The sequence below is a fragment of the Streptomyces sp. CB01635 genome (genome assembly GCF_002803065.1).
In the GTDB taxonomy this organism is placed as follows: domain Bacteria; phylum Actinomycetota; class Actinomycetes; order Streptomycetales; family Streptomycetaceae; genus Streptomyces.
On record NZ_NNBL01000014.1, the window covers coordinates 1 to 230,686 of the forward strand.

Consider the following 230,686-nt stretch of genomic DNA (forward strand, 5'->3'; position numbering starts at 1 on the left):
ACTCCAGCCCGAACCCGCCTAACCCCCCTCCATGAACTCCCCGAGCAACCCCCGCAGCCGCCCCCACCCCCGCTCCCGCACGAACTCCCCCTCGCCCCACCGCAGTGCCGGCACCGTGACCACCCAGCCGGCCGCGTCACGTTCCAGGACATGGACCTCGGCGATGCGACGCCGACCCCTCCGGTCCCGTACGAGGTGAAGAACCACCGACAGGGCCGCCGCCAACTGGCTGTGCAGGGCACCGCGATCGAGGCCGGCCGCCGTCCCGAGAGCCTCCAGGCGGGCAGGCACGTCATGGGCGGCGTTCGCGTGGACCGTGCCGCAGCCCCCCTCGTGCCCCGTGTTCAACGCGGCGAGGAGCGCCACGACCTCAGGGCCCCGCACCTCGCCCACCACCAGGCGGTCCGGCCGCATGCGCAGCGCCTGACGCACCAGGTCGTCCAGGGCCACGAGCCCAGCCCCTTCCTGGTTGACGGGCCGCGCCTCAAGCCGCACCACATGTGGATGGTCGGGCCGCAGCTCGGCGGAGTCCTCGGCGAGCACCACGCGCTCCCCCGGCCCCACCAGGCCGAGCAACGCGCTCAGGAGCGTCGTCTTACCGGACCCCGTACCACCGCTGATCAGGAACGACAGCCGGGCATCGAGAAGGGCCCTGAGCACCCGGTCCCCGCCGGGCGGCACCGTCCCCGCCGTCACGAGCTCCTCCAGCGTGAAGGCACGCGGCCGGACCACCCGCAGCGAAAGGCAGGCACAGCCGACGGCGACGGGCGGCAGGACGGCATGGAGGCGGGTCCCGTCCGGCAGCCGGGCGTCCACCCACGGCCTCGCGTCGTCCAGGCGCCGCCCGGCCACCGCCGCGAGCCGTTGCGCGAGCCTCCGTACGGATGAGGTGCTCTCGAACGACACGCCCGTCAGCTCCAGGCCACCTCCCCGGTCCACCCACACCCGGTCGGGCGCGGACACCAGTACGTCGGTCACCGACGGATCGGCGAGCAAGGGCTCAAGCGGTCCCGTGCCCACGAGTTCGGAGCGCAACTTGCCGGCCGCACCCAATACTTCGGCGTCCCCGAGAAGCTTCCCTTGAGCCCGGAGCGCCTCCGCGACCCGCGCGGGGGTCGCCTCCGCGCCGTTCTCCGCGAGCCACTGCCGCACCCCGTCCAACATGCGCGCGCCCACGACGCCACTCACACGCCGCGCACCGTCATCACCGACCACACCCCCGCTCACACGCCGCCCACCGTCATCACCCACCACACCGGCACTCACAGCCCACGCCCCTCGACTCGCCACACCTGCACCTCACCCGCACTCACACCCACGCCCACCCCGACATGCCGCCCCCGCTCTCACACCCCACCTCCCTCTGCCGCCGCAACCGGCACCCGCTCCCAAAACGCCGCGCAGAACCGCGCGAGCGGCCCCCGCGCCGCACCACCCGGCGGCAGTCCGCCCCCATCGGCCGCCGGCAGCGCGCCCTCCGCCGGAAGTTCACCGACCAGCGGAAGCCCGAGAAGCCGCGCGACCTCATCCGGATCGAGCGCGCCGGCCACACCTCCGCGCGAGGGCCCCACCACCACGCGCAGATCCCGCAGCACCATCCCCACGCCGGAGGCAACCCGCTTCGCCGCCGCGACGGCCCTCAGCTCCGGCGGCACCACAAGCAGCCCCAGATCCAGCTGGGCGAGCGCCTCGGCCGCCCCCTCGTCGACCCGGCGCGGCAGATCCACGACGACCGCGCCGCCCCGCCGTCGCGCCGCGGCCAGCACCGCCCGTACGGCTTCAGGCGGGACCGCCACCGTGTCGCCCCGATCCCAGCTCAGCACCCGCAGGGCGTGCAGCTCGGGCAGCGACTCCTCCAGCGCGCCACCCGCGACCCGTCCCCGCGACTCCGCGAACGCGGGCCACCGCATCCCTTCAGCAGCCTCCCCGCCAAGCAGCACATCGAGCCCACCGCCAAGCGGATCCGCGTCGACGAGGAGGGTGCGCCGCCCGGTCCTCGCCGAGGTCACGGCGAGTGCGCTCGCCAGCGTGGACGCCCCGGCCCCGCCTCGCCCGCCGATCACCCCGACGGTGAGCGCGGGCCTCCCCACTCCTTCGGCCACGTCGGCGATGCGGTCCATCAGCCACTGCTCGCCGTCCGGCAGCATCAGCACATGGTCGGCACCGATCTCGACGGCCCGCCGCCACACTCCCGGATCGTCCTGGTCACGCCCCACCAGCACGACGCCACGCCGCCGCGCCACACCCCGTACCCGCTCGACCGCGTCGTCGCCGACGAGCACCAGCGGCGCCGATTCCCAGCTCCCTCTGCGCTCCGGCACCCCGTGATGGACCTCGGGCCGCGCGCCGGCCGCGGCGCACAGCCGCAGCAGGTCGTCCAGCAGATCCACGTCCTCCGTCACGATCAGCGGTGTCCGCCGCCGCCCGTCGGCGACCGGCGCCCGGTCGCATGTGATGGCTCCCGCCACGATTTCCGCCCCCTCGCTCGCTGTCCCACTCGCACCTGCGAGCCGGCCACTCCCCTCGCGCAGCGCAGGCCGGCCGACAGTCCTGCCGACTGCCCGACCGGCGAACGGAACCGGTAATGAACACCGGTCCCGACTTCGCGAGTGGAATCACCGTGCAGCGATCCCGGAAATCGTGTGGATCTTGGTCAATTACTGTGGACAAGAGAGTGCTTGTGAATATCCCCATCACCCATACCGGTGACATCACTTGTGCCATCTAGGGCGACCCCTCAACTACCCTCTCCACGCCTTCCACAGAGCAGCCTCTCGACTACGCTCGGTGACGGAGATCGGACGCGAGGAGCCGCGAGCCAGCGACTCGGCGCAGGGCGGCAACAGGGTGGAGAACGCAAAAGTCCGGACCCAAAGTGGGTCCGGACATGCGACGACCCCCGCCGGGGGGGAGAGCGGGGGTCGTCCCCACGGTCCGACTCGGGGGGGGAGGAGCCAGACCGGGTTAGCACGGTCGCGAACGATCCGTGACTTCCATGGTGTACCCGAGAGCCTTCTCAGGCAAACCCACGCGCCAAAGCTTACGCCGAATGGTGGGCGCCTATGCTCGAGCTCGTGGAAAACCACTCCTTGACGCACTCGATGCCCCGCACAGCCGCGTTCTTTGACCTGGACAAGACGGTCATTGCGAAGTCGAGCACGCTCACCTTCAGCAAGTCGTTCTACCAAGGCGGGCTGATCAACCGCAGGGCGGTGCTGCGGACCGCGTACGCGCAGTTCGTGTTCCTCGCCGGCGGCGCCGACCACGACCAGATGGAGCGGATGCGCTCGTACCTCTCGGCACTCTGCCGCGGATGGAACGTGCAGCAGGTGAAGGAGATCGTCGCCGAGACGCTCCACGACCTGATCGACCCGATCATCTACGACGAGGCCGCGTCGCTCATCGAGGAGCACCACACCGCCGGGCGCGACGTGGTGATCGTCTCCACGTCCGGCGCGGAGGTCGTCGAGCCGATCGGCGAACTCCTCGGCGCGGACCGTGTGGTGGCCACGCGCATGGTCGTCGGCGACGACGGTTGCTTCACGGGTGAGGTGGAGTACTACGCGTACGGGCCGACGAAGGCGGAGGCGATCGAGGAGCTCGCGCGGTCCGAGGGGTATGACCTCTCGCGCTGCTACGCGTACAGCGACTCGGCGACCGATGTGCCGATGCTGAAGTCCGTCGGCCACCCCTTCGCGGTCAATCCGGACCGGGCGCTGCGCCGTGAGGCCATCGCGCGAGAGTGGCCGATTCTCGACTTCAACCGGCCCGTCCGGCTCAAGCAGCGACTGCCCTCTCTGTCCGCACCGTCGCGGCCGGCCCTCGTCGTCGCCGCCGCTGTCGGCGCCGCTGCGGCGACCGCGGGCCTGGTCTGGTACGCCAGCCGCCGACGCGCCACGGTCAGCTGACCGGCCTTTTTATGCGGGCCCGCCGCACGGTCGCGGAACAAACCCGTCATCCGGCCGCCCGTTTCGCCCCTAATTGAACGTAAAAGTAAAGAAGTACGGCCAGGGGTTTCGCTTCCTCCCTACCTGGAGTACAAATAAGGCAACGGCCCGCGAGACCAAGGGACATCCGAGAGGATCACCTTAAAACGCAACCAAGGCCCCACGGACCGAGCATGAACACCAGGCACCCACGCGACGTCGACCCGTCGATTACGGGCCAGCCGCACCAGGCCACGGGCTAAGTTCCCGACCTGATGGGCAATTTTCGAGGACGCTTGGTAACCAGGTGAACATGCCAGCGGCGGTACGAGGACTCGTACCGCCGCAACCCTGTTCAGGGCCTTTCCAGGAACCCGTTACGGCGCCTACGCCGCTCCGCGCTGGAGCGCCTCGCACACCGCCGTCGACTCTCTGACGCCGAGCTCCACGGACCGCCCGCAGTGCGCGATCCACGCGGCAACCCCTTCCGGGGTGCCCGACACATAGCCCTCGAGTGCGGCCAGATAGTCGGCGCGACCCTGCTCCGCATGCCCCACCTCGGCCGGACAGATCGACTTCGGGTCGAGACCGCTGCCCACCAGGACGATGCGCTCGGCCGCGCGCGCGACCAGCCCGTTGTGCGACCCGAAGGGCCGAAGTGCGAGCAGTTCGCCGTGCACGACCGCCGCGGTGACCAGTGCCGGGGCCGAGCCACCCGCGATGATCAGCCCCGAGAGCCCTTCGAGCCGGCCCGCCACTTCCTGCGCATCCGGCAGCGGCAGCTCGACCAGCGGCTCGTCGACCGGCTCGCCACCCTGCCGGGGGCGCCCCACCGTGTCGCCGTTGTCGGCGGCCGCCACGAGGTGCAGACGTGCGAGCACCCGCAGTGGGGACTGCCGCCAGATCGACAGGAGCTGGCCCGCCTCCGCCGTCAGCCGCAGGGCGGCGCCCACGGTGCGCGCCTCCTCGTCCCCGCCCGCGCCGCTGAAGTCGGAGCGCCTGCGCACCTCTTCGAGCGGCCAGTCGGCACCGGACAGCGCCGCACTGCCGCGCGCGCCGCGCAGCGCGGCTTCGGAGGTGACGGCATGGCTGCGACGCCGCATGACCCGGTGGCCGTAGACCCGGTCCACGGCCTTGCGCACGGAGTCCACGGAGTCGGCCACGCCCGGAAGGGCCCCGAGGGCGGCAAGGGGGTCGGCTGTCGTACTCATGGGTACGACCCTACGCAGTCCAGGGCCCCGCCCCACGAAGGAGTGGTCTTCTTCACGCAGGACGGACACGAACAGCGACCACCCCACTACCCTTGGTGAACATGAAGATCGCTTTCGTGGGGAAGGGCGGCAGCGGGAAGACCACGCTGTCCTCGCTCTTCGTCCGTCACCTCGCCGCCATGGGCGCCCCGGTCATCGCGGTGGACGCCGACATCAACCAGCACCTGGGGCCCGCGCTGGGGCTCGACGACGACCAGGCGGCCGAACTGCCCGCCATGGGCGCACGCCTCCCCCTCATCAAGGACTACCTGCGCGGCTCGAATCCACGGATCGCCTCCGCGGACACGATGATCAAGACGACCCCGCCCGGCGAGGGCTCGCGCCTTCTGCGGGTACGTGAGAACAACCCGGTGTACGACGCGTGTGCCCGACCCGTGGAACTCGACGGCGGGGCCGTGCGTTTGATGGTCACGGGCCCCTTCACCGAAGCCGACCTCGGTGTCTCCTGCTACCACTCCAAGACCGGAGCGGTGGAGCTGTGTCTGAACCATCTCGTCGACGGCCGCGACGAGTACGTGGTCGTCGACATGACCGCAGGCTCGGACTCCTTCGCCTCCGGCATGTTCACCCGCTTCGACATGACGTTCCTCGTCGCCGAGCCGACGCGCAAGGGAGTCTCGGTCTACCGCCAGTACAAGGAGTACGCACGGGACTTCGGCATCACACTGAAGGTCGTGGGGAACAAGGTGCAGGGCCAGGATGACCTCGACTTCCTCCGCGCACAGGTGGGAGACGACCTGCTCGTCACCGTCGGGCACTCCGACTGGGTACGCGCCATGGAGAAGGGCCGCCCTCCCCGGTTCGACCTCCTGGAGGAGCCCAACGCGGCCGCCCTGCGCACGCTCCGGTCCGCCGCGGACGCGGCCTACGCGGGCCGCGACTGGGAGCGCTACACACGCCAGATGGTCCACTTCCACCTGAAGAACGCGCAGAGTTGGGGCAACGCGAAGACGGGCGCCGACCTGGCGGCCCAGGTCGACCCCGCCTTCGTCCTCCAGGAGAGCGTGGCCGCCACCGCCTGACCGGCACGGCCACGCCCGACAGTGCTCGGCTACCGCTTCACCGCCGGCGCTCCCGGTACCCCCTTGGGTGCCGGGGCGGGGCTGATCGACATGAAGGATGCCCAGCCCTGCTTGGGGGCCTGGCCGACACCCAGCTTGGTGAGCCGGTCCAGGGTCTTCGGGTCCTGGGCGTCCAGCCAGTCGGCGAGCCGGCGGAGGGAGACGCAGCGCACCTCGGGCTTGTTGCACACGGCGTGGACGGTCTCGTCGACGGCGCGCATGTAGCTGCCGCCGTTCCAGGACTCGAAGTGGTTGCCGATGACCAGCGGCGCGCGGTTGCCTTTGTAGGCGCGGTCGAAGCCTTGAAGGAGGCTGTCGCGCATCTCGTCACCCCAGAACTCCTGCTTGTCGGCGTCGCCCTGGGTCGCGGCGCCCGACCGGTTGATCATGAAGTTGTAGTCCATGGTGAGCTGCTCGTCCTTGTGCCCGGGGAACGGGACGAGCTGCATCGACAGGTCCCACAGACCGTCGTCCTTGTCGGGCCAGACCTGGTCGTTGACGCCGCTGGTGTCATAGCGGAAGCCGAGGTCGTGGGCCGCTCGCCGGAAGTTCTTCTGGCCCTCCAGGCACGGGGTGCGGGCGCCGATGAGTTCCTTGTCGTAGTCGAAGGGGAGCGGGGCCGCGTTCTTCATGCCCGCGTTCGTCTTCCAGGACTTCACGAAGTACTTGGCCTGGCGGACCTAGTCCTTCCAGTCATCCACCGACCACTCGCCGACGCCGCCGCCCTTGCCGCAGAAGTGGCCGTTGAAGTGCGTGCCGATCTCGTTGCCCTCGAGCCAGGCGCCGCGGAGCTGGTCCACGGTGTCCTTGATCCCCTGCTCGTCATTGAAGCCGACCTCCGAGCTGCCCGGTGAGCGCCGCGGCGGCCGGTAGAAGTCGCGCTTCTCCTCCGGGAGCATGTACACGCCGCTGAGGAAGTACGTCATCGTCGCGTTGTTCTCCCTGGCGACCTTGCGGAAGTGCGAGAACAGCTTCCGGCCGTCCTCCCCCGCGCCGCCCCAGGAGAACACCACGAACTGCGGCAGCTTCTGGCCGGCCTTCAGGCGCTCGGCCTTCGGCAGACGCGGCTGACCTCCGGCGAAGGCGGTCGAGCCGTCCTCGATCAGCCGAATCGCGCTTCCCGGCGCGGGGGCGGCCTCCTTCGGGCCGGGAGCGCCCTTCTGGGGACCGGTCGCCTGGTGGTCACGGATCGCGCAACCGGACAGGACTGCTGCACACGCCGCGGCGACGGTGAAGCTCGCGGCCAGCTTCTTGGTGGCGGCCATGTCCGACCACCTTTTTCCTTGGGTCTCTTCGGCTCGGATCTCTTCACGTCAGCGCGGGACCAATGTGGTGAAATGCCGCATTTATCAACGGCGCCGCCAACGTCGCACGAGGCCCAGGGAAGGATTAATACGACAAGCCAAAGAAAGCCCCTATTCACCCATTGAGGTGAACCGATGCCCCATTTGACCCGAAAACCCGTCCACAACCTTTACTCTGCATTACTATCCATTTACCGAGAGTTGATTTATCCCGCCGCTGCACGCCGTGATCCACGGCCGCGACCCTGCCCCGCCACAGACGGGGCCCCTCGTTCCGCGACCGCGCTGCCCCGGAGGAGACGGGAAACATGTCAGCCTGCGTCCCCACACGCCCTGCCGATCCGACACGGACCGACGAAACCAGCCGCACCCATCCACCCCACAGCCCGCCGCCGAAGCCGCCCCGCCGCTTCCGCGTCTCGGGCGCCGACCTCTCCGCGTCCGCGGCGGTCTTCCTGATCGCCCTGCCGCTGTCCCTCGGAATCGCCCTCGCCACCGGGGCCCCGCTCCAGGCGGGACTCGTGGCCGCCGCCGTCGGCGGACTCGTGGCCGGCCGCCTCGGCGGCTCCCCGCTGCAGGTCAGCGGCCCGGCCGCCGGCCTCACCGTCGTCACCGCCGACCTCATCCACCGCTACGGCTGGCGGACGACCTGCGCGATCACCGTCATCGCCGGAATCGCCCAACTCGGCCTCGGCTGCCTGCGCGTGGCCCGCAGCGCGCTCGCCGTGTCCCCCGCCGTCGTCCACGGCATGCTCGCCGGAATCGGCGTCACCATCGCGGTCGCCCAGGTGCACATCGTGCTCGGCGGCACCCCCCAGAGCGCCGTCCTCGGCAATCTCCGTGCGCTGCCCGCCCAGTTGACCCACGTGGACCTGGCCGCACTGGGCCTGAGCCTCCTGACGCTCGCGGTCCTGTTCGCCTGGCCCCGGATCCCCGGACGTGCCGGGCGGGCTCTGCGCCGGGCGCCCGCCGCGCTCGTCGCCGTCGCCTGCGCCACGGCGACCGCCGCGTTCGCCGGGATCACCGTGACCAAGGTCGACCTGCCGTCCTGGAGCAGCCACGCCCTCGCCGGCCTGCCCGAAGGGCCCGTACTGGGCCTCGTGGCGGCCGTCCTGACCGTGACGCTCGTGTGCAGCGTGCAGTCGCTGCTCGGCGCCGTCGCCGTGGACAAGCTCGCGTCCTCGAAGCCCGCCCTGCGGCCGGCGGCCCGCCGCTCCGACCTCGACCGGGAGCTGCTCGGCCAGGGGGCGGCCAACATCGTCTCCGGCACCCTCGGCGGACTCCCCGTCGCCGGGGTCGCGGTCCGCAGCGCCGCGAATGTGAACGCGGGCGGTGAGAGCAGGAACTCCACGATGCTGCACGGCGTTTGGGTAGTAGTGGCCGCGCTCCTGATGGTCCCGGTGCTCGAGCTGATCCCCCTCGCCTCACTCGCCGCCCTGGTCATGGCCGTCGGTATCCAGATGGTGTCCCTGCACCACATCCGGACGGTCACGCGCCACCGTGAGGTCCTCGTCTACGCCGTGACGACGCTCGGCGTGGTCGTCCTCGGGGTACTCGAGGGTGTCGCCCTCGGTATCGCGGTCGCCGTCGCGGTTGCCCTGCACCGGCTCGCCCGCACACGGATCACCCACACCGTGGAGGGAACAGGCAGAACAGACGAAGCAGACAGAGCAGGCGCTGCGGGCGCCGAAAGCCGAGGCGGGACGCATCACGTGCGAGTGCGCGGGCAGCTGACGTTCCTCGCCGTGCCCCGGCTCAGCCGCGTACTGCACCAGGTACCCCAAGGGGCCTGCTGCGTCGTGGAGTTGGACGGGTCCTTCATGGACCACGCCGCGTTCGAGTCCCTGCAGGACTGGCAGAAGTCGCATGTCGCGCAGGGCGGGAAGGTCGAGGTGACCGGGCGGGCGGGGACCCGTATCGCCGAGCCCGCGTCGGCGTCGCACTCCTGCTGCCGGCCGTGGACGCCTTGGCGCAACCACCACTGCGACCGCCCGCAGACCGAGACCGCCGCTCCCCCGGCCGGCGGTGGCGGGTATCAACTGGCCAGTGGCATCAGCGCGTTCCAGCGGGACACGGCGCCGCATGTGCGGGACGAGCTCGCCCGGCTCGCCCGTGAGGGGCAGCGGCCCACCCAGCTGTTCCTGACCTGCGCCGACTCCCGGCTCGTGACGTCGATGATCACCTCAAGCGGCCCCGGCGACCTCTTCGTCGTCAGGAACGTGGGGAATCTGGTGCCGCTGCCGGGCGCCGAGAGCGGTGACGACTCGGTCGCCGCGGCCATCGAGTACGCCGTCGACGTACTGAAGGTGCAGTCGATCACCGTGTGCGGGCACTCCGGCTGCGGTGCTATGCAGGCGCTGCTCAACAGTCCGCCCGAGGGCGGCGCGCAGACACCCCTGAAGCGGTGGCTGCGGCACGGCCTGCCGAGCCTGGCCCGCATGGCGGCCGCGAACCAGCCCTGGGCGCGGCTCGCGGGGCGCGCCCCCGCCGACTCGGTCGAGCAGCTCTGCCTGACCAATGTCGTCCAGCAGTTGGAGCATCTGCGGGCGCACGAGTCGGTGGCCCGCCGCCTCCAGGAGGGCTCGCTCGAACTGCACGGGATGTACTTCCACGTGGGCGAGGCGCAGGCCTATCTGCTCACCGAGCGGCCCGACGAGGTGTTCGACCAGGTGGCGCCGGAGGGCGAACTGCGCCCTGCCTGAACCCGTCCGTGAGAGCGTGCGTGCCGATGAGTGACGCCATCGGCACGCACGTATAGAGCCCAACAGGTCTAAACCATTATTCGGACCCCCCTTGTCACCGAGGGGGGCCGTCTGATGAGCTGTGGTCTGGGACACAACGGACACCCTGGGAAAGGGAGATGTCGTGAGCAACGAAAGCCTGGCCAACCTTCTTAAGGAAGAGCGAAGGTTTGCGCCGCCGGCCGACCTGGCGGCCGCCGCCAACGTCACCGCGGAGGCGTACGAACAGGCCAAGGCTGACAGGCTCGGCTTCTGGGCCGAGCAGGCCCGCCGGCTGACCTGGGCCACCGAGCCGACCGAGACCCTCGACTGGTCGAACCCGCCGTTCGCCAAGTGGTTCGCCGACGGGAAGCTGAACGTCGCGTACAACTGCGTCGACCGCCATGTCGAGGCCGGGAACGGCGACCGGGTCGCCATCCACTTCGAGGGTGAGCCGGGCGACAGCCGGGCCATCACCTACGCGGAGCTCAAGGACGAGGTCAGCCGCGCGGCCAACGCGCTGACCGAGCTGGGCGTGCAGAAGGGCGACCGCGTCGCCGTCTACCTGCCGATGATCCCCGAGGCCGTCGTCGCGATGCTGGCGTGCGCGCGCATCGGTGCCGCGCACTCGGTCGTCTTCGGCGGATTCTCGGCCGACGCCATCGCGGCCCGCATCCGGGACGCCGACGCCAAGGTCGTCATCACGGCCGACGGCGGCTACCGGCGCGGCAAGCCGTCCGCGCTCAAGCCCGCCGTCGACGACGCCGTCAGCCGCGTCGACGGGGTCGAGAAGGTCCTCGTCGTCCAGCGCACCAAGCAGGACGTCGCCTGGACCGAGGGCCGCGACGTGTGGTGGCACGAGATCACGCAGAAGCAGTCGGCGGAGCACACGCCCGAGGCGTTCGACGCCGAGCAGCCACTGTTCATCCTCTACACGTCCGGCACCACAGGTAAGCCCAAGGGCATCCTGCACACCTCCGGCGGCTACCTCACGCAGGCCTCGTATACCCACCACGCGGTGTTCGACCTCAAGCCGGAGACCGATGTCTACTGGTGCACGGCCGACATCGGATGGGTCACCGGGCACTCGTACATCACCTACGGCCCGCTCTCGAACGGCGCGACGCAGGTCATCTACGAGGGCACCCCGGACACCCCGCACCAGGGCCGCTTCTGGGAGATCGTGCAGAAGTACGGGGTGACGATCCTGTACACGGCGCCGACGGCGATCCGCACGTTCATGAAGTGGGGGGACGACATCCCCGCCAAGTTCGACCTGAGCAGTCTGCGGGTCCTCGGTTCGGTCGGTGAGCCGATCAACCCCGAGGCCTGGATGTGGTACCGGAAGAACATCGGCGGCGACAAGTGCCCCATCGTGGACACCTGGTGGCAGACCGAGACCGGCGCGATGATGATCTCGCCGCTGCCCGGCGTCACCGAGACCAAGCCCGGCTCCGCCCAGCGTGCCCTGCCCGGCATCTCGGCGACGGTGGTGGACGACGAGGCTCACGAAGTACCCAACGGGGGCGGCGGTTACCTCGTCCTGACCGAGCCGTGGCCGTCGATGCTGCGCACCATCTGGGGCGACGACCAGCGGTTCATCGACACGTACTGGTCCCGCTTCGAGGGCAAGTACTTCGCCGGTGACGGCGCCAAGAAGGACGAGGACGGCGACATCTGGCTGCTCGGCCGGGTGGACGACGTGATGCTGGTCTCCGGCCACAACATCTCGACCACCGAGGTCGAATCCGCGCTCGTCTCGCACCCCTCCGTCGCCGAGGCGGCGGTCGTGGGCGCGGCCGACGAGACGACGGGTCAGGCCATCGTGGCCTTCGTCATCCTGCGCGGCACCGCCAACGCCGACGACGAGGGCCTCGTCGCCGACCTGCGCAACCACGTGGGCGCGACACTCGGCCCGATCGCCAAGCCGAAGCGGGTCCTGCCCGTGGCCGAGCTGCCCAAGACCCGCTCCGGGAAGATCATGCGGCGCCTGCTGCGTGACGTCGCGGAGAACAGGGAGCTGGGAGACGTCACGACCCTGACGGACTCGTCCGTCATGGACCTCATCCAGACCAGGCTCCCGGCCGCGTCGAGCGAGGACTGACCACGCCGCACACCACGAAATGGGCACCCGGCGCCGAACGCGCCGGGTGCCCATTTCGTGCGTAAAGTGACGATCACCAGGTATGGCCCGCGTACACCCGGTAGGGTGAATCCTCAGGTGTGCCGGGAAGTCTGGTCGGCAACGCCGTCGACGACCCCTCGTCGGCGCGTTCGCGAAAGCCGAACCCGACCGGAGGTCTTCACCCGTGGCCGCGCCCGCCCCCAGCAAGAACAGCCGTAAGGCCCTCGGCCGGCTCTCTCTTCCCGAGCGTACGTTCGTGGCGGACGCCCTGCGTGCCGAGACCGTCGGCGGAGTACTGCTCCTCGTCGCCGCGATCGCCGCCCTCGTCTGGGCCAACACCCCGCTCAGCGACAGCTACGAGGCCGTGCGCGACTTCCACATCGGCCCCTCCGCGCTCGGCCTCCACCTGTCCCTTGAGCACTGGGCCGCCGACGGACTGCTCGCCGTGTTCTTCTTCGTCGCCGGCATCGAGCTCAAGCGCGAACTCGTCGCCGGTGACCTGCGCGACCCCAAGGCGGCCATGCTGCCCGTCGCCGCCGCGCTCTGCGGCATGGCGATCCCCGCGCTCGTCTACTTCCTGGTCAACGTCACGGGCGGCGGCTCGCTCGACGGCTGGGCCGTGCCGACCGCCACCGACATCGCGTTCGCGCTGGCCGTCCTCGCCGTCATCGGCACCTCGCTGCCGTCCTCGCTGCGCGCGTTCCTGCTCACGCTCGCCGTCGTCGACGACCTCTTCGCGATCCTGATCATCGCGGTCTTCTTCACCAGCGACATCAACTTCGCGGCCCTCGCGGGCGCCGTCGTCGGCCTCGCCGTCTTCTGGCTGCTCCTGCGCAAGGGCGTACGAGGCTGGTACATCTACGTGCCGCTGGCCCTCGTCATCTGGGGCCTGATGTACAACAGCGGCATCCACTCCACCATCGCCGGTGTCGCCATGGGGCTCATGCTGCGCTGCACCCGGCAGGACGGCGAGGAGCACTCCCCCGGCGAGCACATCGAGCACCTGGTGCGCCCCTTCTCGGCGGGGCTCGCCGTGCCGATGTTCGCCCTTCTCAGCGCGGGCGTCGCCGTGTCGGGCAGTGCCCTGACCGACGTGTTCACCAAGCCGGAGACGCTCGGTGTGGTGCTCGGGCTCGTCGTCGGCAAGGCCGTCGGCATCTTCGGCGGCACCTGGCTGACGGCCCGTTTCACCCGGGCCTCGCTCTCCGACGAACTCGCCTGGCCCGACGTGTTCGCGGTCGCGTCCCTCGCCGGCATCGGCTTCACCGTCTCGCTCCTCATCGGCGAACTCGCCTTCGCCGGGAACCCGTTGCTGACCGATGAGGTCAAGGCCGCCGTCCTGATGGGCTCCCTCATCGCGGCGGTCCTGTCGAGCGTCCTGCTCAAGCTCCGGAACGCCAAGTACCGCGCGGTCTGCGCCGACGAGGAGCGCGACGACGACCTCGACGGCATCCCCGACATCTACGAGGAGGACAAGCCGGAGTACCACTTGCGGATGGCGGAGATCTACGAGAAGAAGGCCGCCGAACACCGCAGGCTTGCCGAAGTGACGGGCGGGGCAAGCGACGGGAGCAGTCGTCCGGCATGATCTGACAGCAGGTCTGCTACAGATGCCCGTAAAGAGAAGAGGGAGTACGCGATGAGCGCACCCGACGGCACACCGGTCGGCGCCGAACGCAGCATCGGCCAGCTGGTCGCCACGGCCACGACCGAGATGTCCGCGCTGGTGCACGACGAGATCGCCCTGGCGAAGGCCCAGCTCAAGCAGGACGTCAAGCGCGGCGCGGTCGGCGGCGGCGCCCTGGCGGCAGCCGGCGTGGTCCTGCTCTTCTCCCTGCCCATGCTGAGCTTCGCGCTCGCCTACGGGATCCAGGCCTGGACCGGCGGGCACAACGGCGAGGGCGGCTGGAACCTCGGCTGGTGCTTCCTGCTGTCCTTCGCGGCGAACGTGCTGGTGGCCGGCCTGCTCGCGCTGATCGGCGTCGTCTTCGCGAAGAAGGCCAAGAAGGGCAAGGGCCCGCAGAAGGTCGCCGCCTCGGTCAAGGAGACGGCAGGCGTACTGGGGAACGCCAAACCGCACCCCCGTCAGGTGGTCCCGGCGAACCGAGTCGGCGACACGGTCGAGGCTGTGGCACGCTCGTCTTCATGACGGACCCCGCCACCCCTTCGGCCCAGCCCGCCTCGGTCGTACGCATCGGCGTCCCGGGCGGCGGCGAGCTGACCCACCGGGACGTCGCCGCCAACGGCGCGCGCTTCCACATCGCCGAGATGGGCGACGGGCCACTGGTCCTGCTCCTGCACGGCTTCCCCCAGTTCTGGTGGACGTGGCGGCACCAGATGGTGGCGCTCGCCGACGCCGGGTTCCGGGCCGTGGCCATGGACCTGCGCGGCGTCGGCGGCAGCGACCGCACCCCCCGCGGCTACGACCCGGCGAACCTCGCCCTCGACATCACGGGCGTCGTACGGTCCCTCGGCGAGCCCGACGCGGCGCTCGTGGGGCACGACCTGGGCGGCTATCTCGCGTGGACCGCGGCCGTCATGCGGCCCAAGCTGGTGCGCCGGCTCGTGGTCTCCTCGATGCCGCACCCCCGGCGCTGGCGCTCGGCGATGCTGTCCGACGTCAAGCAGACCGCCGCGGGCTCGTACGTCTGGGGCTTCCAGCGGCCGTGGGTGCCGGAGCGTCAGCTCGTCGCGGACGACGGCGCCCTGGTCGGGCGGCTGATCCGGGACTGGTCCGGGCCGCGCCTCCCCGACGACGAGGCCGTGGACGTGTACCGGCGCGCCATGTGCATCCCGTCCACGGCACATTGCTCGGTCGAGCCGTACCGCTGGATGGTGCGGTCGATGGCCCGTCCGGACGGCATCCAGTTCAACCGGCGCATGAAGCGTCCGGTGCGGGTGCCGACGCTGCATCTGCACGGCTCCCTCGACCCCGTGATGCGTACGCGCAGCGCGGCGGGCTCCGGCGAGTACGTCGAAGCGCCGTACCGCTGGCGGCTGTTCGACGGTCTGGGGCACTTCCCGCACGAGGAGGACCCGGTCGCGTTCTCCAGCGAACTGGTCAGCTGGCTGAAGGACCCCGAGCCCGACCGGTGACGGCCGCGCGGCCGCCCTCGCACGATCGGGTGACGCGTTCGAGCCATGTCCGGGAACAACTGTCCCTCGAACTGCCAATTGCCTGGCGCATAGGCCAATTGGGGGGCGTGCGCGCGATTACCGACCTTGGGGCACGGGCACACGTCGGGGTATGGGCTGGACGCACGACTACAGTGACGCAGCACGCAACCGCCGCTCAGCCACGGTGCTGAGCCGTCACCCGGGGGGTGGCCCGCAGGAACCGGGCCATGACCAAACCCCTCCGGGGATCAACATTCCCCGCATCCTGCGCCGCCGGGCCCGCTGGGTCTCGGCCCGGCTGCGGCACACACGCGACTGACGCGTCACCGGCCCGGCCTTCACCGCCTCCCGAACCTCACAGGGCGCAGTTGTCGCTGCCCACCTGCTGGTTGGCCGTGCGGCCGCGGTCGATGTCCTGGCTGATCTCGTCTCGGGTGAGCGCGTACCCGGTCTGGGCGCTGTCGAGTGACTTCGCGAAGACCACGCCGTACACCTTGCCCTCGGGCGTGAGCAGCGGGCCGCCGGAGTTGCCCTGGCGGACGGTCGCGTAGAGCGAGTACACATCGCGTTGCACGGTGCCGCGGTGGTAGATGTCCGGGCCGTTGGCCGTGATGCGGCCGCGCACGCGCGCGGGGCGGACGTCGTACGCGCCGTTCTCCGGGAAGCCGGCGACGATCGCGCCTGCGCCGCGCTCGGCGTCCGTGGACGTGAACTGGAGCGGGGGCGCCTTCAGCGTGGGCACGTCCAGTACGGCGATGTCGCGCTTCCAGTCGTAGAGGACGACCTTCGCCGCGTACATCCGGCCTTCGCCGCCTATCTGTACGTTCGGCTCGTCCACGCCGCCGACCACATGCGCGTTCGTCATGACGCGGCGGTCGGCGAAGACGAAGCCGGAGCCTTCGAGGACCTTGCCGCAACTGGGGGCCTGGCCGGTCACCTTGACGATGGAGCGCTTGGCCGTCTGCACGACCGGGCTGTTCGCCAGCTTCGGGTCGGGAGGCTGGACGTCGGTGATCGGCTCATTCGAGAACGGGCTGAAGACCTGCGGGAAGCCGTTCTGCGCGAGCGCGGACGAGAAGTCCGCGAACCACGTGTTCGCCTGCGTGGGCAGGGCTCTGGACACGCCGAGCAGGACCTTGGAGTTGCGCACTTCCTTGCCGAGCGTGGGCAGCGTCGTGCCGGCCAGGGCCGAGCCGATGAGCCAGGCGACGAGGAGCATCGCCACCACGTTCACCACGGCACCGCCCGTGGCGTCCAGGGCGCGGGCCGGGGACCAGGTGATGTACCGGCGCAGCTTGTTCCCCAAGTGCGTGGTGAACGCCTGTCCCACGGAGGCACAGACGATGACCACGATCACGGCGACGACGGCCGCGGTCGTACTCACCTTGGCCTCGTCGGTCACCGCGCTCCAGATGGCGGGCAGGACGTAGACCGCGACGAGGCCGCCGCCCAGGAAGCCGATCACCGACAGGATGCCGACGACGAAGCCCTGGCGGTAGCCCACGATCGCGAACCACACGGCGGCGACGAGCAACAGGATGTCCAGCACATTCACGTGGGCCACCCTGTCATGAGCGCCAGTCGAGTGGGACCTGCTTACTGCGGTCCCAGGGGCGCTCCCATCCCGCGTAGTGCAGGATCCGGTCGATCACTCCGGCCGTAAAGCCCCAGACCAGAGCCGATTCGACGAGGAACGCCGGGCCCTGGTGGCCCCTCGGGTGGACCGCCGTCGCACGGTGGCGCGGATCCGTGAGATCTGCCACGGGGACCGTGAAGACGCGGGCCGTCTCCGCCGGGTCGACCGCCTGCACCGGCGTCGGTGTGCGCCACCAGCCCAGGACCGGCGTCACCACGAAGCTGCTCACCGGGATGTACAGCTTCGGCAGGACGCCGAAGAGCTGGACGCCGCGCGGATCGAGCCCGGTCTCCTCCTCCGCCTCGCGCAGGGCGGCGCGCAGCGGCCCGTCCGTACGCGGATCGCCGTCCTCCGGGTCGAGGGCGCCGCCCGGGAAGGACGGCTGGCCCGCGTGCGAGCGCAGCGATGTGGCGCGCTCCATGAGCAGCAGCTCGGGGCCGCGCTCGCCCTCACCGAAGAGGATCAGGACGGCGGACTGGCGCCCGTCGCCGCTCTCGGGCGGCAGGAAACGGCTCAGCTGCAGCGGCTCGACCGTGTCGGCGGCCTTCACGACCGGGTCGAGCCACTCGGGCAGCCCCTCGCGGCTCAGCCGCACGGGCTCGATCTTCGTCACGCGCTCTTCGTGCGCCTCACTGTGTGCATGCGTCATAGGCACCCCCGTCCAACTGAACACAACGCTGGCGCCCTCACCGTTCGTTCCGCGATGCGTCACTCCCCCGTGGCGGGCGGCGCGGTGGCGCCGAGCGGGGGCGCCGGGATACCGCCGGCGTCCAGGTACGACTGCGGGGGCTTCAGGCGCTGACCGGGGAAGCCGCCCTTCTCGTACTTCAGGAGCTTCTTCGCCTTCTCCGGGTCGGTCTCGCCCTCCCCGTACGCCGGGCAGAGCGGCGCGATCGGGCAGGCGCCGCAGGCGGGCTTGCGGGCGTGGCAGATCCGGCGGCCGTGGAAGATCACGTGGTGGGAGAGCATCGTCCAGTCGCTCTTCGGGAAGAGCTCGCCGATGGCCTTCTCGACCTTGTCCGGGTCGGTCTCCTCCGTCCACTTCCAGCGCCGCACGAGCCGTCCGAAGTGCGTGTCCACGGTGATTCCCGGCCGCCCGAAGGCATTGCCCATCACGACGAAGGCGGTCTTGCGGCCGACGCCGGGCAGCTTGACGAGGTCTTCGAGACGCCCCGGGACCTCGCCCCCGAACTCGTCCCGCAGTGCCGCCGCGAGCCCCATGATCGACTTCGTCTTGGCGCGGAAGAACCCGGTGGGCCGGATCAGCTCCTCGACGTCCTCGGGGTTCGCGGCCGCGAGGTCCTCCGGGGTCGGGTACCTGGCGAAGAGGGCGGGCGTCGTCTGATTGACCCGCAGATCGGTGGTCTGGGCCGACATCACCGTGGCGACGAGCAGCTGGAAGGGGTTCTCGAAGTCCAGCTCGGGGTGGGCGTACGGGTACACCTCGGCGAGCTCACGATTGATGCGCCGGGCCCGCCGTACGAGCGCGGTGCGGGACTCGGGCTTGGCAGCGGCCTTCTTCGGGGGCTTGTCCGACTTCGCGGCGGCGGCCTTCTTCACGGGCTTGGCGGCGCCGGCCTTCTTCACGGCAGCACGCTTCCCACCGGAACCCACGCCACCACCAGCCCCCTTCCCCGCGGAAGCCGCAGCACCCCCGGCGCCATCCCCGACACCCCTAGCCTGCTTTACCCCTTTTGCCGCTTTCTCGGGCGCGGCCGGGGCCTGTTCGCCCACAGCGGAATTACGTCCTGCGGTCACCGTCCCAGCCCCCTTGGCCTCTGCTCTCACCGGCGTTTTGGACACTCGGCCAGCCTAAAGGCAGCCGCTGACATCCGCGGTGGACCCCGCAGATCAGTCCTCGATTGGCCCCCTCCCCCACAGCTTGCGACGCCCGTGCGGCAGACTTGTGCCTGAGTGACTGATCACACTGTTTGGACCGTCCGGCAAAATGGGGAGCGGGAACCCGGTCCCCGGATGCAGGTCGACATAGGAGAGAAACTCGTGGACGACGTTCTGCGGCGCGCCCCGCTTTTCGCGGCGCTCGATGATGAGCAGGCCGCGGAGCTCCGCGCCTCCATGAGTGAGGTGACCCTCGCGCGCGGCGACGCCCTCTTCCACGAGGGCGACCCCGGAGACCGCCTGTACGTGGTCACCGAGGGCAAGGTGAAGCTCCACCGCACCTCCCCCGACGGCCGCGAGAACATGCTCGCGGTGCTCGGCCCCGGCGAGCTGATCGGCGAGCTCTCGCTGTTCGACCCGGGCCCGCGCACGGCGACCGCCTCCGCGCTCACCGAGGTCAAGCTCCTCGGCCTCGGCCACGGCGACCTCCTGCCCTGGCTGAACGCGCGCCCCGAGGTGGCCTCCGCCCTGCTGCGCGCCGTCGCCCGGCGCCTGCGCAAGACCAACGACCAGATGTCCGACCTGGTCTTCTCGGACGTGCCGGGCCGCGTGGCCCGCGCGCTCCTGGACCTCTCCCGCCGCTTCGGCGTGCAGTCGGAGGAGGGCATTCACGTCGTGCACGACCTGACGCAGGAGGAGCTGGCCCAGCTGGTCGGCGCCTCCCGCGAGACGGTGAACAAGGCGCTCGCGGACTTCGCGGGCCGCGGCTGGCTCCGCCTGGAGGCCCGCGCCGTGATCCTGCTCGACGTGGAGCGCCTCGCGAAGCGCTCGCGCTGACACCTTCGTTCAAGGCGTACGGGTCCCGTCTCCCTCCGGGGAGGCGGGATCACCCGTTCACCGCCGCGGAAAATGCCGGGACTGCGGCCGCCCGACCCGGCACAGTGGGCCCATGGACCTCACCGCCCGCGGCCTGGACGAGCGCGGATTCATCGAGCGCGAAGGCTCTCTGAGCCGGATCCAGCCGGACTTCCGCCCCGTGGTGTCCGCGGCGCGCGACGGTCTGCTCGCCGGCTTCGGACCGCGGATGGCGAGCGCGTACCTCTACGGCTCCGTGCCGCGCGGCACCGCCCGCCTCGGCCGCAGCGACCTCGACCTCCTCCTCGCACTGCGCGAGGAGCCGACGGACGACGACAGGGCGGAGGCGGGCGCCCTGGCCGAAGGCCTGAACAAACAATTCGCCCAGATCGACGGCGTAGGGCTGCTGATCCTCAGCCGAAGCCAGGTCCTCAGCGACCTCGAACGACACGACCTCGGCTGGTTCGTGGCCTGCCTCTGCACTCCGCTCCTCGGCGAGGACCTGGCCGAATACCTGCCGCGCTACCGCCCCGACTCCCTCCTGGCCCGGGAGACCAACGGCGACCTGCGCCTGCTCCTGACGCGCTGGCGCGAACGCATCGCGCGAGGCGACGACCCGCGCACCCTGGACCGCCAGATCTCCCGTCACCTCGTCCGCACCGGCTTCACGCTCGTCATGCCCCGCTGGAACGGCTGGACCAGTGATCTGACGCAGATGGCCGAGGTGTTCGGCACGTACTACCCGCAGTGGGCGGACGCGATGCGACAGGCCTCCGAGGCGGCGTACGAACCGGTGGGCGCACCGCACACCCTCCGGGCGTACACCGAGGACCTGGGCCCGTGGCTGGCGGCAGAATACGAAGCCGTGCACGGAGTGAAGGCCCCCCGCCCCTGACCCGGGAAGCAGGACACCGATGAGTTCAGCGTCGACGGACAGCCTGGCCGAGCGATTCGAGGAGTCACGGGGGCACTTGCGCGCCGTGGCCTACCGGATGCTCGGCTCGTTCAGCGAGGCGGAGGATGCCGTACAGGAGACGTGGCTGCGGCTCGAGCGGTCCGACACCTCGGCCGTCGAGAACCTGGGCGGCTGGCTCACCACCGTCACGGGCCGGATCTGCCTGGACCTGCTGCGCTCGCGCAAGGCAAGGGGCGAAGAGCCCCTGGAAACCCACGTACCCGACCCGCTGGTCACGAGCCTCGACACCCCGGACCCCGAACAACAGGCGCTCCAGGCGGACTCGGTGGGCCTGGCGCTGCTCGTGGTCCTGGACTCGCTGGCGCCGTCGGAGCGGCTGGCGTTCGTGCTGCACGACCTGTTCGCGGTGCCGTTCGACGACATCGCGCCGATCGTGGAGCGCACGCCGGCGGCGACCCGGCAGCTGGCGAGCCGCGCGCGCCGCCGCGTCCAGGGAGCCCCGCCGCCGGAGACGGACCTGGTACGCCAGCGCGAGGTGGTCGAGGCGTTCCTCTCTGCGGCCCGCGAGGGCGACTTCGAGGGACTGCTGGCGGTCCTGGACCCGAATGTACTGCTACGGGCGGACGCCGGGGCAACAGACCTCTCGCGCCTGGTCCGAGGCGCTCACGCGGTGGCGTCCGGGGCGATCACGTTCCAGCGCATGGCACCGCACGTGCGCGTTGTGCTGGTCAACGGCTCGATCGGCCTCCTGGCACTGCCGGAGGGCCGCCCGGCATCGCTGATGTCCTTCACGATCACGGACACCGGAATCACAGAGCTGAACGTCCTGGCGGACGAGGACCGTCTGCAGCGCCTGACCCGGGCGGCCTGACCCGGGCGGCCCTCTAAATGAGCCCGTGCTCCGTCAAATAGTCGAGCTGAGCCAGCACAGACAACTCGGCAGCAGGCCACAGGGACCGATCCACACCCGCGTACACATGGGCAACGATTTCTGACGCCGTGACATAACCGCTCTCGACGGCGGTCTCGACCTGGGCGAGCCGGTTGGCGCGGTGGGCGAGGTAGAACTCGACGGCGCCCTGGGCGTCTTCGAGTACGGGCCCGTGCCCCGGCAGCACGGTGTCGACCCCGTCGTCGACGGTGAGGGACCGCAGCCGCCGCAGCGAGTCGAGATAGTCCCCGAGCCGCCCGTCGGGATGGGCGACGACGGTGGTCCCGCGCCCGAGCACGGTGTCACCGGTCAGCACGGCGCGATCGGCGGGCAGATGGAAACAGAGCGAATCAGCGGTATGCCCAGGCGCGGCGACAACACGCATCTCAAGCCCGCCAACAGCCACAACATCCCCACCGCCCAGCCCCTCGTCCCCAAGCCGCAGAGCAGGATCGAGGGCCCGCACCTTGGTCCGGGTCAGCTCGGCGAACCGGCCGGCCCCCTCCGCATGATCGGGGTGCCCATGAGTAAGAAGGGTCAGGGCCACACGCTTGCCGGCAGCCTCAGCGACCGCGACAACCGTCCGCAGATGCACGTCGTCGAGCGGCCCGGGATCGATCACCACGGCAAGCTCGGAACCAGGCTCGGAAACGATCCACGTATTGGTCCCGTCCAGGGTCATCGCGGAGGCGTTCGGAGCCAGCACGTTGACCGCGCGCGCGGTGGCGGGCCCGGACAGCACCCCGCCACGGGGCTGTCCGGGAAGGGCGGCGGCTTCGGTCATGCGGAGGCTCCCCCGGGCGTGGTCGGAATGTGCTTGGTGAACTCATCATGACCGGGCCAGGACAGAACAATCTCCCCGCCCTCCAGCCGGGCCCGAGCGAGCACAGGGGAAAGATCCTGCGCCGCGGCCCCCACGAGGGCCCCCTCGGCACTGTCGAAGCCGGCCAGCGCCCGCAGCGTCGCGATCGTGGGCGGCATCATCATCAGCTCGCCCTTGTCGTACCCTCCGGCGGCCTGCTCGGGCCGGATCCACACGGTCCGATCGGCTTCAGTAGAGGCGTTACGGGTGCGCTGCCCCTCCGGCAGAGCGGCGACGAAGAACCAGGTGTCGTACCGCCGGGGCTCGAACTCGGGCGTGATCCACCGCGCCCAGGCCCCCAGGAGATCGGACCGCAGAACCAGCCCGCGCCGCCCGAGGAACTCCCCGAACGACAACTCCCTCTGGACGAGCGCCTCCCGGTCGGCCTCCCAGGACTCACCGGTCGTGTCCCCCACCACGGACGCCGCATCGGGCCCGGCGAGCAGCACGCCCGCCTCCTCGTACGTCTCCCGCACCGCGGCACACACGATCGCCTGCGCCGACTTCTCGTCCACGCCGAGCCGAGCCGCCCACGCCGCACGCGAGGGCCCGCCCCACCGCACGACCGACTCGTCGTCACGGGGATCCACGCCCCCGCCCGGATACGCGTACGCGCCCCCGGCGAAAGCCATGGAGGCGCGTCGACGCAACATATGCACTTCGGGACCGGCGACCGCGTCCCGCAGAAGCATGACGGTCGCGGCCCGCCGCGGCACAGCGGCCGCCAGCTCACCCGCCGCGAGCGCACGAATCCGCTCGGGCCACTCCGGGGGATACCACTGCCCATTCGCCATGGCCGGAGGCTATCCGCTACCAAGCGGATGTTCGAGAGCCACAGACGATCAAGTACGGAACAGGGCAACCTGCGATCACCCACGTACGAGCAAGAAGGACCGCCGAACCGCCCACAGCCCCGCAGCCACGTACGAACCAGAAGGGGCCGGCGGATCACCCACCGGCCCCCGCCCCCACGAGACGGAGCGCACCGGAACGGCCCCGGACCGGACCCGGGACCTCAGCCCCAACTCCCAGCCCGCCCACAATCCTCAGCGGAGCGAAAAGCTCAACCCGAAACGAGCTCGACCTGAACCTCGACCTCAACAGGCGCGTCCAGCGGCAGAACGGCCACACCCACGGCGGACCGAGCGTGCACACCCTTCTCGCCGAGAACCTCGGCGAAGAGCTCACTGGCCCCGTTCACCACACCCGGCTGCCCGGTGAAGTCGGGCGCGGAGGCGACAAAGCCGACGACCTTCACAACACGAGCGACCCGATCGAGATCGCCGGCAACGGACTTCACCGCGGCGAGCGCGTTCAGCGCACACGTGCGGGCCAGCTCCTTGGCCTGCTCGGCGGTGACCTCGGCCCCCACCTTCCCGGTGACCGGAAGCTTCCCGTCCACCATCGGCAGCTGACCGGCCGTGTACACGTACACACCGGACTGCACGGCCGGCTGGTAAGAGGCGAGCGGCGGCACGACCTCGGGCAGGGTCAGCCCGAGCTCGGCGAGGCGCGCGTCGACGACCCCGCTCATGCCTTCGCCCGCTTCAGGTAGGCCACGAGCTGCTCGGGGTTGTTCGGCCCGGGCACGACCTGGACGAGCTCCCAGCCGTCCTCGCCCCAGGTGTCCAGAATCTGCTTGGTCGCGTGCACGAGAAGAGGCACGGTCGCGTATTCCCACTTGGTCATACGGCCGACTGTAGCCGCTGGACCGGCGATGACCGACAGCCTCCTGCGTAGCCCGCGCGCGGACTGGTTAGGCTCGAAGACGTGAGCAGGCTCCAGGTCGTCAGCGGCAAGGGCGGTACCGGAAAGACCACGGTCGCCGCCGCACTGGCGCTCGCCCTCGCGACCGAGGGCAAGCGCACTCTCCTGGTGGAGGTGGAAGGACGCCAGGGCATCGCACAGCTCTTCGAGACGGAAGCACTGCCGTACGAGGAACGGAAGATCGCGGTAGCCCCGGGGGGCGGCGAGGTGTTCGCACTCGCCATCGACCCGGAGCTGGCGCTGCTGGACTACCTCCAGATGTTCTACAAGCTGGGCGGCGCGGGCAGGGCGCTCAAAAAGCTGGGCGCGATCGACTTCGCGACAACGGTGGCGCCGGGCCTGAGGGACGTACTCCTGACGGGCAAGGCCTGCGAGGCGGTACGCCGAAAGACAAAACAGAACAAATACGCCTACGACTACGTGGTGATGGACGCCCCGCCGACGGGCCGCATCACGCGCTTCCTGAACGTGAACGACGAGGTCGCGGGCCTGGCCAAGATCGGCCCGATACACAACCAGGCACAGGCGGTCATGCGGGTTCTCAAGTCTCCGGAGACGGCGGTGCACTTGGTGACGCTGCTGGAGGAGATGCCGGTCCAGGAGACGTCGGACGGTATCGCGGATCTGCAGGCGGCGAACCTCCCCGTGGGCAGGCTCATCGTGAACATGGTGCGCCCGGCGGTCCTGGACGACGCCGAACTGACGCTGGCGCAGGGCGGCGTGCCCAGGGCGGCCATCGCCAAGTCCCTGTCCGCGGCGGGCCTGGGCGGCGCCCGCAGAGGCGGCAACGCCGAACGCCTGGTGACCCCGCTCCTCGACCAGGCGGCGGAGTACGCGGAACGGCACGAGCTGGAGCGCAGCCAGCGCGCGGTGCTGGCCGATTCGGGCCTGCCGCTGCACGAACTGCCGCTGCTGACCGAGGGGATGGACCTGGCGGGCCTGTACCGGCTGGCCACGGAACTGCGGAAGCAAGGGATCTAGAGACACATGACGTCGTCCCTGAGCCTGAACCCGACGGACACCCACGTACTCGACGTGGACCCACTCATCGACGACCCCGGGACGCGCATCGTGGTGTGCTGCGGCTCCGGCGGCGTCGGCAAGACGACGACGGCGGCGGCGCTCGGCCTGCGCGCCGCGGAGCGCGGCCGCAAGGTGGTCGTGCTGACGATCGACCCGGCCCGCAGGCTCGCCCAGTCGATGGGCATCGACTCGCTGGACAACACCCCGCGCCGCGTGAAGGGGATCGCCACCGTCGAAGGAGCGGAGGGCGGCGAACTGCACGCGATGATGCTCGACATGAAGCGGACGTTCGACGAGATCGTCGAGGCGCACGCGGACGGCCAGCGGGCCGAGGCGATTCTGGGCAATCCGTTCTACCAGTCGCTCTCGGCGGGCTTCGCGGGCACGCAGGAGTACATGGCGATGGAGAAGCTGGGCCAGCTGCGGGCCCGGGACGAGTGGGACCTGATCGTCGTCGACACTCCGCCGTCCCGCTCCGCGCTCGACTTCCTTGACGCGCCGAAACGTCTCGGCTCGTTCCTGGACGGCAAGCTGATCCGGGTCCTGATGGCCCCGGCGAAGGTCGGCGGCCGGGCCGGCATGAAGTTCCTGAACGTCGGGATGTCGATGATGACGGGCGCGCTCGGGAAGCTGCTGGGCGGTCAGCTCCTGCGCGACGTACAGACGTTCGTGGCGGCTATGGACACGATGTTCGGCGGTTTCCGCACGCGCGCCGACGCCACGTACAAGCTGCTCCAGGCCCCCGGTACGGCGTTCCTGGTGGTGGCGGCGCCGGAGCGGGACGCGCTGCGCGAGGCGGCGTACTTCGTGGAGCGCCTCGCCGCGGAGGACATGCCCCTGGCCGGGCTCGTGCTCAACCGGGTGCACGGCAGCGGTGCCGCGCAGCTGTCGGCCGAGCGGGCGCTCGCGGCCGCAGAAAATCTTGACGAGCGCGGCATTGTGGATCAGGGGGACGGGAAGGTAGAGCTGCGTACCGCTCCCGAAGCAGGCTCCCCCGCCCCAGCAAGGGACACGGCCGACGAGCACGCCCAGACGCCGGATAAAACCCCACATAGCGCACCCGTGCACGCACACGCATCCAACTCACCTGGCGCAGGCACGCCTGCCACCGCGACCACAGACCGCGCCACGGCAGACCGCGCGGCCACAGACCACTCGGCGACAGACCAACTCACGGCAGGCCTGCTGCGATTGCACGCGGAACGCATGCAGCTGCTGGCACGCGAGCAGCGCACACGCGACCGCTTCGCGGCGCTCCACCCGGAGGTGGCGGTCACCGAGGTCGGCGCCCTGCCCGGCGATGTGCACGACCTGGCAGGCCTGCGGACCATCGGGGACCGGCTCGCGGCCGGTGCGGACCCGGCCGGAGCTGCGTGAGCCGTACGGACGTCTCCCGAGGCGCGGGCCGCCACACGGCTCGCACCCCTCGGACGCCCTGGAAGGAGCTCGGCTCCCTCACCCCACGGCGGCGTACCTCTCGTACGTCGCGTCGTCATCGATGTCCACGGGCAGCAGGCCCGCACCGCGCTCGTACTCCGTACGAGCCGTCTCGAGCAGCCGGCGCCACGAGGTGACGGTGGGGCGCCTGCGCAGCAGCGCACGGCGTTCCCGTTCGGTCATGCCACCCCACACGCCGAACTCGACGCGGTTGTCCAGCGCGTCGGCCAGGCACTCGGTCCGCACCGGACATCCGGTGCACACCGCCTTCGCCCGGTTCTGCGCTGCTCCTTGAACGAACAGTTCATCTGGATCGGTAGTGCGGCAGGCCGCCTGCGCACTCCAGTCGGTTACCCAGCCCATACCGGCGCCGTCCTCTCCCGAATCGAGGCTCCCCCACGGCGGCAGCGGCATATTCACCGCCGCCAGTTGAGGACGTTACGGAAGGTGGGCACAGCGCAACACCCCCTTCGGGCCCAATCTTGAATGGCCCGAACGGACTATGCGTAAGCGGCAGATCACCCGACGGAGTGAGCCGAGGGCATGTGCGACCAACCCGGCAAACCGGGGCGTTTCAGTTGAGTCACAGCGGACACCGGGTGACACTCAAGGCGGTTTCGGACACGCCCTCACCCACCTCGGAACGACCGCGGAGGGGTGGTGAGATGACTACCGGAACGATTCGGGTTCGCCGGACGTCTTGATACGTGACCGTACTGCTGTGACAGTTGAGTGCAGCTTAGGCCAAGGCATATACGCCTGTCCGGAGAATCAGAACGTAGGCTGCCCTCATGGGAAAGAAGCGCTCGGGCGGTGGACTGTCACCGACTCAGCAGGCCGCCAAGTTCCTTGGTGTCAGTGTCCTCGCGGGAGCCGTCCTCGCCGGAATCGCGCTGCCCGCAGCAGGCGCGCTCGGCCTGGCAGCGAAGGGCTCGGTCGAGGGATTCGACGAGATCCCGGCCAACCTCAAGCAGCCGCCGCTCAGTCAGCGCACCACGATCCTGGACAACAAGGGCGGCGCGATCGCGACGGTCTACTCGCGCGACCGCACGGTGGTGCCCCTCAAGGACATCTCGCCGTACATGCAGAAGGCGCTCGTCGCGATCGAGGACTCGCGCTTCTACGAACACGGCGCCGTCGACGTGAAGGGCATCCTGCGCGCGATCAACGAGAACGCGCAGAGCGGCGGTGTCGCGCAGGGCGCGTCCACGCTCACCCAGCAGTACGTGAAGAACGTCTTCATGGAGGAGGCCGGCGACGACCCGACAAAGCTCGCCCAGGCCACCCAGCAGACGATCGGCCGCAAGATCCGCGAGCTGAAGTACGCGATCCAGCTCGAGGACAAGCTCGGCAAGAAGCGCATCCTCGCCAACTACCTGAACATCACGTACTTCGGTGAGCAGGCATACGGCGTGGAGGCCGCCTCGCGGCGGTACTTCTCCAAGTCGGCGAAGGACCTGACGGTCGAGGAGTCCGCGATGCTGGCCGGCATCGTCCAGTCCCCGAGCCGCTACGACCCCGTCAACGACGAGGCGGAGGCCACCAAGCGACGGAACGTCGTGCTCCAGCGGATGGCCGAGACGCACGACATCTCCCAGGCCGAGGCGGACCGCGCCAAGGAGAAGCCGCTCGGCCTGAAGATCAGCAAGCCGCAGAACGGCTGCATCACGGCGGTCAAGGGCGCGGGCTTCTTCTGCGACTACGTACGCGAGGTGTTCCTCACCGACCCGGTCTTCGGCAAGACGAAGGAAGCGCGGGCGAAGCTCTGGAACCGGGGCGGCCTCAGGGTGCAGACCACCCTTGACCCGCAGACGCAGGAATCGGTGCAGGCGTCGATCAAGGATCACGTCTACCAGACGGACAAGGTCGCGACGGCGGCCACGTTCATCGAGCCCGGCACCGGCAAGATCCTCGGCATGGGCCAGTCGAAGCCGTACGGCTTCGGCAAGAACGAGACGCAGATCAACTACTCGGTCGACCGCAAGATGAGCGGGTCGAACTTCGGCTTCCCGACGGGTTCGACGTTCAAGCCGTTCCTCGCCGCGGCCGCCCTGGAGCAGGGCACCCCGGTGACGAAGTCGTACCCGGCGCCGTACCGGATGCCGTATCCGAAGTCGGTCCAGACGTGCAGCGGCAAGCCGTGGGTGAACAACAGCGGCTTCACCGTGGAGAACGAGAACGAGTCCGAGTTCGGTCCGTACGCGCTGGAGGAGGCGATGGCCAAGTCCATCAACACCTACTTCGTGCAGATGATCGGCGACACCGGGATGTGCCCGGTGATGGACATGGCCGACAAGCTGGGCGTCGTCCAGGGCAACGGCGACAAGCTCCCCGAGGTCCCGGCCATCGTCCTCGGCTCCAAGGGCATCTCGCCGCTGACCATGGCGAGCGCGTACGCCGCCTTCGCCAACCGCGGCACGTACTGCACGCCGGTCGCCATCGAGTCGATCACGGCCCCCGGCGACAAGTCGCTGCCGGTGCCGAAGTCGTCGTGCTCGCGCGCGATGACCACGAAGACCGCCGACAGCATCAACACCCTGCTGAGCGGCGTGATCGACTCCGGTACGGGCAGGGAGGCCGGTCTGACCGACCGGGCCAACGCGGGCAAGACCGGTACGACCGACAGCCGTAAGAACGCCTGGTTCGTGGGGTACACGCCGAACCTGTCCGGCGCGGTCTGGGTCGGCAGCGCCCTGCAGAACGTCGAGATGGAGAACATCACCATCGGCGGCCAGTACCAGCCGAAGGTCTTCGGCGGCCAGGTCCCCGGACCGATCTGGAAGGACGCCATGGTCGGCGCCCTCGCCGACAAGCCGTCCCCCGACTTCAACCTGATCGACATCCCTGACCCCGAGACGGACGAGGACAGGGACCATGACAGGGATCATGACAGGGACGAGGAGCCGGGCCAGGGCGGCTCGAAGCCGGGCACCAACAGCGGCGGAAACGGCAACAGCCCGTGGCCGGGCCTCCCGACGGGCCTGCTGGGTGGCGGGAACGGGCACGGGGGCGGGCGCCGCTGAGGCGGCCACCGCTCGGACCGGGCGGTGACGGTACGCGGATGGGGCGCCCCCTCTATCGGGGACGCCCCATCGGCGTATGTGTAGGGGTGAGGCGGAAGACCGGAACGAGACCGGAACGTCTTCCCCCACCCCGAAGGGCACTCTCAGCGGGCGGGCACCCCGGCGGACACCTCAGCCGGCGAGCAGCTGCTTCACGACGGCGGCCACGCGGCCGCCCTCCGCCAGGCCCGCGACCTTCGGGTTCACGATCTTCATGACCTGGCCCATGGCGCGCGGCCCCTCGGCGCCGGCTGCCTTCGCCTCCCCGACCGCCTGGGCGACGATCTGGTGCAGCTCGTCGTCGGAGAGCTGCTTCGGCAGGTACTCGGCGAGCACCACACCCTCCGCCTTCTCCCGCTCGGCCTGCTCGGCGCGGCCGCCCTGCGCGAACGCCTCGGCGGCCTCGCGGCGCTTCTTCGCCTCGCGGGTGATCACCTTCTGCACCTCGTCGTCGGACAGCTCGCGCGCCGTCTTGCCCGCGACCTCCTCCTTCGTGATGGCGGAGAGGGTGAGCCGGAGCGTCGAGGAGCGCAGCTCGTCACGCCCCCTGATCGCGGCGGTGAGGTCTTCCTGCAGCTTCGACTTGAGCGTGGTCATGCAGCGATTGTCGCAGGTACGCAATGCCCTACGCCCCTTGATTTCCGGGACCTGCCGGGTCTGACACGATGGGCGTATGCGCGCGCGATACGGGGTTCCCCTGAAAGTGACAGCAGGCATCACGGCGGCGGGCGCCGCCGGACTGATCTACGCGGCGGGGTTCGAAGCCCGTTCGTTCCGTCTCCGACGGGTCACGGTCCCGGTGCTGCCCGCGGGGATGCGCCCGCTGCGCGTCCTGCAGGTGTCCGACATCCACATGGTCGGCGGCCAGCGCAAGAAGCAGCGCTGGCTGCGCTCCCTGGCCGGCCTGCGCCCCGACATCGTGATCAACACGGGCGACAACCTGTCCGACCCGGAGGGCGTGCCGGAGGTCCTGGACGCGCTGGGCCCGCTGATGGACTTCCCCGGGGCGTACGTCTTCGGCTCGAACGACTACTACGGCCCCAAGCCCCGCAACCCGGTCCGCTACCTCTTCGAGAAGGCCCGCGGCGCCCACGGCCTCAACGGCAACGCCCCCGCGGTCGGCGTCGTCCACAACCCGTGGGAGGACCTGCGCGACGGGTTCGACTCGGCGGGCTGGCTGAACCTGACGAACACGCGGGGCGCCCTCAAGATCGAGGGCATGGAGATCGGCTTCACGGGCCTGGACGACCCGCACATCAAGCGCGACCGGTACGCGCACGTGGCGGGCGGCCCGGACTCGGGCGCCGACTTCTCGATGGGCATCGTGCACGCTCCGTACCTGCGGGCCCTGGACGCGTTCACGGCGGACGGCTACCCGCTGGTACTGGCGGGCCACACTCACGGCGGCCAGGTCTGCATCCCCTTCTACGGGGCGCTGGTCACCAACTGCGACCTGGACACGGACCGCGTGAAGGGCCTGTCGACCCACGAGTCCGAAGGCCGCCGCTCCTACCTGCACGTCTCAGCCGGCTGCGGCGCGAACCGCTACACCCCGGTCCGCTTCGCCTGCCCGCCGGAGGCGACCCTCCTGACCCTGACCCCCGGACCCTGAGAAAACCGGATTTCGTCTACGGCCGCCGGTCCGCTAAAGTAATCGATGTCGCCACGACCTGCAGAACTGCGGGACAGTGGAGCAACGACATCGGGGTGTAGCGCAGCTTGGCAGCGCGCTTCGTTCGGGACGAAGAGGTCGTGGGTTCAAATCCCGCCACCCCGACAGCTGAAACACCAGGTCAGACCCCCTGCACTCGCTTGAGTGCAGGGGGTCTTTCTGTTTGTGCGGGCAGCCCTGGCCCACGGAAGACGTACTTCTTGCCGTGGCACTGGCAGGGACTCGGGGTATCTGCTTCCAGCTCGCAGCGGATCCCGTCACGCGGCGCGGGTGAAACCTCGTCGGCGGGCGTCTCGCTCTTCGGGGCGAGCGGTCGGCGGCATAGGACTCATCGGTCAGGTTGCGCTAACGAACGGCCAGTCTCGTACAACCCTTCAACCCCTTGAGCCGTCTACGGCACCGTCCGGCACTGCCCCAAGGAAGAAGACCGTCATGCCCCTGCCATTCCGCACGGCTGTCGCCGCCGCGACCGTAACCGCGCTGACCGGTGGCCTGTTCGCCGCTGTCACCGCGACACCGGCGTCCGCCGCCCCTGCCAAATACGCCGACGACTTCAATGGCGACGGGCACCGGGATATCGCGATCGGCGCGCCGTACAAGTCCGTCAACGGTGCGGGGGCTGCGGGCGGTGTGGTCGTGGCTCTCGGGTCAGCCACCGGCCTGACCACTCAAAAGGTCGAGCTCACCCAGAGTTCCGCGGGGGTGCCGGGCACACCGGAAGAGGGTGACCACTTCGGTATCTCGATCGCCGGCGGAGACCTGGACTCGGACGGATACGCGGACCTGGTCGTGGGCTCCGACGGGGAGGACGTAGGCAGCTACGAAGGCCAAGGCAGCGTGACCATCCTCTGGGGCGGCGCCAAGCCATTCACCAGCAGCACCACGACCACGGTGGACAACCCACACCAGTGGCAGAGTCATGGCTTGGACGTGGCGGTGGGGGATTTCACCGGTGACAGCGGCGCGGACCTAGCCGTAATCGAGCCGGACGCGGTCGTCATCTACAAGGGCGGCAATTCCCGGGAGAGCCAGACAACCCCCGCCTACACCATGACGGTCCCGGGTGCCCAGCTCCTCAATTGGGAGGCCGCCGTGGGCGACGTCAACGGGGACGGCAAGGATGACCTTGCCGTGACCGGCGACCCCGGCACCGGACGCCCGGGCACCGACATCTACACGGGCCAGGAAGGCCGTCCGAACCGGATACAGCGCGTGGACGACGGCGGCACCGCGGTCGCCCTCGGCGACATCAACGGTGACGGCTTCGACGACATGGCCACCTCCCTCACCTGGCCCGGCTCCTACTCCGTCACTGACCCGAGCAACGGCTCCGGCTACGTGACCGTCCGGTACGGCAGCCGGACGGGCTTCGGCGACCCGACGACCCTGCATCAGAACAGCACCGGTGTGCCCGGCGCCGACGAGGACGGCGACAACTGGGGATCCTCGGTGGCGATCGGTGACATCACCGGCGACGGCAAGGCCGAACTGGTGGTCGGCGCCAACGGCGAATGGCTCGGCAACCTCAAGAACGCCGGCGACGTGACAGTGTTCCGCGGCTCCGCCTCCGGCGTCTCGCAGTCCGGTGTCGTACGCATTTCCCAGGACACCACCGGCGTTCCGGGCGCCGCGGAGACCGACGACCTCTTCGGCGCCCAGGTCCGGATCGCCGATTACAACAACAACGGCAAGGCCGACCTGGCGGTGACCGCCTCCTTCGAGAACAACCGCAGCGGAGGCCTCTGGACCCTGCCGGGCACTTCATCTGGCCTCACCGGTTCCGGTTCCAAGTCCCTCAGTTCCGCCGACTTCGGCCTCGCGAGCGGGTCACGGCTCGGGGAGAGCCTGCTCGACTGAGCCGGGCGAGCGTCTCTGATCGGGCCACGCCACTGTCGGAAAGCAGCGACACGAAGCTGTGCCGGAACTCCCGGGTGGCGCAACCTTGCCATCGGCGCCCCTGCGGCTCGCCGGCATCCAGAACCTCGCCGCCGCACTCCGGGCCAACTCCTGTGACCCGAAACGCCCGCTCGCCCTACTCGGCCTCACATGATCACGACTCACGACCGGACATCACGCGAGTACGCCGAAGTCCTGAAGGTCGATGTCATGGTGCGTTGCGCGGCGCGCCATTCGTGGTGTCAGTGGGGGGCATGAAGTCGGGGCAGTAGGCACGGCCACAATCGCGCGGAAGCTTGCCGCGGGTGTCGTTGTAGCCAGGGTCGGGGTCATAGGGCACGTTGCCCGGCGGAAGCTTGCCGCGGGTGTCGTTGTAGCCAGGGTCGGGGTCATAGGGCACGTTGCGCGGCGGGGCATTCGTGGTGTCAGTGGGGGGCATGAAGTCGGGGCAGTAGGCACGGCCACAATCGCGCGGAAGCTTGCCGCCCGTGTTCCCGGACGACTGGTTGTTCTGGTTACCGCCGCGGTTCCCGGACGACTGGTTGTTCTGGTTACCGCCGCGGTTCCCGGACGACTGGTTGTTCTGGTTACCGCCGGTGCAGGGATTTTGCTCACTGCACGGTGCTGTAGGCGCGGCCTTTGCCTTCGGTACCTCCTGATGCGCCGCTGTGGCGGTCGCCGCACCTGCCCCTAGAGCAAGCGTCGCGGCCAGACCGGACGCGGCTATCAGGTGAGGTATGCGACGCCGGATGCTCGTCACCATGATGGCTTCCTTACCTGGGAAAGCGGGATTGCGCTTGGCTGTCATGGTGGGGCGCCGGGCATCACCGTCGCGTGACGCCGACGTGACAGGGGCTGATGGCCTGCGCCGACGAGCATCTGCTGCAGCCGGCTCTCATGGTTCAGCCCGACCGTGTCGCCTCACATCAGCGCCATACAGTCAGAAATCCCATGCCAGTCATGGCGTCGCGCACCAGTCTTCGACCATGGCGAGCACGACATGCGGGTAGGGCTCACGTCCACGCGAAGACGGTCTCTGGAGTCACACGATGAGACCGCCGCAAGTCCGCCGCGATCCGGACTCAGTGCAAGCTCCGACATGTGCCGCCTCTCGGCAATGGGCCGGCGACCTGCCCGGACTTGGCACGCCCCTAAAGGGGCACCTGTTGACGATCGACACCCTCTCCTACAGCCCGGACGGCCACACGTCGGCCGGCGGCAGCGGCGACGGGACGGTCCGGCTATGGGGCAGCACCGACCCCCGAAACGCCGCTCCGGTCGGCCCCTCCAAGGCCGGCCACACTGACGCGGTCGCATCTCTGACATCCAGTCAGGACGGTCCCACCCTGGCGAGCGGGAGCAACGGCAACATGGTCCGGCTGCGGGACGCCGCCGGCCCCTCCAATGCCTCCCTCATCGGTCAGTCACTCAGTCCCAGCGCCAAGACAGGCAACTTCCTGTCTTTCAGCCCTCGGAGCCGCATGCGCTCGACCACTCAAGACGGTCTGACGCGGGAGAGGCGGCACGATTACCTACCGCGCCTCTCTCATGACCCTCCGTGCAAGGAGTAGCTCGCATGTAGTTTCCGCACTGCGGGTCTCGGGAGTCGAGGAACATCGGAACGAACACCCTCGGCATGGATCTGTCGGCTCTGGTGGGCGTCTGACGGGACTTCAGTCGCCGGACGGACGTGACTGGAACCCCACCTACGAAGCGCTCGCCCGGCGGCCTCCTCAGACCACAGCGCTGCGCAGACGCTTGCAGGAGCTCTCCGGCCGGCTTGCCTCCCACCCGTACTGGCACACGCAGGCCGGGAGATCGGTCAAGCAAGTCGGCCGGTGGAGCGAGTCGTCTCGCAGCCACGGTTGTCGGCGCGACAACGAGGGCGATCCAAAGGCGCATCCCGGACCGCCGGGTCGAGCCGCGCGGCGCGCACGGCATACCTCCGACGCAGACTCCGTCGCTGACGCCCTACGTCGAACTCCACCGCAAGCCAGAGAGCTGTGCGGGGTGATCGACGCATTCACTCCGGAGTCATGTGCGCCGGCCGTGAGCCTTGCGGCCCCGAGGATGAACACCCACGGACCCGGCCCACGGGCTCCGGAACTGACACCTGGCGGTCCCCAGGAGGGCACCGGCGGCGGCTTCACCTACGTACGGCGGCCGGGCAGGAAGGCGCCCGCGCGGTCGAGGACCTCGGTGATGAACCGGCCGAAACCGTCGTCGCGTCGTCGCCGTACGAAAGTCAGGGAGGAGCCTCACGCCCGCCCGGGCCTGCGCAGGTGCGTGCCGTCGACCAAAGGGACGCCCACACCTTGGAGAGGCGCTGGGCGGGGAACTCGCGGTTGGCAAGCGTCTGCTCGCGAATGGCCTCAGGCAGATCAGGCATGGCAAGGAGCCGGTCGCATGCCTGGTAGGAGCCCGCCCAGTCCCCGACGCAGTACGCAGTGATCGAGAACTCGAACAGCAGCCCCCATCGGTACACCCAAGGGCTGACGAACAGCAGGTCGTCCGGAACAGGCCGGTTGAGACCGGCGGAGGCGAAGGCATGTGCGGCCCGGTAGTGACCCATGGCACGCAGCCTCGAGCACAGTTGGTAACAGGCTTCCAGCCGCTCGGGCCGTGTCTCCCAGGCGCGCACAAGCGCATCCATGGCGCCTGGCCAGTCGCCCGTCTCGGCCTTGAGGACACCGGCCTGGAACTGCGAGAAGTAGACCTCTTCCGGCCAGCCACCCATGGCGGCGCGACCCTCGAACAGAGCGATGGCCTCTTCGTTCCTGCCCATGTCTCGCATGGTCTGAGCCAGGTAGAAGACAGTGCGCGGGTTGTCCGGGTCTCGCTCGAGTTCGGCGCTCAGCAGACGTGCGTCACGCTCGGACTTGTCGTGCCGCGATCCTCCGTCGGCATGGTCCACGATGGCCAGAGCGTCGAGTCTTGACTGATCGGCCGGCTCGTCGGCGGTGAGGTATTCGTGGGTGACACCCTCGTAGCGCCAGGCGATGTCCCCCCTGACCAACCGCCTGATCCAGTACTCGAAAGCGCCTTCATGCCGCAACATGTAGGCGTCGGCCGTCAGCGGCGGCAGCGCGTCGTCCTGCCGGATCTCATGGTCGGCATCGAGCAGGAGCAAGTAGTCGGCCTTCCCGCGTGCATGACTGATGTTCAGGCTGCGGTTCTGACCGAAATCGACCCACGGCTCCTCGTGAAGCTCGCCGGGGATGTCTCTGAGCGCGTTGCGGATGATCTTCTGCGTGCCGTCCGTGGACCCGGTGTCGGAGATCACCCAAGTGGTGATGAGGTCACGGACCGACGCGAGGCAGCGTTCGATGACGCCGGACTCGTTCTTTACGATCATGCATAGGCAAATCGACGGCTGCACAATCATCGGGCTCCCTGTCGGACTGAGCGCGCTTGGTCACGAGGAGCCTGGCCCGGGCCTGCGCGAACCGGCGCAGGCCCGGGCGACAGCCCTCCGCGTCATTCCTGTCTCACATGCCTGTGGGGGCCCCGCCCGTGGGAGTTCCGCCCGTCGGGGTCCCACCCGTGGGAGTCCCACCGGTAGGAGTCCCACCCGTAGGAGTCCCACCCGTAGGAGTCCCGCCCGTGGGGGTCCCGCCCGTGGGAGTCCCACCCGTGGGAGTTCCGCCGGTAGGAGTCCCGCCCGTAGGGGTCCCGCCCGTGGGGGTCCCGCCCGTCGGGGTCCCACCCGTGGGAGTTCCGCCCGTCGGGGTCCCACCCGTGGGAGTCCCACCGGTAGGAGTCCCGCCCGTAGGAGTCCCGCCCGTCGGGGTCCCACCCGTAGGAGTCCCGCCCGTCGGGGTCCCACCCGTGGGGGTCCCACCCGTCGGAGTCCCGCACGTCGATGTGTTTGAGCCACCCTGCTGATTGTTCTGACAGACTGGCCCGTTGATTGTTGAATCAATTATCTGGTTGATTTGGTTGATTGTCTGGTTGACCACCGTTGCCGGCAGACCGAGGCTCTGCGCCTTGGCTTGTGCAGCCGCTGTGCCCTGCGCCCTCGCCTGCGCCGGGGAGGCGCCTCCGCTTATGGCCGCTTTTGCTGCGCTCGTTCCGGCTGCTGCGACAGCGGACGCCCCAGCTGCACTTCCTGCGGAGTCCCCTCCCGCACTTCCCGTGCAGGACGCGGAACCTACAGAGAAAGGCCCTGTACCCGCGACGGTCACCGGTCCGATTCGGCCGTCGGAAGAAGAACGCACAGTCTGCCCACCGGGCGAGGCGGTGAACGTTCCATTGGGTGCGAAATTCTCGCCGGTCAGCGAGCCGCTTGCGACCTGGCAGGTTTGATTCGGGGCTGCGGAGGCCGGCTCCACTACGCCGACAGCCATTCCTCCGACTACCGCAGTCATCGCGGCAGCGCTCAGTGCTGTTTTCCCTCGCATGGAACTCTCCTTAGCCTGCACTTCACCCAGGCGATTGGGGACGTGTCGGTCCAGAGAACACCACGCTAACTCTACTTTTCCACTAAGGCATCTAGAGTTGCGAGCATTAGTGGTGCACATTACGCTAACTCCGTTCAATTATTCCCGCGACTACAGACCGTACTCGCCGACCGCCCTGACCTGCTCGGACGAGCGAAGAGCCGACCTCCCCGGCAACCGATCCGCATTAAATGCCTTCGCAGTCCTCAAATTTGAGGTTGCCACCATACAGGCTGATTCCATTCTCGGCGCGAAAGAGAAGTCGAACATTAAATTGATTTCTTGACTAATGCTGCAGGGTGCGGCCGGGTTCATTTCCACGCCGGGGGCGACAGCACGGCCAAGATGTCGCTACGAATCATTTCTGCCTGTTAATCAGTCGGACAGGGTGAGAATGATTCAAGTATCCCTAAATTACGTCGCAAGACTGCGGAGCACGCGAACGACGAACAGCCCATGGCCACGGACACAGGGACTCAGACGGGCTCAGGAGAACTCACGGGATGTCGCCCGCTCCACGTGACGCCGACCGCAACCCATCATTTTTCGCTCGGTAGTTGACGACGCCGCGACCGAGAGGGCCAGGCCGAGGAAGAGCCACGACTCACCGGCCTTGGGCGGACCGGTTACCGACCTTGGGCGGACCGGCGAGGAGATCGATGCCCTCGGAGATGATCCTGGGGACGGCCCACTCGGGATCCGGGTACCGGGTGTTCGCCTGCTCGTCGACGGTCCAGGCCGTGCGGATCCGCTGCTGTGCGGGCTGGGAGCGGTGCGGTTGCGGTCGGGGCTCATCCGGCCTACGGCCCCCCAGCGAACCGAATAGGTCTACGACTGAGAGCTCGCGCCCCGATGATGCGGGGCCCCGCGGATCACTCCGCGGGGCCCCTGGTCTCGTGGCAGTTTTCAGGCACCCGTCCTCAGATGTCGTTGCCACCGCGGCCGTCGATGACGTCATTGCCGCCGAGACCGAAGATGACGTCGTCACCGGGGGTGCCGATCAGCAGGTTGGCGCGGCTGGTCCCCACGATGGTGGGTGTCGCGTTGGCGCAGGTGAGAGACGCCCTCGTGGAGGAGATGGTCAGAGTCGGCCGAGCGGCTGTGGCGCTTGCGCCGGTGGTGGCATCGCCGGCCCGGGTGGGTGAGGCGTAGGACTATCCCGCGCCACCGCCGGTGGCGGCCCCGCCCGGGCTGCCGGAGCCGCTGGCGCCGGAACCGCCCACGACGGCGATCCCGGTCAGCTGGGTGACCCCGGCGGGCGAGGTGAACACGAACTCGCCACCTCTGTCGCCCGTGGCCGTGTACGTGCAGGTGACGACGTTGCCGCTGGTCTGGGCGGTGATTCTCGCGGTGCCGTCGCCAGAGGCTGTGCCGCATTCGGTCTGCGCGTGCGCAGGCGTGGCCATCAGCAGGGGACCAGCGAGACATGCCATCGCGATCGCGGCCGTCAAAGCCAGCATCCGCAGCGAGATGCGTCGTTCGCGACCTGAAGTCATGTGCCCGTAGCGGGCCTTGACGTGTGCCGACATGTGGTGTCCGTCTCCTTGAGACTGAAAGGTGCATCCGCCCGGCACCGTCACCCTTCTCAGCCGGGTGGGCGCGCGGGGAAGTGCCGGATCGAAAGGCCGTCGAGGCTTCCGCGACTCCCGGGCAGCTGATCAGATAAGCCCAGGACCGGCAGGCCAACACACCGTGACGGCAGCCAAAGTCCACGCAGCGGGACTACGTCACCAGCGGCGGCAGCGACAGCACACTGCATCCGCCGTCGGGCGACGCCGTGCAAATGACTCGCGCCGGTGAAGGACTCTCTGCCGTGCCAGGCCGGCAGAGCGGTCGGGCAGGGCGGTGGTGTTCCGCGCCGGTATCGGGACTGCGGCTATCGGGGCAGGGGTTGGGTCACGCGCCACAGGCGGCGGGGGAAGGCGCCCTCCTCGAAAGCGTGGACCTCCTTCAGATGCCGGCCGTCCGTCACGGTGTCGACCAGGGTGCGGGGGAAGAAGTGCACTGCGAAACCGGCGTGTTCGTAGATGTCGTCGCCGTGAGCCGTGCCGGTGTCGTACTGGGCGTCGCCTGCGTGGCGGACCGAGTGGACCAAGGTGCCGCCCGGTCGCAGTACCCGGCCGAGGAAAGGGTTCTTGGGCTGTCGGACCGACGGGTGCGGGTGGTGGACTGGCTGGTCACTCACGTGAGGCCTCCCCGTTCGCGGCTCAGGCGGTGCCGTTCGGGCAGCGTACGGCTGTGGGCTTGGCGGCTCGGACTGTCGCTGCGTGCATTCCGTCGGCTACGGCGTGGGTCGGGGTGATGTCGATGTCCGTGAACCCGGCCGACTCCAGCCCCTCTCGGTACTCGCTGAAGGACAGGGCTCCGGCGATGCAACCCACGTAGTCGCCGCGTTCGACCCGCTGGGGAGAGGTGAGTTCGTCGTCGGCGACGACGTCTGAAATACCGATGCGGCCGCTGGTGACCAGGACCCGGAACATCTCGGCGAAGACCGCCTGCTTGTCGGTGGACAGGTTGATGACGCAGTTGGAGATGACCACGTCGACCGTGTTCGCGGGCAGCGGGATCGCCTCGATCGTGCCCTTGAGGAACTCGACGTTCGGGGCGCCGGCCTTGCGCTGATTGGCGAGGGCGAGCGCGAGCATCTCCTCGGTCATGTCCAGCCCGTACGCCTTGCCGGTCGGGCCGACCCGGCGGGCGGACAGCAGGACGTCGATGCCGCCGCCCGAGCCCAGGTCGAGGCCGACCTCCCCTTCGTGGAGGTCGGCGACGGCGGTGGGGTTGCCGCAGCCGAGTGAGGCGGCGACCGCCTCGGCCGGGAGAGCGTCACGCTCGTCGGCCGCGTAGAGGGTGGCGCCGAAGTGGTCGTCGATCTCGATGGCCTGCGGGCCGCAGCACGCGGTGCCGCCCTCGGTGACCTGGGTGGCGGCAGCCGCGTATCGCTCGCGGACCGTCTCACGTACATGCAGGTCAGGATGCCGCTCACTCATGACGCCGGCCCTCCGGTTGTGGTTCTGACGGCTGTTTTGATGCTTCTCGATACAACCTTGCGCTCTGGATCGAACCTCGTCAATATAGAAGTATGTCAAAACAAGAGCTTGTGGTGCTCGATCAGACGGCGGATGAACACGGGTGCTGTCCCCGGTTGCTGACCGCGCCACTCGACGAGAACCAGGCCGTTGAGCTGGCCAAAGTCTTCAAGGCCCTGGGCGACCCGGTGCGGCTGCGGCTTCTGTCGATGATCGCCTCAAGCGAGGGCGGCGAGATCTGCGTCTGCGACCTCACGCCCGCCTTCGGCCTGTCCCAGCCGACGATCTCCCACCACCTCAAGCTCCTGCGACAGGCCGGCCTCATCGACTCCGAACGACGCGGAACCTGGGTGTACTACTGGCTGGTGCCCGAGATGACCGACAAGCTCGCCGGGATCCTGACCCGCCCTGCCGGGACGGCCGCGGCAGCCGGGTCCGCCGGGTCCGCCTCGTGACCGAGACAGCCACCGCGCCGCCCTCGGGCCCGGTTTCGGCCCGGCTGTCGTTCCTGGACCGGTTCCTCGCGGTATGGATTCTTGCCGCGATGGCCGTCGGCCTCGGGCTCGGACGCCTGGTCCCCGGGCTCGGCGACGCCCTCGCCGAGGTCATCGTCGCCGGCGTCTCGTTGCCGATCGCGCTGGGCCTGCTCGTGATGATGTACCCAGTGCTCGCGAAGGTCCGTTACGACCGGCTCGACACCGTCACCCGCGACCGCCGCCTGGTCATTCCCTCCCTGGTCCTGAACTGGGTGCTCGGCCCGGCACTGATGTTCGCGCTCGCCTGGATCCTCCTGCCGGATCTGCCCGCGTACCGCACCGGCCTGATCATTGTCGGCCTCGCCCGCTGCATCGCCATGGTCGTCATCTGGAACGACCTCGCGTGCGGCGACCGCGAGGCCGCCGCCGTCCTGGTCGCCCTCAACTCCCTGTTCCAGGTACTGGCGTTCAGCCTGCTCGGCTGGTTCTACCTCTCCGTGCTCCCCGGGTGGCTCGGCCTGGAGCAGACCGCGCTCGACGTGTCCGTATGGGAGATCGCCCGCAGTGTCCTGATCTTCCTCGGCGTCCCGCTGCTCGCCGGATACCTGACCCGCCGGCTCGGCGAGAGGGCCAAGGGCCGCACTTGGTACGAGGCGAAGCTGATCCCGCGTATCGGACCGTTCGCCCTGTACGGGCTGCTGTTCACCGTCGTCGTGCTCTTCGCCCTCCAGGGCGACGCGATCACTTCCCAGCCGCTGGACGTCGTCCGCATCGCGCTTCCGCTGCTGGTGTACTTCGCCGTCATGTGGGCCGGGTCCATGGCCCTGGGCAAGGCCCTCGGTCTCGATCACCCGCGTGCCACCACGCTCGCCTTCACCGCCGCCGGCAACAACTTCGAGCTCGCCATCGCGGTCGCCATCGCCACCTTCGGCGCCACCAGCGGCCAGGCCCTCGCCGGTGTCGTCGGTCCGCTCATCGAAGTGCCGGTTCTCGTCGGCCTCGTTCACGTCGCCCTGGCCGCCCGCCGCTATTTCCCCCGGCCCGGCCCCGTGGTCGCCGAACCGGACACCCCTGCCGCCGAACCCGCCCCCATCGAGGAGGGCCCCGCTCGTGCCTGACCCCAAGCCCTCCGTGCTCTTCGTCTGCGTCCACAACGCCGGGCGTTCCCAGATGGCCGCCGCCTGGCTCACCCACCTCGCCGGCGACCGCGTCGAAGTCCGCTCCGCGGGATCCGCCCCCGCCGACACCATCAACCCCGCCGTCGTGGAAGCCATGCACGAGGCCGGCATCGACATCTCCGCCGAGGCGCCCAAGATCCTCACCGTCGAAGCCGTCCAGGCATCCGACGTCGTCATCACCATGGGCTGCGGCGACACCTGCCCCGTCTTCCCGGGCAAGCGCTACCTCGACTGGAAACTGGACGACCCCGCCGGTCAGGGCGTCGCCGCCGTACGGCCCATTCGCGACGCGATCGAGTCCCTGGTCCAGGGTCTGATCACGGAGATCGCTCCCCAGTAGTCCGCAGATCCCAACTCGTCGCTGCCACCAGGGGCTTTCGTTTGGCCAGGCCGGATCCGGGAGCGGGGTCTGATCCAAACGAAAGCCCCTAAGCCGTGAGTTCTCCGCTGAGCTTCTCGTGGATCTGGGCGCTGGGCCGGTTCAGGCCGATGATCTCTACGGTCTTGCCGCGCTGCTCGTACTTCGTCTCGATCGCGTCGAGGGCAGCTACGGAGGAGGCGTCCCAGATGTGGGCGGCGCTCAGATCGATGACGACCCTGTCGGGGTCGGTGGCGTAGTCGAACCGGCCGACGAGGTCGTTGGAGGAGGCGAAGAACAGTTCGCCGGTGACGCGGTAGACGACGGTCGCGTCGTCGGGGTCGGTGACCGCGGTGACCTCGGCGAAGTGGGCGACTCGCTTCGCGAAGACGACCATCGCGGTGATCGTGCCGACCACGACGCCGATGGCGAGGTTGTGGGTGCTGACCACGCACACGACGGTGATCACCATGACGGCGATCTCGCCCGTGGGCATCCGCTTCAGCGTCCTGGGAGCGACGGAGTGCCAGTCGAACGTCGCGAAACACACCATGACCATCACCGCGACCAGCGCGGCCATCGGGATGTCGGACACGATCGGGCCGAAGACGATGCACAGCACCATCAGGAACACGCCCGCCAGGAACGTGGACAGACGGGTGCGGGCGCCGGAGACCCGTACGTTGATCATCGTCTGGCCGATCATGGCGCAGCCGCCCATGCCGCCGAAGAAGCCGGTGACGATGTTGGCGATGCCCTGGCCGATGGACTCACGGGTCTTGGAGGAGTGGGTGTCGGTGATCTCGTCGACCAGCTTGGCCGTCATCAGCGACTCCATCAGGCCGACCAGCGCCATGGCGAGTGCGTACGGGGCGATGGTGGTCAGCGTGTCCAGGGTGAAGGGCACATCCGGCAGGCCCGGCACCGGCAGGGACGAGGGCAGGTCTCCCTTGTCGCCGACGGTCGGGACCGCGATCCCCGCGGCAACGGTGATGACGGTGAGGATGACGATCGACACCAGCGGCGCCGGGATCACCTTGGTGACCTTGGGGAAGAACACCATGAGCGCCAGGCCGCCCGCGATCAGCGGGTAGACCGGCCACGGCACGTCGCGCATCTCGGGGACCTGGGCCATGAAGACGAGGATGGCCAGGGAGTTCACGAAGCCGACCATCACGCTGCGCGGCACGAACCGCATCAGCTTCGCCACTCCGAGGGCGCCGAGAACGATCTGGAAGACGCCCGCCAGGATGACGGCGGCGACGAGATGGCCGAAGCCGTGCTCGCGGTTGAGCGGGGCGATGACCAGGGCCACGGCGCCGGTCGCGGCCGAGATCATCGCCCGGCGTCCGCCGACGATCGCGATGGTCACGGCCATGGTGAAAGCCGCGAACAGACCGATCGCCGGATCGACCCCGGCGATGACCGAGAACGAGATCGCCTCCGGGATCAGGGCCAGGCCGACGACCAGGCCCGCGAGAATCTCGGTCCGCCAGACCTTCGGGTCGGACAGCCAGTCAGGCTTCAGACCACGCAGCCGGGCCACGGGGGACAGTGCGGACGTGGGTGGTGCGGACGTGGAGGACGGTGCGGGAGTGGACAAGGGAGGAAGAACCTGTCGTGCTCGGGCACGCCAGGCGTCATCTGGGGCGGCGTGCGTGAGGGCGCGGGAGGACGGGCGGCTTTCCGCGGCGTCCGCGAGCGGCGGGCTGAAGTCACTGGCAGCGGGCACCAGCCGTAGGAGCCGGGCGCCGCTCCGGAGGCGAACTGTCAGCGAAGGGTCACGGCGGGCAGGCGGCGGCGCTGAGCATCATGGGCATCCGCTCGCTCGCTCTCTCCTGCCGGCATCGGTCTTCGGTCTTCGCCGGGGGCGCCATCGGCCCCGGCACGGCAGAGGGTGCGGGACGTAGCCCGCACCTTGGAACCCAATTCTACGGCGCCTCCTCAGGGCGGTTTCCGGCTCTGCACCGAGGCCGACATCGCACGCCGCCCCACCGCCCTCCCTGCCCCTCCCCCGGAGGGCCCTGAGCCCGCTACCCCGCAGCGACCGCCCGGCCCTTCGGGCCATGTCCCGTCACAGCGGCGATCACAGCGGAAAGCGCCGAGGTCACGACCAGGCTCCCCACCATGACAAGCCCCACGCCGATCACGAAGAGGCCGCTCGCGTCGTCCGACCAGTCGTAGTACGCGGCCACGGTGAGACCGGCCGTGGGGCCGAGCACCGCGGCCACCGTGCCGCGCCGGGATGCCGCCCAGTACACCGCCGGCAACAGGGTCAGTACGAGGCCGATCACCTGCCACGCCTCGTACGGGCCGGTCGTCGAGCCGTCGGGGTGCACGTCACGTTGCTGGTCCCAGCCCAGCCAGCCGGCCCACGCCGCCAGTGCCACCGCGGCCGGCGCGATGACCCCCAGCAGTTGGAACGTTCGCTTCGGCAGTCGCTCATTCGTATCCATGGGCCAAGGGTTTCGCCTCACGCCACAACGGCCCAGAGCGCTGGTACTCACCTGCGACCGAGTACCGAATACCGAGTACAACCGGCACACGGCCGCCCCTCCCCGCACTCCCCGGCAGCCCCCATCAGCCCTTGACGGGTCCTGACAGGTCCTGTCAGTCCCTGTCAGCCGTCTGTCCGCCGTCTGCCAGCGGCGCTCGGCATCGTCGTAGTCACCGAGAACGACGACAGCGAAACCGACAGGGAACAGGAAGAGGGAGGGACAGGCGACGTCCTACGCCATCCGGGCCGAGGGGCTCGTCAGGCGGTACGGGGACACGGTCGCGCTGGACGGGGTCGACCTGGAGGTGCCCGCCGGGAAGGTGCTCGGCGTCCTCGGGCCGAACGGCGCCGGCAAGACCACCACCGTGCGGATCCTGTCCACGCTGATGCGGCCCGACGCCGGGCGCGCCACGGTCGGCGGGTTCGACGTGGTGAAGGACCCCGTACGGGTGCGGGGGCTGATCGGGCTCACGGGTCAGTACGCCTCCGTGGACGAGGGCCTGTCCGGGGTCGAGAACCTCGTACTGCTCGGGCGGCTGCTCGGGGTGTCGCGGCGGGACGCCGGGGCGCGGGCCGCCGAGCTGCTGGAGCAGTTCGAGCTCACCGCTGCCGCCACCCGCCCGCGCCGGTACGCCTCCTGCCGGGTCGCCGCCTCCACGGACAGCCTGGTCTTCCCGGCGCCACCGGGCCCGACGAGCGTGACGAGGCGGGACCCGGTGAGCAGCGCGGCAAGCCCTTCGAGCTCGCGGTCCCGGCCCACGAACTGGTGAGCGGCGCGGGAATCCTGCTCGGCGCGGCCTCGGGCCGGGCGACGGGCTGCTCCAACTCGCCCCGCAGCAGAGCCAGATGGATCTCGCGCAGCTTCGCCGACGGGTCGACCCCGAGTTCCTCGCCGAGCCTGCCACGCGTCTCCTCGTACACCGCCAGCGCGTCGGCCTGGCGCCCCGCCGCGGCCAGCGCCCGCATCCGCAGCCCGGCCGGCCGCTCGCTCAACGGCCGCTCTCCGCCCGCCACTTCGAGGCCTCGAAGGCCGGCACCGAACCCAGCAGAGCGACTCGCACGAGTCCCGCCTCCCCCATGTCCCGCCCCTGGCCCGCGTGCGGAGAGGCCGGTGGCGTACAGATCTACCACGCGCCCGATCGCCCGCCCCGGGACGGGCGATTCCGTACGACTTCGGTACGCCTCTCGGGTGGGCGGGCCGTCACGCCCGTTTCCCCCGGCGCCCGACGGCCGTTGCTGAAGGCATGATCTCCACACGACGTGTTCTCGCCGCGGTCGCTCTGGCCGCCGGCGCCTCCGCTCTCGCCATGCCCGCGGCCCAGGCCGCTCCCGTAGGTCCCCTCGGCAACATGAAGCCCATCAGCCTCGACGACCTCACCACCAGCGGCATTCCGGCCGAGCACAGGGCCGAGATCCCCACGGTGAACGAGCAGCTCGGCGGCCTGAACCGGCTGAACGAACTGCACCAGGTCACCGACCTGGTGGCGCCGGTGACGGGGCTTCTGCCGTCGGTGAGCTAGCGAAGCCGGTAAGCAGTAGCCGGTAAGCAAAAAGCGGGCACACGAAAGCGGGGGCAACCGGAATCCGGTTGCCCCCGCTTTCGTGGCTACTAGCGGTTGGCGACGCCGTTGCCCGACAGGATCGGGAAGTCGTCCAGGATGTGCGACAGCGGCTCGTCGCCCTTGGCCTGGGTGGAGTTCTCGACGCACTGCTGGTTCTGCGGGGCCGACAGGATCGGGATGTCATGGATGCCGACCGGCACGACGCCGGCCAGCGAGCTGACATTGGCCTTCGCCGGCAGAGCGATGCAGGGCTTGTTCAGCGAGCCCTGGACGAGCCCGAGCTGCGGGCTCAGGTCGCCGTGCGTCGAGGAGTTGCCGTACACCTGCGAGGCGCCATTGCCGCTGTTCGACGTGGTGCCGCCGCCGTCCCCGATGGCGAGGGCCTGGGGGGCGGCCACTGCCGACATACCAGCGACGGAGGCAGCGATGGCCGCGGTTGCCCACAGCTTCTTCATGGTGAATCCCTTCAATCGGCGGGCTCCGGTCACGGAGCCGCATGGTCATCAACTGAGCCGGGCCGATGCGGTTTCGCGGTGCAACCCGATTGGCCCAGCGCACTTACGGTCAGAAACAGGCCAGCGTGTTCCCGCGCACCGCCGTCTCGGCCCCGATGCGCGGGGGGTCAAAGGGCTGCGCGGTGGAGTCGCGGGGGGTGAGGGTCCGGTCCCGGTTGAGCCTGGCGAACGTCTTCTCCGCCGCCGCCTCGTCCCACGCCGGCGTCGTACCGACGCCTTCGATGACCGGGTTGAACCCGGCGATGGGCACGACGGTGAACTCCGTCTGCGCGGCGGGCAGTCGGCTCACTTCGCTGCCGAGGTCGATGAGCTCCTCAGGTGTGAACCCCTGGTCGACCTTCGTCGAGCCGAGCACGGTCCGCGCCAGGTCGATCCCCCTGCCCGGATCGGTGAGGATCCGGGCGGTGTCGAGTCTGTGCATGACGCCGACCAGGAAACGGTGCCGGCGCTGGATCCGCCCCAGGTCGGCGCTTGCGTCCACATGGCGCGAGCGGACGTACTGCAAGGCCTTACCGCCCCCGAGGCGGTGCCGGCCGGGCCGGAGGTCCAGCTTGGTGGCCGAGTCGGACAGCCGCCTGGGGGTGCAGACGTCCACCCCCTCGACCGCGTTCACGCTGTCCATGAACCGCCTGAAGTCGATCTGCAGATAGTGGTCGACCCTGACGTTCGTCATGGCCTCCACCGTGCGGACCGAGAGCGCGGGACCGCCCTCCGCGAAGGCAGCGTTGATCTTCGCGGGGTGGGCGGGGAACTGCTCCCCGGTGCCCGGGTCCCGGTGCGCGGGGATCTGCGCCAACGAGTCCCTGGGGAGGCTGGCCACGCTGACGTGGTCACGCCGCTGCGAGACATGGATCAGCATCAGCGAATCGGTGCAGCCGCAGGCGAATCCATCGGCGTGGAACTTCTTCTTCTCCTGGCTCGAGATGGTGTCCCGGCCGTCCGTCCCCATGAGCAGAATATTTGTGCCGGGGCCCTCGGCAGGCCGGTTCACAGCGCCGTTGAACGCATCGACCCGCTGAATCCTGCCCGGCAGCGCGGAAACGGAATTATCCGCCACGGAAACCGCCGTAGCGAGAAGTACACCCAGGACTGCCGCGCCCAGGGGGACCTTTCTCCGACGACTCATTCGCGAAGGGCGTTTCGTCACCTGATTCGCTCCACAGCAGAGGGACAGATCTGACGGCACCGTATGCCGACCGAATAGCTTGAACGATGACCGCCCCGCGCGCCGCCGGGAAGTAACTCTTTCGCCCTAAAGGGAACTGTTTCGACTCGCGGAGAAGATGGAACAGAGAGCCAGAGGTCGCCCCGAGGAAGGCGAAGTACCGTGCCGGAGAACAAGAACCGCCGACCACCCAAGGGCTTTATTCCGCAGAGCCGGGAGTCGCCCGAATACCAAATCGACGAACCCCTTTACGGGGCGCTGTTCGACAGCTGGAGGCAGCGGGGCAGAACGCTTCCCGGGCAGCCCGACCGGGAGTGGGACGAGATCGTCGCCCGGGACATCTGGCCCCGGGACGGCCAGGGCCGTTGGGCCGCCGGGCAGGCGGACGACCCAACGGAATGACACCGCGGCTCAGCGGTTGTGGGCGCCGTTGCCCGACAGGATCGGGAAGTCGTCCAGGATGTGCGACAGCGGCTCGTCGCCCTTGGCCTGGGTGGAGTTCTCGACGCACTGCTGGTTCTGCGGGGCCGACAGGATCGGGATGTCATGGATGCCGACCGGCACGACGCCGGCGACCCCACCTGCGTTGCCCTTGACCGGCAGAGCGATGCAGGGCTTGTTGAGCGAGCCCTGGATGAGCGCCATCTGCGGGCTCATCTTGCCGTACGTGGCGGAGTTGCCGTACACCTGCGAGGCGCCGTTGCCGCTGTTCGACGTGGTGCCGCCGTCGTTGCCGATCGCCATGGCCTGGGGGGCCGCGACCGCCGAGATACCGGCGACCGAGGCGGCGACTGCGGCAGCCGCCATGACCTTCTTCATCATCATGAATTCCCTTCTCGTTGCCCCCGACCCGGGAGCTCCATGCCCAACTAAAATTTGCACGCATGGTTGCCCGGGTTCACTCTGACGGGTCCGCCCAGGCGTCGCCGACTAAATGACTATCGGTCGATCGCTCTCTGCATGTGCAGCCCGACCGAGTGAAGCACCGCAACCAATTCGACCGGCGCCCTGTTGTCCGGGCAGCATTAACTGGCGTCTGCGCGAAAAGGAACTGAAAATGCTCAAGAAGGCAATGGCAGCGGCAGCGGTCGCCGTTTCGGTCGTCGGCGTCTCGGCCGCGTCCGCCTCTCAGGCGCTGGCCATCGGTGACGACGGCGGCACCACGTCGAACAGCGGCAACGGCGCCTCGCAGGTGTACGGCAACTCCGCCACGTACGGCAAGATGAGCCCGCAGCTCGGCCTCATCCAGGGCTCGCTGAACAAGCCCTGCATCGCTCTGCCGGTCAAGGGCAACGCAGGTGGGGTCGCCGGCGTCGTGCCGGTCGGCATCCATGACATCCCGATCCTGTCGGCCCCGCAGAACCAGCAGTGCGTCGAGAACTCCACCCAGGCCAAGGGCGACGAGCCGCTGTCGCACATCCTGGACGACTTCCCGATCCTGTCCGGGAACGGCGCCCACAACCGCTGAGCCACCCGCCCCGGGAACCCGGGCCGCCCGCCTTCCAGGCGCGGCGGCCCGGTCTTCTTTGCCCTCGGCGCCCTTCTTTAACGCGGACGGCTCAATTCCCTTCCGCCTCACGGCTCGTTTTCACACCGAGGTAATGGCCTCAGTCATGAACGACGAGAGAAGGGTAGAGAGAGTGAATCTCAAGAAGAGCGCGACGATCCTCGCCGGCGCTGTGCTGGCCCTGGGCATGGCCGCTCCGGCGTTCGCCGACGCCGGTACCAAGGGTGCCGCGGTCGGTTCGCCTGGTGTCCTCTCCGGCAACGTCGTGCAGGTCCCGATCCACATCCCGGTCAACCTGTGCGGCAACACCGTCAACGTGATCGCCGCGCTGAACCCGGCGCTCGGCAACGCCTGTGCCAACGACGACTGACTGACGCCGCGGCCGTCGGGCCGTGGCTCCGCCGGCCTTGGACACGTCTCGTACTCCAAGGCCGGCTTCATCTGCGAGCAGGAAGACAACTTGATGCGACAGGCCCTGAACTTGGGAATGGTCGCGGCTGCGGCCGCGACGAGCATTCTGTCCCTGCCGGGCTCCAGTGCGTTCGCCGCGTCGGGCGCAGACGGGCAGGCGGCGGGCTCCCCCGGCATTCTGTCGGGCAACACGCTCCAGGCCCCCCTGGACGTCCCGGTGAACGCGTGCGGGAACACGGTCGACGTCGTCGCCGCGCTCAATCCGGCATTCGGCAACTCCTGTGAGAACAGGGGGAGTTCGCAGCCGTCATCCGTTCGCGGGGGCGGCTCCGACCGGGCCGTCGGCGGAGCTTCCCACGGGACCGGGGACGGCGGATACCGCGGCGGTGACGGCAAGTCCGAGGACGGTGCGCACGCCGAGAGTGACGCGCACGGGTCGCCCGGCATCCTGTCGGGCAACTCCGTACAGGCTCCGGTGCACACTCCCGTGAACGTGTGCGGGAACTCCGGGAACGTGGTCGGTGCGGTCAACCCCGCGACGGGCAACCACTGCTCCTCCGGAGTGGCCTCCCCGGAGGAGATCTCCGAGGTGCCTCCGCCGCCCGTGCGTGCCGTCGAGCCCCCGGCCCCGGTGCAGCCGCCGGCGACGCAGCGTCTGACTCCTCCGGACGTGAAGGCGCCGGTGCCGCACGCCCATGTCACGGGCGGGCACACGCAGTTGGCGGAGACCGGGACGGATCAGGATCTGCTGGCCGCAGCGGCGGCGAGTGCCGGGCTGCTGATCGGCGGCGGGGTCCTCTACCGGCGGGGACGTGCCGCCGCCCGGTGACGTGACCGCCCTACGCCAGGCCGGGAAGAACCGACGTTCGTGCTCTTCCCGGCCGGCGGACAGGGCCGTTCAACCGCTTGCTGCCATCCCACGGCGCAATCGCCGACGGCTGACGGGGGAGGCAGCCGGGCCCGTCTCACAACCGGGCCAGTCCACCACCGGGCGGCCCCCGCTGTGGAGCCGATTCACCCGTTCGCCCGCACCGTCACTCCAAAGGACGCCACGGGCGCGAACGCACCCGCGGCGGTCCCGGTCACCTGTCCGACCGTTCAGCGGTCGGCCGTCGCCGGCGGGGCGTGCGCCGACCTGCTTCCCGGCAGCGTGAGGCCGCCCGAGGGGCGCCCGCCGCGCGGTCGCCGCCGGTCCCCGTCCGCGAGCTGCGGCACGGTGAACGACGCGCCGTGCACGAAGCGCATCGAGGGGCCGGAATCCGCCGCCGTCATCAGGCCCGCGAGGAACACCCCCGGCCTGCGGGACTCGAAGCCTGAGCCGACGCGAGGCGTCGCCTGCGCGCCCGCGCCGAATCCGGCCGGCAGCGCGGGCGCGAGCATCCCCGTGCGGCCGCAGGACGCCCGGAACCCGGTCGCCGCGATGACGTGATCCGTCTCGATCGGCGGCACCCCCACGCCGGACCAGGAGGTAGCAGGTGAGGAGTTCCTCCCACAGCCTCCGGGTCACCGCAATGGCTCCCCCGTCGTCCATGGGAATGAGGACGACGGTCCCGCGACGCTCGCCGAGACCTGGCGCGGTCTGGCGCCGATCTCCTCCAGGGAGGCATCCGGGCCCGGCGGCGGATGCTCCCCGCGGGGAACGCCGGTGTCGGGCACGCGGGGGGACTCCTTCCTGGTGATAGCCCGAACGGGCGACGAGAGAGGCGTGTGTGCCGGTCCCCGGTTGGCGCAATGCCCATTCGTGTGACTCAGTGTCAGCAATGAAGGAAGTGCGGCACGAGGAGTAGGCATGTCCCCACAACGCCGAAGGGCCCTGAGCCGGCGCATCCCCTTGATGACGGCCGGGATCTTCGCGTCAGCGGTGATCGCGGCCGGTTCCGTCTCCGCCGCACCCGCCGGGACCCCCGCACCGGCACCGGTCGACGAGCCCGCCCCGACGACGGCACCCGCGCCTTCGCCCACCCCCACAGGCGGCGTGACGGATGCCGCGGGGGACACCTCGACGTTCCCCGCGTTCGGCGCCTACCTCGACTACGGGCCCAGAGGCGTGCAGCGCATGGGGCAGCTCAGCAAGTGGCTCGGCGGCTCCGAACTGCGCGTCGGGCACACCTACCTGCCGGGCGACCGGTGGAGCAACATCGAGGGCGCCCCCGGGTTCCTGGAGGACTGGGCGCAGTGGCGGCGCGAGCGGGACGACCGGCTCTTCGTGCTCAACGTGCCGATGCTGGAGCGCAACGAGGAGCGCGTTTCCGACACGGAGGTCCGCTCGCTCCTCGCGCAGGGCGCGGCCGGCGACTTCGACGAGCACTTCCGGCGCCTCGCCCAGCGCCTCGTCGATCTCAAGGTCCCGGACACGGTGCTCGTGCCCGGCTGGGAGATGAACGGCACGACGTACACGCACCGGTGCGGTCCCGATCCGGAGGCATGGAAGACGTACTGGAAGCGGATCGTCACCACGATGCGGTCGGTGCCGGGGCAGAAGTTCCGCTTCGACTTCACACCGACCCGTGGGCTCGACGCCGTGCCCTGGACCAAGTGCTATCCGGGCGACGACGTCGTCGACGTGATCGGCATGGACTCGTACGACCAGCCCGAGGGCAAGTCGTTCTCCGAGCAGGTCGCCGAGCCGTACGGGCTTCAGGAGCACGTCGACTTCGCCAAGGCGCACAAGAAGGCCATCTCGTACCCGGAGTGGGGGCTGTTCCGTAACGGGGACAACCCGGAGTACATGCGGCGCATGATCGGGTGGATCGACCGGTACAAGCCTCTCTACAACACGATCACGGACTACTGCCCGCACGGTGTGTGGCAGTGCGACGACAACCCCCAGTCGTCGATGGTCTACCGCTCGATGCTCTCCGGCCGCCTGGAGCCGTCGATGCCGTCGGTGCCTGAGCCGACCCAGCCCACGCAGCCCGAGACACCCCAGACGCCTGAGACGCCCCAGACGCCGCCGGTGACCCCGCCCGACTGCTCGCCGCTCAGCCTCGGCGACTGGGTGGAGTACTGGCTCGGCGGGAAGCTGTGCCTGCGGTTCGACTGGTGGTCGCGGCGCTCCTGACGCGCCGCAGTCCCGGCCCGTGGCGACGCGGTCATGACGACGCGTCGCCACCCCGGGCCTTCCACGCGTGCAGCGCTCTCTTGCCGAGGCGGCGCGCCGTCACGTCGCCGACGGCGAGGGCGAGCCCCGCCGACGTGCCGGGCCGGGCCAGCACGAAGCGCTGGTTGACGACGCTGTGGGGACGCCAGTGGTGCTTGTACGGCTCGTCGCCGCGCAGCAGGCTCAGGGAGCCGGACGCGCGCTCCTGGACGTGCTCGCTGCACGAGCGCAGCAGCATCGTGGCGACATCGGCCTTGCGTTCACGCAGGCCCGGATGGGCGCCGTACAGATATGCGCCGGTCAGGCACGGGGACAGGAGGGTCAGGTCGGCGGCAAGGACCGTCTCGTCGATACGGAACTCGGTCACGACCGCGTCGCCCGACCTGGCCATGAGGGAGACCGAGCGGGTGAGGTGCTCGGAGAAGCGCGGCCTGAGGTGTTCCGTCGTCACCTTGCGCCCCTTCCACTGGAGTTGGTGCAGTTCGACCAGGCGGCGCACCGAGCCGTCGATCTGGTCCGGCGGCACGACGCGGCGCTCGATCCCGAGGGCGTCCAGCTTGCGCACCTTGGCGCGGGCACGCTGCGCGCGGGCCCCCGGCAGCCGGCCCACGATGTCGTCCATCGGTACGGGCGGCAGCTCCAGGCAGAGCGAGTCGTCGAGGCGGCGCCTCGGCCCCGGCCACCGGTCGTAGAGACGCTCGACGGCGCTTCCCGGGCGGGCCTCACGGAAGTCGATCACGTGGGTGCGGGCGAGCCGCCACAGTGCGTCGCCCAGCGCGCGGACCCGGACGCCCTCACCATCACCGTCATCGTCGACGAGGACGTCGCAGAAGTCGGAGATGCTCCCGCCCAGCGGCACCAGGACCGGCAGGGGCCGCCACCGCCGCATCAGCGGCGCCGCGGCGACGAGCCGGCCTCCGTCCCGGACCAGGACCACGCACAGGCCACGCCCGGACCCGTACGAGAGCCACCACGAGTGCAGCCAGGCATGGCTCTGGAACGGGGTGGCGGTGCGCGACCTGCGGTACAGCGCCTCCCACTGCGGGCCCAGCGAGCCGAACCGGGCACTGTCGGTGCACACCTCGGCCGACAGGTCCCCGTCCCCGGGCCGCATCAGACGCTCCCCTGCAGGTCCGCGGCCGCCGCGGGCCCGGGGACGGTCGCCGCCGTCTCCGCCGGCTCGCGCCGGGGACGGACCAGCATCGCGAGCCCGCCGAGGAGGCCGCCCGCGCCGGCGCCCACGAGCGCGGTCACCTTGGGGGACGCCGACGACGGCGCGGTGGGCTTCACCGCGCGCGAGAACTGGAGGAGCTTCACCTTGGTGCCGGCCTGCGTGCGGTTGGCGTCGGCGGTCAGCGCCCGCGCCACCGCGTTGGCCATGTCGGCGGCCTTGCGCGGCTGCGCCGACGTCGCCGACACCGCGACCATCGGCGCGTCCGGCGAGGTCTCGGCCCGCACGCTGGCCTGGAGCACCTTCACGGATACGCCCGCCCGCTCCTGGGCGTCGCCGAGGACCGCGATCTGGGTGGCTACACGGCCGTAGGCCTGGGCGAAGCCGAGCGCGGTCGACGGGTCGGACATCTCGTCCGGCACCGCGATCACATAGCTCGTGGCGGAGTACTGCGGCGTCTTCAGCACGCCGTACAGGCCGCCCGCGAGGCCGCCGAGGAGGACCCCGGCCACGATCAGCGGCCACAGGGGGAGGCGCTTCACGCGGGCGGCCGTCCGGGCGAGGGGACCGGCCGGGCTGACCCGCCGGTGAGGAGCATCAGTCATCACTTACTCACTCTCGAACTCTCGAATCCGAACCGCCCAGGGCCGCCTCGTACAGCCGCAGGTGCTGTTCGGCGCTTCGGGCGATGCTGTAGTGGCGGGCTGCCGGGGACGCGGTGCGGCCGGAGGGCCGGGCCGCCACGATCCGCAGCGCCTGCCGTGCGAACGACTCCGGGTCGCCGGGGACGCGGACGGCCGTGGACTCCAGGTGCGGCGGCAGGTCCTCGACCGCGGGGCAGCTGACGTAGAGGACGGGCAGCCCGGAGGCGAGCGCCTCCACGACGGCGAGGCCGAACGCCTCCTCGTCCGACGGGGAGCCGAGCAGGTCCATCGCGCTCATGAGGGCCGGCAGATCGGGGTCACCGACGCGGCCCGACGGCGAGGCGTAGGGGCGCTCCCCGGCGAACACGACGCGGCGCACGACGCCCGCTTCCTGGGCGAGCCTGCGCAGCCGCTCCTCCTCGGGCCCGTTCCCGACGAGCAGAAGCCTGACGTAGTCCGGCAGTTGAGCCAGCGCCCGTACGAGGACGTCGAAGCGCTTGCCGGGGACGAGGCGGCCGACTCCGCCGATGACGAAGTCGTCCCGGTGCAGGCCGAGCAGGTGGCGGGTGGCGTCCCGCAGCGCCGGGTCGTGTGCGAAGCGGCCGACGTCGATGCCGTTGGGCACGACGTGGATACGGTGCTCGGGCACCCCCCACCGCGCGAGGCGCTCGGCCACCGAAGGGGAGACCGCCAGAGTGGCCTGTCCCACCCGCTCGCCCGCCAGATAGAGCGCGCGGACACCGGCCGACAGCGGGCGCCCCTCCATCCGGCTCTCCCCCAGCGAGTGCTCGGTGGCGACCACGGCGCGGACCCCGGCGAGGCGCGCGGCGAAGCGGCCGTAGACGCAGGCGCGGTACAGGTGGGTGTGCACGAGGTCGTAGCCGCCCTCGCGCACGAACCTGGTGAGCCGGGGCAGGGCGCCCAGGTCGCGGTTCCCGGTCATGCCGAGGTGCACGACGCGGACGCCGTCGGCGGTCAGGCCGCGGGCGACGGTGCCCGGGTTGGTCAGGGTCACCACGTCGCTGTGGACGGGCAGATGGCGCAGCAGGAGCCGCAGCTGCTGTTCGGCTCCCCCGGTCCCGAGGCCGGTGATGACGTGCAGGGTTCTCATGTACGGGCCTCCGGCGCGGGGGACGGGCGACGGCGCAGGCGGTGCAGGCGCAGCTTCAGTTCGAGGCGCCAGGCCGCGTCCTCCTGGCCGACGTGGACGCGCGGCAGGGCGAATTCGCCGGTGAGGTCGCCCGGCGAGATGGCGCAGGCGTAGCGGTATCCGGCGTGGCGGACGGCGTCCGCGACACGGCGGTCGACGGTGCCGTAGGGGTAGCAGAAGCCGGGGACCTCGCGTCCGGTGAGTTCCTCCAGGCGTCTTCGGCTGTCCTCGGTCTCCGCGCGCAGGACGCGGTCGTCGACGTGGGTGAGGTCGACGTGGGTCAGGCCGTGCGAGCCGATCTCGATGCCCGCGGACGCGGCGGTCCGGATGCCGCGCTCCGACAGGAGCGGCTTGCGCGGGCCCAGCGGGTCCCACTCGTTGACGCCGTCGAGGCGGCCGGGCAGGACGAACAGCGTCGCGCCGCAGCCGTAGTGGCGAAGCAGCGGCAAGGCGTTGTCGACGAAGTCGCAGTAGCCGTCGTCGAAGGTGAGCCCCACCAGGCCGCGGTCCGTGCCGAGCGCGCGGGCCTCCAGGAGTGCCGCCACGCCCACCCCGCGCAGCCCGCGCCTGCGCAGCCGGCCGAGCTGTTCGTGGAGACGCTCGGGGGAGACGGTGACGCGGTACGGGTCGTCGCGGCAGTCGTCCACGGAGTGGTACATCGCAATCCACATCGGCCGCTCGGGGAGCAGCCGGCGGGTGCGGTCCGGGAGCCACGGCCGTGCGCGCGGAACGGTTCTTGTCCCGGTGCGTCCTGTGTCATCGGTGCGTCCTGCGTCAACGGGCATGCCGGAGCTTTCTGGTCGCGGAGCGGACAACGGGAACGAGGGGCGCGAGGGACTCGGCCCTCAGCGCCCACAGGAGGACGACGAACACGGCCGCCACGGCGAGACACCCGGCCCCGCCCGCCGCGAGCGGCGACGTGAAGGAGGCCGCCGCCATCAGGCCCGCCACCGTCGCGCCCGCGGCGGCGAGCAGCGGCTTGCCCATCTCGGCCAGGACCTTGGAGACGTCGACGGGGACGCTGCGCCGGTCCATCGCGGCAAGGAGGAGTACGGCGGTGAGGGTGATCCCGAAGGCGTTGGCACCCGCGATGCCCCGTACGCCCCACAGGTCGACCGTCCGGGCGCCCACGCCGGCGGTGGCGGCCATGCCCACGGCCATCGCGCCCACCGGGTACCAGGTGGGGCGGCCCGCCGAGAAGTAGGAGCGGACCAGGGCGCCCACCATGGAGTGGCCGAGGAGGCCGAGGGCGTAGACGCGCATGACCGAGGCCGTGGCGGCGGTGTCGGCGGCGGTGAACGCGCCGCGCTGGAACAGGACGTGGATGATCTGCGGGGCGCAGGCGAAGATCGCGGCGGCGCCGACGAGGACCACGCAGGCGGCGAGGCCGAGGTCGCGCTCGATGCGGGCGCGGGCCGCCGCGACGTCGCCGCGCGCTACTGCCTGCGCCACCACCGGGAACGTGACGGTGCACAGCATCAGGGAGAACGACATCGGCAGCTGGGCCACCTTCTGGGCGTAGTTCAGGTGCGAGATGGAGCCCGCGGCGAGCGACGACGCGAGGAAGCGCTCGATGAACACCTGCGACTGCTTGCACAGGGCGAAGGCCAGGACGGCGGCGATGAGCCCGACGTGCATGGCCCGGATCTTGGCCGCGGTCTCGTCCCCGAGCTCGTCCCTGGCCTCGTCCGCGAGCTTCTCGTCGGCTTTCGCTTTGTTCAACCGCCTTTGAAAGGCAGGAAGTTGGACAGCCACCATCAGACAGCCGCCGACGGCCACCCCCATCGCCGCGGACCGCACGCCGAGGCGCGTCCCGCACACGAGCATCGTCGCGATGATGCCGATGTTGTACGCGACATAGATCGCGGCCGGTGGCAGATAGCAGCCGTGGGCCCGCAGAGCCGCGCTGCAGTATCCGGCCAGGCCGAACGTGAGGGCACACGTGGCGGTCAACCGGGTGCAGTCGACGGCCAGTTGGGGGTCGGGCAGGCCGGGTGCCAGGACGTGTACGAGGAACGGTGCACCCGCGATCAGCAGCACGGTCGCGGCCAGGAACGCGAGGCCGAAGCGAGGCAGTGACGACGAGACGAGGGACCGTACGGGATCGGTGCCTCCGGCCTGCGCGCGGCGGGCGATGGCCGCGCTGAACGCGGGCACGAGCACGAACGCCAGGCCGTCCTCGATGAGGAGCGTGGAGGCGAACTCCGGGACCGTCCACGCGACCAGGAACGCGTCGGTCTCGCTGCCCGCGCCGAAGAGGTGCGCGAGGGACTGGTCGCGGCCGAGACCGAGGATCGACCCGGCGGCCGAGAGGACGGCCGTGAGCAGGGCGGCCCGCGCGAGGCGGCTGTTCGACGCTCCGGGGGATTCGGGGGCGGCCGGCTCGGCCCTGAGCTGGGCGGGCAGCCCCGCTGCCGTACGGGTGTCGCCGTCCGCGGTGGGGATGGTCACGGCGTCGCCGCCTCCTTCAGGAGCGCCTGCGGCGCCAGGCCCCACCAGGCGGCGAGGCCGATGACGAGGGCGGCCAGCACGGTCGATGGACCGCCGATGTCGGCGTACACGAAGTCCACGAGCTGCCAGCCGAGCAGGCCGCACGCGACGAGGCCGCAGTCCGGGCCTGGCCGGGTGTGCGCACCGCGGCCGAGGCGGCGCAGGGCGAGCAGCAGCAGGGCGATCCAGCCGCCCGCGAGGGCCATCAGGCCGATCAGGCCCTGCTCACTGAGGACGAGCAGATACATGTTGTGCGGGGACAGCAGCGGCTGGCGCTTGAACGCGGCGCCCGCGCCCGCCGTGTCGCTGCCCGAGGAGAGCGCGAGCGAGGCATGGCTGTCGCGGTGGGCGGGGAACCCCTTGAGACCGACGCCCGTCGCCGGGTGCTCGCTCCACATGTCGACCGCCGCGGCCCACATCGTGTACCGGTCCGTGACGGACTGGTCGGGGGCGTCGGCGACCTGCGTGATGCTGCTCATGCGCTCCTGGAGCAGCTGCGTCCCGATGCCGAAGCCGCCCACCAGGACGACGGCGGCCGCCGCGGTCACGGCGAACAGGCGGACTGCGCGCCGCACCCCGGCGAGCAGCACCTGCGCGCCGCAGGCCACGACGGTCGCGATCCACGCGCCCCGGCTGAAGGAGAGCGCGAGCGGCAGGAGCAGCGCGAGCGCGCACAGCAGGGCGGGGGTGCGCCGGGCGGCGGTACGGGCACCGAGGGCCAGGCCGACGGCGGCCACGAGCCCGTACGACACCACCGTCGCCATTCCCATGACGTCCGTGGGGCCGAAGGTGCCGACGGCGCGGATGTCCTCGCCCATGTACGAGGCGCCGGTCCCGGTCAGGTACTGGTGGATGCCGATGCCGCCCTGCCACAGGGCCAGCCCCACGAACGACCAGGCGAGCAGCCGGAAGTCGCGGCGGTCGCGGACCAGGACGAGGACGGACACGGGGACGAGGACGAAGATCTGGCAGTAGCGGACCATGCCGACGAGCGCGGTCGACGGCGAGTCGGCGCCCGCCGCGGCGACGGCGATCCCGACGACGGGCATCCCGAGGAGGATCGCGGCGGTACGGGCCAGGGGGCGCTCGGCGCGACGCAGGGTGACGGCCACGCAGACGGCGACGACCAGGCCGGAGACCGCGTCCGCGAGACTGCCGCCCCCGGTTCCCGCCGAGCCGGGCGTCAGCGGGAGGCCGAGCACGGCGACCATCAGGACGACGGGGAGTACGGGGGCGTACCGGCCGAGGACGGCGACGAGCGCGGCGGCCGGGGCGGGGCGCACACCGGTCGGGCCTGGAGCCGTACGCAGCCCGGCGTCCGCGGGAGAGGCAGTCACGCGGTCAACTCCCCGTGGAACGTACGAGGGCTGCCGCGGTGCGCACCAGGATGCTGATGTCCTGCCACAGCGACCAGCTGTCGATGTACGCGTTGTCGAAGCGGGCGCGGTCCTCGATGGAGGTGTCGCCGCGCAGACCGTGGATCTGGGCGAGGCCGGTGATCCCGGTCGGCATGCGGTGCCGCTCGGCGTATCCGGGGTGGGCCTGGCTGAACTGCATGACGAAATAGGGCCGTTCCGGGCGCGGGCCGACGAGGCTCATGTCGCCGCGGAAGACGTTCCACAGCTGGAGCAGCTCGTCCAGGGAGGTGCGCCGCAGGAACCGGCAGAACCACGCCATCTGCTTCTCGTCGGCGACGCTCCACCGGGTGGCGGACTCCATCGCGTCGATCGGGCGGTGCGTGCGGAACTTCAGCAGCGTGAAGGGCTTCCCGTCCTTCCCGACGCGCTCCTGCCGGAAGACGACGCCGGGCCCTTCGGCGAGGCGCAGCCACACGGCGCACACGAGCAGGACCGGGCTGGTCAGGACGAGGAGGGCGCCGGAGACGACGAGGTCGAGCGCGCGCTTGCCGACGCTGCCACGGCGGCGGGCCGGCGGGCGCGGCCGGTAGCGGAACCCGGCGAGGTGCCGGGCCGCGTCGCCGGAGCGCGCCGGATAGGGGTCGGCCGACGGGTCGAACTCCCAGACGCCGCAGCCGTACTCGCCGAGCACCGCCAGCCAGGCCGCCCGGTCGGGCGCCGCGCCGTCGAGAAGGAGCGCCCGCCGCACCCCGTTCCGGATGATCGCGCGGCGCAGTTCGTCGGCCGTACCGAGGACGGGCAGGTCGGGCCCGTCGTGGTCGGGCGGCCGTTCGGGCCCCTTGTCCGCCAGGATGCCGACGGGGCGTACGCCCGAGCGCGGGTGGCGCAGCAGGGCGGCGGCGACCGGCCGGGCGACGGTCTCGGGGCCGATGAGGAGGGTCGGGCAGGGGCGGCGCGCGGCGGCCTCGCGGCGCCGCCGGTAGACGAGGCCCCGGCCCGCGCCCGCGAGAAGGCAGTGCAGGGCGGCGCCCGCCGCGAGCGTGGCGGCGGGCAGCGGGTCGAGCTGCGGGAACCCCGCGAGCCCGGCCGCCATGGCGCACCAGATCACCACGATGCGGCCGCCGATCGCGGGCCAGTCGTCGAGTAGAAGGCGGGGCTCGTCGCCGCGGTAGAGGCCCGCGCGTGCGTTCGCCGCCACGACCCCGGCGGCCAGCGCGATCACGAGCAGCGGGTGGTGCTGGACCGGCGCGATCACGAGGGTGCTGAGCACGGCGGCCGTACCGTCCGCCGCGAGGAGGGGCGTACGGGAGGGGTGCCGCTCGGCGGCGCGCCTTCCCGCAGGTGACCGGGGGCCGCCCACCTCGGCGCGTGGCGGGATGACCGAGGCGGTGAGGGTGCTCGGCGCAGTGGCGCGTGGCTGCCCCGCGGGGGAGGCAACGGTACGTTCCGCGGTCACGTGTTGATGGGCTCCCTGCACTCTGTGGGCTCCACGCCCAGTAGTTCGCGGTACACGTCTGCGACCGCGTCGGCGGTGCGCCGCACGTCGTGGTGCGTGCGCGCGTGCTGGAGGGCGAGGCCGCCGAGCGCGCCGAGCCGGTGGGGGTCGCGCAGCAGACCGGTCAGGGCGCGGGCCAGCGCGGCGGGGTCGTCCGGCGGGACGAGGCAGTCGGACGCGAGGCCGGCGGGCAGGCTCTCGCGGGCGCCGTCCACGTCGGTGACGACGACGGGCCGCCCGCAGGCCATGGCCTCCAGGGGCGCGAGCGCCATGCCCTCCCAGCGGGACGGCAGCACCACAAGGTCGGCCTGCCGGTACCAGGGCACGGGGTCGTCGGCGCCCACGAACCGCACGGAGGCGGTGGCCTGCCGGCGCAGCGCCGGCACGTCGGGCCCGTCCCCGACCAGCACGAGCCGAGCTCGCGGGAACCTCTCCTGTACGAGGGGCCAGGCGCGCACCAGGACGTCCTGGCCCTTCTGCCGACAGATGCGCCCGACGCAGACCACCAGCGGATCGGCGGTGGCCTCGCGCGGTTCGGGCGCGGGCACGAAGCGGGTGAGGTCCACGCCGTTGGGGATGACGTCCCAGCGCGCGGTGATCCCGGCGCGCTCGCCCGTCGCGCGCTCCGCCTCGCTGACGCACACGACCCGGGAGGCCCAGCGCGCGCCCCGGCGCTCCCAGGCGAGGGCGAGCCGGGCGGTGGCGCCGTCGACCGCCTCGAAGGACCAGGCGTGCGGCTGGAACACGGTGGGCACCCGGCCGCGGACGGCGAGGCGCGCGACGAGTCCGGCCTTGGCGCTGTGCGCGTGGACGAGGGTCGGCCGCACCTGCGCCACGAGCCGGGCCAGGCCGCGTACTTCGCGCGCGATACCGGGCCCGGGCGAGCGGGTCGCCTCCCAGGGCAGAACGTCGCAGCCGATGCGGCGCAGCGATCCGGCCAGGGGACCGTCGGGCGGGCAGGCCACGCTGATCCGCATGCCGGCCGTGAGCTGAGCCTCGGTCAGATCACGGACGACGCGGGCCACTCCGCCGTCGACGGGCTGGGTGACATGGAGGACACGCGGTCGAGAGGGTGTCGCTGTCAGTTGCATGCGCGTTTCCCTTCGTCATAGAGGAGGGAAACGCGCTAAGCCTTGGCGTCGACCGCTGCGAAGAGCACGCCGATCCAGGCCGTGTCCCGCCGCGATGTCATCCGGAGGTCGAGCCCCGGCCCCCGCTGCCCGATGCCCCGGCCGAGCGCGAAGACGTCCGAGTCGTAGCCGAGGGTGTTGGCGTACGCGGGGACCCTTCTCGGCTGCGCGCGTCCCGGTTCACTGATACTCGAATTGAGCACGTCGTCGGCCGGGTTGGCCGCGTTCCGGAGCGCGACGGGCAGGGCCCGTCGCCCCGAGGAGACACTCAGCGCGTCACCCCTGACGCCGCGGTCGCCGTTGTACGCGACCATGCCGACGCGTCCGGCCGCCCCGGCGCCGACGGGCACCCCGGCCAGGCGGACCGTGTGGTCGCGGTGCCGCGCGTCGAAGGAGGCGAACCCGTCCCACAGCGCGATCCGCCGCAGCGGCTCCGACGCCTTCTCGTACGCGGCGACCAGCGTCCAGCCGCCCCAGGCCCCGGCCGCCGAGCGCCCCTTCGCCACATTGAGCTGCGCGACGGTGTACGACCCGCCGCCGGACGCGCGCACGAGCCGGGTGACATCGGCGGACGCCTGATAGGCATCGGCGCCGCCCGCGACGCGGTGCCCGATCAGGGTGTCCGCGCGCACCGCCCTGTACTTCCCGCCGGGCTCGTGCAGCAGCACACGGCCGTTGTCCCTGGCCGGCTTCTGCTCGCCCGCGCGGAGATTGCCACCCCAGTAGAGGCGCGCGTACGTGACCCTGGCGCCGGCGGGCAGCCGGACCTCCGCGCTGCTGGAGTTGTACGTGTTCGGGTCGCGGTCGATGTCCGTGTAGACCATGTCGAAGTCACCGTTGGCCGCCGCCCTGCCCGAACGGGCCGCGGGGCACGACACCTTGGCCCCGGCGGCCGCGGTCCGGCAGCTGATCGCCGCGTTGGCCGCCCGGACCACCCCGCCGTGCTGAAGCGCCCGGTAGCGCTGGGTGAAAGCGATGCTCTCCGCCTCACGCGCCGGCGGCGCGGCCGCGGCGCCACAGGTCGCGGAAATCGCCGCAAGAGCAACGACGCCCACCGCCGTGCGGCGCAGGAACGAGCCCGTGTGATGGCGCATGGCCGATTCCCTTTCAGGGACAAAGAGCTTCTGAATCACGGAAATGAGAATGCGAAAGTCACATTTGATGGGAACCGGTTCTGCGCCCCGCCTCGCCGGGCCGGGAGGTGAGCCACTGTAGCGACGGATGCACATTTATCCGTGAAACCCGACATGTGTGTCGGAATGGTGAAAGGGGTGAATCCTCCGCCGCGCAGTCACCCGATCGGGGGCGCAACCCCGCACGGGTGGCGCGCGTTGATCCACGAGCCGGGCGCCCGCCCCGGAGCCGAATCAACCGACCGAGGAGCACTCCCCCATGTCGCGTACCGCGAAGGCCTTTGTCTTTTCCACCGTTGCCGCCGCCGCCCTGGCCGGCACCGCCGGCGTCGCCGCCGCCGACAGTGGCGCGCAGGGTGCCGCCACCCACTCCCCCGGCGTGATCTCGGGCAACGTCGTCCAGGCCCCGATCCACATCCCCGTGAACGTCTGCGGCAACACGGTCAACCTGATCGGCCTGCTGAACCCGACGTTCGGCAACCACTGCAGCAACTACTGATCCGGTTCCCCCGGACTCTTCCGCGGCCGCCCCGTTCGGGGCGGCCGTTCTTGCGTGCGTTGCGCCGTATGGGGGAGGGCGCCGCAGACCCCCGAACGGCCGCCCCACCTGGCACGACACGCCGAGAGACGAGGGCGATCACACACGGCGTGTCGCCGTTCGGTTGCGCAGTGCGATCAACCATTCCACGGTGGTCACAAGATCGGACAAGCACCACCGAAAGGCAACAACATGCACCATCAGCCCGTACGGCGCATTGCTACCACCGCTCTTTGCGCGACGATTCTCCTCGGCACCGCCGCCCCCGCGATAGCCGCCGAAAGCGACCCGGGAAGCTCCAGCAGCGTCGAGGCACTGCGCGCACCGGTTCCCGGAGCGGATGCGCTGCTGGGCCAGGTCGGCGCGCTCGGCAGCATGAGTTCCGTCATCACGCCGGTCACGGACCTGCTCACCGAGGTCCTCAAGGCCGACGACGGAAAGCTGTCCGCCGAGGCGGCACAGAAGCACGCGGACGCGATCAAGGCGGCCATCGACGCCGCCAAGGCCACCGTCCCCGCAACGACCACCACACCGAAGTCGGCCACCCCCGACGACTCCAAGGCGGCCCGGAAGGACGTGAAGGGCGACGCCCTGACCGCGCTCCAGACCGCCGTCGACGCGCTGCTCAAGGCGTCCACCGCGGGTGACGTCGCGGGCGTGGCCACGGCGGCCACGAACGTCGTCACCGGCCTGGTGAACCTGCTCGCCGCCACGCTGCTCGGTGGCGGGCTGCCCGCGCCCACTCTGCCGGGCCTGCCCAAGCTCCCCGCACTCCCGGGGGTCCCGCTCCCGTCCACGGCGTCCCTCCCGTCCACCTCCACGCTCCCGCAGACGCCGGCGCTCCCCGAGGCTCCCGCCCTGCACGACTGACGGGGGCGTGCCCGTATCGAAGCGGGCGCCCCCGCCCTCCCGTCGCGCCGGTCCTGCACCGGCGCGGCGGGCGTTTCATGTTCCGGTCGCGCCTGACAGGGCGCCCTGCGCCGGCAATTCACCTCTTCCTAAATCTCATATGAGAACTCCACGGCCCTTCGTTCGAGTGGGTTCGGCAAATCCCCTGACCTCAGAGTTTCCGTTGCCGGAGACGCTCGTTGGATATTCCGTCGCTGGTGACAAATCGTCACCCCAAGGAAGGAACATGATGAAGCCCCTGAAGGCCGCCGCCGTCGTCGCCGGATCCATGGTCATCGCCGGTGCAGCCGCACCCGCCTTCGCCTCCGACCTCACGCCGACGAGCCTCAACGGCGCGATCGAGACCCTGAGCCACCAGTCACTGCTCGACGCCCAGCCTCTGCACACCAACATGCTCGACACGGAGCAGGGCGGTTCGGTCCTCAACACGGTGCAGGACACGGCGGACAACGTGAACGACGCCGGTGCGGGCGCCCCGGCCGGACTCCTCGGCGGCCTTCCCCTCGGCAAGTAGCGATCTGCGCGGGTGCGTTCCCGCCACCCGCCGCACAACCAGGTTCACAAGCTGCGAAAAACCCCAATTGGGAAGGTTTTTGAGATGAACACTGCCAAGAAGGCTGCTCTGGTCATGACCGTCGCCGGTCTCGCTGCGGGCGCCGCTTCGGGCAGCGCCTTCGCCCACGGCGGCGCCGGCGCGGAGGGTGCCGCGGTGGGCTCCCCGGGCGTCGGTTCGGGCAACGTCGTCCAGGTGCCGATCGACGTTCCGGTCAACGTCGTCGGGAACACCGTCAACGGCATCGCCGGTCTCAACCCGGCCTTCGGCAACAGCGGCCAGAACGGCTGACGCAGCCCTTCGCGCACCTCTCGCGCGAAGCGGCACTCAGGCCACAAGAGGCTGGTCCCCCGCTCCGAGCGGCCCCGGACCGGCCTCTTGGCCTGTCCGGGGCGGCCCCGATTCTCGTTCGAGTGGGGGCCGTTCCTCCAAGCGGGTGAAAGGTCGCCGGGGCGCCGGACGACCGTGGCTACGCTGCCGTGGTGACTTCAACGCCGACTGAGAACCGCGCCTTCCGCGCCATCGATCTGGGCACCCTCGCCGTCATCGCATGGAGCGGCGAACACCCGGACGAGGCAGGGGACATGCCCTTCCTGCTGGCCTACTCCCTGGGGGACGGCGCGGGCGGGCAGGAGGCATCGACCGAAGCGGTACGAACCCTGCTGGAGAACAACGGCCTGCCGGTCGGCAAGGTCGTGGACGCCACGAGCAAGCCCAGCTTCCCCGTCTCGCTGCTCGTCGAGGCCGGCCAGGCCGTCGTCAACATGCCGTACCTCAATGCCCAGTGCGTCGCGCCCCCCGAGTGGCTGGCTGCCGCGGCCGAACGCGGTTACGCGTACTTCGTGTTCACCACGCGCCCCTGGACCTCGGCGGTGCCCGGCAGCCCGGTCGCCGAGGAGGACTTCGCCTCGTTCGCGGGTGACGAGGCGACGCTGACCGGCGCGGCCCACTGCCTGCTCCCCGTACGCAAGCTGCGCGTCTGACGAGAAGGAAGTGGCCCATGGGAACCACGAACACCGAGGGACGCCCGGCCCGGATGCCGCGGCAGCCCGGTCCAACTCGGCATTATGACAGCTCAGTTGAGGCTTCGCGTTCCGCTCCGGAGTCCCGTTCCCTGGGTTTCGCGCTGCTTCTGGTGATCACCGGTGCGGCGGGGCTGCTCGCGGCGTGGGTCATCACGATCGACAAGTTCAAGCTGCTCGAGGACCCGAACTTCACGCCGGGCTGCAGTCTGAACCCGGTCGTGTCGTGCGGGAACATCATGAAGAGCGAGCAGGCGTCGGCGTTCGGGTTCCCGAATCCGATGCTGGGGCTCGCGGCCTACGCGGTCGTGATCTGTGTGGGGATGAGCCTGCTGGGGCGGGCGAGCTTCCCGCGCTGGTACTGGCTGACGTTCAACGCGGGCACGCTGTTCGGGGTCNGCGGGGCTGCTCGCGGCGTGGGTCATCACGATCGACAAGTTCAAGCTGCTCGAGGACCCGAACTTCACGCCGGGCTGCAGTCTGAACCCGGTCGTGTCGTGCGGGAACATCATGAAGAGCGAGCAGGCGTCGGCGTTCGGGTTCCCGAATCCGATGCTGGGGCTCGCGGCCTACGCGGTCGTGATCTGTGTGGGGATGAGCCTGCTGGGGCGGGCGAGCTTCCCGCGCTGGTACTGGCTGACGTTCAACGCGGGCACGCTGTTCGGGGTCGGGTTCTGCACGTGGCTGCAGTTCCAGTCGCTGTACCGGATCAACTCGCTGTGCCTGTGGTGCTCTTTGGCGTGGGTCGCCACGATCGTCATGTTCTGGTACGTGACGTCGTTCAACGTGCGCAACGGGTTCCTGCCCGCGCCGTCGTGGCTGCGGTCGTTCTTCGGCGAGTTCACGTGGGTTCTTCCCGTGCTGCACGTCGGGATCATCGGGATGCTGATCCTGACCCGCTGGTGGGACTTCTGGACCAGCTGATACACACATCGGGCGATTGCGCCGGGCGAGGGAAATTTGTACTGATGCCGCCCGGCGGGTCGTTACTCCTTTCGCGGTGACCAGTACCGCGAAGCCGAAGGGATCCGTGTCCGACATGAAGTCAACTGCCAGAGGGACGCTCGCTGTACTGGCCGGCTGCCTCGCCGCCGCGGGCGCGGGCGCCGCTCCCGCCGTCGCGGGCGAGCAGGTACCCGTAGCCGTTCCGCTGACCGGTGTGGAGAACGCGCTGCACGTGAAGGCGCCCGAGCTGTCGACCGGGGTGCCGATCCCGCTGCCGGGCGGACCCGAAGCCCCGCGGTTCACGGCCGGTCGGATGCTTCCCGAGCCGCTGCTGCCGTCGGTTCCGCTCAGCAGCGAGTTGCCCGAAACGCGGCTTGAGGCGCCGCTGTCCCAGGTGACGGGGGACCGCGAGGTCGATCACCTGGGCCTGACCACCGCGGGGTCCGAAGTGCGGACGGCCACCCCCGGAGCATCGGTCAACCCACCGCTCACCGGCCCGCCGGCCGACCGCTTCGGGCTCTCGGATGTGGCGCTTCCCGAGGCCGCGGTCGTTACGCCGCTGCTGACGACGGCGCCGGGAGCCGCGCTCGACATCGTGTGACCCGCACGCAGTCCGGAAGAGGAGACGCCAGTGGAAGCCGGTACCCCGCCTGTCGGTCTCGGTCCCGCCGGCCGGGTGGTCGTCACGCGCCGGTCCGCGGTGCGGCGACTGATCGGGGTCGCGCTCGCCGCCGCGGTGGTACCGGCCGCCGCCCTCGTCGGCCGGGCCTTCCGCGAGCCGCACGACGATCTGCGGGACGCGTCCGGCAAGGACTTCGAGGAGACCTACCGCGGCCGCCACATCCGCGGAACGCGCGGACAGGGCTCGATGATGCGCGGCCACCTCGGGCAGAAGCCGGGGCAGCGGTCCGGGCGCTGGGACGTCACGGTCGACGGCCGGCCGCTGCATCTGATGCGCCGTGCCGACGGCAGCTATCTGAGCATGGTCGACCACTACCAGTCGTATCCCACCCCCTTGGCCGCGGCGAGGGGGGCCGTGGACGAGCTCGGTCACCAGATACTGCGCCGGCAGGTGCTCTGAGCGCCGCGGCACAGCCGAAGTTGAAGGAGCGGGACGGCGTTGGTCTACACGCGGCAGAACCAGAGCGCGCTCACGGCGGCGCAGAAGAAGCGGTTCGTGTCCGCGCTGCTCGCGATCAAACGCAGCGGGCAGTACGACGAATTCGTGCGCCTGCACGTGGAGTTCTACGTCGGTGACGGGGACGGCGGGCAGCGGGTCGCGCACATGGCGTCGACCTTCCTGCCCTGGCACCGGCAGTTCCTCCTGGAGTTCGAAGGCGCGCTTCAGCGCGTGGACCCCGGGGTCTCCGTCCCCTACTGGGACTGGACGGTGGACCGCTCCCCCACGTCGTCGCTGTGGGGCGAGGGGTTCCTCGGCGGGAACGGCCGCCGCTCCGACCGGCGGGTGACGACCGGCCCCTTCGCCTACGGGAGCGGGCACTGGCCCATCAAGGAGGGCGTGACGGAGGGCGAATACCTGACCCGGGACTTCGGCCGCCCCCACGATCCGATCGAGCTGCCCACCAAGGACGAACTGGCCTGGGCCATGCAGGATGCGCTGTACGACTCGGCCCCGTGGAACTCGACGTCCTCACGCGGGTTCCGCAACAAGGTCGAGGGCTGGACCTCGGGAGTGGGGAACGGCAAGTTCCGTAACCACAACCGGGTGCACCGGTGGGTCGGCGGGCACATGCTCGGCGCGGACGCCGTGAACGACCCGGTCTTCTGGCTCAACCACGCGTTCGTTGATCTGCTCTGGTCGCGCTGGCACCGGAATTACCCCGACTCGGCCCCCTATTTGCCCGCCGGAGGGACGACGGGGACGGGGCGTGTCGTGACCCTTGACGAGCTGATGCCGCCCTGGAAAGTGAAGCCGAGTTCGTTGATCGAGCACGGGCATTTGTATCGGTACGCATAATCCGCGTCACTCCATGAGAAAAGGCCCCCGCGCATCCGCGCCGGGGGCCTTTGTCGGGGTGTCAGCCGCCGTAGCCGCCGTTGTCGCCCCCGTTGTGGCCGTCACCGTTGGCGCAGGCGTTACCGAAGGCCGGGTTCAGCAGAGCGATGATGTTCACGGTGTTGCCGCAGACGTTGACCGGGACGTGGATCGGGACCTGGACGGCGTTGCCCGAGACGACGCCGGGCGAGCCGGCAGCCTCACCCTGGGCGCCGGCGTCGGCCATGGCCAGGCCGGCACCGCTGATCACCACGGCGCCGGTGCCGAGCGCGACAGCGGCGGCCTTCGCGATGCGAGACATCACGTTCTCCTTTGTTGCTGGACGGATACGGCCGCAAGATCGCGTCCGCATACCGGTTCAACGGACTCGCCCCGCCCAGGTAACGGCCTTAACGACATTCATCCGACGGACCCCGATTTATGGGGATTCCGGCGGAATAGGGCGGCCCAGTTCCGTTGCGCACGGCCGCCTGTGCGGAAAACCGTCGGCAATTCGTGGCGCGAATTATTGCGGCGCGGAGGGCACGAATGGTGGCACGGTGCCGGGCGGCTCTTCGTGGCGGTGGCGCAGGAGGAGCATCGCCGCGTCGTCGTGCAGGGGGCCCGCCGCGTGGTGGACCAGGTCGGCGCGCAGCTCCCTGAGGGCGGCCTCCGGGTCGGGGTCCTTGAGGAGCGAGGCGCGGTCGCCGAGCGGGTAGAAGTCTCCCGCCCGGTCCCGCGCCTCCGTGACGCCGTCGGTGTACAGGAGGATCTGGTCGCCGGGCTCGAACCCGACGGTGTACGGCTCGGGCCCCTCCGCTCCGTGCACGCCGAGGCCGAGCGGCAGCGCGTACTGCGGCGGGCGCGGGAAGTGGGCCGAGCCGTCGGGGCGTACGAGCATGGGGGCCGGGTGCCCGAAGTTGAGGAACGTGACCTCGCTGCCGCCACCCGACCAACGGCCGGTGGAGTGGCGAAAGTTCCCGTAACGGACTCGCAAAGGGCGGTAAAACCCGGCATCAATGAACAGTAAAGATTGCCGGGACATGGCAATGTGCGAACGCCGTTCGTGGTGCGAGGATGTGGCCATCACCGAAGGGGGCGGCCGGTACGGGTACGGCCGGAAGGGGGATGCGGTGACGGTTTTTCTGGGGCTCGGTATCGCGGGGCTCGTGCTGCTGGTGCTCGCCCTCGTCTTCGACGGCGTGCTCGAAGGGCTCTTCGGCGGCGCCGGGTTCCTCGACGGGCTCTTCGACGGGCTGCTCTCGCTGCCGGTCGTCGCCGGGTTCGTCTCGATGCTCGGCTTCGGCGGTGCGCTCGTGCTCGGCACCACCGGCCTCGGGGCCGGGCCCGCCACCGCCGTGGGGGCCGGCGCGGGGGTCGCGGCCGGGTGGCTGACCTGGCGGCTGAGTCGGGCCCTGATGCGCGATCAGGACGGATCCGCCCCGCGCGGCGACGACCTCGTCGGCACGGCGGGTTCCGTCGTCACGGCGATCCCGGCCGACGGCTACGGCGAGGTGCTGCTGCGGCTCGCCGGCCAGCCGGTGAAGCTCGCGGCGAAGAGCGCCGGGGCGACGGCCGTGGCGCGGGGCAGCGAGATCTGGGTCGAGGAGTCCCTCTCGCCCACGTCGGTCGCCGTGCGGCCCGTCCAGCGCTGAGCGGCTCCGCCGGGGCCATACGAGCCGTGGCCATACATACGTAATCGATCCACCGTCCCCCAGGGGGCAGGAGGGGGGAATCACCATGAGTCCAGTGCTCATCTCCGTCATCGGAGTCGTCGTACTCGTCGTGCTGCTCGCGCTCGTCGTCGTGACCCGGTACAAGGTGGCGGGGCCCAGCGAGGCGTTCATCGTCACCGGGCGGCGCGGCAAGCAGGCCACCGACCCGGAGACCGGCCGGGTGTTCACCGACAACAGCGGCCAGAAGGTCGTGGTCGGCGGCGGCGTCTTCGTCGTCCCGTTCGTCCAGCAGAAGTTCACCCTCGACCTGTCGTCGCGGCACATTCCGATCGCCGTGCGCGGCGCGGTCACGCTGCGCGGCGTGAAGGCCAACCTCGAGGGCGTCGCCATCGTCAAGGTCGGCGGCACCGAGGACTCGATCCGGGCCGCGGCCCAGCGCTTCCTCGCCCAGCAGGGCGGCATCGTCGGCTTCACGCAGGAGGTGCTCTCGGGCGCCCTGCGCTCCATCGTCGGCCGGATGTCGGTCGAGGACATCATCCGGGACCGGGCCGCGTTCGCCGGGCAGGTCGCCGAGGAGGCCGAGGCCAGCCTCTCCGGGCAGGGCCTCGTCCTCGACGCGTTCCAGATCCAGGACATCACCACCGAGGGCTCGTACCTGGAGGACCTCGGCCGGCCCGAGGCCGCCCGCGCCAAGCAGGAGGCCGACATCGCCGAGGCGGTCGCGCGCCGCGCCGCCGAGCAGGCCCGTCTGAAGGCGGAGGAGGAGATCGCGATCGCGCAGCGGACCTTCTACCTGAAGCAGGCCGAGATCAAGGCCGAGACCGACGAGGCCGCGGCGCGTGCCGGGGCCGCCGGTCCGCTGGCCGAGGCCGCGCGCCAGCAGGAGGTGCTCGCCGAGCAGGAGAAGGTCGCCCAGCGCCAAGCGGCCCTGACCGACCGCGAGCTGGACACCCAGGTCCGTAAGCCCGCCGACGCCGCGCGCTACCAGGCCGAGCAGGAGGCGGAGGCCCGCCGTATCGGTCTGGTCAAGCAGGCCGAGGCCGACGCCGAGCGGTCGCGGCTGACCGGTGAGGGCGAGAAGGCGCACCGTGCGGCGCTCGCCGACGCCGTCCGCCTGGAGGGTGAGGCCGAGGCGGCCGCGATCGGCGCGAAGGGTGCCGCCGAGGCGGAGGCCATGCACAAGAAGGCCGACGCGTTCGCGCGGTACGGCGACGCCGCGGTGCTCCAGATGGTCGTCGAGGTGCTGCCGAGCGTCGTCGCGAAGGCGTCCGAGCCGCTGAGCGCCGTGGACAAGATGACGGTGATCTCGACGGACGGCGCGAGCCAGCTGTCGCGCACGGTCGCCGACAACGTCGCGCAGGGGGTCGAACTCCTCAGCTCCACCACGGGAGTCGACCTGGCGTCGCTCCTCAAGGGGCTTACTTCGGGATCGGGTTCGGGAGCTGCGGCCAAGGGGCAGGTGCCTGCGCCCGCGGCCGGATCCGCTTCCGCCGCGGACAGCAACGGGCGGATCGAGGTCGCCGGGGAGTAACTTCCCAGGCAGCGGCTTCGGCAGGGCGGCGTCCGCCGTATTCAGGTCCTCGGGATTCCGGTCCCGGGCCGGTCTACGGGCAGGGCCCCGCCCTGTTGCCGTGACCGGCGCCGCCCCGTCAGTGCGTGGACACCAGTGGCCGTAGACGCGTCGTGCTCAGGCGGTCCACCAGTGGGACGGCCCGGGTCGCGAGCGGGGTGAGCAGGAGGGCCAGGGTGGCGCCTATGGCCAGGCCCACCGCGACGTCGTGCGGGTAGTGCGCGCCGATCCACACCCGGGAGGCGCCCATGAGGACCGCCGCCGGGACCGCGATCAGGCCGATGCGGCGGTCGGCGAGCAGCAGCGTGACGGCCGCCGCGGCGGCGATCACCGCGTGGTTGCTGGGGAACGACCAGTCCCCGAGTGCCGGGCACACCTCCACGGTGACCGTGTGGAGCGTGCGGCACGGGCGCTGTTCGTCGACGACCGACTTGAATACGGAATTCGCCGCATAGGCGACCACGACGATGACCGGGGACGCGAGGACCCGGGCCATCAGGACGCCGCCCTCGCCTCTCGCACGCCACCACGCCGCGATCATGAGTACGGCGAAAAGCGCGAGCCCGTAGTCCGACCAGGCGGACACGACGGCGTTCACCGCGTGCGGAGTGCTGTGCGCCAGCTCGGTCACCCACGTGTAGAGACCGCCGTCCACCGACGCGCCACTGAAGGCGAGGGGTGCGCTCATGAAGTGCCCTCCTCCGCGGCGCGGCGATCACGTGACCGGGCGCGGGAGCGCCACACCTCCAGGGCCAGCGGGATCAGGGAGACGATGACGACGAGGGCGACGATCGGCAGGAGGTACCGGTCGACGTTCGGCACCGACGAGCCGAGTCCGTAGCCCGCGAGGACCAGGCCGACCGTCCAGACGAGGCCGCCGACGACCTGCCACACCGTGAAGACCCGCGCCGGCACCCCGAGCGCTCCGGCCAGCGGATTGAGCACCGTACGGACGACGGGGACGAAGCGGGCCAGGACGATCGCCTTGGCGTGCCCGTACCGATCGAGGAGCTCCTCGGCGCGGGCCGCCCCCTCGTGCAGCCGCTTGGCTCTGCTGCGGGCGAGGAGCGCGCGGCCGCCGCGCCGCCCGATCCAGTACCCGGCCTGCGCACCGACCAGCGCGCCCACGACGGCGGCGGCCAGGACCTGCGGCAGCGAGAGATGGACGGGCCCGTGCGAGCCGCCCGCGCACAGCAGGCCGGCCGTGAAGAGCAGCGAGTCGCCCGGCAGGAAGAATCCGACGAGCAGTCCGGTCTCCGCGAACAGGACGACGGCCACGCCGAGGGCGCCGAAGGCGGACAGGAGAGAACCCGCGTCCAGCACGTTCACCGCTTGGGCGGCGGCGAGGGGGTCTACGGCCATGGGGCCGCTCCTCTCTCAGTCGTCTCATAATGGGCTGAACGGCGGCCGCGAGCCGGCGCGCCGACCGCACGACTACAGTCGTGTAGACGGTCTACTCAACTGTAGACGAAGAAGAGCGGAGGATCGTTCCCATGGCCGAGGAGCAGGAACGGCGTCCCGCGGGCGAGCTGGAGGCGAGCGTCCTCGCCGCGCTCTGGGCCGCCGAGACGCCGCTCACACCCGGCGAGGTGCAGCGGGCGCTCGCCGACGGCCTGGCCCGCACCACCGTGACCACGATCCTGACCCGGCTCTACGGCAAGGGGACGGTCACCCGGGACCGGGCGGGCCGCGGCTACGCGTACCGGCCCGCGCAGGACGCGCACGGGCTCACGGCCCGCCGTATGCACGCCGAACTCGACAAGGACGAGGACCGCGGCACGGTGCTGGCCCGTTTCGTCTCCGCGCTGAGCAGCGAGGACGAGCAGATGCTGCGCGCGCTGCTCGACGGCGACGGCGGAAGCGACAGCGGTACCGAGGGCGGCACAGGGCGCGGCGACACCGGAGGTACCGGCCGATGATCTTCGCCGTCTGGATCCCGCTGCTCATGCCGCTGCTCGCCGTGCCCGCCGCGCGGCGCGCCGCCGAGTGGCTGCCGCCCCGCGCGGCGGCGTGGACGCTGGCGGGCTTCTCCGTCGTCCTCGCCGGGTCCAGCACGGCCTCGCTCGGACTCCTCGCCTCCGCCGGGGCGCTGCGGCTGCCTCCCGTGGCCGCCCTCGGGCGTCTGTCGCCACCCCTCCTCGGCGACGGCTCCCCGGTGCTCGTCCCCGCGTCGGTCCTCGCCGCGCTCGCGTTGGCTGCGGGCGCGTTCGCGCTGGTCCGTACAGGGCTGCGGCAGCGGCGCGAGATGCGGGCGGCCCGCGCCGGGTCCGCCGGCACCGACGAACTCTCCGTGCGGCCGGACGAACTCCCGTACGCCTACGCCCTTCCGGGCCGCCCCGGCCGGATCGTCGTGACGACGGGGATGCTGCGGTCCCTCGACGCGCGGGAGCGCGAGGTGCTCTTCGCGCACGAGCGCGCCCACCTCGCGGGCCGCCACCACCTGTTCCTCGCGGCGGCCGAACTGGCCGTCACCCTGCACCCGATGCTGCGCGGTCTGCGCGAACCCCTTGCCTACGCGCTTGAGCGCTGGGCGGACGAGTCCGCCGCCACCGCGACGGGCGACCGGGCGCTCACCGCACGCGCGATCGGCCGGGCCGCCCTCGCCGCGGCCCGCTTCCCGGGGGCCGGATCACGGCCCCGCACGGCGCTCGCCGTCACGGCGGGCCCGGTGCCGCGGCGCGTCACCGCCCTGCTGACCACGAGCGCCACGGCGGCCCGCCCGCGCAAGGCGCTGCGGCGCGCGCTGGCCGGCGCGCTCCTGGTGTGCGCGGCGCTCTCGGCCGGCGCGGTCGCCGACGCGGCTCACGACCTGCACGCGGGCGTGGAGGTCGCCCAGGGAGAGACCGGCCGCTGAACCCGGCCTCCTCGCGCGCGTGGCCCGTCACTTACCCGTCTTCACCGTCCAGCTGACGCTGTTGGACGCCGCCCGGATCGCCGCCGGGTCCCGCAGCGACGCACTGCTGTCGACGGCGGTCGCGGTGATGGTGTGCGTGCCCTTGCGCGCGCCGAGCTCCTTGCCGGTGACGGTGTGCTCGGCGGCGGCGCGGCGCACCTCGACCCCGTCGACGTACCAGTGCACGCGCACGTCGGACAGGCCCTTGGCGAGCGGCGCGAGGTCCACGCGGATGTGGTCCTGGGGGCGCAGGGTGCGGGCGGTGGGGGTGCGGGCCGTGAGCACGTCGGCGTCGCGGTAGAAGCCGGCGATCATCGCCTCGCGGCCGACGAGGTTGAACTGCTCGGTGTCCAGGGCGCGCATGATCGAGTTCTGGGTGGGGCGGTAGATCCCGTACTCGTAGTAGCCGCCGCCCTCGTACGTGCCCACGGTCCCGCCCGCCGGGTCGCTCTCGCCGAGCCAGCGGTACCACTTGGCCTTGGCGCCGGACATGCCGTCCGCCGTCTGGATGCTGGTGTTGGGCTCGACGGGCTCCGCGCCGGGGTACCTGCCGTAGCCGTCGTACTGGTACTCGTCGGCCAGCAGGCCTATGGAGTGGCCCAGTTCGTGGGCGCCGATCAGGTACGAGCGGTCGTTGTCGGAGGACATCGTGGCGATGCCGGTGTGCCCGGCCGTCGACTGGACGCCGCTGTAACCGGCGCCGCCGTACTTCGTGGCGTTCGAGACGACGAAGACGATGTCGGAGTCCGGGGCCTGCTGTGCGTACGAGTCGACCTTTTTCTCGTCGATGCACAGCAGCCGCTCGACGTCGTCGCAGAAGAAGTAACTACTGAGCGCGGTGTCCTTGACGACGTCCTGGGTGGGGTCCCCGGAGACACCCGATTCGTTCGAGACCGCGTTGACGAGCCAGAAGTTGAAGAGGCCCTTGTAGCTCTTGTACGGCTCGATCGCGAAGATCGAGGCGAGCTTGGACTCGGCGTCCTGCCTGAAGTCCTCCTGCTGGTCCGCCGTGTAGCCGTCGCCCATGATCACGAGGTCGAGGCGGCCCTCGGAGGGGCCCGTCTTCTGCAGCGCGGTGACCTCGCCGTCCGGGGCGGCCGTCGCGGGCGCGCGCTTGTCCCTGCGGATCTCCGCCGGTACGGCGGCGGGGACCTGGACGTGCCGGCCCCCTCCGTGGGAGTCGGCGAAGTACTCGACCGTACGGGTCCCCGTGTCGGACCCGCCCGCGGCTTCGGCGGCGTCGGCGTGACCGGCGAGGCCCGCACCACCGAGGGCTGCGGCCGCGAGTACACCGGCGAGGAGCGCGGCAGGCAGGGGACGGCGCGGGGACTTGGGTATCGGCACGAGGACCTCGGGTACTCAAGTAGGAGACATAAGTGCTGGGTTAATCAGACTTAATCGGTCGATCAACCTAGGGGGTGGCGTGACGGCTGACAAGGGGTAAGACTCAAGTGCCCTGCGGCGAAGAACAGTTGCGGGTGCGGAACCACGGAGCGGGACAGGAAGGGCGGCGCGCCGCACGATGACGCACGACAGCACCCCGGAGGCGGGCGGCCCCGGCTCCATACCGGAGGGGGAACCCGGCCTCGTACCGGACGCCGAGCCCGCCGAACCTGCCGACGAACCCATCGGCCGCCGCGTCCTGCGTCTGCGTACGGAACGCGGGTTGACCCAGCGCCAGGTCGCCGAGCCCGTCTACACGCCCGCCTACATCTCCACCCTGGAAGCGGGCCGCGTCCGCCCCTCCGACGCCGCCCTGCGGCATGTCGCCGAGCGCCTCGGAGTGACCTACGAGGAGCTCACGACGGGGCAGCCCGCCCACCTCGCCACCCGGCTGCGCCTGCGCCTGACCGAGGCCCAGCGCGGGCTCATCACGGGCGCCGCCGAGGAGGCCGCCGTCCTCTACGAGAAGCTGCGTGCCGAGGCCGAGCGGCACGGCCTCACCGCCGAACAGGCCGCCGCCGAACTCGGCCTCGGCGAGTGCGCCCTGGAGACCGGCGAACTCCCCGACGCCCACCGGCACTTCGAGGCCGCCGAAGCGCTGCTCGTAGCAGTAGGCGCACCACTGCCCCAGCGCGCCCCCGTCGTGCGCGCGCGTGCCCTCGCGCACTACCTCTCCGGAGAGCTGCGGTACGCGTGCTACCTCCTGGAGTCCGCGCTCGACGAGCTGAACACCAGCGGCCTGCACGACCCGGACGCCCTGCTGCTGCTCTACACCGCGACCATCGCCCCGTACATGGACATGGGCGCCCACGCGCGCGCCGCGCAGGCCGCCGAGCTGGCGCTCTCGCTGGCCCCGCAGGCCGGGGACCCGGTACTCGTCGCCAAGATGCACCGCTCGGTGGCCCGTACGCTCCTCGCCGAGGGCCGCGCCGCGGAGGCCGACGCCTCCCTGAGCAAGGCCGCCGAGCTGTACCAGCGGCTCCAGATCCGCACCGAACTCGCGCACTGCCACTGGATGCGTGGCTATGTGCACGCTCAGGACGGCCGACTCGCCGACGCGGAACGGGAGTTGAGAACCGCGCGCGACATGCTGTCGGCCAAGCGGGCGGTGCTCTACACGACGCAGGTCGAGGTGGAGCTGGCCGACGTACTGCGCCGCAGGGGCAGCAGCGACGAGGCGGCCGCGCTGCTGCGGGCCCTGCTCGGCGACCTGAATCCGGAGCGCGGCGCCGTCCACGCGGCGGGCGCGCACCGGCTGCTCGGCATCATCGCCGAGGAGTCGGGGGCCTCGGGCGACCCGGAGGACACGGCGGCGGCCGAGGCCGCGGAGGAGCACTACGTCACCGCACTGAGCCTGCTCGAACGCGCGGGCGCGGCGGGCGACCTGGCCGACCTGTGCCGCCTGCTCGGCGACCTGTACCGCCGCACGGGCCGTATCGACGCCGCCCTCGACACGTACCGCACGGGCCTCGGACACCGCGCCGCGCCCGGCACCACCACCCTCGGCCCGGCCCCCGCCGAGCCGCCCGTGTGACCGGGAAGCCATCCACAGGTCGGAGTTATCCACAGGCTGGGGAACCTCGCCGGCGGATTGTCGGCCGGTGGAGGCACTATGGGGCCATGACTGAGAGCAACGGGGCCCCTCGGGGGGCGGGCGGCGGATCCATGCCGGACTGGGAGAAGCGCTTCCGTGCGCCGCGGGTATCCCTGCCCGACTGGGCGGAGGACGCGCCGGACCGCTCCCTGTTCGTGTCGAACGCGACGGGGACGTACGAGCTGTACGCGTGGGACCGGGCGACGGGCGAGCAGCGCAGAGCGACGGACCGGCCGAACGGGACGACGGACGGCGTCCTGTCCCCCGACGGCGAGTGGATCTGGTGGTTCAGCGACAAGGACGGCGACGAGTTCGGGGTGTGGCTGCGCCAGCCCTTCGGCGGGGGCGACGACGTCCCCGCGGTGGACGGGCTCGAAGCCTCGTACCCGGCGGGCCTGGCCATCGGGAGGGACGGTTCGACGGCGGTCGTGGGCCGCTCCACGGACGAGGACGGCACGACGATCCATGTCGTCCGCGACGGCGGCGCGCCCCAGGAGATCTACCGTCACCGCGAGTCGGCCGGCGTCGGTGACCTCTCGCACGACGGCACCCTCATCGCGATCGAGCACACGGAGCACGGGGACGCCATGCACTCGGCGCTGCGTGTGGTGCGACCCGACGGGACGACGGTCGCCGAGCTCGACGACACCAAGGGCGGCGCGCAGGAGCTGGGCCTGGAGGTCCTCGGCTTCGCTCCGGTCGACGGGGACAACCGGCTTCTCGTGGGGCATCAGCGGCGCGGACGCTGGGAGCCGATGGTGTGGGACGTGGCGTCGGGCGAGGAGACCGATCTCGCCCTCGACCTGCCCGGTGACGTCTCCGCGGAGTGGTATCCGGACGGCTCCGCCCTCCTGGTCGCGCACAGCTTCGAGGCCCGCAGCGACCTGTGGCGGTACGAGGTCGGCTCGGGCGCGCTGACCCGCGTCGAGACGCCGCCGGGCACGGTGTCGGGGGCGACGGCGCGGCCCGACGGCAGCGTGGAGTACCTGTGGTCCTCGGCGGCGGAGCCGTCGGTCGTCCGGTCCACGTCGGGCGGCGTGGTCCTCGATCCGCCCGGGCTCAAGGCCCCGGGGTCGGTGCCGGTGGAGGACGTGTGGGTCGAGGGGCCCGGCGGCCGCATCCACGCCCTCGTACAGAAGCCGGCGGGGACGACGGGGCCGCTGCCCACCGTGTTCGAGGTGCACGGGGGGCCGACGTGGCACGACAGCGACTCGTTCGCGGCCGGACCCGCGGCCTGGGTGGACCACGGGTACGCGGTGGTCCGGGTCAACTACCGGGGCTCGACCGGATACGGGCGCGAGTGGACGGACGCGCTCAAGCACCGCGTCGGCCTCATCGAGCTGGAGGACGTCTCGGCGGTCCGCGAGTGGGCCGTGTCGTCCGGGCTCGCCGACCCGGACCGGCTCGTCCTCGCGGGCGGCTCGTGGGGCGGATACCTCACGCTCCTCGGCGTCGGCACCCAGCCGGACGTCTGGGCGGTGGGCCTCGCGGCCGTGCCCGTCGCGGACTACGTCACGGCGTACCACGACGAGATGGAGGCCCTCAAGGCGCTGGACCGCACGCTGTTCGGCGGCACCCCTGAAGAGGTCCCCGACCGCTTCACCGCCTCGTCCCCGCTGACGTACGTGGACGAGGTGAAGGCCCCGGTCTACATCTCGGCAGGGGTCAACGACCCGCGGTGCCCGATCCGCCAGATCGACAACTATGTGGACCGGCTCGCGGCACGCGGCGCGACGCACGAGGTGTACCGGTACGACGCGGGGCACGGTTCGCTCGTCGTGGAGGAGCGGATCAAGCAGGTGCGGCTGGAGCTGGACTTCGCGACGCGCCATCTGACCTGACGGCGACGCTCTCGCGCGGGGCGGGCACGGGGACGCGAGGCCACGGGTCCCGGGGTGGGTGGTCCTGAGGGCCGGGCCCACCCCGCGGCCCGGGTCCCCGCGCGGGAGCCGTACCGTGGGGAGGGTGTACCGGTTCCTGCTGACCCCCCGGTGGTGGGGGATCAACCTGTTCGTCGTGCTCGCCATCCCCTTCTGCGTCTTCATGGGCTCCTGGCAGCTCGGCCGCTTCGAGGACCGGGTGCAGGGCCACAAGGACGCCTCGGCGCAGTCGACGGCGAACGAGAAGGCCGCGCCCCGGCCGCTCGACTCCCTGCTGCCCGTGGACCAGAAGACGTCCGGCAAGCGGGCCACCGCGACCGGGCACTACGGCAAGCAGTTCCTGGTCCCCGACCGTGAACTCGACGGCAGGACCGGCTTCTACGTGGTGACGCTGCTGCGCACGGAGGGGGGCGCCGGTCGGGCCCTGCCCGTCGTACGCGGCTGGGTGCCCGGTGCGGCGAGTGCCGCGAAGGCTCCCGCCGCGCCCCGGGGCGAGGTCACCGTCACCGGTGCGCTCCAGGCCTCCGAGAGCCCCGGCTCGGGCGGGGCGCCCGCCGCGGGGGGCCTGCCGGCCGGGCAGCTCGGCGCGATCAGCGCGGCGTCCCTGGTGAACCTCGTCCCGTACGACGTCTACGACGCGTGGGTCACGCTCGACAGGGCGGACTCGGGGATGACGGCGGTACCGGCGACGGCGCCGCAGGGCAGTGGCCTCGACCTGAAGGCGTTCCAGAACCTGGGCTACACCGGCGAGTGGTTCGTCTTCGCGGGCTTCGTGGTCTTCATGTGGTTCCGCCTGCTGCGCCGCGAGGCGGAGTTCGCGCGGGACGCTGCCCTGGGGCTCACGGAATCGGATGACGCTTCGGACGCGGCAGACTCCCCGGAGCCCGCGAGCCCCGAAGCGGCCCGAGGCTAATCCGGCACCTCCGGCACCTCCGCCGCGAGGGCGAGGGCGAGTGCGAGGCGCCCCGGCGAGGCCGGGTTTCGCCCCGCCGCTCTCCCTAGGACGCCGGCAGAATCCCCGTGCGGTACACCGTTCCCGAGCACGCGTTGGGGATGGTCGCGCTGGAGGAGGGCGTGCCCCCTTCCGCTGTGTGGGAGACCGCTACGCTGCCGTCGGCCGTGGGGCCTTCGGCCACCAGCTGCGTGGACAGGCCGCTCTGGTCCGGGTTCGAGCCCGTCGCGTCGCCCGTGGTGCCGCCGGACGGGGTCGGGCTGGGCGACGGGTCGCCACCGCCTCCCGTGGTCGGGCACTCCGCGGACGGGACCCATGCGAAGCGGACCTCGTACGACATGCCCGGTTCGAGGATCAGCTGGCTGGGCTCCGTCGACGGGTCGGGCAGCCCGGTCGCGGCGTCGCCCGCCGTGTGGTCGACGACGTTGACCTTGGCCGGGTCGGCCGCGCCCTGGGCCATGACGGAGACGGTGCCGGGGGCGTCCACGGAGCAGTTCGCCTGGGAGATGTTCGTGACGCGGAAGGAACCGTAGACCCTGCCACCCGCGTCGGCCGCGCCGACGTTCGCCGGGGCACCGCCGAGGTCGGCCGCCCCGCAGACCGGGGAACTCGCGGCCGCCGTGCTCGCGGGATCAGGGCCGCCGGTGGCACCACCGCCCGCACCCTTGCCCTTGTCACCGGGCTTGTCCTTCTTGCCGTCCTTGTCCTTGGACTTGGACTTGCCCGAAGGGCTCCCCGTGCCGCTCTCGCCGCCGTCGGGCCCCTTCCCGGAACCCGTACCGCCGCGCGTTGCCTCGCTGTTGCCGGCGATGGACGGCCGGTCGTTCGACCCGCTCTGGCCCGCCACATGGACGAGCGCGGGGATCGCCGTGCCGATGAACAGGGCCGCGGCCGCCATACCGACGACGGCCTGCCGCTTACGGGCCCGCCGGGCGGGCACTGCGCGGCGCAGATGTTCGAGCGTCCCGTTCGTCGGCTCGATCTCCTCCACGGCCTCGTGCAACAGGCGCCGCAGCGCCAGCTCGTCACTGCCGAGGGAGTCCAGCGGGTCGACGGAGTCCGCGCCGCCCGCGGAGTCCGGGCGGCCGAAGGGATCCTCGGGACCGCCGAAGAGGCCGTCGTCCTGGCCGGGGCCGTGATTCACAGTTCCATCCCCGGATCCCACATGACTGTTCTGCTCATCCCGATCATTGCGGTGCTTGTCGCTGCTCATGCGGGGGCCTCCATGGCGACGCGCAGCGCCGCTATGCCCCGGGATCCGTACGCCTTCACGGATCCGAGGGAGATGCCCAGAGCCTCCGCCACCTGCGCCTCGGTCATGTCCGCGAAGTAGCGCATGACGAGGACCTCGCGCTGGCGGCGCTGCAGCCCGCGCAGCGCCTTCTTCAGCGCGTCGCGCTCAAGGAGGTCGTACGCGCCCTCCTCCGCGCTCGCCATGTCGGGCATCGGCTTCGTCAGAAGCTTCAGGCCGAGGATGCGGCGGCGCAGGGCGGAGCGCGAGAGGTTCACGACCGTCTGCCGCAGATACGCGAGCGTCTTCTCGGGGTCGCGCACTCTCTTGCGCGCGGAGTGGACCCTGATGAACGCCTCCTGCACGACGTCCTCGCACGAGGCCGTGTCGTCCAGGAGCAGGGCCGCGAGACCGAGAAGCGACCGGTAGTGGGCGCGGTAGGTCTCGGTGAGATGGTCGACCGTGGTGCCTGCTGCCATCGTCTCCTCAGCGCCTTCGCGCTGAGTGGGTATGCGGGCAGGCCGCGCTGCTGGCATGGGGGCGATCACCGGCATGCCGCCGGACGAACCGGACATCCGGGGACGCCGGGGCGGGCGAAGGGCCGCGCCCCTCGCCTGAACCGCTGTGAAATCGAGTACCTCTGCCACGCCTGTTGGACACGCTTCCCCCCGTCAGGGTTGTACGCGACAGGCGTCCTGTTTGCGGCAGGCATCATCCATGACGCTGCGTCAAGTGCCCTCATGCGTACCCGCTCTTCCCCTATGCCCCAGTTTCCCCTGGCGCCCCTAGGCCCGGCGCCCCCGAAAGGCGATCGCAAAGACGCTCCCCGTCCCGTGCGCGGTTGCACGGAACGGGGAGGGATCTTCGACGAATCTTCGGACGCGCGGACCGTCGCGTTCAAGTGGTTAAGACCACCGATCGCCCACAGGTCCTTCACAGATCTTATAAAGCGCGCCGGATAAAAGAACACCAAGTCCGGCTTCCGGACGGTGAAGAGGCCGAACTCACGCGGCGGGCGGGAACTCCTGGGCCACCAGCTCGGCGATCTGCGCGGTGTTCAGGGCCGCGCCCTTGCGCAGATTGTCCCCGCACACGAAGAATTCGAGCCCGGCCGGGTCGTCGAGGGAGCGCCGGACACGGCCCACCCAGGTCGGGTCGGTGCCCACCACATCGGCGGGCGTGGGGAACTCACCGGCGGCCGGGTTGTCGAAGAGCACGACACCGGGCGCGGTCGCGAGGATCTCGCGTGCCTTGTCGACCGTGACCTCGCTCTGGAAGCGGGCGTGGACGGTCAGGGAGTGCGTGGTGACGACGGGGACGCGTACGCACGTCACCGCGACCTTGAGGTCCGGCAGGCCGAGGATCTTGCGGGACTCGTCCCGCACCTTCATCTCCTCGGAGGACCAGCCGTCCTCGCGCAGGGACCCGGCCCACGGCACGACGTTGAGCGCCACGGGCTCGAGGAAGGGGCCGGTGTTGTCGCCGACCGCACGGCGTACGTCGCCGGGGTGGGTCCCGAGCTCCGTACCGGCCACGAGCGACATCTGCTGGCGCAGGGTGTCGATGCCGGCGCGGCCGGCCCCGCTGACGGCCTGGTAGCTGGAGACGACCAGCTCACGCAGCCCGAACTCGGCGTGCAGCGCTCCGACGGCGACGATCATCGAGAGGGTCGTGCAGTTGGGGTTGGCGACGATGCCGCGCGGCCGCACGCGCGCGGCGTGCGGATTGACCTCGGGCACGACGAGCGGCACGTCCGGGTCCATGCGGAAGGCGGCCGAGTTGTCCACGACGACCGCCCCCTTGGAGGCGGCGACGGGCGCCCACTGCGCGGAGATCTCGTCGGGTACGTCGAACATCGCGACGTCGACCCCGTCGAAGACCTCTTCGCACAGGGCCATGACCTCGACCTCCTCCCCGCGCACGGCCAGCTTGCGGCCGGCCGAGCGTGAGGAGGCGATCAGGCGGATCTCGCCCCAGATGTCCGCGTGCTGCGAAAGGATCTGGAGCATGACCGCGCCGACGGCCCCGGTCGCTCCCACGACCGCGAGCGTCGGCCTGTCGGTCTGAGCCATCAGCGGCCGGTGCCTCCGTAGACCACGGCCTCGTCGGAGTCCGAGTCGAGGCCGAAGGCGGTGTGCACGGCGCGCACGGCCTCGGTCACATCGTCGGCGCGCGTGACGACCGAGATGCGGATCTCGGAGGTCGAGATGAGCTCGATGTTGACGCCCGCGTCGCTGAGCGCCTCGAAGAACCCGGCCGTGACACCCGGGTTCGTCTTCATACCGGCGCCCACGAGGGAGATCTTGGCGATCTGGTCGTCGTAGCGCAGGGACTCGAAGCCGACCGCGCTCTTCGTCTTCTCCAGGGCGTCGATGGCCTTGCGGCCCTCGGTCTTCGGGAGAGTGAACGAGATGTCCGTCAGGCCGGTCGAGGCCGCGGACACGTTCTGCACGATCATGTCGATGTTGACCTGGGAGTCCGCGATGGCCCGGAAGATGTTCGCGGCCTCCCCGGGCTTGTCCGGGACACCGACGACGGTGATCTTCGCCTCGGAGGTGTCGTGAGCGACACCGGAGATGATGGCCTGCTCCACCTTCTGGTCCCCTTGATCAAAGTGCGGTTCGTTGCTGACCCAGGTGCCCTGCAGTCCCGAGAAGGACGAGCGGACGTGGATCGGGATGTTGTAGCGGCGCGCGTACTCCACACAGCGGTGGAGGAGCACCTTGGACCCGGAGCTGGCGAGCTCCAGCATGTCCTCGAAGGAGATCCAGTCGATCTTCCGCGCCTTCTTCACGACGCGCGGGTCGGCGGTGAACACGCCGTCGACGTCCGTGTAGATCTCGCACACCTCGGCGTCGAGGGCCGCGGCGAGGGCGACGGCGGTCGTGTCGGACCCGCCACGGCCGAGCGTGGTGATGTCCTTCTTGTCCTGGCTGACGCCCTGGAACCCGGCGACGATGGCGATGTTGCCCTCGTCGAGCGCCGTCCTGATCCGTCCCGGGGTCACATCGATGATCCGGGCTTTGTTGTGGACCGAGTCGGTGATGACGCCGGCCTGACTGCCCGTGAACGACTGGGCCTCGTGGCCCAGGTTTTTGATCGCCATGGCCAGCAGGGCCATGGAGATCCGCTCTCCGGCGGTCAGCAGCATGTCGAATTCGCGCCCGGCAGGGATCGGGGATACCTGCCCGGCGAGATCGATCAACTCATCCGTCGTGTCGCCCATCGCGGACACCACGACAACCACCTGGTTGCCGTTCTTCTTGGCGTCGACGATTCGCTTGGCGACCCGCTTGATGCCTTCGGCATCGGCTACGGAGGAGCCTCCGTACTTCTGCACGACAAGGCCCACGTGCGCTCCTCGCTCAGTTTGTCTCGGTCGGCTCAGTCTAACGAGCGGCCGAAATCAGCCCCGGGAATACCACATCCTGAGATGTCCCGCTCAGAAGGTGATCACCGGGCACAGGGACCCGGTGGGGCTTCACGCTCCGGCCGCTCGGACAGGCGCATGCCCGCACCCCGGCTCGGCAACCGGAAAAGTGGGGTGGGTCACTTCACCGGCCGGGTCATCCCACCGGCGAGTACCCACGGGTACGGGTCATTTCACCGGCACGTATCCACAGGTCAGGGGTCATTTCACCGTACGGAGCCCCAGCGGGCCCGCGATCTCCTCCGCCATGACCTTGCCCGCCGCCTCGGCGAGGGCTTCCTCGGCGAGGTCCTCGTCGGTGTCGAGGCCGTCCAGGTCGTCCAGCGGCTGGTTCAGGCGGACGTGCGCGACCAGGGACTGCAGCGCGCGCAGGGCGCCGGAGGCCGTGGAGCCCCAGTTCGAGAAGTAGGAGAACTGCCACCACCACAGGGCCTCGGTGGTGCGGCCCGCGCGGTAGTGGGCCATGCCGTGGCGCAGATCGGCCATGACGTCGGCCAGGTCGTCCGAGATCCGGCAGGCGACCGGCGCCTTGCGGGGCTCGTACGGGTCGAAGACCTCGGAGTAGACGTCGATCGGCTCCAGGATCGTGGCGAGCTTCTGGCGCAGGTCGTCGACGTCCGGCTCGGGGCCGAGATCGGGCTCGTAGCGCTCGTCGGGGACGATGTCCTCGTGCGCGCCGAGCCGGCCGCCCGCGAAGAGCAGCTGGGAGAGCTCGAGGAGCAGGAAGGGGACGGCCGAGTCCGGCTCGTCGCCCTTCGCCACCTCGGCGACCGCGACGAGGAAGGACTCGATCTGGTCCGAGATCTGGACCGCGAAGTCGTCCGGATCGTCCTTGACGGCGTTCAGTGTGGCGTCAGACATCTAGGAGTCGTCTCCCCTCGAAGGCGCGGCCGAGCGTGACCTCGTCCGCGTATTCCAGGTCGCCCCCCACCGGGAGCCCGCTGGCCAGGCGGGTGACCTTGAGGCCCATCGGCTTGATCATGCGGGCGAGGTACGTCGCCGTGGCCTCGCCCTCCAGGTTCGGGTCCGTTGCCAGGATCAGCTCGGTGACCGTGCCGTCGGCGAGACGGGCGAGGAGTTCCCTTATCCGCAGGTCGTCCGGGCCGACGCCCTCGATGGGGCTGATCGCCCCGCCGAGCACGTGGTACTTGCCCCGGAACTCGCGGGTCCGCTCGACCGCGACGACGTCCTTGGGCTCCTCGACGACGCAGATGACCGTGAGGTCGCGGCGCGGGTCGCGGCAGATGTTGCACAGCTCCTCCTGCGCCACATTGCCGCAGGTCGCGCAGAAGCGGACCTTCGCCTTGACCTCCATCAGGGCCTGCGCGAGACGCCGTACGTCCGTCGGCTCCGCCTGCAGGATGTGGAAGGCGATCCGCTGCGCGCTCTTGGGACCGACGCCCGGCAGCCTGCCGAGCTCGTCGATGAGGTCCTGGACCACGCCTTCGTACACGGAGTGCCTTCCGACTTCTGCTTGATGGTGCTGTGCCGCTGAGCATGCCAGCCGCTGAGTAGTACGTACGTTAGTTGCGCTGAGGCTTCCTTAGAAGGGAAGCCCCGGGATGCCTCCGCCGCCCAGACCCTGGGCCAGCGGGCCGAGCTTCTGCTGCTGGAGCGTCTGCGCGTTCTCGTTCGCCGCCTGGACCGCCGCGACAACCAGGTCGGCGAGGGTTTCGGTGTCTTCCGGGTCGACGGCCTTCGGGTCGATGACGAGGCCGCGCAGCTCGCCGGAACCGGTCACCGTCGCCTTGACCAGACCGCCGCCGGCCTGGCCCTCGACCTCGGTCAGCGCCAGCTCTTCCTGGGCCTTGGCGAGGTCCTGCTGCATCTTCTGGGCCTGCTGGAGCAACTGCTGCATATTGGGCTGGCCACCACCGGGAATCACGATTCAGCTCCTGTTGCGTACTGTTTCGACCTGCGACCGGGCGCGGGGTCTCCGCCCTGGAACGAGCCTACGTGGTCGGGGTGTCGCCCGCCCCGGCACCTTTCGCTGCACTCTTTCGAGTGAGCCGGTCCCCCTGCCTATACCTGATCAAGACCCACTTCCGGGCGGAAATCCCGCGAAAACGGGTCCTTGGCCACCCATTGGGCGGTAGGAAGATGCTCTGCACATGAGCCCCATCCGTGACCAGGACCAGTCGTAGGGAGTGCCGGGTGAGCCAGCCGGAGATGCAGCCCGAGGGACCGCCGCAGGAGGAGCGGGGCGCGCGCGGCGAGAGCAGTGACGGCACGGGTGACGCGGTGCGGCCGGGCGACCTGACCGGGCGGGCGTTCCCCGTCGGTGACTGGGGCGAGCCCGCCGAGCGGCTCGACGAGCTCTACCGGTGGGTGGAGCGCGGGGCGCTCGACACGGCGTACTGGTACCTCGCCGACCGGGTGTGGAAGCGGCGCGGGGCGCGGGCGCTGCGCGGCGGTGCGGTCGTCGGTGCGGTGTCGGGGGCGGCGCTGCCGCTGCTCGATCTGACCGGGGCTCTGGGCGGGGTCGCGCCCTGGGGGTATCTGGCGCTGCTGCTCGCGGTGGCGTGCGTGGCCTGCGACCGGTACTTCGGGCTCACGTCGGGCTGGATAAGGGACGTGGCCACGGCCCAGGCGGTGCAGCGGCGGCTCCAGGCGCTCCAGTTCGACTGGGCGTCGGAGAGCGTGCGGGAGGTGCTCGGCCCGACGGAGGGCACGGCCAGCGAGGCCGCCGAGCGGTGCCTGTCGGTGCTGCGGCGCTTCACGGATGACGTGACGGAGCTGGTGCGGGCGGAGACGGCGGACTGGATGGTGGAGTTTCGCTCCGGTCCGGCGCCGCTGGTGATGCAGTCCTCCGTCACCCCGGGCACCCGCCCCGTGGAACCCCCGCCGGGCCGCTTCCCGCTTCCCCCGGGCGCCCGCCCGAACATGCCCCGCCAGCGCCCGCCCGAGCCGCGCTGACCGCCTCGCCCTGCGTCACGCCCGGGGCGGCGAGAGCGCGCGGACGAAGCACACCCGGTCCTCCCCGGGCCCGTCGTAGTCGCTGTGCACGGGTACGCCGTCGGTCTCGCGGTCGCCCGCGACCACCGTGAAGCCCATGGCCCGGTGGAAGGCGACGGACCCCTTGTTGCCCGGCGAGGTGATCGCGCGGACCTCCCGGCGCCCGGCGCCGGCGGCCTGCCGGAAGAAGGTCTCGTAGAGGCCCCGGGCCACGCCCCGCCCGCGCAGCTCCGGGTCGACCCCCACGAAGTGGATGTACGCCTCGGTCTCGTTGTCGGCGGAGTGGAAGCCGACGAGGAACGCCCTGATGCCCGACCCGTCCTCGACGACCAGGCTGGTGCCCGCGAAGAACTGCAGGAACACCTTCGGCAGCAGCCGGGACAGCTCGCGGGCCCGGGCGGGGCTCCGCGAGTCGCCCCACCAGTTCTGCACATGGCGGACGAGCGCGGGGTGGTCGCGGACGTGGGCGGGGCGCATCTCGGGCACGGGGCTCCAGGTCAGCTGAAGATGATCATGGAGCCTTGGGCCAGGCTCCGGGTCGCGGCCGCGTGCAGGCCGAGCCAGACGTGGCGTTCGCGGGCGAAGGGGCTGTCGTCCAGGGGGGCCGGGGCCGCCGGTTCCTCCAGGGACGTGGGGCCCTCCGGCGGGACCGGGGGCGCCGGAGGGTTGGCCGGGTCTATGCCGATCGACCGGGCCACGTACTCCAGCTCCCGAAGCAGCGCGTGGGAGGAGCCGAGGGGGCCGCCGCCGGCGAGGAGTTCGTCGTTGGACAGCGGGCTCGGGAAGTCCACGGGGACGTACGCGCCCGCGTGGTCGTAGTGCCAGACCAGGTGCGACTGCTGGGCCGTCGTCTCGAACATCTCCAGGAGCTGCTCGTAGTCGCCGCCCAGTTCGTCGACCGGTGTGACGGCGAGGCCGCACATCTGGAGGAGGTAGGCGCGGCGCAGGAAGTGCAGCGCGTCGTAGTCGAAGCCGGCGACGGGGGCCACGTCACCGGAGAGTCCGGGCATGTACGAGTAGACCGGCACCGGTGGCAGTCCTGCCTCGTGCAACGCCTTGTCGTAGAGCGCGAGTTCCTCGGCGAAGGGGTTGTCGGGGCTGTGGCACAGCACGTCGACGAGCGGGACCAGCCACAGGTCACAGGCCAAGGCGACTCCTCCGGTATGAAAGCCCGTAATGAACGGCGGAAAGGCAGCGTAATGCGCGGGGAGCCGGTTCAGCTCCCCCTCTGCACATTGCTCAGATCCCAGATCCATACGCCTCCGGTCCACGTTCCGGCCCTGCCGACCAGCTGGTCGACCGTCGCCCGCAGCACCCCGTCGTTCTGCTGCGGCGCGAGCACGAGGACGCCGGCGTGCCAGTACGCGAGGTCGCGGCGGGCCTGGGCGCGCCACGCGTCGGTGATCTCGGGGGCGCGGCCCGAGTAGCGGATGTCCCGCAGCAGGTTGGAGGTCCAGCGGGGCGAGGCGCCGTAGATGCCGACGTGGTCGGGTCCGTAGGGGCCGTTGAAGTAGCCGCCGGGAAGGCGGAAGCCGAGGCCCGCCTCGGTCTGCCAGTGCAGGGCCTCCGCGTTGCCCGGGTCGGGCAGCGGCACCGGCACGAGGCTCTCGCCGGGGCCGACGTACCGCTTCCAGGTGCCGTCGGCGACGAACGCCGGGACGTCGGCCCGGTCGACCGCCCTGAGCGGCGCCGGGACGATCGGCACGAGCGCCGCGGCGACCGCCGCGAGCCCGAGGAGCCGGTACGGCACCCGCACCGCGGCAAGCCGGTCGAGCGCGAGGGCGAGCAGCATCCCGAGCGCGGGCGCGCACACCATCGCGACCCGCGACTCGATGACCGACTCGAACAGGGGCCGGTGCGCGAGCAGCGCCCAGGGGCCCGGCAGCACGACGTCGGTCAGCGGGATGCGGAACTTCGGGCCGAGCGAGAGCAGCGCCGCCACGACCGCGGTGAACGCGAGCGCCTTCACGGCGGCGCTGCGCCACAGCCGTACGACGATCGCGAAGGCGAGCGCGACGAGCGGCCAGCCGTAGAAGGCGTTCTGCTCGGTCGGGTTGAGGGCGAGCGCGGCGGCGCGCTCGCGGGAGCCGGCGAGGGAGCGCTCGGCGAAGGAGAGGAGGGCGAGGGGGCTGTTGCCCGCGTTGTCGCCGTGCAGCACGCTCTTGTAGCTCTGCGGGCCGAGGAACTGCCAGTACAGGGGGAAGGCGACGAGCGGCAGGGCGACCGCGGCGGCGATCCCGAGCCCGCGCAGGAGCGGGCGCCAGGCCGCTTTCGCCACGTCCCTGCGCACGACGGCGTAGGCGAGCGCGAACAGCGCCATGCCCATGACGGCGAGCAGCAGCGGTTCCTCGCCGAGGAAGATCTGGTACGTCGCGAAGAGGCCGAGGACGACGCCGTCGCGCACCACGCGCTTGCCTTCGCACAGCCGCAGCGCCCGCTCGATGATCAGCGGGATCATGAAGAGGACGACGAAGTTCGGGTGCGCGTGCGCGTGGCTGACCATCGGGGGCGCGAACGCGGCGAGGAGCGCGCCGGTCGCGGCGGCCCACGGGGTCCGCACGAGCCGTTTGAGGATCAGCCGGTACCAGGCGAACGCGGTGGCGGCGAGGCCGCCCGTCATCGCCACGTTCAGGGCGACGGCGGGGCCGAAGAGCCAGGTCACGGGGGCGAGCGGGACGGACAGGCCCAGCATCGCGGTGTTGGCCATCAGGTTCACGCCGTCCGGGAAGCCCTGGAGCGTCGTGAACAAGGGGTTGTGGAGGTGGCGGACGCTGTCCGCCGTCACCGCGAAGAACCACTCCCACTGGTTCTGGTCCTGGAGGGAGTCGGGGAGGTAGCGGTGGGCGGGCGCCACCCAGCGGCCCGAGTACAGGGCGACGGACAGGACGAGGAAGAGCGCCGCCACGAGGAGGTGGGCCTTCGGCACCGCCCGCGCCCTGAGCGTCACCAGCTCGGCCAGGACCCGTACGTAGTCGAAGGGGCGGACCTTCGAGCCCGCCTGGTGCGACCACCGCACGGGCACCTCGGCGACCGGCCAGCCGGAGCGGCGGAAGTACATCAGGATCTCTACGTCGATGCCCCAGCCGTCCAGGCGTGCGGCGCCGAACGCGGCGCGGGCCCGGTCGCCGTCGAAGAGCTTGAAGCCGCACTGGGTGTCCCTGATGCCGGGGACACTCGTCGCGCGTATCAGGAAGTTGCCGGTGCGGCCGAGGAGTTCGCGCAGCCGGTGCTGGTGGCGGGCGATCGTCGCGCCGGGCCTTGCCCGGGAGCCGATCGCCGCCGCGTGCCCCTCGCCGAGCGCCTTGTCGAGGGCTTCCAGCTCCTCTATGGGCGCGGCGAGGTCGGCGTCGGTGACCAGGACGCGGCGGCCCCGGGAGGCGAGGACGCCCTGGCGCAGGGCGTGGCCCTTGCCACGGTTGCGGGGGCTCCGGACGAGCCGGATGCGGGGGATGCGGCCGGGGCCCTCCGGGGCGGCGGCTGCCGCGCGCTCCGCGATCTCGCGGGTGCGGTCGGTGGAGCCGTCGTCGACGACGACGATCTCCCAGTCACCCCACCGGTTCCCGCCGTCCCCGGCGTCCAGGTACGCGGTGACCGCGTCCAGGGTGGGGCCGAGCCGGCGCTCCTCGTTGTACGCGGGGACGACGACGGTGAGGTCCACGACGCCCGCGCGCGCGGCGACGGGACGGTCGGTCCGCTCCGTGCTCACCGCGCGGCCAGCCGCTCGACGAGGGCCAGGGAGTCCGCGTTGTACGCGGTGACGATGTCCTGCGCGGCGCGCGCGTCCCGGTCTGCGAGCGCGTCGACGAGGCCGCAGTGCCCGGCCCAGAGGTGGCCCCTGAGGTCGTCCACGCGGCGCAGGTGCGGGACCGCGCACATCCACGACTGGACGCGCAGCCGGTGGAAGAAGTCGGAGAGGTACGGGTTCCCGAACAGGGCGCTGAGCTCGCGCCAGAACCGCAGGTCGTAGCCGATCAGCACATTCAGGTCGCCGGCCGTGGCCGCGCGGGCGGCCTCCTCGCCGCGGCGGCGGACCCCGGCGAGGGCGGCGGGGGTCACGTGGTGCGCGTCGGCGTTCGCGGCCAGGCCGCGGAAGATGCCGTCGGTGACGAGGCTGCGGGCCTCGATCATGCCGCGGTAGTCGGCGAGGGAGTACTCGTGGACCGCGAAGCCGCGGTGCTGGGCGGAGTCCAGGAGGCCCTGCCCGGACAGGTCGACCAGGGCCTCGCGGACCGGAGTCGCGGAGACGCCGTACTGCTCGGCGATCTCCTTGACCGTGAACTCCTGGCCCGGTTCGAGCCGCCCCGCGAGGATCTCGTCGCGCAGGGCGTCGGCGATCTGCTGGCGCAGCGTGCTGCGCTGGACGGCAGCTCCGCCGTCGGTTCCGGGCACGTGGTGTCCCTCCCCCGTAGTGCGTCGTCAGCTGGTGAGGCTGTCCTGGTCAGCTGGTCAGCCTACGCACTACGGGGAGTGACACGGAGTACCGCTTTCCCTACGAGGTGTAGCCGTCCGCCACGGTCAGCGCCTCGTCGAGAGCGGCGAGGCCCTCCTTGGCCTCGGCCTCCGTGACGTTGCACGGCGGGACCACGTGGGTGCGGTTCATGTTGATGAAGGGCCACAGGCCGTTCTTCTTGGCGGCGGCGCCGAAGGCGGCCATCGGCGCGTTCGCCGCACCCGCCGCGTTGTACGGGGTCAGCGGCTCGCGGGTGGCCTTGTCCTTCACCAGCTCCAGGGCCCAGAACATGCCGAGGCCGCGGACCTCGCCCACCGACGGGTGACGCTCCGCGAGGTCGCGCAGCGCCGGGCCGATCAGTGTCTCGCCGAGGTGGGCGGCGTTCTCGACGACGCGCTCCTCCTCCATGACGTTGATGGTGGCGACGGCGGCGGCGCAGGCCAGCGGGTGGCCGGAGTAGGTGAGGCCGCCCGGGTAGGGGCGCTTGCCGAACGTGTCGGCTATGGCGCCGGAGATGGCGACGCCGCCGAGCGGGACGTAGCCCGAGTTCACACCCTTGGCGAAGGTCATCAGGTCGGGCACGACCTCGTAGTGGTCGGCGGCGAACCACTTGCCGGTACGCCCGAAGCCCGCCATGACCTCGTCGAGGATGAAGACGATGCCGTGCCGGTCGCACAGCTCGCGCACGCCCTGGAGGTAGCCGGGCGGCGGCGTCATGATGCCGGCGGTGCCGGGCACGGTCTCCAGGATGATCGCGGCGATCGTGGCCGGGCCCTCGAAGACGATGGTGTCCTCGAGGTGCTGGAGCGCGCGCTCGCACTCCTGCTGCTCGGTCTCCGAGTAGAACGGGGAGCGGTAGAGGAACGGCGCCCAGAAGTGGACGACGCCCGCCGCGCCCTGGTCGCTCGGCCAGCGGCGCGGGTCGCCGGTCAGGTTGATCGCGGTGGAGGTGGCGCCGTGGTACGAGCGGTAGGCGGAGAGCACCTTGTGACGGCCCGTGTGCAGCCGGGCCATGCGGGTGGCGTTCTCCACCGCCTCGGCGCCGCCGTTGGTGAAGAAGATCTTGTCCAGGTCGCCGGGGGTCCGCTCGGCGATGAGGCGTGCGGCCTCGGAGCGGGCCTCGACGGCGAACGCGGGCGCGAAGGTCGTGAGGGAGGCGGCCTGCTCCTGGATCGCGGCGACGACCTTCGGGTGCTGGTACCCGATGTTCGTGAAGACGAGGCCGGAGGTGAAGTCGAGGTAGCGGTTGCCGTCGTAGTCCCAGAAGTACGAGCCTTCGGCGCCGGCGACGGCCAGCGGGTCGATGAGCTCCTGTGCGGACCAGGAGTGGAACACGTGCGCACGGTCCGCGGCCTTGACGGCGGCGCCGACCTGGGGATTCGGCTGAGGGGTCATGGGCCCGAGGGTAAATGTCCGCATGGTGGAAGGACCATCGGCGTCCTGTCTGTGGGACGGCCGCTAACGCGACACACTGTCGCCCTCGCCCGCAGGCACCGCTCCGGGGAACAGCGTCCGCACCGCTTCCTGCCACGGTCCGGCCGCCAGTTCGGGCCGCAGCACGGCGAGCCCGCCGCAGTACTTGCCGAACGCCACGGGCGCCACTCCGAACCGTGCAAGGAGCCGGTCCGCGTCCGTCGGCCGCCCCGGCGCACCCGCCTTGGTCTCCACGAGCACGGACCCGCCGTCCGCCCGTACCGCGCGCCCCTCACCCGCGTCGCGCACCACGAGCCCCGCGTCGCAGGTGAGCCGCTGCCCGTCGGCGACGAACGTCGCGCGCCGGTACTCGGTGACGACGCGGGCGGCCAACTCCTGCGGCGCCCCGATGCCGTACGTACCGCGCAGGACCCCGGTGACGAAGGCGCGCCCGGTGTCGTCGAGGGGGTCGTCGCCCTCTCCCAGGCGGGTCCGGTGCTTGACCGTCGCGCCGTCCGCGCCGCGCACCTTGAGCTCCAACTGCCGCCTCCCGCTGTCCTGGTAGAGCCGCTCCCTGATGCCGAAGCGGGGCGCGCGCTCCTGCGCGTGGTCGTGGAACGAACGCAGGGCGGGGGTGTCGTAGTGCGTCGAGCGGTATCCGAACCAGCGACGGCCGCCCACCGACAGGGTGCGGTAGGGGCCGCCCGGCCTGCGGGGGTCGGTGAGCAGGGCGGCGAAGTCCTGGAAGAGCTCGACGGGGACGAGATAGCTGTGGCCGTGGTGGCGCAGCAGCGGGGCCGCGGCGTCGGTCTCGTCGAGTCCGACGGGGCGGGCGGCGAGCGCGGCGCGCGCGAGGGCGCGGACGGCGACTGGCGTCCTGTTCAGCACACGGTCTCCTCGGTCGGGGGAGGTCGTAGACGTGAAGGGGTACGTCGTGACGTGGTCGTCGTGGGTCGTCGTGGGTCGTCGTGAAGTAGTACGTACCGGATCGCAAGATTGTTCCGTTTGGCGGAAATAAAATTCCGCGAGAGGGTCGGGTCGCTCGAATGCTATTGACAGCACACTGTCGTAATGACAGCATGCTGCCATCAGCAAGAGGTGAGATCCAGATATCAGGCAGCAACAGGTGACCGAGGTTCTGGAGGACGCCATGACGATCAACCGCACCGGGAAGCCCGTACACCTCGCCGTCTACGACACCCTCGCCGACTGGGAGTCGGGGCACGCGACCGCCCACCTCGCCCGCGGCGGTTACGGGATCCGCACCGTCGCGCTCGACGCCGGGCGGGCCGTCACCACCATCGGCGGCGTGCGCATCGAGCCCGACCTGGCCCTCGACGAGCTGCGCCCCGAGGACAGCGCGCTGCTGATCCTCACCGGCGCCGACCTCTGGGACACCGGCGCCGACCTCGCGCCCTTCGCCCGCAAGGCCCGCGCCTTCCTCGACGCGGGCGTGCCGGTCGCCGCGATCTGCGGGGCCACCGCCGGACTCGCCCGCGAGGGCCTGCTCGACGACCGGGCGCACACCAGCGCCGTCCCCATGTACCTGGACGCCACCGGCTACAAGGGCGGCGGGCGCTACGTCGACGCGGACGCCGTGACGGACGGCGGGCTGATCACGGCCGGGCCGACCGAGCCCGTCGCGTTCGCTCGCGAGATCCTCGGCGAGCTCGGGGTGTTCGAGGGGGAGTTGCTCGACGCCTGGTACCGGCTGTTCCACGACTCCGACGCGACGGCGTACGAGACCCTCCAGGGAGCGCAGGGGTGAGCAGGGCGCGGCAGGACCTGCTGAGCCGGACGGCGCTCGGCGTCTTCCGGCTCAACGGCCAGTTCCTGTCCGTCTCCGAGGAGCTGTCACGGCCCGCGGGGCTCACCGCCGCCCGGTGGCAGGTGCTCGGCGCGGTCCTGGCCGAGCCGCTGCCCGTCGCCGGCATCGCGCGCGTCATGGGCATCACCCGCCAGAGCGTCCAGCGCGTCGCCGACCTGCTCGTCACCCAGGGCCTCGCCGCCTACGAGCCGAACCCGGCCCACCGGCGCGCCAAGCTCCTGGCCCCCACCGAGGAGGGGCGCGCGGCGGTCGCGCGGATCGGCCCCGGTCACGCGGCCCTCGCGGACCGGCTCGCGAAGGCTCTCGGTGAGGACGAACTCGCCGCGACGGTACGGATGCTCGAACGGCTGTCGGCGGCCCTGGACGAGGTGACGGATCACCCCAGGGATCACCCGACGGCCCACCCTGTTACGGAACCGTAGACGCCGCCCCGCCCCCAGTGTCACAACCTCCCACTATTCTCAGGATGTTGGTCACACATGGGGGAGGGTGGCGCGACATGGAGAAGCTGGGGGCGGGAGATCCGCAGCGCATCGGTGCGTACCGGCTGCTGGCGCGGCTCGGGGCGGGCGGGATGGGCCAGGTCTATCTGGCGCGCTCGGACCGCGGGCGCACGGTCGCGGTCAAGCTGGTGCGCCAGGAGCTCGCCGAGCAGGAGGAGTTCAGGAACCGGTTCCGGCTCGAGGTGCAGGCCGCGCGGCAGGTCGGAGGGGAGTGGACCGCGCCGGTCCTCGACGCGGACACCGAGGCGGACATCCCCTGGGTGGCCACGGGTTACGTGGCGGGGCCCTCGCTCCAGACGGTCGTCTCGCACGACCACGGCGCGCTGCCCGAGCGCTCCGTGCGGATCCTCGCGGCGGGCCTCACGCACGCGCTCAAGGACATCCACACCGCGGGCCTCATCCACCGCGACCTGAAGCCGTCGAACGTCCTGGTGACGATCGACGGGCCCCGCGTCATCGACTTCGGCATCGCCCGCGCCCTGGAGACCGTGACGGACGGCGGCCTCACGAGAACGGGCGCCCTCGTGGGCTCGCCCGGCTTCATGGCCCCCGAGCAGGTGCGCGGCGACCGGATCACCCCGGCCTGCGACGTGTTCTGCCTCGGCTCGGTCCTCGCCTACGCGGCGACGGGCGCGCTGCCGTTCGGCACGGCCAACAGCGGGGTGCACGCCCTGATGTTCCGTATCGCCCAGGAGGAGCCCGACCTCGAAGGGCTCCCGGAGGGCCTCCAGGAACTCGTACGGGACTGTCTGCGCAAGGACCCCTCGGCCCGCCCGACCCTGGACCAGCTTCTGGAGCGGACCGGCGCCGAGGACACGCTCGGCGACGGCGGACGCACGCGTGACCCGTGGCTGCCTGGGGCGCTCGTGGCGCAACTGGGGCGGCACGCCGTGCAGTTGCTGGACAACGAGGACCCTGACGGTCCGACCGGGGCGACCTCCGGGAAGCCGCCCAGCCTCAACACGGAGAAGCCCGCGCCGGCCGGAACCGGAGACGGTGGCGGCGGTGGCGGTGAGACCACCCCTCCCCCGCCCGGCGCGCCCGGCGCCGCCCCCGTCAACCACCTGCCGACGATGGTCTCCCCCTCCGGCCCGCCCGCCCCCGCGCTCCCGCCGGCGCCGCCGCCCGCCTCCGCCGCGTACGGGTATCCGCACCCCCACCCCCAGGCACCCGTCTACGGCTACCCGCAGCAGGGCGGCTGGGGCGGGACGCCGCCCTACGGCCCCGGCTCCACACCCCCGTACGGCCCGGCTGTCGTCCCCATCGGCGCGCCTCAGCCGGAGCCGCGCCGCAGTGGGCGCTCCACGGCGGCGCTGATCGTGGTGGCGCTCGTCGTGGCGCTCGGCGCGGGCGGATCGGTGTACGCGCTGATGAAGGACGACGGCAGGACGACCTCCCAGAGCGATGACCCCAAGCAGCCGACGTCCGACGCGCCCACGAGCCAGGGACCGACGACCGGCGGGCCCAGCTCGCAGGACCCCGGGACATCGCAGCCGCCCAGTTCCTCCGAACCGCCCGCCGGCGGGGACGTGCCCACCGAGTTCCTCGGCACCTGGACCGCCTCGATCGACAACGGCACAGGCCACAACACCCGCCGTCTGAGCATCCAGCAGGGCAGCCCCGGGGACACGGTCCTGTCGATGACGGCGGACGGCCCGCTCAAGGGCGGCGGCACGTACCACTGCGTGTTCCAGGGCACGCTGGTGTCGGCGTCCGGCGGGACGCTGCGCATCGGCGCCACGGACGTCGTCTCGGGCCCCTCCGGTTCGTGCAGTCCGGGCAAGCCGAGCTCGGTCGAGGTGCTCTCGTCGGGCGAGCTGCGCCGCACGATGGACAACGGCGACGAACTGACGTACAGCAAGGGCTGAACACCCCGTCCGCTGGGCCGAGTTGAACGGAAGGGTGTCGTCTGGCGAACATCCGCCGACGCGCCCGCCGTTCCGCCCCCGGCCCGCCGCCCGTTTCGTACGGTGACCGCACGATCAAGTCGGTCACCCGTGCGAGGGGCTCATGAGCTGGTTCGATGTCGACGTCGTCATGGGTGGCGCCGGTGTGCTCATCGGCATCGCGTCCATCGCCGCGCCCGTGTGGATCGACCGCCGCGCGCCGCGCCGCAAGCGCATCGGCTACCGCAAGCAGATGGACACCGTCATAGGCGGCAGCAACCGCGCGGGCGCCAGCAACGTACGGCTCGGACTCTTCGACGAAATGCCTGAGATGTCCGATGCGACGCTCGTCCTGCTGCGCATCGAGAACGACGGCTCGGTGCCCATCGGCCGGGACGACTACACGGACTCGTCGCCGCACCACGGCCTGACCGCCGTGTTCGAGGACCGCATAGTCCGGGGCGTGGCCGTCACGCTGCCGCCCGAGGCGGAGCACCTGATGGGCCATTTCGACCAGGGTCCGGGACTGGTCAGTTCGGGCAGCGCGCTGCGCATCCCGCGGGTGCCGCTCAACCCCGGCGCGTACTACAAGCTCCTCGTCCTGCTCACCGGCGGACCGGTCGACAGCGACACCACCGTCCAGGGCGATGTCGAGGGCGGTGAGCTGCACGAGAACCACAGCGTCACGCCCGACGAGAAGCCCCCCGTGTTCGGCCTCTGGGCTCGCCGGGTGACCGGCCTCCTGAGCGCCTTCGTCATCGCGCTCGCGGCCCTCGCCCTGTGGCCCGACACCCCGCCGCCGCCCGACTATTGCGAGAAGGGCACGCTGACGGTCACCGGCTCGACGGCGTTCGCGCCGGTCGCCGAGGAGCTGAAGCAGAAGTACGAGGAGCACTGCCCGGACGTGACGATCACGGTCAGCGCCCACGGCAGCCAGACCGGCGTACGGGAACTCGCCCTAGGCGGCGCGCGGGGAACGGGGGCCGCCGGGCAGCCGGCCAAGGGGTCACCGGCCGTGGTCACCTTCTCCGACGGGCCGCGCCCCGCGAGCTACACCCAGCTCAGCGAGAACCACGTCGCCGTCTCCCTCTTCACGCTCGTCGTCAACGACCGGGTCCGGCTCAGGAACCTGCGGGTCGCCGACGTACGCCGCCTCTACCGCGGCGAGATCCGCTCCTGGGCCCAGCTCGGCGGCCCCGACCTGCCCGTCGTCCTGGTCAGCCGCACCTCGGGCTCCGGCACCCGCCGCGCGCTCCAGGACCGGGTCCTCGCCGGGGGCGAGGAGCCCCGCACCTCGTCGGACGACTGCACCAACAGGACGGTGCGGTCGGTGCCCGTACTGCGCTGCGAACTCGACTCCACCGAGCAGGTCCTGGACGCCGTGGCCCGCATCCCCGGAGCGCTCGGCTACAGCGAACTGCGCGCCGCCACCGAGCTGAAGGGCCTGCACCGCCTCTCCCTCGACGGCCACGCGCCGGACATCGACCACATCGAGTCGAGCGGCTACCCGTACCGCGAGATCGAGTTCGCCTACACCTACGGCCGCCCGCCCGCCGACTCCCTCGCCTCCAGCTTCCTGGCCTACGCGATCCGCGGCCCCGGCCAGGACGTCATCCGCACCCACGGCCATCTGCCGTGCGGGACGCCGGTGGGGCTGCGGATCTGCGGAAACGGGTGACGGTCCCGTTCCCCGTGACTCCCACAGAAAAAAAGCCCGATGGTGCCTACAACCTTCGGCCTCCGGCACGGGTCTCCTGATCACCAAAACCGCCATGCCGAGCCCGCCGCAGGAGAATCCGCCATGCCGAAGCACAAGCGCACCCCCGCCGTCAGACCGGGCCGTGGCCGCATAGCGGCCGCGACGGCCGCCGCGGCCGCACTCACCGGAGGCCTCGTCTCCCTGTCGGCCGGCGCCGCGTCGGCGACGCCCGGCGCCTCCGCGACACAGCCGCACGAGGCCGACTTCAACCTCGACGGCTACCCGGACGTCGCCGTCTCCTCCCCCGAGGCATCAGTCGGCGGCCACGCGAAGGCCGGGCAGATCACGGTGTTCTACGGCTCGGCGAACGGGATCAGCGCCGCGAAGCGCGCCACCCTCACCCAGAGTTCCACGGGCGTGCCGGGCACTCCCGAGTCCGGCGACCTCTTCGGATACGTCACCTCACCGGGCGACTTCAACCGTGACGGCTTCACCGACCTCGCCGTAGGCACCCCCTACGAGGACATGCCCGGCGACACCGACGGCGGGACCGTCACCATCCTGTGGGGCTCCTCCGGAGGGCTGAAGGGCGGCACCACCATCACGGACCCGGCGCCCACGAGCCACGACCGGTTCGGCTTCGACGTCGCGGCGGGCGACTTCGACGGCGACGGGAAGACCGACCTCGTGACGGCGGACAGCAGCAAGTCCGTCCGCGTCTTCAAGAGCGGCATCGCCAAGTCGGGCACGGTCGGCTCGGTCACCGCCGTCACCACCCCGGTGCGCGCGACCAGCCCGTACCACCTTCGCAAGCTCACGGCCGGCGACGTGAACGCCGACGGCAAGGACGACCTCGTCGTCAGCGGCAACAACGCCACCAGTGACGGCGACTACCTCGCCAACTTCTACCTGCCCGGCACGGCGTCCGGCCCGTCCGCCACCGCCACCGCCACCGCGCTGCCGGGCGGCGTGATCAGCGACATCGGTGACATCAACGGCGACGGCTTCGGCGACGTGGTCACCGGCCTGACCTCCGACTCGTCCAACTCCGAGGGGCAGCCCGGCACGTCCACCGGTGGCGACATCCACGTCACGTACGGCTCCGCCACCGGACCGGACGGCGGCACCACCGTGATCTCGCAGGACACCGCGGGCGTCCCCGGCACCGGTGAGGCGTCGGACCTGTTCGGCTGGGAGATCAGCGTCGGCGACATCACCGGCGACGGTCTCTCCGACATCGCCGTCGGCACCGTCGCCGAGGACGGCGCGGCCTCGGGATCGGGCGACAGCGGCGCCGTGACCGTCCTGTACGGCTCGGCCTCGGGCGTCACGGGAACCGGCGCCCAGACCTTCACCCAGGACACGGCCGGCGTTCCGGGCACCAGCGAGTACAAGGACGCGTTCGGCACCGACGTCCTGCTGTCGGACTTCAACGCCGACGGCAGGTCGGACCTGGCCATCGGTGTCGGCGGCGAGAACGAGGGCAACGGCGCGGTCACCGTCCTCAAGTCCAGCGGCGGCAGGATCACCACGACGGGCGCGGTGTCGCTCTCGCCCTCGGCGGTGGGCGTGTCCACGTCCGGCACACCGCAGTTCGGCTCGGTCTTCGGAGGCTGACCGCACACGCGAAGGCGCCCCGGCCCGCCGAAGCGGACCGGGGCGCCTGCTGTTCCGGGGCGCGGGGCCTAGAGGAACGAGTTGACCTCGATGGTCTCGGTGCGGCCGGGGCCGACGCCGATCGCGGAGATCGGGGCGCCCGACATCTCCTCCAGGGCCTTCACGTACGCCTGCGCGTTCTTCGGCAGGTCGGCGAAGGTCTTGGCCTTGGTGATGTCCTCGGACCAGCCCGGCAGGTACTCGTACACCGGCTTCGCGTGGTGGAAGTCGGTCTGGGAGTACGGGAGTTCCTCGACGCGCTTGCCATCGATCTCGTAGGCGACGCAGACCGGGATCTGCTCCCAGCCCGTGAGCACGTCCAGCTTGGTGAGGAAGAAGTCCGTCAGGCCGTTCACACGGGTCGCGTAGCGGGCGATGACCGCGTCGAACCAGCCGCAGCGACGGTCACGGCCGGTGGTGACACCGCGCTCGCCGCCGATGCGGCGCAGCGCCTCGCCGTCCTTGTCGAACAGCTCGGTCGGGAACGGGCCCGCGCCGACACGGGTCGTGTACGCCTTGAGGATGCCGATGACGCGGCTGATCTTCGTCGGGCCGACGCCCGCACCCGTGCAGGCGCCGCCCGCGGTCGGGTTCGACGACGTCACGAAGGGATACGTGCCGTGGTCGATGTCGAGCAGCGTGCCCTGGCCGCCCTCGAAGAGGACGACCTTGTCGTCGTCGAGCGCCTTGTTCAGGATCAGGGTGGTGTCGGCGACGTAGCCCTTGATCTGCTCCGCGTAGCCGAGCAGCTCCTCGACGACCTGCTCCGCCTCGATGGCGCGCCGGTTGAAGACCTTGGTGAGGAGCTGGTTCTTGCCCTCGAGCGCCGCTTCGACCTTCTGGGTGAGGATCGACTCGTCGTAGAGGTCCTGGACGCGGATGCCGACGCGGTTGATCTTGTCCGCGTAGGTCGGGCCGATGCCGCGGCCGGTGGTGCCGATCTTGCGCTTGCCGAGGAAGCGTTCCGTCACCTTGTCGACGGTCACGTTGTACGGCGTGATGATGTGCGCGTTGCCGCTGAGCAGCAGCTTCGACGTGTCGACGCCGCGCTCGTTCAGTCCACTCAGCTCGGAGAGCAGGACCGACGGATCGACGACGACACCGTTTCCGATGACCGGCGTGCACTCCGGCGAGAGGATCCCGGAAGGGAGGAGGTGGAGCGCATACTTCTGGTCGCCTACGACGACCGTGTGACCGGCGTTGTTGCCGCCCTGGTAGCGCACCACATAGTCCACGGATCCACCGAGCAGGTCGGTGGCCTTTCCCTTGCCTTCGTCACCCCACTGAGCACCGAGCAGCACAAGTGCGGGCACAGGCGTACACCCCTTCCGGGCGGGGCAAGACCAAGGTCAGGGGCCGTAGCCGCCTGTATGGGTGTGCCTTGGTGTGCCCCGGAATAGACGAAGCCCCTGGCGCAATAGCGCAAGGGGCTCTTGCACCAAGATGCTACCCGAGGAAGCGAGGCAGGACCGAGGTGGCGGCTTTTGACCAGCTACTGGTGGTCGTCGATCCGGTCGCCCGGCGTGCGGACGGCGAGTCGGTACGCATCGCGAAGGACGTGCTCGGCGCCGGTGCGACGGTGAAGGTGTGTCTGCCGGACGGGCCGGAGGAATTCGCGAAGGCCCTGGTCAGAAGGGGTTCCCGGCGGCCGGTGGTGATCGGGGACGACCGGGCGCTGCTGCGCGCGGTGGCTCTGCTGCACCGCGAGCGCGAGCTGGCGGGTTGTGTTCTCTCGCTCGTCCCGGTCGGAGCGAGCGTCTCGCTGGCGCGCTCCCTGGGTGTGCCGACCGGGGCGGTGGCGGCGGCGCGGGCGGCCCTGGAGGGCGTCGAGCGGCGGCTCGATCTGCTCGTCGACGACTCCGACGGGGTGGTTCTCGGGAATCTGCGGATCCCGCCGGTGGCGCACCCGGCGGCGCTGGGCTCCGACCCCGCGCACCACTGGCTGCGCACCTGCCAGTCCCTCGTCCGCACGCTGGCGGCTCGCCCGACGGCGCCCGCCCCGGGGCCGCAGCGGCTGCGGGTCGAGGCGGACGGGGTGACGCTGGTCGATCTGGACCGGCCGGTCGAGGGCGTGAGCGTGGCCCCCGACGCGGCGGGCCGGGCCAGCGTCGAGGTCAGGCCGTCCTCGGTGGGCGCGGAGGCGGGGCCCTTGCGGGTTCTCGCGCACACGGTGACGGTGTCGGGCCCGGACTTCCGCTACCGCGCGGACCAGGTGGTGGCCGGCCCCGTACGCACCCGCACATGGACGGTACGGGCGGGTGCGTGGGGGCTGACCTTGCCCGAGTGACGCGGCCGGTCAGTTCGACAGGTCCCGGCGGCGCAGGCCCGTCAGGCCCGCCGCGACGAAGACCACCGCGATCGGCGTGAGGGTCAGGACCGGGGTCCAGGCCATGTCGCCGCCCGGCAGCTTCGGCAGATGGCCGAACGGGGAGAGGTTCATGACCGACTGCGGGAGGTCGAACGCCGGACCGATCCAGCCGATCAGGAGCGCGATGCCCGCGACGGCCCAGGCCGCCACCGCCGCCCTCGGGAACACCCCGAACAGCAGCACCGCGAGGCCCCCGATGACCCAGATCGCGGCGAGCTGCGTGAGGCAGGCGCCCAGGACGGGGCCGAAGCTCTTCCCGTAGCCGATCCCGAGGCCGAGGCCGCCGACCACCATGATCAGCGCGGCCCCGCCGAACGCGATGACCAGATGGCCCGCCGCCCACCGCAGCCGGCCGACCGCCGCCGCGAGGAGCGGCTCGGCGCGCTGCGAGGTCTCCTCGCCGCTGAGGCGGAGGACCGACGACACGATGTAGAGCGCGGCGACCATGCCGAGCATGCCGACCATCGTGGCGAGGAACGCGTCCGTGACACCGGACTGGCCGCCCATCCGCTCGATGATGTCGCGCGTCTTCTGGTTGTCGCCGACGAGATCGGTCGCGCCCTGCGTCATCCCGCCGAACGCGATGCCGGCGACGAGGAACCCGGCGCTCCACCCGAACACGGTGCCGCGCTGGAGTCGCCAGGCGAGCGCGCCCGCCGTGCCGAGCCGGCCCTCGGCGGGGCCGGGACGGCTCGGCAGGAAGCTCATCCCGATGTCGCGCCGCCCCGCGAGCCCGTACGCGACCACACCCTGCGCGGCGACGCCCGCCACGAACAGGAGCAGCACCCACCAGCGCTCGTCCGCGAACGCCCGCGTGTTCTCCAGCCACCCGAGCGGCGACAGCCAGGTCAGTGCCGACGAACCCTCCGCCGTCCCCGAGTCCCCGGCCGCGCGCAGCACGAACGCCAGGCCGAGCACCGCCGACGTGAGGCCCTTGGCGAGGCGCGCGCTCTCCGTGAGCTGCGCGACGATCGCCGCCATCGTGGCGAACACCATGCCGGTCGCCGCGATCGCGAGCCCCAACGCCATGGCCCCGCCGCCTCCTTGGGAGGCGAGGCCGCCCGCGACCAGCAGCGCGGTGGCCGCGTTGGCCACGAGCGCCGCGAGCAGGGCAGCGGTCAGCGGGGCGCGCCGCCCCACCATCGCCGACGACACCAGCTCCTGCCGCCCGCTCTCCTCCTCGTCACGGGTGTGCCGTACGACGATGAGCAGGCTCATGATGGCGGCGAACAGCCCGCCGTAGACGCCGATGCGCCACGCGGTGAGTCCGCCGATCGAGTCGGCGAACACCGGACCGTACAGAGCGCGCATCGAGCTGTTCGTGACCATCGACTGCGCGATGTCGGCGCGCTCGGCGGCGGTGCTGTACACGCTCTTCAGCGAGCCCGGCATCGACAGGACCATCATGAGGATGACGGCCACCCAGACGGGGATCATGACGCGGTCGCGGCGCAGCGCGAGCCTCACCAGGGTTCCTGTGCCTGCGAGTTGGCGCGCTCCGGCGGCGCGGGGGACGAATCGCGTGTCGGCCACGGCGGCGGTCATCGCGACATCGCCCCTTCGACTGCGGCGCCGTCTGCACCATCGTCCTGGTAATGCCGCAGGAACAGCTCCTCCAGCGTGGGCGGGGTGCTGGCGAGCGACCGTACGCCGGAGCCGGTGAGCGAGCGGAGCACCGCGTCGAGCTTGTCGCTGTCGACCTGGAGCTTGACGCGCAGGCCCTGGACGTCCAGGTCGTGCACGCCGGGGAGCTGGGCGAGTCCGTTGGGCGCGGAGGCCAGTTCGGCGGTGACGCTGGTGCGGGTCAGGTGCCGCAGCTCGCTGAGCGAGCCGGTCTCGACCGTACGGCCCTTGCGGATGATGCTGATCCGGTCGCAGAGCGACTCGACCTCGCTGAGGATGTGCGACGACAGCAGCACGGTCCGGCCCCGCTCGCGGGCGGACTCCTTGACGCACTCCTGGAAGACCTCCTCCATCAGCGGGTCGAGGCCGGAGGTCGGCTCGTCGAGGATGAGGACGTCGACGTCGGACGCGAACGCGGCGACCAGGGCGACCTTCTGCCGGTTGCCCTTGGAGTAGGTGCGGCCCTTCTTGGTCGGGTCGAGCTCGAACCGCTCGATCAGGTCCGCCCGGCGCGCCTTGTCGAGGCCGCCCGCCCGTCGCCCGCCATGCAGCCGCCCGTAGAGGTCGATCACCTCGCCGCCGCTGAGGTTGCGCCACAGCGTGACGTCGCCCGGCACGTACGCGACCTTGCGGTGCAGGGCGACGGCATCGGCCCAGGGGTCGCCGCCGAGCAGCTGCACCGCGCCGGAGTCGGCGCGCAGCAGGCCGAGCAGGACGCGGATGGTGGTGGACTTCCCGGCGCCGTTGGGGCCGAGGAAGCCGTGCACCTCGCCGGCCTCGACGTCCAGATCGAGGCCGTCCAGAGCATGCGTCTTGCCGAACGACTTGTGCAGTCCGGAGACGGTCATTGCCTTCGTCATGTTTCAGAACGTACGCTACTTTCACAAACTTGTGAAGTTAAGGAAGCGTATAAACTTGAGGCTGCACGTCACCCAGGGGAGATGATCGGGACATGAGCGCGACGAAGGACGGCGACGGCGCCAGCGGGGCGGACCAGGACGGCGTCGAGGCGGCGGTGTCACGCTTCGTGGAGCGGTTCGCCGCGGAGATGACCGAGGCCGGGATGCAGCGGATGGCCGCCCGCGTCTTCGCCTCGCTGCTCGCCTCCGACGAGAGCGCGCTGACCTCCGCCGAGCTCTCCGAACGACTGCAGATCAGCCCGGCGGCGGTGTCCGGGGCCGTGCGCTATCTGACGCAGGCGGGCATGGTCGGCCGCGAGCGGGAGCCCGGCTCGCGCCGCGACCGCTACCGGCTCCACAACGACCTGTGGTTCGAGACGTTCACCCGCCGCGACCAGCTCCTCGCGCGCTGGGAGAGGGTCCTGCGCGACGGGGTGGAATCACTGGGCCCGGACAGCCCCGCGGGCCTGCGCATCGCCGAGACGGCGGCGTTCATGGAGTTCCTGGACGGCGAGCTGAAGGGCCTGATGAAGCGGTGGCACGCACACCGCGAGACGCTCGACCTCGGCCCCCGGAGCTGATGATCCCCTCTGTACGCCGACTGCTTACGCGGGCCTGACCAGCCGCGCCTCGTACGCGAAGACCGCCGCCTGGGTGCGGTCCCGCAGGCCCAGCTTCACGAGGACGCGGCTGACATGGGTCTTGATGGTCGATTCGGCGACGACGAGCCGTTCGGCGATCTCCGCGTTCGACAGGCCCTGGGCGATCAGGACCAGCACCTCCGTCTCGCGCTCCGTCAGCTCGCCGAACGCCCCCGGGTTCGCCACCGCCGGCAGCTTCGGGATCTCGGAGAGCTTGGAGAACTCCGTGATCAGGCGGCGGGTGACCGAGGGGGCGAGTAGGGCCTCGCCCTCGGCCACCACCCTTACGCCGTCGGCCAGTTGGCGGGCCGAGGCGTCCTTGAGGAGGAAGCCGGAGGCGCCCGCGCGCAGCGCCTGGTAGACGTACTCGTCGAGGTCGAAGGTGGTCAGGACGAGCACCTTCGCGCCGCGGTCCATGGCGGCGATCTCGCGGGTGGCCTCGATGCCGTTCAGCTCCGGCATGCGGATGTCCATGAGGACGACGTCCGGGGAGAGTTCACGGACCCGGGCGACGGCCTCACGGCCGTTGACCGCCTCGCCGACGACCTCGATGTCGGGCATCGCGTTGAGCAGCACCGAGAAACCCTCGCGGACCATCATCTGGTCGTCGGCGATCAGTACGCGGATGGTCATGCGGGGTCTCCCGACTGGTCCGTCGCCGTCGTCGGCTGTGGCGCGGGCTCCGGTGTCGCCACCGGCACGAACGCCGCCACCTCGTAGCCGCCGTCCGCCGTCGGGCCGGCCGTCATCTCGCCGCTCAGCATCGCGATGCGCTCCCGCATGCCGGTGATCCCGTGGCCCGCGCCCGGCGACGGCTTGACCAGCCCCGTCGGCGGGCCGTTCACGATGCGCAGGCCGAGCCCCCCGAGGACGTACGACACCTCGACGCGCGCCTCGGCGCCGGGCGCGTGCCGCAGCGCGTTGCTCAGCGCCTCCTGCACGATGCGGTACGCCGACAGCTCGACGCCCTGCGGCAGGTCACGGACCGCGCCGGTGACCGTCTGCCCGACCCGGAGCCCGGCCTCCCCGACGTTCTCCAGGAGCCGGCCGAGGTCCGCGAGCGTGGGCTGCGGGGCGTCGGGCGCCTCATAGTCCTCGGCCCGTACGACGCCCAGGACCCGGCGCAGCTCGGTGAGCGCCGCCACCGCGTTCTCGCGGATCGTGACGAACGCCTGCTCCAGCTCCGGGGGCGGGTTCTCCACACGGTAGGGCGCGGCCTCCGCCTGGATCGCGACGACCGACATGTGGTGCGCGACGACGTCGTGCAGTTCGCGGGCGATGTTCGTGCGCTCCTCCAGGAGCGTGCGCTTGTCCCGCTCCACCGCCGTGACCTGGCGCTGCGCGGTCATCTCCACCTTCGCCTCGCGCCTGACGTGCACCGACGTGGTGACGAGGAGGGCGAGCGCGGAGACGAAGAGCATCGGCGCGGTGTCCGGGTCCATGCTGTACCAGAAGACCGACGCGAAGAAGCCGAAGGCGGCCGTGCCCGCCCACATCCAGGCCGCCGTGCGGGGCCGGGTCCTGGCCGCGACCACCGTCATCACGACGAGGTGCGCGAAGAACCCGGCGGGCGCCCACGGAGCGCCGAATCCGTCCCCTCCCATGATCGCGACGAACGGCGTCGACACGAGGGATATCCACCATGCCCCGACCGGCCTGATCAGCGTCATCGCCACGGCGAGTGCCGGGATGAACCCGGACAGCGCGTGGATCACGTCGCCGCCCATCGCGTCGCCGACGGCGAATGCGATCAGCAGCGTGAACAGGGCGGCGCCCAGGACCACGGCGTGCGGAGTCCACACCGCGTAGCGGCGCAGCCGCTCCGGCAGCCGCCCGATCAGCGGGCCGTCCGGGGAGCACGGCGGCAGCGGGCGGTAGGCGAAGGGATCCTTGAACAGGTCCTGCCGCAGGCCGCTCAGCGCGCCGGCGGCGAGACGGTACTCGGGGCTGCGGCTCTTGGCCCCCGTCGGCATCGTCTGGGTCTGGGTTTCGGTCACGTACAGCACCGTAAGCGGCGGCCCGCCCCGAAGGCGTCCCACGGGAGGAGGGTCCTGGGCCCTCCGTCGCAGGTACTACACGCTCCCGCCAGGGCCGGGCGCCGTCACCACGCCAGCTGGGCGATCTCCTCAGCCACCACGGCGCACGCGTCCGCGGCGGGGTCGATCAGCGGGAAGTGGCCGACGTCCTCCAGGAGCGTGAGCCCCACGACCTCGCCCGCCTTCGCCGCCGCGTCCGCGTAGGCCTCCGCGACCGCGTACGGCACCGTCGTGTCCGCCCGTCCCTGCACCAGCGTCGTCGCGATGCCCGTGGGAAGCAGCGCGGCCGGGTCGGCGTACGGCAGGCGCTCCTCGAACACGGCCTTGCCGCCCAGGAATTGGGCGGGTGCGCCGGAGCAGACGTCGAGGTCGCGAGCCGTCACGAAGTCGGCGATCGGGGCGAGCGCGACGACGCCGCGCAGCGGTGCGGGGGCGGCGGTGCGCCAGGGCGCGTCCTCGGGCAGCAGATGCCGCGCGGCGGCCCACAGAGCGAGCTGCCCGCCGGCCGAGTGCCCCACCACGACGGTGCGCCGCGGGTCACCCTGCGGCAGCACTTCCCGTACGAGGCCGGGGAGTGCGTCGAGAGCGGCGGCGATGTCGTCGAACGTCTCCGGCCAGCGCCCCGCCACCGGAGCGGTACCGCCCTGCTGGGGCAGTGAACTGCCGCGCCGGTACTCGACGTTGGCGACCGCGAAGCCGCGCCGCGCGAGGAAGTCGGCGAACGGCGTGAGGTGCTGCCGGTCGTAGGGCGCGCGCCACGCGCCGCCGTGCAGGAGCACCACCAGGGGCGCGGATTCCGCGCCGTCGCGGGGCGCGTAGAGGTCGACGACCTGGTCCGGGTGATCCCCGTACGCGGCGGTGACGTCTGGCGGGACCACGGGGTGCGAGAAGGCCGATGCCTCTTCGGCCTCGTCGCGGGCGGCGGCATCGTCCGGCATGCTCCAACCTCTCAGCGTCACGGCGGAATTGGAAAGTATGCGGACGCTACCAGGCCGGTGACGTGGGCGGACACACACCGTAACCGGATAAACGGTTCCCCTGTGCCGTTACCCTGACCGTATGCCCGAACAAGCAGAGCCCGGGACCGCCCCTTCGGACCCCGCCACCGTGCAGGCGGAGCCCGGCACCGTCCGTCCCGGCGGGCGCACGGCGCGGGTGCGCGCCGCCGTCCTCGACGCCGCCGGTGACGTGCTTGCCGAACAGGGCTTCGCCCATCTCGACCTGGCGGACGTCGCCCGGCGCGCGGAGGTCGGCAAGACGACGGTGTACCGGCGCTGGGGCTCGGTCACGGGGCTCGTCGCCGATCTGCTCGCCGACATGGCCGAGCAGTCGCTGCCGCGCACCGACACCGGGGCCCTGCGCGGCGACCTGCGGGCCAACGCCCGCCTGGTGCGGCGCGCGTTGGCCGACCCCCGCCAGGGCGCCCTGTTCCGGGCCGTCATCGCCGCCGCGGCCTGCGACGAAAAGACGTCGGCGGCGCTGCGCCGCTTCTACGAGGTACGGGTCGCCGAGTGGGCTCCGTGCGTGGAACAGGCCGTGCGGCGCGGCGAGTTGAGGGCCGGCACGGACGCGGCGGCCGTCGTGCGGGCCGTGTCCGCGCCCCTGTACTACCAGCTCCTGACGGCCGGATCCGCGCCGACCGAAGCCGACGCGGACCAGGCCGCCGACGCCGCCGTCGCGGCGGCGGAAGCGGGCGTCTACACCGCCTGAGGCGCCTCTACGCCGCCGCGGCCGCCAGCTGATCCGCGAGGACCCGCGCGGCCCGCTCCACCTCGGCGAACCCGAGATACAGCGGGGTGAAGCCGAACCGGAGCACGTCGGGCGCGCGGAAGTCACCGACCACACCCACCGCGATCAGCCGCTCCATGACGGCCCCGGCGTCGTCGGCACGCAGCGCCACCTGGCTGCCGCGCTCGGCGTGCGCCGCCGGCGTCACCGACTCGACCCGCCCCGCGGGCACGTACGCCTCGACGCACTCCAGGAAGAAGTCGGTCAGCGCGAGCGACTTGGCGCGCACCGCGTCCACCGACACCCCGTCCCACACGTCGAGCGCCGCCTCCAGGGCGAGCATGGACAGGATGTCGGGAGTGCCGACCCTGCCTCGCACCGCCCCGTCCCCGGCCTCGTACGAGGGCCGCATCCCGAACGGCTCGGTGTGCGAGTTCCACCCCGGCAGCGGTGAGTCGAAGCGGCTCTGCAGATCACTGCGCACATACAGGTACGCGGGTGAACCCGGGCCGCCGTTCAGGTACTTGTACGTGCAGCCGACCGCGAGGTCGACCCCGTGCCGGTCGAGCCCGACCGGCAGCGCGCCCGCGCTGTGGCACAGGTCCCAGACGGACACGGCGCCCGCCGCGCGCACCGCGGCGGTCAGCGCGGGCAGGTCGTGCAGGCGGCCCGTGCGGTAGTCGACGTGGTTGAGGAGCACCGCGGCCGTACGGTCGCCGAGCGCGCCCGGGACCTCCGCCGGGGTCAGCGGACGCAGCGTGCAGCCCGTCATCCGGGCGGCGGACTCGGCGATGTACCCGTCCGTCGGGAACGTCGTCGCGTCGACGAGGATCTCGTCGCGCCCCTCACCGGCCAGGCGCACCGCGCCCACCAGCGCCTTGAACACATTGACGCTGGTCGAGTCGCCGACGACGATCTGTCCCTCGGCGGCGCCGACGAGGGGCGCGATCCGGTCGCCGATCCGCTCCGGCGCCGTCCACCAGCCCGACTCGGTCCAGGAACGGATGCGCAGCTCCCCCCACTGCCGGCGCACGACGTCCTCGACGCGCCCCGGCACCTGCGCGGGGAGCGCGCCGAGCGAGTTGCCGTCGAGGTACACGCTGTCGCCGGTGTCGTCCAGGACGAAACGCTCGCGCAGCTTGCCCAGCTCGTCGGCGGCGTCCAGCTCCAGCGCCTTACCGGCAAGCGCAGTGACGTCAGACATGGGACCTCGCTGTCCACAGCTCGGGGAACACGTTCTTCTGCGCGCGCTTCTCCAGCCAGGCCACGCCCGCGGAGCCGCCCGTGCCCGTCTTGGCGCCCATCGCCCTGCGGGTCGCCACCAGATGGTCGTTGCGCCATCGCCACACCAGCTCGGCGACGTCGGTGAGGGCCTCGCCGAGGCGGGCGAGCTCGTCGCCCTCGTCACCGGCGTACAGCGCGGTCCACACGGCCTCGACCTCGGGGGACGGCTCGTACTTCTGCGCCACGTCCCGCTTGAGCACGGCCTCGGGGACGGCGTGGCCGCGGCGGGCCAGCAGCCGCAGCACCTCGTCGTACAGGCTCGGCTCCTCCAGGGCCTTCTCCAGCTCCGCGTACACGCGCGGCGCGCCCCGGTGCGGGACGAGCATGGAGGCGGACTTCTCGCCGAGCAGGAACTCCATGCGCCGGTACATCGCCGACTGGAAGCCGGAGCCCTCGCCGAGGGCGGCCCGGTAGGAGTTGAACTGCGCGGGGGTCAGCTGGCCGAGCGGGCGCCACGACGCGTTCAGCGCGTCCAGCTCGCGCACGGAGCGCTTCAGGGCGGCCACCGCGGTCGGCACGTCGTCGCCGCGCAGGGCCCGCGACGCGGTCTCCCACTCGTGGACGATGACCGTGAACCACAGCTCCATCACCTGGGTCGTGACCAGGAAGACCATCTCTCCGGGGTCGTCGGAGCGGGTGTGCTGGAGGTGGGTGAGGACGTCGGCCTGGACGTAGTCCTCGTAAGGGGTGGTTCCCGCAAAGTCGAGATACGGCGTCTCTGGCTCGTTCGACTCGTGAGCCTCGTGGGACATCGCTGTCTCCTTGAACGTACTCCGGGTAGCGGTCCGCCCCTGCCGAATTCCGGCACGGGGGCCCCGGTCCCCACCGGCATCCTCCGCAATCGTCCCCCGAAACGGCAAGGCCCGCCCGGTCACATCGTCACGGGCGGGCCTGGAGGAAGTGCGGAAACCTAGCCCAGGGTCTGGGCCGCGGCGGGCGAGGAGTCCTTGAGGAACTGCGCACAGCGCTCGTACTCCGCCTGCTCGCCGATGGACTGCGCGGCGCGCGCGAGGGCGTGCAGGGCACGCAGGAAGCCGCGGTTCGGCTCGTGCTCCCACGGCACCGGGCCGTGGCCCTTCCAGCCCGCGCGGCGCAGGGAGTCCAGGCCGCGGTGGTAGCCGGTGCGGGCGTACGCGTACGACTCGACGACGCTGCCGCGCTCGTACGCCTCGTCGGCGAGACGCGCCCAGGCGAGGGAGGAGGTCGGATACTTCGCGGCGACATCGGCGGGCGCCGTGCCGCTCGCGAGCAGCTCGCGCGGCTCCGGGTCGTCGGGCAGCTCGGTCGGGGGCGGTCCCCCGAGAAGGTTCTCGTGAAGGCTCATGGGTTCCAGTCTGCGCCATGACCGGCGGTGTGTTCCATGCCGGTGATCGCGAGCCTGCCCAGCGCCCGCACCAGGGCGTCCGCGCCCGCCTCGGCCTTGGCGCGCGGGCAGCCGACGTTCAGGCGGACGAATCCGGGCGCCCCGTAGGTGGTGCCCGGCATGATCGCCACGCGCTCCCGCTCGACGAGCTCCCGCTGGAGCGCGTCGTCGTCGACGCCGAGGGGACGCAGATCGATCCAGGCGAGATAGCCGGCCTGCGGCGGCCGCCACCCGAGCCCGGGGAACGCGGCGTCCAGCCGCTCCGCGAGCATCGCCAGGTTCCCGTGCGTGTACTCCCGTACGCCGTCCAGCCACGCCCCGCCCTCGCGGTACGCGGCGATGTGCGCGGTCAGCGACAGGACGGCCGGCGAGGCGAGGCCCTCCGCGGTGTCCATGCGCCGCACGAACTCGGCGTGGTCCTCCGGATCGCCGACGAAGCCGTAACTCCCGCTCAGGGCAGGGAAGTTGAAGGCCTTGGTGGCGGAGGTGACGAGCGCCCAGCGCAGGCCCTCGCCGTACGGCGTCCACGGGCGGTGGACGTGGCCGGTGTGCGTGAGGTCGGCGTGGATCTCGTCGCTGATGACGGCGACCGAGTGGCGCCGGGCGAGGTCCGCGATCCGGGTCAGCTCGGCGTCCGTCCACACCTTGCCCGTGGGGTTGTGCGGCGAGCACAGGATCAGGACCCGGCTGTCGGGCCGCGCCAGCTCCCGCTCCAGACCCGCCCAGTCGTCGACACCGGCGGTGCGCATCTTGCGGCCGAGCCCGGTGACCGCCTTGCGGAAGCCGTCGTACGTGGGGGTGTGCAGGACGACGCCGTCGCCGGGCCGCGTCCACATGCGCAGGAGCTGGGCTATCTGGTTGAGCACGGACGGGGCGTACACGAGCCCGTCCACGTCGACCTCGGTGCCGTACCGGGTCGCGAACCAGTCGCGCACGGCGCCGCGGAAGTCGTCGTGCCGCCAGTCCGTGTACCCGAACACGCCGTGCGCGAGCCGGGCCCCGAGCGCCGCGAGGACCTCGGGCGCGCAGGCGAAGTCCATGTCGGAAATGGTGAACGGCAGCAGATCGGGCAACGCGAACCGGTCCGCGACCCCGTCCCACTGGACGCACCACGTGCCGCGCCGGTCGACCGGGGTGTCGAAGTCGTAGCGCACAGTCATCTCCCTCGGGGTACGCCGGAGGCCCGGCACCCCAGGAGGGATGCCGGGCCCCGGTGACCAGCCTCGTACTACTTGAGCTTCGTGCCCGTGGAGCGCAGGTTCGCGCAGGCCTCGGAGACGCGCTTGGCCATGCCCGCCTCGGCGGACTTGCCCCAGGTGCGCGGGTCGTACTGCGACTTCACGCCGACCTCGCCGTCGACCTTCAGGACGCCGTCGTAGTGGCGGAACATGTGGTCCGCGACCGGACGCGTGAAGGCGTACTGGGTGTCGGTGTCGAGGTTCATCTTCACGACGCCGTTCTCCAGCGCCGTCGCGATCTCCTGCTCGGTGGAGCCGGAGCCGCCGTGGAAGACGAAGTCGAACGGCTGCGACCCGGCCGTCTTGCCGTACTTGGCGCCGACGCCCTCCTGGAGGTCCTTGAGGAGCTCCGGACGCAGGACGACGTTGCCCGGCTTGTACACGCCGTGCACGTTGCCGAAGGACGCGGCGAGCAGGTAGCGGCCCTTCTCGCCCAGGCCCAGGGCCTCGGCGGTGCGGATCGCGTCGTCGACGGTCGTGTACAGCTCGTCGTTGATCTCGTGGCTGACGCCGTCCTCCTCGCCACCGGTCGGGGTGATCTCGACCTCGAGGATGATCTTCGCGGCGGCGGCCTTCGCGAGCAGCTCCTGGCCGATGGCCAGGTTGTCGGCGAGGGTCTCCGCGGAGCCGTCCCACATGTGGGACTGGAACAGCGGGTTGCGGCCGGCCTTGACGCGCTCGGCGGAGATGTCGAGCAGCGGGCGCACATAGCCGTCCAGCTTGCCCTTGGGGCAGTGGTCGGTGTGCAGCGCGACGGTGACGTCGTACTTCTCGGCGATGATGTGCGCGTACTCGGCGAGGGCCACGGCGCCCGTCACCATGTCCTTGTTGTACTGGCCGCCCAGGAACTCCGCACCACCGGTGGAGATCTGGATGATGCCGTCGCTCTCGGCCTCCGCGAAGCCGCGCAGCGCAGCGTTCAGGGTCTGCGAGGAGGTCACGTTGATGGCCGGGTAGGCGAACTTGCCGGCCTTCGCCCGGTCCAGCATCTCGGCGTAGACCTCGGGAGTTGCGATGGGCATGTGTCCGCTCCTTGGGATGTGCGGGTGTGTGCTGTCAGACCCTGACCTGGGGCCTCTCGTCTGGATCGGCCCCGGATGGCGACGTCATCGTCGCCCCCATCTTTCCAGACTTGCCGGACAGCTCCAGTACTGGTCGCGTACTGGGTCCGGCCCGTTGTCGACCGGCCTCAGTCGAGGCCCAGTTCGTCCTTGCCGTACGCGAACAGGTAGGGCACCCCGGCGCCCTCGGTGATCTTCTCGGCGGCACCGGTGGCGCGGTCCACGATCGTGGCGACGCCGACGACCTCGGCACCGGCCTCGCGCACGGCCTCGACGGCGGCGAGCGGGGAGCCGCCGGTGGTGGACGTGTCCTCGACGACGAGCACGCGGCGGCCGCTGATGTCCGGGCCCTCGACGCGGCGCTGCATGCCGTGCGCCTTGGCGGCCTTGCGGACCACGAAGGCGTCGAGGCGCTCGCCCCGGGCGGCGGCCGCATGCAGCATGGCGCCGGCGACGGGGTCGGCGCCCATCGTCAGGCCGCCCACGGCGTCGAAGTCGAGGTCGGCGGTCAGGTCGAGGAGCACCTGGCCCACCAGCGGGGCGGCCTCGCCGTCGAGGGTGATGCGGCGCAGGTCGATGTAGTAGTCCGCCTCCAGACCGGAGGAGAGCGTCACCTTGCCGTGCACCACGGCCTTGTCCTTGATCTGCTGGAGAAGCGCGTCGCGCACGTCGTTCGTCATGGCTAAGAGCTTAGAGCGCCCGCCACGTCCAGGTGGTCGACGCCTCAAGGGGCTCCACCGGGGTGACGAGGCGTGGCAGCGTGTTCAGACCGTCCGGCGGGCCGGTCTGCGGCTCCACGCACGCGGCCGCCTCCTGCTCGTCGTAGACGACGACCCACTGCTCCCGGCTCGCGATCCTGACCTCAAACTGCTGCGGCCAGGTCAGGGTCACGTCGACGCCGTCGGGCATGCCGAAGCAGTCGTCCCAGGGGCCGTCGGTGCGGTCGATCCGCTTGCCGGTGGGGAGGTGGTCGTCGCCGCGCTCCTCCTGCCAGGCCGGTGAGAACTCGACACGCGCGCCGTCGGCGGAGCCGTCGAGGGTCCGGTTGAACCAGGGGTGCCAGCCGGCCTGCGCGGGGAAGGAGTCGCCGTACGTCTCGATACCGAGCGTCAGCGTGAGCGAGTCCTCGGCGAGGCGCACCATCTGCGTGACGCGCCCGGTCCAGGGCCAGGGCTCCGCGAGGTCGTACGTGAAGACGGCCTCGTCGGCGCTCGCGCGGGCGGTCGTCCACTCGGCGTCGCGGGCGAAGCCGTGGATGGCGTGGGGCGGCGAGTTCAGGGGCATCTGGTACGTCTGCCCGCCGTCCCGGAACCTGCCGTCCCTGATGCGGCCGCACCACGGCACCATCGGGAAGCAGCCGTACCGCTCCCCCTGCCGGAGGAGTTCGGTGCCGCCGATCCGCAGGCTGCTCACGCGGCAGCCGTTGCCCGGCTGCACGGTCACTTCCGCGTCACCCGCGGTCAGCGTCGTTTCCTGGGTAGTCACGGGCCGACCTTACGTTTCGATCAGCGCCGGCGGCGCAGTACCCGGCCGACGACGATCGCTGACGCGACCACGAGGGCGGCGGCGGGCGCGGCCCAGCGAAGGGTGGCGGTGGCCGCCGTGGTCTCGGGCGCGGGCACGGGGGCGTACCGGCCGCGCGGCGGCGCGTGGTCGACCTCCTCGGCGCTGCGGCCGATCATGGTGCGGCGCGCGTGGGCGGCCTCGGCGGGCGGCGCTTCGGGGTCGAACCCGGCCTCCTCTGCGGCAGCCTCGGCTTCGGGGTCCAGCTCGGCGAAGGGGGCGAGCGAGGGCGGCGGGATCTCGGTCTCGAAGACGGAGGTGTGGTCCTCGTCCTCGGCGTCCGTGTCGGTGGCGTCTGCGGCGTCTGCGGCGTCCGCCGTGTCCTCGGCGGAGTCTCCCGCAGGGGCCGCGTCCTCCGCCCCCGGGTCCGTCCCCGGTTCCGCCGCCGTGCCGAGCGCCTCCGCGAAGCGGCTCAGGAGACGGCGCACCGCGGACTGCACGGCGTCCTCGGAGAGTTCGGCGACCCGGCCGTCCCCGCTGCCGGACGCGACGAACGTGACGTTCGAGCCGCCGGACGCGGCGGCGACCCGGACCGTCACCGCGAACTTCACGGACCCGGTGCCGCGCGCCTCGGTGCCGTCGCCCTCGACCGCGAACGCCCCGGTCTCCGTCTCGGTGACGCGCAGGGTGCCGCGGTAGGTGATGGTGTGGCCGCCGATGCGGAGCTTCAGCCTGCCGCCGTCGCCGGAGGCCTCCCGCTGAAGCCCGGGCACCGCCCTCGCCACCAACTCGGGGGCTGCCAGCGCGCCCCTCAACGACTCCGCCGGAACCGGAACGAACACCTCATGCTCCATGCCGCCCGAGCCTACCCACGCCCGGCCCCACGCGTCCCGTGTTCGGCCCGTACTCAGTCGGCGTACCGCGGATGAACCAGGGTCGACGGCGCGAGTCCGGTGATCCTCGAGCGCTCCGCCGCCCGCACCTGCTCGCGCGGCACGGCCCCCTCCGGCAGCGGTCGCGGGCTCGCGAGCTCGAACCCCCAGTCGCTGGGCGCCCGCGTCCCGTCGAGCGTCCGGTCGGGCCCGTCGGCGATCCCGGTGAGCCGGTCCCACGCCCCGTGCTGCCGCCCGGCCGGGGCCGGCGGTTCGCCCGTGCCCACCCAGTACGGCACCGTCCGCAGGCCCGCCGCGCGCAGCGTCGTGTCGACCGTCCAGAACACGCGGGGCCGCGACGACAGCGACCCGGCGTGCACGGCGAGCCGCCCGTCCGGCGCGAGGACCTGGGCCGCCAGGCCGTAGAACTCCTGCGAGTACAGCTTCGTGCTGGCCGTGATCCCGGGGTCGGGCAGATCGGAGATCACGACGTCGTACGGGGTGTGGGGCCCGCGCAGCCATTGGAAGGCGTCCCCGGTCACGGCCCGCACGCGCCGGTCCTGGTACACGTGCCCGTTGAGCGCGCTGAGCGGCGGATCGTTTCTGGCGAGGCGTACGACGCCCGGGTCGATCTCGACGATGTCCACCTGCCGCACCCCCGGGAAGCGCAGGACCTCGCGGGCGGCGAGGCCGTCACCGCCGCCGAGGATGAGCACGCGCGCGTGCGGCCCGGTCATCGCGGGCCGCACCAGGCCCTCGTGGTAGCGCTGCTCGTCCCGGCCGCTGACGCGCAGGCGCCCGTCGAGGTAGAGGCCGAGCGGCTCGTGCTTGCCGCCGGTGAGGACGACCTCCTGTACGCCGGTCTGGACGGCGACGCGTACGTCCCTGCCGTACATGGCCTGCCGGGCGGCCCGCTCGAAGTCGTCCACGCGGACCGCGGCGCAGGCGAGCAGGCCGAGCACGACGACGTTCGCCACGAGCAGCGTCCAGCGGCCCCGGCGCGTCAGGTCCCTGCGGAACAGGCCGAGTACGAGGGCGCCGCCCGCGAGCGCGTTGACCGCGCCGGTCAGCAGCGCGCCCGTCAGCTGCCCGAGCATCGGCAGCAGAAGGAAGGGAAAGGCGAGCCCGCCGACGAGCGCGCCCACGTAGTCGGCGGCGAACAGGTCGGCGACGGCGCCACCGGGGTCCTGCCGCCTGATCCGCTGGATGAGCACCATCAGGAGGGGCACTTCGGCGCCGATGAGCACACCGATGGCGAGGGAGAACCCGACGAGCATGTAGCGCGAGCCGCCCGCCCAGGACCCGCCCCAGTCGCCGGTCCACGCGAACACCGCGTACAGCGCCATCGCGCTGCACCCGCCGACCAGGGCGAGCGCGGCCTCGACCGCGCCGAACCCGGCGGCGGCACGCAGCCGCAGCCGCTTGGCCCCGAGCGAGCCAATGCCCATGGCGAAGACCATCACGGACAGCACGACGGACGCCTGGGTGACCGAGTCGCCGATCAAGTACGAGGCGAGCGCCACCAGTTCGAGTTCGTACACGAGTCCGCAGGCCGCGCAGAGGAAGACGCCCGCGAGGACGAGGAACCGCCCCGTCGCCGGTTTCACGGGAAGGGGCGCCACGGGAAGGGGCGCCCTGTCCTCCTCGCTCCGGGCGCGCGGGACGCCGGTCTGGACGGGGGTGCGCGGCTCGATCACCTTGCGAACGCTACGTCACCGCACCACTCCGTCCAGTCACCCACACGTGTGGAAGTGGGTCCGCGCGCGCATGAGTTGCAGCCCATGGCGTCACGGCACCGCAGCCGGGATCCGCACGCCCACCCGGGTCCGGGTGACGACGAGTTGACCCTCCTGCGGATAGGCGTGCCAGGTGCGCCAGTGCACCTGGCCCTCCTGCCGGTGGGCGAGCAGTGCGGTGAAGGCGTGCGGGCTGCCGGGGAACACCCCGGCGAGGCCGTTGGGATGGTCGGACACCAGCGCGATGAGCTCCTGGGCGCGGCCCGCGAACGAGCCCTTCGAGAGGGTCTCGACGTGTGCCGCGAATTCGTACTCCCAGTCGCCCATGCGCTTGGCGACGCCGAGCGGTAGCGGGGTGCTGCTGCCCGGGATACAGGCGACGGTCTCGGAGCAGGTGCCGCGCTCCTCCTCCAGGAGTACCTGGTGCGAGGCGCCGAGGAGCCTCAACTGGAGCTGGGCACCGGCGAGTTCGAGGTCGAGCGTGGCGAGCGCGGGCAGCGGTTCGCGGCCGAGAGCCCAGGCCAGGTCGTCCGCACGCGTGTCGGTGTAGGCGGTGTTCAGGGTCGTGAGCATGGGTCGGCTCCGCTAACACGCAAAAGGAAGGTGAGGCCGGCGCTGAAGGGGAGGGCCGGCACGTGCCCACGCGAACACACGAGGGCCGCTTTGACGGTTAAGAGAGAATCATGAACAGAGGCGCCGCCACAGGGTTTTTACCCAACTTCGCCGGGTTTCCATCCCCTCCGGGGACCCCACAGCTCAACTGTTCAACTTCTCTCGGCAACTTGCGTACCGTTCCCGCGCAACGGACCTTTCCGGGCGCATATGGCGCCCTGTTCGTCGCACGTTTCTACGGCTGACACACACATACGTACGGCCCACGCGGACCGGCTGCCCCGTGTCAGCCGCCTCCCTGTGGGCCGTACGTGTCCTCGTGGCGCGGTCAGCTTCCGCCGCCGCCGCACCCGCCCCCGCCGCCGCCGCCGCCGCAGGAGCTGCCGCCCCCGCACGAGGATCCGCCGCCGCAGGAGTGCCCGTGGTGTCCGCCGGAGCCGCCCGACGAGCAGGAGGCCCCGCCCGCCGCACCGCCGCCGCCGGCCCACCAGCTGCCGCTGGAGCGGGACGACCGGCCCTTGCTCAGTGACGTCTTCCCGCTCCGTGCCTTGCCCGAGCCGCCCGCGGACGACACGGCCACGACGATGCCCACGACCACAAGTACAAAGATGATGGCTCCGATGATCACGGCCCTCACCTTCCTCTCATTCCCCCGAGAACGCCCCCGTCGGGCGTGATTCGGGGATTCCCGGGCCCGCGCCCCTTCAAAGCAGAGTTGAGGAACTCCAGAGGTTCGGCGCAGGATGGCGGCCATGACCTCCAGCGCGCGCCCCCTGCTCAACCGCCGTCTCGCCGAGTTCGGGACCACGATCTTCGCGGAGATGTCCGCGCTGGCCACGGCGACCGGCTCGATCAACCTCGGCCAGGGCTTCCCCGACACGGACGGCCCCGAGGAGATCCGCGAGGCGGCCGTGCGGGCGCTGCGCGACGGCCGCGGCAACCAGTACCCGCCGGGCCCCGGCGTCCCCGAGCTGCGCACCGCGATCGCGGCCCACCAGGAGCACCGCTACGGTCTGACCTTCGACCCGGACCGCGAGGTCCTCGTCACGGCCGGCGCCACCGAGGCCATCGCCGCCTCGCTGCTCGCCCTGGTCGAACCCGGCGACGAGGTCGTCGCGCTGGAGCCGTACTACGACTCGTACGCGGCCAGCATCGCGCTGGCGGGCGGCACCCGCGTCCCCGTCACCCTGCGCCCCGACGGCGGCGCCTTCCGCCTCGACCTGGACGAGCTGCGCGCCGCGGTCACCGACCGCACCCGCCTCCTTCTGATCAACACCCCGCACAACCCGACCGGCACCGTCCTCACCCGCGAGGAGCTCACCGCGATCGCGGCCCTCGCCGTCGAACGCGACCTCCTGGTGATCACGGACGAGGTGTACGAACACCTGACGTTCGGCGACGCCGGGCACATCCCGCTCGCCACGCTCCCCGGCATGCGCGAGCGCACGGTGACCATCGGGTCGGCCGGCAAGACTTTTTCGTTCACGGGCTGGAAGGTCGGCTGGGTGACCGCGTCCCCCGAGCTGGTCACCGCGGTCCGCTCGGCGAAGCAGTTCCTCACCTACGTCGCGTCCGGCCCCTTCCAGTACGCGATCGCCGAGGCGCTCTCGCTGCCCGACTCGTACTACGACGCCTTCCGCGCAGACATGAGCGCCAAGCGCGACCTGCTCGCGGACGGTCTCGCGGCGGCGGGCTTCGAGGTGTTCCGGCCCGCGGGCACCTACTTCGTCACCACCGACATCCGCCCGCTCGGCGAGAGCGACGGCTTCGCGTTCTGCCGCGCGCTGCCCGAACGCGCGGGCGTCGTCGCCATCCCGAACGCGGTGTTCTACGACCACCGCGACGCGGGCGCCCCCTTCGTACGGTTCGCGTTCTGCAAGCGGATCCCGGTGCTCGAAGAGGCGGTCGACCGCCTCAAGAAGCTCGCCTGACGCCGGCCGGGACCCGCTTCCCGAGGCGTGACGCGATGCGCGCGTGATCCAAATGGGACGGTTGTGACCGTACCCACGCGCGGCTCTTCGTCATACCCTTGCTGGCTCGGGCAGCGACAGTACGACCGCTGCCGCGGGACGCGTGAGGGGGACACGTGGAAGTGGCTCGACCAACTGCGGACATCTATCCGGCGGACGCCACCCGGTGGCAGAACCGCTCCGACGGCCATGCCTGAGCGCCCGTCCCCGTACCCGGCCTTTCCCGCGAGCGAAGAGCAGCTCGTGGAGGCGCTGATGCGGGTGTCCGTCATGGAGGAACGGCTCAGCCGCAGGATGTGCGTCGAACGGGCGCTCCACCGGCTCGGACAGCGCCTGTCCGTGACCGAGTTCGGCGAGAAGAAGCCGCACATCGTCGAAATGGTCCGGGTGTTCGGCGCAGTGCCTCACGGCTGGCTCCGGCTGGTGGAGGCCGTCCGGTATCTGGCGGACGACGATCTGGCCTCGCTCCAGGCGTCCGCCCTCGTGGAGTCGCCGCTGCCGCCGGCCGGCGACCCGGCGCAGCGGGCCGCGCTCGACCCGCTCCTGAGCGGCCTCGACCGGGGCTCCGTCCCGGAGCTCGCCGACCTCTTCCGCCATGTGGCCGGGGACAGCTTCGGGCCGCTGCCGAGGACGACCAGCACGGCACGCGAGGCGTACGAGCTCCTGGAGCAGTGCAACGTTCCCCCGGACGGGATACCGAGGAGCGTGCGCTTCCTGAACGAACTGGCGTATCTGGTCGGCCCGGAGCGCGGCGACCCGCTCAGGGTCTGGCTCAGCAGCCACATCCGCTCCCTCGCCGCCCCGGGAGTCGAGGGGCAGCGCCTGCTCGACGCCGTCCGCACCTCCACCGGGACCTGGCGAAGAGACCCCGGCCGTGAAGCCTTCCTGGTGATCCGGCTCCAGCCGTTGACCGAGTCACCCGACCGTGTCGCACTCACCTGCTGGACGAGCACCGGAAACGCCTGGGAGCCGCGCCAGCGGGACGACCGGGAACTGCGCCTGACGGAGGTGCCCGACTGGGTCGCCACCCTCGTCGACCGGGAGGAAGAGCGGCTGCGCAACCACCACGGCGGCATCGTCGTCGAGTTCATCCTCTCCCTGGCGATGGCGAACACGCCGGTGGAGGACTGGACCCGGCCGACCCCCTTCGGGCCGCGGCAGCCCGGCCTCGGCAGATCGACCCCGTACACCCCTCCGCTGGGCATGGACTACAAGGTCGTCATACGCAGTCTGGAGCGGATGGAAGCACGCCAGGTACACCGGGTGTGGAACGCGCGCTGGGAGGTACTGAGGAGCGGGGGCGAGGGGCGCGTGCACCGGTGCGAAACCGGCGCCGGATCCCAACAGCAGGTGCTCTACGCCAAGTTGAAGCACAATCAGGCCATTGTGCTGATGACTCTGGGGTCGTCGCCGGACGAGGAACACGGGCTCAGCGAGCTGACGCTCGGCCTCCAGGCGGGCCTGCCGGTGCTGCTCTGGGCTCACCAGGGACCGCTCGACGACAGCGAACACGCGGAACTCCACAGGGTCGCCGAAACGGGTGCCTGGGACGACTTGTTGGAGACAGTCACGCGCTTGCGCTTCTCTCCCGGAACACGCGACGATGGGAGAGAGGGTTCCATCGACTCTCGTATCGCTGTGCTGTGGGACGATCCGAGCCGCCTTCCCGAAGTACCGGAATCAGCGAGTTGAAGACTTCCAGTCCAACCCGGTGTTCGGGACAGGGCAGTTGGGGAGTACGGACGTGCACCGACCGGGCACGAACCAGGGTGAGGGGGAACGGTCGATGGCCGACAGGGATCCGCACGTTCCGGCACAGGCCGACGGCGCCGCGGCCGACCCCGGCGCATGGCGCATCTACCGAGGCACGGCGAGGCCCCGCGGCAAGGACCCCGTGTCCCGCGAGTTACCTCCGCCCCCGCCCTGGCGCCGCTTCACCGGCGCACCCCTGATCTCCGGTCCGCCCCCGGGCGACGAGGACGAGTTCACCCGCCGCCTCGGCCCGCCGGACGGCGCCGTCGTCCGCAAGGCCTCCGAGCAGGAACTCGATCTGGTCAATGCCGCGCTGTTCCTGCGCAGGCCGCTGATCGTCGCGGGCCCTCCCGGCATCGGGAAGTCGAGCCTCGCCCACTGCATCAGCCGTGAACTCTCCCTCGGCCGCGTCCTGCGCTGGTCGATCACCAGTCGCAGCACCCTCAAAGAGGGCCTCTACGCCTACGACGCCATCGGCAGAGTGCAGGAAGCGGCCACCCGCGGCGCCCTGCGCGGCGCGGAACCCGGCTCCGACCCCGGCGATCCGGCACCCGACCCGGACGGCCTGAACAACCTCGGCGACTACGTCCAACTTGGCCCACTGGGCACGGCGTTGCTGCCCCGCGAGATCCCCCGCGTCCTGCTCATCGACGAGTTCGACAAGTCCGACACGGACCTCGCGGGCGACCTGCTGAGCGTCTTCGAAGAGGGCGAGTTCCGCATCCCCGAGCTGGCCCGCGTGCGCTCCAGGCTCCCCGACGCCGAGGTGCACACGGACGACCCGGACGGCACGGCGGTCATCCACCACGGAGCGGTGCGCTGCGCCGCGTTCCCCGTCGTCGTGATCACGAGCAACGGCGAGCGCACGCTGCCGCCCGCCCTGCTGCGCCGCTGCCTCTACCTCGATCTCCCCGCGCCCGACGCGGGCCAGCTCGCCGCCATGCTGGCGGCGCAGCTCTCGCAGGACGACGAGGGGCGTACGGCGATGATCCGCGACTTCCTCAACCACGCGAGGACCGGCGGCTCGCTCGCCGCGGACCAGCTCCTCAACTCGGAGTTCCTGCGCACCACGCCCGCGGGCCCCGACCAGGGGTCCATGAGCACGCTGTTGCACGCGCTGTGGCGACGGCTCGACGAGGTCGGCACTGGATGAACCGGTCGCCCTCCCACGGCGGCGTGGCGGGTGACGGTATCGGGCCGGGTGCCGCATCGCTGGCCGAGGCGTCCCCGCAGCCGCACTGGTACGAGGCGGGCGAGGTCCTGTGGCTCGCCGCGCAGCGCTGGCTGCGGCTGAAGGACGCCCGGCGCGGCAGGCCACAGCCCGGCGCTCCCCCCGAACTGCCCGAAGCGCCCGAAGAGGGGCACCCGCGCCCCGAGGACGTGGACGCCCCCGTGCCGGAGCTCACGGAGCAACCCGTAGAGCAGCCGGCGCCCCCGCCCGGGCCGTCCGCACCGGCCCCTGACCCGGGTGACCATGTGGACTCGCTCCTCATGAGCCTCGGGAACGGCTTCGCCCTCGACCGGTCGCGGGAGATCGAGAAGGCGCTGAATCCGCTGAAGCGGCGCATCGCCTCCCGGAGCCAGGTCTTCCTGAACGAGGAGGCCACCGCCGAGCTGCACGCCGAGACCGGCATGTGGCTGCCCCAGCTGGAGCCGGGCCAGGAACGCTGGCTGACCGTGACGCTCCTCGTGGACTCCGGCGACTCGATGCGGCTGTGGTCGCACACCGCCCAGCGCCTCGCCGAGACCCTGCACTGCTCCGGCGCCTTCCGCGACGTACGGACCGTGCGCTGGCAGCAGGACGGCGCAGGCTCCGAGGTCGCCGGCGACACCGACGGCCGGCATCTGGTCCTCGTCCTCACCGATCTGCACGCCGACCACTGGGGCGACGGCAGCGCCCGGCGCAGGCTCGCCCGGTGGGCCCGCACGATGCCCGTCGCGATCGTCCATGTGCTGCCGGAGCACGTCTGGGCCAGGGCGGGCACGCAGACCAGCAGCCTCCGGCTGACCAGCCCGCGCCCCGCGTCCCCCAACAGCGCCTGGACCGACGAGCCCGTGGGCCTGGTCCTGCCCACCGCCGAGGCCGACGGGCCCGACGGCTTCGACGGGGTGCGGCTGCCGGTGGTGACGCTGACCCCCGAAGGGCTCGGCGGCCTCGCCCGCTTCCTCGCGCACGACAGCTCGGGCGGTTACACGGTGCGCGTCCTGGACCGGACGCCCGGCGACGAGACGGCCGTCGCGCGCAGGCCCGCCGCCGCGCTGCCCGCCGACGTCCAGGTCAAGACCGTGCGGGCCCAGCTCTCCCCCACCGCCTACCACCTGGCCCGCCTCTCCGCGGCCGTCCCGCTCAACCTCGACGTGCTGCGCCTGCTCCAGGAAGGGCTGATCCCCGGGGCGCGGAACTGGCACGTGGCGGAGCTGCTCCTGAGCGGACTGCTGCGGCGCACGGAGGCGGAGCCGGGCGAGGCCGCCGGACCGGGCGTCGAGCTCGAATTCGACGACGGCGTGCGGCGGGAGCTGCTCTCGGACGGGACGCGCGGCGAGACGGCCCGCGCGCTGATGCTCGCCTTGGACCATTTGGCGGTCGCCGTACCGGCGTACGGGGAAGGCGTCGCCCTTCTGCGCGAGCCGGATCGCGCACGGAGTGTCTCCATGGAAGGTTTACGGCCATGGATTTCGTCTATTCTGCCCGCATTCGCGGCCATGGCAGGACCGCACGCCACCGCCGCCCGGGAGCTTGAGGCACGCCTCGACGAACCTCCACCCCGGGTGACCACAACCTCCGGAGAACACAGTCGGTTAGGCGGTGGGGCCGAGCCCACCGCCCCGGAAGACACCGGCAACGAAGAAAGGGTCGAAGTAGTGAGCGGCTTGCAGTCCACCCAGGCCGGGGCAAGGGGTGACGCGCTGCAGAAGCCGCCCCCCGTCTGGGGCAACGTCCCTCCCCGAAACCGTGCCTTCACCGGCCGCGTCCAGCTCCTGGACGACCTGCACCGCAGGCTCCAGGAAGGGACCACCGCGGTGCTCCCCGAGGCGCTCCAGGGCATGGGCGGCGTCGGAAAGTCCCAGCTCGCGGTCGAATACGTGTACCGGCATCTGCACGAGTACCAGATCGTGTGGTGGATCCCCGCCGAACAGCCGCAGCAGATCCGCCAGTTCCTCGTCCAGCTGGCGGGCCGGCTCGGCCTGAACGTCGGCAGCGGCGAGGCGAACACAGCGGTGCCGGCCGTCATCGAGGCCCTGCGCGTCGGCGAGCCGTTCAAGAACTGGCTCCTCATCTTCGACAACGCGGAAGACCCGGAGTCCGTAAGAGAGTTCTTCCCGACCAACGGTCCGGGCCGCATCCTCGTCACCTCACGGAACTCGCAGTGGGCCTCGTCGGCGCGTCCCCTGGAGGTCGACGTGTTCACCCGCGAGGAGAGCCGTTCGCTGCTCCAGATGAGGGCACCGAGCCTGGACAACGCGACCGCGGACCGGCTCGCCGAGACCCTGGGCGACCTGCCGCTGGGCATCGAGCAGGCCGCCGTATGGCTGGCCGAGACGGGCATGCCCGCGGACGAATACCTGCGCATGTTCGAACAGCAGGCCAACGAGCTGATGGTCAGCGAACCGCCCGTGGACTATCCGCTGTCCGTCGCCGCCGCCTGGAACGTGTCCCTGGACCGGCTGCGCAAGCACCACCCCGCGGCTCTTCAACTCCTGCAGATGTGCGCCTTCTTCGCGCCCGAGCCGATCTCCCGGCGCCTGCTCACCGGCGTCCGCGACGCCCCCGTGCCCCCGGAGCTCAGCGCGGCACTCAGTGACCCGATCCGGCTCAGCCGCGCCATCCGCGAGATCAACCGGTACGCGCTGGCGCGCATCAACCACGAGACCAACACCATCCAGCTGCACCGACTGGTCCAGCGCGTCCTCATCAACCAGATGACGGAGCCGCTGAAGTCGCAGATGCGCGCCGGCGCCCACCGGCTGCTCGCCAAGGACGACGCCGGCGAGCCCGACAAGTCCCACCGGTGGCAGCAGTACGGCGACCTGCTGCCGCACGTCCTCAACAGCAGGGCCGTCGAGTCGACGGACCCGTGGGTGAGGAATCTCGTCCTGAACGAGATCCTGTACATGTACTACTGGGGCGACCACCAGGGCTCCCTCGACCTGGCCAGGGAGACGTACACCACCTGGCGCGAGGCCGACGGGGACACCGCCGAGCACGTACTCAACGCGGCCCGGATCTACACGAACTCCCTGCGCATCCTGGGCCGCTACTCGGAGGCGTACGAACTCGACCAGCGGACGCTGGCCGGGATGACCCAGGTCCTCGGCCCCGAGCACGAGTCGACGATCGACATCACCAGCATGCTCGCCTGGGACCTGCGGCTGCGCGGCGACTTCCAGGCGGCGCTCGACCTCGACAAGCACGCCTTCGAGACCTGCGAGCGCCTCTTCGGGCCCAACGACCCCTCCACCCTCCTCAGCGCCCACCGGCACGCGCTGAACCTGCGGTTCATCGGGCACTTCCGGGCGGCGCTCGCGCTCGACCGCATGACGCACGGCCGCAAGGTCGCCGAGCTCGGCGAGAACGCGGTGTCGACGCTGTCGACCCTGGCGGCGGTGACGTTCGACCTCCAGGAGGGCGGCGAGTACCTGGCGGCCCGCGACCAGGCGCGCGACGTCGAGGAGCGCTTCCGCAACACCGTCGGCGACAGCCACCCGAACACGATCTCCGCGATGCGGGTCCTGTCGGTGGCCGAACGACGCGCCGGACAGCACGCCCTGGCCCTGGAGCTCTCGGGCCGGGCCCTCGTCATGTTCCGCACCCGCTACGGCGACCTGTACCCGCAGACGGTGAACGCGCTGGCCTCGCACGCCATCGACGTACGGCACAGCGGCGACCTCGCCCGGGCGCTCGAACTCGGGCAGGAGGGGTACGAGGGGTACGAGGCGCTGCTCGGCGCGCGGCATCCGCACTCCGTGGCGGCACACGTCAACCACGCGATCTGTCTGCGCCTCGCCGGGCGGACCGAGGAGGCCCGCGCGAGCGACGTGGACTCGCAGGAGAAGCTGATCGAGCTGATCGGCGAGGACCACCCCAACACCCTTTCCTGCACCGCGAATCTCGCCGCCGACCTGTTCGAACTCGGCGAGATGCAGGCTTCGGCGGACATCGCCACGAGGGGGCTCGACCTGTGCCGCACCCACCTCGGCGAGGACCACCCCATCACCCTCGCCACAGCCCTCAACCTCTCGCTCGGGCTGCGCCAGCTGCGGCGTGACGACGAGGCGGACGAGCTGTACGCCGACACGGCCGAGCGCTACGGACGCACCCTCGGCGAGGACCACCCGGCGACGGTGGCGGCCGCGGACGGCAGGCCCGCGAACTGCGACATCGACCCGCTGCTGATGTGACGTCGGCTGTATCGCGCCGACCCCGCCCGGGACCCTTCCGGGCGGGGTCAGCGCTGTGGCACGTCCGTCGCGGCCTGCGCGGTGAGTCCGGGGATCCGCGCGGTCCAGCGGGCCAGTACCAGCGGGTCGGGCGTCTGCGCGCCGCGGGCCCGCGCGTCCAGGGCGAGCGCCCGCACCAGCTCGGGCCGGTGCAGCAGGGCCGTGGCCGGGCCGTCCTCGCCGGAAGCCTCCAGGGCGAGGCCGAGGCCGACCCAGGCCGGGCGGGTCCCGGGGGCACCGGTCAGGACGGCGCGGTAGCGGTCGACGGCCCGTGCCGTGTTCGCCGACCCGCCGCGCAGGAGGCACATGTCCGCCTCCAGGAGGTCCGGGGACCGGTCCACCCCGGAGAACCGGGCCCGCGTGTCCGGGGTGAACGTTCCTGCGTCGGCGAGGTGCAACCGCCGCATCTCACAACGGAGTTCGGGCAGGCGCGGCGGCGGGTCCGTGCGCAGCCGGGACAGCGGGGCGGTCGCCTCCTCGCCGGGGCCGCCGCCGAGGCGGTGGTCGGTGAGCAGACGGGTGGCTGCCGGGTCGGGCGCGAGGTTGTGGCTGCACCACGTGGCGCGCAGATCGGCGAGTTCGGCTTCCGCCGGGGCGAGGGCCTCGGCCGGTACGTCCTCGTCGGCCCACGGAGCGGCCTGGCGCGCCATCCCGTCGACGAAGCGGCGGCCCCACGGGGTGAGCCCGGGCTGGGCGGACAGCGTGCGCAGGGCGATGGCCACCGCCTCGCGCCACACGGCGAACTCGAAGTGCGCGAGGGCGGCCCGGGGTCCGGTCAGGGCGTGCCGTTCGGTGCGCCAGAAGCCGGCGACGCCGGTGAACGCGTACGTGCCGTGCAGCAGGCCCCACGGCGGGCGCGGGTCGCTGCGCCAGGGCGCGTAGAGCAGCGTGTCCTGCCGTGGTCCGCGCGCCGCCCTGTCGACGAGCTGGATCTGGTGGCTCAGGGCGTTGAGCACGGAGTGCCGTGACTCGTGGACGAGGGTGACGGCGAAGTCGACGGCGTCGCGCGGCAGGGAGACCAGCGCGCTCCCGAACGCCTCGGCGTACGAGGCGCTGGAGGCGCGGAAGCGGGGTGCGCCCGGCAGGGGCACGAGCGAGCTCAGGACGAGCGGCACCGTGCGGGCCGCGTCCGGGTGGCGGGCCCCGAGAAGGCGTGCCGCGTCGTGCAGATGCCGCTGCCAGGTGTCCGACTCCGCGTCGGTGAGCGGGGCCGGGGGCGGCCAGGGGGACCGGAAGTCGCGGTAGGGGTCGGCGTCGTCCAGGAGGACGCCGGGGCCCGGCTCGCGCGGGGTCCAGCTCAGCAGGCGCGCGGGGTGCCAGCCGGGGGCCGGCAGGTGCGGGGCGGCGGGCAGTTCGAGGGCGTGCGGGCCGAGCGTGACGCGGGCCGTGCCGTGCCCGTCCGTCTCGAGAGTGGCGACGTCGTGGCAGCGGGAGGCGTCATCCAGTACGGCGTGCCCCACCGTCGGCAGGATCACCCTGCCCGCGCGGGCCGGTACGCGGACGCGCGCGGGAAGTCCCGCCCGCAGCGCGGCCGCCGCGGCGAGCGCGTGCGCGTAGCCCGCCTCCCGCCACAAGGGGGGCTCCCCGGGCCGGGGCCCGGCGCCGCCGGCCCGCAGCCGCCCGAGCAGGCGGACCGCCCAGACCCCGACCGGCGGGTGCCCGAGCACGCTCGCCACCGCCTGCGGATCGTGGGCCTCCGCACCGGCCAGCAGCTCGAAGGCGTGCGCCAGCGGGGGCAGCGGTCCTGCGCTTTCTTCCGTCTCGCGTTCCGCGGCTACCAGGGCCCGCAGCATGAGCATGCGGCGGCTGCGCTCCGCCGCCGCGATGCGGGTCGCGGTGGGTGCGGTGATGCGGCCGGTGGCGATGGCCTCCAGGTCGGCGACCGGCACGTGGTGCCGCGTCAGCACGGCAGGGCAGGACAGTCGGGCTCGTCAGACAGGTCGCACGGGGATGCCGGCTCTGGCGGCTCGGGCGGCCCGTGTTCGTGCCGAGGCTCCTGGGGAGCCGTGCCGACGTGCTGTCGCGGGCTGAAGTACGGATTCCCGTCCCCGCCGCCCACGACCTGCCCGACAGCGTCCTCCGTCAAATGCTCGAGCAGCGCGTTCTGCGCCGCCGCCACCAACGGGTCCCTCAGTGCCATGGCCTCCTGAAGGCCCCAACGGCTGAGATCGACAAGTCCGGTCTCGATGTCAGTCGTAGAAGTCCTCACGTCAAACTTCCCCCTGTCGGCTCCCGCTCGCGGCCCCGCGGCGCAGACCCACCTCCTTCCCATAGTGGCCCGTGGTCAGCCGCGCCGAAAGGGGCTCCGGTGGCCATCAAGGCTTGAATTGTTCGATTCATGTCCGGGGGAGACGGCATCCGGTGCCGCGGCCAGCCGTTGGCCGGGGGCTCAACTGGCGTGTCCTGTGGGGAAATTGGTGCGACGCGACGGTACGGGTCCCTGCCTCGGCCACTTACACCGCTTCTGTCGTACAGAGGCACATTCCTGACGCACCGACATGAGGCCTCTCCGCGCCCCGTTGTCACGCAGCCGCGCCGACCGTCCGTCATCGGCACCCGTGCGGACCCTCCCGGCTCGCGCGCCCCGCGCGGTGCCCGCAGGGTGCGGAGATGTGACCCAGCAGCAACTTGCCCCGGCCCCCGCCACCGTCCCCGTCGCGGAGCCCGGCGCCGGACCGCGTTCCCGCTCGGCCCGGCTCAGGGCTGCCGCCCCCCTGCTCACCGCACTCGGCCTGTTCGCCGTGGTCCGGCTCACCGGTGTCGCCGCGATGAGCCTCGCCGCCTCACTGACCGGAAAGCGCCCCGCCGTCCTGCTCGGCCGGTCCTGGGACTCGCTCTGGTACCTCAGGATCGCCGCGGACGGCTACGGCCGCTCCGTCCCCTACAAGCCGGGCATCATCTTCAACGACCTCGCGTTCTTCCCGCTCTACCCGGGCCTGGTCCGCACGGTGCGGACCGTGCTCCCCCTCAGCGGCGGCGCCACCGGCATGCTCATCGCCTGGACCGCGTCCCTGGCCGCCGCGGCCGGGATCTACGCGATCGGGGTGCGCCTGCACTCCCGGCCGGTCGCCATCCTCCTCGTCCTGCTGTGGGGACTGCTGCCGCACTCCGTGATCCTCACGATGGCGTACACCGAGCCGCTGCTCACCGCCTTCGCCGCGTGGTCCCTGTACGCGGTCCTGACCGGCCGGTGGATCTGGGCGGGCACGCTCGCCTCGCTGGCCGGAGTGTCCCGCCCCAACGGCTTCGCGGTCGCCGCCGCGGTCCTCGTCACGGCGGCGTACGAGGTGATCGACAAACGCGGCAGAAACGTTTCCCACAGGCTGTGGACAGGCGCGGCGATCGCCCCGATCGGCTGGACCGGGTACGTGCTGTGGGTCGGTGTCCAGAGGGGCGATCCGCTCGGCGGCTACTTCGCCGTGCAGCGGGCCTGGGGCTCGCGCTTCGACTTCGGCGTCGGCGCGCTGCGCGTCGTACGGCATCTGCTGCTCAAGGGCGACCCCCTCGTCTTCCCCATGACGGTCCTGATCGTCGCCGCCGCGGTGCTGCTGTTCGCACTGCTCATCGCCGAGCGGGCGGCCCCGCTGCCACTCATCGTCTACAGCGGCGTACTCCTGCTCATCGCGCTCGGCGGCGCCGGCTTCTTCCCGTCCAAGCCGCGCTTCCTGCTGCCCGCGTTCCCGCTGCTGCTGCCGCTGGCCCTCGCGCTGGCGCGAACGGCGAAAGCCCGGCCGCGCAGCGCCCTCCTGGTGGTGGGCGCCCTGGCCGGGCTCTCACTTGCGTACGGGACGTATCTGGTCGCGTTCGCGCACAGGCCCCTGTAGGCAGTTACGGAAACTGCCTACTCGTCGTCGGACGGCTTCTCGTCGTCGGCGGCGGAGTCCACGGCCTGCTCCAGGCCGAGCTGCTCGACCAGCCAGCGGTCGAACTCGATGGCGGCGCGCACCCAGCTGACCGTCGACGACACGAAGTGCTCCAGGCTGACGCCCGTACCGATGAGCATCTGCGCCTCACCGATGAGGCGGACCGTGCCGTCGTCGTGGGTGTGGCTGTAGACCTTGGGCCACAGGGTGCGGCGGTTCCAGTCGTCGATGGTCTCGAGGAGCGCCGGCTTGGTCTCGAGCTCGTGCGGGCGGTCGTAGAACGTCCGCACCGAGAAGACCTGCTGGTCGTCCTCGCCGCGGAACATGAAGTAGGTGCGGAACTCCTCCCACGGAGCCGCGAGGTCACCCTCTTCGTCGAGGACGTACTTGAGCTCCATCTGCTCCAGGAGCTGCTTGACGAGGTCCTGATCGGGGACGACGGGGCCCGCCGGTCCTGAGCCCTGCGGCTGCTCGGGCTGTCCCCCGAAGTTCGGAATCGAGGACGGGTCGATGCTCACGTGCTTGGTCCCTTCGTACGGATTCCGCCATCCTCCCCCATGCCGGGTGGGAAGTGACAACCCCCGACCGGTTGGATCGGCCGAGTTGTGTCCCCGCCCCGGCCCGGCATCGGCTTTCGCCCTGCGTCACAGCGTCTTTCCGGTGGCCGGGCCCACGATCAGGCCGCCGCCGAAGGCGTCCACGCAGACCGTGTCGCCGTCGGTGACCTCGCCGGAGAGGATCTCCTTCGCGAGCCGGTCGCCGATCGCCGTCTGCACGAGGCGGCGCAGCGGCCGCGCGCCGTACGCGGGGTCGTTGCCCTCCTCCGCGAGCCAGGCCAGGGCCGCGTCGGAGACGTCCAGGGTGAGCCGCCGCTCGGCGAGCCGCTTGGCGAGCCGGCCGATCTGGAGCTTCGCGATCCGCTCCAGCTCCTCCTTGTCCAGCGCGGAGAAGACGACGAGGTCGTCGAGCCGGTTGAGGAACTCCGGCTTGAAGGACGCCCGTACGACGTCCAGGACCTGCTGCTTCTTCTGCTCCTCGCTCGTCGTCGGCTCCACCAGGCTGTGTCCGCTCAAGAATTGACTGCCGAGGTTCGAGGTGAGCACGAGGATCGTGTTGCGGAAGTCGACCGTGCGGCCCTGGCCGTCCGTGAGGCGCCCGTCGTCGAGCACCTGGAGCAGGACGTCGAAGACCTCCGGGTGCGCCTTCTCCACCTCGTCGAGCAGGACGACGCTGTACGGGCGCCTGCGCACCGCCTCGGTGAGCTGGCCGCCCTCCTCGTACCCGACGTAGCCGGGCGGAGCGCCCACGAGACGCGCCACGGAGTGCTTCTCGCCGTACTCGCTCATGTCGATGCGGATCATGGCCCGCTCGTCGTCGAACAGGAAGTCGGCGAGCGCCTTGGCCAGCTCGGTCTTGCCGACGCCGGTCGGGCCGAGGAACAGGAAGGAACCGGTGGGCCGGTCGGGGTCGGCGATCCCGGCGCGCGTACGGCGCACGGCGTCGGACACCGCGCCTACGGCCTCGCTCTGCCCGATCAGGCGCTTGCCGAGCTCGTCCTCCATCCGCAGCAGCTTCTGCGTCTCGCCCTCCAGGAGCCGCCCGGCCGGAATGCCGGTCCAGGCCGCCACCACATCCGCGATGTCGTCCGGGCCGACCTCCTCCTTGACCATCGTGTCGGCCTTGGACGCCTCCACCTCTTCCTCCGTGGCGGCCGCCAAGTCCCTTTCCAGAGTGGGGATCTCGCCGTAGAGGAGCTTGGAGGCGGTGTCGAAGTCACCGTCGCGCTGGGCACGCTCGGCCTGGCCGCGCAGCTCGTCGAGCTTCTCCTTCAGCTCACCGACCCGGTTGAGGGACTGCTTCTCCTTCTCCCAGCGGGCGGTGAGGCCGCGCAGCTCCTCCTCCTTGTCGGCGAGGTCGCGCCGCAGCTTCTCCAGGCGCTGCTTGCTGGCCGGATCCGTCTCCTTGGAGAGCGCCAGCTCCTCCATCTTCAGCCGGTCCACGGCGCGCTGGAGCTCGTCGATCTCGACGGGTGACGAGTCGATCTCCATGCGCAGCCGGGACGCGGCCTCGTCCACGAGGTCGATGGCCTTGTCCGGCAGGAAACGGGACGTGATGTACCGGTCGGAGAGCGACGCGGCGGCGACGAGCGCGCTGTCGGCGATCTGGACCTTGTGGTGGGCCTCGTACCGGCCCTTGAGGCCACGCAGGATCGCGATCGAGTCCTCGACCGTCGGCTCGGCGACCAGCACCTGCTGGAAGCGGCGCTCCAGGGCCGGGTCCTTCTCGATCCGCTCGCGGTACTCGTCGAGCGTGGTCGCGCCGACCATGCGCAGCTCGCCGCGCGCGAGCATCGGCTTCAGCATGTTCCCCGCGTCCATGGACGAGTCGCCGCCCGCCCCGGCCCCGACGACCGTGTGCAGCTCGTCGATGAACGTGATGACCTGCCCGTCGCTCTCCTTGATCTCGGAGAGCACGGTCTTGAGGCGCTCCTCGAACTCACCGCGGTACTTCGCGCCGGCGACCATCGCGCCCAGGTCCAGCGAGACGAGCCGCTTGTTCTTGAGCGACTCCGGCACGTCTCCCTTCACGATCCGCTGGGCGAGCCCTTCGACGACGGCGGTCTTGCCGACGCCTGGCTCACCGATCAGGACGGGGTTGTTCTTCGTACGGCGGGACAGCACCTGCACCACACGCCGGATCTCCTGATCGCGCCCGATGACGGGGTCTAGCCTGCCCTCGCGCGCGGCGGCGGTGAAATCGGTGCCGAACTTCTCCAGGGCCTTGTACTGGCCCTCGGGGTCGGGTGTGGTCACCCGGCGCCCTCCCCTGCTCTTCTCGAAGGCGGCGAGCAGCTTCTCGGCGCTCGCCCCCTGTTCCGTCAGTACGTCGGCGACAGTGCCGCCCTTCGCGGCGATGCCGATGAGCAGATGCTCGGTGGAGAGGTACTCGTCCCCGAGCCCCTCGGCGCGCTGCGCCGCGTCCGCGATGACCGCCAGCAGGTCCCGGTTGGGTCCGGGCGGCGCGACGGTCGAGCCGGTCACGCTGGGCAGCGCGCCGAGGACCCGCTCGGCCCCGGACCGCACAGCGGCCTGATCGGCATCGACGGCCGTCAGCAGGTCCGTGATGTTCTCGTTTTCCTGCCCCTCAAGGAGTGCCAGAAGCAGATGCGCGGGAGTCAGATCCGCGTGCCCTCCGGACACGGCCCGACTGGTGGCCGCGTTGATCGCGTCCCGGCTCCGGTTCGTCAGCTCGGCGTCCACGTGCGCACTCTCCTCCTTGCGTATACCTTTCCAGCACACTGACCCTGCCAGCATACACAAAGTTGAGTCGATTCCACTCAAGGGTGCGAGGCGGGTACCCCCGGGCGGGATATGTCCTGGAACGGGGATATCTTCCGGAGCATGGCCAAGCGGAACGACCCCCTGAACCCGGACCCGGCCTTCCTCGGCTTCTGGCGGGAACGGCACCTGTGCACGCTGACGACCCTGCGCCCCGACGGCACCCCGCACGTGGTGCCGGTCGGCGTCACGTACGACCCGGAGGCGGGCCTCGCGCGGGTGATCGCGAACAAGTCGAGCGCGAAGGTGTCGCACGTGCTCGCGGGGTCGGGAACGGCGGAGGGCGGGGCCCGGGTCGCGGTCTGCCAGGTCGACGGCCGGCGCTGGGCGACGCTGGAGGGCCTCGCGGTGGTCCGTACGGAGCCGGACCGCGTCGAGGAGGCGGTACGCCGGTACGCGGAGCGCTACGAGCGCGTGCCCGCACCCAACCCGGACCGGGTGGCCATCGAGATCATGCTGACACGGGCGACGGGAAACGGGTCGCCCGCGTAACGGTGGCACAAAGCTGCAGCGGCGTCACCGTGTTCAGGTCCACGGTGACGCCGCTGCGGGGGGAAGCACCTGCGCGATCTACAACGACGGGGGAATCGCGTCAGGCACTGCGGGGGGTGGCTGAGGCTGTACGCGGAACTTCTGGTCCCGCCTCCCGATCCAGCTGGTGGTCACGCTGGTCGAGGTTGACGAAGACCATTCCGTATCTGACGGCACACCGCACAGGCTGCGGGGCGCCCCGAGGGCGGCGAAGACACCGGTAGGCCCGGATCTCCTCGTCGTCGAACTCGTCCCGCACGACGACGATCGGCTCACCGAACAGGGTGACCATCAACGAATCGCCGCGATGAGGAATCGCCGTGGCGAGGTCGATGAAATGCCACCCGGACCGGTAGGCGGTCGCCATCTCACGGCGAAATGTTCTGTCGTCGGGGGGTGTCGTCATACGGCCGCGTCCACGGGAGCGACACTCCAGGAAAGATCCGGAGGCGCGATGTTCTTTCCGGCGGACGCGTGAGTGGCGGGTGTGCCACTCCAGGAGAGGTCCTGGGTGCTGAGCACACCGAAAGCCAGACCGGCGGAGAAGGCAACAGCCATCACCGAGCGAAGCATTTTCTTGCACATAGTGGGCTTCGTCCTCACTTCCATGGCTTCTCTCCCCCGACTCACTAGACGATGGCTCATTCGGCCATCCAAACACCACAGGATCGATGCATCATGTTCCTGCACGTTCAGGACCCTGGGGGGTGGATCTATGGCCATGAATGACACATATCGGACACATCCTCATGCCACGACTGAACTGTGCGACGAGGGCAGGCGGTTGTACGCCAATGCGCTGCGTTCCGGACGCATCGCCCGAAGCGAAGTGACGGCCGCTCCCTGCCTGATGGATTTCGCCCTTCTCCACCCAGACCCGGATGACGCCAACTGGCTCCGCCCGCTTCCTCCCGCCGCCGCCCTGGCACAGCGCCTCCACCCCATCGAACGGGAAATCCAGGAGCGAAGAAGCCTGGCGGTCGAACTGACCGAATACTTCGAGCCATTCATGGCCATCAGCGCGCAGGATCGGCCCACGACGCACGCCGTCACCGTGCTCGAAGGAATCAACAGGATCAATTCGGCCATCGAACTCGCCATCGCAGAGTGCCAGTCGGAGATCCTCACGGTCCAGCCCGGCGGCGGCCGCAGCGAGCATTCCCTGACGGAGGCGCTCGAACGGGGCCAGGCGGTCATCGCGCGCGGCATCACGATGCGCACGCTCTATCAGCACACGGCCCGGCACAGCCAGGGAACTCTCGTGTACGCCGAGCACATGGCCAAGGGGAACGTAGAGATACGCACTCTTGAGGAACTCATAGAGCGGCTGATGGTCTTCGACCGGACCGTCGCGTTCATACCGGTCCCCGGAGACCACCCGGTCGCCCTGGAACTCCGGCATCCGGGCCTCGTCGAATACCTGGCCAAGGTCTTCGAGCAACTGTGGCGCCGTGGGGTCCCCCTCCTGGAGGAGACCCCCTACGCACCCCCGACCGACGGCATCACCGGAGTCCAGCGGTCGATCGCCAAGCTGCTCATCGAAGGCCACGTGGACGAGGCGATCGCCCGCCGCCTCGGCATGAACGTCCGCACCTGCCGCGCCCACATCGCCAAGCTCGCCGCCGCGCTCGGCAGCGGAAGCCGCGCGCAACTCGGCTTTCTGATAGCGCAGTCGGGGATCCTCGACCAGGATCACTGAATGTCGAAGGAGGAGAGCCACACGTGACCGCCGAGGTCCATCCCCATGGAGTCGAGGAGCTGTGCGCGGCCGGCTCGCAGCTGTACGCGCGCGCTCTGCGAGAGGGCCGTATCCACCGCGAGGACGCCGACCCCACGCCCTGTCTTCTCGAATTCGGTCTCCTGCACACCGCCGCCGACGACATCCAGTGGCTCACACCCGTCGCGCCGGCCGTGGCCCTGCCCGGTCTCCTTCGCACCATAGAAGACGAGATCGCCCAGCAGCGCCGCCGCGAAGCCCGCCTGGCAGAGGCGTTCGCGCCGCTGATGGCCCTCGACGCACAGCGCGCCGCCGTCCCCCACGCCCCCATGCTCACGGTGCTGCTCGGCTTCCAGCGCATCAACGACGCCATCGGCGAAGCCATGGCGGAGTCCGAGGCGGAGCTGCTCACCATCCAGCCCGGCGGGAACCGCCCCCCGACACTCCTGGCCGCGGCCCTGCCGCGCGAACAGGAAATGCTGGCCCGCGGCTGCCGTATGCGCACCCTCTACCAGCACACGTCCCGTCACTCGCCCGCGGTGCTCGCCCACTACGAGCAGTTGGAGGGCGACGTCGAGGTCCGCACCCTGGACGAGGTCACCGAACGGCTCATCCTGCTCGACAGGAGCGTCGCGTTCATCCCGGCGAACCCCGACCGCACGGTCGCCCTGGAGATCCGGCACCCCGCCCTGATCGCGTACCTGGTCACGACCTTCGAACGGCTGTGGCGCCTGGCCACCCCCATGTTCCCCGACACGGGCCGGGGGACCCCGGTCACGAGCGGTGTCCCCACCCGTCAGCGGACCATAGCCGGGCTGCTGATCGAGGGTCACAACGATGCCGTCATCGCCGAACGCCTGGGCATGAACATCCGCACCGTCCGCGTCCACATCGCCAAGCTCGCCAGCACACTCGGCAGCGACAGCCGCGCCCAACTGGGCTATCTCATCGGTCAGTCCGGAATACTGGAACAGGACCGCTGACCTCAGGTCCAGCACTCCGGGTCAAGGCCCGCGTCGGTGTGGAGAACCGCCGCCCGGCGTGGGTGGCCTCGATCGGCGCGGGTGAACCCGTCGCTACGTTCGACGCGCGCCTCCCGGAGGGCACGACCGTCACCGGCAAGCCCGCCGGCTGCGACGAGACGGGCACCCACCAGCACACGTGCCGGCCCCCGAGCCTGCCTCTGGAGAAGACCGGTTCGACGTTCGGCTTCGTCCCGCGCGTCGACCGCGTCGTGGACGGCGGCGCGAAGGGTCCGGTCGCCACGCGGAACGACGACCCGGACCTGCGCATCTCGACGTGCGCCCCTCAACCGGCCGGCCTCGCGGCCGAGTTCACGATCCGCCACAGTTGAGCGGACACGGCGCCCCGCACCAAGGGGAGGGGCGCCGTACGATCTGCCGATCCGCCGGCCTACTTCAGCCCGATCCGCGCACAGTCCGTCGCGTACTTCGTCGTGCAGATGTCCCCGACCTTGTAGATCCCGTCCCTGACCACCGTCGACTTGATGTTGCTCTGCGTCATCGGGACGACCTGGACCAGGAGCGAAGGGACATCCGGGGTGGTCGGGCTGTCGACCCGGTCCTTCGTGAGCGCGTCGAACTCGATGTTGCGCTGCTGTGCGATGAGGACGGCCATCTGCGCGGCGGTGGACGCCTCTTCCGGGTACGGCTTGTAGACCGTCATGTACTGGTCGCCCGCCACAATGCGCTGGACGGCGGCGAGTTCGGCGTCCTGGCCGGTCACCGGCGGGAGGTCGGTGACACCGGCGGCCTTGAGGGCGGTGATGATGCCGCCCGCCATGCCGTCGTTCGCGGAGTAGACACCGGCGATGTTCCGCGCGCCGATGGCCTGGATCGCGCCCGCCATGTTGGCCCGCGCGTTCTCCGGCTTCCAGTCCTTGGTGTCGTACGACTTCGAGATCGTCACCTGGTCCTTGAGCTCGGCCAGGGCGCCGTCCTTGTAGAGCGCGGCGTTCGGGTCGGTGACCGAGCCGTTCATCATGACGATCCGGCTGTTCTTGGACGCCTTGCTGCCCAGCGCCTTGAGGAGCGCCATGCCCTGCACATGGCCGACCTGGTCGCTGTCGAACGACACATAGCCGTCGACGGGGCCCTCGGCCAGGCGGTCGTAGGCGATGACGGGGATGCCCGCGTCCTTGGCCTTCTTGACCGATCCCGCGATGGACTTGGAGTCGACCGCGTCCAGGATGAGTACGTCGACCCGGTCGGCGATCATCTGGTCGACCTGTCTCTCCTGGCGCTTCGCGTTCTGTTCCGCGTTGGCGTAGAGGACACGGCCCTTGCCGCTGGTGAGGCCCTCGACTTCCTTCTTGATGTGCGGATAGTCGAACTTCTCGTAGCGGGCGGTCTCCTTCTCCGGCATGAGGACGCCGATCTTCAGGTCCTGGTTCTGCCGGGCGGACGCCTTGCCCGCGGAGTCACTCTCCGGCTCGAGCCAGCTGCTCCCGCACCCGGTGAGAGCCACTGCCATGGCGGACGCAACGCCGACAACGGCGGCGCGCTTCGTACGCGGATTCACTTTCCATACCTCCCTGAAGTGACCGCGTCGTTGCGGCCGAGGTGGCTGGAAGCCAACTCCGCCTGAAACACAGCGTCAAGAGGTGAATCCGTAACGACTCGTAATCGGGTCCATGCGTTCCGGAGATGAACCCGCCCATACTCCGGGTAACCCCAGTAGCCGCAACCGTCACAGCCGTCCGCCCCGACCGCGCCCGGTCCCTTCGGTGAGCAAAGTCACGGTTCCCCCATGCTTCCTCCGCACCCTGTTCACGCCACCGCCGCTTCGGCGTCCCGCGCTGACCCAACTGCAACCTCGTGTCCCAAATCTGCCCGTCACTGCCTCCGGGCAGCAGACCCGGCCCTCCCCTTCACGAACGCGCAGGTCATCTGCGTGACGCCCTGCCGAGGGCCGCACAACTGACGGACATAGGCGGGTAATCGGCAGAATGCGGCCATTACGCCCCCCTCTCGCGGGAGGGCAGCGCCCCGCGCCGCACGCGGGGTCTGAGCGTGCGACGGGCCGGCCGTCGTGCCCGCCCCGGCCTCGGTGAATCTCCTCGCCCCGTACCAGGCCGCCGGGCAGAGCAGTTCGCGCAGCGGCACCGACCACTGGTTCACCGTGCAGGGAACCGTCGTCATCGGGTCCTTCATCGGTGGCACCGTCGTCGGCGGCTGTCAGGACTCCGCCGCCCGGATCGGCCGGCGGCACGGCACCTGGTCGGGATGGCCCGTTGCACCGGGCCTGCGGATGTGGTGCCTCGTGCGCCCGGCTGGAGCACAGGCACAGGCACCGGCACCGCGCCGCCCGGCGCCGCCTTCGTCACCCCTTCGGCGGCCCCTGCGCCGCCGGTCGGGCTCGCCGTACGCTGCCGGCCTTCCGCGGCACCGTACGGTCCCGCTCCGCCCCGTCCGGCGGCGACACCGTGCAGGTCCTCGACGGCACGGAGCGGCTGCGCGGTCCCCACGCCGGCCCCTGCCCTCCCTGGCGGCGATCACCTCCTGCGCGGCCCTCGCCATCGCCGTGCGGGAGGCGTCGGGGCGGCGCCGAGGGACACACGAAGGGGCCTGGAGGCCGACGACTGTCGGCCTCCAGGCCCCTTCACGCATGCGCGTATCCGTTGCGCCTACTGCTCCGGCGCCCGCTTGGGCCGCCACACCACCAGCGCGCTCGTCTGCTGGACCTCCTGGTACGGGACCAGGTCCCGCCGGTAGGAGGCGTGAACGGCCGCCTCGCGCTGCTGCATCGCCGCCGCCGCTCCCTCGACCGCCGTCGAGAGTTCCGCGACCCGCTGCTGAAGCGCCGCGACCTGGTTCTCCAGTTCGATGATGCGCTTGATGCCCGCGAGGTTGATGCCCTCGTCCTGCGACAACTGCTGCACCTGGCGGAGCAGTTCGATGTCGCGGGCCGAGTAGCGCCGGCCGCGGCCCGCCGTGCGGTCCGGGGAGACCAGGCCGAGACGGTCGTACTGGCGCAGGGTCTGCGGATGCAGCCCGCTGAGCTGGGCGGCCACCGAGATGACATAGACCGGACTCTCGTCGGTCAGCTCGTAGGCCCTGCCAACAAAGGAACTCTGTCGTCGACGGCCGTCCATACGCTCATGCTCCCTTCGCGGCCTGGAACAGTTCTGCCCGCGGATCGGCCTCCGCAGTCGCCTTCCGGTACGCCTCGAGGGCGTCCTTCGCGGCGTCGGTCAGATCCGTGGGGACCGCGACCTCCACCGTGACGAGCAGATCGCCGCGGGTGCCGTCCTTGCGGACGGCGCCCTTGCCGCGGGCCCGCATCGTCCGCCCGTGCGGCGTGCCCGGGGGCAGCTTGAGCGTGACCGGAGGCCCGCCGAGCGTGGGGACCTTGACCTCGCCGCCGAGCGCGGCCTCCGGGTAGCTGACCGGGACCGTGACCGTGAGGTTGTCGCCCTTGCGGCCGAAGACCGGGTGGGAGTCCACGTGCACGACCACGTACAGGTCGCCCGCGGGGCCGCCCCGCTCGCCCGGCGCTCCCTTGCCGCGCAGCCGGATGCGCTGGTTGTCCGAGACACCGGCCGGAATGCGGACCTGCATCGTCCGGGAGGACTTCGCACGGCCCGACCCCTTGCAGACCTCGCAGGGGGTCTCCGCGATCAGGCCGCGGCCCTTGCAGTCCACGCACGGGTCGGTCAGCGAGAAACCGCCGCCGCCGCCGCGCGAGACCTGGCCCGTGCCGACGCAGGTCGGGCACACGCGCGGTGTGCCGTTCTTGTCGCCGGTGCCGGAACAGGCCTTGCAGGGCGCCTGCGACGACATGCGCAGCGGCACCGTCGCCCCGTCGACCGCCTCGGTGAAGCTGAGGGTGACCTCGGACTCGATGTCCTGACCGCGGCGCGGCTGCGTGCGCGTGCCGGCGCCCGCGCCGCCCCGGTTGAACAGGCCGCCGAAGACGTCCCCGAGTCCGCCGCCGAACCCGCCGGCACCCCCCGCCGTACCGCCCTGGGCGCCGCCTCCGAAGAGGTCGCCCAGGTCGAAGTTGAAGGAGCCGCCGCCCGGCCCGCCCGGCCCCGGACGGAATCCGCCGTTGCCGAAGAGGGCGCGCGCCTCGTCGTACTCCTTGCGCTTCTTGGGGTCACCGAGGACATCGTTCGCCTCGGAGATCTCCTTGAAGCGCTCCTCCGCCTTGGCGTTGCCCTTGTTGGCATCGGGGTGGTTCTCACGGGCGAGCTTGCGGTACGCCTTCTTGATCTCGGCGTCGGTGGCGTCCTTGGGGACGCCGAGGACCTTGTAGTAGTCCTTCTCGATGAAGTCCTTCGTGCTCATCCTCGACGTCCCTCCTCTCGCTGCTTACTGACGTCAGCCCTCGTCCGGGCCACCGCTCTCCTCGTCGTCGGCCGCGCCGTTGTCCTTGGCGGACTCGCCCTTGGCCGGCTGGGCCCCGGGCTGCGGCTCGGCCACGGCCACCCGCGCGGGGCGGATGGTGCGCTCGCCGATCCGGTAGCCCGGCTGCAGGATCGCGACGCAGGTCGTCTCGGTGACGTCCGGCGCGTACGAGTGCATCAGGGCCTCGTGGATCGTCGGGTCGAAGGGCTCGCCCTCCTTGCCGAACTGCTGGAGCCCCATCTTGGCGGCGACCATCTCGAGCGACTCGGCGACCGACTTGAAGCCGCCGACCAGCTCGCCGTGCTCGCGGGCGCGGCCGATGTCGTCGAGTACGGGAAGGAGCTCGGTCAGAAGGCCCGCGACCGCGACCTCCTTGACCGTGACCCGGTCCCGCTCCACCCGGCGACGGTAGTTCTGGTACTCGGCCTGGAGCCGCTGGAGGTCCGCGGTGCGCTCGCCGAGCGCCATGCGTACCTGGTCCAGCTGGGCCGTCAGGCCTACGTTCTGAACCGCCGAAGCGGCTCCTGCTGCTGCGTCCCCGGCCGGGGCCGCCCCCTCGCCCTTGTCGGGCGAGGGAGCGGCCTTCGGCTCGGCGTCGTCGGAGGTGGCGCCGGAGGGGACGTCAGGCTCGTCGCTCTCGCTGAAGCCCGGGGTCTCCTCCGTCACGCGGCACCGTCCTTGCGGTCCTCGTCGACGATCTCGGCGTCGACGACGTCGTCATCAGCGGCCTTGTGCTCGTCGCCCGGGGCTCCGGCCTCGGGACCGCCCGCGGCCTGCGCGCCCTGGGCGTCGGCGTACATGGCCTGGCCCAGCTTCTGCGAGACGGCGGCGACCTTCTCGGTGGCGGTGCGGATCTCGGCGGTGTCCTCGCCCTTGAGCTTCTCCTTCAGCTCGGCGATGGACTCCTCGACCTCGGTCTTGACCTCGCCGGGGACCTTGTCCTCGTTGTCCTTGAGGAACTTCTCCGTCTGGTAGACGAGCTGCTCGCCCTGGTTGCGGGTCTCGGCGGCCTCGCGGCGACGGTGGTCCTCGTCCGCGTACTGCTCGGCCTCCTGGCGCATCCGGTCGACCTCGTCCTTCGGCAGCGAGGAGCCGCCGGTGACGGTCATCTTCTGCTCCTTGCCCGTGCCCAGGTCCTTCGCGGTCACGTGCATGATGCCGTTGGCGTCGATGTCGAAGGCGACCTCGATCTGCGGGACACCACGCGGGGCCGGCGGCAGACCGGTGAGCTCGAACATCCCGAGCTTCTTGTTGTACGCCGCGATCTCGCGCTCGCCCTGGTAGACCTGGATCTGCACGGACGGCTGGTTGTCCTCGGCCGTCGTGAAGATCTCGGAACGCTTGGTCGGGATCGTGGTGTTGCGCTCGATGAGCTTCGTCATGATCCCTCCCTTGGTCTCGATGCCGAGGGACAGCGGGGTCACGTCGAGGAGCAGGACGTCCTTGACCTCACCCTTGAGGACACCGGCCTGCAGGGCGGCGCCGATGGCGACGACCTCGTCCGGGTTCACACCCTTGTTGGCGTCCTGACCGCCGGTCAGCTCCTTGACGAGCTCCGCGACGGCGGGCATACGGGTCGAGCCACCGACGAGAACGACGTGGTCGATCTCGGAGAGCTGGATGCCCGCGTCCTTGATGACGTTGTGGAACGGCGTCTTGCAGCGCTCCAGAAGGTCGGACGTGAGCTGCTGGAACTGGGCGCGCGTGAGCTTCTCGTCCAGGTGCAGCGGGCCCTCGGCGGACGCCGTGATGTAGGGCAGGTTGATCGTGGTCTCGGTCGAGGACGAGAGCTCGATCTTCGCCTTCTCGGCGGCCTCGCGCAGGCGCTGGAGCGCCATCTTGTCCTTGGAGAGGTCCACGCCGTGGCCGTTGTTGAACTGCTTGACCAGGTAGTCGACGACGCGCTGGTCCCAGTCGTCACCACCGAGGTGGTTGTCGCCGTTCGTGGCCTTCACCTCGACGACGCCGTCGCCGATCTCGAGCAGCGAGACGTCGAAGGTGCCGCCACCGAGGTCGAAGACGAGAATGGTCTGGTCGTCCTTGTCGAGACCGTAGGCCAGGGCAGCGGCCGTCGGCTCGTTGACAATACGCAGGACGTTCAGACCGGCGATCTCGCCGGCCTCCTTCGTCGCCTGGCGCTCGGAGTCGTTGAAGTACGCCGGGACGGTGATGACCGCGTCCGCGACCTTCTCGCCCAGGTACGCCTCGGCGTCGCGCTTCAGCTTCTGCAGGATGAAGGCGCTCATCTGCTGCGGGTTGAAGCTCTTGCCGTCGATCTCGATCTTCCAGTCAGTGCCCATGTGGCGCTTGACCGAACGGATCGTCCTGTCGACGTTGGTGACCGCCTGGCGCTTCGCGACCTCTCCGACGAGCACCTCACCGTTCTTGGCGAAGGCGACGACGGACGGCGTGGTCCTGGCGCCCTCGGCGTTGGTGATGACGGTGGGCTCGCCGCCTTCGAGAACGCTGACGACGGAGTTAGTCGTGCCCAGGTCGATGCCGACCGCACGTGCCATTTCAATTCCTCCAGCATGACTACTTGAGTGGATCTGGCTCAAGGATGCATGACGACCGCTGTTCAGTCAACAGAGCTGAGTCGGGCCGACTCAACTTTTATGTGGCCCTTATGGAAGCCAGGGGATACGCGCAGGTCAGCTACCGCGTCGGGGCCTTCGTCATGAACCTGCGACGTCCACAACGGCGGTCCTTACGGGCCGGTGAACCCGCCGCCGCAGCCCGTAGACCGGCACCCGCAGCAGCCCGGCGACCGACCCGGCCGCCGCGCAGAGCGGCAACAGCGCGGCCAGCGGATCCAGCGTCCCGTCGTGCAGCAGGAGTCCGGTCACCGCACCGGCGAGCGACGCGACGCCGAGCACCACCGCCACGCCCCGCGGGGTGAGGCCGAGCAGGCGGAGCCGGTGCGCGATGTGGTCGGCGCCGCCCTGGAAGAGCGGCCGCCCCGCGCGCCGCCGCGACACCGCGACGAGGGCCGCGTCCGCCGTCACCACGACCGTCACGGCGAACAGCGAGCCCGCGCCGGGCAGCGCCTCGTGGCCCGCGTTCACCAGGACCGCGGCGGACGCCAGCAGGAAGCCCGTGAACAGGGACCCGCAGCTCCCGAGGTGCATCCGCGCGGGGTACCAGTTGTGCATGAGGAACCCGGTGAGCGCCGCCGCGAGCACCCCGAGAGTGGCGGCGAGCGGGCCGAGCCCCTGGGTGGTGGCACAGGCGCTCAGGCCGAGCGCGGCCACGACGGCGACGGTGCCGAGCGCCCCGTCCGAGGTGTCGAAGAGCCGGCAGGCGTTGGTGACGAAGACGATCCACAGGACGGCCAGCGCGCCGACCAGAAAGCCGAGTTGAGCGGTGTGCACGACGAAGGTCGCCGCCCCCGCCTCGACGACGACGCGGGCCCGCGCCCCCACCGGCCGCAGGTCGTCGAGGAACCCGAGCGCGGCGACGGCCCCCGCCGCGATCAGCAGCGTCAGCGCGCCGGAGCCGAGCGGAAGGAGTCCGGTGCAGGCTCCGACGGTGGCGACCACGGCCGTCACCGTGGCGACGGCGGCGCCGCCCAGGCGCGGCGTCCTGCGCCCCGCGCGGCCCACCCGCCGGACGGTGAATCCGGTGCGCAGGGCGACAAGGCGGAGCAGGGCGGTGAGGGCGGAGGCCGCCAGCAGGGCGGTCGCGGCGGCGGCGATCCCGTAGGACACGGCGGACGTCCCGTCAGCTCGGTTTGCGGTATCGGGGTGACACCGGAGGGCACGCCCGGCCGGAGACCTTCATAAGCTAGTCGCTTATGTCGCAATATGGAGTGAATAACACGATTTGCTTTCGCTGTCGACCGAGGGTTGCCTCAGCGACGCAGATCACCGCCCGGCTGGCTACAGTGCGGCCACACAAGTGGGTAGTCTCAGCATGGACTGAAATAAGTTACCGCTTAGTAATCGCTGAATATCCACCCTCGCAGGCCCGAGGAGCCCCCGAATGCAACTCGCCGCGATCATCGTGTCGCTGGTCCTGATCGTGGTCGGCGTCGCACTGTTCGTCCGAGCCATCGCGCAGATCTACCGCTTCATGCGGCTCGGCCAGAACGTCCCCGCCGGCACCCGAACCGACGAACCCGTACAGCGCACCGTGACGGTGGCCAAGGAGTTCCTCGGCCACACCCGGATGAACCGCTGGGGCATCGTCGGCGTGGCGCACTGGTTCGTGGCGGTGGGCTTCTTCTCGCTGCTGCTGACGATCGTGAACGCCATCGGCCAGCTCTTCCAGGCCGACTGGCTGCTCCCGATCATCGGTGAATGGGCCCCGTACAACGTCTTCGTCGAGTTCCTCGGCACGATGACGGCCCTCGGGATCCTGACGCTGATCGTCATCCGGCAGCTGAACCGGCCGGACCGGCCGGGCCGCAAGTCCCGCTTCGCCGGGTCCAACACCGGCCAGGCGTACTTCGTCGAGGCCGTCATCCTCATCGTCGGCATCTGCATCTTCACGCTGCACGCCCTGGAGGGCGCCCAGCACCATGTGGACAGCTACGAGGCCTCGTTCTTCGTCTCGTACCCGGTCGTCTCCTGGTTCCGCGGCATGGACGTCTCCACGCTGCAGAACCTCACGTACTTCTTCGCCGGGCTGAAGATCGCGACCTCCTTCATCTGGATGATCACGGTCGCCCTGAAGACCGACATGGGTGTCGCCTGGCACCGCTTCCTCGCGTTCCCGAACATCTGGTTCAAGCGCGAGGCGGACGGCGGTACGGCCCTCGGCGCGCTGCAGCCGATGACCAGCGGCGGCAAGGAGATCGACTTCGAGGACCCGGGCGAGGACGACGTCTTCGGCGTCAGCCAGGTCGAGCAGTTCTCGTGGAAGGGTCTGCTGGACTTCTCCACCTGCACCGAGTGCGGCCGCTGCCAGTCGCAGTGCCCCGCCTGGAACACCGGCAAGCCGCTCTCGCCGAAGCTCCTGATCATGTCGCTGCGCGACCACGCGCACGCCAAGGCCCCCTACCTGCTCGCCGGTGGCGGCAAGTCGATGGAGGGCGAGGAGAAGGCGACCGAGGAACAGCTCAAGGACGTTCCCGCCGCCGCGCTGGCCGAGGCCGAGCGCCCGCTGATCGGCACCCTCGAAGAGAACGGCGTCATCGACCCGGACGTCCTGTGGTCCTGCACCACCTGTGGCGCCTGCGTCGAGCAGTGCCCGGTCGACATCGAGCACATCGACCACATCGTCGACATGCGCCGCTACCAGGTGATGATCGAGTCCGCGTTCCCGTCCGAGGCGGGCACGATGCTCAAGAACCTGGAGAAGAAGGGCAACCCCTGGGGCCTGGCGAAGAAGCAGCGCCTTGAGTGGCTCAAGGAGCTCGACTTCGAGGTCCCGGTCGTCGGCAAGGACATCGAGGACCTCACCGAGGTCGAGTACCTCTACTGGGTCGGCTGCGCGGGGTCCCTGGAGGACCGGGCGAAGAAGACCACCAAGGCCTTCGCGGAGCTGCTGCACATGGCGGGCGTCAAGTTCGCGATCATGGGCGGCGACGAGAAGTGCACCGGTGACTCCGCCCGCCGCCTGGGCAACGAGCCGCTGTTCCAGCAGCTCGGCCAGGAGAACGTCATGGCGCTGAACATGGCGTTCGGCGAGGAGCTCGACGACGACGGCAAGGTCGTTGCCGAGTCGGCGAAGCCCAAGTCGGCGAAGAAGATCGTCGCGACCTGCCCGCACTGCCTCAACACCATCGGCAACGAGTACCCGCAGCTCGGCGGCGATTACGAAGTAATCCACCACACCCAGCTGCTCCAGCACCTCATCGACGAGGGCAAGCTCGTCCCGGTCACGCCGGTCGAGGGTCTGATCACCTACCACGACCCCTGCTACCTGGGCCGTCACAACAAGGTCTACACGCCCCCGCGTCAGATCATGGACGCCGTCCCAGGCCTGCGTCAGCAGGAGATGCACCGCCACAAGGAGCGCGGCTTCTGCTGCGGCGCCGGCGGCGCGCGGATGTGGATGGAGGAGCGGATCGGCAAGCGCATCAACAACGAACGTGTTGACGAGGCGCTGTCGCTGAACCCCGACATCGTCTCCACCGCCTGCCCGTTCTGCCTCGTCATGCTGACCGACTCCGTCAACGGCAAGAAGAACGACGGCCAGGCCAAGGAGTCCGTCACGGTCGTCGACGTGGCCCAGCTGCTCCTCGACTCCGTGAAGACGCCGGTCGACCCGGCGGGTTCGGAGGAGACCGAGGACGCGCCGGAGCCGGAGCCGGTGAAGTAGCGGTCCGGTAACCGGGGGTTCCGTACGCGGATCCGACGTACGTGGAGGGGCCGATCGGGGAGACCCGGTCGGCCCCTTCGGCGTTCCCGGAGAGGCGTGTGACGGGCCACCGGAGGGGCGTTTTCGGGACAGAGAAAGGGCGTTTACGGGACAGGGGCCGCGCTCCGTGACCAAACCGGCAGGCCCCGCCCCTACCCCCTCCCTCACCCCGGCGGCATCATGAACGGGTCAAGTGGCGCATGAGGCGGGCGGGGTCAGAGGCGATGGTGGGCATACGGGGCGGCCGCAGCGCCGCGATACGCAGGGCCGCGGCGGGGTGCACCCTGCTCATGGTCGCCGCCGTCACCGGCTGCGGCGGCGACGACAAGCCCGCCGCCGCCAAGCACCGCCCCGTGGCCATGGCCGGCAAGTCCGGCGCCGCGCTCCCCGTCCCGCACGGCCGCGGCAGCAAGGTGCCGCACGACTTCAACGGGGACGGCGCCCCCGACCTCGTACTGGACGATCTCGTGCACGACGGGCTCGGGGACGACGCCGGGATCGGGGTCGTGTACGGGAAGAAGGGGCACGGACTCGTGCCCGGGGCGCGGCAGTTGCTGCGTCCCGCGAAGTACGCGGCGCCGACGAAGGGCGAGACGCCCGCCGCGTTCGACTCCGAGGCGAGCTGCGACCTCGACAAGGACGGCTTCACCGATCTGGTGGTGTCGACCGATCCGCCGTTCGACGGGCAGGGGCAGCCGCCGGTGCCGCTGCAGATCCTGTTCGGCGGCCCGGGCGGGCTCACCCACCAGGGCGTGAAGCTCGTCGTCCCCGCCCAGGCGCGGTTCGGCAACGACTGGCCGGACCAGCCGGTGTGCGGCGATTTCGACGGGGACGGCTCGGTAGACCTCACGGTCCACGCGAGCGGCGGGCGGCTGAGCTTCCTGCGCGGCCCCTTCACGCGCAAGGGCGCCCCGCGCGCGGCCGGCAAGCCGCTGACCGCACCCGGCAACGTACCCGTGGGCCCCGCCTTCGACGTCGACCGCGACGGGTACGACGACCTCCTCGTGCGGCGCACCTCCCGCGGCTCGTCACCGTCCCGGATCGTCCTGGGCGGCCCGCAGGGACCGGCCCGCTCCGGCGCCGCGCTGCCGTCCGGCCTCGGCCTCGCGGTGGGCCGTTTCACCAAGGGCGCCGGCGCGGACACCGCGCTGCTCACGGCCTCCGGCGTCACCCTCTCGCAGCCGGGCGCCGCCGCCCTCAAGGCCACCGGAACGGCCATCACCGCGGGTGACTTCGACGGGGACGGCGTGGCAGAACTCGTCGTGTCCGGCGGCGCGTCGAAGGCCCCGAAGGTCCTGCCCGCGAACGGAAGGGCGGCCGCGACCGTCACCCCCGGGGCCGCCGGCACCACCCAGGTCCTCGAGGCGACCGACTTCGACGGCGACGGACGCGCCGACCTCGTGGTCCGCACGTACCGCGGCGAGAGCACGGACACGATCGCCGTGTACCCCGGGGTCAAGGGCGGCGCGCTCCTGGCCGGAGAGCCTCAAGTCACCTTCTCCACCGCGGAGTTCTGAGAGCGGGCGGGGCCGGCGTGCGCCACGCTCGGTGCCGCCGGCGTCCACCCCGCCTCCCGCATCCGCTGTTCACCGCACGGCCACCCGGACACAACCATCCCCTCACCTCACGAGTCCCACCCCCGGAACCCCTTCCCCCCATTTCCCGGGAGTGCTTCTCGTGCGTATGCGCAAGCTCGTCATCGCCGCAGGTGCCGCCGTCGTCGCGGCGGCCGGACTCACCCTGCCGCTCGCCGGAACCGCCTCCGCTGCCACCACGCTCAAGGACGACTTCAACGGCGACGGCTACCGCGACCTGGCCGTCGGCACCCCGGGCGCCAACTCCGTCACGGTCACGTTCGGCTCCGCGAGCGGCGTGAGCCCGTCCCACGCCGTGACCGTCACCCAGAGCACGGCCGGGGTGCCCGGAGTCACCGAGCCGGAGGACGAGTTCGGCGAGAACGTCACCTCGGGCGACGTCGACGACGACGGCTACGCGGACCTGATCGTCGGCGCGCCCGGCGAGCGGGTCACCGGCAACACCACGGGCTCCGTCACCATCGTCTGGGGCGGCCCCAAGGCCTTCAACAAGGGCGCCAAGGTCCTCAACTCCCCCACCACCGACACCGAACGCTTCGGCGAAGGCACCTCCTTCGTCGACATCGACGGGGACGAGGCCGAGAACCTCGCCGTGATCAGCGCCGACGGCTGGTGGTACTACGCCGAGAGCGAGGACCCGACCCGCGCGATCGCCCCCGAGGTCGACTTCTTGCCGGACGGCGTACACCTGGAGGGCATGGAGGCCGCCCACTTCCTCTCCAAGGACGGCTACACGTACGTCCTCTACGGGGAGCGCGCCGACGGCAAGCCCTACAGCGTGTACATGAAGGGCGGCGTCGGCGACATCGGCTACTACTCGGGCGTAGTCGCCGAGGGCGACGACCCGCGCGCCACCCGGGAAGCGGCCGCGGCCGCCGACGTGAACGGCGACGGCTACACCGACCTCGTCACCGGCAACGCCGCCGCGAACTCGGTCACCGTGCGCTACGGCGCGCAGGGCTCCTTCGGGACCACGAAGACGTACACGCAGGACTCCGCGGGCGTACCCGGCGCCGACGAGCCGGAGGACCGCTTCGGCGCCGCCGTGAGCGCCGGCGACCTCGACCACGACGGGTACGCGGACGTCGCCGTGGGCGCGCCCGGCGAGAGCGTCGGCACGGTCACGGGAACGGGCAGCGTCACCGTCCTCAAGGGCGGCACCGGCGGGCTCGGCGCGGGCCGTGCCTACCACCAGGACACGGCCGGGGTACCCGGCGTCCCGGAGGCGGGCGACCACTTCGGCTCGTCCCTGCGCTTCAAGGACATCAACAAGAACAGCCGGGCCGACCTGGCGATCGGCGCGAACGGCGAGGACATCGGCACCTCGGCCGACGCGGGCGCCGTCTGGGTCCTGCGCGGCGCGGTCCCGTACGTCACCACGTCGTACGCCACGTCCTTCAACGGCGCGGACTTCGGAACGGCGACGAGCGGAGCGGGCCGCGCCTTCGGGACGGTCCTGCGCTGAACGGGCCCCGGAACACCGAAAGCCCGGGCGGCCGGAAATAACTGTGAACCACATACAACCCTCCGGCCCCACTACGAGTCTCCTGTTCGCCAACCGCAGGGCCACGCCTGGGACAACTCCCGGCAAACACCGGCGGAACGCACCCCATTGACTGCGGATGCCCGCCAGGCATCCCCGCATGCTGCAGGAGAATCCCGCATGCACAAGCACATACGTATCGCCCTCGCCTCGGCCGCCGCGGTCGCGCTGACGGGCGGGCTGCTCTCCCTCTCCACGGGCTCGGCCCTCGCCGCCGACTCCGTCCACCACCACGAGGCCGACTTCAACGGCGACCACATCGGGGACGTCGCGTTCTCCGCCGGCTGGTCGACGGTCGGCGGCAAGAAGGGCGCCGGCCAGTTCGTCGCCCTGTACGGCTCCGCGAACGGCCTGAACGCCGCCACCCGCAAGACCGTCAGCCAGAACACGACGGGCGTCCCCGGCACCGCCGAGACCAACGACGGCTTCGGCTGGGTCAGCGCGTACGGCGACTTCAACGACGACGGCTACGACGACCTGGCCGCGTCCGCGCGCTACGAGGACGTGGACGGCGACACCGACGGCGGCACCGTCATGATCATGTGGGGCTCTCCGTCGGGCCTCACCGGCGGCACGACGATCGCGGACCCCGCCGTCTCCTCCCACGACCAGTGGGGCAAGACGCTCGCCGCCGGCGACTTCGACGGCGACGGCAAGGACGACCTCGCGGTCGGCTCCACGGCCGCCACGGTCTACGTCTACAAGGGCGGCATCGCCAAGACCGGTACCGCGGGCGGCCGTTACACGCTCAAGCCCCCGATCCAGTCCGGCAGCGGCACCGGCCCGCTCACCCTCACCGCGGGTGACGTGAACGGCGACGGAGCCACCGACCTCGTGGTCGACGGCTTCGAGACGAACACCAGCGACGGCTGGAACACCAACTACTACATCCCCGGCAGCGCGTCCGGCCTCGTCGCCTCGTCCGCGCAGACACTGAGGCCCGGCGTCATCACCGACATCGGCGACGTGAACGGCGACGGCTTCGGCGACATCGTGACCGGCCAGCAGTGGGACGAGCCCACGGACGGGTCCCCGGACCCGACCGGATCGACCGACGGCGGCAAGGTCAACATCACGTACGGCTCGGCGAGCGGCCCCGCCACCACCACCGCCATCAGCCAGGACACCGGCAACGTGCCCGGCGGCTCCGAGCGCGGCGACGACTTCGGCGGCGAGCTGTCCCTCGGCGACATCAACGGCGACCACTACCAGGACCTGGTCGTCGGCGCCGCCGGCGAGAACCTGGGCGGCGTCACCGACGCCGGTTCGGTGACGGTCCTCTACGGCTCGGCGAGCGGCATCAACACGCAGTCCGGCGGCCAGTTCTTCGCCCAGTCCACGGCCGGCGTCCCCGGCTCGGACGAGACGAAGGACTACTTCGGCAACGAGGTCAAGCTCACCGACGTCACCGGCGACGGCAAGGCCGACCTGACGATCGGCGCGTACGGCGAGAACAGCGGCAACGGCGCGCTGACGTACCTCCCGTCGAACGGCACGAAGATCACCACGACGGGCACGCGTTCCTTCTCGGCGACTTCCCTCGCCATCTCGACGGACGCCTCCCCGACGCTGGGCGGCAACGCGGCCAACTGACGGCCTTCTGCTCCAGGTTGGGCCCGCGCCTCTTCGGCGCGGGCCCATGCACCACCCCCAGCCGGCCGGGCCCGCGTCCCCGTCGCGGGCCCGGCCTCCCCTGACTCCAGGAAAGCCCGACACCATGCGCAAGCGCGCCCTTGCCCTGGCAGCAGCCGTGACCTCCGGCCTGCTCGCCCCCGCGGCCCTCACCACCCCGGCGACGGCCGCCACCGCTGCGTCCGCGGACGACTTCAACGGCGACGGCTACCGTGACCTCGCCGTCGGCGACCGCGGTGCCACGGTCGGCGGGGCCTCGAAGGCGGGTGCCGTCGTCGTCGTGTACGGCTCCGCCACCGGCCTCGGCCCGGCGTCCCGGCACACCACCGTCTCCCAGAACAGCGCCGGCATCCCCGGCTCGGCGGAGGCCGGCGACGGGTTCGGCACCGACATCACCAGCCGCGACCTCAACAGCGACGGCTACGCCGACGTGATCGCCACGGCGCCCGGCGAGAACGACGGCAGCTACCACGGCACGTTCACCGTCCTGTGGGGCTCCGCGTCCGGCCTGACCAGCGGCAGCGCGTACAAGAACCCCAAGTACCCGGACAAGGGGTTCGTCAAGGACCTCGCCGTCGGTGACTTCAACGCCGACGGCAAGCAGGACGTCGTGACCATTGACGACGACAACATCTGGTACCTGCGCGGCCCGTTCACCAAGTCGGGCTCGCGCGGCAGCGCCACCAACCTCGACCCGATCGACGGCGAGAACATCTCCCCCGACCGCGTCGTCGCGGGCACCGTCACGAAGGACGGCACCGCCGACTTCGCGGTCCTCGGCGACGACTGGGACACCGACAGCAACCGCGTCTGGTTCTACAAGGGGTCGTCGAGCGGCCCCACCAAGACCAAGAAGGTCAGCCTGCCCGCCGCCGCCTCCCTCATGGAGGCCTCGGTCACCATCGCCGACTACGACAAGAACGGCTACGGCGACCTGACCGTCGGCGCCCCGCGCACCGGCACCGGCGGCGCGGTCTACATCCTGCCCGGCACGTCCACCGGCCCCAGCGCCTCCGCCAAGAAGATCACCCAGTCCACGTCCGGCATCGCGGGCTCCCCGGAGTCCGCGGACTCCTTCGGCAGCGACGTCTCGGCCGCGGACACCAACGGCGACGGCTACCCGGACCTGGCCGTCGGCGTGAAGGGCGAGATGATCGGCGACGGCCCGTTCCGCGCGGGCGGCATCACCGTCCTGCGCGGCACCTCCTCCGGCATCACCGGCACGAACTCCCGCTGGTACGACTACGCCACGCCGGGCGTCGAGGGCGAGACCACCGAGGAGGGCTGGCTCGGCGCCTCCGTCCAGCTGCGCGACTTCAACCGCGACGGCCGCGCCGAACTGGTCGCATCCGCCCCTGAGGTGAACCGCCTCTACCTTCTGCCCGGCACCGCATCGGGCCCGACCGGCACGGGCTCCTTCCTCGCCCAGGCCCCGGAACTCGCCGGCTTCTACTGGGCCGAACTCACCGACTGACCCCACCCCTCCCGGTCTCACCCACAGGAGCCCGACGTGCGCCTGCGCACCATCACAGCCCTGACGGCCCTCGTAGCGGCCGCCCTCGGCGACGGCTACCAGGACCTGGCCGTCGGCGCCTACGGCGAGAAGATCGACGACAAGGAGTACGCGGGCGGCGTCCGCGTCTTCAAGGGCCGCGCCGCCGGCATCAGCGGCACCGGCTCCCAGTGGTTCGCCCGCAACAGCCCCGGCGTCACCGGGGCGCTCGACTCGGACGACTCGTTCGGCTCCGCGGTGCGGCTGCGGGACACCGACCGCGACGGCTACGCCGACCTGTACGTGGCGGGGACGGTCGGCTCGCTCCGCCTGCCCGGCTCGGCCTCCGGAATCACCACCACGGGCGCCGCATCGGTCCCGTCGGACCTGATCGAGGGCTTCCTTCAGTAGGGCACACCCGCGTGAACGAGCCCCGTCGGCCCGCCCCGGCCGACGGGGCTCGTTCATGTCCGGTGGCGCGCCGCCCCGCCCGCGGATCCCACGGATTCCCACTCGCCCCGTACAACCCTCCACCCCCACCAACCGTCTCCTGTTCGCCAACCGCAAGGCCACGCCCGGGACAACTCCCGGCAAACGCCGACGGAACGCACCCTTACTGACTGCGGATGCCCCCACATCCCCCGGTTGACGCAGGAGTCACACGCATGACCAGGCACGCCAAGCACAAGCGCACGCCCGAGCCCTCCCCCGCCCGGATCCGGCTCGCCACGGCCACGGCGGCCGCCGCCGCGCTGACCGGGGGCCTGCTGGCCACGTCGGCCGGGGTGGCGTCAGCCGACACAGTTCCGGCCGGTGTCGCCCAGGGTGACGCCGACTTCAACGGCGACGGCTACGCGGACGCCGTCGCCTCCGCGTCCGGCGCCTACGTGAGCGGCAAGGCGAACGCCGGCCAGCTCGCCGTCATCTACGGCGGAGCCACCGGCAACCACTACGCCACCGTCAGCCAGAACACGGCCGGAATCCCCGGCACCGCCGAGAGCGACGACTTCTTCGGCGCCGACTCCGCATACGGCGACTTCGACGGCGACGGCTATGACGACGTCCTGGTCGCCGCGCCCGGCGAGGATGTCGGCACGGACAAGGACGGCGGCACGGCCGCCATCCTGTGGGGCTCGCCGAACGGGCTGACCCGCGGCAGCACGGTGGCGGACCCGCGGCCCACCAGCCACGACCACTTCGGCGGCCCCGTCGAGGCGGGCGACTTCGACGGCGACGGCAAGGACGACCTCGCCATCGGCGCCTTCGGCTCCACCAAGGTCGACGTCTTCTCCGGCGGCTTCACCCGTAGCGCGAGCGCCGCGAGCCGCGCGACGCTGAGCACCGGCGTCCAGACCGGCGACGGCATCAACAACCTGCACTCCGGCGACGCGAACGGCGACGGCAAGGACGACCTGATCGTCAACGGCTACGACCCGGCGGACAACCTCAACGCCAACTACTGGATCCCCGGCAGCGCCACGGGCCTGGCCGCCGCCGGCTCCCAGAAGCTCCCCGCCGGCATCATCACCGACCTCGGTGACACCGACGAGGACGGCTACGACGACATCGTCATCGGCAACGACTGGGACTCCGGCATCGCGGGCGCCACCACGGGCGGCTCGGTGTACGTCGTGCACGGCACGGCGAGCGGCCCGTCCGCCGGCGACACCGAGAAGTTCACGCAGAACACCGCGGGCGTCCCCGGCTCCAGCGAGAAGGGTGACTCCTTCGGCGGCGAGATCGACCTCGGCGACGTCAACGGCGACGGCCACCTCGACCTGGTCGTCGGCGCCCCCGGCGAGGACCTGACGGGCGGCGCCAACGCGGGCGCGGCCACCGTCCTGTACGGCTCCGCCGACGGCTCGGGCATCACCGGCACGGGCGCCCTGTTCCTGGAGCAGAACAACGCCTACGTCCCCAACACCAACGAGAAGAACGACGAGTTCGGCTCCGACGTGCACCTGGACGACCTCAACCACGACGGCCGGGACGAGATCCTCGTCGGCGCCGACGGCGAGAACGGCTACAACGGCGCCGTCTACCCGGTGAAGGTGAAGGCCGACGGCACGCTCGCCGCGTCCTCCGGCATCTACACCTCCACGCTCGGCATCTCCGCGTCGGGCACCCCGGCCCTCGGCGGCAACTTCACCGACTGACGCCCCACCCGCCCCGGCCCCCGGGAACACCCTGAAAGTTCCCTTAGGGGATGTCACAGCTCGGCAGCAAAGCCGGGCCCGATCCACCGGGCCCGGCACCTCACTCCCCGGGACCAGGTACGTTCGATGACGTGGCTGGATTCAGGATCGGACGCGGCCGGGACAACCGCGCCTCGCAATCGCGACCGTACGGACAGGGTGCCCCCCAGGGGCAGGCCCCGTACGGCTACCCTCCCGCGCCCCCGAACGGGCAACCGCAGCAGCACCGGTACGGCGGCCGGCAACCGCAGCAGCCGTACGGTCAGCAGCAGTGGCCCCAGTCCGGAGGCCACGGCGAGCCGGAGTACTTCGGCGACCCGAACGGCCCGCAGGGGCACGGTCAGCAGGGCCAGGGCTATGACCCGTACGCGGCGAACAACCCGGGGCACACCCAGGCGTTCTCCGTGGGCGAGGACCCGTACAGCCAGGGCGACACGTACCGGGCGGGCTCGGCCCCGGCCGCGCCCGTCGGTCCGCGGCTGCACTGGAAGCAGCTGCTGTCCGGGGTCGTCCTGCGCCCCGGCCAGACGTACCTCCAGATGCGGGACTACGCGATGTGGGGCCCCGCCCTCATCGTGACGTTCCTCTACGGGCTGCTCGCGATCTTCGGCTTCGACTCGGCCCGCGAGGACGTGATCAATGCCACGCTCTCGGCGGCGGTCCCGTACGTCCTCACGACCGGCGTGGCGATCACCCTCAGCTTCTTCGTGCTCGGCGTGGTCACGCACACGCTGGCCCGCCAGCTCGGCGGTGACGGAGCGTGGCAGCCCACGGTCGGCCTCGCGATGCTGATCACCGCGATCACGGACGCCCCGCGCCTGCTCTTCGCGATGTTCCTCGGCGGCGACGCCCCGTTCGTGCAGATCATCGGCTGGGCGACGTGGGCGCTCGCGGGCTTCCTGCTGACGCTCATGGTCGGCAGATCGCACGACCTCCCGTGGCCGAAGGCGCTGGCCGCCTCCGCGATCCAGCTGATCGCGCTCCTGTCGATCATCAAGCTGGGCACGTTCTAGAGACCTGGGACACCTGAGTGGGGCCCGGCACACACAGTGCCGGGCCCCACTCGCGTTCGCCGCCACCTCGTCGCCGCCAACGGGTGACGCCGGTGGCGGGTCGGAACAGCGGCCTCCGGGGCAGCTGCCACCATGCGCCCATGGCACCTGCGGCAGGCACGGCTGAGAGTTCGACGACGGCGCGACTGGTCCTGCTGACACTCGCGGCAGGTCAGTTCCTGATGGCTCTCGACAGCTCGGTCATGAACGTCTCGATCGCCACCGTGGCCGAGGACGTGGGCACGACCGTGACGGGGATCCAGGGCGCCATCACGGCGTACACCCTCGTGATGGCGATGTTCATGATCCCGGGCGGCAAGGTCGGTGCGCTGATCGGCCGCAAACGCGCCTTCATGATCGGCTGCATCATCTACGGCTGCGGCTCCCTGACCACAGCACTCGCGCCCAACCTCCCCGTACTGCTGCTCGGCTGGGCGCTCCTCGAAGGCGTCGGAGCCGCTCTCATCATGCCCGCGATCGTGGCGCTCGTGGCGGGCAACTTCGTCACGGAACGCCGTCCCGCCGCGTACGGACTCGTCGCGGCCGCAGGGGCCGTGGCGATCGCGGTGGGGCCGCTCATCGGAGGCGTCGCGACGACGTACTTCTCCTGGCGCTGGGTGTTCGCCGGTGAGGTCGTGGTGGTGCTCGGCATCCTCGTACTCGCCCGCCGCATCGCCGACGCGCCGGTGGGCGAACGCTCCCGCATCGATCTCCTCGGCTGCGTGCTCTCCGCCCTCGGACTCGGGATCTTCGTCTACGGAGTGCTCCGCTCTGACGAATGGGGATGGTTCCAGCCCAAACCCGGCGCGCCTTCCTGGCTCGGGATCTCGCTGGTCGTGTGGCTGGCGCTGGCCGGTCTGCTGCTGATCTGGCTCTTCCTCCGCTGGGAGGCCCGCCTGGTGAAGCGGCGCAAGGAGCCACTCATCGACCCGGCCCTGCTGCAGAACAAGCAGCTCACCGGTGGCCTCACGATGTTCTTCTTCCAGTACCTCGTGCAGATGGGCGTGTTCTTCGTCGTCCCGCTGTATCTGTCGGTCGCCCTGGGCCTGTCCGCGCTCAAGACCGGTGCCCGCATCCTGCCGCTCTCGCTGACGCTGCTGGCCGCCGCAATCCTGATCCCGCGCTTCCTCCCGGATGTCTCACCGCGCCGGGTGGTGCGGCTCGGGATCCTCGCGCTGCTCGCCGGCGCGGTGGCCCTGATGGCCGCACTCGACGCGGGAGCCGGTGCGGAGATCGTCACCCTCCCCCTCCTGCTGATCGGGCTCGGCATGGGCGCGCTGGCGTCCCAGCTCGGGTCGGTCACCGTGTCCGCGGTGCCGGAGGCACAGAGCGCGGAGGTCGGCGGGGTCCAGAACGCCGTCACCAACCTGGGCGCCTCGCTCGGTACAGCACTCGCCGGGTCGATCCTCATCGCCGCGCTCACGACCTCGTTCGTCACCGGCATCGAGCAGAACCCGGCGGTCCCGGCCGACGTCAAGAGCCAGACCTCCGTCGAGCTCCAGAGCGGCGCGCCCTTCCTCTCGGACGCTCAGCTCAAGACCGCGCTCGGCGAAGCCGGCACGAGCGCGGAGGTCTCGCAGGCGGCGCTCGACGCGAACAACGAAGCACGGCTCGACGGCCTCCGCGCCGCACTGGCCGTCCTCGCCCTCGCCTCGCTGCTCGCCATGTTCTTCACCTCACGGATCCCGACGACCCAGCCCCGCTCGGCCACGCCCTAGCCCGCCGGAAACGCGCGTGGGGCCCGGCACTGTGTGTCCGGGCCCCACGCGCGCTGTATGCCGTGCCGCCTGCTCAGGCGTCCAGAACCTGCCCGGCCCGGCTCACGACGGGCGGCTCGACGGACCAGGCTGCTCTGTGACGTTAGTTGCTTGTCACCCCGCGCCATCTGTCAGCGCTTTGATCTCAGATGGTGCAGCCGGGGCCGCTGAGGGGGCGGACGCAGACGTTGGTGCCGGGGCCGCCGTTGTTGGTGTTGGTGCCGGGGCCGCCGTCCTGGACGTCGTTGCCGTTGCCGCCGAAGAGGGCGTCGTTGCCGTTGCCGCCGGTGAGGACGTCGGCGCCGTCCTGGCCTTCGATGCGGTCGTTGCCGTCGCCACCGATGACGCGGTCGCTGTCGGCGCCGCCGCACAGGACGTCGTTGCCGCCGCGGCCGTCGATGTAGTCGTTGCCGCCGAGGCCGAAGATGACGTCGTCACCGGGGGTGCCGATGAGTACGTTGGCGCGATTGGTGCCGGTGATAGTCGGGGTGGCGGTGGCGCAGGTGGGGGCCTGGACCGTGATGGTGAACTCCCTTACGGCCGGCGGGACATCCGGATCGGGGTCGGTGGCCGTGACGGTGAAGGTGAAAGCGCCGGTCGTGGTCGGGGTGCCGGTGATGGCGCCAGTGGTGGCGTTGAGGGTGAGGCCGGGGGGCAGCGCGCCGCCGGTGACGGCGAAGGTGGGGTTGCCGGTGCCGCCCGTGGTCTGCAGGGTGGTGGAGTAGGGGGTGTTCTGGGTCGCGCCGGGTAGCGGGCTGGTGGTGACGAAGGCCAGATCCTGGATCGTGTAGCTGATCGTCACCTGGCCGTTGGCACTGGGTGTTCCGATCGGCGAGGCGCTGTACGTGGTGCCCGTTGCCGTGGGGGTGGCGAAGCTGCTGCCCCCACCACCGCTCCCCCCGCCGGCCGCACCAGCGGTGGTGGCGGAGGCGCCACCACCGCCACCACCGAAGTAGCCACCTCCGCCGCCTCCGCCGCCACTGACAACGAGACTGGCGCCACAGCCGGAGTAGTTACCGCCGGCACCTCCCGTGCCGACCGTCGCACCGGAGAATCCGCCCCCTGTGTTGCCGGCCTGGCCCGTGCAGGGCCCGGCGACAGCTCCCGTGCCTGCCGTACCTCCCGCACTGGTGGTGCCTCCGCCACCGCCGCCCCCGGGCGAACCGCCGAGAGTCCCGCCTGTGCCTCCCGCAGTGCCGTCGGGGGTTCCGCCATTACCTCCCTGGGATGGGAGATTGCGTCCCCCGGTGCCGCCTCCTCCACCCGCTACCAGGAGCAGGCTTCCGCCCGTCGCCACGCTTGACGCCCCGCCCCCGCCCGAGCCGGTGGACACGGGAGTGGTGGTTCCATTTCCGCCGGTACCTCCGCCGTTGTAGCCACCGGTGCCACCGCCGTTAGTACAGGCTGCGCCGCCGGTGCCACCCACATTGACGGTGACGACCCTCGGGGTCGCGGAGGCCGGAAGAGTGCTGACCACCCGCGCCCCGGTGCCACCCGTCCCTCCATTGGGACAGGTTCCACTGACAGCACTGCCGCCGCCGGCGCCGTCAGCTGTGATCGTCGCTACCGCGTTCGCAGGGATGGTGAGACTTTGCGGGGCACCCGTGAAGGTGAAGGTCTGATCGATGTCGACTGCACGATGGGACGCCGTGGCCGCCGCCACCGGAGCCATCCCGAGACCGGACAAGACCACGCAAAGGGCTGTCGCGGTGCCCACGCTGCACCAGCGCCGGCCATTGCCAGGCTCCGCGCGCCGTCGCCACGCCCCCGTGATCAAAGACGGTCGCGTATGTCTTTCGTTCACCGATCTCTCCTGGTTCCTTGGTGTCAGCCCTGTCAGCACCCGTGCGCAGTCAGCAGCAGGCCCGCGCCTCCATACCCCACGATGCGCGCAGGCGCACTCTATGTGACGGAAAGAACCACAATGGTGAATAAGTCCTTTTTATGTACCTTTCGAGCGTGTCTGGCATGCCCCTGCCTGGTCAGGTAGCTGCATCCATCCGCAACCGCCCAGAAGAAGACCGAGAACACCGGGCGGCATCCGCTGACATCAACGCCGACGAACGTCACAGGAACGCATGGCACGCGCCTACGGATCAGCAGGTCTCAACACTCCTGACAGCGCTAGGGCCCCTCAGTCATCAACTGAGGGGCCCTAGTACGTCCGCTGCGCCCAGGCGTGCGAATCGTCACGCGTCAGAGCGCTTCCAAGTTCTCCTTGGGGGCCTCGCCAGACCTGTGTACCGGAGGCAAGACACTCCACGGGAAGTTGATCCACTCATCCGTACGCTTCCACACGTACTCGCACTTCACGAGCGAGTGCGACTTCTCGTAGATCACGGCGGAGCGCACCTCGGCCACGGTGTCGAGGCAGAAGTCGTGGACCAGCTTCAGGGTCTTCCCGGTGTCGGCGACGTCATCGGTGATGAGCACCTTCTTGTCCGAGAAGTCGATCGCGTTGGGCACGGGCGCCAGCATGACGGGCATCTCGAGCGTCGTTCCCACGCCCGTGTAGAACTCGACGTTCACGAGGTGGATGTTCTTGCAGTCGAGCGCGTACGCGAGGCCGCCGGCCACGAAGACGCCACCGCGCGCGATGGACAGCACGATGTCCGGCTCGTACCCGTCGTCGGCGATCGTCTGCGCCAGCTCGCGCACGGCAACGCCGAACTTCTCGTACGTAAGGTTCTCGCGTACGTCACTCATGCTGCTGCTCACACCTGCGTTCGATGGAAATTGAGGAAGGAACGGGAGGCCGTCGGGCCGCGCTGGCCCTGGTAGCGGGACCCGTAGCGCTCGTTGCCGTAGGGGAACTCGGCGGGCGAGCTGAGCCGGAACATGCACAGCTGCCCGATCTTCATGCCCGGCCACAGCTTGATCGGCAGCGTCGCGAGGTTCGACAGCTCCAGCGTGACGTGCCCGGAGAACCCGGGGTCGATGAAGCCGGCGGTGGAGTGCGTGACGAGCCCGAGCCGGCCGAGGGAGCTCTTGCCCTCGAGGCGCGAGGCGAGATCGTCCGGCAGTGAGATGACCTCGTACGTGGAGGCGAGCACGAACTCGCCGGGGTGGAGGATGAAGGGCTCGTCGCCCTCCGGCTCCACGAGCCGCGTCAGGTCGGCCTGCTCCACCGCGGGGTCGATGTGCGGGTAGCGGTGGTTCTCGAACACCCGGAAGTAGCGGTCGAGCCGCACGTCGATGCTCGAGGGCTGCACCATGGATTCGTCGTACGGATCGATGCGGACCCGCCCGGCGTCGATCTCGGCCCGGATGTCCTTGTCTGAGAGAAGCACGTAGCGAGGATACGCAGAGCGCGCGGGCCCGCCACAATCCGGCCATTGCACCGCGACTGTGGCGCACCCGCGCGCCTGCCTTCCGGCTATGCGCCGGCTACCGCTTCTCGAACTCCACAGGAACCGCGTTCCTCAGCCGCGCACACCGCGGACATCGGATCAGCCGGCCGGGTCCGAGCCGGTCGGCCTGCTGCATCGGGAACGAAGCGGTGCTGAACACGTGCCCCTCGGCACAACGGACGAATGTGCGCTCCATCGAGTCCCAGAGTCCCTTCCCCACGAGCCACTACGCCATTTCTGGCTGACAACGATGGGTCACATTACGGGATGAAAGGGACGCCACTCCAGGCGGCACTCCGCACGCGGAAGGACCCTCGAAGCCGGCCCCACCGTACGCCCCAACTCCCTTCACCCGCAGTCACTTCCAGCACGCGCAACGCATCCGGGCCCCACGGCGAAAGCACCGGGGGCCCGAGGTGAGGTACAGTGTGCGACGTTACGACTCCGGCTCAACCGGCGTCTTACGCGGGTGTAGTTTAGTGGTAGAACATCAGCTTCCCAAGCTGAGAGTGCGAGTTCGATTCTCGTCACCCGCTCCATATTTGAGGCCCAGGTCAGCGACCTGGGCCTTGTTCGTTGTCTGGACCTGTTCAGCTGTCGCGCAGCACATCCGCACCATTACGGCTGTCGGACGGATCCTTGTGGCGCTTCGCACGTTGAGCCCGCACCCTCTCGTCGAGTTGACGTTGCCGGACGTGATGGCCGTGGTGCCGCCTCCGATGTCGGCGACACCTCCGGCCCGCTGGGCATTGTTCTCGTTGATGCTGGTGCGCGAGATGTGCAGGCTGCCGTCCATGTGGAGGACGCGGAGAGGTGCCCTCCCCCAACAGCGGAAGGGCACCCCCAAGGACGGTCAGCGGTGGTTGTAGCGGTCGTGACCCCAGCGGCTGTCGCGGTGGTGGCCCCAGCGGCCGTCACGGTCGTGACCCCAGCGGCTGTCGCGGTGGTGACCCCAGCGGCCATCGCGGTGGTGACCCCAGCGGCTGTCGCGGTGGTGGCCCCAGCGGCCGTCACGGTCGCCACGGTGGTGACCCCAGCGGCCGTCGTGGTCGCCGCGCCTGTAGTTGTCACCGTGGCCGTCACCACGGTCGTGCGCGGCATGAGATGCCACCGGAGGCGCGGCGGCGGCGCTGGCGCCAGTGGCGCCGCCCACCAGGATGGCGCCCGCGACGCCCAGCGCGGCGACAAAACGGGAAACCTGCATTCCATGCTCCTTTCACGGCAGGTGCCTCATGCGCCTGCCTGGGTCGGACATATGCATGTTGACGTCCGCAATGCGCCGTTACGTCCGACTCGCCATCAAAGGCGCCTTATGTAGCGAAAAATCGTTGAATCGGGAACCGACGCCTGGCGTGTCGGCGTCACGCGCGCGCGTCACGGATGGCTCCCCCGTCCATCAGGGTGAATTTGCGCCTCACGATCCCGCCGAGTCCGCGCTCCCGTACGACCCGCTTCTCCGCGAGTACCTCCACCAGCAGCAACCCCCACCCCGCCGCCGCTCACTGCGAGATCGCCTACGAGATCCCCATCAACCGAGATCAGCCCCTGAACGCCCTGCCAGAGAATTGGGTCGGGTTCAGTTCTCGGCGATACGGCAGGCGTTGGCCACGAGGCTCCGAGGCAGCCCTTGCCCCGCGCACGCGTAAATGGTCTCCGAGCCGGCCGTCCACTCACACGTTGAAGACCGAACTCCACAGGGGTCCCTGTCAGTCGCGCCTCGTACAGCCACCGAGCCGCACAACCTTGAGGGCTTCTCGTGGGTCCAGTGGGGCGACTGAGCTTCAAGTGCTGTCGCTCCAGTCGCTCCGCGGTCCCTGCAGTCCTCGTCCTTCCGTCAAGGAGTTCCGTTGCGCAGAGCAGCCACGGCAGCCGCCGCCGTGCTCGCACCTCTCATCGCCTTCGCCCTCACCTCGACGACGGCTTCCGCCACCAGCCCTTACAAGGGGGCCAACACCGCGGCCGTCCAGGACGACTTCAACGGTGACGGCTACCGGGACCTGGCTGTCGGCGCGCCCTACGCCGCCAATGGCAGCGTGGAGGAAGCCGGTGCCGTCGTCGTCCTGTACGGGTCGGCCTCATCCGTGAGCACCACGCACCGGACGCTCGTCACGCAGGCCACCTCCGGTGTCCCCGGCGCCCCCGAGGAATGGGACGCCTTCGGCGCGACGGTCGCCAGCGCCGATCTGGATCGGGACGGGTACGCGGATCTGATCGTCGGCACCCCGAGGGAGCAGGTCGGCGACAAGGAGTCCCGGGGCTCTGCGACCGTCGTATGGGGTGGGCCCAGCGGGCTGACGGGCGGTGCGACCATCTCTCCGCCGGCCGGATACGGGGACGGCCGCACGTACTGCGGCTTCGGGAACTCCCTGGCCACAGGCGACATGAACGGGGACGGCGCCCCGGAGGTGACCATCGGCTCGCGCTGCGAGGGCGCCTCCTACACCGGCCCCTTCACTCGCACCGGAAAGGCCGCCTCCAACTACCGGGAAAGCCGCCTCGGCGAGACCCGTGGCGTGGTGATGGGAGATGTGAACGGCGACGGCAGAGCGGAGCGTTTCTGGCTGGTCGGGCCCGCGGACGACGACCTTCGTGGACCTGTGTACGCCGACAACGGTCCTCCGACCGACGACTATCTCGCCAATTGGCCCACCGAACTTCCCCACGCCGACGGCCACGCCGGCCAGATCGGTGACATCAACGGTGACGGCTACGGCGACCTCGTCACGGGTGTCGCGGATGACGATTCCCTTATGAACGCGACCGGCGCGGCGCACCGCGGTGGCGAGATCCAGGTCCTCTACGGCAGCGCGCAGGGCATCACTGTCGACCAGCAGCCACAGGTCTTCCACCAGGGCACGGCCGGAGTCCCGGGAACAGCCGAGGACGGCGACCAGTTCGGACAGTCGCTCAGCGTCGGTGACGTCAACGCCGACGGGTACGCCGACGTCCTCGTCGGCTCTCCCGGTGAGGCGGTCGGCACGCTCAAATCGGCAGGCACGGCCGTTTTGCTGCGTGGCTCCGCCTCCGGCCTGACCGCGACCAAGGCGGTCGGGTACACCCAGAGCACGGCTGATGTACCCGGTGCCGCAGAGGCCGGCGACTGGTTCGGCGCGACCGTCCACCTCGCCGACCTCAATAAGGACGGCAAGGCCGAGACGGTCGTCGGCGTACCCACGGAGAACAGCGACGGTTGCCTGTGGACCGCCCGCGGCTCGGCCTCCGGCCCGGTCCTGAGCGGTTCGCTCAACCTCTGCGGCAAGAGCGCAGGAATCACCGTCCGCAATACCAAGGGCTACTTCGGAGCCGCCCTGCCGAGCCCTCACGTCTCCAACTAGGCAGGGCGCGCACAACCACCCTGGCACCTAGGCCCCGCACCACAGCGATCACCCCAGCTTCCCGAGCTGAGAGTGCGAGTTCGATTCTCGTCACCCGCTCCACAAAAGAGGCCCAGGTCATCGACCTGGGCCTCTTTTGAGGCACTACGGAAGATTCAGTGGCGGCAAGACCTCTGCCCCTGGTGGACCCCGGATTTGAAGCCGTCCTTGAAGCCGCGCCGGTAGTCCTGCTGGGCGTTCTTGTGGTGGACGGCAGAGGCTCGTTTGCCGTCCACATGCCCGTTCTTCCCGTTGTCCTGCCTGTTGCTGTTGTGCCCGTTCCCGTGCCTGCAGTTGTTCTGCCCCTGACGGAGCCCGGATTTGAAGCCGTCCTTGAAGCCGCGCCGGTAGTCCCGGTCCGACTTGGGAACCTTGACGCTTGCACTTGTACTGACGTGGGTCTCGCTCGGTGTGGCCGCGGAAGCCTGCGTCCAGCCGACGGGCGCGAGGCCAATGGATGCGGCGATGAAGACCGAGCTCAGAATGACCCTTTTCCTCTTCATTGCGAGCATAACTATCCCCTTGGACTAGTTACTCACATAAGTTCTATTTCACTGTAGCCGCCCCTATGGGCGTCGCAACTGCACCTGCCATGCACGCTCCGTGCCCGGTCCAGCCGCGCGTCATCGCCCGGCCCGGTCGAGTTCTTCGTCCAGGGCCAGCGCAGCGGTGATCAGGGCGAGGTGGGTGAACGCCTGGGGGAAGTTGCCCAGTTGCTCACCGGTGGGGCCGATCTCCTCGGAGAAGAGGCCGACGTGGTTGGCGTAGGTGAGCATCTTGTCGAAGGCGTACCTGGCCTGGCCGAGGCGGCCGGCGCGGGCGAGGGCGTCGACGTAGAAGAAGCTGCACAGCGAGAAGGTGCCTTCGCTGCCGCGCAGGCCGTCGGGGGAAGCGGCGGGGTCGTAGCGGTAGACCAGGCTGTCGGAGACCAGCTCGGTGTCCATGGCGTCGAGTGTGGAGAGCCAGCGCGGATCCCGTGGTGTGACGAAGCGGACCCCCGGCATCAGCAGGAGCGAGGCGTCGAGGACGTCGCTGCCGTAATGCTGGACGAACGCCCGCCGCTTCTCGCTCCAGCCGCGGTCCATGATCTGCCGGAGGATGGTGTCGCGGGCGGCGGTCCACGCGGTCAGGTCGGCGGGCCGGGCCAGCTCCTGCGCGACCCGGATGCCCCGGTCGAAGGCCGTCCAGCACATCAGCCGGCTGTAGGTGAAGTCCTTTCGGCCGCCGCGCGTCTCCCAGATGCCCTCGTCCGGGCGGTCCCAGTTCTGCGCCAGCCAGTCGAGTACGTCGGAGACTCCGAGCCAGCCGTCGTACCCCATGACGTGGGCGAGGTCATCGGTGTGGGTGAGGGCATAGACCGCTTCGCCGTAGATATCCAGCTGGAGTTGGCAGGCGGCGCCGTTGCCGATGCGGACGGGGGCTGAGCCGCGATAGCCCTCCAGGTGGTCCAGGGTCTCCTCGGCCAGGTGCGGGTCGCCGTCGATGCGGTACATGATCTGGAGCGGCTCACCGGTGACCGTGCGGTCCGGGCCCTCGAGCAGCCGGCCGGCGAGCCAGCGCCGGAAGGCGTGCGCCTCCTCGGTGAAGCCCAGTCCGAAGAGGGCGTGCAGGGAGAGGGAGGCGTCGCGGACCCAGGTGTAGCGGTAGTCCCAGTTCCGTTCACCGCCGAGCTGCTCGGGCAGGCCCGCCGTCGCGGCGGCGACCGGAGCACCGGTGGGAGCGTAGGTGAGCAGCTTGAGCGTGATCGCCGACCTGTGGACCGTCTGCTGCCAGCGGCCCCGGTAGCGGCTGCGGCTGATCCACCGGTACCAGAACGCGCAGGTCGCGTCGAACTCCTCTTTCAGGCGCTCGCGGGTCGGGGGCGGGGGCGCCTCGCCGCCCGTCGCGTACACCGTCAGCACGGCGGCCGCCATTTGCTCCTGCTCCAGCTCGACGACGGCCCGGACGGCCTCACCGTCCCGCTCCAGCTCCACCGGTCCCAGGGTCTGGAGGTGGGCGTCGGTGCCGGGGCCCGCGAAGTGCGCAGCGCCCTCGTCCAGGGTGAGCCGGTGGACCGCACGGGCGTAGTCGAAGCGGGGGCTGCAGGTCAGCGCGAAGCGGATCCGGCCACGCGTCACCCGCATCACCCTGATGAGCCGGTGACGGTCGGTGGCGGTCTCCGGGCGGTCCAGCGGCATGAAGTCGACGACTTCGCCGACTCCGTGCGGGGTGAGGAAGCGGGTGATGAGGACGGCGGTGTCGGCCAGGTACAGCTGGCGCGTGGTCACGTCCGGACCCTCCACGGTGATCGCGAAGTGACCGCCGCGGTCGTGGTCGAGGAGGGACGCGAAGAGGCTGGGCGAGTCGAATCGGGGCGCACAGAACCAGTCGACCACGCCGTCGGAGGAGACGAGGGCCGCGGTCTGGAGGTCTCCGACCATTCCGTGGTCCGCGATGGGCGGGTAGCGCCGCATGGTGATCCCTTCCGGTCCGGTCACTGACCGGCGGATGCTCAGCCGACCTGCTTCGACCTTCCGCGCCGTGCGCCGGACCGGCCACGCCGGTTGAGCTGTTCGGGTGCCATGGGCTCATGCGACGGGGGCCGCGCACGCCTCCCTTTCCCGCTGCCGAATACAAGCTGGATGCAAGAGGATCGGGCACAGGGTCGAGGAACGAAGGAGGGGGGTCGCTGTGGTGGAACGGTCTCCGGCCGCGCAGTCGCTGCGTCGCTCGTACGTCACCGCTGACGGGTGCCGGTTCGACGTCATCGAGATGTCGGTCGAGCATCATGCGGACCGCAGCGCGACATTGACGTACTGGCTGACTGTGGGCTGCCCGGGGCACCCGGATGAGCACTGGGTGGTCGCTCTGCCCTGGGGGGACAAGTCCTGGGCGGATGTGCTCACTTCGCCCGCGTCGCCCCCGCCCGACCGGCTGCGGCAGCTCGTACACCTCGTCCGTGCCCATCTGGAGGAGTGGTGGGACACGAAGGGACACAACCGGCGGTCGGCGAGGATGGGGCGGCGGATCGCCTGATCCCGCGCCCGACGCCAGGCGTATGTGCGTGACGGGTCCGGGGCGCTGATGCGGTCAATGCGGTCCGGGACGCTGGTGCGGTCCGGGACTCTTCCGTCACAGGAATCACAGGCGTCACACATCTTCGCAAGAGCATCACATCGTGCCCGCATTGCCTTCGGAAAGCGTCGATAGCGTTGCAGGCCGCTCGATCTCGCGTACGAACGTGACCAAATGCCCGGCGTCCCGGCGGCGCAGTCAGCCACAGAAAGATCGAAGATGGACTACTGCTCCTCATGCCGTCGGACCCTCAACGGAGCGCTGGTGTGCCCGGGTTGCGGCGCGTACGCCCCCGACATAGCCCCGCCCGCGACGACGTCGTTCTCGTCGCGTTCGTCGGTCTCGTCGCAGTCGGCTTCCCCGGCCTCCTCGTCGTTCTTCGGGGTATCGCCCGCCGACGACCTTGGCCACAGGGGCGGCTCTGCCGGTGCCGCCGACTCGTTCGACGACTTCGACGCCTTCTCCGCCGCCAAGGCCTTCGACCTGGACGACACGGGCGGTGAGGCCGCCGCCGCTGCGGTCGATGTCTCCGCGCCCTTGGCCGCTTCGCGGGGTGGCCGCGCCGCCCGGCGGCGGAAGCTGGCGCAGTGGAAGAAGAACAAGCGCCGCGCCGTCGCCGCGACCGCCGTCGCCATCGTCGGTGGCGGGCTCACGATCGCCGCGCTGCCGAACGACGCCTCTCCCGACCGCACCCACGCCTCCGCGGCCCCGGACCCGGTGACCACCTCACCGGCCCTGGCCAACACGGACTCCTCGACGGACACGCCGGACGACCGCGCCTCGCGGAGCGGCGGCGACCGCGCGCACAAGGCCACCGGCCCGCGCCACGCCCGCCCGGCCAACGCGCCTACGCCGGCCGCGACCGCCGCGCCGACCGGAGCCCCGCGCCACGCCGCCCCGGCCCGGAGCGCCGCGCCGCACACCACCTCCGCGCCGGCCGCCGCCGCGCACACCGCCGCTCCTGCCCCGCAGACCTCCTCGCCCGCACCGGCCCACCAGTCCGGCAGCGGTACGAGTACGGGTTCCGGCTCGGGTACGGGTTCCGGCTCGGGTACGGGTTCCGGCTCGGGTACGGGTTCGGGGTCGTCCGGCGGGGACCAGGCGACGACGCCCGCGCCCGCCCCCTCCACGGCGTCACCCGAGCCCATCTGCGTGCTCGGCCTTCTCTGCATCAGCTGAGCATCGCCGCAACGACCGAGGCCCGGCCCGGGGTTCTGACCCCCGGGCCGGGCCTTCGCACGAACCGACGTAAACGACTCCTCAGGCGCCGCTCTCGGACTCCCACAGGGTCTCCAGCGCCCTGGTGGGCCCGCCCAGCGAGCGCACATGCTCCAGCGCGGCACCCACGAACGCCCGCAGCCGGCCCGTCTCGTGGTCGGTGGGCCAGATGAACGCGTACTCGATGCGGGGGGCATCACTGAACGGCCGGAACACCAGGCCGGGGCGTGCGTAGTACCGCACGCCCGCCGCAGCGACCGGCGTCACCCCCTTGCCCGCGAGGACCAGCGACAGCGCGTCCTCCCAGTGCGTGATCGCCTGGCCGTGCGGAATGGGCCGCCCCGACGGCGTCTGCCGCGGGAAGTGATGGTCCAGCCAGTGGGCCGGCACCGGCCTCGTCACCGTCAGCAGCGTCGACTCCGCCAGATCCTCCACGCTCAGCGTCTCGCGCCGCGCGAACGGATGCGTGGACGGCATGAGCAGCATCCGCGGCTGCGACAGCAGCACCGGCCCTGTCGTCAAGTCGGCCTCCGCCACCGGGAGTTCGGTGACCTGGAGGTCGATGTCCCCGGCCCGCAGCGGCCCGTACGGGTCGGATATCTGCACCTGGCGTATCTGCACGTCCACGCCCGGATGACGGCGCGCGAACACCGCTGCGACGCTGTGCAGCAGATGGCCGGTGAACGCCCCCGAGAAGCCGATCCGCAGCGTGCCGGTGATCCCCCGGCCGGCCGCTGTGGCCTTGGCGATCTCCTCCTCGATACGGCGCTGGGCCGGGCCGATGCCGTCCCTCAGCTGCTCCCCGATGGCCGTCATCGTCACGCGCCGGCTGCTGCGCTCGAACAGCTTCGCGCCGATGCGGCGCTCGACCCGGGCGATGGTCTGGCTGACACGGCTCTGCGAGACACCCACACGTTCGGCGGTCCGGCCGAAGTGCAGTTCCTCCGCCAGCGTCAGAAAGATCTCGATCTCCTGGCGTTCCATGTCCTCCCCGTCCCCGGCCTCGTGCCCCTCGCCAACCCGCTCACCTCGAACTATGAGCCCGGCGAATCGATCGTTGCACAGATCGTTCTTGTTGCGCAGGTGCCCCGATTCGATGCTGGTCAGGCCCGATCGCTTACGAAAGGACCCCCCTGATGGCTGTCACCGAGTCCCCTCCGCCGACCGAGACCGACGTCCTCGCCCCGCCACCGCCGGTCGCCGATGTCGGCCCCGCCGACAGCTCGTTCAGCACGCGGGGGTTGCTGGTCCTGATCACGCTGTGCTGCGCGACGTTCATGTGCGGCCTGGACTTCTCCATCGTCACCGTGGCGCTGCCCGACATCGGCGGCAGCCTCGGCTTCTCCTCGCCCGGCACGCTCCAGTGGGTCGCCACCGCGAGCCTGCTGCCCTCCGCGAGCCTGCTGCCTCTGTTCGCCCGCGTCGCCGACCTGGTGGGCCGCAAGAAGCTCTTCACGTTCGGCGTCGCCCTGTTCACCCTGTTCTCGCTGGGCGCGGCCCTCGCCAACAGCCCCGGCGTCCTGATCGCCACCCGCGCCGGCCAGGGCACCGCCGCCGCGATGATCGCCCCCGCCGCCATCGCACTGATGACGGGCTACTTCCCCGAGGGCCCGCAGCGCGCCCGCGCCCTGGGCCTCAACGGCGCCGTCATGTCGCTCGGCTTCGTGCTCGGCGCGCTCGGCGGCGGCGTCATCACCAGCGACTTCAGCTGGCGCTGGACGATGGTCGTGCTGTGCGTCATGGGCGCCGTCGCCCTGGCCGGCGCGCTCGCGCTGCCCGTGATGCGGGAGTCCGCCGCCGCCAAGCGCATGGACATCCCCGGCGCGGTCCTCGCCACGCTCGGCCTGTTCGGTCTCGTCTTCGGCATCTCCAACGGCGGCGACAAGGGCTGGGTCCGTGCCGACTCGCTCGGCTCCGTCGTCGGCGGCCTCGTCCTGCTCGGCGCGTTCCTCGTGGTCGAGCGGCGCCACCCCGAGCCGCTGATCCCGCTCGGCGTCCTGGGCCGCCCCACCATCAAGTGGTCCGGCCTGTTCGGTGTCGTCACGTTCGGCATGTGCGCCGGCACGACCGTGCTGCTCAGTCTCTACATGCAGGACGTCCTCGGCTTCACCCCGCTCCAGGCCGGTCTGAGCTACCTCGGTGAGGGCGCGGCCGCGATGCTCGGCGGCATGTACGTCTCGAAGCTGCTCGGCCGGTTCGGCGGCGGGCGGGTCCTCACGGCCGGTCTGCTGATCCAGGGCGCCGGCACCGTCGCCATGTTCAGCCTGCCGCAGAGCGGCAGCATCGCGCCGCTCATCATCACGTCCTCGGTCATGGGCCTCGGCCACGTCTTCAGCGTCGTCTCCTTCATCACCGTCATGACCACGGGCGTCAGCGAGGAGGACCAGGGCGTTGTCGGTGGCCTGTCGCAGCTCCCGCAGTACGTCGCCGCGATCGGCGTGGCCGGGCTCAGCGCGATTGCTGCTGCCCGCACGCATGTCCTCTCGGGCGGGGCCGGTTCTGATGCGGGCGCCACGCTCGGGGGGTTGCACGCCGGAATGGTCACCGCGGGTGTCATCGCCCTGGTGGGCGGGGGCCTCGCGGCGGCTGTGCTGCGCAGGCGCGCCTAGCCGTTTCGCGGGGGCGGGAATGTGGTCGCGGGGAGCGTGTGTGCCGATTGCCTGATTCTCAGCGTGCGCGCTGCGGCTTCTCGCGCCCACGCGGCGGAGCCGCACATCGATACAGCCCCGCGTCCCTTTCAGGGGCGCTGCATCACCTAGGAGACCTACCGTGAACGACCGGCGACTGCGGCGGCCTTCGGCCGTGTGTTCTCTGCAGGTGGGTGAGCTGAAGGTCAGTTATGTGCCTGATGGCGCCATGCTGTTCAAGCCGCCTGGGCCACCTCGGGCGGGGGGCGGTGGCGCCTATCTCAATGACACCGCCCGTCTCGTCGCCAACACCGGTGGGCTGCTTGTCCAGTTCGACGGGCGGGCGCTGCTCATCGACGCGGGGTTCGGTCCGCACTCCGTGCCGGAGGACCCCGAGCACCCTTACATCGGCGCGGTGCACGGCGGTTCGCTGCTCGACAATCTGGCGCGGCTCGGTGTGCGGCCCGACGAGATAGAGGTCGTGGCCTTCACCCATCTGCACCGGGACCACATCGGCTGGGCGTGCACGGATCCGCCGGTCTTCACCGCTGCCACGTTCGCGGTGCCGAAGAGCGAGTGGGAGAACCGGCATCAGGCGACGGGGCCGACCACCGGGACGCCGGCCACGCTGGAGCGGCGGCTGCGGCTTGTCGTCCCTGGTGAGGAGATCTTCCCGGGCGTGCGGGCGCTGGCGCTGCCCGGCCACACCGCGGGCCACACCGGCTTCACCATCACCTCGCGGGGCCGCCGCCTGCTCGCGTTCGGGGACGCGCTGCACTCGCCGCTCCAGGTGCGCCACCCCGAGTGGTTCACGGTGTCGGAGGGCGACCCGGCCCAGTCGGAGCGCCACCGGCGCCGGCTGATCAGCGAACTGCAGCAGCCGGGCACCCTCGGCTTCGGCATCCACTTCGCGGACGTCGTCTTCGGCCAGGTCGTCCCGGACGGGGCGGGGGAGGGCGCCGACTGGCTTCCCGTGTGACGCCGCGCCCGGACCCGCAGAGGACAGGACCCGTGCAGGACAGGACCCGTTACGAGTCAGAACCCGTACGGGACGGGGCAGTACGCGCTTTCCCTCCGGGCCCGTGAACCTCTTGTCGCCCTCGGGCCCATCTGCTTGACTCCGCGCGCCAGCACTCCAACTCACCGGCGGAGGAAGCCATGGAGATCACCCGCAGACGCCTGCTGTCCGCCCTGTCAGCCGCCGGTCTTATGACGGTGGTCCCCACCGGTTGGGCGAGCGCCGCCGACGCGGCCGCGGACAGCGCGCGGCTCCTGGCCAACACCGTGGAGGTCTTCGCCGGGAGCGCCGAGTCCAACGCCCGGCCGGAGACCGCCGCGAAGCGCGCCGCGATCGACAAGGCCGCCCGCGCGAACCTGAACTCGATGGACGCGGCGGGCCCCGGTGAACTCTTCGCCGGGCTCGTGCTCGGCACCGACGAGGGCAGACTCAACACGGCGTACAAGCAGCTGTACGAGATCGCCCTCGCGACGCGCGCGCCGGGCGCGGCTCCCGACCTGTACGGCAACGCGACGGTGCAGCGCCGCGTCATCGACGGTCTCGCGTGGCTGCACGAGCGCTACTACGGCGACCAGTCCAAGGGCTACTACGGCAACTGGTTCTACTGGGAGATCGGCCTCTCCCAGTTCATCAGCAAGACCCTCGTCCTCCTCGCCGACGAGGTGAAGGCCCACCGCCCGGACCTCCTGCGCACCTACGTCGCCTCCATGGACGCGTACCTGCGCAACGGCACCGACGGCGACGTGAACCTCGACTCGCGCTTCCACACGGGCGCCAACCTCGCCGACATCACCACGAACCGCCTCCTCCAGGGCGCCCTCCTCATCGCGGACGGCGGCGGCGCACCCGACGGCGAGGCCCGTATCCGCAAGGCCCTCACCGACCAGCTCACGGTCTTCGCGACGATCGACCCGTACGCCCTCGACCACGGTGTCACGGACGGGTATTACGCCGACGGCTCGTTCATCCAGCACGCCTCCGTCGCCTACACCGGGTCGTACGGGAAGGGCCTGCTCACGCGGGTCGTGCAGACCCTCAAGATCCTCGACGGCACGGGCTTCGCGCACGGCGGGGAGCTGGTGCCGACCGTCGTGGGCTGGGTGCGCAACGGATTCGCGCCGCTCATCTTCGAGGGCTGGATGATGGAGATCGTCAAGGGCCGGGCGGTGTCCCGGCCGGACACCGGCTACACCGACGTCGCGATCGTCGTCGAGGCGGTCGTGGATCTGGCGTCACTCGCCGAGGACACCGCAGGCGCCGACGCCACGGCGCTGAAGAGCTACGTCAAACACATCCGGGCCACCTCGCGCGCCGCCCTCGACCCGTCGTCGTTCGTCTCCCCGGTGAGCATCACGCGTTTCGCGGACATCACCGGCGACGCGTCCGTCCCGGCCGAGGACCTCAACCCGGCGGCGCGCACGGTCGCGTTCAACTCCATGGACCGGACCGTGCACCGCAGGCCGGGCTACGCCTTCGCCCTCGCGCGCAGCTCGTCCCGCATCAGCAAGTACGAGTACATGAGCGGCGAGAACCTCATGCCGTGGTTCCAGGGCGACGGCGCGTACTACCTGTACCTGTCCGGCCAGGACCAGACGCAGGCGTACGGCGTCGACTACTTCACGACGGTCTCGCCGTACGCCCTGTCCGGCGTCACCGCGCCGGTCGAGGAGCGCCGCACGGTCCCCGAGCTCTACGGGAAGCCGTACTACGACAACCCGGGCCACCCACTGAACTTCACGTCGTCGTCCGAGTCGCAGAACCGATACGTCTACTTCCCGTGCGGCACCGGCCCGCACTCGGGCGGCGCCGTGCTCGGCGCGTACGGCGCGGCCGCCATGGTGCAGTCGGACGACGTCCCCTACCGGGACAAGCAGAAGGGCATCCTGCCCGACGACTTCGTGGTCTACCGCAACGCGACGTCCACGAAGTCGTGGTTCCTCTTCGACGACGAGATCGTGGTCCTCGCGGCCGGTGTCGGCGACGCGGCCGGGCGGGCCGTGACGACGACCGTCGACTCCCGCACGGCCGCCCCTGACGACCTGACCACGGTCACCGGAGCGCTGCGTGACGGCCGCCCGTGGTCCGGCCCGGGCACCGGCGACCTGCACTGGCTGCGCTACGCCAACACGACCCGCGGCACGTCGCTCGGCTATGTCTTCCTCGACACCCCGCGCGTGCGGGTCTCCCTCGACGAGGTCACCCGCAGCCGCCGCGTGGTCCGCACCTCGAACCCGGACACGGCGGTGACCCGCGAGGTCCTCGGCGTGACGGTCGACCATGCGGCGGGGGACGAACCCGCTTGCCTGGCCTACGCGTTGGTGCCCGACGCGGCGGCGGCCGCCCTGCGCTCGTACACCCGCCACGACGGGCCCCTGACCGTCCACGCGAACACACCGCGCCTCCAGGCCGTCACCCACAATGGCCTCGGTCTGACCGCCGCCAACACCTTCACGCCCGGCCGGCACGAGACCGCGGGCCTGCGCGTCGAGGGCCCGGCGTCGGTGCTCGTCCGGCGCGGGCGGCGCCACGGCGACCCGACCGCCGTCGCGGTCGCGGACCCGACGACACAGCGCGACACCGTGAGCGTCCTGCTCCACGGACGCCCCCTGAGCAGAGTCACCGCGGACCCGCAGGTGCGGGTGACCCGCGTCCCCGGCGGCACCCGCCTGGACGTGGACACCCGCCACGCGTACGGGCGGAGCTTCACGGTGACGCTGCGCTAGGGGCTTTCGTGTGGATCAGGCCGGGCCCCGCGAGCCCGGCGTGATCCGAACGAGAGGCCCTGGAGGGGGTTGTCACGCTGCCGGGACCCGGTCCAGGAACCCCTGCACCGTACGGATCCGGCCGTCCTTGGCCAGCGAGATCACGTCGGACCCCGCGACGGGCGCGGAGCCGTCCGCGGTGGACACCAGCTCCCAGGTGAACCGGGCGACGTCGTGGTGCCCGTCGACCGTGCCGGTCCGCCGGAACGCGAACCCGGGGAACTGTTCGCGGGCCGCGGCGATCACGGCGGCGATGCCCTCGTGCCCCGCCACGTCGGCCAGGGGGTCGGTGTAGCTGCCGTCCTCGCTCCACGCGGCGGCGACGGCCTCGGCGCGGGCGTCGGCGCCCTCGGCGTTCCATGCCTCGAAGTAGCGGGTGACTGCGGCTTCGTGAACGGAGATGACGGACATACGAATCGGCCTCCAGCCAGGTCGGATGAGGGTCCGGAGCCCGGGAGGAGTGCGCCGCCCGGGTTCCGGATGCCTTCAGCCTGCCGGGCGGGCGGACCGGGGTCGATTACGCCGGAGGTAATGCCGGGAGCGGCCCGGTTCACCCATGCTGTGGTCGGACAGAACCAGATGTGTTGTTCATCGTCAGTGCTCGGGAGGCCAGGATGTTCGTCCCGTTCGGGGCCCTTGATTTTCTGGAACGTGCCGCCACCGTCTACGGAGACCGGATCGGTGTGGTCGACGAGCCGGTCCAGCCGGCCGAACCCTGGGAGGACCTCACCTACCGTCGGGTCGCCGAGCTGGCACGGGCCCAGGCAGCAGGGCTCGACGCGCTCGGGGTGCCGCTCGGCGCTCGCGTCGCGGTCGTGTCGCCGAACAGCGCGCGGCTGCTGACGTCGTTCTTCGGGGTGAGCGGCTACGGCCGCGTCCTCGTGCCGGTCAACTTCCGCCTCACCGCGGAGGAGGTGAGCTACGTGGTCTCGCACTCGGGCGCGGACGTCCTCCTCGTGGACCCCGAACTGACCGACCGCCTGGCCCAAGTCCCCGCCAAGCACCGCTTCACCATCGGAGCGGCCGCCGACTCCGAGCTCTACCGCTTCGACGCGGACCCCGGCGACTGGACGCCCGACGAGAACGCCACCGCCACGATCAACTACACGAGCGGCACGACCGCCCGGCCCAAGGGCGTCCAGATCACCCACCGCAACATCTGGGTCAACGCTGTCACCTTCGCCCTGCACGCGGGCGTCACCGACCGGGATGTCTATCTGCACACGCTGCCGATGTTCCACGCCAACGGCTGGGGCATGCCGTTCGCCATGTCCGCGCTCGGCGTGCGCCAGATCGCGCTGCGCAAGGTCGACGGCGCCGAGATCCTGCGCCGCGTCGCCGAGCACGGCGTGACCGTGATGTGCGCCGCGCCCGCCGTCGTCAACGCCGTCCTCGACGCCGCGCGCTCCTGGAAGGGCGCGATCCCGGGGCGCGACCGGGTCCGCATCATCGTCGCCGGGGCGCCGCCGCCCACGCGCACGGTGGCCCGCGTCGAGTCCGAACTCGGCTGGGAGTTCATCCAGATCTACGGCCTCACGGAGACGTCGCCGCTGCTCACGGTCAATCGCGGGCGCGCCGAGTGGGACGAGCTGGACGCCTCCGAGCGCGCCGAGAAGCTCGTACGGGCCGGGGCGCCCGCGCTCGGCGTGACGCTGCGCACCGACGAGGAGGGCGAGGTGCTCGCCCGCTCGAACGTGATCCTGGAGGGCTACTGGGAGCAGCCCGAGGAGAGCGCGAAGGCCCTCGCGGGCGGCTGGTTCCACACGGGCGACGGCGGTGCGGTCGGCGAGGACGGCTACCTGACGATCAGCGACCGCAAGAAGGACGTGATCATCACGGGCGGCGAGAACGTCTCGTCGATCGAGGTGGAGGACGCCCTCTTCAGCCACTCCGGCGTCGCGGAGGTCGCCGTCATCGGCGTCCCGCACGAGAAGTGGGGCGAGACGATCAAGGCCCTGGTCGTCCTGTCCCCCGACGCGACGGTCACAGAGGACGAACTGATCCGCCACTGCAAGGCGCGCCTGGCCGGCTTCAAGGCCCCCACATCGGTGGAATTCCGCGAAGAACTGGCCCGCACAGCAACCGGCAAACTCCAGAAGTACAAGCTGCGGGCGCCGTATTGGGAGGGCCGGGACCGGGGGGTGAACTGAGCCGCCCGCCCGGGGTGCACTCGGCGGGCAGGGCGGTGCCGGGCCCATCGCCAACGGCTGCCTTCCGCAGCAGAGACGGCCCGGCGGTGGCTGGTGCGTGCGATCGCAAGGCGCCGGGAGGCGCGTGTCGGCCACCGCCGTCCACCCGGGCGGACGACCCGGGGTGCCCGTACCCGTTCCCCTCGGCAGAGTTACCGGCATGGAACCCCACTACGGCACGGTCCCGCTGGTTCCGGGGGCCGAGGCCCTGCCCGAGTTGGACATCCCGCATCCGGGGCGGCAGAACCGGCTCTTCGTGCTGGTGCGGCTCCTGCTGCTCCTGCCGCATCTCGTCGTGCTCGCCCTGCTGTCGGTGGTGGCGTTCTTCGCGGTGGTCGCCGGCTGGTTCGCGGCGCTGCTCATCGGGCGGCTGCCCGATCCGGTCGAGCGGTATCTCGCGGGGTTCCTCGGCTACGACACCCGCGTGAACGCCTCCGCGATGCTCCTCACCGGCCGCTATCCGCCCTTCGAGTTCGGCGAGCCGATGGGCTACCCGGTGCGGGTGCGCGTACTCCGGTCCGTGCACCTCAACCGGCTGGCCGTGCTCCTCCGGCTGCTCCTGGTGATCCCCGCGGCGCTCGTCGGGGCGATCGCCACCGCAGGCTGGTGGGCCGTCTCCGTGCTGTCGTGGCTCGTCGTGCTGCTCCTCGGCCGGATGCCCCTGCCGCTGTTCGAGGCGACGGCCGCGGTCCTGCGCTACCGGATGCGGCTCAACGCGTACCTGCTGCTGCTGACCCCCGCCTACCCGAAGCGGCTCTTCGGCGACCAGTCGGCACCGGACGCCGTCGTCGGCACCATCGCGGGCCCGTCCGCGACGCGGCCCCTGTTCCTGGGGGCGGGAGCGAAGATGCTGGTCGGGGCGTTCCTCGTGCTCGGTCTCGCCGGCGGCGCGGTCAACAGCTCCCGCTACGGCGCGGACGGCTCCGCCGCCGTACAGGCTTCGCTGCCCGGCTTCTGATCACCCCCGGGCGCGCCCGGGGCCTGTGACCAAGGGCATGCCAAAAGACCTGTTCCGGGACGCTATGCCCCGTTTACGGTGGAGCGCATGTCTCCCCTGGCCCGCATCAGCACCTCGTACACCCCGCGCTTCGCGGAGTTCGCGTTCGAGCCCGGCTTCACGGCCGCCGTCGACCAGCATGTCGCGGAACTGCGGGACAAGCTGGAGGCGGGCGGGGGCGCGCTGCTGCCGCAGGCCCCCGACCGGGAGGTCCTCTCGGACTACGCACTCGGCTTCCTCGACGCCCTCGCGGAGAACGGCTGGCGCGAGCCCGTGGGCCACGACTACGCGGTGTGCCGCCTCACCGCCATCAGCTGGCTGGTGAGACGGCACGATCTCGCGTAGGACCGATCACATGTCGTCGGTGCGCTCGCGCTCCTGGACGGGCTGGTTCGTCAGCGCGTCCGCACGGCCCGCCTGGTAGGCGGAGATGCCGCCGCGGGCCTTGGCCGTCTCCTGCTCGGCGGTGTTCAGCATGCGTTCCCAGCGCTGCCGCATCGGGCCGATGAGACCGCCGCCCACACCCACGACGATGATGCCGACGACGGCGGCGAGCGCCGCGATCAGGATCGGCTGGGTGATCGCCGTGGCGATGCCCGCCTGGCCGAGCGCCGCGATCACGCCGAGTGCGACGATGCACGCCCAGACGATCGTGCCGATCGTCTTCCCGTACGAGACCGACGACAGCGCGTTGGTGACGATGTCGCGCACGACGTTGGCGATGGCCATGGCGATGACGACCAGGACGATGGCGACGATGGCGCGCGGCAGCCAGGCCACGATGCCGTTGATCATGTTGCTGACCGGGTTCGGGCCGAAGACACCCAAGGCGATCTGCAGGGTGATCAGCAGCAGGGCGTAGTACACGACCTTGACGACGATCGCCGTCATGTCGTACTTCGAGCCCTCGAGCATGCGGGCCGCGCCGGCACGCTCGGCCAGTTTCTCCGAGCCGACCCGGCGCAGGACCCGGTCGAGCACCTTGGCGATCATCTTCGAGATGAACCAGCCGATGGCCAGAACGACCAGGAAGCCCACGAGCTTCGGCACGAACTGGGCGACTTTCGACCAGGCGTCGCTGAGGCCCGAGGTGAAGTCCACGGCGAGCGTGGGTCTGTCGGCGAGCTGGGGCATGAGTGGTCCTCCACTCGATGGGGCCCGGACGCGCTGCCGCGCCGGGCGGTCAGGCCCCCCACAGATTCGGTGATGTGCTCCTTCGTGGATATCAGCGAGCGAATGGACGCGGCCCGTGGGCCGCGTCCATTCGTGTGACAGGTGAGGGTCAGGCTGCGAGGCCGTCCGTGTCCTTGTAGGGGACGCCGTCCTTCGCCACGAGCAGGACGTTCTCGGGCTTGCCGAGCGAGGCGATGTCGGTGAGCGGGTTGCCGCGCGCGATGACGAGGTCGGCGCGCTTGCCGGGCTCCAGCGTGCCGATCTCGTGGGCGAGGCCGAGCAGTTCCGCCGCCTCGGACGTCCCCGCGAGGATCGCACCCATCGGGGTCATGCCGGACTCGACGAGATGGGCGAGCTCACGCAGGTTCGTGCCGTGCGCCGCGATGCCGCAGTCCGTGCCCATGGCGACGCGCACACCGCGCTCGATCGCGTGCGGGATGTGCCGGCGCGCGACGGTCTGCCAGTGCTTCTTCTTCGCGTACGCCCAGCTCGCGGCCTTCAGCGGGTCGGGGTCGGTGTTCGCCGTGGTCAGCGTCGGCACGAGGAACGTGCCGCGCTCCAGCATCAGGTCGATGGCCTCGTCGTCGATCTCGTAGCCGTGCTCGACACTGGCGACGCCGCCGCGCACGGCGTTGAGGATGCCGCCGCGGCCCTGCGCGTGCGCGGCGACCCGCTTGCCGCGGTGGCCCGCCGCGATCTCGGTGATCGTGCGGATCTCGTCCTCGAGGAACCCGTCGTCGTCGGGCTGGTCGGTGGGGCTCCACACGCCGCCGGTCGCGGCGACCTTGATGCAGTCGGCGCCCTTGCGCAGCAGGTCGCGCACCGCGCGCCGGCAGTCGTCGACGCCGTCCGCGAGGCGGCTCATCGTGGGGTCGGTGACACCGTCGTCCGTCCCGGCACGGAAGTCGCCGTGGCCGCCGGTGGGGCTGAGCATGGCGATCGCGACCTGCAGGCGCGGGCCGACGAGGAGCCCGTCGTCGACGGCCTTCTTGTGGCCGGCGTCCGCGCCGCCCAGGTCGCGCACCGTGGTGACCCCGGCGAACAGCGTCTGCCGCATCCGGGGCGCCGACAGGAAGGTGCGCAGGGACCTGGGCATCGCGCTGAGTTCGGCGTGGTCGAGCGCTCCGCCCGGCGCCGCCATGTGGACGTGGCAGTCGATGAAGCCGGGCAGGATCGCGTCGCCCCGGACGTCTATCTCCCTTGTACCGGCGGGGAGTTCGGGCCGCTCGGCACCGGGCCCCGCCCACCGGACCAGACCGTCCTCGACGAGGACGGCACCGTCCCGCACCGGCTCGCCGCCTCTGCCGTCGATGAGCAGTCCGTTGTGGAACAGGAGGGGGACGGCGGAGGTGGGAGCGGCGGTGGCTTCGGGGGTCGGTCCGGTGGTCATGGCGGGCGGGTCCTTCCGTGATGCGGGTGGAGACGGGTGGTGCGGTCGGTACGCGGGCGGGCGGCCGTCAGGCGACCGGGGCCGGCTGCTGCGGTGCGGCGTCCGTTTCGGCGGGGGCCTGGCGGGCCCGTACGACCAGGGCGGCCGCGGCGGCGACGAGCAGCGAGACGCCCGCGCAGCACCACCACACGGTCGTGTAGGCGGACTCGGTCGGGATCTCGGTGCCCTTGAAGGTGATCGCCGTGAGGATCGCGGCGAACACGGCGCCGGAGACGCTGCCGCCGAGGGTCTTGGAGGTGTTGTAGACGCCGGTCGCGATGCCGGTGCGGTCGGCGGGGCTGGCGTCGAGGACCAGGGCGGGCATGGCGCTCAGGGCGAGCCCCATGCCGAAGCCGAGGACGAGGTTCGCGACGACGAACTGCCACGGCTCGGCGTGCGCGAAGGCCAGCGCCGTATAGCCGGCTGCCATGAACGCGCCGCTCAGGGCGAGGACGGCGCGCGCCCCGATCGCGCGGGCGAGCCGGGGCACGGTCGCCGAGCCCGCGAAGGCCATCAGGCCCCAGGGGGCCATCATCCAGCCGATGCCGAGGGTCCCGTAGCCGAAGCCGTAGCCGAGCCTCTCCGGCGGGCTCGACAGGAACAGGGACGCGGCGGTCTGCGAGCCGAACAGCGCGCCGCCGAGCAGGAAGCTCGCCCCGTAGACCGGCAGCAGGGTGCGCTTCACGGTCAGGCGGATGTCCACGACGGGGTGCGCCACGCGCAGTTCGACGAGGACCCAGACGACGAGGACGAGCGCGGCGACGGCGAACAGGCCGAGCGTACCGCCGCCCGTCCAGCCCCAGCGCGGGCCCTGCGAGATGGCGAGCAGCAGGGCGGCGAGCCCCACGCTCAGCAGCCCGGCGCCCGCCCAGTCGACGGTGCCGCCGGCCCGGGTCCTGGACTCGGGGACGAGGAAGAAGACGATGCCGACGCAGAGCGCGGTCGCGGCGGCGGGGATCCACAGGATGCCGTGCACGCTGGTGACGACCTCGCTGAGCAGCCCGGCCAGGACCGTTCCCGCGCTCGCGCCGAAGGTGAGCGCGCCGACGAGGAGGCCGATCGCACTGCGCGCGCCCTCCGGGCTGAGCCGGTCGCGGACCAGGCCCATCTCCAGCGGGAGCAGTGCGGCGAGGGGCCCCTGCAGGACACGGCCGAGCAGCAGCAGCTCGAACGACGGCGCCCAGGCGACGAGTACGGAGCCGGCGGCCAGGCACAGTGCGGCGATGCGCAGGAGACGGCGGTGGCCGTAGAGGTCGCCGAGCCGGCCGAAGATCGGCACGGAGATGGCGGCCGCGAGGAGTTGTGCGCTGCTGACCCAGTTCAGGTCACCGGCGGTGATCTCCAGATCGGCGCCGAGCCCCGGCAACAGGGTCGGCATCATGCCCTGGAGGATGCCGCTGATGAGCTCGACGAAGACCAGGAAACCGACGACCGCGGCGACGCGGGCGCCGCCGGGGCCGGGCGCTGCGGGGCCGTGAGCGGCCTTGACACGCGACATGGGTTCTCCAGGGTGAACGGCCGCACGCGGGCGGCGGGGACGGGGCGTTCGGGCGGGGCGTGGGGGGCTGCCTTGCTGTTGAGCGGATGAGCGGTGCGGGTGTGGTGGCGGGGAGTGGGCGGCCACCGGGTGGGTCGAGCGGGTGGGTCAGGCGGGCTCGGGGTGGGCCTGTGCCAGTTCGTGGGCGGACTTGAGCAGGGCGTGGGCCGTGGCCCGTACCGCGGTCAGGTCTGCGGGGTCCGGGGTGAGGCCGGCGGCGTTGAGCGCGGCCGTCACCAGGTCGTCTGCCGTCTCTCGCGCCGCCTCGGTGGAGGGCGGTTCCGGCAGCGGGCGGGGGCAGGCGGCCGGGTCGGGGGTCGCCCGGCGCAGATGCCAGGCGGTCGCCCGCTGGTAGGCGGCGCCCGCCCCGAGCAGCGTGCGCTCGGCGTGCGGGCGGGCCACGAGCTGGAGCGACAGGGGCAGGCCCGCCCCGTCCGCGCCCATGGGCAGCGCGAGCGCGGGGAATCCGGTCGCGTTCCAGGGCGCGGTGAGGTTCAGCTCGTCGCCGGGCGCCGCCTCCTGGGCGTAGGGGCGGGCGCCGGCCGGCCAGGTCGGCGTCGCGATGACGTCCACGCCGCCGGGGCCGTCCATCCGCTCCAGGAGCCCGGCGGTGAGCGCCGCTCCGGTGAGGCGGGCCCCGTCGACGAGCCCCGGCCCGAGCGCGGCACCGGCCGCGGCGAGGCGGCGGAAGGCCCGCCCGTGCAGCTCCCAGCGCGCGGCGAGCCGCGCCCCGTGGGCGACGAAAGCCTCGCCGAGCATGACGGTCGCGTTGACGGCGAGCAGTGACGAGAACTCAGGGAGCTCGAACTCCCTTGTTTCCGCGCCGAGTTCAGTGAGTACACGCAGCGCTTCGGCGAACGCGGAACGGCAGGCACCGGTGATGCCGGGCGCGTCGACGAGCCCGTACGGGACGCCTATGCGCAGCCCTCGTACACCGGCCTCACCAACCCCTCTGGGTGCGTACGACCCTCCCGTGAGCGCCGACAACAGGAGCCCGCAGTCGGCGGCGGAGACCGCCATCGGGCCCGCCACGTCCTGCGACGGGCTGAGCGGGAGGCAGCGGTCGAGGGGGACGAGGCCGTGGGTGGGCTTGAGGCCCGTCGTGCCGCACAGGGCGGCGGGCAGCCGCACGCTGCCGGAGGTGTCCGTGCCGAGCGCGCCGAGGAAGATCCCGGCGGCGATCCCGGCGCCGTTGCCGGTGCTGGAGCCGCCGGTCCAGCGCTCCACGTCCCACGGGTTGCGCGGTACGGGGAAGGAGTGCGCCGGGTCGGGGCGGCCCATCGCGTACTCGGCCATGGTCGTCTTGCCGATGACCACCGCCCCGGCCGAGCGCAGGCGTGTCACCGCCGGGGCGTCGAGTCCGCGCCACAGGCCGGGGTCGTGGGCCGGGCTCTGCGCGGTGACCGGGCCCTCGACGGCGGCGAAGTTGTCCTTCACGGCCACGGGCACGCCGTGCAGGGGTCCGCGCTCGCCGGCGGGCAGCGCGTCCGCCGCCCGTGCGGTGGCGAGCGCCTGCTCGGGGAAGCGGGTGACGAAGACGCCGAGCAGCGGGTCGAGCGCGTCGGCGTCGGCGAGCGCGGCGGTCACGAGCTCACGGCTGCTGACGGCGCCGGTGCGCAGGGCGTGCACCGCACCACTCAATGTTTCGAACGATTGTTCCATGCAAGACATGCGACGCTCCATGCGATGACACCTCCAACGTCTTGGCGTGGCCGGTTCCGATCGATGGGGCGATGCTATTCAGACGCCATTCGGACCGGCAGAATTGCTTTTCTGTGGCACTTGCGTAGATCAAATGCAGGTATGTGTCACACGGCCGTCAGGCCGCCTCGCGCCGTGGAGAAGGAGCCGACCCCGCATGGCCGAAACGCCCACCCGCACGCCCGCCCGCACCCCGGACCATCTCGACGAGCTCGACCTCGCCCTGGTCAACGCCCTGCAGATCGATCCGCGCGCCCCCTGGACCAAGCTCGCCGCCGCCCTCGACGTGGACGCGGCCACCGTCGCCCGGCGCTGGGAACGCCTGCGCTCGGCGGGGCTCGCCTGGGTCACCGCGTACGCGTACGACGTCGGCGGCGGGGCGCTGGTCGAGGTCGACTGCGCGCCCGGCCAGGACGCGGCCGTCGCGGCCGTCCTGTCCGAGGATCCGAAGGTCGTCACCGTCGAGCACACGGCGGGCGGCCGCGATCTGCTCGTCACCGTCATGACGCCCGACTTCAGCGCCCTGTCCGCGTACATCGTCGACGCGCTCGGCGCCGTCCCCGGCGTCACATCCTCGCGCGCGCACCTCATCACCCGCAGCTACACCGAGGGCAGCATCTGGCGCCTGCGCAGCCTCACCCGCACCCAGCAGGAGGCCCTCGCCGCGTCCCGCCGCTCCGCCGGCGGCGCCGCCCCCTACCTGGCGGACCACCGCGCCCTGGTCACCGCGCTCGGCGAGGACGGCCGCCTGCCCGTCGGGGAACTCGCCACGCGCCTCGGCGTCAGCGTGAACACCGCGAGCCGGCGCCTCGGCCGGCTCCTCGACTCGGGCCGCCTGGTCCTGCGCTGCGACCTGGCCCGTTCCCTGTCAGGCTCCCCCGTCTCCGTCACGTTCTTCGGATCCGTACCGCCCGAGCATCTCGATGCCACGGCACGGGAACTGGCGAAGCTCCCGGAGATCCGGCTCTGCGTGGGGACCGCGGGGCCGCAGAACCTGATCGCCACCGTCTGGGTCGCGTCCCTGCTCGACGCGCAGCTCCTGGAGGTCAAACTCGCCGGAAAACTCCCCCACCTGCGCATCGCCGACCGGGCCGTCGCCCTGCGCGCCGTGAAGCTGATGGGGCGGCTCCTGGACGCCGAGGGGCGGGCCGTGGGGTACGCGCAGGTGGATGTCTGGGCGTAACCACCCGCCGTCCACGGCGTGTTCGCTCCCCGCACCCCTGCCCGCACTGCCACAGTGACCAGGTACAGAATCACCCGTTTCGCGCGTTTCATCAGATTCGTTCGTTACGCCGGTCTCTCAGGGAGTGTGGTGAGCATGGCCCACGTGCACGTGATCCTCAATCAGAAGGGCGGCGTGGGTAAGTCCACGCTCGCCGTCAACCTCGCCGCCGTGACCGCGGACGTGCTCGGCGCGGGGACCGAGGGCGGCCAGCCGCCCGTCGTCGCCGTCTCCATCGACCCGCAGGGCTCCGCCGTGTGGTGGTCGGAGCGCGTCGGCGGCGGCCTCCCCTTCGACTTCGTGCAGGCCCACGACGACCTGGCCGGGCTCGCCGCACTCTCCCGCATCCCCTCCGCCCAGCACGTGTTCGTCGACACCCCGGGCTGGCTCGACCTCGCCGAGTCCGCCGGCGAGGACCCGCTCGGCAAGGGCGCCGCCGCGGACGCGCTGCGCGCCGTCCTGTCCAACGCCCACGACGTGATCGTGCCGATCGAGCCCGAGCCGCTCGGCTTCCAGCCCACGCAGCGCACCATCGAGCGCGTCGTGAAGCCGCGCGGCCTGCCCTACCGCGTGGTCATCAACAACTGGGACCCGCGCGACGGCAAGGCCGACCTGGAGCAGACGCGCGCCTTCGTCGAGGCCCAGGACTGGCCGCTGGCCCGTACGGTCGTACGGCACTACAAGCTGCACACGCGTGCCTCCGCGGACGGCCTCGTCGTCACCCAGTACGGCGCGAACCGCGTCGCGCTCCAGGCCCGCGAGGACTTCTTCCGCCTCGCCCTGGAGGTGGGCCTCGCCGCGATCCCGGCCCCCGCCAAGCGCTCCGCGAGCAGCGCCCGTACGAGTACGAAGAAGAGCGCGCAGCCCGCGGCGGCCAAGGGCACCAAGGCCAAGAGCGCCGGGAACACCAAGAACGACAAGAACGCCAAGAAGGTGAACGTCTGATGGGGCGCCGTACCGATCTGTCCTCCCTGCTGTCCTCCGGTGCCGCCGCCCCGGCCCCGGAGCCGTCACAGGGAGACGCCCAGCCCGTTGCCCGCGACGCCGCGCACCCCGTCACCGTCGCGCTCGCCGACCTCGCCGAGAACCCCGACAACCCGCGCCACGAGCTGCGCGACCTGGACGGGCTCGCCGAGACGGTGCGCGAGCGCGGGGTGCTCCAGGCGCTCGGGGTGGTCCCCCGTGCCGTGTTCGTCGCGGCGCACCCGCACCATGAGGAGGCCGTGGGCCGGGCCCCGTACGTCGTCCTGCACGGCCACCGGCGGCTCGCCGCGGCCCGGATGGCGGGCCTGGACGAGGTGCCCGTGCTGGTGCGCGAGGACGCGTCCCGCACCGACGAGGACGCCCTGATCGAGAACGTCCAGCGCGACGACCTCACCGAGCTGGAGCAGGCCCAGGCCATCCAGGGCCTCATCAGGAGCTACGGCTACTCGCAGCGCCAGGTCGCCGCCCGCATCGGCAAGACGCAGGGCTTCGTCTCGCAGCGGCTGTCCCTGATGAAGCTGCGCGAGGACCTCCAGGAGGCGCTGGCCGACGGACGCGTCTCGGTCGAGGACGCCCGCCGCATCGCCCGCCTCCCCCAGGAGGAGCAGGCGCTCCCCGGCGACACCGGCACGCCCCCGCCGTCCGTGCCGAAGGCCCGGCGTGATTACGGCGTAATCAAGATCGACAGCCGGGGCACCCCGGAAGAGGTCGTCGAGTCCCTGCGCCGCCATCTCGCCCCCGCGGCGCTCGACCGGATCCTGGAACTCCTCGCCCGCTGAGCGCACCCGCGACGGGCGCTCACGCTCGGGCGGGGAGCCGGCCTGCGGGGGGATTCCTCTACCGTTGCCGGAGAATGCGTCACGGAGAGCAGTCATCGCACATGTCCACTGGACCGGTTCCCACCCTCGACCCCGGCGTCGCGGCGCCCGCGGAGGCCGTCACGCCGCTGATGCGCGGCATCGACGTGCTGCGGCGGCTCACCGACGCCGGCGGCACGCTGAGCCTCAGCGAGCTCGCGCGGGCGACCGGCCTCGCCCGGTCCACGGTCGACCGGATCTGCGCGACCCTCGCGCACATGGGGTGCCTGCGCCTCGACGGGCGTGACGCCACGCTGGCGCCGCCGCTGATGGCCGTGGGCAACGCCTGTCTGAGCGCTCTGCGGGTGCCCGCGCTGCTCGGGCCGCGCGCCGAGCGGCTCGCGGACGAGCTGGACGAGTCGGTGTCCCTCGCGGTCCCGGACGGGGACGGGATCCGCTTCATCCACCAGGCGACGCGGCGTCGCGCCATGTCGCTGAGCTTCCGCATCGGCGACCTGCTGCCCGCCGAACGCACCGCGCCGGGACCACTGTTCGCGGGCGCGTGGGACGTGGACATGTGGGCGCGGTGGCGGGCCCGGCGGGCAGCGGATCCCGAGGACCGCGGGTTCCCCGCGGTGCCGCCCCGCCAGGAGCCGGAGAAGGAGCCGTTCGAGGAGTGCGTGGCGCGCGCCGGGGCCGCCGGCTGGGCCCTCGACGACCAGCTCATCGAGCCCGGCCTCGTCGCGCTCGCCGTGCCCGTACGGGGTCCCGGGGGCGACATCGCGTGCGTGGTCAGCGTCGTCAGCCACACCAGCCGCCACACCGCCGCGTCACTGCGCGAGGCGATGCTGGGGCGGCTGCGGGCCGCTGTCACGGAGATGGAGGCGGCCCTGCGCGAACCGGCGCCGGAGGGCCCTGCGCCGGGTCCGGGACCGGACGCTCCCGCGCCGACGGGAGCGCAGGCGAAGGGACCGGACGCCGCCTGGGCCGCCGAGGCCAAGCAGCGGCTCGGGCGGGACTTCGTCGAGTCGCTGGCGCGCGGGCTCGCCGTGCTGACCGTCTTCGGGGCCGGGCGGGCCGAGCTGAACCTCACCGAGATCGCCGCGGCGACGGGCCTGGCGCGGGCCACCGCGCGCCGCGCCCTGATCACGCTGGAGTACCTCGGATACGTGGCCTCGCGCGGCCGGGGCTTCCGGCTCACGCCCCGCGTCCTCGCCCTCGGCTTCCCGCCCCTGTCCCACCTGACGCTGGCCGAGATCGCCACGCCCCACATGCGGGCGCTCTCCGCCGAGCTGCACGACTCGGTGTCCCTGACCGTGCTCGACGGCGACGACATCCGGTACACGGCGCGCGTCGCGACGAGCCGGGTGATGAGCGTGAACATCTCGGTCGGGACCCGCTTCCCCGCCTTCGCCACGTCCATGGGCCGGGTCCTGCTCGCGGGTCTGGCCCCGCACGCGCGGGCCGCGTTCCTCGCCCGCGCCGACCTGACTCCCCTCACCCCGCGCACCGTCACCGGCGCCGACCGGCTCGGCGCGCTCCTGGACGACGTACAGCGACAGGGTCACGCACTCGTGGACGGGGAGCTGGAGGAAGGGCTGCGCTCCGTCGCCGTACCGGTGCGCGACCTCGCCGGGCAGGTCGTCGCCGCGGTGAACGTCGCCACGCACAGCAGCCGCCGCGACCTGGCCCGGGTCACGGACGAGGTCCTGCCCGCGCTGCTCGCCACGGCCTCGCGCATCGAGGCCGATCTGCACGTCGCCGGGCGGTTCGCCCGTATCCCCGCGGCTTAGAGCGGCATGGATCCATCCGCAATGTTGCGGATCGGAAGGCGACGGAGGTCAATGGAAGGCGGGGGGAAAGGCAGAAAGGAGCCGTCATGGCTCACGCGGCACCCGTCTCAGGAACCTCCGGCCTGCGCTCCATGGCGGCCGGCTCCAGGCTCCCTATGGCGCTCTCTCTCCTTCTCGGCATCGTCTACGGCTTCTGGGCCTCGGGCATCCGCCGCGACGCCGTCCCGAGCCTGAGCCCGAGCCCGATCACCACGGGCAACGTCCTGTTCGGCGTCCTCACGGGCGTCATCGTCGCCGTGGTCACCTTCGGGATCCACCGGGCCTCGTTCCGGCTGCCGCGCGAACTGCGCGCCGTCGCCTGGGCCGCGTGGGCCGGTATCGCGTTCGGCTATCTCTACAGCCTGACCGACGCCTCGGTCCTGCGGTCCACCATCATGGCCCTGACGGTCGCCGCCGGTGTGTTCGCGACCATGTTCTACCGCTACTACACCCACGAGAACTGACCGACCAGGAAAGACCCGTTCGGTCGAGCCCTCCGCCGCAGAAGCCGCCATCTGCCCCGCCCCGCTGGCGCCCCCTGCAGCCCGCCCGTTGCCTGGGAGGGTGATGCGAAGAGCCCTGTCCGTCGTCCTGCTGGCCCTGGCCTGCCTGCTCGTGCCGCTCGGCACGCTCTCCGTCTGGGCGAAGTACGAGGTCGGGGACAGTGACCGGTACGTCGCGACGATGGCTCCGCTCGCCTCGGAACCGGCCGTGCGGGGCGCGGTCGCCGACGCCGTCACGAACGCCATCGTGACGCAACTCGACGCGGGGCCGATCCAGTCCGCCGTGGACGCGTTCGTGCATGACGCCGTGGAGTCCTTCACCGGCACCGACGCCTTCCAGAAGGCGTGGAACACGGCGAACCGGGCCGCGCACGACGCCGTGCAGCAGGCCATCGACGACGGCACCGACGGCCCGGTCACCCTCGACCTCGCGCCCGTCACCGGCCAGGTCAAGCAGCAGCTCAGGGACGGCGGCGTGCCCTTCGCCGACCGCATCCCCGTCACGCACACCACCATCACCGTGATCAGCTCGCGCGACCTCGACCGGCTGCGCCAGTCGCTGCACCTGCTCCAACAGGCGGGCCTGTGGCTCCCCTTCGCCGCGGTCGCCTTCGCCGCCGCGGGCCTCGCCCTCGCCCGGCGCCGGCGCCCCGCCCTGACCGCGACCGCGCTCGGTGTCGCGGTTGCCGCGGGGGCGCTCCTCGTCGCGCTCGCGACGAGCCGCTCCCTCACCCTCGACAACCTGCCCTCGGACGTGGACCGCTCCGCGGCGGCCGCGGCCTACGACGCCCTCGGCTCGTCGGTGCGCACCGCGTCCTGGTGGATCGCGGGCGCGGCCCTCGCGGTGGCCGTCTGCGCCTGGCTGCCGGAGCGCCTGCGCCGCAGGACACCGCCGCGCCCTCCGGCCCCTCCGGTTCCTCCCGAAATGCGGCCCGACGCTTCCGGGGTGAGCATTCCAGTGACACCGAGGAGGACTGAATGAGCGAGACCCCCACCACCCCGACACCGCCCCCCGGACCCGACGCAGGCCACGGCGTCTGGTCGGACAAGCACCGCTCCGCCGGGCCCGACCCCACCCGGGGCGACGGCGCGGGCAGCGGCTGGGCGTCCGGCGGCACGGTCTTCGCCGGCGTCCTGATGATGGTCGGCGGCATCCTGGGCATCCTGAACGGCATCGCGGGCATCGCCAAGGACGACGTGTACGCCCGCATCGGCACCTACACGTACGCCTTCAACCTCACCACGTGGGGCTGGATCCACCTGATCATCGGCGTCATCGTCGCGGTCACCGGCTTCGGCGTCCTCAAGGGCGCCGGCTGGGCGCGCGGCGTCGGCGTCGCCATCGCCGCGCTGTACATCATCGCGTACTTCATGTTCCTGCCCTACGAGCCCATCTGGTCGGTCATCGCGATCGCCATCGGCGTCTTCGTCATCTGGGCACTGGTCAGCGACGGTTCGCACGACGCCGCCCGGGCCTGAAACCGGGCAACCGTTCCCCGCGCCTCCCCGTCTTTGAGGGAGGATTCCGGCATCCGGCGCCGGAGGGTGTCGGAGCGAGCGGAAGGCGGGCCCGGGCCTTGGAGCATGTGACGCAAGCGCCCGGCCCACCGCCGGTCCTCCCCTACGACGACCGGGACCGCAGGCCGGGCCGCACCCTGGCCGCCTGGACCGCGGGCCTGCTCCTCGCCGGCGTCAGCGCGGTCATGGGCTGCCGGATCGCGGACGTGGACGGGGTCACCCCCGTCCCGCAGCTCCTGGCGTTCCTGCCCTGGCTCCTCGCGCCGACGGGCGCCGCACTGCTGCTCACGGCGCTCGCGCGCTGGCGTATCGGCATGGTGTGGGGCGTCGCGGCGCTCGGCGCCCTCGCCTGGTACATCGAGCCGTACGGCAAGGACGTCGACGCGAGCGGACCGCCGGTCGCCGATGTGCGGGTCCTCTCCTCGAACGTCCAGTTCGGCCGCGGCACCGAGTCGCTCGTGGGCGCGGTGCGCCGCGAGCGGCCCGGCCTGGTGTTCGTCGAGGAGTGCGATTACAGGTGCCAGGACATCCTGCGCCGTGAGCTGCCGCGCGCCGACTTCCCGTACCGGCAGGCAGTGGAGGCGGGAGGCTCGGAGGGGTCGGTCATTCTGAGCCGGTATCCCCTCAAGGCCGCCGCGGGCGTCCCGGGGACCATGGGCATGCCAGGCGCCGTCGCCGATGTGAAGGGCCACGACGTACGGCTCCAGCTCGCGCACCCGATGCCGCCGTTGCCCCAACAGGTCGGCCTGTGGCGCTCCGAGCTGGGCGAGCTGCGCGACTTCGCCGCCGCGGGCCGCTCGCAGCCGACCATCCTGGCCGGGGACTTCAACGCCACGCAGGACCACGCCGCGTTCCGCCGCATCCTCGACGCGGGCCTGCACGACAGCGCCCGCCTCGCCGGGAAGTCCCGCGCCCCGAGCTGGCCCTCGCGCGTCCGCCCGCCGCTCGGCACCCAGATCGACCACGTCCTCGTGAGCGAGGACTTCTCCGCGCACTCCGCCCGCTTCGTCGAGCTGGCCGACACCGACCACCGCGCCCTCCTGGTCGACCTGACGATGCACCGACCGGCAGCGTCCTGAGCGCCGGGGCCCCGTAGCGTTCAATGGACGGCATGCGCCCAGAGTCCCCGGCCCGCCATCTCGCACCGCCCGACTGGCTGGTCAGGACCCTGCGTCCGCACCCCGCGCCGATCCCCTGGGCGGCCGTCGCGCGCGCCGGCCTCGCGCTGTCGCTGCCGCTCGCGATCGGGCTCGCCGCCGGGCAGCCCGCGTACGGGGCGCTCGCCTCGATGGGAGCCCTGTCCGGCGTCATCGGCGACACCGCCGACGCCTACCGGATGCGGATCCTCAACATCGCGGTGCCGCAGCTCTTCGGCGCGGTCGGCGTGACGGTCGGTGCGCTCGTGTACGGGCACGGCTGGGTCGCCGTCGCCACCCTCACCGGCGTGGCGCTGGTCTCCGGGATGATCTCGACGATCGGCGCGGTCGCCTCGGTGTCCGGGCTGCTGCTCCTGCTCAACTGCGTGATCGGCGCCGGGCTGCCCCTGCCGGGCGAGTGGTGGCTCGCGCCGCTCCTGATGACGGGCGGCGGACTCCTCGTCCTCGCGTTCGCGCTGCTCGCCTGGCCGATGCGGTCCGGGGTGCCGGAACGCGCGGCCGTCGCCGCCACGTACCGCTCCGTCGCCAACCACCTCGCGTCGGCGGGCGACGCCGCCAACTACGTCGAGACCCGCTTCGCCGTCACGCAGTCCTTCAACCAGGCCTACGACCTCGTCCTCGCCCGGCGCGCCCTCTCCCACGGCCGCAACCCCGAACTGGTGCGTCTGATCGCCCTGTTGAACGCGCTCACCCCGATCGCCGAGTCCGCGCCCGCCGCACACCAGCAGGGGGTGCCGCTCCCCGCCGCCGTCCCCGACGCCGTACGACGCCTCGCCGACGCGGTCGACACCGGCAGCACCGACGCGGGGCCCCTCGACCTGCCCGCACCCGAAGGCCCCGCCGCCCGCGCCGTCGACCACGCCGTGCGGCACGCTGCCGACCTCGTCACCAGCAAGAACACGGACCCCCACCGCGCCTTCGACACCGACCGCCTCGGCCGGCCCGCCGTCCTGCGCGTGCGCGCCTTCCGCGCCGCGCGCAACGTCGTGCTGTCCGGCACCTCCTGGCGCTACGGGCTGCGCCTGGCCCTGTGCATCGGCCTCGCCCAGATCCTCGTCTCGACGGTGCCGGTGCCCCGCTCCTACTGGGTGGCGCTGACCATCACGTTCGTCCTCAAGCCCGACTTCGGCTCGGTGTTCTCGCGGGCCGTCCAGCGCGCGCTCGGCACGGCGGTCGGGCTCGTACTCGCCACGGTGGTCCTCGCCGAGGTGCCCCGCGGGTGGTGGGACGTGCCCGTGCTGATGGCGCTCGCCGCGCTCATCCCGGCGCTCACCCCGCGCGGCTACGGCTATCAGACCGCCGCCATCACACCGGCCATCCTGCTGCTGTCCGACACCCTCAACCACCAGGGCATCGGGCTCGTCCTGCCGCGGCTCCTGGACAGTCTCATGGGCTGCGCGATCGCGCTGGTCGCCGGATACCTGCTGTGGCCCGAGAGCTGGCACACCCGCATCGGCGACCGGCTCGCCGACGCCGTCGCGGACACCGCGACGTACGTGGAACGCGCGTTCGGGGCGTCCGCGGACCCGGACGTCCCGGCCGCCCGCGCGCGGATGCGCCGCCAGCTCTTCCGCGACCTGTCCGTCATCCGCTCCGAGTTCCAGCGCGCCCTGACCGAACCGCCGCCCATCGGCCGCCGCGCCGCCGCCTGGTGGCCGCTCGTCGTCGCCGTGGAACGCATCGTGGACGCGACGACCGCGGCGCGGGTCCGGGTCAGGCAGGGGGCGCCGGCGCCGGGGCCCGCCGAGGTGGCGCAGGCCGCGGGGCAACTGCGGGAGCTGGCACAGGGGCTGCGCGCTTCCGACGTCCTGAAGGGGGTGCGCGCCGACTTCAGCGCGGCGGACCGCGACGGGGTGCTGGAACCCGTACGCCAGGAGGTCGCCGCCGCCCGCTCCATCGCCTCACCGCACTGAGAACGGCAGGACGCGGATGCGGGCCGCCCCGGGGAGGGGACGGCCCGCATCGGTGTGGGGGGTGAGCTCCGGTTCGTTCAGCCGGTGACGGTCAGCCGGTCTTGGCGGACTGCTTCAGCGACTTCATGGCCTTGGCGAAGCCGTTGGCCCACAGCTGGTCGACCCGGGCCCTCTCGTTCGCGTCCGGGTTCGGGTTCGTGCAGGACGGGCCCGGGCCGCCGCCCGACATCAGCTCGCTGCACGGCCCCTCGTAGTGGTCGGGGAGCCCGAGGACGTGACCGGTCTCGTGCGCGGTGACACGGGTGGAGTCGTACTCCTGGTTCTGCGCGTAGTCCAGGAAGACGTAGCCGCTGCCGTGCCCGTCCGTCGACGCGTACGAGCCGCGCGGGTCGTTGCCCTCGCGGTAGGAGAAGTCGCCGCCGCCCGAGGACGCCTGGAGCTTCACGTTCGACACGGAGGAGTTCCATATCGATGTGCTGTTGGCTATCTGCTGCGCGAAGGACGGGGCGCCCGACGCGTCGTACGTGACGGTGACCGACGCGGCACCCGGGTTCGCGGCGCGCTTTTCCGCGACCGACTTCAGGACGGCCTGGAAGAAGGCCTTGTTGGCGGCGGCCTCCTCGGCCGAACCCGCGTAGTGGGTGTAGCCGGCGCCGACCGGGGCCGGGGCAGCGGACGCGGGGGCCGCGGTGGCGAGCGCGCCGGCCGCAAGGGCCATGCCGGCCGCGACCGAGGCGTAGCGCAGGGAGAGCTTCATGTGGGGGGCTCCTCCTCGTTCCGTGAGTGGGGGGTTACGTGAACGGTTCGGTACGAGGGAGAGTGTGGAGGCGCCCGGGACCCCTGGGGATGATGGCAATTGGCGATAGGACGGGGCTATCACCCGCCCAACTCGCCCGTTTCGGTTCGCATTTGGACGTCTGGTGCGACGTCCGTGACCGCCTTACGCTCGATGTTCATGGAGCTCGAGGTGAGGCACCTGCGCGCGCTGTGCGCCATCGACGACACCGGGAGCCTGCACAAGGCGGCCCGTCTGCTCGGCATGACCCAGCCGTCGCTGTCCACCCAGCTCAGACGCATCGAGGACACGCTCGGCGGCGCGCTCTTCGCCCGGGAGCGCACCGGGTGTCGCGCAACCCCCCTGGGCCACGTCGTCCTGAACCGCGCCCGCCCCCTCGTCGACGGCATGCGCGCTCTCGTCACGGAGACCAGGGCGGCCGGCGCGCTCGCCGCCGGCGGCCCCCATCTGCGGATCGGCTCCACGGCGAGCCGGGCCATACCGGGCTGGCTGCGGCGGCTGCGGCAGCGCGAGCACCCGTCCGGCGGCGAGCCCGCGCTCCGTATGGACGTCTCGGCGAACACCCTGCTCCGGCTCGTCAGTGACGGCCGGCTCGACGTGGCGTTCGTGCACGAGGTCGAGGGCAGCCCGCTGCGCGTCCCGCCGGGTCTGCGCTGCCGCGTACTCGTCGAACGCGAGCCGCAGTACGTGTCCCTGTCCGCCGACCACCCGGCCGCGCGCCGCCCCGTCGTGCGCCTCGCCGACCTCGCGAACGACCGGTGGATGGTCGACCCCACCGTGGACGGCGAATGGCACGGGCTCCTGCGGGTGCTTCGTGCCGCCGGGCTCAACCCCCCGATCCTGCACGGCGACTACCTCACGGCGGCGTCCCTGGTCGCCACGGGCGAGGTCGTCACCCTGTGCCAGCCGACCTCACGGGCCCGCACCGACATGGCCATAAGGCCCCTCGACGGCGACCCGATCGGCGTACGCCTCGTCCTCGCCGCCCGCACGGAGACCGAACTCGAAGCGGTCTACGGGGACTTGGAGGACGCCTACTGGGAAGCGGCCCGGCAGGCACCCGCGTATCGCGAACGCCTGCCGGACGCGGCAACGGCCTGAGGCTGCCCCTGGCGGATCAGACGCCGATGTCGCAGCCGTCCTCGCGCCACACGGAGACCACCGACGGGCGGACGATCTTCCCCGGCCCGTCGGGCCACGCGCTCGCCGGCTTCTCGACGGACGCGCCGTCGACCTCGCCCGGGTGCTGCACCGAGACGAGGACCCGGCGGTCCTGGACCAGCGGACCGCAGGTCTCGGCGCCGTTCGGCATCGTCAGGAACTGCTTGAGCTCACCGCGCCGCTCGCCGCGCGTCGCGACACCGAACAGGCCGTCGTGCGTGCCGAGCGCGTTGCCGTCCGTGGAGATCCACAGGTTGCCGTGCGGGTCGAACGCCACGTTGTCCGGGCAGGAGATCGGGCTGACCCGGTCCTTCGGGAAGCCGGCGAAGTACGTCGCCGGGTCGTTCGGGTCGCCCGCGACGAGGAAGAGCGACCAGCCGAAGGTCTTCGCGTCGGCGCGGCCCCGGTGCTCGGTCAGCTCCAGGATCTGCCCGTGCTTGTTGAGGTTGCGCGGGTTCGCCTCGTCGGTGGGCGCCTTGCCGGCCTTGCCGCGGTCCGAGTTGTTCGTCAGCGCGACGTAGACCTTGCCGGAGTGCGGCGACGGCTCGATGTCCTCGGGGCGGTCCATCTTCGTGGCGCCGACCTTGTCACCGGCGAACCGCGTGAAGAGGTAGACCTCCTCCGCCGTCATGCCGTCGACGTGCGAGACCGCGCCGTGCCGGCCCGCCGTGGCGAGCGGCAGCCACTCGCCGCCGCCGTCGAACTCGCCGTCCGCGGGCAGCTTGCCCGTGCCGTCGATCTCGGCGGCCGGGGAGTCGCCGGTCAGCCGGGCGACGTAGAGGGTGCCCTCGTCGAGGAGCGTCAGGTTGTGCTCGTGCGCGGCGCGCGAGCGGCCCTCGGCGACGCGCTTGCTGCTCACGAACTTGTAGAAGTAGTCGAACTTCTCGTCGTCGCCCATGTAGACGACCGGGCGGCCGTCGTCGGTCAGGCGCGGCTGCGCGGCCTCGTGCTTGAAGCGGCCGAGCGCGGTGCGCTTGCGCGGGGTCGACTCCGGGTCGTACGGGTCGAGTTCGACGACCCAGCCGAAGCGGTTCGCCTCGTTCGGCTCCTTGGCCAGGTCGAAGCGGTCGTCGAACCGCTCCCACTTGCGCTCGGAGGCCTCGCCGGTCACGCCGTAGCGCTTGAGGCGGGCGGCCGTGGCCGGGTCCGTCACCTTCCCGGCATTCGCGAAGTACTGGTTGAAGTTCTCCTCGCCGTGCAGCGTCGTGCCCCACGGGGTGGTGCCGCCCGAGCAGTTGTTGAGCGTGCCGAGGACGGTACGGCCGCGGGGGTCCGCCTTCGTCCGCACGAGCGCGCTGCCCGCGACCGGGCCCGAGAGGCGGAACTCGCTGGTGGCGGTGAGGCGACGGTTGAGCTGGTGGCGCGTGACGGCGGACAGCCTGCCGCTGCGCCGGGACTCCTCCACGACGACGACGGACAGGCCGTGCGCCGCCCAGGCGGTCTCCACCTGCTCGCGCGTCGGGTTCTCGGGGTCGTACCCCTTGAACATCAGGATCTCGTCCGTGTACTCGTGGTTCGCGACCAGGACCTGACGGCCGTGCTCACCGCGCAGGGGGAGGAGGCTCAGAAAGTCATTGTTGTAACCGAACTGTCCTGCCTGGGCCTTTGCGGACTGCTTGTCCGGGTCGAAGGCGGGCGCTCCGCGCAGGATGGGCTGGCCCCAGCTGATGACGACGTTCTGGGCGTGGCCCTCGGGGACGGTGACGCGGTCCGCCGTGTTCGGCGCGACGGGCGTGAACCGCAGTCCACGCGCCCCCTTCTCGCCCTTGTGCGCTACGCCTGTTGCCGCCCCCGACGGCGTGGCGGCGGCGGCCTGCGGGGCGCCCGATCCCACGACCGTGCCGGCCGTCGCGGCGGCCACGGTCACGACCGCGGCCGTGCGCAACATCGAACGGCGGCTCAGCGCACCGGCGATGACGTCACCGACGTACTCGTTGGAACTGGTGTTGGGCACCTCCTGAAAACAGGCGTCCCCACAACGGAACCGGCAGGTCAGCGCGGCACGGCCCCCGTTGTGCGAGCCGAGAAGCGGCAGCGTTTTACGCACTCTTTTCCTCCCCTTTACGGTCACTCGGGCGTGACGCTAGGGGCGCGGCCGAGCGAGGAGGGGGACGGCGGGTGAACGAGGGGTGAACCTGTGCCGGGCGCGCGGCAGTTGGACGCCCTTCGCCCGGGTGGGCGACCCTGCCCAAGATCACGGAGCGTGGCGGCTAACCTTACGTGTCCGCCCTGGCCAGGGGTTACGGAAACCAACTCATGCGAAGGGTTGCGCACATGGGCATTCGGAATCTCCTGCGGAACGCGTTCGGAAGGCCGCGGAAGTCCTCGCGGGGTGACGAGGCGGCGACCGCCGCACCCGAGGCGACGGTCCCGGCACCAGCCGGCGAGACCGCGCCGCCCGCCGAGGGAAAGGCGAAGGTGCCCGCACAGTCGACCGAGCCGACGCCCGCGCCTTCGACGCGCGAGGCGGACGACCTGGTGGCCGCGGCCTTCGACAACGTAAAGGTCCCGAAGCCGTCCTCGCCGGTGGACGTGGCGGCGACTTCGGCTGCCGCCGAGCCGGCCGCTGAGGCGGAAGCGGAGGCTCTCGCCGAGACGGCTCCGGAGGGTGTCGCGGAGGCGGAAGCGGAACCGGAACCGGTCGCGGAGCACGCGGAGCCGGCGGCGGAGACGGAGCCTTCCGCTGCGCCCGCCGCCGAGGCGGAGCCGGCAGCGGAGGCTGCCGCGGAGCCCGTCGCCGACGCAGCGGTGAAGGCTGAGGCGGACGCGGCCCCCGCGCCCGCCGCGGAGACCAAGCCGGAAGCCGAGGCCGAGCCTGAAGCCGAGGCCGAGGCCGAGCCGGAGGCTGTCGCCGAGCCCGTCGCCGAGACGGAGCCGGAGCCGGAGCCGGAGGCTGTCGTCGAGCCGGAGCCCGAGGCCGTTGTCGAGACCGAAGCGGAACCGGCCGCCGAGAGCGCGGAGCCCGTGGTCGCGGCGGAGGCCGAGGCTGTCTCGGAGCCCGTCGCAGAGGCAGAGACGAAGGCTGTCTCGGAGCCCATCACAGAGGCAGAGACGAAGGCCGTCTCGGAGCCCGTCGCCGAGCCGAAGGCCGAGGCGGACGCGGCTCCCGAGGCCGCCGCCGAGACCGAGCCGGAAGCCGAGGCCGAGCCGGAGGCTGTCGCCGAGATCGAGGCGGACGCGGAGGCTGTCACAGCGCCTGCTGCCGAGCCGAAGGCGAGGGCCGAGGCCGACGCGGCCCCCGAGGCCGACGTCGAGACCGAGCCGGAAGCCGAGACCGAGCCGGAGACCGTCGCCGAGCCCGTCACCGAGACGGAGCCGCAGGCCGAGGCCGTCGTCGAGCCGGTCGCCGCAGCCGCGCCGGAGCCCGTCGCCGACCCCGAGCCGGAGGCAATCGTCGAGCCCGAGCCGGAGGCCCCCGCCCTCCCCCTCGCCCGGGTCAAGTCGCGGGCCCCCGGGCTCGCCGCTGCCCACAAGGCCGCCGGGAGTGCGCTCAAGAAGCAGGACCTCGCGGGGGTCCGGGCCACCGTCTATCTCGTGCTCGACCGGTCCGGGTCGATGCGGCCGTACTACAAGGACGGCTCCGCGCAGGCGCTCGGTGAACAGGTGCTCGCGCTGGCCGCGCACACCGACCCCGAGGCGACCGTGCACGTCGTCTTCTTCTCCACCGACATCGACGGCGCCGGCGAGCTCACCCTCGACGGGCACGAGGGCCGCGTGGACGAGCTGCACGCGTCGCTCGGCCACATGGGCCGCACCAGTTACCACCGCGCGATCGAAGAGGTCGTGGCGCACCACGAGAAGTCGCAGTCGCAGACGCCCGCCCTGGTCGTCTTCCAGACGGACGGCGCCCCGGACGCGAAGGGCCCGGCCAACCAGGCCCTCGCGGACGCGGCCCGGCACCCGCTGTTCTTCTCGTTCGTCGCGTTCGGCGAGCACGACGCCAAGGGCTTCGACTACCTGCGCAAGCTGAAGGCCCCCAACGCCGCGTTCTTCCACGCGGGCCCCACCCCCCGCGAGCTCACGGACGCCGAGCTGTACGAGGGGCTGCTCGCGGACCTGCCGCAGTGGCTGGAGTCGCAGCAGGCCTGACCCGCACCACACCGCGCCCCCTGAACCGCCCCGGCGGGACAGGGGGCGCGGCCGTTCCCACGCGCCGTCCGCCCAGAATCGGGAGAAGCTGGATGAATTCCGGCACCTAGGGAAGGACCGCGCACCATGAAGGCCGCCGTAGTCATCGACTTCACCCGGCCCCTGGAGATCCAGCACCGCGTGATTCCGCGGCCGGCGGCGCACCAGGTCCTCGTCCGCATGGAGGCGAGCGGGCTGTGCCACACGGACATCCACGCCGCCGCCGGTGACTGGCCGGTCAAGCCGAACCCGCCGTTCGTCCCGGGCCACGAGGGCATCGGGATCGTGGAGGACCTGGGCGAGCGGGTCGGCCACATCAACGTCGGCGACCGGGTCGCCATCGCCTGGCTGGGCGAGGCGTGCGGCCACTGCGACCACTGCGTGTCCGGCTGGGAGACGCTCTGCCTGAAGCAGCGCAACAGCGGCTACTCGGTCGACGGCTCCTTCTCGGAGTACGCGGTCGCGCACGGCGACTACGTCGTGAAGGTCCCCGACGGCCTCGACCCCCTGGACGCCGCCCCGCTGACCTGTGCGGGAGTGACGACGTACAAGGCCGTGAAGGTGTCGGGCGCGGGCCCCGGCAAGCGCGTGCTGATCTCCGGGATCGGCGGCCTCGGCCACCTCGCGCTCCAGTACGCGCGGATCGCGGGCGCGGAGACCGTCGCCGTGGACGTCACCGACGACAAGCTGCGCCTCGCGCACGAGCTGGGTGCCGACCATGTCATCGACGCCCGCGGCCAGGACGTCGCAGAGGCGGTGCGCAGGCTGGGCGGCGCCGACGTCGCGATCGGGCTCGCCGTCTCGAACTCGTCGCTCCGGGCGGCGTACGGCTCGCTGCGCAGGCACGGCACGCTCGTCCTGGTCGCGCTGCCGGCCGGCGGCAAGCTGGAGCTGCCCGTCTTCGAGCACGTGCTCGACGGCAAGAGCGTGATCGGTTCGATCGTCGGCACCCGGCAGGACCTCGCCGAGGTCTTCCAGCTGCACCGCCTCGGCCGTACCCGTGTCATCCGCGAGCAGCGCAGGCTCAAGGAGGTCAACGAGGCGATCGAGGACATCCTGGCGGGCCGGGTCACGGCCCGGCTGGTCTTCGACTTCCGCTAGACACCCCACACGCGCCGCGCCCGCACGCGCGCCGCCCCCCAGGGCCGTCCACCCCGTAAACAGCGGGAGGGGCGGCCCCGCCGTGTCGGATACGATTCCTTGATTCGACTGACGTACACCGTCACCGCACGCAGCGACTTGGGAGCAGCCCCCGATGGCTCGACACCTCATCACCAGCGCCCTTCCGTACATCAACGGAATCAAGCACCTGGGCAACATGGTGGGGTCCATGCTCCCGGCGGACGTGTACTCCCGGTACCTCCGCCAGCGCGGCCACGACGTCCTGTACATCTGCGCCACCGACGAGCACGGCACGCCCGCCGAGCTGGCCGCGAAGGAGCAGGGCCTGCCGGTCGCCGAGTTCTGCGGACAGGCGCACGACGCGCAGAGGGCCGTGTACGACGGCTTCGGCCTGGCCTTCGACCACTTCGGCCGCAGCTCGTCGGCGCAGAACGCGGAGCTCACGCAGCACTTCGCGCGCAAGCTGGACGAGAACGGGTTCATCGAGGAGCGCGCGATCCGCCAGGTGTACTCGCCTGCCGACGGCCGCTTCCTGCCGGACCGCTACGTCGAGGGCACCTGCCCGCACTGCGGCTACGACAAGGCGCGCGGCGACCAGTGCGAGAACTGCACGCGCGTCCTCGACCCGACGGACCTGATCAACCCGCGCTCGGCGATCTCCGGCTCCACGGACCTGGAGGTCCGCGAGACGAAGCACCTCTTCCTGCTCCAGTCGAAGCTGCAGGTCGAGGTCGAGGAGTGGATCGCGCGGACCGCGGGCGAGTGGCCGCAGCTGGCCTCCTCCATCGCCCGCAAGTGGCTGACCGAGGGCCTGCACGACCGCGCGATCACCCGTGACCTGGACTGGGGCGTCCCCGTCCCGGCCGACACGTGGCCGGAGCTGGCCGCCGAGGGCAAGGTCTTCTACGTCTGGTTCGACGCCCCGATCGAGTACATCGGCTCGACGAAGGAGTGGTCCGACCAGAACCCGGCGGACCGCGACTGGAAGTCGTGGTGGTACGAGGCCGACGACGTCCGGTACACGCAGTTCATGGCCAAGGACAACGTCCCGTTCCACAGCGTCATGTTCCCCGCCACGGAGATGGGCGTGCGCGAGCCGTGGAAGAAGGTCGACTACCTCAAGTCGTTCAACTGGCTGACGTACTACGGCGGCAAGTTCTCCACGTCGCAGAAGCGCGGCATCTTCACGGACGCCGCCCTGGAGATCCTGCCGGCCGACTACTGGCGCTACTTCCTCATCGCCAACGCGCCGGAGTCCGACGACTCCTCCTTCACGTGGGAGCACTTCGCGGCCACGGTGAACAAGGACCTCGCCGACACCCTCGGCAACTTCGTGAACCGCGTCCTGTCCTTCTCCCGCAAGCGCTTCGGTGACGACGTGCCCGCGGGCAAGGAGGCCGGCGAGGCGGAGGCGAAGCTCGGCACGGAGATCGCCGCGCTGCTCGCCGAGTACGAGGCCCAGATGGAGGCTCTCCAGTTCCGCAAGGCCGCGTCCGCGCTGCGCGCCCTGTGGTCCGCGGGCAACTCCTACCTGGAGGAGAAGGCCCCCTGGCTGGAGATCAAGACCGACCCGGAGGCCGCGGCCCTCACGCTGCGTACGGCGATGAACCTCATCCACCTGTACGCGGTCGTGTCCGAGCCCTTCATCCCGGCCTCGTCGAAGGCGATGCGCGGCGCGTTCGCGCTGGCCGACGACACGGCCACGTGGGTCACCGCCGAGCAGGCCGCGGCCCTGGACACCGTCCCCGCGGGCACGGCCTTCACGGTTCCGCCGGTGCTCTTCGCGAAGATCACCGAGGAGGACCTGGAGTCCTACCGCGAGCGGTTCGGCGGCGCTCCGGAGTAAGACATTCCGCGGGAAAGGGGTGCGAGGGCTGGTCCTCGCACCCCTTTCCCGTACCCCGTTACTGGCATGTTCACGACCGCGATTAGGGTTTCGCCATGCCAGTTCCCGCAACCATCCCGATCGCCCACGAGCCGGACCACCGCACCGCCACCATCGGCCGGTACGCGGACGGCCAGTTCCTGGCCACGGTCACCTACGCCTTCCCCGAGGGCTACCGCCCCGACGACGGCTGGGAGGAGCACAAGCGGCTCTACGCGGTGCTCCACACGTTCGATGCCTCGGGCCGGTACCGCGACTCGGAGATCTGGTGCGCGGGAACCTGGGCCGAGGGGGCCGAACTCGCCCAGGCCCACGCCCACTTGGACAAACTCCTGGCAGCCCTGCCCGGCCGCACCTACGCCGACATCGCCGTCCGCCCCTTCCGGCTCGCGGTCGACCGCGTGCTGTTCGGCCTGATCGCCGAGGACGACGACGAGGGCGGCTGGGCCGAGCTCTACCCGGACCGCCTCGGCTTCGGCGAACCGTGGGACGGCCGGTACGACACCTGAGCGCAGCCCGCGGCGACGCCCCTCAGGAAGCCGTCGACGCGGAAGCGCCCGGCTGCGTGTCCGTGCTGTCGTGCGTCTCGTCGGGTGCCACGGCCATCGTGATCGACCCGATGACGCCCTTCGCGATGCGCCCCTTGCCGTACGTCAGCTTCAGCAGGCCGCCCGTCGTCCCGCTCTGGTCGTAGATCGTGTCCTCGGTCAGCGTCGTGCGCTCGGTCGTGCTCGTCGAGTACGGCGCGACCTTCCCGGAGGCGATGACCGCGGCCTCCTCGAAGAAGAACTGGCCGGTGTGGCAGGTGTGTCCGCCCTCGTAGCCGGCGTCGGTCCACTTGCCGTCCACATGGACCTTGGTGTGGATGTGCACGGCACGGCCCCGGTACCAGCCGGGGAAGATCGTCCTGAACTCGACGCTGCCGTGCTTGTCCGTCTTCCAGGTGCCCCGCAGATAGCGCTCGTCGTCGGTGGGCTCCTCGTGCCCGCCGCCACCGCCGCCCCCGGGCGGGGCGCCCGTCGGGGTGCCGGACGGCTGGTCGGTCGGGGCGCCGCTCGGGGCGCCGCTCGGGGGCGTGCCGCCGCCACCGGTGGAGAGGGACTCGTAGCCGGAGTAGATCCCGAGCGCGTCGCAGTGCCAGATGTCGACCGCCGCGTTCCGCAGGGGCTTGCAGGTCTCGGCGTCGATCACCTTGAGGCGGAGGACCATCGGGATGCCCTCCTTGTCCTCCGTGATGTCACGGCGGAGCTTGTCCGCGTCGATGTAGTACGGGCCCTCGGTGGTCTCCGAGGTGAGCCGGTAGCAGGACTCCGCCTCGGACTTCCTGTCGGCGGTGTCCGTCTCCCCGGCGAACGCGTTGGCGGCGATGGAGCCCCCGACGCCGACGGCCGCCACGGCGGCTCCGCCCGCGAGGATGACCTTCCTGCGGGTCATGTCACGTTTGTGCGCTGGTCCCTGAGTCTCTGTCATGGGAAGCGAAGCTAGGACCGCCACCTGTCAGGGACATGGGGACGGGCTGTGAGTCCGCACAGCGAAGGGGCCGGAACCGATCAACGGTTCCGGCCCCTTCGGAGACTGGCGGGCGTTACTTCTTCTCGGCCACCGGCTTGCGGAGCTGGATGTTCAGCTCGCGCAGGCGCGTCTCGTCGAGCTCCGTGGGCGCGCCCATCATCAGGTCCTGCGCGTTGCCGTTGAGCGGGAACGCGATGGTCTCGCGGATGTTGGGCTCGTCGGCGAGGAGCATGACGATGCGGTCGACGCCGGGGGCGATCCCGCCGTGCGGCGGGGCGCCGAAGCGGAACGCGCGGAGCATGCCCGCGAACTGCTCCTCGACGGTGTCACGGTCGTAGCCCGCGATCTCGAAGGCCTTGAGCATGATCTCGGGCTCGTGGTTGCGGATCGCGCCGGAGGACAGCTCCACGCCGTTGCAGACGATGTCGTACTGCCAGCCCAGGATGTCCAGCGGGTCCTTGGTCTCCAGGGCCTCGAGGCCGCCCTGCGGCATGGAGAACGGGTTGTGCGAGAAGTCGATCTTCCCGGTGTCCTCGTCCTTCTCGTACATCGGGAAGTCGACGATCCAGCAGAAGCGGAAGACGCCCTCCTCGAAGTGCCCGGCGCGCTTGGCGGCCTCGACACGGACGGCGCCCATGATCTTGGAGACCTCGTCGAACTCGCCCGCGCCGAAGAAGACGGCGTGGCCGGCCTTCAGGCCGAGACGCTCGGTGAGGACCTTGACGTTCTCGTCCGTGAGGAACTTCGCGATCGGGCCCGTGAGGGACCCGTCCTCGGCGACACGGACCCAGGCGAGGCCCTTCGCGCCCTGCTCGACCGCGTAGTCACCGAGGCCGTCGAAGAACTTGCGGGACTGCGACGCGGTGTCCGGGACGGGCAGCGCGCGCACGTGCTTCCCGGCGAACGCCTTGAACTCGGAGCCCTCGAACACGTCCGAGATGTCGACCAGTTCGAGCTGGGCGCGCAGGTCCGGCTTGTCCGAGCCGTACTTGAGCATCGACTCGCGGAACGGGATCCGCGGGAACGGGGACGTGACGTGGCGGCCGCCGCCGAACTCCTCGAAGAGCTCGGTCATGAGCTTCTCGATCGGCTGGAAGACGTCCTCCTGCTCGACGAAGGACATCTCCACGTCGAGCTGGTAGAACTCGCCCGGCGAACGGTCCGCGCGCGCGTCCTCGTCGCGGAAGCAGGGCGCGATCTGGAAGTAGCGGTCGAAGCCCGAGATCATCAGCAGCTGCTTGAACTGCTGCGGGGCCTGCGGCAGCGCGTAGAACTTGCCCGGGTTCAGGCGCGAGGGGACGACGAAGTCGCGGGCGCCCTCCGGGGAGGTGGCGCTGAGGATCGGCGTCGCCATCTCGTTGAAGCCAAGGGCCACCATCTTGGAGCGGATGGAGGCGATGACGGACGAGCGCAGCATGATGTTGCGGTGCATGCGCTCGCGGCGCAGGTCGAGGAAGCGGTACTCCAGGCGCCGCTCCTCGTTCACCCCGTCGTCCGCGTTGATCGTGAACGGGATCTGCTGGGCCGCGCCGAGCACCTCGACCTCGGTGGCCTCGATCTCGATCTCGCCCGTGGGCAGCTCGGAGTTGACGTTGTCGGCGCCGCGCGAGACGACCTTGCCGTCGACGCGGACGACCGTCTCCTTGGTCAGCTTGTCGAGGACCTCGGCGGCGGCGGTGCCGGGGCGGGCGACGAGCTGCGTGATCCCGTAGTGGTCGCGCAGATCGATGAAGAGGATGCCGCCCAGGTCGCGCCGATTGTGCAGCCAGCCGCTCAGCCGGACGTCGGATCCGACGTCAGAGGCGCGGAGCTCGCCGCAGGTGTGGGACCTGTACCGATGCATCGTCGTTCATCCAGTCTTTGCGATTGGGGATTGGCCGGGCATGCCCGAAGCCCCAGGGTACCGGCCGCCCCATGATCGCTCTGCGAATAGCCTCGGTGGCCGTCCACGATCACCTCTTCTTAGAGTGGGGCCATGCGCACTGGTGACCCCCTGCCGCCCGTGGGGGACGTTCTCGCCGCCCTCGACACCGGTGTGTGGCGGTGGGACAACCGGGCCGGGCTGGTCACCTTCGACGCGGAGGCGGCCCGGCTGCTCGGCCTGCCCGAATGCCCTGTGACGCTGACGGAGGCCACCGTACGGTCCCGCTTCCACCCCGTCGACTGGAACGAGATCGACGGCGTCGTCCAGCTCGCCGTCGCCGAGGGCACCCTCGCCGAGGCCCGGCTGAGGATCATGGACGATCAGGGCGTGGTCATCAGGACCGTACGCAGCCGTTCCAAGCCGATCATGCACGGCGACTCGCAGGCGTTCGAGCTGATCGGCACGCTCCAGGAGGTCAGCGAGCCCACGCCCGGGTCCGCCGCGCTCACCCCCGTGACCGGCGACTGGCGGCGCTCCCGTGAGGCGTTCCTGCTGGACGCCGGGCGGGCGCTCGCCGAGGCGGGGTCCACCGAGGAGGTCCTGCGGGTCGCGGCCGGGCTCTCCATGCCGGGGTTCTCGCCGGACGGCCTCGCCGTCTTCGGCGTCGGCGGCGACCGGCTCACGGTCATCGGGCACCACGGGCACGAGCCGGGCGAGGAGGGGCCCTTCACGGACATGCCCCTGGACACCGACTATCCGGCCGCCGAGGTGGTGCGCACCGGCCGCGCCGTCTATCTGTCGTCGCCCGAGCAGTACCGCCTGCGCTACCAGGCCGCCTGGCCGCTGGCCCAGCGCTTCCACCGGCAGTCCTGGGCGTTCCTGCCACTCATCGTCGCCGGCCGCACCATCGGCACCTGGATGGCGGCGTTCACCTACCCGGTGTCGTTCACACCCGACGAGCGCTCCGTCCTGACGACGGTGGCGCGGATGCTGGCACAGGCCCTGTCGCGCGCCGGGATCACCGAGTCGGAGCGGGAGCTGACGGACGGGCTCCAGCGCTCGATGCTGCCGACGCTCGGCCCCGACATCCCGGGGATGAGCGTCGCCGCCCGCTATGTCCCGACCGGCGGCGGTCTGCAGGTCGGCGGCGACTGGTACGACATGATCCCGCTGCCGACCGGGCGCATCGCGCTCGTCATCGGCGATGTACAGGGGCACGACGTGCGGGCCGCGGGCCTGATGGGACAGCTGCGGATCGCGCTGCGGGCGTACGCGTCCGAGGGACACCGCCCGGACGCCGTCCTCTCCCGCGCCTCGCGCTTCCTGTACGGGGTCACCGACTCCATCACGTACGGCTCCACGGGCGGCCCCGGCAAGGGCATCGAGAAGGGCTCCGAGGCGGGCGACCCGCGCTTCGCGACCTGTCTGTACGTGGAGGCCGACCCGAAGACGGGAACCCTGGAGATCGCCCGCGCGGGCCATCCCGACCCCGCCATACGCATGACCGACGGGACGGTCCTGGTGCGGCCCACCGCGGGCGGGCTGCCCCTCGGCGTCGACCCCGACGCCGACTACCCCACGACCCGGCTCACCCTCGAACCCGGCGACACCCTGCTGATCTGCACCGACGGCCTCATCGAAACGGGCGGCCACGACCTCGACACCGGCTGGGCGCGCATCCGCGGCATCCTCGAGGAGCACGGGGAGCGGCCCATCGACCCCGACCGTCTGGAGGACCTCGCCGACGCGCTCGTACGGGCCGTGCACGGCCCCTCCTCGCACTACACGACGGGCCCGCTCGCCGACCGGCGCGAGGACGACATAGCCGTGCTGCTCCTCGCCAGGACGGACCTGCCCGAGGCGCCCGTGCCCGCGCGCCGCACCGCGATGACCGTCGCCCAGGCCGAGCCGGAGCGGGTCGCCGCCGCCCGCCAGCACCTGCGCGAGCTGCTGCACGACTGGAGCGACGAGGACCAGGTCGACTCGGCGGTCCTGATGATCTCGGAGATGCTCACCAACGTCCTCGTCCACACGGACGGCGACGCGCTGCTGGTCGCCGAGGTCACCGGCGGGCCCGCGCGGCGACTGCGCGCCGAGGTCGCCGACGCCAGCGACGACCTGCCGCACAAGCGCCACCCCGGCGAGCTCGCCTCGTCCGGGCGCGGCCTCGTCCTGATGGAGCTGCTCGCCCACCGCTGGGGCGTGGACCCGAGGGGCGAGGGCAAGAGCATCTGGTTCGAGCTCTACGAGCCCTCGGCCGACGTTTCACGTGAACCCCCCGACGGCGCCGCCGGCCCCTCGCCTGCGGAGTAGCGCGTGCGCAGCTCCCCGACCACCCCGAAGGCGGCCGCCGTCACGGGCACCGCGAGCAGCATGCCGAGGATGCCCGCGACGGAGGCGCCGGCCGTGATCGCCAGCATCACCATCGCGGGATGCATCTGCACGGTGCGGGACTGGATCATCGGCTGAAGGATGTGGCCCTCCAGCTGCTGCACGGCCAGGATGACGCCGAGCACCCACAGGGCAGTCACCCAGCCCCGGTCGGCGAGCGCCACGAGGACGGCGACGGCGCCGGAGATCGCCGCCCCGAGGTAGGGGATGTACGCGCCGACGAAGACCAGGGAGCCGAGCCCGACCGCGCCGGGCACCTTCAGGACGAGCAGGCCGACGGTGATGCAGATCGAGTCGATGAGGGCGATCAACGTGGTCCCGCGCATGAAGCCCTCGACAGCCTGGAAGGCGCGCCGCCCCATCGCCTCCAGGGTTTCCCCGGCGCGGCCGGGCGCGATGCTGTGCGCGAGGCCCGCGGCCCGGTCGGAGTCCTTGAGGAAGAAGAACGTGAGCAGCAGGGCGAGGACGCTGGTCGCGAGGAGCGAGCCGAGGACGGAGAGGCCGGCCAGCACCCCGCTCGCGGCGCTGGCGCCCCACTTGGACACCAGGTCCTTGAGGCTGCCGGCGGCGGATCCGAGGTCGTCGGCCGCGGTGATCCCGAAGTGGTCCTTGATCCAGTCGCCGGCAGCCCGCACAGAGTCGACGATCTGGTCGCCGGTGTCGATGAGGGTCTTGACGACGATGTAGCCGGCGCCGCCGACGACGGCGATGAGGGCGACACAGGTGAGGATGGCGGCGAGCGCCCGGCTGACCCTCCTGCGGATCAGCCAGCCGTGCACCGGCCCGAGCAGGGCCGTGCCGAGCAGGGCGAGCAGCAGGGGTGTGACGGCCGTCTTGAAGACGATGCACAGCCAGATACCGACGGCCGCGACCCCGGTGACGAGCAGGGCGACCACGCACCAGGCGGCGGTGCGGCGGGCTGGTTCGGGAAGAAGCGGCTTACCTGTACCTGTGTGCACCCTCACAGGGCATCACGCGCGCGTGGCCCCGACCTTCCGGGCGGGGCCACGCGAGTGACGGACAATCAGATACCGCTTACGTGTGCGGGATCCGCTCTCCCGGGATGACCCCGAGCCGGCCCGCCTGGAAGTCCTCGAACGCCTGCTGGAGTTCGTCGCGGGTGTTCATGACGAACGGACCGTAGTGCGCCATCGGCTCCCGGATCGGGCGGCCGCCCAGGAGGACGACCTCGAGGTCCGGGGTGTTGGAGTCCTGCGTCTCGTCCGCGCGGACGGTCAGCGAGGAACCCGCGCCGAAGACGGCGGTCTGGCCCATGTGGACCGGCCTGCGGTCGGTGCCGACGGTGCCGCGGCCGGCGAGGACGTACGCGAGGCCGTTGAACTCCTCGCGCCACGGCAGCGTCAGCTCGGCGCCGGGGCGGACGGTCGCGTGGACCATCGTGATCGGCGTGTGCGTGATGCCGGGGCCGTCGTGGCCGTCGAGCTCACCCGCGATGACGCGCAGCAGGGCGCCGCCGTCGGCGGTGGTGAGGAGCTTGACCTGGCCACCGTGGATGTCCTGGTAGCGGGGGTCCTTCATCTTGTCGGCGGCCGGGAGGTTCACCCACAGCTGGAGGCCGTGGAAGAGCCCGCCGGACATGACGAGCGCCTCCGGCGGCGCCTCGATGTGCAGGAGGCCGGAGCCGGCCGTCATCCACTGGGTGTCGCCGTTGGTGATGGTGCCGCCACCACCGTTGGAGTCCTGGTGAACGAAGGTGCCGTCGATGATGTAGGTGACGGTCTCGAAGCCGCGGTGCGGATGCCAGGGCGTGCCCTTGGGCTCTCCTGGCGCGTACTCCACCTCACCCATCTGGTCCATCATGATGAACGGGTCGAGGTACTTGTAGTTGATCCCGGCGAACGCCCGGCGCACCGGGAACCCCTCGCCCTCGAATCCGCTGGGCGCGGTCGTCACGGCCAGCACGGGGCGGGCCACGGCGTCGGCGGACGCGGCCACACGGGGCAGGGTCAGCGGGTTTTCGACGGTCACTGCAGGCATGTCGGGACCTCCTTGTGCTCCGAGTTTAGTTGAACATAGAACTTTCTGCCACCTGGAACACGGAACGCCCGGAGGGAATTCCCTCCGGGCGTCCTGGGTGCCTGCTTGCGTGCCGGCGTCTAGCCGTACATGCGGCGCATCGCGAAGTCGACCATCTGCTCGACCGCCTTGGCGTCGAAGACCATCCGGTGTTCGCCCTCCATGTCGAGGACGAAGCCGTACCCGGTCGGGAGCAGGTCGATCACCTCGGCGCCGGTGATCACGAAGTACTTGGACTCCTTGCCCGCGTACCTGCGCAGCTCCTTGAGGGAGGTGAACATCGGGATGACCGGCTGCTGGGTGTTGTGCAGCGCGAGGAAGCCGGGGTTGTCGCCGCGCGGGCAGTAGACCTTCGACGTCGCGAAGATCTGCTGGAAGTCCTCGGCCGACATCGAGCCCGTGGTGAAGGCGCGGACCGCGTCCGCCAGCGACGGAGGCGACGGCTCCGGATACAACGGCGGCGCCTGCTGGCCGTACCCGCCCTGCATGCCCTGCTGCGGCGGCGCGTACTGCTGCCCGGGTCCCGCGGTCTGGTCGTAGCCGTACATGGGGGCCAGACTACCGAGGCGGGGCCGGAGCGCGGGCGCCGTTAGACCCTGCTCACATTGGCGGATCAGGGGTTGCGTCTTATTACCGACGGGTAGCATTATCGTAGGCGCTTGCTACTTGCGAGTAGTGCGTGTTTACGAAGATCCCGCTCACCAGCCAAACGGAGCCGTCGCCATGGGGCACTACAAGTCGAATCTCCGCGACATCGAGTTCAACCTCTTCGAGGTACTCGGGCGCGACAAGCTGTACGGCAGCGGCCCGTTCGCGGAGATGGACGTCGACACCGCCAAGAGCATCCTCGACGAGGTCTCCCGCCTCGCCGAGAACGAGCTGGCCGAGTCCTTCACGGACGCCGACCGCAACCCGCCGGTCTTCGACCCGGAGACCAACACCGCTCCGGTGCCGGCGAGCTTCAAGAAGTCGTACCAGGCCTTCATGGACTCCGAGTACTGGCGCCTCGGCCTGCCCGAGGAGATCGGCGGCACCACCTCGCCGCGCTCCCTGATCTGGGCCTACGCGGAGCTGCTGCTCGGCTCGAACCCGGCGATCTGGATGTACTGCTCCGGCCCGGCGTTCGCCGGCATCCTCTTCGAGGAGGGCAACGAGGCGCAGAAGAAGGTCGCCGAGATCGCCGTCGAGAAGCAGTGGGGCTCGACGATGGTCCTGACCGAGCCGGACGCCGGTTCGGACGTGGGCGCCGGCCGCACCAAGGCCGTCCAGCAGGAGGACGGCTCCTGGCACATCGAGGGCGTGAAGCGCTTCATCACGTCCGGTGAGCACGACATGTCGGAGAACATCCTCCACTACGTGCTCGCGCGCCCCGAGGGCCACGGCCCCGGCACCAAGGGCCTCTCCCTCTTCCTGGTCCCGAAGTTCCACTTCGACTGGGAGACCGGCGAGCTGGGCGAGCGCAACGGCGTCTACGCGACGAACGTCGAGCACAAGATGGGCCTCAAGGCGTCCAACACGTGCGAGATGACGTTCGGCGACCAGCACCCCGCCAAGGGCTGGCTCATCGGCGACAAGCACGACGGCATCCGCCAGATGTTCCGCATCATCGAGTTCGCCCGCATGATGGTCGGCACGAAGGCGATCTCCACGCTGTCGACGGGCTACCTGAACGCGCTCGAGTACGCCAAGGAGCGCGTCCAGGGCCCCGACCTGGCCCAGTTCATGGACAAGACGGCCCCCAAGGTCACCATCACGCACCACCCGGACGTGCGCCGCTCGCTCATGACGCAGAAGGCGTACGCGGAGGGCATGCGCGCGCTCGTGCTGCACACGGCCGCCGTCCAGGACGACATCGCGGTCAAGGAGGCCGCGGGCGAGGACGCGTCGCAGCTCCACGCCCTCAACGACCTCCTCCTGCCGATCGTGAAGGGCTACGGCTCGGAGAAGGCCTACGAGCAGCTGGCGCAGTCGCTCCAGACGTTCGGCGGCTCGGGTTACCTCCAGGAGTACCCGATCGAGCAGTACATCCGCGACGCCAAGATCGACACCCTCTACGAGGGCACCACCGCGATCCAGGGCCAGGACTTCTTCTTCCGGAAGATCGTCCGCAACCAGGGCGCCGCGCTCAACGGCCTCGCCGAGGAGATCAAGAAGTTCCTCGCGGTCGGCACGGGCGGCGAGGCTCTCGCCGAGGCCCGCGAGGCGCTCGCCAAGGCGGCCGTCGAGCTGGAGGCCATCGTCGGCGTCATGCTGACCGACCTCGCGGCCACCGAGCAGGACACCAAGAACATCTACAAGGTGGGCCTCAACACCACCCGCCTGCTCCTCGCCTCCGGCGACGTGGTCGTCGGCTTCCTGCTGCTGCGCGGCGCGGCCGTCGCCGCCGAGAAGCTGGAGACCGCCTCCGCCAAGGACGTGGCCTTCTACCAGGGCAAGATCGCCGCCGCGAAGTTCTTCGCCGCGAACGTCCTGCCGGGCGTCGGCCTTGAGCGCCGCCTCTCCGAGAAGGTCGACCTCGACCTGATGGAGCTGGACGAGGCCGCGTTCTAGCCTCCGGCCTGCCCGTAGTCATCGGCGCCGTCACCCGGACACTTTCGGGTGGCGGCGCCGTCGTATCAGCTGGGTACGCTGAGTGGACGGCCGAGAATCCCACCCATGGGAGGAACCATGACCGCCGAGGCACTGCCCGAGGCTTCGCAGCCGCGGCGCGACGATTCCAAATGGCCGGTCCCGCCACCGGACGGCTACACCGTGGACGATTTCTTCACGCTCGACGACCTCCCGCCGCACACAGAGCTGATCGACGGGAGCCTGGTTTTCGTGAGTCCGCAGCGCAAGTTCCACACGCTGGCGATGGACCTGCTGGTCAACGGCCTGCGCCGCACCATCCCCGAGCACCTCCGAGTGCGCCGTGAGATGGCCGTCGTTCTCGGGCCGCGGCAGGCCCCGGAGCCCGATCTGCTCGTGGTCGACGCCGAAGCCGACGGCGACCGGCGCCAGACACGGTACGAGGCCGCCGACGTGCTCCTCGCCGTCGAGGTCGTCTCCCCCGACTCCGAGGACCGCGACCGCGACACCAAGCCCCGCAAGTACGCCAAGGCGGGCATCAGGCACTTCTGGCTCGTCGAGATGGCCGGCGAGCAGGACCGCCCCATGGTCGTCACCTACGAGCTGGACCCGGTCAACAGGACCTACGTCTCCACCGGCGTCCACCACGACCGGCTCAAGCTCTCCGCCCCGTACGACATCGACATCGACCTCACCGAGATCGACCGTCTCTGAACTCCCCCCACCGCACCCGGGCGGACCCCCCGCGCGCCGGGACGGAGGCTCGTTAGGCTGGCCCGCATGAGCAACCCCTCCCGCTTCGACCGCGGTCACACCGACGACCTCATGTCCTTCCTCGCGGCCAGCCCCTCGCCGTACCACGCCGTCGCGAACGCCGCCGCGCGCCTGGAGAAGGCCGGATTCCGCCAGGTCGCCGAGACCGACGCGTGGGACGGGACGACGGGCGGCAAGTACGTGACGCGCGGCGGCGCGATCGTGGCCTGGTACGTGCCCGAGGGCGCCGCGCCGCACACCCCCTTCCGCATCGTCGGCGCGCACACCGACTCGCCGAACCTGCGCGTCAAGCCGCTGCCCGACATGGGCTCGCAGGGCTGGCGGCAGGTCGCCGTCGAGATCTACGGCGGACCGCTCCTCAACTCCTGGCTCGACCGGGACCTCGGACTCGCGGGCCGGCTCACTCTGCGTGGGGGCACCTCCCAGGCTTTCGGCTCTGAGGGAAGCTCGACGCGGCTCGTGAACATCGACCGCGCGCTGCTGCGCGTGCCGCAGCTCGCCATCCACATGGACCGCTCCGTCCACACCGACGGCCTCAAGCTCGACAAGCAGAAGCACATGCAGCCCATCTGGGGCCTCGGCAACGACGTCCACGAGGGCGACCTGATCCGGTTCCTGGAGGAGGAGTACGGGCTCGCCGAGGGCGACGTCACCGGCTGGGACCTGATGACGCACCCCATCGAGGCGCCCTCCTACCTCGGCCGCGACAAGGAGCTCGTCGCCGGACCCCGCATGGACAACCTCCTGTCCGTGCACGCCGGAACGGCCGCACTCGCCGCCGCGTCGGCCTCGGACGACCTCCCCTACATCCCGGTCCTCGCCGCCTTCGACCACGAGGAGAACGGGTCGCAGTCCGACACCGGCGCCGACGGCCCGCTGCTCGGCGGCGTCCTGGAGCGTTCGGTGTTCGCGCGCGGAGGATCGTACGAGGACAAGGCCCGCGCCTTCGCCGGGACCGTGTGCCTGTCGTCCGACACCGGCCACGCCGTGCACCCCAACTACGCCGAGCGCCACGACCCCACCCACCACCCGCGCGCCGGCGGCGGCCCCATCCTCAAGGTCAACGTCAACAACCGCTACGCCACCGACGGTTCGGGCCGCGCCGTGTTCGCCGCCGCGTGCGAGAAGGCCGGCGTGCCCTTCCAGTCGTTCGTCTCCAACAACGCCATGCCCTGCGGCACCACGATCGGCCCGATCACGGCGGCCCGGCACGGCATCAAGACCGTCGACATCGGCGTGGCCATCCTCTCCATGCACAGCGTCCGCGAACTGTGCGCCGCCGACGACCCGTTCCTCCTCGCCAACGCGCTCGTCGCGTTCCTGGAGGGCTGACCTCCCCAACAGCGCGGTGCCGCGGTGACCGCAGACCCCCCGGCGGCAAACTCGACCTTTGCCGTGCGGGGGGCCAAGGAAGGACACCGGGCGTGGAGTTCGGGATTCCCGGATCAGCCCCGGTCGTCCATGCCCGCGAGCACCAGCGGCAGCCGGTCCGCGCCACCCTCGGTGAGCCGGACCGGCACGCCCCAGTCCTGCTGGTGGACGTGGCAGGCCGGGTACTCGTTGGCCGGGTCGTCGTCGCACGAGGCGGCCATCGCCGACACATGCAGGACGCCCTCCGCGACCTCCGTGTTCAGGACCAGCTCGCGCGCCAGGTCCGTGTCCGCCCCGTCCCCCGCGACCAGCAGCTCGGGCGGGGTGGAGGAGACCAGGAGCCGGGTCGAGGGCCCGTACCGCGTGTCGAGCTTCTGACCCGCCGGCGCCTGGAAGATCACGTCCAGCTGGAGCTTCCCCGCCGCGACTTCGGTCGCGGCTCGCTGCGTCCGGTGCGCGACCGACTCGACCCGCACGGCCTCCTCGGGAAGCCGCAGCCGCGTCAGCCGGTGCCGCGCCGACTCGACGACGACGATGTCCGGGGAGTCCCCACCCACGAGCACCGCGTCGCTGGGCTCCCGCAGATCCGTCGCCAGCGTGGTGACCTCACCGCTCGCCGGGTCGTAGCGGCGCAGGGCGTGGTTGTACGTGTCCGAGACAGCGACCGAACCGTCTGGCAGGGCGGTCACGCCCAACGGGTGCTGGAACAGCGCCTGTTCGGCGGCGCCGTCCCGGTGCCCGAAGTCGAAGAGACCCGTACCGACCGCCGTGTGCACCGTGCCGTCCAGGTCGACGTACCGCAGCGCGGACGTCTCCGAGTCGGCCACCCACAGCCGCTCCTCGGTCGCCGCGAGCCCGGACGGCTGCGCGAACCACGCCTCGGCCCCCGGCCCGTCGACGAGCCCCTCATTGGTCGTACCCGCCGCCACGGCGACACTCTTCGTCTCCGGGTCGTACGTCCACAGCTGGTGCACGCCCGCCATGGCGATCCACACCTTGCCGCCGAAGACGGCGACGTCCCACGGCGAGGAGAGCGACACCTCCAGCGCGGGGCCGCTGGTCGGCGCGCCCTGCCACCACTGCCGGCCCGTGCCCGCGAGCGTCGTGACGTCCCCGCTCGCGAGGTCCACGGCCTTCAGCGAGTGGTGCACCGTGTCGGCCACGACGACGGTCGCGTCGTCGAGCAGCGCGAGGCCCTGCGGCTCGTTGAACTCGCCGGGCGAGCCGATCCGCCGTACGACGCTCTCGCCGTCCGCGGCCAGCTCGACGAGCTGGTGCCGGGTCGTGTCGGAGACCAGGAAGTTCCCGGACGGCAGCACGAGCACCTTGCCGGGGAACCGCAGATCCGTCGCGACCGGCTCGGGCGCGACGTACGGACCGTCGCCGCGGCGCAGCGTCCCCTTCGCGCCGTGTTCCGCCTCCAGCTGCTCGACCAGTTTCTCGATGGCGTGGGCGTGCCCCTCACCGGCGTGCTGCGCGACGACGTACCCCTCGGGGTCGATCACCGCGAGCGTGGGCCAGGCCCGCACGGCGTACTGCTTCCAGGTCGCCAGCTCGGGGTCGTCGAGGACCGGGTGCTCGACGTTGTACCGCTCGACGGCGTCGACCACGGCGGAGTGCTCGGCCTCGTGCACGAACTTCGGGGAGTGGACCCCGACGATCACGACGGTGTCCCGGTGCTTCTCCTCGAGCTCACGCAGCTCGTCGAGGACGTGCAGGCAATTCACGCAACAAAATGTCCAGAAATCCAGAATGACGATGCGTCCCCGCAAATCGGCCAGGGTGTATTGCTTACCGCCCGTATTGAGCCAGCCGCCCTTGCCGATGAGCTCGGGGGCACGGACACGGGCGCGACGGGGTGCGGGGTCGACATCGTTCATGGGTCAAGGGTGCCACTAAGCGAGCGCATGCCCCGTAGTGGCATCCACATGATCGGGGACGTCGTCGTGGTGGTCCCCGACCGTGGGGGTGCCGGTGGGCTCCAGAAGAAGGATCGACGCACCCTTCGGGGAGCGCGGCTTGTGCCACGTCCCGCGCGGAACCGTGAAGACCGAGCCGCGGGGCAGGACCACATCGCGCTCGCCCTCCGGCTCACGCAGGGCGATGGTCAGCTCACCGTCGACGACCAGGAAGAACTCGTCCGTGTCGTCGTGCACGTGCCAGACATGGTCCCCCTCGACCTTCGCGACGCGGACGTCGTAGTCATTGACGCGCGTGACGATGCGGGGGCTCCACAGGACGTCGAAGGAGGCCAGGGCCTCGTCGAGGGCGATCGGCGTGTTCTCGCGAGTGGTCATACGCCGATCCTGCGCCCGGCGCCGATCCGCGGCGAGTGCTAGAAATCGCATATGGCGAAAGAATCCTCGCAGCGCCCCTCATCGCGGGACGCGCCGCAACGCCCTCCACAGCGCCCGCCGCACCGAGTCGTGGTGATCGTCGACGAGAACTCCAACCCCTTCGAGCTGTCCTGCGCCATCGAGGTCTTCGGCCTGCGCCGGCCCGAACTCGGCCGTGAGCTGTACGACTTCCGGCTCTGCTCGCCCCGGACGCGGACCGTGATGCGGGACGGGTTCTTCACGCTGACCGACGTGGCCGGTCTGGACGCGGCCGAGTCCGCGGACACGCTGATCGTGCCCAACCGGCCCGACACCGACGTGCCGCGGCGGCCCGCCGTCCTCGACGCCGTGCGCCGGGCGCACGCGCGGGGCGCACGGCTCATCGGGTTCTGCTCCGGCGCGTTCACCATCGCCGAGGCCGGGCTCCTCGACGGGCGGCGGGCCGCCTGCCACTGGATGTGGGCGGACTCCTTCCGCGCCCGCTTCCCCGCGGTGCGCCTCGAACCCGACGTGCTGTTCGTCGACGACGGCGACATCCTCACCGCGTCCGGCAGCGCGTCCGCGCTCGACCTGGGGCTGCACGTCGTACGGCGTGACCACGGCGCCGAGATCGCCAACGCGGTGTCGCGGCGGCTCGTGTTCGCCGCCCACCGGGACGGCGGCCAGCGGCAGTTCGTGGAACGGCCCGTGCCCGCGGTACCGGACGAGTCTCTCGCGCCGCTGCTCGCATGGGCACAGGAGCGCATCGGTGAACCGCTGAGCGTGGCGGACCTCGCCGCACACGCCGCCGTCAGCCCCGCCACCCTGCACCGCCGCTTCCGCGCCGAACTCGGCACCACCCCACTGGCCTGGCTCACCGGCGAACGGGTCGCCCTCGCCTGCCGCCTCATCGAACGCGGCGAGGAACGCCTCGACGTGGTCGCCGCCCGCAGCGGCCTGGGCACCGCCGCAAACCTACGCGCCCGCCTCCGCCGGGAAACGGGCCTGAGCCCGTCGGCGTACCGGAGGCGGTTCGGCCGGGGGCCTGCGGAGGTGATGTCGCCGTAGGTGGGGGTCGCGTCGCGGTAGTCGCCGCACGCCCCCACGGCGCGTCTGCGGGCGGACCGGCGCGCGCGTGGCCGACGCTTGGCAGCTATGAGGGACGACAGCGCGCGCGGCGGTCTCACCGGGACTCTGGCCAAGGTCGCGCGGTGGGGCGCCGCGCGGGCCGGTGAGCTGCGGGAGCGGCTGCCGTTCATCACGCGCCTGACCCGGCAGATGGTGGACGTGAGTCTCCTCGACTCCTCGACGCGACTGGCCGCGCAGGCCTTCCTGACGGCGATCCCCGTGCTCTTCGTCATCGCCGCGTTCGCCCCGGCCGCTGTGCGCGACCGCCTCATCGAGTCGGCCACGTACGCGCTCGGCCTGTCCGGCCCCGCCCTCGACCAGGTCCGGCAGGTGTTCGGGACGCCCGACGACACCGCACGCGATACCTCGGGGGCTGTCGGCGTCCTCGTCACGCTGCTCTCGGCAACCTCGTGCAGCCGCGCCCTACAACGCGTGTGCGAACGCTCCTGGCACGTTCGGCCCGCCGGCCTGCGCCTCATCGCGTGGCGGTGGCTGGTGTGGCTGCTGGTGTGGCTGTCCGCGCTGACGGTCCAGGGGCTGCTGAGCGAAGGGTTCGGGTTGGGTCCCTGGCTCGGCCTGCCGCTGTCGTTCGCGTCGAGCACCCTGCTGTGGTGGTGGACGCAGCACATGCTGCTCGGCAGCCGCGTGCCGTGGCTGCCACTGCTGCCCGGCGCCGTCCTGACCGGCACGGGCGTGGTCGTCCTCGCCTGGGCGTCACGCTTCTACATGCCGCTCACCCTGAACCGCTCAGTGTCCGAGTTCGGCCCCCTCGGCCTCGTGTTCACGCTCCTCTCGTGGCTCATCGCACTGTTCACGGTCGTGTGCGTGGGGATCGCCACGGGGTACGTCCTCGCCCATGAACCGCCCCTCGCCCGCCGCCTCGGAACGCCGCCGCCCGGGTGAGGGGGGAGAGTCCTCTCGCGCGCGCTGGGCACCCTTCGACGTATGAGATACGAAGTTCGAGAGCGGCTCTTCGCGGTGGGCGAGGACTACTGGATCGAGGACGAGCAGGGCCACAAGGCCTTCCTCGTCGACGGCAAGGCGATGCGCCTGCGGGACACCTTCGAGCTGAAGGGGCCCGACGGGCGGGTGCTCATCGACATCCACGAGAAGATGTTCGCCCTGCGCGACACGATGGTCATCGAGCGCGGCGACGAGGCCCTCGCCAAGATCAAGCGCAAGCGCCTGTCACTGCTACGGAACCACTACCGGGTCGAACTGGCCGACGGCACCGAACTCGACGTCAGCGGAAAGATCCTCGACCGCGAGTTCGTCGTCGAGTACGACGGCGAGATGCTCGCCCACATCTCCCGCCGCCGGCTACGGGTCCGCGACACGTACGGCGTCGACGTCATCCGCGAGGACGCGGACCCGGCGCTGATCATCGCCGTCGCGGTGTGCGTGATCCGCCTGGCGGAGAAGGAGCGGGGGGAGGACTGACGGCTGGCGCCCCCTCACCGTCGAGGCGGCTCCAGCCCCAGCCTCCGGTCCTTGAGCGCCGGGAACCGCTCGCGGGTCCCCGCGACGGCCGCCCCGTCGAACTCGACCGTGAGGACCTCCTCGCCGGCGCCCGCCTCCCCGATGATCTGGCCCCAGGGGTCCACGACGACGCTGTGCCCGGCCTGCGGCACCCCCGCGTGCGTACCGGCGGTGCCGCAGGCCAGTACGTACGCCTGGTTCTCGACGGCGCGCGCCTGGGCGAGCAGCGTCCAGTGCGCGCGGCGCCGCTCGGGCCAGCCGGCGGAGACGAGAAGCGTTTCTGCACCCCGGTCGACGAGGCCCCGGTACAGCTCGGGGAAGCGCAGGTCGTAGCAAGTGGTGACGCCGAGGACGGTCTCCGGCAGGCGTACGGTGACGAGTTCTTCGCCCGCGCCCATCAGCACGGCCTCGCCCTTGTCGAAGCCGAAGCGGTGGATCTTGCGGTAGGCGGCGGCGAGTTCGCCGTCCGGGGAGAAGACGAGCGCGGTGTTGTAGAGCGGCCCGTCGGGGTCACGCTCGGGGATCGTGCCCGCGTGCAGCCAGACGCCGGCGTCGCTCGCGGCCTTCGCCATCGCCTCGTACGTCGGGCCTTCCAGGGGCTCCGCCTCGGTCGCGAAGGCCTCGTAGGCGAAGGCGCCGGTGGTCCACAGCTCGGGGAGGACGACGAGGTCGGCGGACCCGGCTTGATCCCGCACCATCGAAGCGGCGCGCAGCCGACGGGAATTGGGCGATTCGTCATCATCTACACGGATCTGGATGAGCGAGGCGCGCACACTACCACCGTCCTGGCATTCGAGCCGTCTACACGGGCCTACGATCGTCACACGAAAGCACTGCCGGGGTGCCTGCCAGCAGCGTACTGTGCATTTCCGGGGGTTCCCCCCGGACCCCCGCAGACGCGTTCCAAGACACCCAATGCCCGCGCCACAACCGCCCGAGGGGTCCCGTTCCGTGAGTCTCCACCCCAGTCTTGAGTCCTACGCCGATGCCTGGACGCATTCCATCGAAGCGATATCCGAGCTGGTGACGCCCCTGGTGGAGGGCGAATGGAGCCGGGCCACACCATGCCCCGGCTGGTCGGTGCGGGACATCGTGTCCCACGTCATCGGCCTCGACTGCGAGATGCTCGGTGACCCGCGGCCCATCCACACACTGCCGCGCGACCTGTACCACGTGCAGAACGAGCACCAGCGGTACATGGAGATGCAGGTCGACGTGCGGCGCCACCACACGGCGCCCGAGATGACGTCCGAGCTGGAGTACACGATCATCCGGCGCTCCCGGCAGCTGCGCAACGAGTCGCGCGAGCCGGGCGCGCTGGTGCGCGGGCCGCTCGGCACGGAAGAGACCCTCGAATTCGCCATGCGCAAGCGGGCGTTCGACGTGTGGGTGCACGAGCAGGACCTGCGCGTGGCCCTCGGCCGGCCGGGCAACCTCGACTCGCCGGGCGCGTACGTCACGCGCGACATGCTGTTCGCCGTTCTGCCGAAGGTCGTCGCGAAGGACGCGTCGGCGCCCGCGAACTCGGCGGTGGTCTTCGATGTGCACGGGCCGGTCGAGTTCCTGCGCACGGTGCGTGTCGACGCGGAGGGACGCGGCACGATCGACGGCGCCCCGTCGCTGGGCCCGGCCGTGACGCTCTCCCTCGACTGGGAGACCTTCGTCAAGCTGGCCTGCGGCCGTGTGACGCCCGACGCGGTGTCCGACCGGGTCAAGACGGAGGGCGACCTGGACCTCGCCCAGGCGATCCTGAACTCGCTGTCCACGACGCCGTAACCCGTACGGGGGCCACGACGCCGTAACCCGTACGGGGGCCACGACGCCGTAGCCCGTACGGGGGCCAGGGCGGCGGAGCGGACGGGCAAGGCCCCGGTGCCGGAAACGGCAACCGGGGCCCGTCGCTTACGCGGGGAGGTCTCAGGTGAGGAGGTCCTACTCCTACGCCTAGGCCGGTACGTGCACCGTCTCCACCCGGCTGGCCACAAGCCGCTCCCGCTCGCGCCGGTCCGCGCGTCGGCGCAGTCGCAGGATCTGGCTCACCCCGAGCGCCTCGAGCACGAACACCGCGGAGAACGCGATCCGGTAGTTGTCGCCGGTCGCGTCCAGCAGGACCCCGATCGCGAACAGCGTCGTCATCGACGCGACGAACCCGCCCATGTTGACGATCCCGGACGCGGTCCCCTGCCGCTCCGGCGGGTTCGCCGGGCGCGCGAAGTCGAACCCGATCATGGACGCGGGCCCGCACGCCCCGAGCACGACGCACAGCATGACGAGCAGCCACATCGGCGCGTGGTCCCCCGGGTAGGCGATCGTCACGGCCCACATCACGGCCGTACCGGCGACCGTGCCGAGCGCGAGCGGCAGCCGGGCCGTGTGGTGCCGGGCCACGATCTGCCCGTAGACGAGCCCGATCAGCATGTTGGACAGCACGACGAGGGTGAGCAGTTCACCGGCGGTCCCGCGCGAGAGGCCCTGCGCCTCCACCAGGAACGGCAGGCCCCACAACAGCAGGAACACCATCGCCGGGAACTGCGTCGTGAAATGCACCCACAGACCGAGCCGCGTCCCCGGCTCGCGCCAGGACGCGAGGATCTGTCCGCGTACGAAGGCCCCGCCGGTGTGCCGCACGGGCGCCGGTTCGAAGCCTTCCGGGTGGTCCTTGAGGAAGAGCAGCATCAGGACGAGCACGACGACACCGGCGAGCGCGCTGCCGGCGAACGCGGCCTCCCAGCCGACGCCGTGCAGCAGCCGGGCGATCACGAGCGTCGACACGAGGTTGCCGGCCATACCGACGAGACCCGCGAGCTGCGCGACCAGCGGCCCGCGCCGGGCGGGGAACCAGCGCGTGCCGAGCCGCAGCACGCTGATGAACGTCATCGCGTCGCCGCAGCCGAGCAGCGCGCGCGACACGAGGGCCGTCCCGTACGAGGGCGAGAACGCGAAGCCCAGCTGGCCGATGGTGAAGAGGACGACGCCGATCGTCAGGACCCGCTTGGTGCCGAGCCGGTCGACCATCAGGCCGACGGGTATCTGCATGCCCGCGTACACGAGCAGCTGGAGGATCGAGAACGTGGACAGCGCCGAGGCGTTGATGTGGAAGCGTTCGACGGCGTCGAGGCCCGCGACGCCCAGTGAGGTGCGGAAGATGACGGCGACGAAGTAGACGGCGACGCCGATGGACCAGACGCCCATGGCCCTGCGGCCGCCGGGCGGATCCCCGGGCAGTGACGCGGCGCCGGCGGAGCTGCTCATCGGACCTCGCCCCGCGCCAGGTTCGAGAACCAGCCGACGTGGCGGCGGACGACGGTGACGGCGGCCTCGGCGTCGCCCGCGCGCAGCGCGTCGAGGATTTCCTCGTGCTCGGTGAGTGTCTTGGCGATCCGGTCCGGGTGCGAGTGCATCACGGCGACGCCCATTCTCAGCTGGCGGTCGCGCAGCTGGTCGTAGAGGCGGGAGAGAATCGCGTTCCCTCCGCTGCGGACGATCTCGGCGTGGAAGCAGCGGTCGGTGCCGGCCGCGTCGGTGAACTCGCCCGCCGCGGCCTGGGTCTGCTGGAGCGAGAGCAGTTCCTCCAGGCGGGCGATCAGGCTCGCGGGGGCGGGGACCACCTTGCGCACGGAGTGCTCCTCGACGAGGAGGCGGGTCTCGACGACGTCCGCGATCTCCTGTGCGGAGACGGCGAGGACCAGGGCGCCCTTCTTCGGGTAGAGCTTGATCAGCCCCTCGACCTCCAGCTTGAGCAGCGCCTCGCGCACCGGGGTGCGGGAGACCCCGACGGCCTCGGCGAGCTCGCCCTCGGTGAGCAACGTCCCGCCCTCGTAGCGGCGTTCGAGGACGCTGCGCTTGACGTGGTCGTAGACGCGGTCGGCAGCCGGCGGTCGCTTGACGGCGGTGGGGGACGGGGGCGCGGGAGGCATGCGCACATCATAGATACAACACGTACGCATCGTCGGCGGCCGTCCAGGATGCGGACGCGGCACCCCCGAACGACTGAAGCCGCCCCCTCGCCATAAATACTCCGCAATCCGGCACATCCAT

General features: G+C 71.1%; 201 protein-coding genes, 2 tRNA genes and 5 pseudogenes. 104 read left to right on the plus strand and 104 right to left on the minus strand.

Going from position 1 to position 230,686, the window contains the following annotated elements; translation table 11 throughout:
- Positions 1-18: 18 nt before the first annotated feature.
- Complete coding sequence (locus tag CG723_RS28175; protein ID WP_100596516.1) at positions 19-1,164, minus strand: TadA family conjugal transfer-associated ATPase; 1,146 nt, start codon at positions 1,162-1,164, stop codon at positions 19-21.
- Between the two features lie 182 nt (positions 1,165-1,346).
- Complete coding sequence (gene ssd, locus CG723_RS28180) at positions 1,347-2,468, minus strand: septum site-determining protein Ssd (protein ID WP_100596315.1); 1,122 nt, start codon at positions 2,466-2,468, stop codon at positions 1,347-1,349.
- 594 nt (positions 2,469-3,062) lie between these two features.
- Here ssd and CG723_RS28185 point away from each other — a divergent pair.
- The gene (locus CG723_RS28185) at positions 3,063-3,908 is read left to right on the plus strand and encodes an HAD family hydrolase (protein ID WP_100596316.1); all 846 of its coding nucleotides are present in this window, start codon (positions 3,063-3,065) and stop codon (positions 3,906-3,908) included.
- Positions 3,909-4,312: 404 nt separating this feature from the next.
- Here CG723_RS28185 and CG723_RS28190 read toward each other — a convergent pair whose 3' ends face one another.
- A complete protein-coding gene (locus CG723_RS28190; protein ID WP_100596317.1) occupies positions 4,313-5,137 on the minus strand; it encodes an oxidoreductase in 825 nt (274 codons plus the stop codon).
- Between the two features lie 101 nt (positions 5,138-5,238).
- Between CG723_RS28190 and CG723_RS28195 the strand changes: the two genes are divergently transcribed.
- Entirely contained in the window at positions 5,239-6,219 is a 981-nt protein-coding gene (locus tag CG723_RS28195) for an ATP-binding protein (protein ID WP_199841924.1), read from the plus strand.
- Between the two features lie 29 nt (positions 6,220-6,248).
- On the opposite strand, the pseudogene CG723_RS28200 reads toward CG723_RS28195, so the two are convergent.
- Positions 6,249-7,523 (minus strand): annotated as a pseudogene (locus CG723_RS28200) (hypothetical protein).
- A gap of 347 nt (positions 7,524-7,870) precedes the next feature.
- Here CG723_RS28200 and CG723_RS28205 point away from each other — a divergent pair.
- The 6 genes from CG723_RS28205 (at position 7,871) to CG723_RS47915 (ending at position 15,843) form a co-directional block, all read left to right on the plus strand.
- Positions 7,871-10,264, plus strand: coding sequence for a bifunctional SulP family inorganic anion transporter/carbonic anhydrase (locus CG723_RS28205; protein WP_100596319.1), 2,394 nt, complete (start codon positions 7,871-7,873; stop codon positions 10,262-10,264).
- Between the two features lie 121 nt (positions 10,265-10,385).
- Positions 10,386-12,386, plus strand: coding sequence for an acetate--CoA ligase (gene acs, locus CG723_RS28210; RefSeq protein ID WP_100596320.1), 2,001 nt, complete (start codon positions 10,386-10,388; stop codon positions 12,384-12,386).
- 205 nt (positions 12,387-12,591) lie between these two features.
- Entirely contained in the window at positions 12,592-13,995 is a 1,404-nt protein-coding gene (gene nhaA / locus CG723_RS28215; RefSeq protein WP_100596321.1) for a Na+/H+ antiporter NhaA, read from the plus strand.
- Between the two features lie 51 nt (positions 13,996-14,046).
- Positions 14,047-14,556, plus strand: coding sequence for a phage holin family protein (locus CG723_RS28220; RefSeq protein ID WP_100596322.1), 510 nt, complete (start codon positions 14,047-14,049; stop codon positions 14,554-14,556).
- Positions 14,553-15,503 carry an alpha/beta fold hydrolase gene (locus tag CG723_RS28225; protein WP_100596323.1) on the plus strand — a complete coding sequence of 317 codons (951 nt, stop codon included), beginning with the start codon at positions 14,553-14,555 and terminating at the stop codon, positions 15,501-15,503. The genes CG723_RS28220 and CG723_RS28225 overlap by 4 nt, the downstream gene beginning before the upstream one ends.
- Positions 15,504-15,654: 151 nt before the next feature.
- Entirely contained in the window at positions 15,655-15,843 is a 189-nt protein-coding gene (locus tag CG723_RS47915; protein ID WP_100596324.1) for a hypothetical protein, read from the plus strand.
- 36 nt (positions 15,844-15,879) lie between these two features.
- Here the strand turns inward: CG723_RS47915 and CG723_RS28235 are convergent, their stop codons facing one another.
- Genes CG723_RS28235 through nth form a run of 3 tightly spaced genes read right to left on the minus strand, consistent with a single transcriptional unit; the run spans position 15,880 to position 18,774 of the window.
- Entirely contained in the window at positions 15,880-17,079 is a 1,200-nt protein-coding gene (locus CG723_RS28235) for a MarP family serine protease (RefSeq protein WP_100596517.1), read from the minus strand.
- 13 nt (positions 17,080-17,092) lie between these two features.
- Positions 17,093-17,809, minus strand: coding sequence for an NUDIX hydrolase (locus CG723_RS28240; RefSeq protein WP_199841925.1), 717 nt, complete (start codon positions 17,807-17,809; stop codon positions 17,093-17,095).
- Between the two features lie 59 nt (positions 17,810-17,868).
- Positions 17,869-18,774 carry an endonuclease III gene (gene nth / locus CG723_RS28245; protein WP_442802594.1) on the minus strand — a complete coding sequence of 302 codons (906 nt, stop codon included), beginning with the start codon at positions 18,772-18,774 and terminating at the stop codon, positions 17,869-17,871.
- Between the two features lie 387 nt (positions 18,775-19,161).
- On the opposite strand from nth, the gene CG723_RS28250 reads away from it, so the two are divergent.
- The 3 genes from CG723_RS28250 to CG723_RS28260 all read left to right on the plus strand — a co-directional run bounded on the left by CG723_RS28250 (position 19,162) and on the right by CG723_RS28260 (position 21,641).
- Entirely contained in the window at positions 19,162-19,836 is a 675-nt protein-coding gene (locus CG723_RS28250) for a Crp/Fnr family transcriptional regulator (RefSeq protein WP_100596519.1), read from the plus strand.
- A 112-nt stretch (positions 19,837-19,948) separates the two neighbouring features.
- Entirely contained in the window at positions 19,949-20,749 is an 801-nt protein-coding gene (locus tag CG723_RS28255) for a nucleotidyltransferase domain-containing protein (RefSeq protein ID WP_100596326.1), read from the plus strand.
- A 19-nt stretch (positions 20,750-20,768) separates the two neighbouring features.
- Positions 20,769-21,641, plus strand: a complete 873-nt coding sequence (locus tag CG723_RS28260) for a sigma-70 family RNA polymerase sigma factor (protein ID WP_100596327.1) — start codon at positions 20,769-20,771, stop codon at positions 21,639-21,641.
- 13 nt (positions 21,642-21,654) lie between these two features.
- On the opposite strand, the gene CG723_RS28265 is transcribed toward CG723_RS28260, so the two are convergent.
- From CG723_RS28265 to CG723_RS28280, 4 genes are all read right to left on the minus strand, one after another.
- Positions 21,655-22,485, minus strand: coding sequence for an MBL fold metallo-hydrolase (locus CG723_RS28265; RefSeq protein ID WP_100596328.1), 831 nt, complete (start codon positions 22,483-22,485; stop codon positions 21,655-21,657).
- A complete protein-coding gene (locus CG723_RS28270; RefSeq protein ID WP_100596329.1) occupies positions 22,482-23,357 on the minus strand; it encodes an NUDIX hydrolase in 876 nt (291 codons plus the stop codon). Before CG723_RS28270 ends, CG723_RS28265 begins: the two co-directional genes overlap by 4 nt.
- A 269-nt stretch (positions 23,358-23,626) precedes the next feature.
- Positions 23,627-24,097 carry a RidA family protein gene (locus tag CG723_RS28275; protein ID WP_100596330.1) on the minus strand — a complete coding sequence of 157 codons (471 nt, stop codon included), beginning with the start codon at positions 24,095-24,097 and terminating at the stop codon, positions 23,627-23,629.
- Positions 24,094-24,252: a DUF4177 domain-containing protein gene (locus CG723_RS28280; protein ID WP_020129281.1), complete on the minus strand. Its 159-nt coding sequence runs from the start codon at positions 24,250-24,252 to the stop codon at positions 24,094-24,096. Before CG723_RS28280 ends, CG723_RS28275 begins: the two co-directional genes overlap by 4 nt.
- 81 nt (positions 24,253-24,333) lie before the next feature.
- Between CG723_RS28280 and CG723_RS28285 the strand changes: the two genes are divergently transcribed.
- A complete protein-coding gene (locus CG723_RS28285; RefSeq protein WP_100596331.1) occupies positions 24,334-25,311 on the plus strand; it encodes an ArsA family ATPase in 978 nt (325 codons plus the stop codon).
- Positions 25,312-25,317: 6 nt separating this feature from the next.
- Complete coding sequence (locus CG723_RS28290) at positions 25,318-26,730, plus strand: ArsA family ATPase (protein WP_100596332.1); 1,413 nt, start codon at positions 25,318-25,320, stop codon at positions 26,728-26,730.
- Positions 26,731-26,808: 78 nt separating this feature from the next.
- Here the strand turns inward: CG723_RS28290 and CG723_RS28295 are convergent, their stop codons facing one another.
- The gene (locus CG723_RS28295) at positions 26,809-27,153 is read right to left on the minus strand and encodes a WhiB family transcriptional regulator (RefSeq protein ID WP_199841926.1); all 345 of its coding nucleotides are present in this window, start codon (positions 27,151-27,153) and stop codon (positions 26,809-26,811) included.
- 428 nt (positions 27,154-27,581) lie between these two features.
- On the opposite strand from CG723_RS28295, the gene CG723_RS28305 reads away from it, so the two are divergent.
- On the plus strand, positions 27,582-29,813 hold the full coding sequence (locus CG723_RS28305; protein ID WP_100596334.1) for a transglycosylase domain-containing protein: 2,232 nt from the start codon (positions 27,582-27,584) through the stop codon (positions 29,811-29,813).
- 171 nt (positions 29,814-29,984) lie between these two features.
- On the opposite strand, the gene CG723_RS28310 is transcribed toward CG723_RS28305, so the two are convergent.
- Positions 29,985-30,449: a GatB/YqeY domain-containing protein gene (locus CG723_RS28310; protein ID WP_100596335.1), complete on the minus strand. Its 465-nt coding sequence runs from the start codon at positions 30,447-30,449 to the stop codon at positions 29,985-29,987.
- Positions 30,450-30,525: 76 nt separating this feature from the next.
- On the opposite strand from CG723_RS28310, the gene CG723_RS28315 reads away from it, so the two are divergent.
- The 3 genes from CG723_RS28315 (at position 30,526) to CG723_RS28325 (ending at position 33,381) form a co-directional block, all read left to right on the plus strand.
- On the plus strand, positions 30,526-31,464 hold the full coding sequence (locus CG723_RS28315) for a metallophosphoesterase (RefSeq protein ID WP_100596336.1): 939 nt from the start codon (positions 30,526-30,528) through the stop codon (positions 31,462-31,464).
- Between the two features lie 91 nt (positions 31,465-31,555).
- A tRNA-Pro gene (locus CG723_RS28320) sits at positions 31,556-31,629 on the plus strand.
- Positions 31,630-31,956: 327 nt separating this feature from the next.
- Entirely contained in the window at positions 31,957-33,381 is a 1,425-nt protein-coding gene (locus CG723_RS28325; RefSeq protein WP_100596337.1) for an FG-GAP-like repeat-containing protein, read from the plus strand.
- 247 nt (positions 33,382-33,628) lie between these two features.
- On the opposite strand, the gene CG723_RS46445 is transcribed toward CG723_RS28325, so the two are convergent.
- Positions 33,629-34,183 (minus strand): hypothetical protein, encoded by a 555-nt coding sequence (locus CG723_RS46445; RefSeq protein ID WP_159032567.1) that lies wholly within the window; start codon positions 34,181-34,183, stop codon positions 33,629-33,631.
- A gap of 286 nt (positions 34,184-34,469) precedes the next feature.
- On the opposite strand from CG723_RS46445, the gene CG723_RS28330 reads away from it, so the two are divergent.
- A complete protein-coding gene (locus CG723_RS28330) occupies positions 34,470-34,991 on the plus strand; it encodes a WD40 repeat domain-containing protein (protein ID WP_100596338.1) in 522 nt (173 codons plus the stop codon).
- A 674-nt stretch (positions 34,992-35,665) separates the two neighbouring features.
- Here CG723_RS28330 and CG723_RS28335 read toward each other — a convergent pair.
- From CG723_RS28335 to arsM, 5 genes are all read right to left on the minus strand, one after another.
- The gene (locus CG723_RS28335) at positions 35,666-36,805 is read right to left on the minus strand and encodes a glycosyltransferase (protein ID WP_234374562.1); all 1,140 of its coding nucleotides are present in this window, start codon (positions 36,803-36,805) and stop codon (positions 35,666-35,668) included.
- 1,974 nt (positions 36,806-38,779) lie between these two features.
- A complete protein-coding gene (locus CG723_RS46450; RefSeq protein ID WP_199841927.1) occupies positions 38,780-38,887 on the minus strand; it encodes a hypothetical protein in 108 nt (35 codons plus the stop codon).
- 126 nt (positions 38,888-39,013) lie between these two features.
- Positions 39,014-39,388 (minus strand): hypothetical protein, encoded by a 375-nt coding sequence (locus tag CG723_RS28350; RefSeq protein WP_100596341.1) that lies wholly within the window; start codon positions 39,386-39,388, stop codon positions 39,014-39,016.
- A gap of 347 nt (positions 39,389-39,735) precedes the next feature.
- Positions 39,736-40,044 (minus strand): hypothetical protein, encoded by a 309-nt coding sequence (locus CG723_RS28355; protein ID WP_234374563.1) that lies wholly within the window; start codon positions 40,042-40,044, stop codon positions 39,736-39,738.
- Between the two features lie 22 nt (positions 40,045-40,066).
- Positions 40,067-40,849 (minus strand): arsenite methyltransferase, encoded by a 783-nt coding sequence (gene arsM / locus CG723_RS28360; protein ID WP_100596342.1) that lies wholly within the window; start codon positions 40,847-40,849, stop codon positions 40,067-40,069.
- 92 nt (positions 40,850-40,941) lie between these two features.
- Here arsM and CG723_RS28365 point away from each other — a divergent pair, with 92 nt between their 5' ends.
- Genes CG723_RS28365 through CG723_RS28375 form a run of 3 tightly spaced genes read left to right on the plus strand, consistent with a single transcriptional unit; the run spans position 40,942 to position 42,882 of the window.
- Entirely contained in the window at positions 40,942-41,343 is a 402-nt protein-coding gene (locus CG723_RS28365) for an ArsR/SmtB family transcription factor (RefSeq protein WP_100596343.1), read from the plus strand.
- The gene (gene arsB, locus CG723_RS28370; protein WP_100596344.1) at positions 41,340-42,482 is read left to right on the plus strand and encodes an ACR3 family arsenite efflux transporter; all 1,143 of its coding nucleotides are present in this window, start codon (positions 41,340-41,342) and stop codon (positions 42,480-42,482) included. The genes CG723_RS28365 and arsB overlap by 4 nt, the downstream gene beginning before the upstream one ends.
- On the plus strand, positions 42,475-42,882 hold the full coding sequence (locus tag CG723_RS28375; protein ID WP_100596345.1) for an arsenate reductase ArsC: 408 nt from the start codon (positions 42,475-42,477) through the stop codon (positions 42,880-42,882). Before arsB ends, CG723_RS28375 begins: the two co-directional genes overlap by 8 nt.
- An 88-nt stretch (positions 42,883-42,970) precedes the next feature.
- Here the strand turns inward: CG723_RS28375 and CG723_RS28380 are convergent, their stop codons facing one another.
- Positions 42,971-44,455, minus strand: coding sequence for a SulP family inorganic anion transporter (locus tag CG723_RS28380; RefSeq protein WP_100596520.1), 1,485 nt, complete (start codon positions 44,453-44,455; stop codon positions 42,971-42,973).
- 478 nt (positions 44,456-44,933) lie between these two features.
- Positions 44,934-45,356: a hypothetical protein gene (locus CG723_RS28385; RefSeq protein ID WP_100596346.1), complete on the minus strand. Its 423-nt coding sequence runs from the start codon at positions 45,354-45,356 to the stop codon at positions 44,934-44,936.
- Between the two features lie 280 nt (positions 45,357-45,636).
- Between CG723_RS28385 and CG723_RS28390 the strand changes: the two are divergent.
- Positions 45,637-46,020 (plus strand): annotated as a pseudogene (locus CG723_RS28390) (ATP-binding cassette domain-containing protein); the annotation flags it as partial.
- On the opposite strand, the gene CG723_RS47920 reads toward CG723_RS28390, so the two are convergent.
- Positions 45,998-46,363: an AfsR/SARP family transcriptional regulator gene (locus CG723_RS47920; protein ID WP_442802601.1), complete on the minus strand. Its 366-nt coding sequence runs from the start codon at positions 46,361-46,363 to the stop codon at positions 45,998-46,000. The pseudogene CG723_RS28390 and the gene CG723_RS47920 sit on opposite strands and share 23 nt — an antisense overlap.
- Positions 46,364-46,641: 278 nt before the next feature.
- On the opposite strand from CG723_RS47920, the gene CG723_RS28400 reads away from it, so the two are divergent.
- Positions 46,642-46,917 (plus strand): hypothetical protein, encoded by a 276-nt coding sequence (locus CG723_RS28400; RefSeq protein ID WP_100596347.1) that lies wholly within the window; start codon positions 46,642-46,644, stop codon positions 46,915-46,917.
- An 89-nt stretch (positions 46,918-47,006) separates the two neighbouring features.
- Here the strand turns inward: CG723_RS28400 and CG723_RS28405 are convergent, their stop codons facing one another.
- Together CG723_RS28405 and CG723_RS28410 are read right to left on the minus strand one after the other, a co-directional pair.
- Positions 47,007-47,414 (minus strand): rodlin, encoded by a 408-nt coding sequence (locus tag CG723_RS28405; protein ID WP_100596521.1) that lies wholly within the window; start codon positions 47,412-47,414, stop codon positions 47,007-47,009.
- A gap of 109 nt (positions 47,415-47,523) precedes the next feature.
- The gene (locus CG723_RS28410) at positions 47,524-48,423 is read right to left on the minus strand and encodes an LCP family protein (protein WP_234374564.1); all 900 of its coding nucleotides are present in this window, start codon (positions 48,421-48,423) and stop codon (positions 47,524-47,526) included.
- 378 nt (positions 48,424-48,801) lie between these two features.
- Between CG723_RS28410 and CG723_RS28415 the strand changes: the two genes are divergently transcribed.
- Entirely contained in the window at positions 48,802-49,041 is a 240-nt protein-coding gene (locus CG723_RS28415) for a hypothetical protein (RefSeq protein WP_100596349.1), read from the plus strand.
- A 9-nt stretch (positions 49,042-49,050) separates the two neighbouring features.
- Here the strand turns inward: CG723_RS28415 and CG723_RS28420 are convergent, their stop codons facing one another.
- The gene (locus CG723_RS28420) at positions 49,051-49,461 is read right to left on the minus strand and encodes a rodlin (RefSeq protein ID WP_100596522.1); all 411 of its coding nucleotides are present in this window, start codon (positions 49,459-49,461) and stop codon (positions 49,051-49,053) included.
- Positions 49,462-49,696: 235 nt separating this feature from the next.
- Between CG723_RS28420 and CG723_RS28425 the strand changes: the two genes are divergently transcribed.
- The 3 genes from CG723_RS28425 to CG723_RS49005 all read left to right on the plus strand — a co-directional run bounded on the left by CG723_RS28425 (position 49,697) and on the right by CG723_RS49005 (position 51,386).
- Complete coding sequence (locus tag CG723_RS28425) at positions 49,697-50,107, plus strand: rodlin (protein ID WP_100596350.1); 411 nt, start codon at positions 49,697-49,699, stop codon at positions 50,105-50,107.
- Positions 50,108-50,333: 226 nt separating this feature from the next.
- Complete coding sequence (locus CG723_RS28430; protein WP_267893737.1) at positions 50,334-50,516, plus strand: chaplin; 183 nt, start codon at positions 50,334-50,336, stop codon at positions 50,514-50,516.
- Between the two features lie 93 nt (positions 50,517-50,609).
- Positions 50,610-51,386 (plus strand): chaplin, encoded by a 777-nt coding sequence (locus CG723_RS49005; RefSeq protein WP_199841928.1) that lies wholly within the window; start codon positions 50,610-50,612, stop codon positions 51,384-51,386.
- 269 nt (positions 51,387-51,655) lie between these two features.
- Here the strand turns inward: CG723_RS49005 and CG723_RS28440 are convergent, their stop codons facing one another.
- Complete coding sequence (locus CG723_RS28440) at positions 51,656-52,012, minus strand: hypothetical protein (RefSeq protein WP_159032568.1); 357 nt, start codon at positions 52,010-52,012, stop codon at positions 51,656-51,658.
- 334 nt (positions 52,013-52,346) lie between these two features.
- Here CG723_RS28440 and CG723_RS28445 point away from each other — a divergent pair, with 334 nt between their 5' ends.
- Entirely contained in the window at positions 52,347-53,618 is a 1,272-nt protein-coding gene (locus CG723_RS28445) for a glycoside hydrolase family 26 protein (protein ID WP_100596354.1), read from the plus strand.
- 31 nt (positions 53,619-53,649) lie between these two features.
- On the opposite strand, the gene CG723_RS28450 is transcribed toward CG723_RS28445, so the two are convergent.
- The 9 genes from CG723_RS28450 to CG723_RS28490 all read right to left on the minus strand — a co-directional run bounded on the left by CG723_RS28450 (position 53,650) and on the right by CG723_RS28490 (position 64,189).
- A complete protein-coding gene (locus CG723_RS28450; RefSeq protein ID WP_100596355.1) occupies positions 53,650-54,771 on the minus strand; it encodes a GNAT family N-acetyltransferase in 1,122 nt (373 codons plus the stop codon).
- Complete coding sequence (locus CG723_RS28455) at positions 54,771-55,433, minus strand: lipopolysaccharide biosynthesis protein (protein WP_100596356.1); 663 nt, start codon at positions 55,431-55,433, stop codon at positions 54,771-54,773. Before CG723_RS28455 ends, CG723_RS28450 begins: the two co-directional genes overlap by 1 nt.
- A 7-nt stretch (positions 55,434-55,440) precedes the next feature.
- A complete protein-coding gene (locus tag CG723_RS28460; protein ID WP_100596357.1) occupies positions 55,441-56,583 on the minus strand; it encodes a glycosyltransferase in 1,143 nt (380 codons plus the stop codon).
- Complete coding sequence (locus CG723_RS28465; protein ID WP_100596358.1) at positions 56,580-57,281, minus strand: polysaccharide deacetylase family protein; 702 nt, start codon at positions 57,279-57,281, stop codon at positions 56,580-56,582. Before CG723_RS28465 ends, CG723_RS28460 begins: the two co-directional genes overlap by 4 nt.
- A 115-nt stretch (positions 57,282-57,396) precedes the next feature.
- The gene (gene murJ / locus CG723_RS28470) at positions 57,397-59,073 is read right to left on the minus strand and encodes a murein biosynthesis integral membrane protein MurJ (protein ID WP_100596359.1); all 1,677 of its coding nucleotides are present in this window, start codon (positions 59,071-59,073) and stop codon (positions 57,397-57,399) included.
- The gene (locus tag CG723_RS28475) at positions 59,070-60,449 is read right to left on the minus strand and encodes an O-antigen ligase family protein (RefSeq protein ID WP_442802595.1); all 1,380 of its coding nucleotides are present in this window, start codon (positions 60,447-60,449) and stop codon (positions 59,070-59,072) included. Before CG723_RS28475 ends, murJ begins: the two co-directional genes overlap by 4 nt.
- 4 nt (positions 60,450-60,453) lie before the next feature.
- Positions 60,454-61,926, minus strand: a complete 1,473-nt coding sequence (locus tag CG723_RS28480) for an exopolysaccharide biosynthesis polyprenyl glycosylphosphotransferase (protein WP_100596360.1) — start codon at positions 61,924-61,926, stop codon at positions 60,454-60,456.
- A complete protein-coding gene (locus CG723_RS28485; protein ID WP_100596361.1) occupies positions 61,923-63,056 on the minus strand; it encodes a glycosyltransferase in 1,134 nt (377 codons plus the stop codon). The genes CG723_RS28480 and CG723_RS28485 overlap by 4 nt, the downstream gene beginning before the upstream one ends.
- A 35-nt stretch (positions 63,057-63,091) precedes the next feature.
- Entirely contained in the window at positions 63,092-64,189 is a 1,098-nt protein-coding gene (locus tag CG723_RS28490) for a DUF3344 domain-containing protein (protein WP_100596362.1), read from the minus strand.
- A gap of 298 nt (positions 64,190-64,487) precedes the next feature.
- On the opposite strand from CG723_RS28490, the gene CG723_RS28495 reads away from it, so the two are divergent.
- The 10 genes and pseudogenes from CG723_RS28495 to CG723_RS28540 all read left to right on the plus strand — a co-directional run bounded on the left by CG723_RS28495 (position 64,488) and on the right by CG723_RS28540 (position 70,173).
- On the plus strand, positions 64,488-64,727 hold the full coding sequence (locus tag CG723_RS28495; protein ID WP_100596363.1) for a chaplin: 240 nt from the start codon (positions 64,488-64,490) through the stop codon (positions 64,725-64,727).
- 231 nt (positions 64,728-64,958) lie between these two features.
- Positions 64,959-65,636 (plus strand): hypothetical protein, encoded by a 678-nt coding sequence (locus tag CG723_RS28500; protein ID WP_100596364.1) that lies wholly within the window; start codon positions 64,959-64,961, stop codon positions 65,634-65,636.
- A 268-nt stretch (positions 65,637-65,904) separates the two neighbouring features.
- Positions 65,905-66,189, plus strand: a complete 285-nt coding sequence (locus CG723_RS28505) for a hypothetical protein (protein WP_100596524.1) — start codon at positions 65,905-65,907, stop codon at positions 66,187-66,189.
- Positions 66,190-66,273: 84 nt separating this feature from the next.
- Positions 66,274-66,519: a chaplin gene (locus CG723_RS28510; RefSeq protein ID WP_100596365.1), complete on the plus strand. Its 246-nt coding sequence runs from the start codon at positions 66,274-66,276 to the stop codon at positions 66,517-66,519.
- Positions 66,520-66,710: 191 nt separating this feature from the next.
- Positions 66,711-67,211: a DUF5949 family protein gene (locus CG723_RS28515; protein WP_100596525.1), complete on the plus strand. Its 501-nt coding sequence runs from the start codon at positions 66,711-66,713 to the stop codon at positions 67,209-67,211.
- A gap of 53 nt (positions 67,212-67,264) precedes the next feature.
- Positions 67,265-67,591 (plus strand): annotated as a pseudogene (locus tag CG723_RS28520) (vitamin K epoxide reductase family protein); the annotation flags it as partial.
- Between the two features lie 49 nt (positions 67,592-67,640).
- Positions 67,641-68,174, plus strand: a pseudogene (locus CG723_RS28525) (vitamin K epoxide reductase family protein); the annotation flags it as partial.
- Between the two features lie 76 nt (positions 68,175-68,250).
- Positions 68,251-68,796 (plus strand): hypothetical protein, encoded by a 546-nt coding sequence (locus CG723_RS28530; protein ID WP_234374565.1) that lies wholly within the window; start codon positions 68,251-68,253, stop codon positions 68,794-68,796.
- Positions 68,797-68,871: 75 nt separating this feature from the next.
- Positions 68,872-69,276, plus strand: coding sequence for a tyrosinase family oxidase copper chaperone (locus CG723_RS28535; protein WP_442802602.1), 405 nt, complete (start codon positions 68,872-68,874; stop codon positions 69,274-69,276).
- Positions 69,277-69,315: 39 nt separating this feature from the next.
- Positions 69,316-70,173 carry a tyrosinase family protein gene (locus CG723_RS28540; protein WP_100596367.1) on the plus strand — a complete coding sequence of 286 codons (858 nt, stop codon included), beginning with the start codon at positions 69,316-69,318 and terminating at the stop codon, positions 70,171-70,173.
- Between the two features lie 61 nt (positions 70,174-70,234).
- Here the strand turns inward: CG723_RS28540 and CG723_RS28545 are convergent, their stop codons facing one another.
- Entirely contained in the window at positions 70,235-70,513 is a 279-nt protein-coding gene (locus CG723_RS28545; RefSeq protein WP_100596368.1) for a chaplin, read from the minus strand.
- Between the two features lie 204 nt (positions 70,514-70,717).
- Positions 70,718-71,140: pseudogene (locus tag CG723_RS28550) on the minus strand (PP2C family protein-serine/threonine phosphatase); the annotation flags it as partial.
- A 184-nt stretch (positions 71,141-71,324) separates the two neighbouring features.
- Here CG723_RS28550 and CG723_RS28555 point away from each other — a divergent pair.
- Positions 71,325-71,846: a hypothetical protein gene (locus CG723_RS28555; RefSeq protein ID WP_100596527.1), complete on the plus strand. Its 522-nt coding sequence runs from the start codon at positions 71,325-71,327 to the stop codon at positions 71,844-71,846.
- Between the two features lie 85 nt (positions 71,847-71,931).
- On the plus strand, positions 71,932-73,398 hold the full coding sequence (locus CG723_RS28560; RefSeq protein WP_100596370.1) for a flotillin family protein: 1,467 nt from the start codon (positions 71,932-71,934) through the stop codon (positions 73,396-73,398).
- 118 nt (positions 73,399-73,516) lie between these two features.
- Here CG723_RS28560 and CG723_RS28565 read toward each other — a convergent pair whose 3' ends face one another.
- Positions 73,517-74,125, minus strand: coding sequence for a phosphatase PAP2 family protein (locus tag CG723_RS28565; RefSeq protein WP_100596371.1), 609 nt, complete (start codon positions 74,123-74,125; stop codon positions 73,517-73,519).
- On the minus strand, positions 74,122-74,799 hold the full coding sequence (locus tag CG723_RS28570) for a DedA family protein (RefSeq protein ID WP_100596372.1): 678 nt from the start codon (positions 74,797-74,799) through the stop codon (positions 74,122-74,124). Before CG723_RS28570 ends, CG723_RS28565 begins: the two co-directional genes overlap by 4 nt.
- 131 nt (positions 74,800-74,930) lie before the next feature.
- On the opposite strand from CG723_RS28570, the gene CG723_RS28575 reads away from it, so the two are divergent.
- Both CG723_RS28575 and CG723_RS28580 read left to right on the plus strand, forming a co-directional pair.
- A complete protein-coding gene (locus CG723_RS28575; RefSeq protein ID WP_100596373.1) occupies positions 74,931-75,356 on the plus strand; it encodes a BlaI/MecI/CopY family transcriptional regulator in 426 nt (141 codons plus the stop codon).
- Entirely contained in the window at positions 75,353-76,291 is a 939-nt protein-coding gene (locus CG723_RS28580; RefSeq protein WP_100596374.1) for a M56 family metallopeptidase, read from the plus strand. Before CG723_RS28575 ends, CG723_RS28580 begins: the two co-directional genes overlap by 4 nt.
- 27 nt (positions 76,292-76,318) lie before the next feature.
- Here the strand turns inward: CG723_RS28580 and CG723_RS28585 are convergent, their stop codons facing one another.
- Positions 76,319-77,674 (minus strand): M64 family metallopeptidase, encoded by a 1,356-nt coding sequence (locus CG723_RS28585; RefSeq protein WP_234374566.1) that lies wholly within the window; start codon positions 77,672-77,674, stop codon positions 76,319-76,321.
- 178 nt (positions 77,675-77,852) lie between these two features.
- On the opposite strand from CG723_RS28585, the gene CG723_RS28590 reads away from it, so the two are divergent.
- The 3 genes from CG723_RS28590 to CG723_RS28600 all read left to right on the plus strand — a co-directional run bounded on the left by CG723_RS28590 (position 77,853) and on the right by CG723_RS28600 (position 82,160).
- A complete protein-coding gene (locus tag CG723_RS28590; protein ID WP_100596375.1) occupies positions 77,853-79,307 on the plus strand; it encodes a helix-turn-helix domain-containing protein in 1,455 nt (484 codons plus the stop codon).
- A gap of 86 nt (positions 79,308-79,393) precedes the next feature.
- Complete coding sequence (locus tag CG723_RS28595; RefSeq protein ID WP_234374567.1) at positions 79,394-81,208, plus strand: S9 family peptidase; 1,815 nt, start codon at positions 79,394-79,396, stop codon at positions 81,206-81,208.
- A 124-nt stretch (positions 81,209-81,332) separates the two neighbouring features.
- The gene (locus CG723_RS28600; protein WP_100596377.1) at positions 81,333-82,160 is read left to right on the plus strand and encodes an SURF1 family protein; all 828 of its coding nucleotides are present in this window, start codon (positions 81,333-81,335) and stop codon (positions 82,158-82,160) included.
- 85 nt (positions 82,161-82,245) lie between these two features.
- On the opposite strand, the gene CG723_RS28605 is transcribed toward CG723_RS28600, so the two are convergent.
- The 7 genes from CG723_RS28605 to CG723_RS28635 all read right to left on the minus strand — a co-directional run bounded on the left by CG723_RS28605 (position 82,246) and on the right by CG723_RS28635 (position 88,745).
- Complete coding sequence (locus CG723_RS28605) at positions 82,246-83,343, minus strand: hypothetical protein (RefSeq protein ID WP_234374568.1); 1,098 nt, start codon at positions 83,341-83,343, stop codon at positions 82,246-82,248.
- A 65-nt stretch (positions 83,344-83,408) separates the two neighbouring features.
- On the minus strand, positions 83,409-84,077 hold the full coding sequence (locus tag CG723_RS28610) for a SigE family RNA polymerase sigma factor (RefSeq protein WP_100596378.1): 669 nt from the start codon (positions 84,075-84,077) through the stop codon (positions 83,409-83,411).
- A 357-nt stretch (positions 84,078-84,434) separates the two neighbouring features.
- Entirely contained in the window at positions 84,435-85,502 is a 1,068-nt protein-coding gene (locus CG723_RS28615) for an aspartate-semialdehyde dehydrogenase (RefSeq protein ID WP_100596379.1), read from the minus strand.
- A complete protein-coding gene (locus CG723_RS28620) occupies positions 85,502-86,782 on the minus strand; it encodes an aspartate kinase (RefSeq protein WP_100596380.1) in 1,281 nt (426 codons plus the stop codon). The genes CG723_RS28615 and CG723_RS28620 overlap by 1 nt, the downstream gene beginning before the upstream one ends.
- Positions 86,783-87,061: 279 nt before the next feature.
- Complete coding sequence (locus CG723_RS28625) at positions 87,062-87,721, minus strand: DUF5063 domain-containing protein (protein WP_100596381.1); 660 nt, start codon at positions 87,719-87,721, stop codon at positions 87,062-87,064.
- Positions 87,714-88,313 (minus strand): recombination mediator RecR, encoded by a 600-nt coding sequence (gene recR, locus CG723_RS28630; protein ID WP_100596382.1) that lies wholly within the window; start codon positions 88,311-88,313, stop codon positions 87,714-87,716. The genes CG723_RS28625 and recR overlap by 8 nt, the downstream gene beginning before the upstream one ends.
- A 90-nt stretch (positions 88,314-88,403) precedes the next feature.
- A complete protein-coding gene (locus tag CG723_RS28635; RefSeq protein ID WP_100596383.1) occupies positions 88,404-88,745 on the minus strand; it encodes a YbaB/EbfC family nucleoid-associated protein in 342 nt (113 codons plus the stop codon).
- Between the two features lie 269 nt (positions 88,746-89,014).
- Here CG723_RS28635 and CG723_RS28640 point away from each other — a divergent pair, with 269 nt between their 5' ends.
- On the plus strand, positions 89,015-89,776 hold the full coding sequence (locus tag CG723_RS28640) for an SLATT domain-containing protein (protein WP_100596384.1): 762 nt from the start codon (positions 89,015-89,017) through the stop codon (positions 89,774-89,776).
- Between the two features lie 15 nt (positions 89,777-89,791).
- Here CG723_RS28640 and CG723_RS28645 read toward each other — a convergent pair whose 3' ends face one another.
- The 6 genes from CG723_RS28645 to CG723_RS28670 all read right to left on the minus strand — a co-directional run bounded on the left by CG723_RS28645 (position 89,792) and on the right by CG723_RS28670 (position 96,566).
- Entirely contained in the window at positions 89,792-90,292 is a 501-nt protein-coding gene (locus tag CG723_RS28645; protein ID WP_234374583.1) for a GNAT family N-acetyltransferase, read from the minus strand.
- A 20-nt stretch (positions 90,293-90,312) separates the two neighbouring features.
- On the minus strand, positions 90,313-90,963 hold the full coding sequence (locus tag CG723_RS28650; RefSeq protein WP_100596386.1) for a hypothetical protein: 651 nt from the start codon (positions 90,961-90,963) through the stop codon (positions 90,313-90,315).
- Between the two features lie 68 nt (positions 90,964-91,031).
- Positions 91,032-93,521: a dolichyl-phosphate beta-glucosyltransferase gene (locus tag CG723_RS28655; protein WP_100596387.1), complete on the minus strand. Its 2,490-nt coding sequence runs from the start codon at positions 93,519-93,521 to the stop codon at positions 91,032-91,034.
- Complete coding sequence (locus tag CG723_RS28660; RefSeq protein WP_100596388.1) at positions 93,518-94,204, minus strand: GntR family transcriptional regulator; 687 nt, start codon at positions 94,202-94,204, stop codon at positions 93,518-93,520. Before CG723_RS28660 ends, CG723_RS28655 begins: the two co-directional genes overlap by 4 nt.
- 100 nt (positions 94,205-94,304) lie before the next feature.
- The gene (locus CG723_RS28665) at positions 94,305-95,660 is read right to left on the minus strand and encodes an aspartate aminotransferase family protein (RefSeq protein ID WP_100596389.1); all 1,356 of its coding nucleotides are present in this window, start codon (positions 95,658-95,660) and stop codon (positions 94,305-94,307) included.
- A gap of 63 nt (positions 95,661-95,723) precedes the next feature.
- Entirely contained in the window at positions 95,724-96,566 is an 843-nt protein-coding gene (locus CG723_RS28670) for a VTC domain-containing protein (RefSeq protein ID WP_234374570.1), read from the minus strand.
- Positions 96,567-96,828: 262 nt separating this feature from the next.
- Here CG723_RS28670 and CG723_RS28675 point away from each other — a divergent pair, with 262 nt between their 5' ends.
- The 5 genes from CG723_RS28675 to CG723_RS28695 all read left to right on the plus strand — a co-directional run bounded on the left by CG723_RS28675 (position 96,829) and on the right by CG723_RS28695 (position 103,211).
- Positions 96,829-97,446, plus strand: coding sequence for a DJ-1/PfpI family protein (locus CG723_RS28675; RefSeq protein ID WP_100596531.1), 618 nt, complete (start codon positions 96,829-96,831; stop codon positions 97,444-97,446).
- Positions 97,443-97,928: a MarR family winged helix-turn-helix transcriptional regulator gene (locus CG723_RS28680; RefSeq protein ID WP_100596390.1), complete on the plus strand. Its 486-nt coding sequence runs from the start codon at positions 97,443-97,445 to the stop codon at positions 97,926-97,928. Before CG723_RS28675 ends, CG723_RS28680 begins: the two co-directional genes overlap by 4 nt.
- A gap of 77 nt (positions 97,929-98,005) precedes the next feature.
- Positions 98,006-99,877 (plus strand): serine/threonine-protein kinase, encoded by a 1,872-nt coding sequence (locus tag CG723_RS28685; RefSeq protein ID WP_100596391.1) that lies wholly within the window; start codon positions 98,006-98,008, stop codon positions 99,875-99,877.
- A 142-nt stretch (positions 99,878-100,019) separates the two neighbouring features.
- Positions 100,020-101,573: a substrate-binding domain-containing protein gene (locus tag CG723_RS28690; protein ID WP_100596392.1), complete on the plus strand. Its 1,554-nt coding sequence runs from the start codon at positions 100,020-100,022 to the stop codon at positions 101,571-101,573.
- A 123-nt stretch (positions 101,574-101,696) separates the two neighbouring features.
- Positions 101,697-103,211, plus strand: a complete 1,515-nt coding sequence (locus CG723_RS28695) for an FG-GAP and VCBS repeat-containing protein (RefSeq protein WP_100596393.1) — start codon at positions 101,697-101,699, stop codon at positions 103,209-103,211.
- 68 nt (positions 103,212-103,279) lie between these two features.
- Here the strand turns inward: CG723_RS28695 and CG723_RS28700 are convergent, their stop codons facing one another.
- A complete protein-coding gene (locus CG723_RS28700) occupies positions 103,280-104,563 on the minus strand; it encodes an adenylosuccinate synthase (RefSeq protein ID WP_100596394.1) in 1,284 nt (427 codons plus the stop codon).
- A gap of 161 nt (positions 104,564-104,724) precedes the next feature.
- On the opposite strand from CG723_RS28700, the gene CG723_RS28705 reads away from it, so the two are divergent.
- Positions 104,725-105,537, plus strand: coding sequence for a diacylglycerol kinase (locus tag CG723_RS28705; RefSeq protein WP_100596395.1), 813 nt, complete (start codon positions 104,725-104,727; stop codon positions 105,535-105,537).
- 9 nt (positions 105,538-105,546) lie between these two features.
- On the opposite strand, the gene CG723_RS28710 is transcribed toward CG723_RS28705, so the two are convergent.
- Positions 105,547-107,163: an ABC transporter permease gene (locus CG723_RS28710; RefSeq protein ID WP_100596396.1), complete on the minus strand. Its 1,617-nt coding sequence runs from the start codon at positions 107,161-107,163 to the stop codon at positions 105,547-105,549.
- Positions 107,160-108,101, minus strand: coding sequence for an ABC transporter ATP-binding protein (locus tag CG723_RS28715; RefSeq protein WP_100596397.1), 942 nt, complete (start codon positions 108,099-108,101; stop codon positions 107,160-107,162). Before CG723_RS28715 ends, CG723_RS28710 begins: the two co-directional genes overlap by 4 nt.
- Positions 108,102-108,193: 92 nt before the next feature.
- Between CG723_RS28715 and CG723_RS28720 the strand changes: the two genes are divergently transcribed.
- Positions 108,194-108,721 carry a GbsR/MarR family transcriptional regulator gene (locus CG723_RS28720; RefSeq protein WP_100596398.1) on the plus strand — a complete coding sequence of 176 codons (528 nt, stop codon included), beginning with the start codon at positions 108,194-108,196 and terminating at the stop codon, positions 108,719-108,721.
- A 24-nt stretch (positions 108,722-108,745) separates the two neighbouring features.
- Here CG723_RS28720 and CG723_RS28725 read toward each other — a convergent pair whose 3' ends face one another.
- From CG723_RS28725 to CG723_RS28735, 3 genes are all read right to left on the minus strand, one after another.
- Complete coding sequence (locus CG723_RS28725) at positions 108,746-109,414, minus strand: response regulator transcription factor (RefSeq protein WP_100596399.1); 669 nt, start codon at positions 109,412-109,414, stop codon at positions 108,746-108,748.
- Positions 109,411-110,778, minus strand: coding sequence for a sensor histidine kinase (locus tag CG723_RS28730; RefSeq protein WP_442802596.1), 1,368 nt, complete (start codon positions 110,776-110,778; stop codon positions 109,411-109,413). Before CG723_RS28730 ends, CG723_RS28725 begins: the two co-directional genes overlap by 4 nt.
- Positions 110,779-110,882: 104 nt before the next feature.
- Positions 110,883-111,755, minus strand: coding sequence for an alpha/beta hydrolase (locus CG723_RS28735; RefSeq protein ID WP_100596400.1), 873 nt, complete (start codon positions 111,753-111,755; stop codon positions 110,883-110,885).
- A gap of 121 nt (positions 111,756-111,876) precedes the next feature.
- Here CG723_RS28735 and CG723_RS28740 point away from each other — a divergent pair, with 121 nt between their 5' ends.
- Entirely contained in the window at positions 111,877-112,527 is a 651-nt protein-coding gene (locus tag CG723_RS28740; RefSeq protein WP_100596401.1) for a TetR/AcrR family transcriptional regulator, read from the plus strand.
- A 7-nt stretch (positions 112,528-112,534) separates the two neighbouring features.
- Here the strand turns inward: CG723_RS28740 and kynU are convergent, their stop codons facing one another.
- The 11 genes from kynU to CG723_RS28795 all read right to left on the minus strand — a co-directional run bounded on the left by kynU (position 112,535) and on the right by CG723_RS28795 (position 122,842).
- On the minus strand, positions 112,535-113,749 hold the full coding sequence (gene kynU / locus CG723_RS28745; protein WP_100596402.1) for a kynureninase: 1,215 nt from the start codon (positions 113,747-113,749) through the stop codon (positions 112,535-112,537).
- Positions 113,742-114,581: a tryptophan 2,3-dioxygenase family protein gene (locus CG723_RS28750; RefSeq protein WP_100596403.1), complete on the minus strand. Its 840-nt coding sequence runs from the start codon at positions 114,579-114,581 to the stop codon at positions 113,742-113,744. Before CG723_RS28750 ends, kynU begins: the two co-directional genes overlap by 8 nt.
- Positions 114,582-114,739: 158 nt before the next feature.
- Positions 114,740-115,153 carry a DUF3151 domain-containing protein gene (locus CG723_RS28755; protein WP_100596404.1) on the minus strand — a complete coding sequence of 138 codons (414 nt, stop codon included), beginning with the start codon at positions 115,151-115,153 and terminating at the stop codon, positions 114,740-114,742.
- Positions 115,150-116,352, minus strand: a complete 1,203-nt coding sequence (locus CG723_RS28760; protein ID WP_100596405.1) for a MalY/PatB family protein — start codon at positions 116,350-116,352, stop codon at positions 115,150-115,152. Before CG723_RS28760 ends, CG723_RS28755 begins: the two co-directional genes overlap by 4 nt.
- Positions 116,353-116,420: 68 nt before the next feature.
- Positions 116,421-117,452, minus strand: coding sequence for a class II fructose-bisphosphate aldolase (fbaA, locus tag CG723_RS28765; protein WP_100596406.1), 1,032 nt, complete (start codon positions 117,450-117,452; stop codon positions 116,421-116,423).
- Positions 117,453-117,619: 167 nt separating this feature from the next.
- A complete protein-coding gene (gene pyrE, locus CG723_RS28770) occupies positions 117,620-118,171 on the minus strand; it encodes an orotate phosphoribosyltransferase (protein WP_100596407.1) in 552 nt (183 codons plus the stop codon).
- 10 nt (positions 118,172-118,181) lie between these two features.
- Positions 118,182-118,976, minus strand: a complete 795-nt coding sequence (locus tag CG723_RS28775) for an aldose epimerase family protein (RefSeq protein ID WP_100596408.1) — start codon at positions 118,974-118,976, stop codon at positions 118,182-118,184.
- Between the two features lie 20 nt (positions 118,977-118,996).
- The gene (locus tag CG723_RS28780) at positions 118,997-119,848 is read right to left on the minus strand and encodes an SRPBCC domain-containing protein (RefSeq protein ID WP_100596409.1); all 852 of its coding nucleotides are present in this window, start codon (positions 119,846-119,848) and stop codon (positions 118,997-118,999) included.
- Between the two features lie 53 nt (positions 119,849-119,901).
- Positions 119,902-121,563, minus strand: a complete 1,662-nt coding sequence (locus CG723_RS28785; RefSeq protein WP_442802597.1) for a polyamine aminopropyltransferase — start codon at positions 121,561-121,563, stop codon at positions 119,902-119,904.
- A gap of 90 nt (positions 121,564-121,653) precedes the next feature.
- Positions 121,654-122,175 (minus strand): DUF2617 family protein, encoded by a 522-nt coding sequence (locus CG723_RS28790; RefSeq protein WP_100596410.1) that lies wholly within the window; start codon positions 122,173-122,175, stop codon positions 121,654-121,656.
- 367 nt (positions 122,176-122,542) lie between these two features.
- Entirely contained in the window at positions 122,543-122,842 is a 300-nt protein-coding gene (locus tag CG723_RS28795; RefSeq protein WP_199841929.1) for a hypothetical protein, read from the minus strand.
- 115 nt (positions 122,843-122,957) lie between these two features.
- Here CG723_RS28795 and CG723_RS28800 point away from each other — a divergent pair, with 115 nt between their 5' ends.
- From CG723_RS28800 to fxsT, 4 genes are all read left to right on the plus strand, one after another.
- Positions 122,958-124,145 carry a pyridoxal phosphate-dependent aminotransferase gene (locus CG723_RS28800; protein WP_100596412.1) on the plus strand — a complete coding sequence of 396 codons (1,188 nt, stop codon included), beginning with the start codon at positions 122,958-122,960 and terminating at the stop codon, positions 124,143-124,145.
- A gap of 228 nt (positions 124,146-124,373) precedes the next feature.
- Complete coding sequence (locus CG723_RS28805) at positions 124,374-125,876, plus strand: VMAP-C domain-containing protein (RefSeq protein ID WP_159032569.1); 1,503 nt, start codon at positions 124,374-124,376, stop codon at positions 125,874-125,876.
- A 94-nt stretch (positions 125,877-125,970) separates the two neighbouring features.
- Positions 125,971-127,089, plus strand: coding sequence for a MoxR family ATPase (locus CG723_RS28810; RefSeq protein WP_100596414.1), 1,119 nt, complete (start codon positions 125,971-125,973; stop codon positions 127,087-127,089).
- On the plus strand, positions 127,086-131,336 hold the full coding sequence (fxsT, locus tag CG723_RS28815; RefSeq protein ID WP_100596415.1) for an FxSxx-COOH system tetratricopeptide repeat protein: 4,251 nt from the start codon (positions 127,086-127,088) through the stop codon (positions 131,334-131,336). Before CG723_RS28810 ends, fxsT begins: the two co-directional genes overlap by 4 nt.
- A 47-nt stretch (positions 131,337-131,383) precedes the next feature.
- Here fxsT and CG723_RS28820 read toward each other — a convergent pair whose 3' ends face one another.
- Positions 131,384-133,282 (minus strand): HEXXH motif domain-containing protein, encoded by a 1,899-nt coding sequence (locus tag CG723_RS28820; RefSeq protein ID WP_100596416.1) that lies wholly within the window; start codon positions 133,280-133,282, stop codon positions 131,384-131,386.
- A 705-nt stretch (positions 133,283-133,987) separates the two neighbouring features.
- Between CG723_RS28820 and CG723_RS28830 the strand changes: the two genes are divergently transcribed.
- A complete protein-coding gene (locus CG723_RS28830; RefSeq protein ID WP_442802598.1) occupies positions 133,988-135,199 on the plus strand; it encodes a hypothetical protein in 1,212 nt (403 codons plus the stop codon).
- A 17-nt stretch (positions 135,200-135,216) separates the two neighbouring features.
- On the opposite strand, the gene CG723_RS28835 is transcribed toward CG723_RS28830, so the two are convergent.
- Together CG723_RS28835 and clpB are read right to left on the minus strand one after the other, a co-directional pair.
- The gene (locus CG723_RS28835; protein WP_100596418.1) at positions 135,217-135,756 is read right to left on the minus strand and encodes a YbjN domain-containing protein; all 540 of its coding nucleotides are present in this window, start codon (positions 135,754-135,756) and stop codon (positions 135,217-135,219) included.
- 126 nt (positions 135,757-135,882) lie between these two features.
- On the minus strand, positions 135,883-138,498 hold the full coding sequence (gene clpB / locus CG723_RS28840; RefSeq protein ID WP_100596419.1) for an ATP-dependent chaperone ClpB: 2,616 nt from the start codon (positions 138,496-138,498) through the stop codon (positions 135,883-135,885).
- Between the two features lie 141 nt (positions 138,499-138,639).
- Here clpB and CG723_RS28845 point away from each other — a divergent pair, with 141 nt between their 5' ends.
- Positions 138,640-139,068, plus strand: coding sequence for a pyridoxamine 5'-phosphate oxidase family protein (locus tag CG723_RS28845; RefSeq protein ID WP_100596420.1), 429 nt, complete (start codon positions 138,640-138,642; stop codon positions 139,066-139,068).
- 100 nt (positions 139,069-139,168) lie between these two features.
- Here CG723_RS28845 and CG723_RS28850 read toward each other — a convergent pair whose 3' ends face one another.
- Positions 139,169-139,513, minus strand: coding sequence for a hypothetical protein (locus CG723_RS28850; protein WP_100596421.1), 345 nt, complete (start codon positions 139,511-139,513; stop codon positions 139,169-139,171).
- Between the two features lie 309 nt (positions 139,514-139,822).
- Here CG723_RS28850 and CG723_RS28860 point away from each other — a divergent pair, with 309 nt between their 5' ends.
- Genes CG723_RS28860 through CG723_RS28870 form a run of 3 tightly spaced genes read left to right on the plus strand, consistent with a single transcriptional unit; the run spans position 139,823 to position 142,178 of the window.
- On the plus strand, positions 139,823-140,806 hold the full coding sequence (locus tag CG723_RS28860; protein ID WP_100596422.1) for a helix-turn-helix transcriptional regulator: 984 nt from the start codon (positions 139,823-139,825) through the stop codon (positions 140,804-140,806).
- A 23-nt stretch (positions 140,807-140,829) separates the two neighbouring features.
- The gene (locus CG723_RS28865) at positions 140,830-141,807 is read left to right on the plus strand and encodes a LuxR C-terminal-related transcriptional regulator (protein WP_100596423.1); all 978 of its coding nucleotides are present in this window, start codon (positions 140,830-140,832) and stop codon (positions 141,805-141,807) included.
- A 38-nt stretch (positions 141,808-141,845) separates the two neighbouring features.
- On the plus strand, positions 141,846-142,178 hold the full coding sequence (locus tag CG723_RS28870; protein WP_159032570.1) for a hypothetical protein: 333 nt from the start codon (positions 141,846-141,848) through the stop codon (positions 142,176-142,178).
- A 59-nt stretch (positions 142,179-142,237) separates the two neighbouring features.
- Here CG723_RS28870 and CG723_RS28875 read toward each other — a convergent pair whose 3' ends face one another.
- The 6 genes from CG723_RS28875 to CG723_RS28905 form a co-directional block, all read right to left on the minus strand.
- The gene (locus CG723_RS28875) at positions 142,238-143,365 is read right to left on the minus strand and encodes a substrate-binding domain-containing protein (protein WP_100596425.1); all 1,128 of its coding nucleotides are present in this window, start codon (positions 143,363-143,365) and stop codon (positions 142,238-142,240) included.
- Between the two features lie 1,105 nt (positions 143,366-144,470).
- Positions 144,471-144,938: a heat shock protein transcriptional repressor HspR gene (locus CG723_RS28885; protein ID WP_100596427.1), complete on the minus strand. Its 468-nt coding sequence runs from the start codon at positions 144,936-144,938 to the stop codon at positions 144,471-144,473.
- 4 nt (positions 144,939-144,942) lie between these two features.
- On the minus strand, positions 144,943-146,133 hold the full coding sequence (gene dnaJ, locus CG723_RS28890) for a molecular chaperone DnaJ (RefSeq protein ID WP_100596428.1): 1,191 nt from the start codon (positions 146,131-146,133) through the stop codon (positions 144,943-144,945).
- Positions 146,134-146,166: 33 nt separating this feature from the next.
- Positions 146,167-146,859 (minus strand): nucleotide exchange factor GrpE, encoded by a 693-nt coding sequence (gene grpE, locus CG723_RS28895; RefSeq protein WP_100596429.1) that lies wholly within the window; start codon positions 146,857-146,859, stop codon positions 146,167-146,169.
- Positions 146,856-148,709: a molecular chaperone DnaK gene (gene dnaK / locus CG723_RS28900; RefSeq protein WP_100596430.1), complete on the minus strand. Its 1,854-nt coding sequence runs from the start codon at positions 148,707-148,709 to the stop codon at positions 146,856-146,858. The genes grpE and dnaK overlap by 4 nt, the downstream gene beginning before the upstream one ends.
- 159 nt (positions 148,710-148,868) lie before the next feature.
- The gene (locus tag CG723_RS28905) at positions 148,869-149,900 is read right to left on the minus strand and encodes an MraY family glycosyltransferase (RefSeq protein WP_100596431.1); all 1,032 of its coding nucleotides are present in this window, start codon (positions 149,898-149,900) and stop codon (positions 148,869-148,871) included.
- Positions 149,901-150,174: 274 nt separating this feature from the next.
- On the opposite strand from CG723_RS28905, the gene CG723_RS28910 reads away from it, so the two are divergent.
- The 9 genes from CG723_RS28910 (at position 150,175) to CG723_RS28950 (ending at position 163,723) form a co-directional block, all read left to right on the plus strand.
- Entirely contained in the window at positions 150,175-152,457 is a 2,283-nt protein-coding gene (locus tag CG723_RS28910; RefSeq protein ID WP_100596432.1) for a (Fe-S)-binding protein, read from the plus strand.
- A 263-nt stretch (positions 152,458-152,720) separates the two neighbouring features.
- Positions 152,721-154,013: an FG-GAP repeat domain-containing protein gene (locus CG723_RS28915; RefSeq protein ID WP_234374571.1), complete on the plus strand. Its 1,293-nt coding sequence runs from the start codon at positions 152,721-152,723 to the stop codon at positions 154,011-154,013.
- Between the two features lie 166 nt (positions 154,014-154,179).
- The gene (locus tag CG723_RS48725) at positions 154,180-155,556 is read left to right on the plus strand and encodes an FG-GAP repeat protein (protein ID WP_267893739.1); all 1,377 of its coding nucleotides are present in this window, start codon (positions 154,180-154,182) and stop codon (positions 155,554-155,556) included.
- 198 nt (positions 155,557-155,754) lie between these two features.
- Positions 155,755-157,227, plus strand: a complete 1,473-nt coding sequence (locus CG723_RS28925; RefSeq protein ID WP_100596433.1) for an FG-GAP repeat protein — start codon at positions 155,755-155,757, stop codon at positions 157,225-157,227.
- Between the two features lie 124 nt (positions 157,228-157,351).
- Positions 157,352-158,740, plus strand: coding sequence for an FG-GAP-like repeat-containing protein (locus CG723_RS28930; protein WP_100596434.1), 1,389 nt, complete (start codon positions 157,352-157,354; stop codon positions 158,738-158,740).
- A gap of 36 nt (positions 158,741-158,776) precedes the next feature.
- On the plus strand, positions 158,777-159,169 hold the full coding sequence (locus tag CG723_RS28935; RefSeq protein ID WP_100596435.1) for a hypothetical protein: 393 nt from the start codon (positions 158,777-158,779) through the stop codon (positions 159,167-159,169).
- A gap of 254 nt (positions 159,170-159,423) precedes the next feature.
- Positions 159,424-160,914 (plus strand): FG-GAP repeat protein, encoded by a 1,491-nt coding sequence (locus CG723_RS28940; RefSeq protein WP_100596436.1) that lies wholly within the window; start codon positions 159,424-159,426, stop codon positions 160,912-160,914.
- Positions 160,915-160,964: 50 nt separating this feature from the next.
- Complete coding sequence (locus CG723_RS28945) at positions 160,965-161,966, plus strand: Yip1 family protein (protein ID WP_100596437.1); 1,002 nt, start codon at positions 160,965-160,967, stop codon at positions 161,964-161,966.
- A 140-nt stretch (positions 161,967-162,106) separates the two neighbouring features.
- Positions 162,107-163,723, plus strand: a complete 1,617-nt coding sequence (locus tag CG723_RS28950) for an MFS transporter (RefSeq protein WP_100596438.1) — start codon at positions 162,107-162,109, stop codon at positions 163,721-163,723.
- A gap of 184 nt (positions 163,724-163,907) precedes the next feature.
- On the opposite strand, the gene CG723_RS46455 is transcribed toward CG723_RS28950, so the two are convergent.
- The 3 genes from CG723_RS46455 to dcd form a co-directional block, all read right to left on the minus strand.
- Positions 163,908-164,564, minus strand: coding sequence for a calcium-binding protein (locus CG723_RS46455; RefSeq protein WP_159032571.1), 657 nt, complete (start codon positions 164,562-164,564; stop codon positions 163,908-163,910).
- Between the two features lie 1,394 nt (positions 164,565-165,958).
- Positions 165,959-166,468: a phosphoribosyltransferase gene (locus CG723_RS28970; protein ID WP_100596539.1), complete on the minus strand. Its 510-nt coding sequence runs from the start codon at positions 166,466-166,468 to the stop codon at positions 165,959-165,961.
- 8 nt (positions 166,469-166,476) lie between these two features.
- Positions 166,477-167,052, minus strand: a complete 576-nt coding sequence (gene dcd, locus CG723_RS28975) for a dCTP deaminase (protein ID WP_100596440.1) — start codon at positions 167,050-167,052, stop codon at positions 166,477-166,479.
- A 525-nt stretch (positions 167,053-167,577) separates the two neighbouring features.
- Between dcd and CG723_RS28980 the strand changes: the two genes are divergently transcribed.
- Positions 167,578-167,651, plus strand: a tRNA-Gly gene (locus CG723_RS28980).
- 314 nt (positions 167,652-167,965) lie between these two features.
- On the opposite strand, the gene CG723_RS28990 is transcribed toward CG723_RS28980, so the two are convergent.
- Positions 167,966-168,316: a hypothetical protein gene (locus CG723_RS28990; protein WP_199841930.1), complete on the minus strand. Its 351-nt coding sequence runs from the start codon at positions 168,314-168,316 to the stop codon at positions 167,966-167,968.
- 643 nt (positions 168,317-168,959) lie between these two features.
- Between CG723_RS28990 and CG723_RS28995 the strand changes: the two genes are divergently transcribed.
- A complete protein-coding gene (locus tag CG723_RS28995) occupies positions 168,960-170,447 on the plus strand; it encodes an FG-GAP-like repeat-containing protein (protein ID WP_100596442.1) in 1,488 nt (495 codons plus the stop codon).
- A 155-nt stretch (positions 170,448-170,602) separates the two neighbouring features.
- Here CG723_RS28995 and CG723_RS29000 read toward each other — a convergent pair whose 3' ends face one another.
- On the minus strand, positions 170,603-170,998 hold the full coding sequence (locus tag CG723_RS29000; protein WP_100596443.1) for a hypothetical protein: 396 nt from the start codon (positions 170,996-170,998) through the stop codon (positions 170,603-170,605).
- A gap of 111 nt (positions 170,999-171,109) precedes the next feature.
- The gene (locus CG723_RS29005) at positions 171,110-172,939 is read right to left on the minus strand and encodes a glycoside hydrolase family 15 protein (protein WP_100596444.1); all 1,830 of its coding nucleotides are present in this window, start codon (positions 172,937-172,939) and stop codon (positions 171,110-171,112) included.
- 217 nt (positions 172,940-173,156) lie between these two features.
- Here CG723_RS29005 and CG723_RS29010 point away from each other — a divergent pair, with 217 nt between their 5' ends.
- Together CG723_RS29010 and CG723_RS29015 are read left to right on the plus strand one after the other, a co-directional pair.
- Positions 173,157-173,501, plus strand: coding sequence for a hypothetical protein (locus CG723_RS29010; RefSeq protein WP_100596445.1), 345 nt, complete (start codon positions 173,157-173,159; stop codon positions 173,499-173,501).
- A gap of 258 nt (positions 173,502-173,759) precedes the next feature.
- On the plus strand, positions 173,760-174,719 hold the full coding sequence (locus CG723_RS29015; protein ID WP_442802599.1) for an SCO2400 family protein: 960 nt from the start codon (positions 173,760-173,762) through the stop codon (positions 174,717-174,719).
- A gap of 81 nt (positions 174,720-174,800) precedes the next feature.
- On the opposite strand, the gene CG723_RS29020 is transcribed toward CG723_RS29015, so the two are convergent.
- Complete coding sequence (locus CG723_RS29020) at positions 174,801-175,742, minus strand: LysR family transcriptional regulator (protein WP_100596447.1); 942 nt, start codon at positions 175,740-175,742, stop codon at positions 174,801-174,803.
- Between the two features lie 152 nt (positions 175,743-175,894).
- Between CG723_RS29020 and CG723_RS29025 the strand changes: the two genes are divergently transcribed.
- The 3 genes from CG723_RS29025 to CG723_RS29035 all read left to right on the plus strand — a co-directional run bounded on the left by CG723_RS29025 (position 175,895) and on the right by CG723_RS29035 (position 181,126).
- Complete coding sequence (locus CG723_RS29025) at positions 175,895-177,367, plus strand: MFS transporter (RefSeq protein ID WP_100596448.1); 1,473 nt, start codon at positions 175,895-175,897, stop codon at positions 177,365-177,367.
- A gap of 160 nt (positions 177,368-177,527) precedes the next feature.
- The gene (locus CG723_RS29030) at positions 177,528-178,364 is read left to right on the plus strand and encodes an MBL fold metallo-hydrolase (protein WP_234374572.1); all 837 of its coding nucleotides are present in this window, start codon (positions 177,528-177,530) and stop codon (positions 178,362-178,364) included.
- 179 nt (positions 178,365-178,543) lie between these two features.
- A complete protein-coding gene (locus tag CG723_RS29035) occupies positions 178,544-181,126 on the plus strand; it encodes a polysaccharide lyase family 8 super-sandwich domain-containing protein (protein ID WP_100596449.1) in 2,583 nt (860 codons plus the stop codon).
- Between the two features lie 72 nt (positions 181,127-181,198).
- Here CG723_RS29035 and CG723_RS29040 read toward each other — a convergent pair whose 3' ends face one another.
- Positions 181,199-181,576: a nuclear transport factor 2 family protein gene (locus CG723_RS29040; RefSeq protein ID WP_100596450.1), complete on the minus strand. Its 378-nt coding sequence runs from the start codon at positions 181,574-181,576 to the stop codon at positions 181,199-181,201.
- Between the two features lie 203 nt (positions 181,577-181,779).
- Between CG723_RS29040 and CG723_RS29045 the strand changes: the two genes are divergently transcribed.
- From CG723_RS29045 to CG723_RS29055, 3 genes are all read left to right on the plus strand, one after another.
- On the plus strand, positions 181,780-183,315 hold the full coding sequence (locus CG723_RS29045) for an AMP-binding protein (protein WP_100596451.1): 1,536 nt from the start codon (positions 181,780-181,782) through the stop codon (positions 183,313-183,315).
- Positions 183,316-183,514: 199 nt separating this feature from the next.
- A complete protein-coding gene (locus tag CG723_RS29050) occupies positions 183,515-184,312 on the plus strand; it encodes a DUF4389 domain-containing protein (RefSeq protein WP_100596452.1) in 798 nt (265 codons plus the stop codon).
- Between the two features lie 87 nt (positions 184,313-184,399).
- Positions 184,400-184,696 (plus strand): DUF6401 family natural product biosynthesis protein, encoded by a 297-nt coding sequence (locus CG723_RS29055; RefSeq protein ID WP_100596453.1) that lies wholly within the window; start codon positions 184,400-184,402, stop codon positions 184,694-184,696.
- 6 nt (positions 184,697-184,702) lie between these two features.
- Here the strand turns inward: CG723_RS29055 and CG723_RS29060 are convergent, their stop codons facing one another.
- The 4 genes from CG723_RS29060 to CG723_RS29075 form a co-directional block, all read right to left on the minus strand.
- Positions 184,703-185,485 (minus strand): mechanosensitive ion channel family protein, encoded by a 783-nt coding sequence (locus CG723_RS29060; protein WP_100596454.1) that lies wholly within the window; start codon positions 185,483-185,485, stop codon positions 184,703-184,705.
- 148 nt (positions 185,486-185,633) lie between these two features.
- Complete coding sequence (locus CG723_RS29065; protein ID WP_100596455.1) at positions 185,634-186,914, minus strand: metal-dependent hydrolase family protein; 1,281 nt, start codon at positions 186,912-186,914, stop codon at positions 185,634-185,636.
- 67 nt (positions 186,915-186,981) lie between these two features.
- Positions 186,982-188,451, minus strand: coding sequence for an MFS transporter (locus CG723_RS29070; protein ID WP_100596456.1), 1,470 nt, complete (start codon positions 188,449-188,451; stop codon positions 186,982-186,984).
- A gap of 147 nt (positions 188,452-188,598) precedes the next feature.
- On the minus strand, positions 188,599-190,152 hold the full coding sequence (locus CG723_RS29075) for an amidase (protein WP_159032572.1): 1,554 nt from the start codon (positions 190,150-190,152) through the stop codon (positions 188,599-188,601).
- 196 nt (positions 190,153-190,348) lie between these two features.
- On the opposite strand from CG723_RS29075, the gene CG723_RS29080 reads away from it, so the two are divergent.
- From CG723_RS29080 to CG723_RS29120, 9 genes are all read left to right on the plus strand, one after another.
- A complete protein-coding gene (locus CG723_RS29080) occupies positions 190,349-191,374 on the plus strand; it encodes an Lrp/AsnC family transcriptional regulator (protein WP_159032573.1) in 1,026 nt (341 codons plus the stop codon).
- Between the two features lie 135 nt (positions 191,375-191,509).
- Positions 191,510-192,358 (plus strand): ParA family protein, encoded by an 849-nt coding sequence (locus CG723_RS29085; RefSeq protein ID WP_107489211.1) that lies wholly within the window; start codon positions 191,510-191,512, stop codon positions 192,356-192,358.
- The gene (locus CG723_RS29090) at positions 192,358-193,176 is read left to right on the plus strand and encodes a ParB/RepB/Spo0J family partition protein (protein ID WP_100596459.1); all 819 of its coding nucleotides are present in this window, start codon (positions 192,358-192,360) and stop codon (positions 193,174-193,176) included. Before CG723_RS29085 ends, CG723_RS29090 begins: the two co-directional genes overlap by 1 nt.
- 101 nt (positions 193,177-193,277) lie before the next feature.
- Entirely contained in the window at positions 193,278-194,987 is a 1,710-nt protein-coding gene (locus tag CG723_RS29095; protein ID WP_234374573.1) for an IclR family transcriptional regulator domain-containing protein, read from the plus strand.
- Positions 194,988-195,073: 86 nt separating this feature from the next.
- Positions 195,074-195,490, plus strand: coding sequence for a hypothetical protein (locus tag CG723_RS29100; protein WP_100596460.1), 417 nt, complete (start codon positions 195,074-195,076; stop codon positions 195,488-195,490).
- A 103-nt stretch (positions 195,491-195,593) separates the two neighbouring features.
- Complete coding sequence (locus CG723_RS29105) at positions 195,594-196,511, plus strand: hypothetical protein (RefSeq protein WP_100596461.1); 918 nt, start codon at positions 195,594-195,596, stop codon at positions 196,509-196,511.
- A complete protein-coding gene (locus CG723_RS29110) occupies positions 196,508-197,008 on the plus strand; it encodes a DUF7144 family membrane protein (protein ID WP_100596462.1) in 501 nt (166 codons plus the stop codon). The genes CG723_RS29105 and CG723_RS29110 overlap by 4 nt, the downstream gene beginning before the upstream one ends.
- 107 nt (positions 197,009-197,115) lie before the next feature.
- Positions 197,116-198,126: an endonuclease/exonuclease/phosphatase family protein gene (locus tag CG723_RS29115; RefSeq protein WP_234374574.1), complete on the plus strand. Its 1,011-nt coding sequence runs from the start codon at positions 197,116-197,118 to the stop codon at positions 198,124-198,126.
- Positions 198,127-198,158: 32 nt separating this feature from the next.
- Entirely contained in the window at positions 198,159-200,117 is a 1,959-nt protein-coding gene (locus tag CG723_RS29120; protein ID WP_100596543.1) for an FUSC family protein, read from the plus strand.
- Positions 200,118-200,208: 91 nt separating this feature from the next.
- On the opposite strand, the gene snpA is transcribed toward CG723_RS29120, so the two are convergent.
- Entirely contained in the window at positions 200,209-200,874 is a 666-nt protein-coding gene (snpA, locus tag CG723_RS29125; RefSeq protein ID WP_100596463.1) for a snapalysin, read from the minus strand.
- A 198-nt stretch (positions 200,875-201,072) separates the two neighbouring features.
- Between snpA and CG723_RS29130 the strand changes: the two genes are divergently transcribed.
- Positions 201,073-202,014: a LysR family transcriptional regulator gene (locus tag CG723_RS29130; protein WP_100596544.1), complete on the plus strand. Its 942-nt coding sequence runs from the start codon at positions 201,073-201,075 to the stop codon at positions 202,012-202,014.
- 16 nt (positions 202,015-202,030) lie between these two features.
- On the opposite strand, the gene CG723_RS29135 is transcribed toward CG723_RS29130, so the two are convergent.
- Complete coding sequence (locus tag CG723_RS29135; RefSeq protein WP_100596464.1) at positions 202,031-204,121, minus strand: PhoX family protein; 2,091 nt, start codon at positions 204,119-204,121, stop codon at positions 202,031-202,033.
- A gap of 227 nt (positions 204,122-204,348) precedes the next feature.
- Here CG723_RS29135 and CG723_RS29140 point away from each other — a divergent pair, with 227 nt between their 5' ends.
- The 4 genes from CG723_RS29140 to CG723_RS29155 all read left to right on the plus strand — a co-directional run bounded on the left by CG723_RS29140 (position 204,349) and on the right by CG723_RS29155 (position 209,718).
- On the plus strand, positions 204,349-206,163 hold the full coding sequence (locus CG723_RS29140; protein ID WP_100596465.1) for a VWA domain-containing protein: 1,815 nt from the start codon (positions 204,349-204,351) through the stop codon (positions 206,161-206,163).
- Positions 206,164-206,289: 126 nt separating this feature from the next.
- Positions 206,290-207,303: an alcohol dehydrogenase AdhP gene (gene adhP / locus CG723_RS29145; protein WP_100596466.1), complete on the plus strand. Its 1,014-nt coding sequence runs from the start codon at positions 206,290-206,292 to the stop codon at positions 207,301-207,303.
- A gap of 154 nt (positions 207,304-207,457) precedes the next feature.
- Positions 207,458-209,170, plus strand: coding sequence for a methionine--tRNA ligase (gene metG, locus CG723_RS29150; RefSeq protein WP_100596467.1), 1,713 nt, complete (start codon positions 207,458-207,460; stop codon positions 209,168-209,170).
- Positions 209,171-209,265: 95 nt separating this feature from the next.
- The gene (locus CG723_RS29155; RefSeq protein ID WP_100596468.1) at positions 209,266-209,718 is read left to right on the plus strand and encodes a hypothetical protein; all 453 of its coding nucleotides are present in this window, start codon (positions 209,266-209,268) and stop codon (positions 209,716-209,718) included.
- 22 nt (positions 209,719-209,740) lie between these two features.
- Here CG723_RS29155 and CG723_RS29160 read toward each other — a convergent pair whose 3' ends face one another.
- Positions 209,741-210,643, minus strand: a complete 903-nt coding sequence (locus CG723_RS29160) for an intradiol ring-cleavage dioxygenase (protein WP_442802600.1) — start codon at positions 210,641-210,643, stop codon at positions 209,741-209,743.
- Between the two features lie 151 nt (positions 210,644-210,794).
- Complete coding sequence (gene aspS / locus CG723_RS29165) at positions 210,795-212,564, minus strand: aspartate--tRNA ligase (RefSeq protein ID WP_100596470.1); 1,770 nt, start codon at positions 212,562-212,564, stop codon at positions 210,795-210,797.
- A gap of 132 nt (positions 212,565-212,696) precedes the next feature.
- Here aspS and CG723_RS29170 point away from each other — a divergent pair, with 132 nt between their 5' ends.
- Positions 212,697-214,898 (plus strand): ATP-binding SpoIIE family protein phosphatase, encoded by a 2,202-nt coding sequence (locus CG723_RS29170; protein WP_100596471.1) that lies wholly within the window; start codon positions 212,697-212,699, stop codon positions 214,896-214,898.
- Here CG723_RS29170 and CG723_RS29175 read toward each other — a convergent pair.
- From CG723_RS29175 to CG723_RS29185, 3 genes are all read right to left on the minus strand, one after another.
- On the minus strand, positions 214,829-215,935 hold the full coding sequence (locus CG723_RS29175; RefSeq protein WP_100596472.1) for an AI-2E family transporter: 1,107 nt from the start codon (positions 215,933-215,935) through the stop codon (positions 214,829-214,831). The two genes, CG723_RS29170 and CG723_RS29175, sit on opposite strands and share 70 nt — an antisense overlap.
- 76 nt (positions 215,936-216,011) lie before the next feature.
- The gene (locus tag CG723_RS29180) at positions 216,012-216,974 is read right to left on the minus strand and encodes a pirin family protein (RefSeq protein ID WP_100596473.1); all 963 of its coding nucleotides are present in this window, start codon (positions 216,972-216,974) and stop codon (positions 216,012-216,014) included.
- A gap of 119 nt (positions 216,975-217,093) precedes the next feature.
- Complete coding sequence (locus tag CG723_RS29185) at positions 217,094-217,561, minus strand: SseB family protein (protein WP_100596474.1); 468 nt, start codon at positions 217,559-217,561, stop codon at positions 217,094-217,096.
- 175 nt (positions 217,562-217,736) lie between these two features.
- Here CG723_RS29185 and CG723_RS29190 point away from each other — a divergent pair, with 175 nt between their 5' ends.
- The 3 genes from CG723_RS29190 (at position 217,737) to CG723_RS29200 (ending at position 221,687) form a co-directional block, all read left to right on the plus strand.
- Positions 217,737-219,563, plus strand: coding sequence for an acyl-CoA dehydrogenase (locus CG723_RS29190; RefSeq protein WP_100596475.1), 1,827 nt, complete (start codon positions 217,737-217,739; stop codon positions 219,561-219,563).
- A 105-nt stretch (positions 219,564-219,668) separates the two neighbouring features.
- Positions 219,669-220,295: a Uma2 family endonuclease gene (locus CG723_RS29195; RefSeq protein WP_100596476.1), complete on the plus strand. Its 627-nt coding sequence runs from the start codon at positions 219,669-219,671 to the stop codon at positions 220,293-220,295.
- Positions 220,296-220,361: 66 nt separating this feature from the next.
- Positions 220,362-221,687 carry a M18 family aminopeptidase gene (locus CG723_RS29200; protein ID WP_100596477.1) on the plus strand — a complete coding sequence of 442 codons (1,326 nt, stop codon included), beginning with the start codon at positions 220,362-220,364 and terminating at the stop codon, positions 221,685-221,687.
- A gap of 113 nt (positions 221,688-221,800) precedes the next feature.
- Here the strand turns inward: CG723_RS29200 and CG723_RS29205 are convergent, their stop codons facing one another.
- Entirely contained in the window at positions 221,801-223,606 is a 1,806-nt protein-coding gene (locus CG723_RS29205) for a thioredoxin-like domain-containing protein (RefSeq protein ID WP_100596478.1), read from the minus strand.
- Between the two features lie 15 nt (positions 223,607-223,621).
- Entirely contained in the window at positions 223,622-224,023 is a 402-nt protein-coding gene (locus CG723_RS29210; RefSeq protein ID WP_100596479.1) for a cupin domain-containing protein, read from the minus strand.
- Positions 224,024-224,074: 51 nt separating this feature from the next.
- Here CG723_RS29210 and CG723_RS29215 point away from each other — a divergent pair, with 51 nt between their 5' ends.
- The 3 genes from CG723_RS29215 (at position 224,075) to CG723_RS29225 (ending at position 226,609) form a co-directional block, all read left to right on the plus strand.
- Positions 224,075-225,109, plus strand: coding sequence for a GlxA family transcriptional regulator (locus CG723_RS29215; protein ID WP_100596480.1), 1,035 nt, complete (start codon positions 224,075-224,077; stop codon positions 225,107-225,109).
- Between the two features lie 87 nt (positions 225,110-225,196).
- On the plus strand, positions 225,197-226,072 hold the full coding sequence (locus tag CG723_RS29220; RefSeq protein WP_100596481.1) for a YhjD/YihY/BrkB family envelope integrity protein: 876 nt from the start codon (positions 225,197-225,199) through the stop codon (positions 226,070-226,072).
- Between the two features lie 42 nt (positions 226,073-226,114).
- Positions 226,115-226,609, plus strand: a complete 495-nt coding sequence (locus CG723_RS29225) for an LURP-one-related/scramblase family protein (RefSeq protein WP_100596482.1) — start codon at positions 226,115-226,117, stop codon at positions 226,607-226,609.
- Positions 226,610-226,623: 14 nt separating this feature from the next.
- On the opposite strand, the gene CG723_RS29230 is transcribed toward CG723_RS29225, so the two are convergent.
- Positions 226,624-227,421, minus strand: a complete 798-nt coding sequence (locus CG723_RS29230) for a carbon-nitrogen family hydrolase (RefSeq protein ID WP_100596483.1) — start codon at positions 227,419-227,421, stop codon at positions 226,624-226,626.
- Positions 227,422-227,599: 178 nt separating this feature from the next.
- On the opposite strand from CG723_RS29230, the gene CG723_RS29235 reads away from it, so the two are divergent.
- The gene (locus CG723_RS29235; protein ID WP_100596484.1) at positions 227,600-228,424 is read left to right on the plus strand and encodes a maleylpyruvate isomerase family mycothiol-dependent enzyme; all 825 of its coding nucleotides are present in this window, start codon (positions 227,600-227,602) and stop codon (positions 228,422-228,424) included.
- Between the two features lie 168 nt (positions 228,425-228,592).
- On the opposite strand, the gene CG723_RS29240 is transcribed toward CG723_RS29235, so the two are convergent.
- Both CG723_RS29240 and CG723_RS29245 read right to left on the minus strand, forming a co-directional pair.
- Complete coding sequence (locus CG723_RS29240; protein ID WP_100596485.1) at positions 228,593-229,900, minus strand: MFS transporter; 1,308 nt, start codon at positions 229,898-229,900, stop codon at positions 228,593-228,595.
- Entirely contained in the window at positions 229,897-230,565 is a 669-nt protein-coding gene (locus CG723_RS29245) for a GntR family transcriptional regulator (RefSeq protein ID WP_100596486.1), read from the minus strand. The genes CG723_RS29240 and CG723_RS29245 overlap by 4 nt, the downstream gene beginning before the upstream one ends.
- Positions 230,566-230,686: the final 121 nt, after the last annotated feature.

Coding starts and splice junctions, on each gene's coding strand:
- CG723_RS28190 (WP_100596317.1), bottom strand. CDS start 5,137: ATGAGTACGACAGCCGACCCCCTTGCCGCCCTCGGGGCCCTTCCGGGC.
- CG723_RS29205 (WP_100596478.1), bottom strand. CDS start 223,606: ATGAACGATGTCGACCCCGCACCCCGTCGCGCCCGTGTCCGTGCCCCC.
- CG723_RS29040 (WP_100596450.1), bottom strand. CDS start 181,576: ATGTCCGTCATCTCCGTTCACGAAGCCGCAGTCACCCGCTACTTCGAG.
- CG723_RS28405 (WP_100596521.1), bottom strand. CDS start 47,414: ATGAAGAAGCTGTGGGCAACCGCGGCCATCGCTGCCTCCGTCGCTGGT.
- CG723_RS29190 (WP_100596475.1), top strand. CDS start 217,737: ATGGGGCACTACAAGTCGAATCTCCGCGACATCGAGTTCAACCTCTTC.
- CG723_RS47915 (WP_100596324.1), top strand. CDS start 15,655: ATGGGCTGGACGCACGACTACAGTGACGCAGCACGCAACCGCCGCTCA.
- CG723_RS28350 (WP_100596341.1), bottom strand. CDS start 39,388: ATGTCGGCACACGTCAAGGCCCGCTACGGGCACATGACTTCAGGTCGC.
- CG723_RS28295 (WP_199841926.1), bottom strand. CDS start 27,153: ATGGGCTGGGTAACCGACTGGAGTGCGCAGGCGGCCTGCCGCACTACC.
- CG723_RS28490 (WP_100596362.1), bottom strand. CDS start 64,189: ATGCGCCATCACACGGGCTCGTTCCTGCGCCGCACGGCGGTGGGCGTC.
- CG723_RS29210 (WP_100596479.1), bottom strand. CDS start 224,023: ATGACCACTCGCGAGAACACGCCGATCGCCCTCGACGAGGCCCTGGCC.
- CG723_RS28225 (WP_100596323.1), top strand. CDS start 14,553: ATGACGGACCCCGCCACCCCTTCGGCCCAGCCCGCCTCGGTCGTACGC.
- CG723_RS29180 (WP_100596473.1), bottom strand. CDS start 216,974: ATGCCTGCAGTGACCGTCGAAAACCCGCTGACCCTGCCCCGTGTGGCC.
- CG723_RS28305 (WP_100596334.1), top strand. CDS start 27,582: ATGGGAAAGAAGCGCTCGGGCGGTGGACTGTCACCGACTCAGCAGGCC.
- CG723_RS28580 (WP_100596374.1), top strand. CDS start 75,353: ATGATCTTCGCCGTCTGGATCCCGCTGCTCATGCCGCTGCTCGCCGTG.
- CG723_RS28495 (WP_100596363.1), top strand. CDS start 64,488: ATGTCGCGTACCGCGAAGGCCTTTGTCTTTTCCACCGTTGCCGCCGCC.
- CG723_RS29025 (WP_100596448.1), top strand. CDS start 175,895: ATGGCTGTCACCGAGTCCCCTCCGCCGACCGAGACCGACGTCCTCGCC.
- CG723_RS28280 (WP_020129281.1), bottom strand. CDS start 24,252: ATGACCAAGTGGGAATACGCGACCGTGCCTCTTCTCGTGCACGCGACC.
- CG723_RS28590 (WP_100596375.1), top strand. CDS start 77,853: ATGACGCACGACAGCACCCCGGAGGCGGGCGGCCCCGGCTCCATACCG.
- dnaJ (WP_100596428.1), bottom strand. CDS start 146,133: ATGAGCACGAAGGACTTCATCGAGAAGGACTACTACAAGGTCCTCGGC.
- CG723_RS28970 (WP_100596539.1), bottom strand. CDS start 166,468: ATGAGTGACGTACGCGAGAACCTTACGTACGAGAAGTTCGGCGTTGCC.
- CG723_RS49005 (WP_199841928.1), top strand. CDS start 50,610: ATGCGACAGGCCCTGAACTTGGGAATGGTCGCGGCTGCGGCCGCGACG.
- CG723_RS29155 (WP_100596468.1), top strand. CDS start 209,266: ATGCCAGTTCCCGCAACCATCCCGATCGCCCACGAGCCGGACCACCGC.
- CG723_RS29055 (WP_100596453.1), top strand. CDS start 184,400: ATGTCTCCCCTGGCCCGCATCAGCACCTCGTACACCCCGCGCTTCGCG.
- CG723_RS47920 (WP_442802601.1), bottom strand. CDS start 46,363: ATGCGGGCGCTGGCCGCGGCGGGGCGCCAGGCCGACGCGCTGGCGGTG.
- kynU (WP_100596402.1), bottom strand. CDS start 113,749: ATGTCTGACGTCACTGCGCTTGCCGGTAAGGCGCTGGAGCTGGACGCC.
- CG723_RS28325 (WP_100596337.1), top strand. CDS start 31,957: ATGCCCCTGCCATTCCGCACGGCTGTCGCCGCCGCGACCGTAACCGCG.
- CG723_RS28270 (WP_100596329.1), bottom strand. CDS start 23,357: ATGGCGAATGGGCAGTGGTATCCCCCGGAGTGGCCCGAGCGGATTCGT.
- CG723_RS28430 (WP_267893737.1), top strand. CDS start 50,334: ATGGCCGCTCCGGCGTTCGCCGACGCCGGTACCAAGGGTGCCGCGGTC.
- CG723_RS28990 (WP_199841930.1), bottom strand. CDS start 168,316: ATGCAGGTTTCCCGTTTTGTCGCCGCGCTGGGCGTCGCGGGCGCCATC.
- CG723_RS28685 (WP_100596391.1), top strand. CDS start 98,006: ATGGAGAAGCTGGGGGCGGGAGATCCGCAGCGCATCGGTGCGTACCGG.
- CG723_RS28560 (WP_100596370.1), top strand. CDS start 71,932: ATGAGTCCAGTGCTCATCTCCGTCATCGGAGTCGTCGTACTCGTCGTG.
- CG723_RS28595 (WP_234374567.1), top strand. CDS start 79,394: ATGACTGAGAGCAACGGGGCCCCTCGGGGGGCGGGCGGCGGATCCATG.
- CG723_RS28175 (WP_100596516.1), bottom strand. CDS start 1,164: ATGTTGGACGGGGTGCGGCAGTGGCTCGCGGAGAACGGCGCGGAGGCG.
- CG723_RS28545 (WP_100596368.1), bottom strand. CDS start 70,513: ATGTCTCGCATCGCGAAGGCCGCCGCTGTCGCGCTCGGCACCGGCGCC.
- CG723_RS28510 (WP_100596365.1), top strand. CDS start 66,274: ATGAACACTGCCAAGAAGGCTGCTCTGGTCATGACCGTCGCCGGTCTC.
- CG723_RS29140 (WP_100596465.1), top strand. CDS start 204,349: ATGGGCATTCGGAATCTCCTGCGGAACGCGTTCGGAAGGCCGCGGAAG.
- CG723_RS29065 (WP_100596455.1), bottom strand. CDS start 186,914: ATGACCACCGGACCGACCCCCGAAGCCACCGCCGCTCCCACCTCCGCC.
- CG723_RS29240 (WP_100596485.1), bottom strand. CDS start 229,900: ATGAGCAGCTCCGCCGGCGCCGCGTCACTGCCCGGGGATCCGCCCGGC.
- CG723_RS29080 (WP_159032573.1), top strand. CDS start 190,349: ATGGCCGAAACGCCCACCCGCACGCCCGCCCGCACCCCGGACCATCTC.
- CG723_RS28565 (WP_100596371.1), bottom strand. CDS start 74,125: ATGAGCGCACCCCTCGCCTTCAGTGGCGCGTCGGTGGACGGCGGTCTC.
- CG723_RS29095 (WP_234374573.1), top strand. CDS start 193,278: ATGTCCACTGGACCGGTTCCCACCCTCGACCCCGGCGTCGCGGCGCCC.
- CG723_RS28195 (WP_199841924.1), top strand. CDS start 5,239: ATGAAGATCGCTTTCGTGGGGAAGGGCGGCAGCGGGAAGACCACGCTG.
- CG723_RS29200 (WP_100596477.1), top strand. CDS start 220,362: ATGAGCAACCCCTCCCGCTTCGACCGCGGTCACACCGACGACCTCATG.
- snpA (WP_100596463.1), bottom strand. CDS start 200,874: ATGAAGCTCTCCCTGCGCTACGCCTCGGTCGCGGCCGGCATGGCCCTT.
- CG723_RS28615 (WP_100596379.1), bottom strand. CDS start 85,502: ATGGCTCAGACCGACAGGCCGACGCTCGCGGTCGTGGGAGCGACCGGG.
- CG723_RS29215 (WP_100596480.1), top strand. CDS start 224,075: ATGGCGAAAGAATCCTCGCAGCGCCCCTCATCGCGGGACGCGCCGCAA.
- CG723_RS28265 (WP_100596328.1), bottom strand. CDS start 22,485: ATGACCGAAGCCGCCGCCCTTCCCGGACAGCCCCGTGGCGGGGTGCTG.
- CG723_RS28925 (WP_100596433.1), top strand. CDS start 155,755: ATGCACAAGCACATACGTATCGCCCTCGCCTCGGCCGCCGCGGTCGCG.
- CG723_RS29105 (WP_100596461.1), top strand. CDS start 195,594: ATGCGAAGAGCCCTGTCCGTCGTCCTGCTGGCCCTGGCCTGCCTGCTC.
- aspS (WP_100596470.1), bottom strand. CDS start 212,564: ATGCATCGGTACAGGTCCCACACCTGCGGCGAGCTCCGCGCCTCTGAC.
- CG723_RS28385 (WP_100596346.1), bottom strand. CDS start 45,356: ATGGATACGAATGAGCGACTGCCGAAGCGAACGTTCCAACTGCTGGGG.
- CG723_RS28800 (WP_100596412.1), top strand. CDS start 122,958: ATGGCGGCCATGACCTCCAGCGCGCGCCCCCTGCTCAACCGCCGTCTC.
- CG723_RS28845 (WP_100596420.1), top strand. CDS start 138,640: ATGGCCAAGCGGAACGACCCCCTGAACCCGGACCCGGCCTTCCTCGGC.
- CG723_RS28275 (WP_100596330.1), bottom strand. CDS start 24,097: ATGAGCGGGGTCGTCGACGCGCGCCTCGCCGAGCTCGGGCTGACCCTG.
- CG723_RS28780 (WP_100596409.1), bottom strand. CDS start 119,848: ATGGAGCATGAGGTGTTCGTTCCGGTTCCGGCGGAGTCGTTGAGGGGC.
- CG723_RS28690 (WP_100596392.1), top strand. CDS start 100,020: ATGAGCTGGTTCGATGTCGACGTCGTCATGGGTGGCGCCGGTGTGCTC.
- CG723_RS28465 (WP_100596358.1), bottom strand. CDS start 57,281: ATGTACCACTCCGTGGACGACTGCCGCGACGACCCGTACCGCGTCACC.
- CG723_RS28750 (WP_100596403.1), bottom strand. CDS start 114,581: ATGTCCCACGAGGCTCACGAGTCGAACGAGCCAGAGACGCCGTATCTC.
- CG723_RS48725 (WP_267893739.1), top strand. CDS start 154,180: ATGCGCAAGCTCGTCATCGCCGCAGGTGCCGCCGTCGTCGCGGCGGCC.
- CG723_RS28505 (WP_100596524.1), top strand. CDS start 65,905: ATGAAGCCCCTGAAGGCCGCCGCCGTCGTCGCCGGATCCATGGTCATC.
- CG723_RS28500 (WP_100596364.1), top strand. CDS start 64,959: ATGCACCATCAGCCCGTACGGCGCATTGCTACCACCGCTCTTTGCGCG.
- CG723_RS46445 (WP_159032567.1), bottom strand. CDS start 34,183: ATGGTGACGAGCATCCGGCGTCGCATACCTCACCTGATAGCCGCGTCC.
- CG723_RS28940 (WP_100596436.1), top strand. CDS start 159,424: ATGACCAGGCACGCCAAGCACAAGCGCACGCCCGAGCCCTCCCCCGCC.
- CG723_RS28310 (WP_100596335.1), bottom strand. CDS start 30,449: ATGACCACGCTCAAGTCGAAGCTGCAGGAAGACCTCACCGCCGCGATC.
- CG723_RS28810 (WP_100596414.1), top strand. CDS start 125,971: ATGGCCGACAGGGATCCGCACGTTCCGGCACAGGCCGACGGCGCCGCG.
- CG723_RS29225 (WP_100596482.1), top strand. CDS start 226,115: ATGAGATACGAAGTTCGAGAGCGGCTCTTCGCGGTGGGCGAGGACTAC.
- CG723_RS28755 (WP_100596404.1), bottom strand. CDS start 115,153: ATGAGCCTTCACGAGAACCTTCTCGGGGGACCGCCCCCGACCGAGCTG.
- CG723_RS29110 (WP_100596462.1), top strand. CDS start 196,508: ATGAGCGAGACCCCCACCACCCCGACACCGCCCCCCGGACCCGACGCA.
- CG723_RS28575 (WP_100596373.1), top strand. CDS start 74,931: ATGGCCGAGGAGCAGGAACGGCGTCCCGCGGGCGAGCTGGAGGCGAGC.
- pyrE (WP_100596407.1), bottom strand. CDS start 118,171: ATGACGAACGACGTGCGCGACGCGCTTCTCCAGCAGATCAAGGACAAG.
- CG723_RS28910 (WP_100596432.1), top strand. CDS start 150,175: ATGCAACTCGCCGCGATCATCGTGTCGCTGGTCCTGATCGTGGTCGGC.
- CG723_RS28675 (WP_100596531.1), top strand. CDS start 96,829: ATGACGATCAACCGCACCGGGAAGCCCGTACACCTCGCCGTCTACGAC.
- CG723_RS28725 (WP_100596399.1), bottom strand. CDS start 109,414: ATGACCATCCGCGTACTGATCGCCGACGACCAGATGATGGTCCGCGAG.
- CG723_RS28695 (WP_100596393.1), top strand. CDS start 101,697: ATGCCGAAGCACAAGCGCACCCCCGCCGTCAGACCGGGCCGTGGCCGC.
- CG723_RS28205 (WP_100596319.1), top strand. CDS start 7,871: ATGTCAGCCTGCGTCCCCACACGCCCTGCCGATCCGACACGGACCGAC.
- CG723_RS29020 (WP_100596447.1), bottom strand. CDS start 175,742: ATGGAACGCCAGGAGATCGAGATCTTTCTGACGCTGGCGGAGGAACTG.
- CG723_RS28365 (WP_100596343.1), top strand. CDS start 40,942: ATGTCAAAACAAGAGCTTGTGGTGCTCGATCAGACGGCGGATGAACAC.
- CG723_RS28185 (WP_100596316.1), top strand. CDS start 3,063: ATGCTCGAGCTCGTGGAAAACCACTCCTTGACGCACTCGATGCCCCGC.
- CG723_RS29070 (WP_100596456.1), bottom strand. CDS start 188,451: ATGTCGCGTGTCAAGGCCGCTCACGGCCCCGCAGCGCCCGGCCCCGGC.
- CG723_RS28460 (WP_100596357.1), bottom strand. CDS start 56,583: ATGAGAACCCTGCACGTCATCACCGGCCTCGGGACCGGGGGAGCCGAA.
- CG723_RS29185 (WP_100596474.1), bottom strand. CDS start 217,561: ATGTACGGCTACGACCAGACCGCGGGACCCGGGCAGCAGTACGCGCCG.
- CG723_RS28335 (WP_234374562.1), bottom strand. CDS start 36,805: ATGATTGTGCAGCCGTCGATTTGCCTATGCATGATCGTAAAGAACGAG.
- CG723_RS29245 (WP_100596486.1), bottom strand. CDS start 230,565: ATGCCTCCCGCGCCCCCGTCCCCCACCGCCGTCAAGCGACCGCCGGCT.
- CG723_RS29045 (WP_100596451.1), top strand. CDS start 181,780: ATGTTCGTCCCGTTCGGGGCCCTTGATTTTCTGGAACGTGCCGCCACC.
- CG723_RS28740 (WP_100596401.1), top strand. CDS start 111,877: ATGCCCGAACAAGCAGAGCCCGGGACCGCCCCTTCGGACCCCGCCACC.
- CG723_RS28930 (WP_100596434.1), top strand. CDS start 157,352: ATGCGCAAGCGCGCCCTTGCCCTGGCAGCAGCCGTGACCTCCGGCCTG.
- CG723_RS28420 (WP_100596522.1), bottom strand. CDS start 49,461: ATGATGAAGAAGGTCATGGCGGCTGCCGCAGTCGCCGCCTCGGTCGCC.
- arsM (WP_100596342.1), bottom strand. CDS start 40,849: ATGAGTGAGCGGCATCCTGACCTGCATGTACGTGAGACGGTCCGCGAG.
- CG723_RS28760 (WP_100596405.1), bottom strand. CDS start 116,352: ATGACTGTGCGCTACGACTTCGACACCCCGGTCGACCGGCGCGGCACG.
- CG723_RS29160 (WP_442802600.1), bottom strand. CDS start 210,643: ATGACCCGCAGGAAGGTCATCCTCGCGGGCGGAGCCGCCGTGGCGGCC.
- CG723_RS29015 (WP_442802599.1), top strand. CDS start 173,760: ATGGACTACTGCTCCTCATGCCGTCGGACCCTCAACGGAGCGCTGGTG.
- CG723_RS29100 (WP_100596460.1), top strand. CDS start 195,074: ATGGCTCACGCGGCACCCGTCTCAGGAACCTCCGGCCTGCGCTCCATG.
- CG723_RS28885 (WP_100596427.1), bottom strand. CDS start 144,938: ATGGACGGCCGTCGACGACAGAGTTCCTTTGTTGGCAGGGCCTACGAG.
- CG723_RS28915 (WP_234374571.1), top strand. CDS start 152,721: ATGGTGGGCATACGGGGCGGCCGCAGCGCCGCGATACGCAGGGCCGCG.
- CG723_RS29035 (WP_100596449.1), top strand. CDS start 178,544: ATGGAGATCACCCGCAGACGCCTGCTGTCCGCCCTGTCAGCCGCCGGT.
- CG723_RS28290 (WP_100596332.1), top strand. CDS start 25,318: ATGACGTCGTCCCTGAGCCTGAACCCGACGGACACCCACGTACTCGAC.
- CG723_RS28790 (WP_100596410.1), bottom strand. CDS start 122,175: ATGCTCACGACCCTGAACACCGCCTACACCGACACGCGTGCGGACGAC.
- CG723_RS29120 (WP_100596543.1), top strand. CDS start 198,159: ATGCGCCCAGAGTCCCCGGCCCGCCATCTCGCACCGCCCGACTGGCTG.
- CG723_RS28330 (WP_100596338.1), top strand. CDS start 34,470: ATGAGACCGCCGCAAGTCCGCCGCGATCCGGACTCAGTGCAAGCTCCG.
- metG (WP_100596467.1), top strand. CDS start 207,458: ATGGCTCGACACCTCATCACCAGCGCCCTTCCGTACATCAACGGAATC.
- CG723_RS28735 (WP_100596400.1), bottom strand. CDS start 111,755: ATGCCGGACGATGCCGCCGCCCGCGACGAGGCCGAAGAGGCATCGGCC.
- CG723_RS29060 (WP_100596454.1), bottom strand. CDS start 185,485: ATGCCCCAGCTCGCCGACAGACCCACGCTCGCCGTGGACTTCACCTCG.
- CG723_RS28445 (WP_100596354.1), top strand. CDS start 52,347: ATGTCCCCACAACGCCGAAGGGCCCTGAGCCGGCGCATCCCCTTGATG.
- CG723_RS29195 (WP_100596476.1), top strand. CDS start 219,669: ATGGGAGGAACCATGACCGCCGAGGCACTGCCCGAGGCTTCGCAGCCG.
- CG723_RS28860 (WP_100596422.1), top strand. CDS start 139,823: ATGGCCATGAATGACACATATCGGACACATCCTCATGCCACGACTGAA.
- CG723_RS29050 (WP_100596452.1), top strand. CDS start 183,515: ATGGAACCCCACTACGGCACGGTCCCGCTGGTTCCGGGGGCCGAGGCC.
- CG723_RS28425 (WP_100596350.1), top strand. CDS start 49,697: ATGCTCAAGAAGGCAATGGCAGCGGCAGCGGTCGCCGTTTCGGTCGTC.
- CG723_RS28665 (WP_100596389.1), bottom strand. CDS start 95,660: ATGACCCCTCAGCCGAATCCCCAGGTCGGCGCCGCCGTCAAGGCCGCG.
- CG723_RS28950 (WP_100596438.1), top strand. CDS start 162,107: ATGGCACCTGCGGCAGGCACGGCTGAGAGTTCGACGACGGCGCGACTG.
- CG723_RS29170 (WP_100596471.1), top strand. CDS start 212,697: ATGCGCACTGGTGACCCCCTGCCGCCCGTGGGGGACGTTCTCGCCGCC.
- CG723_RS28720 (WP_100596398.1), top strand. CDS start 108,194: ATGAGCGCGACGAAGGACGGCGACGGCGCCAGCGGGGCGGACCAGGAC.
- CG723_RS29130 (WP_100596544.1), top strand. CDS start 201,073: ATGGAGCTCGAGGTGAGGCACCTGCGCGCGCTGTGCGCCATCGACGAC.
- adhP (WP_100596466.1), top strand. CDS start 206,290: ATGAAGGCCGCCGTAGTCATCGACTTCACCCGGCCCCTGGAGATCCAG.
- CG723_RS28945 (WP_100596437.1), top strand. CDS start 160,965: ATGTCACAGCTCGGCAGCAAAGCCGGGCCCGATCCACCGGGCCCGGCA.
- fxsT (WP_100596415.1), top strand. CDS start 127,086: ATGAACCGGTCGCCCTCCCACGGCGGCGTGGCGGGTGACGGTATCGGG.
- CG723_RS28450 (WP_100596355.1), bottom strand. CDS start 54,771: ATGCGGCCCGGGGACGGGGACCTGTCGGCCGAGGTGTGCACCGACAGT.
- CG723_RS28220 (WP_100596322.1), top strand. CDS start 14,047: ATGAGCGCACCCGACGGCACACCGGTCGGCGCCGAACGCAGCATCGGC.
- CG723_RS28260 (WP_100596327.1), top strand. CDS start 20,769: ATGAGTTCAGCGTCGACGGACAGCCTGGCCGAGCGATTCGAGGAGTCA.
- CG723_RS28240 (WP_199841925.1), bottom strand. CDS start 17,809: ATGACGCATGCACACAGTGAGGCGCACGAAGAGCGCGTGACGAAGATC.
- CG723_RS28850 (WP_100596421.1), bottom strand. CDS start 139,513: ATGACGACACCCCCCGACGACAGAACATTTCGCCGTGAGATGGCGACC.
- CG723_RS29220 (WP_100596481.1), top strand. CDS start 225,197: ATGAGGGACGACAGCGCGCGCGGCGGTCTCACCGGGACTCTGGCCAAG.
- CG723_RS28255 (WP_100596326.1), top strand. CDS start 19,949: ATGGACCTCACCGCCCGCGGCCTGGACGAGCGCGGATTCATCGAGCGC.
- CG723_RS29090 (WP_100596459.1), top strand. CDS start 192,358: ATGGGGCGCCGTACCGATCTGTCCTCCCTGCTGTCCTCCGGTGCCGCC.
- CG723_RS28570 (WP_100596372.1), bottom strand. CDS start 74,799: ATGGCCGTAGACCCCCTCGCCGCCGCCCAAGCGGTGAACGTGCTGGAC.
- CG723_RS29085 (WP_107489211.1), top strand. CDS start 191,510: ATGGCCCACGTGCACGTGATCCTCAATCAGAAGGGCGGCGTGGGTAAG.
- CG723_RS28315 (WP_100596336.1), top strand. CDS start 30,526: ATGCGCGCGCGATACGGGGTTCCCCTGAAAGTGACAGCAGGCATCACG.
- CG723_RS29005 (WP_100596444.1), bottom strand. CDS start 172,939: ATGCGGCGCTACCCGCCCATCGCGGACCACGGAATGGTCGGAGACCTC.
- CG723_RS29075 (WP_159032572.1), bottom strand. CDS start 190,152: ATGGAACAATCGTTCGAAACATTGAGTGGTGCGGTGCACGCCCTGCGC.
- CG723_RS28400 (WP_100596347.1), top strand. CDS start 46,642: ATGATCTCCACACGACGTGTTCTCGCCGCGGTCGCTCTGGCCGCCGGC.
- CG723_RS28715 (WP_100596397.1), bottom strand. CDS start 108,101: ATGACGAAGGCAATGACCGTCTCCGGACTGCACAAGTCGTTCGGCAAG.
- CG723_RS28710 (WP_100596396.1), bottom strand. CDS start 107,163: ATGACCGCCGCCGTGGCCGACACGCGATTCGTCCCCCGCGCCGCCGGA.
- CG723_RS28410 (WP_234374564.1), bottom strand. CDS start 48,423: ATGGGGACGGACGGCCGGGACACCATCTCGAGCCAGGAGAAGAAGAAG.
- CG723_RS29000 (WP_100596443.1), bottom strand. CDS start 170,998: ATGCTCGCAATGAAGAGGAAAAGGGTCATTCTGAGCTCGGTCTTCATC.
- dnaK (WP_100596430.1), bottom strand. CDS start 148,709: ATGGCACGTGCGGTCGGCATCGACCTGGGCACGACTAACTCCGTCGTC.
- CG723_RS28645 (WP_234374583.1), bottom strand. CDS start 90,292: ATGCGCCCCGCCCACGTCCGCGACCACCCCGCGCTCGTCCGCCATGTG.
- CG723_RS28455 (WP_100596356.1), bottom strand. CDS start 55,433: ATGACTGATGCTCCTCACCGGCGGGTCAGCCCGGCCGGTCCCCTCGCC.
- fbaA (WP_100596406.1), bottom strand. CDS start 117,452: ATGCCCATCGCAACTCCCGAGGTCTACGCCGAGATGCTGGACCGGGCG.
- CG723_RS28805 (WP_159032569.1), top strand. CDS start 124,374: ATGCCTGAGCGCCCGTCCCCGTACCCGGCCTTTCCCGCGAGCGAAGAG.
- CG723_RS28485 (WP_100596361.1), bottom strand. CDS start 63,056: ATGCAACTGACAGCGACACCCTCTCGACCGCGTGTCCTCCATGTCACC.
- CG723_RS28625 (WP_100596381.1), bottom strand. CDS start 87,721: ATGTCTGACGCCACACTGAACGCCGTCAAGGACGATCCGGACGACTTC.